This is a genomic window from Enterococcus sp. 4G2_DIV0659 (genome assembly GCF_002140715.2).
Taxonomy (GTDB): Bacteria; Bacillota; Bacilli; order Lactobacillales; family Enterococcaceae; genus Enterococcus_L; species Enterococcus_L mansonii.
Genome location: NZ_NGLE02000001.1, coordinates 2,490,686 through 2,721,371, shown reverse-complemented (window position 1 = coordinate 2,721,371; position 230,686 = coordinate 2,490,686). Strand labels below are relative to the sequence as shown.

Sequence of the window (230,686 nt, the reverse complement as noted above, 5' to 3'; positions counted from 1 at the left end):
TGAAATGTTTTTGAACCAACATAAAATCAAAAAGAAGATTAAATTCGAAGTTTTTAATACTGTGAGCTACATACATTAATACTTTCATCATATTTCCTCAAAAAAAGACCACTCAATGAGTGATCTTAACTTTATACTTATTTTAAGCCACAAATTTTTGCGTACGCATCGAAAGTCGCTTGATTATTTCTCCAATCCATTACCTTGATTGGCGTTGCTTTTCCAGTCTTATGTTCTTGTACCTGTTCATAGACCGTTCTCAATACGCTCCATTGCGTAGCTGTGGTCAAAGGAACCATTTTTGTTCCACATACATAATAAACTCCTGTTCCATATAAAATAGCAAATTCTGTCATATCTTCTTCCTCCTTTTTTGTTGCTTCACTACCGTTTACCGGTGTGTTAAATAGATTAATTTCTTCTTGACGACGACGTCTTAAACCTTCCTCAAATTGTGATCCTTTATTAATGTAATTAGCTATTGATTCCGTAATATAACTATCGGAAGCATTCTTATCCCAATTATCTCTTCCAAAGACTCCCGTACCGCAATTATAGGTAAAACTTACCATTGCATCGAATTGATTTTGATTAAAAGAACGAGTGAAATAGTTATTTACTGTATTTACATAACCTGCTATATCTTTCCTGAATTGCTCATCCGCTTGAGCTTGAGACCATGTCGTTACTCCAGCAACTAAATTTGTTTGACCTTTTGGTTCCGCATGTCCCCAACCGATGGTAATCATTCCATCACCAAGGTCATAGGCTGTAAGTACACATTCTTCAAATTTTTTGATTAAGGCTTCACCTTTAGCACTTAAAGTAGTTGCTTTCCCTCCAGGACTTGGTGCATTACTGGTTGAAATCCATTGGTCTAGATTTAAAATATCTGTAATAGAAACTTCCCCAACATTCTTCTTGACAGCAAAGCCATTCCAATTTGCTTGCCAGCTATCAGAACCAATTTTTACCCATACGTGCCCATAGCCACCGCCACCATTCCTGCTGACTGCTATGTTGAGTGTGCCAGCGCCAACTTTTGCAATTCCTTGAGAAACATACGTGTTTGGAATATCTTTTGCATTTCCTCGTGCGGCATATGGATTTGGTGCGCCAACAAATTCAAGTAAATTCTTAATTAAACTCACGCACTGTCCATTTAGTCCAGAATCAGATTTATCAACAGTTACTTTACCAACGAGACCGTCAAGAAAACTCCTTACTTCTCCAATTGTTTTTGCCATTTGCTATTACCTCCTAACATTTGTTTTTGTAAGATCTTACAACATTAGTATAAAGTACAACAGGCCATAAAAACTTTCATGATTCAGTCATAAATCTCCCAACATAAAAAGCCATCACATAAGCGATGACTGTATAAAAAAACAAGTATCTAGATAACATGATAAATACCACATCTGTTGGAATTACGACTATGGTAGTATAATATTTCTATAGCTTCTGTTGGCTGTATTCCACTATTAAATAGCCCGATAGATAACTCATTTTTCAAAAAAACAAAAATTCCTATAAATTAAAAAACAAAAAAAGTATTGCGCTGATAAAGCCCAATACTCTTTTTTACATATTCACAACGCCAGCATTTCCAACTCAATACGTAATTTACTCTGTATTTTTTGAATCTTTTCGATGGCTAAGCGCTCGTCGTCTAGTTGAAATTTTTGTGCAATAGACTGATTATAAGAAATGATATAACTAACAGCCCATAATCTAGGATCTTCAATTATCTCATCTGCTCGTGGGTAGAGCAACGCAAAATGTAATCTAATCTCCTCCATAATATCAACTAACAAAATCGGATCGTCATTAATCAATTCTTTTTCTAAAAACAATAAAATTCTTTGATAAGCAGCACTATCTAAAGGCGGTCCAACAACTGCTGGAATGACTGAATATTTTTGATTATCTCTCCACAAAAATGCAATTTCTTCTTTTACATGCAAACGAGCAAGCTCTTCTAATACCCACGATCGAACTAAATTATGCACCTGCTCATCCAATAAAATCGGTTTGCTGATTTCAATGAATTCCTCTTGAGGCAATTGCCCAGCTTTTTTAGCTATAGCCAGCTGATCATAGTAGGTATGTTCATTTAAATAATGTAATTCTTCTTTCAATTCTTTGATTTTACTAACTTCAAATTGCTGATACATTAATTCTACATGACGGATTTTTTTCTTCAAACAAATCAGTTTTTTCATTTCTCCGCTTTGTTCCATTAAAATACGTTCATTGATAATACTGTGTGCATGAATAAATTTATGATTTTTAATTAAAATTTGTATGTAAAGCTCTAAATAATCTAAATAAGCAAGGTATTGCTCCTTCATTTCCGAAGCTAATGATAGCGCTTGTTCATTTGCACCAATATCTAAATACATATTTGAAAGCACTAGATTCAGTGGAAAATCTTGTTTAATTGCATATGCCTGTTCAAAATAAGCAACTGCTTCATTCAAATTTTCTTGCTTTACTGATTCTTGTCCCAGTTCAATAAACCGTTCATAGTTTTTTGGAAATGGAATTTTATTTGTCAAAAGAAACACCACCTTTCTAATGTTTATTTCCTTTTTTAGATAGTAAATAATCTAAAAAAAGGAAATAGTGTGTGTACGTCAAAAAGGAATTACTCTGACTTAACAGAAATCAATAACTTTCTAATATAAATTTCTAATAATAACGGCCGTTTCAATTGGACCTTGCGCATCCATTCGTTCCGCTTTTTCTTTTAACGAAAAACCAACATAAAAATCTTTAGTCAGCTCATCTTGCACTTTAAATTCTACGACTTCTTCTATATGAAATGCATTCGGTTCAACCTCTTGAACACTATCCCATCCAGTATCAATAAACACTTTTGTATTATCATTTACTGCTTCACTAGCTTCTAATTCTTCCACAATTTTTTTTAATTGAGAAAACGTCATTACTTCTACTCGATTATCCATTTTGCTACCTCACTCTCTATACCTTTAACTTTTAAAATGTGTCATCTAACTTCCAAGCAATTTCTTGATAATTATAAACAAATTATCGACTTCCCTTGTTTACTTCTCTCCACTATTATCATAACCTAAAATTGATCTTTATAAAACTTAAATTTAAAAAGAGAGTGCAGAACAAAACAAACGATTTGTTTTGATCCACACTCTATATTTAAATGAAATGAGAAAAGAAACGACCTTTATTCTATAATTTAGCTCAAATTCACTCAATTTTCATATTTATTACTTTTCTAAAAGCAGCTCGCCATCTTCCATACGATAGACACTATCACTCCATTCAATCATCCTTGGATCATGTGTGACCATAATCGTCGCTTTTTGTTTCTCATGTGCTTCTTTCGCTAAAATTTTAACAACTTCATATGCGTGTTCCGTATCTAAACTAGCAGTAGGCTCATCTGCTAAAATCAAACTTGGTTCGTTAAATAATGCTCGTGCAATTGCCACTCGTTGGCGTTCACCACCAGATAAATCTCTAGGATATTTATGCATCAAATCAGCAATATCTAACGAAGCTAACAATTCAGTTATTCGTTGCGTGTCACTTTTTTTCTTTTCAATTTTATCTACAAGTGTAAATTGTTTTTCAACTGTTAAAAAAGGGATTAGGTTGGACGCCTGTAAAATAAAACCAAGTTCTTCAAAACGTAATTTTGAACGCTTTTTTTCATTTAAATGGGTAAAGTCTTTCCCATTAATCATTATTTTTCCCGTCGTTGGTGTTTGAAGCCCACCTGCAATCGTCAGAAAAGTACTTTTGCCAGAACCAGATGGCCCAATAATGCTGACAAACTCTCCAGCTTTAACTGTTAAGTTGATTCCTTTCAACGCTTCTACTTGTGCATGCCCTTTACCAAAGGTTTTGCGTATATCATTCATTATAAGAATATTATTCATTTTTTACCCTCCTATCGCTTTCATTGGATCAACATGAGTAACTGTACGAATAGAGAAAACCCCACCAAGTACCGCAACGATAATAAGCACCGCACTATAAATCATTAATTTAGCAGAGTCCAATTGAAAGGGCATCGTCGTTGGTAAAATCATATTCGTCAACAAGGTCAAGATTACTCCAATCGCCACGCCTACTACACCTAAAATAAAGGTTTGAGCAATAATCGATTTCACGATATAACCGTTTGATACCCCTTGAGCTTTCATCACACCAAACAAACTGATTTTTTGCAAGGTCATAACATAAATGAAAATCCCGATAATGGCAGCCGTAATCACAAAAAGGAAATAAATCATCGCATTTAACGTTAGATTTTGCTCACTATATCCTGGTAATTTTTCTATAAAGTCTTCCATCGCGTATTTCGCTAAGTCATCATCACTTTTATTTAATTTGATCTTGTTTGTTGCAGTTTCTTTAACAACAATCCCATTGATCGGTGCTTCTCCCCTTTCAATGACCTTACCAAACTTTAGCTCTCGCCACTGATCCAGTGATGTATAAATCAAGGGAACAATACTAAATGTATTTTTTTCAGTGATTCCAACGACTTTTAATTCTTTGTCTAATTTACCAATTTTTACAGTATCACCAAGTTTAATCCCTTGTTCTTCAAGGTTTTCAGGAATCACAATTTCCCCTAATTTATCAAAGTAACGACCTTGAGTTAATTTTGGTTTAATTGAACTTGTTTGAGTAACACCAAATAAAGAGATATTTATCTTGTCGGATTCTTTATTTTTACCTGTTTTGTTCAAAGCTCCCGCATATTGACCTAGTGGTTCTTTCTTTTTTGCCTCTACATGATTTACATCATCCATTACTAAACTAGACGCATTTAAGCTCTTATTTGCATCATCTGACAAGATAATGCTCGTTGCCTGCCAATTATCTACGCCTTTGCGTACTCCCTGCGCTAAACCATTTGCCAGACCTGATAACATAAAAGCAACATAGGCCACTAGCACGATCACTCCTACAACTAGTGAGTATCTTAATTTTGAGTATTTCATCTCTTCTAATCCTAAAAACATTACTTCCACCTCTTTTTTATCATGTGATAAAAAAATACCAAAAAAAATATATTTTTATCGCTTGATAAAAATATTACCATGAAAAAAAGAATTAAACAACTTTTTTCTATCAAGTGATAAAAAATGTTTAATTCTTACTTAATAACCCCATGTAAAACCATCTCTACTAATTCAGTAATCTGTTCTGAGCGCTCTTTTTCCGTAGAAAGTTGATGAACAGTTGAAAATAATAATGATAAACTCATAAGATAAAATTGCGCCGCCTTTTGAGATGGGACTTTAGCACGTAATGTACTTTGGCTGGATTCAAAAATAGATTGCAAGGGTATTAAATAATAATCATTTAATATGTAAAACAATTGCTGTTTATTTTCTGGTTCCATTTCAGCTGCGCTTTGGTGGATGAATGAAAAAATATCTCTATGGTAAACGTTTAACAGCGCATGAGTACATTCCACTAATTGTTCCTCCAGAGAAATAGATCTTTTTACAATTTGCTCTATTTCACTTTTTAGTTGACTGCCAATTTGTTTATTGATTTCAACAAATAAAATTTCCTTATTTGAAAAATGATAATACAATGCTGGTTGAGTGATTCTTGCTGCTTTCGCAATATCTCGAGTCGACGTGTTCTTATAACCTTTTTCTAAAAAAAGCTCTTTCGCCGTTTCTAAAATCGAATGATGTGTCACTTCGAACACTGTTTCCTTTCTCATTGTATCACCTCCAAAATTTCTACTATTTTCACTTACTCAGTACTAACTAAGGACTATTTTAAAACAAATACACCAAAAAAGATAGTGAATAAATAGAAACTAAAGGAAATGCCGTCTCTAGTGTAAATGACAATTCCATGTCGACTAAATAAAATAACAAAATTTATTGAAATATAAAAACGATTACATGACAATTAAGCAGCTACTTGAAATAAAAGATTCTCTTTTGTAACGACAGAAATAAACATTTAACCCACGTTTTACATACTAATTAAGCAAGCTATGTTTTAATACTAATTGGTTCTAAAAATAGACCACACTTAGTGACAATATACAAAAATAAATTCAAACTTTTTAAGGAGTGTTTTTTTGAAAAAAAATACATTTATCGCTACATTGTTAATAACTCTTTGCACTAGTCTCTCAATAGGAAATACCGCATTAGCGTCTGAAACAACAGCCCAAGACAAAGTTATTGCTGAATCTACACAAAAATTAGCTCAATTAAAAGAAACTAAACAACAACTCTCTCAAAGAAAGAACGATACAACACGTAAATTAGCTGACTTAAAAACAAAAAGCAACGCTGTGGTAGATCAATCAGAAAAAAATGATTCTCTAGATCCACTTACCAAATTAATTGAACAGTCTAAAACTAATACATCAAAAAATTCAGGACTTAAAATACTTCGTCCTATGGATCAGAAAAAAGAACGTTTAAATAACTTAAAACAACAACAACTCTCTCTATCAAAAGAAACCGAGACACTTACTAACCAACAAAATGATTTAACACAACAAGAAAATCAACTATCAGAAAAAATCGAACTTGCAAAAAGACAAAAAGAAGAGCAAAGTAAGCAACAAGATACTCGCTCTGCTGTTGTCGCAGCAGCCAAAAATCAATTAGGAAAACCTTATGTTTACGGTGCCGCAGGTCCAGACGCTTTTGATTGTTCTGGATTAGTTCAAATGGCTTTCGCTTCTATTGGTCATCCAGTTGGTCGTACAACTGTTAATCAAGAAAATGCTGGAACAGTTATTTCTGTTGCTGAAGCTAAAGCCGGAGATTTAGTGTTTTGGGGGTCTCACGGCAGTACCTACCATGTAGGTATTTCAACTGGAGATGGCGCGTATATTCATGCTCCTGTTCCTGGTGATGTTGTTCAAATTGCAACTGTTGCGTCATATACACCAGACTTTGCTCTACGGGTACTGTAACTCTTATAAAAAATGAACCCAAGGCAAAAGCGTTTAGCATATTTCCGAATTAGATTTAATCAAAGCGGAGCGTAGTAGTTACTTTTTCTCGTCGTTTATTCAAATTCAAAGAGCGGAACAAAACAAAAAATCCGTTTTGTTCCGCTCTTAAATTATTGATGAACAGTATTCTTCTCATTACTCATTTTTATGAAAAAAATGACTTATTTTTTGACAAAAACAAGAAATTATTTAACATTAGCTGTTCTTCAACTAAAAAATTTCTCATTTTTTTCATTAAAAGTCTAAATAATTGAGAATTCGAGAAAAGTATGGTATTTTATGGTTGTGTGTAATTTGATTTGTGTTCCCTCCATCTCTCCAGATGAGGGAGCATTTTTTTTAATCATATTCCGCTTCAATTATCCCAACAAGAATAGCGCATTCTACTGTGATGGTTACGATTATTTTTGTTTCGATGCATACCATATTGTTCCCTATCTTCATTTCTATACATATCACTTGATTCTTCTCGCTGCTTTTGCATTTCTTGGACTTGTTCTCTTGTTAACTCACCTTTTTTTACTTTTTCTTCTAAATAATTATCCATTTCTTTATCTGACCATTCACGCTGCTTTTGGTTTCTACGTTCTGTTTTATAAGTATCCGTCCTATTGCTTCGTGTATCGTCTACTGCTTCACCGATTGAAGCGAAACCCATTGTTCCTGTCACTAGTGTAATGATTAACCCATAAATAATTTTTTTACTCATTTATTTCCCTCCTATTCTTACTTTTCATTTTAGGAGCTAATTGTGTCAAATATGTGTCGAAAATAATTTCCCTATTCCTCTAATTGTTGATTATAATAAGAGATGACATAAGGAGGAATGAACATGAAAAACCTTTTGATTGTTGACGATCATAGGCAAATTACTGAAGTCCTAAAAGAATATGCACTCAAAGAAGGATATTCACCGATCGTCGCAACCGATGGACAAGCAGCCTTAGAATTATTCTTCACGCATCCAATTGAGGTCATCTTATTAGATGTAATGCTACCAAAGATTGACGGATTTGGAGTTTGCAAGAAAATTCGAGAAACTTCAAATGTCCCAATTATTATGATTACTGCTAAGGGCGAAGACTATCATCGAATCATGGGACTAGATATTGGCGCTGATGATTATATTGTTAAACCTTTTTCACCCAATGAAGTTATGGCACGTATCAGAGCAATTTTGAGACGAATTGAGCGCACTGAAGAGAATCAGCATACGATGGATCAGCTTATTTATGATAATTTGATTGTTTACTTAGAAGAAAAGAAAATCACGATTGAAAATCAAGAAATTGGATTAACCAAACGAGAATTAGAATTGCTTTGGTTACTTTTATCCAATCGAGAAAAAGTATTTTCCAGAGATAATTTGTTGGATAGTTTGTGGGGCTTTGATTATTATGGCGACGCCAGAACAGTGGATACCCATATCAAACGACTAAGAGCAAAACTAGATGAAGTAAATCATCCGAATTGGGAAATTGCGACAGTTTGGGGTCAAGGCTATAAATTTGAGGGTAGAGTATGAAAAATAAACTCACTAAAAAACTCATTTTTTATTTTTCGCTCACGCTATTACTTTTCTCCTTAGTCATAGCTGTTGCCTTTAAAACACTATTTTCCAGACAAACAGTTACTGTCCGAACAGAAGAAATGAGTCGACGTGCCACAGTCATCGCTGATACGTTACAAGATTATTTTGACGAACAACAACAAACAACGACAAATAACAGCTCTTCTAGGCATGGCATGATGGGATCTAGCTCATCAATGATGACAGGTATGGGCTATTCTGCTTTTATCCAGTTTATGGAACAATTGGCTGTTGACGACATTTGGATCGTTGACGAAAATGCTCACACAATTACAGTTGGACATGGCATGCACAGTAAAAAATACAATGAATTGCCTTCTAACGCTCGTGATGTTTTAAAAAAAGTCTACGCCGGTAAAACGACAATTAGCGATGCATTCAGCAATTTCATCGGTGAACCAACGGTAACTGTTGGCGCACCTATAAAAAACAACAAAGGTGACGTATTAGCTGTTGTCTTACTACATTCAGCAATTTCTACTGTACGAAAAGAAGAAAACAGAGGCTATTTATTGCTACTTGTCAGTATGTTAATTGCTTGGATTATCGGACTGTTCTTGTCAATCATACTATCTAAAAAATTCATTGCACCTATTACAAAAATGAGTGCCTTCACCGAAGAGCTTGTTGTAGAAAATTACAGTAAGTCATTGAATCTTGATACGAATGATGAGATGGGAGATTTAGGAAAAAAACTGACAGTTTTAAAAGATCGACTAGCTGAAGCAAAATTCCATCGTGAAAATCGCGAAAAAGCGCAAAAAAATTTCTTATCTACAATCTCTCATGAACTAAGAACGCCTGTGACTGTTATTCGTGGGTCACTTGAATCTTTGAACGACGGACTGATTAACCAGCCCGAAAAAATCAAGCAATATCATCAGCAACTTTTGGCAGAATCAATCGTATTAGAGCGGCTAATCAACGATTTGCTTGAACTATCAAGGCTAGAAAATCCTGAATTTACAATTACAATGGAGCCCGTCAATATTAATGATATATTATCTGACAGTCTAAGAGGCTTGCGCTTAAAAGCATCAGAAAAGCAACAACAGCTGCTAGTTGAACTTGACATGGAAAAACCAACAATCGTTAGCGGTGATTATGGAAGAATTCGACAGCTTTTTGTTATTTTGATTGAAAATGCTATTAAATTTGCTCCACCCCAAGCAACGATTACCATTCAATCAAAAATAGATGAAAAAAGGGAAACCATCAGCATTCACAACGAAGGCTCTTATATTTCTAAGAAAGAACAGAAAGAAATTTTTGGACGCTTTCACCAAGCTCGTACAAAAGAACATTATGATGGAACAGGACTTGGTCTGGCTATTGCAAAAGAAATTGCTGAGCGTCATCACTTTAGCATAGATGTTCATAGTGATAAACATACCGGAACAACTTTTTATGTTACAATCCCTTTGAATTAACTATAAAAACCGCTTAATTCTAATAATTAATAATTGGCTCTCTTATTTACAATCTAAGAGGCCGAGGCAAAAGAGGTTAGGTCTGAAAAATAAGTTGCTTTTTTCTCGCCCTTTATTCGCATTTTAAGGGTCTGAAGTATAAACTCTTTGAGTTATACTTCAGACCCTTAAACTATATCTTCATGATTTTTTCTTTATTCTACAGTTACACTTTTCGCTAGATTTCTTGGTTTATCCACATCATAGCCTCTTTGCAATGTTGCAAAATAAGCAATTAATTGCGTTGGTACAATACTCACTAGTGGTGTTAATAATGGATGAACGTCAGGTATAATTAATTGATCGGTTTCTTTTGACAAAGAAGACAGAGAAATCACAAAATTATGTGCCCCGCGGCTTTCTACTTCTTTTAAATTGCCACGTGTATGTGCGGCCGTTTTTTGATCTGTAATCACCCCAAAAACAGGTGTCCCTTCTTCGATCAAAGCAATCGTTCCATGTTTCAGCTCGCCTGCTGCAAACCCTTCTGCTTGAATATAAGATATTTCTTTTAATTTCAAAGCAGCTTCCATAGATACATAATAATCCACACCACGTCCGATATAAAAAGCATTTCTGGTATGAGTCAGGTAGGTTTCTACTAATTGACTAATGCTCATTTTTTCATCAATGATCGTTTCCATAATTGTTGCACTGACACTTAATTCATGGGCAATATCAAAATCTAAGGACGCTGGATTCTTCTTTTTATCCCCAACAGCTTTAGCAAGAACGGCTAAAACAGCTATTTGGGCTGTATATGCTTTTGTTGATGCTACAGCTATTTCTGGTCCAGCATGCAACAGCAATGTATAATCTGCTTCTCTAGACAATGTAGAACCTGAAACATTTGTTAATGTCAGTGAAGGTAGGTTTAGTTGATTTGTTTGTACCAAAACTTGTCGGCTATCTGCAGTCTCTCCACTTTGACTTAAGAAAATAAAAAATGGATGATCAGAGAGTAACGGCATATTATAACCAAATTCGCTTGATAAGTGTACTTCAACGGGAATCTTCGTCATCTCTTCCAGTATAGCTTTGCCAACCCAACCAGCATTATAGCTAGTACCACAAGCAATGATATATATGCGATCACTTGCTAACATTTTTTCGATAATTCCTTCATCAATTGTTGCTTCCCCAGTTGCGCTCGTATATGTTTCCACAATTCTACGCATCACTGTCGGCTGTTCATCGATTTCTTTTAACATATAGTAAGGATACGTGCCTTTTTCGATATCACTTAAATCTAATTGCGCTTCATATGACTCACGATAAACAATGTTTCCCTTCTCGTCTTCAATCTCAATCTTATCCGCTTTGACTGTCACTGTTTCGCCATCAACAATTTCGACAAAGTTACTGGTTTGTGTAAGCATCGCCATTGCATCACTACAAATAACGTTAAAAGAGTCGCCTAAACCAATCAACAATGGACTTTTATTTTTAGCAACATAAATCGCTTCTGGATCTTTAGTATCAATTAAAGCAAATGCATACGAGCCATGGATGACTGTTAGTGCCTTCTTAAACGCTTCTTTGGTTGTCGCCCCTAACTCAGAAAAGTATTCGATCAAGTGGACAACAATTTCCGTATCTGTTTCACCTTCCATTAATGTTCCTTGAAGAAATTCCTGTTTTATTTCTTCAAAATTTTCGATCACACCATTATGAACTAATGTAAATCGTTGGTTAGATGACGTATGAGGATGAGCATTACGTTCACTTGGTTTGCCATGTGTTGCCCAACGTGTGTGACCAATGCCTAAAGTTCCCTTCACCTCTGGACCAATTTTCGCTTGGAGGTCAGCGATTCTTCCTAAGGACTTGACCAAATAATCTTGATTGTCCTTGCCCATCACAAAAATCCCTGCCGAGTCATATCCTCTATACTCTAATTTTTCTAGTCCTTGAACTAAAATATCCGTTGCATTTTCTTTCCCAATAATTCCTACAATTCCGCACATATGTCTATTTCCTACTTTCTCATTTGGCTTCAGTAACTAAACTAAAAGGGGCATAATCTACATCAGATGATTATTTAATGATCTAATTTGGACTCACAAGCCTTTTAGCAATTGAAACATTTTTTTTTTACGTTTCTATTCTGCTTAGCTGAATCTTTGTTGTAACCTTGCAGTCACTTTTTCTTTTCAGCTTTTAGAGTGCAGTCCCTAGAGCTATCCGCCGAATCTTTCGATAAGCTCTTTCCTCGTCACCTGTACATGCAGGCCTGGCGCTATCCAACATTGGTCTATCTGTCTCTCCTTTATTAAATTGTCAATAGAAACTGAATTAATCATACAATAACATGAACATCCCTGTCAACACTTTATTCAAAAAACAAAAATTGGTCTAGTCTAAAAACCGTAAAAAATAAGGATGAAACAAAACCGAAAACACGTTTTGTTTCATCCTCTAAAGTCGAAATACTCAAGATTTAATAAAAGGATTGTAGAATCGTCCACCATTCACTTTAAACAATCCAAAACTTAGCAATGTTAATAAAATAGCGATCCCCATTACAAGAAAATCTAAATGATGATAGGGACGCTTGGCATACCACGTTCGTTTCTTTTTTCACCAAAACGCCGTAATTCCATTGCGGTACTGATCGTTTCAATTCGATCTAAACTAGATAAAATAAGTGGAAAAACGATCTGTGCAGTCCCTTTTATTCGTTGCGCCAACTTTCCTTTTTTAGACATTTCAAATCCGCGTGCTTGTTGTGCGAAAGAAATATTCACAAAATCTTCTTGAATATCCGGAATATAGCGAATCGCTAATGCCACTGCGTAACTAATTTTATAGCTAATACCAATTTGATTCAAACTAGATGCAAACTCACTTGGATTTGTCGTTAACAGAAAAATCAATACTAACGGAATGGTACAAAAATATTTTAACACTAAATTAAACTCATAGAACAGTTGCTCTTGGGTAAGTGTAAAGCGACCTACTCCTTCGAAAATCATCGTTCTAGAATGATACAGTTCCACCCCATACTCTGGCGCAAATAAATAAACTGCAACAATGTTCAACAAAGAAAAAACGAAAATGAATTTCACTACAAATGATATTTGATACCATTTAATATGAGAAAGCTTGAATAAAACGAGTGAAAACAGTGTCATCATAATCAAAAAACGTGTGTCGTAAGTTGTCATACAAGCAATGGATAACAAAATTAAAAATACCAATTTCGCCGTTCCATTTAATTTATGAATGATTGTATCATCTGGAATATACCCTAACATTTGATGTTCATTCATCGCAAACGCACCTTTCGATCATAAGACATAAAATTTTCTGTAAACAAGAAAGGATCATCCATCCCTAAATGTTTTGCAAAAGTAAATAAACTCGTTTCTTTTAACGATGCATGTTCTACCAATTGAGGATCCGTTAAAACCTTGACTGGTGTTGTGTCAGCAATGAGTTGTCCGTCAAATAAAACTAATGCTCTATCTGTATATTCCAACATCAAGTGCATATCATGAGTAATCATTGCAATCGTCACACCTAACGCATTAAGAGATTCTAAAAAAGTCATCATTTCAGTATAATGCTTGAAATCTTGACCCGCTGTTGGTTCATCTAAGATAATCATCTCAGGCTCTAAAACTAAAATTGAAGCAATCGTTACGCGCTTTTTTTGTCCGAAGCTTAATGCTGAAATCGGCCAATGACGAAATGGATATAGCCCACAAATCTTCAAAACTTTTTCAACTCGTCGTGTGATTTCTGATTCTGAAACGCCTTTTAAAACTAGTCCTAAAGCAATTTCATCAAAAATCATTTTTTTAGAAATCATTTGATTAGGATTTTGCATGACAAAACCAATTTTGTCCGCTCGCTCTTTAATTGAATAGTGAAGGAAGTCTTCCCCATTCCAGGTCATTTCTCCTGATTGAGGTGTAATAAAACCGCAGATTGCTTTACTTAAGGTAGATTTTCCTGCACCATTTTTACCAACAATACTAAGCATTTCACCACGTTTAAAAGATACCGAGATATCAGAAAGGATTTTCCGATCCTTTTGATTGTATTGATAAGTGACATTTTTTAGCTCTAACAAGTTCACAGATCCTTCTTTTTCTGGACGCATCTGTTGTTGACTTCCCCAGCTTTCCATTTGCTCCATTAAATTCGGTGCAGTAATCTGGCGAATATCTGCCAAATGATCAACTGTCTTTAAATCAACTCCTGCATATTTCATTGCTGTTATATACAGAGGTTCTCGAATCCCTTGTTTTGTTAAAATATTCGTTTGTAGTAATTCATCTGCTGGTAAATCAGCAATTACTTGTCCCTCATTAAATACAATTACACGATCAACCGACCGATATAAGACATCCTCTAAGCGATGTTCAATAATTAAAATAGTTGTTTGTGTTTTTTGATGAATCCTTTCAATAAGTGCAATCGTTTCTTTCCCAGCAAGAGGATCAAGATTTGCCAAAGGCTCATCAAAAAGCAGAATTGGTGCTTCATTGATCAGAACTCCTGCCATGGAAACACGTTGTTTTTGTCCACCTGATAAATCTTGAGGTCTATGTTGTAAAAAATCATGTAAGTCAACCACATTTGTCCAATGCTCTACTTCTGCTTTCATTCGTTCTTGAGGAACTTCATCATTTTCTAGAGCGAAAGCTACATCTTCTCCCACTGTTAGTCCAATAAATTGTCCATCTGTATCTTGTAAAACAGTTCCCACATCAAAGGAAAGATCGAATAGACTAGTTTGACTTAACTCTTTGTCTCTAATTTTTACACTTCCTGTAATGTCCCCTTCGTATACATTAGGAATTAAACCATTAATGCAGTGAGCAAATGTTGATTTGCCACTACCACTTGGCCCAACTATCAACACTTTCTCCCCTTCATAGATCGTCAAATTAATATTATGTAATGTAGGGTCAGATTGGCTATGATATTGGAAAGTAAAATCTTTGAAAATAATCAGTGGTTTTCTCATATATATCCGCTCCTTAATTCTATGTAAAAAAGGGCTGGAAAAGGTTATTAAGCTAGAGAAATAAGCTTTCTTTTCCTTGCCCTTCGTTTTTGATCCTACTCTTTTTTCAAGCTACCTTTTTTCGTTCTAGTCGCCGCATAAGCTGCCATTAATACGCTTCCTATTAGTCCGACTGCAATGACATTTAATACAACCGCAATAACGCCTTGCGTGTAAACTTTACTCGCTGGTTCACTATAAATCAATACATCCAGCGTTGGTGCAATAAATCCCCAAACTACAGCATTTCCAATAACTTGATATAGATTAAAACGAATCATATCTTTTTTATTGAACTCTCCATGTTGAAGATCGATTTTTCGTCCAGCAAAGCCATAAATTATTCCTATAATACCAGAACAAACGATCCAACTCCACCACGCACTTCCATATGTTGTAAAATCCTTCAATGTGTGACCGATCAATCCAATTAAGCCACCAGCAATTGGTCCAAAAATAACTGAAACCAATGCTAAAAAAGGATAAGCTGTTTCTAAATTAGTATTTGGAAACCCTGTCGGAATAACCACAAATCGACCTAAAATAACAAATACAGCTGAACCAATTCCAATCGCTACAATTGTTTTTACTGACATCTCTTTTTTCACTTTCCCACTCCTGTTCACCATACTTTAATTTAGCTTTTAATTCATTCTAAAATCTTATTCTTATCGCTGTTAATCCTCACACATAGTACCTTTTTCTTTCATTTCTGTCAACGTATTATCAAATGTTATTCAATAAAAAAATGTAGAATTCGTCCTTTGACAACGGGAAAAATCGAAAAAATAACCTGCTACATAAATATATGTATACAGGTCACTTTTCGCTTTTAACCTACGCCAATTTCAGCTTTAACAACATCAGCGATTTTATCTACATAATAATCAACTTTTTCTTGTGTTGGCGCTTCTGCCATAACTCTCAATAATGGTTCCGTTCCAGAAGGGCGAACTAAAATACGACCATCACCGTTCATTTCAGTTTCCATTAAGTCAACGACTTCTTTAATTGCAGGAACATCCATTGCTCCATGTTTATCAGTTACACGAATGTTGACTAATTTTTGTGGGTACACCGTTAATTCAGAGGCCAGCTCAGATAATTTTTTTCCAGTTTGCTTCATGACATTTAACAACTGGATACCCGAAAGCATACCATCACCTGTTGTATTATAATCTAAAAAGATCATATGGCCAGATTGTTCGCCACCAAAGTTGTAATCATTTTTACGCATTTCTTCTACAACATAACGATCACCAACTTGGGTAATTACATCTTTCATACCAGCAGCTTCCACTGCTTTACGAAAACCTAGATTACTCATCACAGTAGTTACAATCGTATCTTTTTTCAAACGATTCTTTTCTGCTAAATATTTTGCGCAGATAAACATGATTTTATCTCCATCAACAATATTGCCTAGTTCATCTACAGCAATGATTCGATCGCCATCACCATCAAATGCAAGACCGACATCAGCCCCTTTTTCAACAACCATTTCCGCTAATTTTTCAGGGTGGGTTGAACCAACGCCATCATTGATATTTAATCCATTAGGACTTGTGCCCATCGTATAAAAATCTGTCTCTAAATCTGCGAACAAACGATTAACAGAAGTTGCCGTTGCTCCATTTGCTGCATCAATACAAACCGTTAAACCTGATAAGTCTCCTGGAATTGTCTGAACCAAGAATTGTGAATATTTCAATAACCCTTCTGGAAACTCATCTAACGTACCCAAACCTTCTGCAGACGGTCGTGGTAAGTTATCTTCTTCCCCATCTAATAACGCTTCAATTTCCAACTCTTGGTCATCTACTAATTTGAACCCGTCTGCACCGAAAAATTTGATTCCATTATCTTCTGCAGGATTATGAGAAGCAGAAATCATAACGCCCGCTGAAGCTTTTTGCGACCTTGTTAAATAGGCCACTCCTGGTGTTGAAATCACACCTAATTGAAATACCTCGATCCCAACCGAAAGTAATCCTGAAATCAATGCTTGCTCTAATAATTGACCTGAAACCCTTGTATCACGCCCAACTAAAACTCTTGGTCGACGTGTTGAATCTTCATGTTGACTTAAAACATAACCACCACAACGGCCCAATTTAAACGCTAATTCTGGTGTCAATTCCTTATTGGCAATTCCTCTAACACCATCTGTTCCAAAATATTTACCCATACTAATTCTCCTTTAACTTATAGATCCGATTTCCCTTATCTCTACCCATGTTTTATTAGAAATGAAGAGTTTGATTAATCATTTAATTTACAGAAGCAGAAGAGCTTCCATTTTCAACAGCAGGTTTACTACTACTACTTTCTTCGCTAGATGAGCTTGATGAACTAGAAGGTTTTGGCGTCCTTGGTTTTTCACTGGACGAAGAAGGCGTCGATACATCCGAGCTTGAAAAGCTGGTCGTTGTCGTTTGCCCGCTTGCTCCAGAAAAACTTTGATTTGTTCCAGTAAAAATAGGAACAATCGTTACTTCCACTTCCTTAGGCGTAACAATATACTCTGCACTTGCAGGAATTTTTATTGTTTGTTTCGTTGATGAACGTATATTACTTACGTCCACAGGAACCTCTATTGTATCAATTTTATCCAATGTGGATTTAGGACCTTTAATCTCTGCTTTTTGCTCAGAAAGGCTAAATGTATAATGTTCTATATTTGTTGGTGGTGAACCTGTTTGATTGATTGTTAGCCCTACTTCTTTTGAAGGAAGAGTTAAGTCTACGACTACTTTTACTTGAGGCGCTGGATTTTCAATACTTAGTATCTGACCTTTTGCATCAAGGGCTTGAACATTCACTGTCTGCTTGATTTTATCCACAGACTGATTAACATTCGATAATGGCGCTACTACACGATCAATTGCTTTAGCAGTTTCTTCTCCTGTGGTGATTTCTACTGTTTTAGGACTGACATCCAATTTATCTATCTGATACCCTTCTGTTTCAATAGTTTCAGGGAGTTGGGCTTGTACGTCAAATGATTTTGTTACCTTCTTCTCAATCGTGACTGTGATTGTTTTTGGCTCAATCTCAGCAGTAACTGCGGTACTCAACCCTTTCACTCTTAATTGAATTTCTGATGTGCCAAGAGGTGTTTTTCTAAGATCTGCAACAATTTGAAAATTTCTAGTATCTTCATTTGTTTCTAAATCTAACTGAATTCGGTTGGCACTACTTAGTTGAACATTGACTGCTTCTTCATAGCCAGAAACGAAATACTTGTCTTGATCATAATCTAATTGAACAGGAACATTATAAAGCATCTCATCATAAATTTGACTCGTACTGACTACACTTCCTACATTTCCAGATGAATTTGCATTGAAAAACAGTAACAACGCAAAAAGTAATGCTAACAGTCCCGAGAACCAGTTTTTTTGAGAGGCTTTTTTCATTTCTTTTTCGCCCCTTTCGTTACACCTTCCATAAAGTGCTGAAACAAATTCTTCTTATCTTTCGTCCCTTCTTCTGGAACCAATTCTCTTCTAAGAATTTTAAGGTATTCTTCTTGTGTCAATCTCGGAATCAGCTCATTATTTATGGTTAAGCTAACATCTCCTGTTTCTTCTGAAACAATAATCGTCAATGCATCACTAACTTCACTAATGCCGACAGCCGCCCGATGACGTGTTCCGAACTCTTTAGGAATCAAATTGCTTTCAGATAGTGGAAGATACGCACTTGCAACAGCGATTTTCCCTTGTTTCACGATCACAGCTCCATCGTGTAATGGCGTATTTGGAATAAAAATATTGATCAGCAACTCTCCAGTGATATCTGCATCTAAACGGATTCCGGTTTCAATATACTCATCTAACCCAGTATTTCGCTCTATAGTAATCAATGCCCCAATTTTTCGTTTCGACATATATTGAATCGCTTTATCAAATGAAAGAACCATCTTTTCATCTTCTTGCTGTTCAAACTTTGTCGCCCTGAAAAAAGAACTCCTACCAAGATGCTCCAACCCACGTCTGACTTCTGGTTGGAAAATCACCACTGCTGCGATCACACCGTACATAATTACCTGATTCATCAACCACGATAATGTATGTAAACCAATAATCTCACTTAATATTCGAATCACAATAAAGACTGCGACCCCTTTTAGCAACTGGACAGCTTTTGTACCTCTAACAAGCATGATTAGCTTGTAAACAAGGTACCATACTACCAAAATATCTATAACATTAATAATATAATCACGGGACAAAAAATCTGACGAGATCAATTGCCGCCAATAATTAAAATCAAATAATTGACCCACTTGAAAAGACATCATAAACCTCACTTCTCTCTGAAGATTTCTTAATTAGTATACCATAATCTTTTCCTAGGTTACAGGATGAGCGTAAAAGATAGAAAAACTTAGGAAATAAATGAAACGATAGAAAAATTTACAGCCCCCAAAAAGAAGAATGGCTGGGATATAACTCTACGAGTCATACACCAGCCACCTGAAAACGATGGGATCCAAAACAAATCCTTCGTAAATAAGCTTCTATCCCAAACTCACTTTATATCAGTCTTTACTTTATTCTTCTGTTTTCTCACGTTTTGCAGCTCGTTCCGCTCGTCTTGCCGCTCTTCGTGCTTCCGCTTTTGGATCAACTACTCGCTCTTTTTTCACACGAGCCGGCTTTTCAACAGTCTGCTCAGTTGTCGCTTTTTCTAATTTTGCCCGAATTTTCTCTTCTTGCCCTGCCATGCGAGCATAGTTATAAAAACGATTTTTTGCATCTGTTATTGTTTTTTCAAAAAGTTTTCCAGCAAATTCAGGTTGTGTTGATTCTAATGAAGAAAAACGGACTTGTTTACGCATAAAGTTTTTCATTTCATCAAAGTCTGGTTTTTTATAATCCAAAGTCATTGGATTTTTTCCTACTTCTCTTAATTCAGGATTGTAACGATATAACGACCAATAGCCAGAGTTAACAGCTTCTTTGGCTTCTTCTAACGTCTTGCTCATTCCACCAGCTAAACCATGCGTAATACATGGTGTATAGGCGATAATAATAGAAGGTCCAGGGAAACGTTCCGCTTCTTCAAACGCTTTGATCGTTTGCATTTGATTGGCACCTGAAGCAATCTGAGCAACATAAACATTGCCGTAAGTCATCGCCATCATACCTAAATCTTTTTTAGAAACATATTTACCACTTGCTGAAAACTTAGCAATGGCCGAAGCAGGCGTTGCTTTAGATGTTTGTCCTCCCGTATTAGAATAAACTTCATTATCTAAAACCAGCATATTAACATCTGCACCACTAGCAAGTACGTGGTCAATTCCGCCATAACCGATATCATAGGCCCAACCGTCTCCGCCAATCATCCACTGACTATTTTTTACAAACAAATCATTGTCTGCGTAGATTGTTTCCAATAATGGTTGATCCTCTTTTTCATCGATCAAAGCCGCTTTCAGTTTGGCAGCACGTTGCTGTGTCCCTTCTCCTGAATGCATATGTTCGATCCAATCTTCCATCAATAATTTCAACTCAGGTGAAGCGATCGACATTGCTTCTGTCATTTTCATCGCTAAGTGTTCTCGACGAGTTTGACTGGCTAACAACATTCCATACCCATATTCTGCATTGTCTTCTAAAAGTGAATTAGACCAAGCAGGACCTTGTCCTTGCTCATTTGTTGTATAAGGTGAAACTGGCGCTGCACCACCCCAAATGGAAGAACAACCCGTAGCGTTGGCAATCATCATGCGATCACCAAACATTTGTGTCAATAATTTCACATAAGGTGTTTCGCCACAACCTGAGCAAGCGCCTGAAAACTCTAACAATGGTTTATTAAATTGCGAACCTAAAACAGTATTTGGTTTCGCTGGATTTTCTTTTTGTTTCAAGGTCATCGAAAAAGCCCAGTTCATCGCTTGTTCTTTTTGCTCTTCGTAAGGTTTCATCACTAAAGCTTTGCCTTTAGCTGGACAAGCGTCTACACAAAGCCCACAACCTGTACAATCCTCAACAGAAACTTGAATACGATATTTCAGCCCATCTGCCCCACGCATTTCTCTTACAATATAACCTTCTGGCGCTTCTTCCATTTCTTCATCATCTGCTAAGAAAGGACGAATTGCTGCGTGAGGACAAACGAAGGCACATTCATTACACATGGTACAACGATCACTGATCCATTCTGGCACTTCAACAGCAATCCCACGTTTTTCCACAGCGGTTGTCCCAAGAGGCATCCGTCCATCTGTCATATCGTTTTTAATAAACGCACCAACTGGAAGCTCATTACCTTCTTGACGATTGATTGGCTCTACGATTTCGTGAACATAATCGGTTACATTGGCTTTACGAACTTTAGGTTTTACTTCTACTGTTTTCCATGATTCTGGAACATCTACCTTGTGTAGCAATTCTACTGTTCGTTCGATTGCCTGAATATTTTTTTCAACAACGGCCATTGATTTTCTAGCATAGCTTTTATGTGCTTCTTCTTTTAGAATCGGCAATACTCCATCAAACGGCATAATATCTGCAAGTTTGAAAAAGGCTGTTTCCATCGCTGTATTGATCCGACCGCCTAAACCGACTTCACTAGCCAATTTCACTGCATTGATTGTATAAAAATTGATTTCATTTTCAGCTAAATATTTTTTTAGTTTGTTTGGTAAAAAGCGTTCTAACTGCTCATCGTTCCAAACGGTATTTAGTAAAAATGTTCCGCCTTTTTTCAATCCTTTTACCAAATCATAGGTATGTAGATAAGCAGCCGTATGACAGGCAACAAAGTCCGCATGTTCAATCAAATAAGTCGAACGAATCGGTGTATCACCAAAACGTAGATGAGAAACAGTTAGTCCGCCAGATTTTTTAGAATCATAGTAGAAGAATCCTTGCGCATATTTATCCGTATGGTCTCCGATGATTTTGATCGCAGATTTATTAGCACCAACCGTACCATCTGAACCAAAGCCCCAGAATTTTGCCTGATAGGTTTTCGGATTTGTCAGATCAAGAGCCTCGCCACAATCAAGAGAGGTATACGTCACATCGTCAACGATTCCAATCGTAAAACGGGACTTAGCTACTTTCTTCTCTTTTTTAAGTTCATTATAAATAGCAACGATTTGATTTGGTAAAACATCCTTTGAGCCTAACCCATAGCGTCCACCGATAATCATTGGACGAAGTTCTGATTCATACATCGCACTTTGGACATCTAATAATAAAGGCTCACCGCCAGCTCCCGGCTCTTTTGTCCGATCCATCACAGCGATTGCTTTAACTGTTTTTGGCATCTTTTCTAAAAAGTTTTCAACAGGAAACGGACGATATAAATGAATGTTCAAGAAGCCGACTTTGCGTCCTTGTTTTGTTAAATAATCAATCGTCTGCTCAATTGCTTGAGCTGCTGATCCCATTGAAACAATCACTTCTTCGGCATCCTCAGCACCATAATAAGTAACTAGATCATAATTAGTTCCTCTTAGCTCATTGATTTCATTCATGTATTTTTTTACGATTGCTGGAATGTTATCGTAATAAGAATTGATTGTTTCACGTTGTTGGAAATGAATATCTGGATTTTGATTAGTTCCGCTAACAGAAGGATGATTTGGATTCATACTTCTCGCACGAAATTCCGCCACTTTTTCTTGATCTAATAAAGGTGCTAATTCATCATAATCCAATACTTCTATTTTTTGAATTTCATGACTGGTACGGAAGCCATCAAAAAAATTAATAAACGGCACACTTGATTCAATCGATGCTAAATGTGCCACAGGTGATAAATCCATCACTTCCTGCACGCTACTTTCACACAACATCGCAAAACCAGTTTGACGAGCAGCCATGACATCTCCATGATCGCCGAAAATATTTAAGGCATTCGTTGTTACAGCTCGACTAGCAACATGGAAAACAGACGGCAGCAATTCACCGGCAATTTTATACATGTTTGGAATCATCAGTAGTAATCCTTGTGAAGCTGTATATGTAGTGGTCAATGCTCCTGTTTTCAGTGAGCCATGAACCACTCCTGCAGCCCCAGCTTCTGATTGCATTTCAACGATTTTTACAGGTTGACCAAATATATTTTGTTTTCCTTCTGCAGACCATTGATCCACTAGTTCTGCCATTGTTGAACTAGGGGTAATTGGATAAATAGCTGCTAATTCTGTAAAAGCATAAGATATGTACGCTGCTGCTGTATTTCCATCCATTGTCTTCATTTTTCGCATTATGATCGTCATCATCCTTCTATTATATAAGTAGAATAGTTGCACGCATATTCTTCTCTATTATAACGGAAACAAACGAATTTTGAAACAGTTTGTGAAAAGTATTCACAAACTCATCAAACTTTTATCCTCATTTTTAGCCTTGTCTTAAAAAAAACGAATCGTTTTTGTGAAAAAGCTCCTAACTTTGCTTGTTTTTACTTAGCTTTTGAGTAACGGGACTCTTTTTGAACTTCATCCCCTTTTCCGACATTCTTCTAATCAACTGATATAACCAATTATCATTAGGAGAAAGCCAATCTCTTTTGATCTCATTTCGCTCTTTTGTATCAAAGTATCTTGGTGGAATACCATCTAATTTATCATGTGTACGGGCGAAGTCATCACGTGGTCGTCTTCCGTAATTAAATGTTTCACCATTTGCAATAGCCATTTTTCTATAGTCCATTTTTTGAGCTTCTTCTTTCCATTGGCTTAAGAGTTGACCCTGCTCATCAATAATAAATTCACTATGATAATCCCCTGAAAGAATTTTTCGATAAAATCCTCTTTTTCTGATTTTCTTTAGCAAACCCACATTTTTTAATGTTCTGCTTTCTCGACGAATATCGTTCTCCAGAAAATCTCTCCCTAGTTGTGCTCTATTATGATATTGAGGATCTGCATAGAACCAATTTCCACTAAGAATTGCTTTGATTGCTTGCTCATCAGTTTTTAAATCATGCTTTTTTCGATAACGCTCTACGTAGTGAATCGTGTGTCTATCTAGTTGATTTCTAAATTGATGAACCTTCGCTTCCATTGGGTATTTTTTTTTGATTGCCGTTTTTGATAGTTGTTTATCTTTTTTAGTAATAGTTAGTCCCTCTGGATAGGCTCGCTGAACCATTTTAGCGTATATGTCTAAAAATGATGCACCTGGCGGCATATCAGGGAAAAAGTGATAACTAGCCGTGCCAGATATTTGTAGATCACCATTTTTATCCTGATAACCACCTAAATGTTGAATTACTAAACTAACTTTTTGTTGATCAGAAAGGCTACTCGTTTCAAGCATTTTAGTGTATATATCAGAACCCACAAAATAAATCAATTCGTGGAAACAACATAGATTTTCAATTGGGTGCTCTGTCAGTATATTTAGACTGCTCAAATAAGTTGAAATAGCGGCATCGTCCCAACCGTCTTGTATAAGATTTTGTATTTGCGCCAATATAATTTCCATATATTCCGTAAATCTAGTTTCTGACATACTTTTTGGTTTCTTAATTTTTTCAAGAATACTTAAATATACGTTCGATTCTTGCATAACGCTTCTCCTTAAAGATTATTTAATCTTTACTATACATTTTTTTCATCTTTTTTACACGTATAAATATACTCAAAAAAAATAGCACGAATTGGTTATTTATGAACAAATCTCGTAACTATTTCTGATTTTTTCTAAAACGATCGAAGGCTTTGATTCTTTATTTTTATGTGCTTCTCTATGCTTTTGCAAATGCTCTGGACGTTTTAGCCAATTCTGAAAGTCTTTTTTACTCTCCCATTTTGAAACAAGCATAAATTCACATACGTCTTTTCTTTCTGAGAACCAACATTCACTAGACAAACAGTTTTTAAACGACTGCATTGACGCTACATCTTTGCTCGTTTTTGCTTCAAATAGTTCCTTACCCTCTTTTTTGACAATAAAAGTAACAGTTTGAACAATCATGATTTTTCCTCCTCAGATACAAATGATAATGATTATCAATTTCAATTATAGCATAAATCTACTACCAACCACTAGTTTACTTAAAAAAAGAAGTAAGAGACAAAACCAACATTCTGATTCGTCTCTCACTATAGTTATTAATATAATTCTAAATATTGTTCTCTTTCCCATTCAGAAACGGTTTGACGGAACGCAGCCCATTCCATGCGTTTCGCTTCTACAAAGTTTGCATAGATATGATCACCTAATGCCGCAATCATAACGTCATCCTTGCGTAGTTCTTTAATTGCATTATGGATTGTTGAAGGTAAATCATGGATCTGTGCTTCTTTTCGTTCTTCTTCGTTCATTACATAGATATTGCGGTCAACAGCATCTGGCGGTGTAATTTCGTTTCTGATACCATCTAAACCTGCTTGTAACAATACAGCCATGGTTAAATATGGATTAGCTGAAGGATCAACTGAACGTAATTCTAAGCGAGTTGATAACCCACGTGATTCAGGCACACGTACTAGCGGCGAACGATTGCGTCCACTCCACGCAACATAAACTGGTGCTTCATAACCTGGAACTAGACGCTTGTATGAATTGACTGTTGGATTGCAAACTGCCGTATAAGCACGCGCATGTTTTAATAGCCCTCCAAGGAAGTGATAGGCTGTTTCACTTAACTGCATTGGCCCTTTTTCATCATAGAAGACATTCTCATTCTCTTTAAATAAAGACATGTTACAATGCATTCCTGAACCACTGATTCCGTACAATGGTTTTGGCATGAATGTCGCATGTAAACCATGTTTACGAGCAATTGTTTTCACAACTAATTTAAATGTTTGGATGTTGTCACACGCTTCGATAACGTCTGCATATTTAAAATCAATTTCATGTTGTCCAGGTGCTACTTCATGATGAGAAGCCTCTACCTCAAAGCCAAGGCTTTCCAATTCAAGTACAATATCTCTACGACAATTTTCCCCAAGATCTGTTGGCGCGAAATCAAAATAACCGCCTCGATCGTTCAAATCTGTTGTGATTTTTCCATCTTCATCTAACTTAAATAAGAAAAATTCTGGCTCAGGACCCAAATTAAATGAAGTGAAGCCCATTTCTCTCATATCCGCAAGCGCGCGCTTTAAGTTTCCACGAGGATCTCCCGCAAAGGGCGTACCATCTGGATTATAAATGTCACAAATCAAACGAGCAACTTTCCCATGATCACTTTCCCAAGGAAAAATCATCCAAGTGGATACATCAGGATAAAGATACATATCGCTTTCTTCAATTCGTACAAAACCTTCAATAGAAGACCCATCAAACATCATTTTGTTACTTAATACTTTGTCTAATTGGCTCACTGGAACTTCCACATTTTTAATCGTTCCCATAATATCTGTAAACATTAATCGTAAAAATCGAACATTTTCTTCTTCGGCTATTCGTTTGATATCTTCTACTGTGTTTTGTTTTTTCGTCATTGTTTTCCTTCACGTCCTTCATTTTTTGTGTAAGCTGCAATTATTACAATTTTGGTCCTCTGGATTGGAATGGATTTTGTTGAGTCAGTCCACCTTGAGAAATAAGTTCATCATACAGAATCTTCCGAACGTCCTCATCCGTCAGTGGTTTGCTTGGCTCTTGTGCCTGCATCTGTTCTTCTAACTTCATTTCATAAACACGTTTAATCCCTGCCATGTTCAGACCATCGGATAAATAATCTTTGATTTCCAGTAATACATCAATATCATTTAACGAATACATTCGTCGATTTCCTTCGCTTCTTTCAGGATGTATCAAGTCTTGTTCTTCATAATAACGGATTTGACGTGCTGATAAATCAGTCAGCTTCATAACTGTACCAATTGGAAAAACTGACATCGATCTTCTCAGTTCTTTCTCTCTCATATCCACCCCCCTCTCTTATTTAAAAGCGTAGCAGGCTACTCAGTTCTGACAGAAAAATAGGTTTGTAGTGGTTTTTGCCACAGGTTTATTTTATCTTTTTTCTAAAGACCTCGCCTGCATAGCTAGATAGATTAGGTATAGAATATCAATACTTTTTTCTATTGTCAACGATTTATGTAAGGTTTTCTGACATACGATAAAATAATTTGCTGAAACCGGAATATTACAATCAAATTTAGATGATTTTAAGGAATAGGTACAGACATTGTGATTTAAACAACGATGCTATTCGCGTCCAAAATAAAAACGCTCAATATAGAGCGTTTCAACTATTATTTATAAGGTTTAGAAAACTGACAGAGTTGTTTCCCAGTTACTCTTTTAGGTAGATAATGATTTAAAAACGTTTCATAACTTTTCAACACTGTCTTCTCTTCACTTTCTACAGTTATTTTTTGACTAGTTCTAGCCTAAATGCCTATTTTATAAATACTTATTTAAATTTTCTACCAGAAGATGAACCGTCGTTGATGGTTTTTGTTCACTTGGTTGTAGGTGACTTGGATAACTTCCCAGCAGTTTTTTTGCTCTAGAAATAGCCGTATGTTGGCTTGCCAGTAACTTTTCATAAATCGTTTCATCATTTTTACAATATTTTGGTCGGTCTTTAGCTCGTTTAGTTGGTAAAAATGATGTGAGCTTTTCACAATACTGCTTTCTGGTAATTCCAACGTCTGGTTGCATATCATTAAAATGTAATAAGTACCATAATTCAAACGCTTCATTTGTATACGCCGCGAAACATCCTTTTTTCTCACACAATCTTATTGCCTGATCAAACTGGTCTTTTTTTCCATCTTCATCAAATACACACCAGATTTCATCATATTCACTACCATTTTCTATTGCGTACTCAACTAATGAAACAGTATTATACCCTATTCCTTTGACTGTTTTATTTGTTATCGGAAATTTTAAAAAATAATTAGGCTCTGTTTGTTGACCTTCACAAACGATAAATATGGACGGTTTTGATTCTATCGTTTCAACTTTCCTAGAGAATCTACTCATAGTTATCCCCCCACCATTTATCTTTTATATATTCGAAACTATAATCAATAAAAGGGATTGCGCCATATTTTCCTTGCATATAATTTTTAGCAAAGCGCTCGTCATTACGAACTCTCGAATTATTAAATTTATACTCCACTAAAGATTTAAATTCGGAAGCCATTTGTTGATTCTTTTCCGCAAACCAAATTTGATCACGTCTAAAAATTTCGTTAGATAGATTGGTTACATCATGTGTCGTAAAAAACAGCTGTCCCTTAAGGTTACTTGAGCTGTTAAACATGTTAATAATATATCTAGACATAATTGGATGAAATTGAGCCCCTAGTTCATCTATAAATAATGTTTTCCCATTTTTTATAGCATTAACAATGTGGCCTGACAAACCTAAAAATTGCTGTGTTCCATCTGATTCAAACTGAGAAACACCATTTACCTGAATTTCACCAGATATTTCACCTTTTTCATCAAATATAAAATGATTCGTTGCTAATTTATATTTATCTTCTCTTTTTAGTACAAGTTTTTTTATCTCTTCTGGTAACTCTTCAAGAGCATCTGAGTCAATTTTATTTTCTACAACTGATAGTTCTTCAATACCTAAATCAGCTATTTTCACCATTTCTGTAATCTCTTTGGCTAACTCATCTGAATCCCTAAATAATTCAATCGTCTTCTTTTCACGTAATGAACGTAAACCAGAAAATACTACTATATTATTTTGAATCCAGTCATATATTTTAAATCCTAGATCATCATTTGTGCTAGCAAGTAATGATAAAAATAATGAATTGGGATTAATTAATTCTTTTCTAATCTGCCAATGTTCAACAAATTCTTTTTTAAAATCAAATGTATCTCTATCTCTAGAAAAATATTCTTCTTCGTTAATTTCCAAATGCTCTTTTAAAACTTCATTATCATTTACAGAAAAACCATAAGTCACTAATTGATTCTCAGTCAGGAAAAATGACATTTCTAATTTAGTAGGACAATCTCTGCTTTTTTCATCAAGCATAAATGGAATCCGATCGATTTTATCCCCTTTTTGAGAGTTTTTAAATGACATCACTACAAATTTTTGAAAAAAGTTAACTGCTTTGATTAAGTTAGACTTCCCACTTGCATTAGCACCATACATAGTAGCTGATTTTAATACCCCTAATTCAAATGTCTCATTTTTCTTTATATTATGTGGAAATTCTTTGATAGCAGTAGAAACAAAGCTAAACACTTGCTCTTCTTTTATCGATTTGAAGTTTGTCACTTTAAATTCAATAATCATAAAAAGTCTCCTCTCTTGAGATTTTTTCTCAAGACAAGTATATCATAAAAATAAAAGGAAGGTTGAGATTTTTTCTCAATCATCCTTTTATTGAATAATGCTTCATTTTCTTTGTACATTTTTTTAAACTATCTAACCCACTTAGAATTTTTCGGAGCAAAGCCTTTTACATGATATGCATTTTTACTGTCTTCAAAACTTTCTGATAAAAGTAACGTATGCCGTGTTAACTCACTTAAATTCTGTCCTTGATCAGAAGAAATATCAAATTCGTAAGGAACTAATAACTCCATCATTTTGGCTCTAACAGCTTTTGTGAGCTCTTCTTTTCCTCTTGCACTTTTAGCAGAAATCAACGTATTTGGAAATAATGTAGGAATAAATTCATCTTTATCCACTTGATCACTTTTATTGTAAACTGTTAAAACAGGAATCTGTTCCAAATCAAGGTCATTCAATAATTCAACCACTGTTTGTTCGTGTTGTAAACGATCTTCAGCGCTAGCATCTACCACATGTAGCAATAAATCCATATTTCGACTTTCTTCTAATGTTGATTGGAAGGCTTCTATTAGTTGCGTCGGAAGATCTTGAATAAAACCTACCGTATCAGTCAATGTAACGATCATACCTTGTGGAAGTTGCCATTTTTTAGTCAAAGGATCTAGCGTGGCAAATAATTGATCCTCCGAGTATGTTCCTGCAGTTGTTAACATATTCAAGATAGTTGATTTGCCAGCATTTGTATAACCAATTAACCCAATTTGAAAAAGATCTGACGAACGACGTTTTTGTCTACTTCTTTCACGATGAGCCGTTACTTCTTTTAATTCACGTTTGATTGCAGTAATTTTATCACGAATATGACGACGATCGGATTCTAGTTTTGTTTCACCAGGACCTCTTGTACCGATCCCCCCACCTAAACGAGATAATTGTTTTCCTTGCCCAACTAATCGAGGAAGCAAGTAATTCAACTGAGCTAGCTCAACTTGTAATTTTCCTTCTTTTGATCGCGCCCGCATCGCGAAAATATCTAAAATCAATTGTACTCGATCAATCACTTTGACACCCAGTGCATCTACAATTAACTGGTTTTGCCTGGGACTTAATTCGTGATTAAAAATTACTGTATCTGCTTCATATGCATCTACTAATTGAACCAATTCTTCTACTTTTCCCTTACCAATGACCGTTTGTCGGTCAAGTTTTGGACGTTTTTGTGTCAAAGAAAAAACGACTTCACCTTGCGCTGTTTTTGTTAAATTTGCCAGTTCTTTCATTGACCCATCAAAACGCAGATAATTGTCTTCTGTTTCTACACCAACTAAGATAACTTTTTCTACTGTTTTATCCATTATTTATCCTTCCGAAGTGTCCAACCAGGTGTCTATTTTTTTTTCTAATTCGAAAATAGTTTCAGGAAATTGTACGAAGTCCCACCAACTGGCATTCATGCGATTTCTAAACCATGTTAACTGTCTTTTCGCATATCTTCTTGAATTTTGTTTTACTTGTTCTGTTGCTTCTTCTAGAGTTATCTTTTCTTCAAAATAAGGGAAGAATTCTTTGTAGCCGATTCCTTGTATTGCTTGTTCAGATTGATTTTTATAAAGAAGATCAGCTTCTTTTAAAAGACCGTTTGCTAACATACTCTCTACACGAGCATTGATTCTCTCATAAAGCAATGAACGATCAGTCTCCAATCCGATTAAAAAATAATCATATAGTCGCTTAGGTTTTTCTTTTGGAGATAAGATACTATAGCCTGTTTTGTCAAATACTTCCAAGGCTCTTACTACTTTTTTGCGATTATTAAAATGGATACTTTCAGCTGCTTTAGGGTCTTTTTTCTGTAATATTTCCCATAGTAATTGATTTCCATGCTCCACTGCATATTGTTCATATTTTTCCCGAATATCAGTTGATTCATCTTGTGCACCTAACTCAAATTCATACAAAAGCGCTTGAATATAAAGGCCTGTTCCGCCAACAACAATAGGTAACTTGCCTCTATTAATGATATCTTCGATAATTTCTCGACCTTCTTTTTGAAAATCAGCTACCGAGTATGTTTCAGATAACTCACGACAATCAATTAAATGATGAGGAATATCTTCTTTTTCTTCTTTTGTCACTTTAGCAGTTCCAATGTCTAATCGTTTATAGACTTGCATTGAGTCCCCGCTAATTATTTCTCCATTTAATTTTTTTGCCAACTCAATACTTAATGCTGTTTTACCAACTGCTGTTGGTCCGACAATTACTAATACTTTTTTCACTTTATTCACCCTTTAATTGTATCACTTTGCGCACTGCTACTGCTATTTCAGGAAAATCTGTGTGAATTCCGGCTAATTGATAAGCAAAGCAGAGCTTCATTTGTTCAATATCGTTCACAGTCCATGGACGAACAGCTTTTGGAAAATTCAATAGCTTGTCCTTATGAGTCATGACCCAATCAATACTGGGATGGACTCCTTCGATAAATTCTGACTGTAACGCACGTTGTTCCTCTTTTTCTGAAAGTTCAAAAACGGAAGCAATGGGTCTGTCCTTATCTATCGCTGCTATCTTTTCTAAACTTCTAAAATAAAAACTTGAATACATATAATCAAACATCCAGTTACGTGAACACATCCGCTGAACAATTTGCTTTTCAATATCTTGATAATGGATTTTATCCGTTTTAATCTCAATATTCAGCAATCCTTGAAATCTATTCTCTTCTAATAATTTCAATACTTCTTCTAATGTAGGAATCTCTTGAGGTATTGGATTTTTTTCAAACCAGCTACCTGCGTCTAATTGTTTCAATTCAGCTAGAGTTAATTTCCCTACTTCGCCATAGCTGTTTGTTGTACGATCAATGGTTTCATCATGAATGACGATTAGTTGGTTATCCTTTGATAAATGAACGTCTAATTCGATACCATCTGCTCCAACACGAATAGCTTCTTTAAAGGCTGCTAATGTATTTTCAGGATGTGTTCCTTTACTTCCGCGATGGGCAATTATTTTTGTCATTGTTTTCACCTCGAACAAGGTTATTGTATCATTGCTAAATTTTTATATAAAAAGATAACTATCTGATAGAAAATACCAACAGGGACTTGAACATTATGATATGCTCCCTAAATTTATATGTGAAAAATACAATTTTTTTGAGTTATCATAAGTAAGATGAAATTCAAATTAGTAAAAAATCACCTTGAAGGTTCTTACAGACAGATGCATATTATTAAAAAAATACAGACTTCCGTTAAATACTTTAATTTACAATCGGAAACGCAAGTATCAATTATTTGGAACAGATGAGCTCAACACACACTATTTATCAAAAAAATATATTAGATAATCTTAGCTAGATGTATTATCACTTCATAAAAATGACAAGCTCCTCTTTCGGTGAAACAGTAAGACAGTTCACTCTCCCATGTCTAATCAAAAAAGGAAAACTAAAAAAAGATGAACGAACCAACAAAAAACAGTAAAAAATAAGCAAACTAGCTCGTAAAAATGAACATTTACGAATCTAAGTTGAGTGTTTAAAAAAGCTACGGACTTTCTAAAAGAGTATTACGGGGAAGTTAAAGGACGAGCTCAAACCAGAATAACCATAGATCTTATTTCAAAGTATTATTTAGAACTTACATTATAAGCGAAGAAAAAATGACTAGTATGAGTCCAGTTTAATACCGAATCCATTCCAGCCAAATGTATAGCTAATCTACGTACAACTTTTAGGGCGCAAATCAACAAATAACCCGATTCCGATTATTTATTTAGTTCATACTCAACATATTTTTTCAAACCATCCTCAATACCAAATTTGGCTCGATACCCAAGCTTTTTAATTTTCGATATGTCAGCTAAAGAGTGTTTCACATCGCCAGGTCGTTCTTCTTTATATTCAATAGTTAAACTTTTACCAACCAGTGAATCTAAGGTATCAATCAAGTCATTCAAACTAACCGATTTACCTGTTCCAACATTATATACTTCTCCAAGCGAATACTCCGAAATAGCTACTAAGTTTAAAGCTTGTACAACATCTTCTATAAAAACAAAATCTCGTGATTGCTTACCATCACCAAAAATTGTAAACACAGCATCTTGCTTTTTCAATATTTTTTTATACTGGCTCATAATAATCGAAATAACGCCAGAGTATGGTGAATTAGGATTTTGATTAGGTCCATAAACGTTAAAAAATCTCACTGCGCTAGTAGGAATTCCATATAATTGACAATAATCTACTACATATTTCTCTGCCGCAAATTTATCAATTGCATAGGGCGTCAATGGGCGAATAACTGATTCTTCTCGCTTTGGTAAAGTAGGTTCATCTCCATAGACCGCAGCGGAAGAAGAAAATACCAATCTCTTCAGCTTTTTTTGGTGTACTTTTATTAATTCTAATAATTGTAAAACACTGTAAAAATTGATCTGATGTGTTACTATAGGACGTTCAACCGAATCTGCTACACTTGCAATTGCAGCAAGATGAAAAATGTAATCAAACTGATACTTCTCCAAGCAATTCATCATCAACTCTGTATCTGTAACACTTCCTTTTATAAAAGTAATATTAGTTTCATCTGCCAAATTAGATTTATCACCCATCGACAAATCATCTACTATAACCACTTTACACTCTTTATTATAAAAACTTGCTAGTGTTGAGCCAATAAATCCTGCTCCACCAGTAATTAAAATAGTATCCATTTAAACTTACCTCCCCCATTCTCAACTAGTTCTATGTTTATCGTGATTAATGATAATTGACCAAATAAAATAATAAAAAATCGAAGATTAATTTAATCAATTAAATGCCCTACTGTCTAGCCAACCAATCAACTGATTATCAAGTTTAAATTGATACACTAAAACACCATTTGATATTTTTCCTTTTTGAATTACTTCCACTTTTTGACCAGCATATTTTGACCCCAAACCTAATTTTTCGTTTTTTAACGATGTATTATTAGGTTGCGTATATAGACCATGTTTGTTTGATTCTGAAACTGATTTGATACTAGTTGTAATCTTTTCCTTCTCAATAACAACTTTATCCAGTTCTGGTCTCACTGCCCGTGCATCCATCCAAGCAATAGTCCCATTGAATGAAAATTTCAAATATGTCGACCGGTTAGTACGAGCGGAGGCTAAAATTGTTACTTTTTGGTTAGCGAATTTATTCGCCATTCCCAGAAGTTTTATTTCTGGTCTTGTATTATTTATATCATCATATACTCCATGTATTTTTGACTGGTTTTCTGGCAATACTCGAGCCATATAAGTATATTGATTTTGTTCTAATATCTTATCATATTCTTTAAATGCTCGGCTATCCAACCATCCAACAACTTGACCATTCCTGCTAAATTGATACGCCATAACACCTGTTGATATTTTAGCACTATTTACTACTTCAACCGTTCGATTAGCATAAGATGAGCCAGTTCCTAGTTTCAAAGTTTGCTCACTAGTATTATTAGGGTTTGTATATAAACCATGTTTACTTGATTCACTCACTGGTTTAATACTCGTTGTAAATTGTTCTTTTTTAAAAGTAACTGAATCCAACTCAGATTTAAATGCTCGCCTATCCATCCAAGCAATCGTTCCATTTACAGAAAATTTCAAATATGTTGAGCGAGTAGTCCGAGCTGAAGACAAAATTGTTACTCTTTGATTTGCAAATCGATTTCCCATTGCTAAATGTTTAATCCCTGGTCCAGTATTATTGATACCATCGTAAACCCCATGTATTTTAGATTGATCTTCTGGTAAAATACGAGCCATATAAGTATATTGATTTTGTTCTAATATTTTATCATATTCTTTAAATGCTCGACTGTCCATCCATCCAATAATTTGTCCATTTAGAGTAAATTGATACGCAGTAACACCAGTCGATATTTTAGCAATGTTTATTATCCTAACTGATTGATTAGCATACAACAAACCAGTTCCTAATTTTAAATTCTTCTCACTCGTATTATTAGGTTCTGTATATAAACCATGTTTGCTAGCCTCACTCACGGATTTAATATCTGCCATAAAATCAGTAGGCTCTATAATCGATGTATCCAATTCCGATTTAAAAGCACGGCTATCCATCCAAGCAGTCATGCCATTCACATAAAATTTTAAGTAAGTTGAGCGATTAGTACGAGCAGAAGCTAAAATCGTTACTTTTTGACCTGAAAATCGCTCTCCAGTACCTAACATTTTAATTCCTGGTCTTGTATTATTTACATCGTCATAAATTCCATGTACTTTTGCTTCATTAGATTGTACAACCCTTGCTGAATAGGTATACGCATTTTGTTCCAAAATTGTATCATAAACTTTTCCTCCAGTGAACCTTCCTGCATAATCTGTGTTGATATCAAATACACCAACTCCGATTGAGATATTTGGAAAAACTAAAGCAGATGACCACTGCCATGCAGAATATCCTTCAGCTTTATATAAAAGATTATCTCCAACTGGATTATATGGATAATTAGCGACCCAAATATTTTGACGTCCTAAAATTGCTGGATTCAAAACTGGAGAAGCACCTGTAAACCAAGATCCCATTGAATAATGAATAACATTATTAAAACCTCTACTTTTAAGTTCTTGCTCAAAAGCCAGTGAGTTTTCTGTTGCTTGTCCATTATTCATTGCTGGTTCTTCAGCATCATTTACCATGATTGTATCTCTAGAAAGCCCCATTTCAGTTGCAGCATTAGCAAAATATCTGGCCTCAGCAACGGCTTCAGCTTTTGTTCTAAAATGACTATAATGATATACCGATACTTTAAGTCCTTGAGCCCTAGCATTTTTTATTTGCGTAAATCTTTCAGGATTTTTATAGTTTGTGTACTCTGTTAATTTCACAACTACTCCTGAAATACCAAAGCCCTTCATTATTCCATATTCTTGAGCTGAAATAGCACCATTCCATGAAGAAATATCAATGAAACTTTTTGGTGGACGTCCTACTTCTGTTGCAGAGATCACATCCTCTCGATAAGTTGAACGACGTGATCTCATTTGACCATTCCCTTTAGCATAGGTTCCCATTGGTTTATTTACTTCTTCCGTAATAATCTTTTCATCTGACGTATCTTCACTAGAATCCAAGCTACTTGTGGATACTGTACTATCTTCAGTTTCTACTGAAGTTGAGTTACTCTCAGAGCTTTGCTGTTCACTTGAACTCTCTTCTACTTTTTCTGATGAAAGAGTGCCTTCTGTCTCTTTAACAGATTGAGTGGTTGTTTCACTTGATATGGTTGTAAATCCAGATAAAAATAAACCTGAAAATGATAGCATTCCGATAATATATATTTTTTTCATAATTCTCTCCTATATTCTATGTAGCCTATTCCTCTTCAAAATAGAGATAAACACACCTTCTATCTTGAATCTCGAATAGTCATTTACTTAATAGCCGTTAATTTTTATATATTTTTCCGTTTTTTAAAGATAAAACTTCTAATTAATTCAATTGTTTCATTATGTGATTTCATAAAATAGATTCCTGTCATAGAACAATAAATTACAGCTCCAATAACAATTTTCACCACGATTCTAATCATAACTGAATTAATAGAAAAAGGTATAAACATTAATACACTTAACATTACTATACCAGAAAACGTAAAGTAAACTAGAGGTTCAATAAATTTTTTAAATTTAATGTCTTTCCGAGCAGCGAGAATTTGGTAGACAGCTAAAACAACTTCAGATGAAACTGTTCCTATCGCTGCACCTAAAACACCAAAAGGTTTTATCAAAATTAAATTGACAATAATACTTGCAACAGCTCCTAATAAAACAGAAATAACGAATGGTCGATCTTTAGCCTGAGGGATCAAAAATTGTGTTCTAATCACATTTCCTAAAGCATAAAATGGTATGTAGATAGCCAATATATTTAAAACGTTAATACTTGCGGAAAAGTCGTTTCCGTAAAATAACGGAATAAAATCCTTTGAGATACTAATCAGCCCGAATGTAAAAACAATCGCTAAAAAGCTTGCAAATATGATTGAAACATTTAAATATTTTCCAGCTTCTTTCTTTGTTTCTGGATTCGCATAAGCTGCTGACATTTTAGGTAACATAACTGTTCCTAATGCTGCTATAACTCCTTTAGGCATGGCTAAAATCTTGCTACCAGCATCATAAAACCCCACATTTGACATATTTGTCATCTGTCCTAATAATACTGTTGTAAAACTTGTAAAAATACTTGCAGAAACAATCGGAATAAATAAGACTAACGAAGGTTTTATATGTGGCAGTATTTTTTTAATTGAAACTGCTCGAAATTCCACAAACTTTCTTAATTGAATCCACGTGATTAAAAAACCTACAATCGACCCAACATTCATAATAATGGTATATATCCACACATCATTAATTGATTTTACAAAAAGAAATACACAAGCAACCGTAAATATTTTCACTAACGTATTTCTTAATATTACAATATTAAATTGCTCTATTCCATAGAAAAACCAATTAATATCCAATGCAAAACTAATGATTAGAAATACTTGTAAATAAGCTACAGTTTGATTTTCAGTTACAAAAGCCGTAACAAAAATCAAATACGCAATAATACAAATAATACCATTAAAAAATTGAACACCGAAAATTTCCCAAAAAATTTCACTTCTATCTTTGATATCTTTTCCGACCTTAGCAATCGAACGATTCCCATAGTGATCGGCTCCAAGTTTTACTACTAAAGCAAAATAAATAGCAATAGCATACGTATAGTTAAAGATCCCCATTTGCTCAGCACCTAATACTCGAGCAATATAGGGCATCGTTAACAGTGGAAAAACGATAGTGAATATTTGATAAGTTGCATTAGAAAAAAAATTTTTAATAAGGCTACGCACTGACTTTAAGTCCTTTCTACTCTGAATAAGGTGTGATAAAAGGAATTTTCACTTTCATCATCCAGCCCCTTATAAGTTAATTTATGAATTGGACTAAGTTCTTTTAATTGTTCATAAAATTGATTGTTATAGGTGTTGTTTAGTTCAAACTGTAAAAAATGCGGATCGGTATTGCCTTTTTTAGGTACAGCCAACCATTGTTCTGGATACTTTTGAGTAGCAATTGTAAAAAACAAATGGAAGAGGTAGTAATTAATTAAAACATTGTGCTCTTTCCAATAGTCCCTCAGCATACTTCTTGTCGTTGTTAAGATTTCGTTATTGCTATCACTTGCAGAGATAAACCAGCTAGAGGCAACAATCGGAACCACTTCATTTTGTAAGTAAGTTGTGCGATACACAAATAATTTCGAATCAGTAATCCATTCAGGTAGATGATTGGTACATAAAATCGTTGCATCCATCCAAGTACCACCGTAAGTAATCAAGACTTCCAAACGAATTATATCTGAAAAATGAGCATCAGAAATGATTCCTTTTTCCCGTTTTTCCATTATATAATCTGGAAGCGTCAAATAGGTGTTTATATTCTCAAAAGTTAAGATTACGATTTCTTTTTCTTTATTATGATCTCTAATCGACTGAATACACTTTTGGACGATTAATGGTGCGTTGTCTTCACCTTGCAACCAACAAATCCAAATAGAATTCGATTTGTTTGGCATTGGCTGAGAAATAGCTTCTTTATAGACTCTATTTTCATAGTGCTTTTTAAGATAGTTGTAACTGTTGATGATGCGCTTATCCTCTTTGACTTTTTTCCCATTGCGTCTAACAAAAGGGTTATATACAATGCTACCCAATTGAATTAGTTCGAAAATGCTAGCATTTTTTTTCAGCTTCTTTAATTTGGAAATAAAGCTCATAGTTAGACTCCTTCTCTCTATAATTCGCTCATTCTATGCTTTTTCTGATTTTGCTTGTCCGACTAAACGACCCAAAAATAGCCAGAATAAAAATGAATTCGCAGTATTTACAAATATAAGTTCATTTAAAAACATACTTGATGATGCAACAACAACAAGACACAAAACATAATAACCAAAATAATCTGAAAAAGCATTTCTTTTAAACACAGTTTTGATTATTGAGATTAGACTTTTAATATAAAAAGCAAATAGTGGAATCGTACCTAAGATCCCTGTACTAACAATCGTATTCAGGTAAGCATTATGCATCGTTCTATTCGTAGCAATATAAGTATCAGGAAGCACGTCTTTTGCATAAGCAATCATATTTCTCGGAGATGTTCCAAATAACCAACTTGTTTTAAATAACTCCATGCCACTTTTCCAGATGGCAAATCTTAGATTAGAAATATCTCCGCCCCCCTTACCACTATCAGGACGTTCGAAAATTTTATCTGATTTAGCGTTAGAGGGACCCACACTATTTTCTACTCCGTGTTCTTTTAGCGACATTATAAAATCAAATAATGGCATATAAATGACTTTTAGAGCGTCTATTGCAAAATATACGGCAAAAGAACTAACTACCGCTAATACCATAGCCAACAAAAAGGTTAAAAATATATTTTTAGCTTTTGATAATTGTTTCTGAAAAACAACATAAAAAATTCCTAGAAAAACAATACACATCAAAACTAACAAGCCACTTCTAGAACCAGACATTGAAATATATGAAAGTTGGAAGAAGACATTAAACCCTAAAAATACTTTTATCCATTTTTTTGTTGATTCCAATAGAAATTGATACATTGAAAGAACAATGGTCATAATAGAAACCATTGAAGCATAATTAGGATCAACAAAAATTCCAAATAAACGACCGTCAATAAATCCTAAACGTAAATGTTTTGTTCCTCCAAAGACCATTTCCGAAAGCTGAAAATTAATTAAAAACATAAAAATTGATGCTATGACCAATATAAACCAAAAGATAATCAACCCCCAATGAATGATACTGAAAAATGATTTGTCTTCGAAAAATTCTTTGCCCACATTGTATACAATAAAAAAAATAATTCCTTGCCATAAAACAGACTGTAAATTATCGAAATAACCATATTTTATATTAATTATACTTGAAATTGCAGCAACTATTATAAACAAAACTAACAACGGTTCGTAGGTTAAGCGCTTCTTCTCTTGGTATGCTTGCCACAAATCACAACAAATAAAAAAAATCCCTAGTAAACCGACTATAGTAAAAATAGCCGTATTCACTATTTTTGGTAAAATTGTAAATGGCCCTGCTGATCTAATCAAAACCGTTACAAAGAAAAAAACGATATATATTTTTTATACTTTAAAATCAAATCCCATTTTTTCGTGTCCATAAACTCTCTCCTAACAATTTTTTCACTTTTTTAACAATAGTCTGTATAGACCGTTATACACATACGATTGAACTAACAATAAACTTAATGCTGCTTTTTTATAAATAGATGTCTGCTTATTAAACAGAAATTTTCCATAATTAGAACGTATTTCTTTTCTTGCCTTAGATAAAAATTCTTTTTTTTCTTTTGTACAATCTGCTCTCATCGTTAATTTAAAGCCCGTACTTAAGTAACCATCAATTAGCTTATCAACAGCTAGCCCAGTTAATTCAGGAAATTCTTTTGAAATCTTTGATAACAGAATTTTTCTTTGTTCAACATTATCATACTGTTGAGCATTAAATTTCTGATACACTATACTATCTTCATTTTGATAATAAAAGATTCCACAAGTGCCCATAAATTTCACTTTTTTCGCTTGTTTCATCACTTCGTATGTTGGGATAACATCTTCATAAAGATGACCTTCCGGATATTGAACATTCTTAAACAACTCTTTTTTATAAAGTTTGTTCCATGCATAAAATTCAGCACCTTTATCCAAAAATAACTTCGTAATTGTTTCAGCAGAATCTATACTAGTCCCTTCTTCGGGCTCTATTTTTTTTGATACTGTCTCGGTTCCTTTTTCCAAACCAAAAACGACTATATCAACAGATTCCCTCTCAAAAAAAAGTAATCCATCTTGGAGAATAGTTGGGAACAAATAATCATCACTATCTAAAAAAGCTAAAATTTTTCCATTTGCTTTTTTGATTCCATAATTTCTTGCAGAAGATAATCCACCATTTTTTTGTGAAACACTTTGATAAAAGAATATTTTTTTCCATATGCATCTGCAATAGATCCACTGGTATCAGTTGAACCATCATCTACTAATATAATTTCATAATGAAGTAACCCCACCTGATTTAAAATGCTATCTACAGCCCGTTCTAATGTTTTTTCAACATTATAAATGGGAATAATTACAGAAAGAGTACACACTTCTTTCTCTATTTGTTTCAAAAAAACCACTCCTATTGGATTACTCCATCTTCGTTATAAAATAGCTCTTCATATTTTCTCACACAGATTATTGATATGCAACAATCCGTTGAAAAATTAATACAATTGTAAAATACACTATAATTCCATTTCTCAGAAAAAGACAGACGTACTATATTCAAACAATAAATCGATGGTCAACAAAAAGTTATACTATACCTTTTGCCGTCCTTCTTTTTATTTTTCAAATACTGTTACCCCTGCCTTAGCCAAATTACTTATTCAAACTTTACTGAACGACTAGAACACTATTACCAAGTGTATTTTATTGAATTCCTAAATCTTTTTTTATTTGCGTTGTTGAGATTTCTGGAGTTCTAGATAAATAAATCACTTCAGCCTTTGTTTTTTCAGCAACAAAGTCAAATTCTCCAGCCCAGTCATCCCCAATCACAAAAGTATCAATATCATATTTGTTGATATCTGTAATTTTTTGTTTCCAATTTTCTTCTGGAATCACTAAATCTACATATCTTATAGCTTCTAATAAATGTTTTCTTTTCTCATAAGAAAAATAACATTTTTTTTGCTTTTCATTCCAATTAAATTCATCCGTTGATAATGCTACAATCAAGTAATCACCTTGTTCTTTTGCACGTCTTAAAAGATTGATATGACCATAATGTAACAAATCAAATGTTCCATATGTTATCACTCTTTTCATATACAACGCCTGCCCTTCCCTTTATTTCTAAATTACTTACAAATATCTCGTAAAATAATCAAGATGCGATAAGTTCCACTTTTTTTAACTATCTATTAGTAATCCAGTATATTTTCTTCCTAATATATTGCTTCTTCAATTCAAACAGAAGTAATTTACTCTTATTCCACCATGACATTTATAAGCTTATCACCTAGTTCTTGGCTTGCTTTTCCAGTTTCAATTACGTTGTGTTCAACTTTAAATTTTTCTATATTTAAAAGATAAGTGGTTTCATCAAAATGAACGATTTTAGTTATCAGCTCTTGTTCAGTAAAAGCGATTGGGAAGGGGAGCTCGGTTAATTCAATCAACAATCCTCGATCTTGCTTGTATTCTTCATAGTCATAAGCATAGATAAAACATTTTTTGTTAGAAATCATCATTTCCCCCATAACAGAAGAGTAATCTGTAATCAAAGTATCTACTGCACAGAGCAACTCCTGCATATCATCATAGTCTGACCCATCAATTAGTTGATTTCCATCTTTTGTATTAAAAATTCTTTGCTTATTTTCGCTATCATTGGGATGCAAACGAACAATTAATTCATAGTCTGCTGAAAACTTTTTACTCATCTCCATTTTTAATTTCAACAAGAAATTGTTATCAATTTTTAATTCGTATCCTTGTCTAAAAGTAGGAGCATAGAGCAAGATTTTTTTTTCAAGATCAATAGCAAAGTGATTATAAACTTTATGAATAATACTTTCGGGTGTATTTACAATAATATCATTGCGCGGAACACCTTGTCTAAAGGTTTCTCCTTCAAACCAAAATGTTTTATGGACATCTTTTATCATATCAGAACTTTCGAAAACTAATAAATCACACATCTTAGAATCTTTAATTGCTCGTTCTTTGTATAATGGCGGCAAACTTTCTTCTGCATCTCTTTCGATTTTTTTTAAGGTAAAGCCTGCATGCCAAGTTTGTAGATAAAATTGTTTTTTTCTCTTTCTAGGGTAAAAACTTTTTCGACAATTATCAATCCAGATTTTAGCTGTGTTCATTTCCATCAGCGCTCTTACCGTTTTATGTTTCACAGGTCGTATCCCTTTTGGAAAACTAGTCGCTGGGTATTTCACTGACTTATCTTCGTATAGCCAGACAATATCAATCTCTTTATCTTGATCTAATAAATAATCACAGATATATTTTGCACTGTCTCCATATCCTTTGCCATTAAAATTAGATACCACAATCTTTTTTTTATTAATCGGAGCAAAAAATAAAACTGGATACATGATGTAAAATAAGCCAACTGTTACAACTCTTTTTAGAATTTTTTGCACAAATACTAGATATTTTTTTATCATTTTCAAATATGATCTCCATTTGCTAGGTAATTAAAATTAATTTCGCAATTTTTTTTCATAAAATTTACCTCTAATTTTATTTGGCATCAAACAAATCATAATATGAATACCTGAAACAACTAAAAGATCTGTGATTGTACCTAGACCTTCTTTATAAATAACTTTTCTTGCTTTTAATCCAGGAATCAAATAAGCTAGCCCACCTCTTCTTGCATACATATCTAAACCCGTTCGAGCAAAAACTAACTTCTCTTGGATATTTTTTGCTTGATAACCATTTTTTAGCAATCGAACCCACAAATAATAATCTTCAAATCCTTGTAAAGGCTGATAATTACCTACCTGTATAACTGCATCCTTTCTAAACATAACTGTCATATGATTAAATGGGTTTCTTCTTTTAGAAAACACTCGGATTTCTCCATTTTTTTCTGGTACAATTCTATTTCCTAAAATATGATTCGTATCTCCAGAAAACTCAGCAATATTAGATCCTACAATAGTTAGCTCTGGATTTTCTCTAAACTCTTTAAACTGAGATTCTAATCTATTTGGGGACATAATATCATCTGTATCCATACGAGCAATCAATTGATATTTACATAAATTTACGCCCTCAGCAAGTGCTCTTCCCAGTCCGACATTTTCTTTTAGAGATTTCGTTACAAACTGATCTCCAAGTAATTGTTTATAATTTTGAATTGCTTCAATCAAGTCTGCGGTCAAAGGACCATCTTCAATTAAAAGAATCTCTTTAGGCTGAACAGTTTGATTCATTATACTATCCATTGTTTCAATAAAATAACTGACTTTTTCTTTTTTGTATATAGACATTAAGACACTTACGTCTATCATTTTCATACTGTATTCACTCTTTTCAGTCGTTTAACTTAATGTTATTCTCTTCCAAGAAAGTCAGTGTAACATTTTGTCTTTCTACTTCGTCAACACCTTGTGAAGATACTTTGTCAAACAGAATTTTTATTGTTTGCAGTAAAATTTTTAAGTCTAATAAAATAGCATAATTCTTGATGTATAGTAAATCAAAATTCAATTTACTATTGTAATCAGAAGCATACTTTCCATAAACTTGAGCATATCCAGTAATTCCTGCTCTGACATTATGTCTTAGGTAATAATGAGGATTTTCTTTGTTGAACTGATCCACGAAGAAAGGACGTTCTGGTCTTGGTCCAACGATGGACATATCACCACGAATCACATTAATGAGCTGAGGTAATTCATCAATTCTCAGAGCCCTTAAATACTTTCCTACTACAGTTACTCTGCTGTCATTACTTGAGGACAACACTGGTCCAGATTTTGCTTCTGCAGTTACAGACATTGTTCTAAATTTTAAAATTGAGAATTCTTTTTGTCCTAAAGTAATTCGAGTTTGTTTATAGACTATAGGTCCTACAGAAGTTAATTTAACCAAAATTGCTGCTATCAACATTAATGGTGAGGTGATAATAAATAAAGCGGCTGCTATAATAATATCAAAAACTCTTTTTACAAACTCCTCTTCTCCTTTAATTCTAAAATCGGAGACTTCAATAATACTCTCATCTTCAAAATTCATCATATTAGGTTTTAACATAATTAAATTTTCAAAGTTGGTATTTAAAAATAATTTTTTCTCGTTTTTTGTTGCCAATTCGTATATATTCAACTTCTCATTATCATCAATATGGCTCGCAATATAGATAACATCTATTTCATTCATTAACTGAAGCAGATTTTTCGAATAATTATCTACTATTACGTTTGTCACCTGATGTTTTTTATTCTTATGACTTAGAAAATTTTGTGAAGCCGAAACTACACTATCTTTAGAACCTATAATCACTACTTTTTTGATTGCACTGACTTTTAAATACATATAGTATACAAAAACACGCCAAATACTTAACAAAATTACGCCAATAATAAAGGAATAAAGTAACACTGACCGTGGAAAAGTAAACCATCTTCCAGCAAATGTAATCATCATTATGAACAATGTAGTTAAAAATTGCCCAATAAATGTTACAAAAACTATGTCATTAATTGTTCGATTGTAAAAAACATAGCTTCCCAGTAAGAGATTAAAAAACAAAAAAAATAAAGATATATATATTGCTGACTTTTCATAAGCTATAAAATTATACTCTGGTATTTTTAAGCCAAATTTTAGCCAGAATCCAACTAAGATTGAAAAATTAAACATTAATATATCTATTATAATAATTGCAATTCTTTTTGCATTGTTCCATTCATTTTTTGATACCATTTTATTCTTCCTTCCTCAAAAAACAGATATACAATTTGGTTAAGCAAATCATTACAATAATTGCTACAAAATTTAAAAGTTTCACTCTTCATAATACCATATAGCTTTGTAAAAAAAAACTACTATTCTAGAAATGTAAATTTACGCTATTAAAAGTTAAAACAGTTAATTTTTACTGCTCGTTTGATTTTCTATTTTTTCTTTAGAGCTTTACTAGAATTATCATCTGGACATTGTAATGAAATGCCAATAAAACTATAGAGGATTGGCATCCAATGATATGCAGTAAGAGTATCTTCCATAAATGAATGGACAAATATTACTAAAAATGCAAGTAAAAGACCTACTTGAAATTTTGTATATAATTTCTTTGAAAATACGAAGCGTACGAAATAGTACGAAAAATAACCTGTAATTAAAATATAACCTAGAATACCAAAATTACCCAATATATTTAGAAAACTATTATGTGTCCCTAAAGGTTTCCAAGAAGCTACAAATGGAGTCATTCCAATCCATATGTTTTGATTGCTTGATAACCACTTTCCAAAAAATTCATTCCAGATTCGTTCTCTCTCTGTGAATAAATTTAAATCACTTGAATTAGCACAATAATAAAAAATACTTGGCATTATTAAGAAAATAAGCAGGAATAGTAAAACCCACCATTTATTTTTTTGTAAAATTTTTTTTGGAATACTAGTATTAATAACAATAAACAAAATCAACACCAAAAATGACGTTTTCGACTCAATAATCCACATGCTGGCTAACCCAGCAATATATATTGGAACCACAATAATCTTGTAATAGCCAATTGGAGTAGCTTGAATTAATATTACAACCATAAGTATGGAAAATAATAGTGCGGCGCCAATAGTATTTGTGTTAATCCAAATATAAGCTAACTTGTTATTATTTTTATCAATCATATCCAATTTAGGTAGTTCCACAGACAAACGATAAAGGGTTGCGAATAATGAAACAATAGAAATGCTAAACAATATCCCTTTATCGATTCTATCAAATTGACAGATTTTAAAACATAAAACCAGTAATATGATTATTGGAATTGTCGCATTAATAAATCGATTACTATGTCTCATTGAAGAGGTTAATGTATAAAAAACACCAAAAAAAAGTGCAAGACCAATCATAGCCCAATCGCTTTTTTCCAATCTATTTACATTTAATAATAAAACAAGCCCGATAACAATAATTAAAAAATACAGACTATTTGTATAAATAAATGCCGTTACTTTTGTATCAATTCCGACAATCCACATCAAATAAGAGCCTGCAATAGTCAGTAATAATAATAGGCTACTTATTCTATTTAGTACCTTTTCCATTTTCTAGCCCCTTTACATTTAACTTTTGATATCAATAATTTGTTTTATAGATGTAAGCTCCATCTTTATCTGGTCCATAAAGTCGTTCAAATTTTATTCTGGAAGTTGATAAATTTTCTATCTCTTTATATGTTACCAAATATTTTATCCCATATGCTTTTATTGCCTGAGGATTCAAGCGTGCGACAATTGAATCGGATTGAATTAATTGTAGCGGTATTTCATTTTCACCGATTTCCACATTAATATGAGCATAACGATTATAAACATCTTCATACTTCTTATCAGGATCCAAAATTTCCCAAGAATCTAAATTAGGTGTAAAGGCAACACCATTGAACGTATGTACACCCAACATAGGAAGATATCCATACATCAATCGTTCACCTGCCCAAAGTTGATTTGGATCATTTTTCTCGACATTCTGAATTTCATGAGCAATTTTCTTTTCATAAACAGGAGCTACACCTTGTGCTAATGGATTAACAGGAATACCTGTCATCAATATGATACCTGCCATCACGACGCAGAAACTTACTTTCCACTTTTTAAAGAGTGCAATAATTAAAAAGGCAGCCAAAACTAAAATAATTATAATTGCCCACTTACTTACATACAAACGTAAATTCCCCGTATAAAGTGCAAAGAAATACAAGCCTAAATTAATGAATAGAACAATTACTACTACTAAAGACTTGAATGCTTCTTTTTCCCAAAGATATTGTATAAACCATAAACTCAATAATACTGAAGCAAAGCCAAATGAAACAATCACTCTAACGGAAGGGACGTAAGACCATAATGTGATTTTTGCAATGATTGAAGGAAAGCTGAAACTCATCCACAACAAATTAAATAAACAATATACAAAAAGTAAAAAACCATAAAGATTTTCTTTTATTTTTTTTAAGAAAATCAAGGGTGATAACGGTAAGATAACAAAAAAGAAGTGATAAAAACTACTTAATTCTGAATTATTTGTATATGTGACATCCATAAACGGCATTTTCCAATTCGTCAAAAATAGCAGAATATCTTTTCTGGGAAACTCTCCTCCGACGCTCACTCTTTTTCCTGGATAAACTGTATTCATCACTAAAAATAATGATTCCCAAGAAGAACGAATTGAAACACCTAGTATCACACAGGTTGCAATCACAGCCCCACCAATAAATAACCCATCAAATTTATCCAGTTTGATTTTCTTATAAAATTCCAAAAAGAAACCAATCAAAATCAATAGAATCAAATAGCCTAATGGAACTTGCAAAGCCGGATACAAAACAAGGACAAATCCTGAAATAGAAATTACTGCAAGTATTGAAAAGAACAACCGTCTTGCTTTACGCTCATGATAGTAAAAATAATTATAGATTCCTACTAAAAATCCTAAAGTGAAGAAGATTAAATCTCCAACTGGAGAAACAAACCACCATTGAATCGCAGAAGAAAAAGGAATCCAAACACTTGCAAGCAAAGACAAATACTTATTTCGTTTAGTCAGAATCAAACCAATTTCAAAAGAAAGCAACATCATTCCAATTAATTTGATGCCCCATACCCATGAAAGTCCATATTCTTTTCCAAGCAATACATATCCCCAAGAGAATGGTTTGGCAATCGTTGCAATATCAATTGCTGCAGAATTATAACCAACAATCATATCTTGACCATCAATTGTAATCACTTCATTACGCTGTTTAAATCCTGTTTGTGTCTGAGATAGGCTAAACGGAGTTTGAACTAACCATTCATCAGATCTGACAGCTCTTGGTTTCCCTAATATCAATCCACTTTTTGTACCTGCTTCTTCATAATCAGAAACGTAGGTGTCCCACATCCCTAGAGAGCTGCCGTGAAGTTTGAAAACTAACATACATACAAAAACAACAGCTGCAAGCCAAAATCTAGCTTTTATAATTTTATCTATAGTTCCATTCAAGTTCATACGGATAACGTCTTTTCTATTTTCTATATGTTTTTCCATAACTAACTCCATTCAAAATATCACAAGAGGTTATTTTTCTACCTAGTCTCTATATGAAAAATTAGGAATCTCTCTTGTAAGATTAGGATTATAAAATGGATCATCATCAATCAAAGTCGCCCATTTTTCTTCCATCATTGCCTTTTCTTTTTCAAAACGTTTTTTCTTCTTCCCTTTATCATCATATCCTCTTGTTTGAGATTCAAAGTGGTAAAGTTCTGCTTCATGCAACCAGACATTGTCACGACCAAGTTCTTTTACTTTCAAACATAAATCAACATCATTGAAAGCTACCGTAAAGTTTTCATCAAAGCCAGAAACAGCATCAAAATCTTGTTTTTTCATCAATAGACATGCTGCAGTCACCGCTAAATAATCAACATTCAACGCTAGCTTACCAAAATACCCTAGATCTCCATGAGGATAGCCATAATGTCCATGTCCAGCAATCCCACCTAAACCTAAAATCACACCTGCGTGTTGAATTGTGTTGTTTGGATACAATAATTTTGCTCCCACACAGCCAATTCGATCTTGCTGTCCAAAAGAGACCATTAATTTTAACCATTCAGCATTGATTACCTCTGTGTCATTATTCAAGAATAAAAGATATTTTCCCTTGGCTTGTTTTGCCGCAATGTTGTTGATTTTAGAAAAATTAAATGGAATGTCAATTACGATAACTCTAAACCGCTCATCAAGTTGTTGCTCATATGAATCATAGAGTTCTTTCATTTTCTCATCTGTACTGCCATTATCTGCGATAATAATTTCATAGTTTTTATAAGTAGTTTTTTCAATAATAGAAGAAACACAACGTTTAACATCTTTATAGCCATTTTTAGTTGGAATAATAATCGAAACCAATTCTTCTGATTCAATATCATAATAAACATCATATAAACCATTGGCACGACCATGAGTTGCATGACCTTTGATGCCTCTACGAACTAAAGTATCTTGAATAGCTCTTAACCCTGCTTCAAATGCATATCCTTTTGATGACTGATCAACTGCGGTTGATGTTGGTAACATACGCCAGTGATATAAGACTTTAGGAATATGTTTGATGCGTTCACTTGTTGTTTTTTCAGTAAATCGAAGAACTAAATCATAATCTTGAGAACCTTCATAGCCCTTTCTAAAACCACCAATTTCATCAAGAATTGTTTTACGATAAACACCAAGATGAGAAATATAATTTGTTCCTAACAATAAATCTGGTGACCAATCTGGTTTGAATGAGGGATCTGAACGATTGCCATCCATATCTATCTTATCTTCATCACTGTAAATTAAATCTAATTCTGGATTTTCATTCAAAGCTTTGATAACTTCATAAAAAGCAATTCTCGGTAGTTCATCGTCATTGTCTAATAATGCGACAAATTCTCCAGTAGCTAATGCTAATGCAGAGTTTGTCGCTTCACTAATATGCCCATTTTTAGGTCTGAAAACAACTTTAATCCGTTCATCTGAATTGCTATATTCCATTAAAAGTTCTTTTACTTTAGGATCTGTCGACGCATCATCCGCCATACAAAGTTCCCAATTAGCGTAATCTTGAATCAAAATAGAATCAATACACCGGCGCAACCACTTCTCTTCAACATTATAAACTGGCATAGCAATCGAAATTGTAGGTTTATATTGAAAGGATTCAATCTCCGCTTTGATTTGGTCAAAGTCAAAATGCTCAGTTCTTTCCAACCAACTCGGGTAAGAAGATTGATTTCTGATTTTTTCAATTTTTACTCGTTGAATTGTGCTTTTTATACCATTTCTTTTTAGATAGCTGATGCCTTTATGTAATTTTATCATCAATCTTGTCATCTTATCTTCTGTTCCAGGAGTCAAAGGATGTTTTTTGCCTAAATCAATCCATTCTGAACGACTAGTCTGTGTATCTGCTGAAACAAAACAAATTTCCAATTTATTTTTCTTTTGGATACCATCTAATTTGATTATAAACCCTGCTAAAACAGCTGCATCTACTTCATAAATCTGATTGACATCTTCTCTTAAAACACGTTGGATATTAACAGATGCTACTTGTTCTTGATTGTTGATCGAAATAACTGGTGCGGACTTTGAATTTGTATTCAAAGCCCAGCCAGTTATTGTTAAGTTATTAGTTTGTTTCTCTCGATAGATACTATCAATAATGATTTTTATCTCATCGCTCATAATGTGCTCTCCTTATAATTAAAGGTATGATTTTACTGATGTTTTGGATTTCTATAACTATCCATTAAATCTTGGTCCGACCATTTATCTGTCAGTAATTTAAAATTGCCTTTTTTATCAAGATTTTGAATTTTTTCCTCTGCTTTGAAGATTGCATAAGAACAATAAATGATCTTTTTATCAAGCTGTTTCGTAAATTTCAAAGATAAATCTACACCCATCACATCTTTACCTAATTCTTCAGTGACACCGGAAACCTCAAGATAGTCCGCTTTTCTGAAAATCATGCATGTTTCAGAAACTGCTTGGACATTTCTTGGTAAAGCGATACGATAATAGTATCCCAAGCTTTTGCCTGGTGTGCCTTGTTCTGGATAAATTAGGCGTTTTTTCTCTGTATCAATAGACATTCCAACATTTTCGATACGATAGCGATCATCCACCACTCTGCCGGTCACGATTCCTGCTGTTGGTTGTTGAACCATGTTCATCATCTCAACTAGCCAGTTACTTTTCGTTGGTACTAACCCAGCATCTAAAAGAACTGTGTACTCACCGGTACTTGATTGAACCAATTCATCTCTTGTTTGGCCGTCACTATAAACTAACTTATTGCTAGTTGAATGAACTTTGTCTTTAAACTGTTTTGGTAAAACAATATCATAATTTTCATAAATTGTTTTTTCAAGTAATTTTTTCAAATAATCGTTAATATCAGCAGTATCATTTGTAATTATAATGGATACTTTCGGTACTGTATCGTAAATATAATTAATTTTATATGATCCATAAAACTCTGCGATTTCAACGCTTGCTTTAATATTGCGGCGATCCATTGCCGCTTGCACCGCACGTTGCCCCGCAACATAAGCATACCCTTTACTTTCAGGATTCAAAGCAGTTGATGATTCAATGGCGCGCCAATGATACATCATGCCAGGAATGTGAGCAATATTTTCTGCATTTTCAGTTGCACGTAAAACAAAATCATAATCTTGGGCACCGTTAAATTCTGTTTTTAAGCCACCCGTTTTTTCTAGTAAAGAACGTTTAACTACTACAAAATGTGTAATGTAATTATGATTTAAAATTAACTCAGAATTCCATTTTGATTTGTAAAAAGCATTGAATCTTTTGCCACTTTCAGTGATTTTATCTTCATCAGTATAGATGAAATCAATTGTTTGGTCCTCATTTAAGGCTTTTACAACTTCATACAAAGCTTGAGGAGCTAATTCATCATCATTATCCATAAATCCGATGTAATCACCTGTAGCAATAGTTAATGCAGAATTAGTTGCTTCAGAAATGTGACCGTTCTCCTCACGATAAATGACTTTAATGCGATCATCTGCATCTGCATATTTTTTTAATAGAGGCTTGATATAATCACTTGGTGAAGCATCATCAGCTAAACATAACTCCCAGTTTTCATAATATTGATTTTGAAGCGATGAAACACAAGCATCTAACCATTTTTCTTCTACATTATAAACTGGAACAGCTACAGAAATTTTAGGTTGGAATGTAAATGTTTTGATTTCTTCCAAAATCGCTGATGGGTCAACAGGTGTTTCTTGTTGTTCTTGGCGTTTGAAATACCACTTCACAGAACCCATTAAGCCTCGTGTCTGCATAGAACGCATTGCTCGTTGAATTTTATTGCCTGGCTGCACCATGTTTGGTTTTTCTAAACGATATTGTAATTTTCTACCATTGTTAGCAGAAATATTTAATATATAGTTTGGCTGATCTTCAGCATCATTCACTTCTATTACAAAACCGTACTCTTGGTCGCCTTTTAGCTCAAACATATCGATAACATCTCTGCGATATTCTTTTGTTACAGAATATTCAACAGTCAGTTCAGCAAAGACTTTAAAATCTATTGGTAACTTGTCTTCTTTAGAATAAGCCCAACCACGGATCACAGTTTTTTTCTCTTCAACATGACGAACGATATCATCAATATTAAGTGAAATAAGTGAATCAAATTTACTGATTGATACTTTTTTATACTTCGTCATTGTTTTTTCACTCACCATTAATTCTGTATTTTTCAACTGATTATTTTCTTCTTGCTTTGTTATTACATAATCAATCAGTCCATGGACGATATCAGAAAAGTTACCTTCATATTTATAGTCGATACTGATTGTCATCGTTTTTCCGACAATGTCTCTATCGTTTATTTCCATGACCGGAACTTGTTTATCGGAGAAAAAATATTGTGTTTCTTTTTTATACACAGCATTTGTTGCACTTGGGGAAATCTCTTTCCCATCGACAGTCAATTCTATATCTACTACAGCACCAGTCAAACTTGGAAAAATTTTCAATAATTCAATATTTTCTGGCACATCAATTGTAAATGTTTTATTTTCACCACTCACGTTATTGACTTGAATATCAAACTCTCTTTGCTCTTCCTCGCCACAATCATACAAAAAATGAATATTCTTTCTATAACTTGAATTTTCAGGTATGGTGCGGATGGGATGTTCAACAGCTTCAGCGGAAAGTGCATAAAAATACTGATAGACTTCCCCAAATGGACGTGCTTTAAAAGCAGCGCGAATTCCCACCGGCAAGTCTGCATAATTTGATTCCAGTTCATTATAACCAACCTCGTTTATTGTAAAATCTTCTTTTACAATAAATAAGCCGATTTCTTCAAATAGTTTTTCAAAACCACTTTGAACAAAAAAAGACTTATGGGTTGCATCTAGCAGACCTGTTTCACGCCAATTTAATTTATTATTAAATAAATCAATCAAAACGGAATTATGAGCAATATTAGGAAAAGTGATTAAGATTTGTCCGTCTTCACTTAAAAATGGTTTCACTTTTTTTAAAGCACTTTTAGGGTCCATCAAGTGTTCCAACACATCGGCAAAAACAATATAATCAAAGGTTTTTCCTTCAAAATACTTCGTCCAATCATCTTCATCGATATTACCGTAAAAAGCATCGTCAGAAAACTCACTGACATGATCGTACAGCTCTCGGTCCAACTCGACAATTGCAACGTAACAATTTTTTTCTTCCATCAAATACTTTGTCATCCGACCATTTCCAGGTCCGAACTCCAAAACTCGACTATTCTCTTTAATTTGGGCAACGATTTTACCAACGCTGGTACTCTCATCAACTTCCATTTCAAAATCATATTTCATCTTTAATAGTGTCCTTCCATTCATGATCTAAAATCACAATGCCTTCACCTGCATAGCGTCCGCTAATAAACATGTTCAGGTATTTTGTTTTATAAACCAAAGGTACTGTGGCATGTTCTTCAAAAAACGCAATATCAAAATAATATTCGCCTGTTAAAAGAGACATTTTTCCATATTCTAGATAAAAAACATTTTTTCCTTTTTTCCAAGGAATTTTGACGCCATCTAACAATGTATTCAATCCGCACACATAATGATTATCCACAGTCCGAATAGCTATGCCGCACACAGGAGATTTAATTGTATCATTCTTAACAGTGTACTCTAGTTTTACAATCACTTTTTCATCTTGCGTAACAATCTCCAAAGGTTCTAATGACTGATTCAATAATGTTGCCTTTTCTATTTCTATAATATCTGGAACTGTCTCTTCATTTTGAATTGTTTTTTCACGATCAACTGTTTTAATTGATTTTTTCTTTAAGAAATTTTCGTAATTTGTTGTTACATCCATCGTGTCACCGTACTCAACAACTTCACCATTTTTCAACCAAAATGTACGATCACAAAAACGACGTATTGAATTAACATCGTGAGAAACAAAAAGTATCGTTTTACCAGAATTCTTGATTTCAGTAAATTTCTCCATGCATTTCAATTGAAATTCTAGATCCCCCACAGCCAAAGCTTCATCAACAATCAGAATATCAGGATCCACATTAATCGCAACTGCAAAAGCTAAACGAACAAACATACCGCTGGAATATGTTTTAACAGGTTGATACAAATGATCGCCGATATCTGCAAACTGGATAACATCGTCGACACGTTCTTGCATTTCTTCTCTAGAAAAACCGAGAACCATTCCATTAAGAAAAATGTTTTCATACCCAGAATACTCTGGATTAAAACCTGATCCCAGCTCTAATAAAGCCGAAATTTTTCCATCGATTTTCATAGAGCCAGAAGTTGGCGTTAAGACACCTGTAATAATTTTTAAAATCGTTGATTTGCCTGATCCATTTTCTCCAACAAACCCAATCATTTCGCCTTTTTCAATCTGCATCGTCACATCTTTTAAAGCATAGAAGATATCATGATACGATTTTTTGAATGGGTTAAGGGCTTCTTTGAAGCGATCTGCCGGCTTTTTATACATGTTATATGTTTTTGTTATATTTTGTATATCAATTGCATATTCTGACATTGTTTACTCTCCTTGTACTTATCAATCACATCGCTCAATATGTTTTAGCATCAATTTATTGCTTTTACAATACATCAGAAAAATGTGGTTTCAAGCGTCTAAATACAGTTGAACCAATTAGTAAGAGAACGATAGTAAAGCCCCAGAAATACAATCCGTATTGCCAATGCTCCCAAAACCACGCCCCACCTGTAAACGAATCTCTATATCCTTGAATAATGTAGTATAGAGGGTTCAATTTCAATACCTTTTCAATCCACCCAGAAGGTGACCACAAAATTGGAAGTGTCCACATAATCGTTTGCATCGCCACATTAATAAATTGCATGATGTCTGGTAAAAACGGTTGTGTAGAAGCTGTTAACCAAGTAACACCTGTCAAAAAGATAATCATGCAGAATAAGTAATAAACCAATTGTAAACTTTGCAACGCTGGATAGATACCACTCAACGAAGTAATACCAAAACCAATGACAATAAAAAAGAGATGTGTATATAAACTAGATAAAATCTTCGATGTCGGTAAAATTTGCACATTGAATACTACTTTTTTTACAAGATAGCTGTACTCTCTAAAAACATTTGTCGCAGACAATAATGAATCAGAGAAAAAGAACCATGGAATCAAACCTGTCACCAGATAAACAATAAACGGGTACTCCTCATTTGCTCCTCTTGTACGAATTTGCGAAAAAACAAACCAATAAGTCAATACTGTTACAAGAGGTGTTATGAACGCCCAAATAATTCCTAGTGCAGAACCTGCATATTTAGCTTTAAAATCATTAAATGAAAACTGTAATAACAGTTTTCTATTTTCAAAAATATTTTTAAAAATAGAGAGTGTTGCTCGTATCATTGACACTGTTCCTTTCCTACTTCCATTGCTTTTAGGTACTAGCTAAAATTAAGTTGCATAACATTACCATTCTAAAGAATATACACGTTTTTTTCAAGTTATGTAAGTATTTTCTTAAGAATTACGAAATATAGCCTGTTTTGTATGTCTTTATTTAGCTAATTGGATAATGACGATTCCTAAAATAATCACACAGGTTCCAATAACAGTCCCTAAAGAGACTTGTTCTTGCAAAATAAGTTTTGAACCTATTAAAACAGCAATATTTGTAAACGCCACTCCCATAGGAACAATATACGATACTTCAGATTTACTAATAATCACCATCCATAAAACAAAACTAAACATGTAGCATAAAAAACCGATAATCGTCGTAAAAGACATTGAAAAAGAAAAAACAGCATTCGTGATCTGAATTGAATTTGCTTGCGAGCCTAACTTTACTAAAATTAAGCCTGAAGTCGACAAAACGACATATATTAAGAATAAGAACATTATTTTTTCTCCTTTTTATCTTTTAATATTGAAAGTTCTTGAATTAATAATTTTATTTGATTTTGCTGTTTTGATAACAATGCAGAATTTTTTACTTCGATAAACAATAAGATAAATATTGCAACAATCAGCAAAAAGTTAGAGGTTGTCTCAAAGCCAAGTTTGACACCCAACCATTCAGGTAGTTTTGGAAAAACAGCAACAATGACTAGTCCCATAGAAATAAATAACCATCGAATAGCATTTTTCAATAAAAAGATATTTTTGTTGATTGAACGAATAATATATACAAAAAAGAGTAGTGAAAAAACTAACAACTCCATTCTTAAAACAACGCTCATTAGTCTCCCTCCCCCATAAAACTTGAGACAAGAATTGCAATACTTACTTCAAACATGTACTTAACAGAAGTAAATGAACGAATAGATGACTCTCCACCAGCACGTTCCATCATATTTACAGCAACTTCTTTGATTTTAAATTTTTTCTTTAATAAATGCACTGTTGATTCTGGTTCTGGATAACTCATAGGATATTTTTTTGAAAAGTAGGCTATAATTTCTTTGTTACAAGCTCTGTATCCTGAAGTCACATCATAAATTTTGACTCTTGATGACAGATAGATTAAAAAAGATAAGATTTTAATGCCAACTCTACGCATAAACGTTGTCTGAAAAGCAGCTTTTTCTTCAGGTAAAAAACGTGAACCAATAACAAAGTCAGCTTCTTTTTTTATGATTGGTTGTAATACAACATCCAAACTGTGGATATCATGTTGCCCGTCTCCATCAAACTGAACCGCAATATCATAATCGTTTTCTTCTGCGTATCTGTATCCCGTTTGAACAGCTCCTCCAATACCCAAATTCATCACTAAGTGAACTGCATTGATTTCATTTCTTTCTAAAATCTCTTGGGTTTTATCTGTTGAGCCGTCATTAATGACAACATAATCAATTGTATAAGAATATTTATGATTATTCTCTTTTTTAAAATTTTCAATTGACATAATTGTATTTAAAATATTTTCTTCTTCATTATATGCAGGAATAACTAAAAGAACACGCACAGTAACTCCTCCTTTACCAGTTGATAACTATTAAAAATAGTATTTTATTAATATTTGAATAAAAACGAATATAAGTAGTAACGCAATTCCGAAAAATGTTACTCTATCTATTGTCTTTTCACTATTTTTAGATTCTAATTTTCGTGAAGTCAACATGTACATTCCCAAAAGTGCCATCGGTGTTAGATACCGTGCCTGATATCCATCAACCTTAAGTGCTCCCACAGGGGTAAACGTGATATAGAGTGCTGTAGCACTCAAAATAATCATACTTAAAATAGTAAAGCCGACAATAGTTTTTTCTTTTAAATTAAAATAAACATTCTCTTTTGTTTGAGCTTCTTGATAATCGAATAAGCACAAGAATACTGTTACACAAATATTTAAAAGAGTAACTAAAGGATTGATCACCAACACATACCCCATTAGACCAAAGGTTGAAGTTAAGTAGCCAACACTATTCGTTGAAAAGAAAACAACGAGCATTTTTAGATAGCCTATCGGATTTTTGATAATATTTGTCATCTGTTTGTCAGAATCAACATTCGGTAATTTCCACTGATTGATCCCCATATCAGATGAGTATTTATAAACTAAGAGAGCGACAACAAAGAGCAATAGCGATAATGTACTGTATAATATCCACTGCGCTTTTTTATTTTTAAAGCTGTCTCTTCCCAATAAGAAAAACAGAACCAGTACTGGTGCATAAACCACCTTAATAATAATTGCCATACTAAAACAGACAGCAATCAAGATAAATTCTGATAGTTTTATATGTGATTTTTGATAGCGTATTCGCATAATTTGTGCAAACCCTAGCATGACCACACTCACTAGTAATGCATCTACTCCAATGGATGCAGCAAGATACAACATCACTGGCTGTGCAGCAAAAAATGCCATTACTCTTTTACCATAAGGTATCTTTTTGATCGCGAAAAATGCTAATAATCCGTAAGCCAAGACATTAAATATTCTGGCAAGCCATACATAAAAAATCATGGGCAGGTGGAACAACATTGCTACTTTCACACCTATTCCACTAAAAACATAAGAGAAAAATGGATACGTCACAGCAGACGTTTCTTTCTTTTCTTCTATTGGTATTAATGTTCCTTTAGCACTGTTTTTATTGTACATATCTCTAAATTCTTCATAAGTGGTATAAGGTTCCTCTACATACATCGTTTCAAAACCGGCAGGTAACTGTAACTTGTCCCCATTTTCAAAGAATAAGTTTCCTTCTGCTACAGAAATACTTTTTATAATATGAGCCCGTTCGTCCATCGTTTGTCCAACGGGCATGAGTATAGATAATAACGAACCAAATAAAATAATAGAAAAAACAGAAAAATACTCATAACGTCCCTTAAATAGTCCACTGGCAATCAGCACTACGAAAATAACTAACGACAACGAAACAAAAAATCGAATCAAGTTAAAATGAAATTTATTCGTTCGTTTCACATTGGCAATTTGAAACTCTCGGTCTCCAACATTTTGAAACGTTAATGTCAACGGATTTTTTTTATCAATGATTTTAATTACTTCTAATGAATCTTGAATCTTTCGTTCACCATAATCCGTTCCTGGACTGGTAATCTTTACCTTAGCATCCGGACCCGGATCAACTGATGGTATGAAGGAAAGTTTTGTGGCCCCACTTTTAGTACTCGGAATAACTATTTTACCTTCAACCGCTTTGTTAATCAGTTTGTAGGTATTTTCTCCTTTTTTTTCAATATTCTCAAGTGTTAAATTAGTTATATCCTCACTAATACGTCCATATTTAAAATAGGAAAAATTAAACACTAACAGCTCAATCAACAATACAAAAATCATACAGCCAAAAAGTAACGTCAGTAATTTATATAAATTTTTCTTTTTATCTGCAGAAATGACAAACATTTTATATCCTACCTTTTCATTGTTTTTTCCACTAAATAAAGGGCAGATGTAATAAAGTTCATAAGGAATAAAAACACCCTAACCCTTTCTATTCCTTATAAAATCTTTGTTATTTTGCAATGGATGTCAACATAGTTTCTAACGCTTCTTCCCATGTAGGAATTACAAAGCCTAAATTTTTAGTTTTTTCAAGATCCATCACAGAATACTTAGGTCTTGTGGCTTTTTGTGGAAACTGACTTGAATCCACAGGCAAGACTTCAACATCTCTATCTTTCAAAATTTCCTTAGCGAATTCATACCAACTACAACTATTATCATTTGATAAATGATAGATTCCATATGGCGCTTTTTCTTTAATCACAAACACCATAAATTCAGCTAGCGTTCTAGTCCAAGTCGGACGTCCAAATTGATCATCCACAACAGTCAATTGGTCACGTGTTTCCGCTAATTTTTGCATAGTGAAAACAAAGTTATGTCCATATTGACCAAACACCCATGATGTGCGGATAATATAATATTTATCCATAATGTCTTGAACGATTTGTTCGCCCAATAATTTCGTGCGACCATACTCGTTTTGTGGATTTGTTGAATCATCTGTTTTATAAACATCATCTTTTTTCGTTCCATCAAATACATAATCCGTACTGATATATACTAATGTTGCGCCAACTGCTTGAGCAGCAATCGCTACATTACGTGTACCATCGACATTTATTTTCTCATCTAACTCTTTGCCTTCATCCTCTGCTTTATCCACAGCTGTATACGCTGCACAATGATAGATTAAATCAGGTTTTAAATCACTAATAACTGTCATTGTTTGTTCTTCATTGGTAATATCCAATTCTTTTGAGTCAGTCGCTACATACGACAAATTTTGCTCATCTAAAAAATGACGTAATTCTGTCCCTAATTGTCCCTTAGCACCTGTTAAAAGTATCATTATTATGTTCTCCTTCAAGAAAAGAAACTAAAACAGCTTATCTAAAACCATTCAGTATCAAATCACATATTTTTTATTCTGTATTAAATTTAAAGCGTGATACAAAACCATTTCTAGTTTTGTCCCACGCTTTATAAGTCACTATCTAATCATACTCAGGCTATTGTTCACCTGAGAGTGGTCTAAAAGTGTCCAGTTTGAAACGTAAGCTCTTTTATTGACCGTTTTTTGCGTAGTTTGCTTCTACAGCCGCTTTATCTGCTGACCACCAGTCTTCATTTTCTGTATACCACTGAATAGTATCTGCTAATCCATCACGGAAATTAGTAAATTCTGGTGTCCAACCTAATTCTTCACGTAATTTTGTAGAATCAATTGCATAACGTAAATCATGTCCAGGACGATCATTTACATGCTCATAAGCATCTTTAGGTTGTCCCATCAATTCTAATATCAATTCCATAACTGTTTTATTATCTTCTTCTCCATCAGCACCAATTAAGTATGTTTCACCGATTTTCCCTTTGGTTAAAATTGTCCAAACGGCTGAAGAGTGATCATTTGTATGAATCCAGTCCCGAACGTTTTTACCAGCACCATATAATTTCGGTGTGATACCACTTAAAACATTGGTGATTTGACGTGGGATGAATTTTTCAATATGTTGGTATGGACCATAATTATTTGAACAATTAGAAATTGTTGCTTTTAATCCAAATGAACGTCCCCAAGCTTTCACTAAAAGATCTGATCCTGCTTTTGTTGAAGAATAAGGGCTTGATGGATTGTAAGGTGTTTCAGCAGTGAATTTTTCGCCTGCTCCTTCACCATTTCCAGGCAAGTCTTCACGTAATGGTAAATCACCATAAACCTCATCCGTAGACACATGGTGATAACGAACATCATGTTTACGGCAAGCTTCAATTAACGTGTATGTGCCAATAATATTCGTTTGTACAAATGGAAATGGATCATTTAATGAGTTATCGTTATGAGATTCTGCTGCATAATGAACCACCGCATCAGTTTCTTTCACTAAACGATCAACTAGTTGTGCATCGGCAATATCGCCAACAACCAATTCAACGCGATCTTTAGGAAGTCCCTCAAGATTCTTTTCATTTCCAGCATAGGTTAATTTATCTAATACAGTTACATGAACTTCTGGATGATTGTTCACTACATAATGAACAAAATTCGATCCGATGAATCCCGCTCCACCAGTAACAATAATTTTTTTCATCTTTAAGCCTCTCCTAAATCGTTTTAAATTTCACCATAAACAAATGGATTTTCTGCTTCAAATTCTTTCAATGTTGGATGTTTTTTATCCTTGTCAGAAGTGATGGCTTTGGCAATGTCAATCGGCCAATCAATCGCTAAATCTGGATCATCAAACGCAATCCCACCATCTGCTGGTGCATTATAATAATTATCACATTTATACATAAAGTTAACGTTTGGTGTCAATGTCACAAAACCATGGGCATAGCCTTTAGGCACTAATAATTGACGATGGTTGTGTTCTGATAAAATATAGCCTTCCCATTGTCCATAAGTTGGGCTACCTTTACGAATATCCACGATTACATCTAAAACTGCCCCCGTCACCACACGAATCAATTTCGTTTGAGCTGCTTCACCTTTTTGAAAGTGCAAGCCTCTGAGCACACCTGCTTCACTTGAAAGAGAGTGATTATCTTGTACAAAATCAAAATCTAACCCATGTGCCGCAAACTTTTCTTTAGAATAACTTTCTGTAAAAAAACCACGATGATCGCCAAAAACGTCCATCTCAATAATTTTTACATCTTGTAGTTTCGTATCAATTACTTTCATTTTTCTATTCGCCCCTACTCTGATTCTGCTAATCTTAATAAATATTGTCCATAGCCATTTTTCTTCAATGGTTGCGCTAAATCAATTAATTGCTCTTTCGTGATATAGTGCATGCGATAAGCGATTTCTTCTAAACATGCAACTTTTAGATTTTGACGTTTTTCAATTGTTTCAATAAAAGTAGATGCTTCTAAAAGTGACTCATGGGTTCCTGTATCTAACCAAGCATAACCGCGACCCATCAATTCAACTGATAGTTTATTTTTCTCTAAATATACTTTATTAACATCTGTAATTTCTAACTCTCCACGATCTGATGGTTTGATATTTTTAGCAATCTCAACCACTTCGTTGTCATAGAAGTATAAACCTGTTACTGCATAATTTGATTTAGGATCTTCTGGTTTTTCCTCAATAGAAAGAGCTTGCATATTATTATCAAATTCAACCACACCAAATCGTTCTGGATCGTTAACATGATAACCAAATACAGTAGCACCACTTTCTTTTGCTGCCGCTCGTTGCAACATGTTGGATAAGCCACCACCGTAATAGATATTATCGCCTAAAACAAGACAGACACTATCCTCACCAATGAATTCTTCACCTATAATAAATGCTTGTGCTAATCCATCTGGACTTTCTTGCACTGCATACTCAATATGAATCCCTAAATCTTTCCCATCACCAAACAGACTTTCAAAGCGTGGTGTATCATCTGGGGTAGAGATAATCAAAATTTCTTTGATTCCAGCCAGCATCAGTGTAGACATTGGGTAATAAATCATTGGTTTGTCATAAATTGGCATTAATTGTTTTGATGTCGCCTTTGTTAATGGGTATAATCTAGTTCCACTGCCTCCAGCTAAAATTATTCCTTTCATGGAAAAACTCCTTTATATTTATTTGACTTGTCTTATTCGCTCTTATTCACTAAACATTATTATTGCATTATTCCCTAGAATTGTCATTCGTTTTCAGTATATTTTACCAAACTGTAAAATAATTCCTCACCGTGAAGAGAAAAATACTCGTTTAAATAGTTCATAACTAATTGCACAGCGCCATTTCAGCTGTTGAAAAAAACTAGCCTTTGTATCAATTTCACTAGCATTATTATTATGTCTACGATACAACGTAAGTTTTTTCGGGACCAACGCACTCTTTTTTTTATACGCCGCAATCAATCCGATCCACATGTCATGCATTGGTACCCTTGCAGGAATTGGTAATATCTTAGCTTTTAAACTACCTCGAAACGCCATTCCGGCACCAATGTATTTATTTTTCATTATATTGTGTAAAAAGCCAAGTTTGACATTTCGATAGTCAAAGTAAGAAGGTTCAATCACTTCTAACTGTTCATCTACAATGACTAAGTCACTGACAACTAAATCTATATCGGGATGCTCGTAAAAGAAATCAAGCATTGTACGAACTTTTTCGGGTAACCAAACATCATCTTGATCTGCTAAAAAAACGAATTCTCCTTGACTTTGCATAATTGCATATTCAAAATTCGCAATTACTCCTTTTCCTGGCCCTTTAAAAAGTTTGATCCGTTGGTCTTTTTCAGCATAACTTTCAATGATTGCTATTGTCGTATCCATAGAACCATCATCTGATACAATCAATTCATCAGCTGTATCCAGTTGATGCAAAATACTATCTAACTGCTCTTTTAAATATTTTTCTCCATTATATGTGGCAATACAAACTGAAATCATCTATTTTCCTTTCATCAGTGTTAGGTATTCAGAAAACGTCCGCCGCCAAATGTTTCTATTCTTCACACGTAAAAATTGTTTGATACTTCTGAAAAGCAGATGTCTTCTATGAACGTAAAATTTATCCTGATCATATTTTTGGTAAAACAAGCTTTCGGCATTAATAATTGATTCATAGCGTTTGTCACTTACGTTTTGATAATCCAACACAGATAAATCATGCTCTAAGTAGCTATCTAAAACACTCACTTTTTTATGCTGTTGATGGAGCTTCCAAAATAACCAATGATCTAAGAAATCCAAAGAAAAGTCCAAATTAAAGCCAATACCCTTTACTGTTTCTTTGGATAAGGCTGTACCTGAGTTGATCGCCATGACTCTTTCGTCGTAAATGCCAACTTTTGGCAAACGTGATCGTCGGTCAATATATTCGTCTGAAAATACAGGTGAAATCTGTCTCCCATGAGAATTTATCAGTGGAACGTAAGCACCGATTTCATCGTCCAATGGCAATTGCAATAATTTTTCTAAATACGCTTGATCAAGTAATGTATCTTGATCAAGTAACAGTAATAAGTCTCCTTGAACTTCAGCAAAATAATGCCTACTTGCATTATAAGCGGTGGCTAAGCCTAGATTCGATGGATCATGGATATAAAAAACATTTGCATATTCAAATAATTCATCGAATTGTCCATATTCACTGTTGTCGTAAATAAATAAATGTACTGTTTCATTTTTCATAAGTAGTTGTTTTAATACAAGATAACTGGGCGTTTGTGAGAATTCAATTTGATATAAAACAATCGTTATGACCAGTCTGTTTCCCACTAAAAAAACCTCCAACCCCATTTATTAAAAAATTTAACCATTGATTGCAAAAAGATTTTGAATAATTTTTTGTTTTTATGTGCCCCTTTTTCGTATAAATGAGTCACCGTTTCAAATGGCGTATATAAGATCTTATAGCCCGCTGTTCCAAAACGCAAACACAAATCATTGTCTTCAAAATACATAAAAAATCGTTCATCAAATCCAGCAATTTCATTAAATTTTTCCGTATCAATCACCATTAAGCAACCAGACCCCATCTTAATATAAGATGTCTGATCATCTGGTAAATCTCGACATTCATAATAGCTTAATCGTCTATCAAATAACTTTTTGACTGCTTGAAAAGGAATGAAGCGAAGCATGTAATCAAAAACATCCAATTTTTGCCGAACCAAATATTGTGTTGATCCGTCTGAATTCAATACTTTAGGGCAGACAGCTGCTAGTTGCTTATTTGCTTTTATTCTTTGCATCATTTTATCCAAAGTTTCTTTTGTGATCAAAACATCTGGGTTAAAAATAATGCCATAACGCGTATCGACTGATTTAAAAACGTGATTATGGCCATAACCAAATCCTTTGTTCTCAGTAGAAATATGTAAAGAGATAAATGTCCCATACTCTTTCAATTTTTCTATATAGCTTGGTTCAGAAGCATTATCAAAAATATGTATATCATAGTTTGACTCTGTGCCTAATTCCATTTGTAAGTTATCAAGTACGTCAAAAATATGACGGCTATTATGAGTAACAATAGATACTGTTACTTTATCATTCACGTTTTTTCACCTCATTTAAAAAATAAGATGAGCACAGCAAGTATCCTCTGCAACAACCCATCTGTATTTATAGTCTCTCATGATCTTTACTTTTTTGTCTTTACGCAGTAAAAAACAATTAAGGAATAGTAAAGTATCATTTATTCGGATTTAAAGTCTGGCGCAGAACTCTTCCAGTTCGGCTCCAGACCTTTCCATTAAGTAATTAATAAATTATAACACAGCTGATAAGCCTCGCAAAGATTCTCTCTAATGATTTTACTTTTTTTTAGAATGTTTCCCTAATCGTTTTTCAATTTGTTGTTGACGAAACTCACGATTGCCAAATATTCGTAAAATATACATTAACGGCTGATGATTCTCCCCCACTAAGCCAATCATTTCAATGAATAATTCTAGCCCAAACGCACTAAACACAATGAGCAATATAGAGGCTACGTTACTTGCATAACTGAACAATAACGCTACAAATGAAAAAACGAGAGCCAAACCATAGATGGTCATCACAGCTCCTTTATGAGTAAAACCTAATGACAACAAACGATGATGTAAATGCATCTTATCCGCCGAAGAAATGGGACGATTATTCATTACACGACGAATAATCGCGTAAACTGTATCTGTAATTGGCACTCCTAGGATAATCAAAGGGGTAATCACTGAAATAAACGTCGCGTTTTTTAATCCCTGTAACGACATAACAGCAATCATAAATCCTAAGAACAACGCACCAGTATCACCCAAAAATATCTTAGCTGGATAAAAATTATACGGAAAAAATCCCGCTATACTAGCGACCAACACAAAAATCACAATAGGTACATAAACGGTCTTAGCATGCAGGAAAAAATACCCTACCACACCTATTGTAGCTAAACTTATGATTGATACTCCTGACGCTAAACCATCTAGACCATCAATTAAGTTGATAGCATTTGTTATTGCTAAAATCCAAAACAATGTCAGAGGTAAACTAAACCAACGCAAATCAATTTGACCAAAAAACGGCAAAGTGACAAAATCGATCCGTATTTCTGCAACAAAATAAATGACCAACGCACCTAATAAAATGCCAATTGTTTTCTTTTTGGGTGTCAATTCATAAATATCATCAATTAAGCCTGTAGCAACTACAATTCCTGCGCCTAAAAGAACCGGCCAAATGTAATCAATTGGAATAATCGATTGAAACAATACTAAGCAAGAAAAAACAAAAACAAAATAAATACTTAAACCACCCGCAGTCGGCATAATTTTTGTGTTTACTCTTCTTTCCCCTGGGGCATCGTATGCACCTATTCTAAAAGCCAATAATTTAACAATCGGCGTAACAATCAATGATAAAATAAACGTCAAAAACAGACGCATAAAAATTTCATAGATAAACATTGACATAAAAGAACCTACTTTCTTAATGTACATCGTATATTATACCGAATCATTCCACATTTACAAGTTGGAACAGGTGTTTCCACCTAAGAAAAGCTTCAATTCCCAACTTATCTTTTCTCATTAAAAGAATAGGTTAAAAAATTGGTTTATTTTTTAAAATTTTCTTTTATTCTATCGATCGTCCGATTAATCAAACCGTAGCGATGCTGAATCTTTTCATTAGAGATATATTCCTTAACTACAGCGTTAATAATTCCACCTAATATAATAATCGTTGCTGCAAAATTCAACCATAACATTAGTATGATAAAACTTCCGATAATTTGATAACTAGAAATTTTCGAACTAAAATATTTAATGTAAATACCAAATACTTGAGACAACAACATCCAACCTAGCGTTGCAAAAACAGCTCCTGGTAAAATTGAACGGAACGTTAATTTTGCATTCGGCACAACACGATAAATCAAACACATAATGATAAGCAGAATAAAAGACGTTACAGGCCATTTCAATGCTTGGAAGGTGTCAATAAAGTCCGTGGAAAAATGAAAAATCGGTTGTAGAATATCCAAAATCGTTTTTCCTAAACCTAAAACCCCCACCACACCTACAATAGCTGTCAGCAGCAGTACAATCACAAATAATGACATAATCCGAACAATAATAAAATTTTTTCTCTGTTCTACTCCAAACGCTTTATTCATTGCAGTTTGCATAGCATTGATACTTTGACTGGCACTCCATAAAGCAGCTAATGCAGATACAGAAAGCAATCCCCCAGAACGTTGCGTTAATAATGATTGAATCGCAGGTTTTAAATCATTGTAGATAGCTTTTGGTATGGCTTCAGCAATATAAGGCAACACGTCATTTGAATCAATATGTAAGTACGGTAAGAGATTTCCTACCGCAATCAATAGAGGAAATAAAGATAAAAGTAAATAATAAGCTACAACAACTGATGTATTCCCTATGTCCGAATCAATCATACGTCGTTGCGTTGTTTCGATAAAACGCATTAAGTTTTCGTTAGTTTTCACTTTGTCCGTTAGCTTCATACGCCTCTCCTCTAATGAATATGACTATTTCTTAATATGTTAGCTCTTCTCCTTGAGAAGTTAAAATTCGTGGACCTTCTTTGGTAATAGCTAATGTATGCTCGAATTGACAACTGATTCCACCATCTAAGGTATAGGCAGTCCAACCATTTGGATCCATTTTCATACGCCAAGTGCCTGTATTGACCATGGGTTCAATTGTAATGACCATACCTTCTTTTAAACGAAGACCTTTACCCGCTTCACCATAATGTGGGATAACAGGACTTTCATGAATTGTAGGTCCAATTCCATGACCAACAAAATCTCTGACAACAGATAAATTCTCACTTTCAACATATGTTTGAATAGCATGTCCAATATCCCCGATACGATTTCCTACCTGGGCTTGTTCAATTCCTAGATATAGCGCTTTTCTAGTCACTTCCATTAAATGGTCCAATTCAGGGGTTGATTGTCCAACAACATATGCCCAACAAGAATCAGATACAGCACCTTTTAAATCGATACACATATCAACTTTAATCAAGTCACCATCTTTTAATGGTTTCTTTCTGGGAAATCCATGACAAATTTCATCATTGATACTACAACAAGTAGCATATTTATAATCTTCAAAACCGATTTGAGCTGCGATGCCTCCATGGCTTTCGATAAAGTCTCTAACGAATACTTCAATATCCCAGCTAGTAATTCCTGGTTTAATAAATGTTCTTAAGTGGCGATGGACATCAGCTAACAGGTCGCCAGATTCATCCATCATTTCTATTTCTCTTGGTGATTTCAATGTGATCATTTCGTATCGTCCTCCTAGAATTTAAAAGCGCAGCGGGCATATTCAGTCTCAGAGAAAAATAAGATCATATGTTGGTGACACTTTTTATCACAATCATACTTTATCTTTCTTCATAGAAACTAGCCCGTGGAGCTAGATAATCTTTATACTAAGAGTATTCTATCATAATTTATGAAAATTTCACTGAAAAATAGTTGATGAAGTATATTTTAGTCTTTTTTACGTCAAATAAAGCAAAACATTCATTTTTTTGTATCTAACTAGCTGATTATGTAATGATAACGCTTCCTATTGTATTCATATTGATTTTGTAATTTACATTCAGTTTATATTTCTGATATAATCAAGATTGTATCATTTGAAGGAGGAACTCTAATGACCTTAGCTAAAATTGTTTATGCAAGCATGACTGGAAATACAGAAGAAATTGCTGATATCGTCGCTGAAGCTTTTGAAAATTTAGATGTTGAAGTTGAAATTAACGAATGCACGCAAGTTGATCCGGAAGATTTCGAAGATGCGGATATCTGTGTTGTCGCAACATACACTTATGGTGATGGCGAACTTCCCGATGAAATCGTTGACTTCTATGAAGAACTACAAGAAATCAATCTATCTGGAAAAACCTATGGTGTCTGCGGTTCTGGCGATACTTTCTATGATGATTTTTGTAAATCTGTTGACGACTTTGACGCTGTTTTTGCAAAAATCGGGGCTACTAAAGGTGCAGATAGTGTGAAAGTTGATTTAGCAGCAGAAGAAGAAGATATCCAAAACCTTGAAGCTTTTGCTAAAAAATTAGTTGAAGCAGCAAAATAAACGAAAAGCACCCACCTAAGTGAGTGCTTTTTTCGTCCCTATCCATCGATATCGATAGGTTCATTACGTTCTAAAATCTGATCAATTGCCTCTTCCATCAAACGTACAATTTGTTCATCACTTGGATGAATAATACCTGAAGTCATCAAGGCTGCAATTCCTGTAGCAACAATCCACGTCCCCATATGGAGAGAATTGATTTCTGTATCACTTAATTTTTCATAATCTGAATCTTGTTTGACTGCATTAGAGAAATAACTATACGAAAACTCCTGCATTCTCTTACCGCCACCGTATTCTTCTAAATATAAAGCCCGATATAATTTGCTTTCGTTTTTAGCAAAATGAATATAGTTTAGTGCAAGATCAACAATTGTGTTACCTGTATGTGTAACAGGAAATACTTCTTTTGCTAAATATTGATGAATTTTTTCAAATAACTCTTCTTTCAAGTCGTCCATATTTCTGAATTCTAAATAAATAGGTTGTGTTGAGCATTTCATTTTGGTTGCAATGTTTCGTGCAGTGAATTTCGAAAAGCCTTCTGTGGCTACTACTTCGTATGCAGCATTTAAAATCTGATCTTTAGTAATCGTTTTTTTTCTTGCCATAATTTTTCAATCCCCTCTACCTATCCTTTACAACGCTTCCATATAAATACTACAGTTATTGTAACACGATTTGTTTATTCTGCAAAATACTAGTCCTTTGTTTTATATTATTTTATTTATTTGATTAGATAGCCATTTATAGCTTCTTTTCTCAGAATTAAATAATCTCTGAAACCTATCTGATCGTTTGAGTTAGTACACGCTACATGTTATGATATTGACGATTACATAATGAAAAACTAGGAGGTTATTTTATGGCATTACCAAATTTTAAAGAAACCTTAAAAAAATATGCGCAATTAATTGTTGAAACGGGTATAAATGTTCAAAAAGGGCAAAGTATCGTTTTACAAATTAGTGTGGATCAAGCGCCTTTAGCTCGATTAATTACAGAAGAAGCCTATAAATTGGGTGCGGGTGAAGTGATTGTGCAATGGACTGATGATGTCATTCAACGTGAGTTTTTGCTACACGCAGATGAAGCACACTTAGAAAATATCCCTCAGTATAAAATAGACCAGACGGATGACTGGGTCAATAAAGGAGCTAGCCGAATCAGTGTTGTTTCTGCAAACCCAGATGCTTTAGCTGGTGTCGATGCTGACCGTGTCGCAGCTTTTCAATCGGCTTCTGGTAAAGCCTTAGCAAATTTAAGAAAAGCTACACAAGCAAATAAAGTTAGCTGGACAGTTGTTGCGGCAGCTGGTAAAGAATGGGCAGCGAAAGTCTTTCCAGATTTAAAAGATAACACTCAGCAAGTTGATGCTCTTTGGGACGAAATTTTTAAAACGACCCGTGTTTATGAAGATGATCCTGTTGCTGCATGGAAAGCTCATGATACAAAATTAGCTGCAAAAGCTGACGAACTAAACAAAGAGCAGTTTAAAGAATTACATTATACAGCACCTGGCACTGATTTGATCATTGGGTTACCTAAAAACCATTTATGGGAAGGTGCTGGAAGTGACAATGTTCGCGGAGAGAAATTCATGGCAAACATGCCTACTGAAGAAGTTTTCACAGCACCTGATAGTCGACGTGTTGATGGTGTTGTTTCTAGTACAAAACCATTAAGCTACGCAGGAACAACCATTTCTGGAATGAAATTTACATTTAAAGAGGGAAAAGTTGTTGATTTCTCTGCGGAACAAGGAGAAGACGTGTTAGGCAAACTGCTAGAAACAGACGAAGGCGCACATCGCTTAGGTGAAGTGGCATTGGTTCCCGACCCGTCTCCGATTTCTCAATCAGGCATCATTTTTTACAATACTTTATTTGATGAAAATGCGTCAAATCATTTAGCTTTCGGGTCTGCTTATGCATTCAATTTACAAGGCGGAACTGAAATGAGCGAAGAAGAACTAATAGAAGCTGGTTTAAACCGTAGCCACACACATGTCGATTTCATGGTTGGATCAGATAAAATGAATATTGATGGAATTAGAGAAGACGGCACACGTGTTCCGATTTTCCGTAATGGGGATTGGGTTTAATACCAAAATAACTTAAAAAAATGAAGAAAAAGACCGGCTCAATTTCACCGGTCTTTTTTACGTTCCCGACTGGAATCGAACCAGCGGCCTATCGCTTAGGAGGCGATTGCTCTATCCTACTGAGCTACGAGAACATTCTTTCTTTATTTTAGAAGTCTTTTCAGTTAGTGTCAATAAAAAAAGAAAAAGCAATCCTGACACAATAGCAGTATCACTTTTTCTAGTATTCTTACTTTTTAAGATGTTTTTTGCCTTTTAACAATTTAACCAAATAAAGACCACCTACGACAACTGCTAATGTTTTCCCTACCTTACAATTTCTTGCTACTTTTTCTTCTTTTGTTTTACTCATCTTGTTCACGGCCTTTCTATACTTAGTCTTTTCATTGTTTTACTAGCTTAATTATAAGGACTTACAGATGGTTTCGCTAGTCATTTGCTTAGACTCATATAGGCTTTTTTAGAGTATCATGGCTTCTTTTTTAAAAGTAATCTTCCAAAACCGGCATCCCTTTCACTAATCGTTGTTCTAATGATTCAATCAGGTCTGCTTTTCCAGATAGTTTACCATAAAAGCTAATGTCACTGATGGTACGATAGCCCATAAAGAGTTGGGTCCAAGATTGGATCGTACTTGTAATTACTGCTTCTTCCTTTTGTTTTCCAATAATCTGACTCACTTTTTTTGCTATGCATTTTCCTTTTTCATTGATTTTTACTTCCCAAACGCCTTCATTCCATGGTCCATAAGTGTCTTCAACCTTAAGATAGTAACAAGCCTCTTTTCCTGGTTGAAACGGATACTTGGTCAAAAAACTTTCCAAATCAACGATTCTTCCCATCATGTAGGGGCTGATTTTCATTTCTAGTACAGGTTCTGGCATTAAATAACTCAAATTTTGACCATCAAACCCTGTTTCATAGTAAAATTCTTGTGAAGAACCATTATGTGATCCAATAAACCGAAGAATGGATCGAAACGCTAAACCTGTTAGATATCCCCATTCTTTAACTACAAATTGTTCTTTACTAGATTTATAGATTAAATAGCCCTTGGGATTACCATGTTCATCTTCATAAAGCGCAAACTGATTTCCTTGCTCCATCCCAAAAGAATAATCTAGCCACCAAGATTGTCGAACAACTGCACCACGCTGATTCTTTGGCAATACAGAATAGATGCTTTGACAAACACTTTTAGCTTCTTCAAAGGATACACGTCGCATATTGCCTGGCACCGCTCTTATATTTGGCCAATCAGCCGCCTTGATTGTGTAACTAATCTGCTCAAACAATTGTTCAAATCCATAGTTTCTATAAAAAGGATGAGAAAAAGGCGCTAAATATGCTAATTCCACCTTATTTTCAGCTAGTTCTGCTAGTAACTGTTTCATAATAGCTGAAATACCACCTTGTCCACGATATTCAGGATAAGATGAAACACAACCAATGCCAGCCATTTGATAGTTCACACCATGAAACGCTACGTTAAATGGTGTAGAGATCACTTGATTTGCTAAGTCATTTTCGGAAAAACAGCCATAATTCCAAGAATGTTTCACTATCTCTTTAAAACGTTCTTTGCGTTTGTCTGTGGTTTCTGCGTTAAATGCATACGCTGCTAGTTGAAACATTTCATCTACTTGTTCTTCAGTCATTTTTTGAATGACACCCATCTTGATTCCCCCTTGTTATTCATAGTTAAGAATAACTCACTTAGGAAAGTGTTTAAACCGTTTTGTTTTTTTATCGACGATTTTATGTATTGTATTCTGCCAATTCAAGATATATAACCTCAAAGTTTTTTTGTTATAAGCAACAAAAGAGCGCCCTCAGACACTCTTAGTATGATTCTTCTATCATCTGCAGCATTTTGTTAAATTGACGTTTTTTAAAATACAGCAAAATCGTGCCTAATACAGCATCGTTTATTTTTTGTAAAAATCCAAATGATTCCATTTTTTCTGTATAATGAATCTCACATGTTTTATCATCGATGGGTACAATTTCATAGCCCACCGAAAAATTATTTTTAGTCGTTGATGTCCGAAAATGGTAAGAGGCATTATCGACAATTTTTTCGACTTTGATTTTTGCTCGGCTGTTTTTAGAAAATGATTTTACGTATTCAAAGTTAGTCAATTGTTTTTTGGTCAAACTTTTTCCAGTATGTTTGCGAATATCAAACAAAACAGAATCAATCACTTTTTCATAAAAGTAAGGCGCTGGAATAGCTAATTTTTTAGTAATCTCCATTATTTTTTCACCTCGTTAGTTTGCTTCTTTATTTTTGTTTCTTCAATTTTCTTTCCTTTGAAAAAGAAATAACCGCCAACAATCACTAAGAAAATTCCTGTTGTCATACTTAACAAATCATAATTTAGTGAAGCTGGATTCACAGTATATAAAATAATTATAAATCCAATACTACATATAAACAAGCCGTTTCTGACCATTTTTCATCCATCCAATCTGTTTTTTAAACGGCTGCTGCTTGGAAGAACAAAACACTGCCCCAAGGTTGTGTTTTAATTAGTTCTTTTGCTTTTTTAGCCGCTTCTTCTTTGTCGCCAGTTACCTCAAATGCTAATTTGATTCCTTGTTTTTGTTTAAATGTATACGTGAAGTCGCCACCGTCGTAATTCTCTAACAAATTCTTAATATCCTCTTGTTGCATTGCACTTGCAATTGTGATCATTTTACTCTCTCCTTATAATGAAGCAGTTGCTCTCACCTCATTAGAAGTGAAAGCAACAAGCTATTTAGTTTTATTTTATTCGAAATCTGTCGGTTCCATTCTATTAGCTGCAATAACAAATGGTGTCCAAATCAAGAATGTCACAACCATTGCCACAATTGTTACGATTGGTGCTCTCCAGTCAGCTCCTGTTGCTAGGAATGACAATAAGATTGGAGGAACTACCCATGTTACTTGTTGAGATACTGGTGCCACTAAACCAAAGTAAGTTGCTAACCAGCCAATTGTTGTTGCTACTACTGGTGCTACCAAGAATGGAATGAACATGATTGCGTTTAATACAATTGGTAAACCAAACATGATTGGTTCATTAATGTTAAAGATACCAGGCCCTAATGACAATTTACCTACAGTCAGGTAATCGGCACGTTTAGAGAATAGGAGAATCGCTGCGATTAATACAATCGTACCACCTGATCCACCAAACCATGCGAATGCATCAAATGAACCACGAACCCACATATACGCTTTTCCATCTTCAATGGCCGCTAAAACGGCTGGCGTACCAGTTAAGCCTTTGTATCCTTTTTGGAAAATATCAATATTGATTAGTTGTGCTTGTCCCCAGATACCTTCTAAAACTGGTGCCAAAACGTTTGGACCATGAATTCCGAAGAACCAGAAAATTTGAGTAAAGATCGTTACGATTAGTACCGCACCTAAACCTTGAGATAAGCCCAAGAATGGTTCAGCAATATATTTTTGAACAAGATCAATAATCAATTGTCCATCTGTTAATTTACCTACTACAAAGTTAATAATTGCAATTACATATAATGCGATCGTCGCTGGTAAAATAGCCGCGAACGCTTTTGATACTGCTGGCGGAACTGAATCAGGCATTTTGATTGTGATATTCGCCAACATTAATTTACAGAAAATAATAACCGAAATCGCACCCATAATCATTACTGTAAAGTATGCGTTTCCATTTAAGTGATCAAGTTTTAACCAACCCCAACCACCTGCAGTTAACCCTTCCGCTGTTGCAGACCAGCCAGTGTCAGCTGTGCCTTTATTGATTGTACTCATTAGTTGTTTTGGAATAGCTGTTTCTAGTGTATTTGAATAAGAAAAAGCAATCCCTTGAATCAAGGTTGCTAAACCAACGATCCCACCTGCTAAATCATTCACTTTGTACGCTCTTGCTAGATTATATCCCCAAGAAAAGGCAAAAATCAAACCAGCAATCGCTAATGTACCGTTCCAAACAAATCCGTTGATTCCGATAATTACGTTAATAACTGCAAAGAAACCTTTGTCTGCTGCCAGATTTGCTGAATAGTCAGAGAAAAATTGCTGAGGCAAGTCACGAATAATCGCATTGATCATTACGGCAATCGATCCTGCCATTGTTGCGGGCATTGTACCGATAAAAGCATCACGTAACGCAACTAAGTGTTTTTGTGCACCAATCTTACCGGCTACAGGTAGAATGTATTTCTCCATCCAGGCTGTTAATCCATCCATTTTTTAATTCCTCCTATAAATAATATTTATTCAAAAAGCACTGAAGCTTTTTAAAACAAAATACTGGTTAAAGTCCCGTTCAAAAAACTTTAACTTCTAATTTCTTCCGTTCAAAAAAGAAAAAGATATACCTTATTCATTCCCCATACGACGATATAAATCAATGATTTCTTTCGCCAAATCAGTAAAAGCAATCGCTGTCATTAAATGGTCTTGGCTATGCACTGTTAACAAAGTTACTTGAATCGTATTTCCTTGCGCTTCTTGTGTTAACATTCCTGTTTGAGAATGATGGGCTTGTACTAAGGATTCTTCTGCATCAATAATCTTTTGATCTGCTAATTCAAAATCGCCTGCTTTCGCTGCGGCAATGGCTTCCATTGCGTCGCTTTTGGCATTCCCTCCGTACATAATCAATCCCATAACCGCTTCTAAATTTTGTTGATCTTCCACTTTTGTAACCCCGTTCACTTTTTTATTTTTACTTATCCATCAAAGCAATTGCTTGATCTAACACTTTTTCACCATTCATCATTCCGTAATCAGACATGTTGATGACATCAAATGGAATCCCTTTAGGTGCTAACTTTTGTTCGAATTGGGCTTTCATAAAACGAACTTGTGGACCTAATAATAAAACGTTTACATCTTTTGCTTCAAGATTATTATCTGCATCTGATGCTGATACGGCAAAGATGTCAGCTTCCATACCACGATCTTCTGCTGCTTTTTGCATTTTTGTTACTAATAGACTTGTACTCATTCCCGCTGAACATACTAACATAATTGTTTTTTTAGCCATTTTTTACACTCCTTCTAATTAGTTGTATTTACACTTTTATATAAAGCAAGAAGTGTGCCAAAAATAAGTATAGACCAAACCTAGTCATAACAAGGTTTTGGTCTATACAGATTGTGTACACACTACATTTCAAACGTTACACACTTAATTTTTGTGTGCGCTTTCTTTGCTGTTATATAGGCATTAAAAAATTATATAAACTTTTTAAATAGCGTTCATTTTTCGTTAAAACCATTATTTTCAGCTAACTCTTTAAACCAATAGCCGCTTTTTTTGATTGTTCTTTTTGCTTCTTGATCTAAATCAACCGCAATAAATCCATAACGATTTTTATACGCATTCAACCATGACCAATTATCCATACAAGTCCACATATGATATCCTTGTACTTGACTTCCTTCTTGAATCGCTTGGTGCACCCATTTTAGATGATCTGTAACAAATTCAATTCGATAGTCGTCTTCAATCATACCATCAGCGTTCACAAAACGTTCTTCTCCTTCAACACCCATACCATTTTCTGAAATGTAACAACGAATATTGCCATAATTTTCTTTGATATTCATCAAAGTATCATAAATTCCTTTTTCATAAATTTCCCAGCCACGATAAGGATTCATTTTTTTACCAGGCATATCGTATACATCGTAAAAATCTTCCGGTAACATACTGTTTCCAGCAATTTCAATAGGTGTTTCCTTTGCTTTTACTCTACGTGGTTGGTAATAATTTACCCCTAAAAGATCAATGGTATTATTGGCAATAGCCGCTAAATCTTCTGGTGTTGTTGCAGGCATCAAATCATTTTCTTTGACCCACTCTACTATATCTTCCGGAAAGTGTCCTTTTACAGCTGGCTCTAAAAACGAACGATTGAATAAGCCATCGACTAAACGAGCTGCTTTAACGTCTTCTTCATTTTCAGGATCTCTTGGATAAGAAGGTGTCAAATTAAGAACAATTCCAATTTCTCCACCTAAATTCATACCGTGATAAACTTCAATCGCTTTAGCGCTCGCCAAAGCTTCATGATAAGCAACTTGAACGCCATGTTTCAAATTGACTTCCTCTGGATAATGCCACCCGTATAAGTAACCTCCCTCAACAGGTACGATTGGTTCATTATGCGTAAACCATTTTTTCACACGATCTCCAAACAGTTCAAAACAAGTTTTAGCATAAAAAACATACTGATCAACCACTTCACGGCTAAGCCAACCACCTTTTTCTTGAAGAGACATTGGCATATCAAAGTGATATAAATTAAAGAATGGTTCAATGTCATTATCTAATAAATTATTGATAACATTATTATAAAAATCAACTGCTTTTTGATTGACCACACCTGTACTTGGGTCTGGAATCAAGCGGCTCCATTGAATCGATGTGCGAAAAGAATTATGCCCAGTAGCCTTCATTAATTGGATATCTTCTAGATATTTTTGATAAAACTGCGATGTTTTACCTGGACCTACTCCATTGAAAAATTTTTCAGGTTTTTCTTCATACCAAAAATCCCAAATATTTTGAGCTTTTCCATCTCCTTCAAAAACACCTTCCGTTTGTGGTCCGCTAGCTGCCGATCCCCACCAAAAACCTTTTGGGAACTGATAATTCATAATAGTCATCTCCTAAATATAGATTCATTATAAAAATAGATAAAACCTCCCTTAGATCAAGAGAAACGATTACTCCGTTTGCCCCACCTTTCTTGAGGAGATTTTATCTATTATTTACTTCACTAAGCTTGTGCTTGTTCTTCTTGTGCCAACGCTTCAGCTTCTTGTTTTAAGAACTGAGCAGTTGCAACTTTAACGAATGGAATATAAATCAACACAGAAATTAATAAGTTGACCGCAGCTAATACGCCCCCTGCAATACTCTTCGTTGCTAAGAATCCACCAATGATTGGTGGTGTTACCCACGGTGGCATAAATGTTGCAGCTGGAACAAGTCCTGTTGAGGTTGCAATGTATGCTGTCGTTACAAGAACCATTGGTGTGATAATAAATGGAATGAACATGATCGGATTCAATACGATTGGAAGTCCAAACATCACGGGTTCATTAATATTGAAAATTCCTGGTGCTAAACTTAAATTTGTAATGACTTTAAATGGTTTATTTTTACGTCCTACTAAGAAAATTGCGATTAATAAGCCTAATGTTGCGCCTGTTCCACCTAAGTTTACAAATGAATCAAAGAAAGGCTTGTTAACGATATAAGGGATTTTTTCCCCTGCTTCTAACGCTTTGATATTGGCATCAATCGCTGGCACATTAATTGTTTGCATCAACGGATCAACCATATTGGCACCATGTAACCCAAAGAACCATAAGAATGGTGTAATAAATGCTAATAAAAGTGCTGATGGATAGCTGTTTGCTAGACCCATAAATGGTTTTTGAACAGCTTCATAGAATGATACAACAATATTTTCAATCCCAAATCCGAATAAAATAGATGTAATTAAACTAAATAAACTGATTGTGATCATCGCTGGTAATAATGCCGCAAACGATTTAGCAACTGCTGGTGGAACACCATCCGGCATTTGAATAACCAACTTATCATTTCCAACTAATCTTTGGAAAATTTCTCCTGAAATAAGTGCAATAACTAAAGCAATAAATAATCCTGTTGCATCTGTACCGCTTAATCCACCTACTGCAAAGAATGACGCAACAGATACAGTACCTGCAGCAATTCCGTCTTTACCGTAAGATTTTACTAAATTATAAGCTACTAAAAATGAAATCAAAACTGAAAAAATAGCAAATGTTCCGTTCCAAATATTTCCACCAAAACTTTTCCAAATTGGTGCATCGTTGACGATCATTGGAAATAGTTTATCCATTAATTCTGGAAATCCAGGAATTGGTAAATTGTTGATAAGCACCGCAAGTGCTCCTAAAATCATTAATGGCATCGTAACCACAAAGGCATCACGAATCGCCACTAAATGACGTTGTGCTGCAATCACCGAAGCTTTCGGCATAAAATGTTTTTCCATCCATTGAACAAATTTGTCCATTGTTGTAAATCCCCCTAAACAATATTTATCTAAAAAGCGCTTGCGCTCTTCAAATCAGTTATTGATAATTTTTTCGTTCTTCTATTCAAAATAACTCATGATTTATTATTTGTTATCCATACGACGATATAAATCAATGATTTCTTTTGCTAAATCCGTAAAAGCGATTGATGTCATCAAGTGATCTTGGCTGTGCACCGTTAACAATGTCACTTGAATATGGTCTCCTTGCGCTTCTTGTGTTAACATTCCTGTTTGAGAATGATGGGCTTGTACTAAGGATTCTTCTGCATCAATAATTTTTTGGTCTGCTAATTCAAAATCACCTGCTTTCGCTGCGGCAATCGCTTCCATTGCGTCGCTTTTAGCATTTCCTCCGTACATAATCAATCCCATAACTGCTTCTAAATTTTGTTGATCTCCCATAATCCAACACTCCGTTCATTTTTATCTTTTTTATTATTTGTCCATTAATGCAATTGCTTGATCTAACACTTTTTCACCATTCATCATTCCGTAATCAGACATGTTGATGACATCAAATGGAATCCCTTTAGGTGCTAACTTTTGTTCGAATTGGGCTTTCATAAAACGAACTTGTGGACCTAAAAGTAATACGTTTACATCCTTTGCTTCAAGATTATTATCTGCATCTGATGCTGACACGGCAAAGATATCGGCCTCCATGCCACGATCTTCTGCTGCTTTTTGCATTTTTGTTACTAATAGACTTGTACTCATTCCTGCTGAACATACTAACATAATTGTTTTTTTAGCCATTTTTTACACTCCCCTTATTTTGTTTACACTTACACTTTTATATAAAGCAAGAAGTGTGCCAAAAAAATAATATAGACCAATCCCTCTATAACAAGGTTTTGGTCTATATCTTTTGTGTACACACTATATTTTTTGTGAATACACACTAATTATTTTTGTTTGTACTCTGTAGTTACGATGATTTTATTTTCTAAAAACAGTTGAGTTAAATGGGCAATGTCAGATTCTGTAAAGCTGATACGATAGGCTTTTTCAATCACCATTAAATTGGTTCTAGTTACGTCTGTTTCCAGACGATTTTTTTTCATAAATTCGCTTAGATGTTCAAACTCTTTTGATTTTTCACCTTTTAAAATGGCATCAACAAGAAAGGCTAGGTGAATCACAATACCTGCATCCACACCTGGTTCTACGATAATATGCATATCCGTTTGAATTTTGTGAACCGTTTTTTGCAGCATAATAATCAGCTTTTGTAATGAATCCACTGCTGTTATCGTTCCACTTAAGGACTTCACAATTTTTTCTGTCGGGACTTCATCTCCAGCAATTCGCTTTAAAACATTTAATTTTTCATCATCGAATATATCGTATGCAGAAAAGAAGGGAATATTTTGATACTCGACATCGACTGTTCCTGCAATCGCTTTGATTTCATATTCTTCCATTAAACTATCAATATGTTTTTTGAACGCTTCTCGCTCTAAAAATTGCATCTGGATAATTTCTACTTTATTTTGGTCAATCACAGGTAAGATTCGTTGATATAACTTCGCTGCAACACCTTCTCCTGTAAAACATGTGACAACTACAGCCTTTTTGATTTCATCACGATTTCTTGGAATTGTGCGGAATTGTTCTCTGATAATACTTTCAAAAGACATTTGAATATTTTGGTAGATATCTTCTAAACTTCTCCCTACACTTGCCATTCGGATCGCTTCTAACACAATCATGGTGCTGGTCATTGTAATTGCTTTTGTACGAATACCAGTCTCTTCAAAAATCAAATTTCCAAAGGAGTTTAATGACCCCATATCTGTTAAAAGAAGCATACCGTTGACCAATTGATCACGGTAGTCTAATACAAACTGTTTCAGCTGTTCATACATCGTTTGAACTTCCATGGTCAACGGCATATTCATCGCCACACCGGTCTCTGTTCCAAGTAATTCCTGAGCTGTTTTTAGCATACTAGACGCAGTTGAATCTCCATGCATCAAGATTACGACACCCACGTTGTTTTCATGCACTTTTTCTTTACTGCCAACATTAATGGATAAGAACATACTGATAAAACCGATTTCATCAAAAGGAATTTCAATATTGTTCTCTTCTTCAATGATGGCTGATAAATCCATCGCTACTTGAAATTCTTTTTTCATTTTCTTACGTACATTATTCAAGTCAGGATGAATGATGACATGCCCTTCTTTGACACGTTCAATCGTACTTTGTAGATGTAGTGCAAAAGCAAAGCGCGCTTTTTCATTATACGTACGCTCTAATCTTTTTTCAGCGATGTCATACAACTGATCAGTCAGACGCCAAATAGGTTCAGGTAATAATTCCTTATGAACAGGATTTTGCGTCAATTCATCAACATATGTTTGAAAATACGCATCCATATCACTGGAAATCAGCTGTTCTAAATTGACATTTTCTAGTTCATTCGGTGTCAATTTTGCTACTTTTTCTTCAATTTCATTATAAACTTGCATGTCACGAGCCGGATCTTGTGACCAAACAACTTCACTTGTTCCTGGCTCAAACGATAAATAATTACTTTTACTATCAATCAGTCGATCTAACCGGTCTGAAACTTCTTTGATTTTTAATAGACCTTTTTGGACTTGTAATGGTAAATCACGTTTTTGAATCACTAAGCTTGATTCATTATGCGTTCGATAATGTAGGAAGGACTTCGCACAGACTAGTTTTAGATCACGTTTCACTTGACCAATATTTCCTTCTGCGTCGTACAGCATAAAGGCTAGGATTGCTTCTCTTTTAATATCGATACGTTGATTTAATCGGTTCGCTTCTTGCTTGATAAATAAAGAAATAATATCATAGCGTTCATCTAGTGAACGAGCATCTAAAGATGGTAGTGTAATTGCCATCGGAATTCTACGGTTAAATGTTGTTAAAAAGGTTTCAGAAGATTCCGTTGTTGCGCCAATAATTTGAACCGATGCTTCATAAGTTTGACCACTTTCTCCTAACGGACGGTAAACACCCTTATCGATAAATGTGAATAACATTTCCTGTCCTTCTGGTGGTAAACGGTGGATTTCATCAAGAAAAAGAATTCCACCATCCGCTTTTGACATCAATCCTGGGCTATCTTCATTGGCACCAGTATAGGCTCCTTTTTTCACACCAAAAATATGGCCAAAAAGTAGTTGCGGATTTTGAGCATAGTCTGCACAATTGAACGAAACAAATGGTGCGTCTGGTGTCAATGTTTTAGAATCTACAGCAAAATGATACATACATTCCGCAAATAATGATTTTCCGGTTCCTGTTTCACCAAAAATGATTGTGTGCAATCCACGAGGGGGATACAAAATTGCAGCTTTTGCTTGTTGAATGCTGATTTTTAAAGAATCTTGTGCCCCTACTAAATTATCAAAAGTCACCTCACTGGAATGATCAACATGTACTTTATCTTCATCTGCTACAACGGAATAAATGACTGGACGACCATCACTTTTGGTTATTTTTTGTTCTTTGAATAACTCACTTAAATAGCGACTGGCATTGCTTCGATCAATCGTTAATTCTTTCGCTACATCAGCCGCGGTCATCCCTTGCTTTTTCGATTCTAAAACCGATAAAATTTCATCTTTTCTAGATTTCATAGATAGCCTCCTCAGATCACGACATTCTTATTCTGATTTAGACGGTTTCCGTCTAGCGCCTTTGTTTTTGTTCTTTTTCGGTCTTTTTTCCCTTTTACAACGCGTTCTTTTACTGGCGGCGTAACAATTGTTTCTTTCTGGGGTACAGCGCTTGATTTTGTCATTTTTTCTTCTGTTTGACTTTTTTCTTTTCTTGTTAAATGAAGGGCACCATCATAAAGAAAAATTTCCTGTGCAGGCAACTCAATTTTTTTCATCAGACGCTGAAAATCTCTTTTTGTTGCATCGTTGACAAACGTAATTACAGAACCATCCGCACCCATGCGCCCTACTCGACCAGCTCGATGAATATAGCTTTCTTCTGATAAAGGCACATCCGCATTGATCACAAAAGGAATCTTGTCAAAATCTAGTCCCCTAGCTGCAATATCTGTTGTCAAAAGCATTACTGCTCGTTGTTTAGAAAACTGATCAATCGCTAACTTACGTAAACTTTTATTCTGATCTGAAGCAAGGCCTACTACTGATAAGCCTTCATAAATCAATTTTTCTTCTACTGATCCTAAATCAGCAACTTGATTAAAGAAAACCATTCCTCTAAAATCCGATGTATATGCCAAACTTCTTAGGTAATCACTTTTCTTTCGAGGGGACAATGCCATGAAATAATGTGTGACTTTTCCTGCTGAGCGATCGTCTTTGGTAACATCAAGAACCGTTAATTTCTCCGTCAATTTTTGCGCTTCTTCCGCTACACGATCAGCTGTGGCAGAATAAAAGACGAGTTGAAATTCTTTCGGTGCACTGGTTAAAATTTGTTTCGTCAGATTTAACTCTTTTTCATGAAAAAGTTGATCTACTTCATCCATCACGATCGTTTGTAGTAAATGACTTTTGATTTTCTTGGTTTTGATTAGTTCTAATATTCGTCCTGGTGTTCCTACTAAAATTTCAGGTTTCTTTTTCAGTTTTTCTATCTGACGACTTGTATTGGCACCACCAATCAAGGTTTGCGTTTTTAATTGAAGTAGCGCTGCCCATTCGCGAACAACTTGACCTATTTGCATTCCAAGTTCTTGTGAAGGCGCTAAAATCAATAATTGACTGCCTTGATTTTTTTCTACATTTAAGAGCAACGGCAAAACATACGCCAACGTTTTACCCGAACCTGTTGGAGAAATCCCCAAAACATTCTCTTTCTCTTTTAAATGAGTAAAGCTTTTTTCCTGAATCATTGATGGCTCGCTAAAACCAGAAGCTCGCCAATGTTCTTGCCAAGCTTCTGGTAAATGTGTAATAAATGTCATAGTAATCCTTTCTTCCTTAAGACTGCTTAGTTATGATCCGCATCAAAAACAATTCCGGCGCTTTTCCTTAAGTCAGTCAATACTTTATTTACATTGCGGGATAACTCTACCCATTCCTCATACCGTACACCCAGTGTTGGGTCTTGTGGATTTTCAAGGATATCAGCAAAATCCCGCGCTTCTTCGATCATCGGATTTTCTTCTGTTGTCAAAGAAATAATGTCACGTTCTTGATGATTTCGATCGTGAAACTCTGCTTTCGAAATCGCATTTACACTATCTAAAATCAGTGTTCCACCATCAAAATAAATTTCAGAATCTAAAAAAGAATCCGCATTTTTACCTGTTTGTAATGTGACGTCAAATAAATCATATCTTAAAATCGCCGTACCTATTCCGTCAACATTCGTCGAAATTTTTCTAGCAAAATAATGGCTTTCATTAGGTAGACCAAACCATCCTACCGCAGCATAAACGAGATATACACCTAAATCCATAATCGCTCCTCCTGAAAAATGAGGAGAAAAAATATTCGGCTCTTGTCCGTCAAGAACTTGGTCATAACGAGAAGAGTATTTCATATAAGTAAAGTTTGCACCTGTGATTTGATTTTTTAACGGCAATAAGTCACGGATTTTTTTAAAGCTTGTCTCGTGAATATTTCGAGCTGCTTCAAAGAAGAAAACCTGTTGCTGACTAGCTAATTTGATGATTTCTGCCATTTCTTCCGGCGTTGAAAACGCTGGTTTTTCAACAATGACATTTTTCTTTGCTAGGATTGCTTGTTTCGCTTGTTCAAAATGTAATGAATTAGGTGAAGCAATATAGACAGTATCCATATGGGCAATACCAAAAAAGGTCTTTAAATCAGTAGCATATTCCACATCGCCATACTCTTTACCAAAATCTTGTGCTGTCTCTAGTTTTCGTGAATAAACCGCTGTCAGTTCATAGCGTTTTGTTTCCAATGCAGCTTTAACAAATTGATGACTAATCCAGTTTGTTCCAATAATACCTAAGTGAATCATGTTTATCCTCACCTTTCTGAATTTGGCTCTTCAAACGTTTTGGCAACATCAAACGGTATTTGATGTGCAATCTCTATTTTATCAGGAGCTACCTGACAATTGTAAGCAATGACTCTTAAGCCTTGCTTTTGTCCCGTTGAAATCATTTCAGCTAACGCTGGCTGCATGTTTGTATGAATCGTTGCTAATTCAACGTTTTCAAATTGGATCACAAATAGCACATAGCTTTGATACCCTTCATGGATCGCTTCGATTAACTCCGTAACATGTTTTAACCCACGGATTGTTGGCGCATCTGGAAACGCTCCTATCGCATGATTTTCTAATGTCATTCCTTTGACCTCTACAAAAGCCTGTTGACCTGTATCTGTTTCAACTAAAATATCAAATTGTGATTGTGCAAACCGTTTTTCTCTTTTCACTAAAACAATCTGACCGTTTAATTCAGGTAAAGTAATGGTTCCATCTATCAAAGCTTGGCTAGCTAATGCATTAGGAACTTGGCTGTCTATATTAAACCAAGCAGCCTCTTTTTTAACAGCGATCAAGTCATAATCCGTTTTTCTTGTTGGAGAAGGTTGATATGATAAGGCAACTTCTACATTTGGCAATAATAGCTCTTTACAGCGTCCCGTATTTTTCACATGAACCGTTACTTTCTCACCTGTGTCTTGTAGTGTACATTCTGCAATAAAACGATTTGGTCTATGGTTAAATTGTGCCAAATGCACATTAGGATACGTAATCAATATTAACACCCTTTCTTCAAAACAATACCATATTTTGAGCGAAAAAGCATCGTCAACATTTTAAGTTTTTTATAGGAAAAGATTTCCGAATAGTTTGTTCTTCTATTTCATGCTATGATTGTTTTAAAGGAGATTGATACTATGAAAAAACATTGGTCATTATTTTTAGGTGCTTCACTTATCACTGGCATCGCCGGATCCTTATTCTTAAAGAAGAAACAAGAAAAGCAAGCGGAATCAAGTATTCCTGATTCATATAAAAACTATATCGGCAGCTGGTGGTTTATCAATAATCAAAAAGCAACCCAACATACTTTAACAATCGAAAACGATTTACAAATCCTGATTGACAATCGAAAATTAAACTACATGTTAGTTGAGTTAACGAATACACGTCTTGTTGCTCAGGATGAATATGGGTATCATTTAATCATTCAATGTATTGATAGAAAACCTATGTCACTTTACGATGAAGCCGATGATGTGACCTATTTACTAGAATCAAAAAATAAGTCAGATGCTCTTTCTTAAACTACTTAACTGAAATAAAAAAGCGACTAAAACTAGAGGATAAAGTCATCGACGGATGCGTTTATCTTCTAGTTTTACTCGCTTTTATTCATTTTGTCACTCTGTAACTTTTATCTGATCCTCCCATTTACAGCATGCTCTTTGAAGTGAAATACTCAGTATCGTTTACTATTCCACGTAATTTTTTTACCATCACTTCCAAGCGCTCAAATCCCCTAAGGTGTCTGTTCACTCGCTGTTCTCTCTCCTTTTCCGCTCACCGAAAAGTTTAACCGGCCTCCACTTCCTATAATTTGTGTATATTTTTTCGCCCCCCCACATTACTTAATTTTCCTTCTCGTTTCTTTAATTCATCCTCAATTAGGTCTAGAGAAATCTCTTGTTCAACTAATAAAACGAGCAAATGATAAATTAAATCAGAGGTTTCAGCTATTAGCTCTGTTTGATTATTTTTAGCTGCAATGACGACCTCTGTTGCTTCTTCTCCAATTTTCTTGAGAATTTTATCTGTTCCTTGATTAAATAAGTACGTAGTATAAGAATCTTCTTTGGGTATCTTTTTGCGTTTTGCTATTTCTTCATATAATTTTTCAATCATCTATTCTCCCCCTTTTGTCGTACTTTGTCACCAACTAATCTTGCTCAAAAATAACTTCGTAAAAGCAACTATGAGCTCCTGTATGGCACGCGGGTCCTATTTGCTCCACAGTGATTAACAGTGTGTCTTGATCACAATCTGTAACAATACTTATGACTTTTTGACTATGTCCGCTCGTTTCACCTTTATTCCATAATTTTTGACGAGAGCGTGAATAAAACCATGTTGTTTTTGTTTCAAGCGTTTTTTGGTAGCTCACTTCATTCATATACGCTAACATCAAGATTTCCTTTGTTTTTGCTTCGACTATGATTGCTGGGATTATTCCTTTAGAAAAATCTGGCTTCATTGACGAACCTCCACTCCGCTAGAAGCTAATAGTTGTTTTAATTCTGGAATCTTTACTTCACCATAATGAAAAATGCTGGCTGCTAAAGCAGCAGAAACTTTCGTTTGTTCAAATACCTCTACAATATCACTCTCGCTGCCACAACCTCCAGAAGCAATAACAGGAACATTTACCGCATGACAGATTGCTTGATTCAGTGCTAGGTCATACCCTTTTTTAGTGCCATCTGCATCCATACTTGTCACCAATAGTTCTCCGGCTCCTAAAGCCACTGCTTCTATTACCCATTCAATGACATCTAAACCAGTATCTTCACGACCGCCTTTCACAAATACATGCCAAGACTCCCCGATTCTTTTGGCATCAATTGCTACAACTATACATTGAGAGCCAAATTTTGCCGCACCCTCTCTAATTAATTCTGGATGCTCAATTGCCGCTGAATTAAGAGAAATTTTGTCCGCACCTGCTTGAAGGACTTTTTTCATATCTGAAACAGAACGTATTCCACCACCCACAGTTAAAGGGATAAATACCTCTTGTGCTGTTCGTTCAATAACCTCAAGCATGCTGTCTCGTCCATCACTTGTAGCTGTAATATCTAAAAAAACTAATTCATCTGCTCCTTGCTCATTGTATGCTCTGGCAACAGCCACAGGATCACCAACGTCTTGTAGATCAACAAAGTTTATTCCTTTCACCACACGGCCTTGTGTGACATCTAAACAAGGTATAATTCGTTTAGTCAACATAAGTTTCCACCTCCAAGATATCCGCTAACGTAATCGCTCCACTGTAAAAAGCCTTACCAACGATTGCTCCATACAGATTCAACTCTGCTAATTTTAATAAATCGCTCTTACTACTCACACCACCAGAAGCAATAATTTGCATTTCCGGTACTATTTTTGACAGTTTTTCATACTGTTTAAAAGATGGCCCTGTCAGTGTTCCATCCTTTGTGATATCGGTATAAATAATTGTTTTGACACCTAATTCAGCCATCTCTTTTGCCAGTTGCAAATAATCTGTTTCACTTATGTCCAACCAACCACTGATGGCGACTTTCCCATCTTTGGCATCAATTCCCACAGCAATTTTATCTCCGTACTTTTTGACTGCTTCTTTCACTAAATTGGGCTCCTTTAAAGCAGCCGAACCAATAATGACTCGATCGATGCCTAATGCCACATAGTGCTCTATTTGTTCCAATGAACGGATACCTCCGCCGACTTCTATTTTTAAGTTAGTCATGTTTTTCATTTGTTCGATGAGTGGTGCATGTTTAGTGTTACCAAATAAAGCTCCGTCCAAATCCACCACATGTATCATTTGAATTCCTGCTTCTTCAAATTCCTGTGCTTGAGCAATTGGATAGTCATTTACGATTGTTTTTTGTAAAAAATCTCCTTGAACTAAACGAACTGCTTTTCCCTCACGAATATCAATTGCTGGTAAAATCTGCATGTTCAACAACCTCCTTAAATCCTTTTAGGATCTCCAAACCAACCTCACTACTTTTTTCTGGATGAAATTGTGTGCCATAGATATTCCCTTTAGAAATCATCGCTGGTATTTTAATCGAATATTGAGTCAACGCATCAATGACATTCGGCTCACAATCAGCATAATAAGAGTGAACAAAATAAACAAATTGACCATTTATTTTTCGAGTCAATTCTGTTTCCTTTGTGACCATCAATTCATTCCAACCCATATGAGGAACTGGAAAGACCGAATCTTCAGGTAATTTTTCACAAAGCCCCTCAATCAGTCCTAATCCATTTGTAAAACCATTTTCCATGCTTCCTTCTAAAAGCAATTGCATACCTAGACAAACTCCTAAAATAGGTAGCCCATTTTGCGCAACTTCTTGAATCACTTTAACCAAATCACGTCTTTGTAATTCTTCCATTGCTAAAGAAAAAGCACCAACTCCTGGTAAAATCAATCCTTTTGCTTGTCTAATTTCTTGTGGATCGGCGGAAAGCTTGTTTTCTAAACCTACATAATCCAACGCTTTTTGAACATTTTTAGTATTTCCCGTATCATAGTCAACAATAATGATCATTTATAACATTCCTTTCGTGGAATTCACACCTTGAATCTCTGGATTTTCGGTGATTGCCTCTCTTAGCGCTCGACCTGCCGCTTTAAACAATGCTTCAATTTTATGGTGGGTATTTTTTCCATATAAAATTTTTAAATGAAGGTTCATTTGTGTGTTAAAAGCTAGTGCTTGAAAAAACTCTTCTGTCAATTCAGTATCAAATGAACCTAATGTAGGATTATCAAAAACAGCATCGAAAACCAAATAAGAACGCCCGCTTAGATCCAGTGACACCATGCCTAAAGACTCGTCCATCGGTACAAAGCTTGTTCCATAACGATTAATCCTTGCTTTATCTCCTAACGCCTCTTGAATACATTGTCCCAAAACAATGCCCACATCTTCTACTGTATGATGACTATCAACATCTAGATCACCTTCTACTTTTACCTCTAAAGAAATACGGCTATGACGAGCAAATAACGTCAACATATGGTCAAAAAAACCAATTCCTGTTTCAATGTTCACAGGTTCTTGACAATCTAAATTAAGAGTCATTTCAACCTTTGTTTCTGTTGTTTCTCTTCTTAATGTAGCTTTTCTCATGTTCACCCCTCCAATCCTTTCTATTACTCAAACCGACATTCTACTGCACGAGCATGTGCTTCTAACCCTTCTTTTCTTGCTAAAAGAGTAATTGCTTCTTTAGCATTCGCTAAAGCCTCTTTTGTATAATGGGTTACTTGACTATATTTCACAAAATCATAAACCCCAAGTGGTGAATAAAATTTTGCCGTACCACTTGTAGGTAACACATGATTTGTTCCTGAAAGATAATCACCTACTGGCTCTGAAGCATATTCACCTAAAAAAATTGAACCAGCATTTTCTATTTTATTTAAATAATTAATTGGATCAGTTAATTGAATTTCTAAATGTTCTGGTGCAATGTCGTTCATCACTGTAAACATCCCATCAAATGTTTCTGTAATAATCATACATCCGTAGTTTTTGATCGCTTGTTCTGCAATGGCTTTACGCGGCAAGGTTCGTAATTGTCTTTCTATTTCTTTTTCAACTTGTTCTGCTAAAGCAGATGAATTAGTGACTAAAATAGCTCTAGCGAGAATATCATGTTCTGCTTGGGAAAGTAAATCAGCTGCGATATAAGTAGGATTTGCTGAACAATCGGCTATGATTCCAATTTCAGATGGCCCAGCGATCATATCAATACCTACGAGACCAAATACTTGTTTTTTAGCTGTTGCTACATAAATATTTCCTGGTCCGACGATTTTATCTACTTTAGGTATCGTCTGAGTGCCATAAGCAAGTGCTGCAATAGCTTGGGCACCGCCTACTTGAAAAACCTTACTCACACCAGCAATTTTTGCAGCCGCTAAAATAACATCTGGAATTCCAGTTAACGTCGGTGGTGTAACCATAATAATTTCTTTCACACCAGCGATTTTAGCTGGTATGACATTCATCAGCACAGAAGAAGGATATGCAGCGGTACCTCCTGGCACATAAACACCAACACTTTTTAATGGTAAAACTAATTGTCCTCGTAAAACACCATTCTTTTCTGTATCCATAAAATCGTATTGTTTTTGTTTTTGATGGTAACTGATGATATTTTCTTTAGCGGCTTCTAAGGCTGCTATTACTTCTTTTTCTACTCGCTCATATCCCTGTTCTATGGACTGTTTTGAGACAATAAAATCAGCTATTTCTACTTTATCGAATTGCTTAGAATATTCTTTGAGTGCTTGATCACCTTTTTGAATCACTTGTTGAATAATCGTTTGAACTTGTTTTTCTATTTGTCGATTATCTTCTTGTACAAACTTCTGTTCAGCGTTTAAGGCAGCTAAAATGGCTGCTGTACTTCCAGTCAATCGTCTCATCTTTCTTTTCCTCCTTTGATCACAGGTTCCAATTCACTAAATAACCGAAATATTTCTTGCCGTTTACGCTTTAGCACTGCTTTATTCACAATTACTCTAGCCGAAATCGGACAAATATCTTCAAAAATTTCTAAACCATTCTCTTTCAATGTTGTCCCTGTTTCAACAATATCTACAATGGCATCAGCTAGTCCCAAAACAGGCGCTACCTCCACAGATCCTTCGATTTTAATGATCTCAACATCTTCTCCTTTTTTACGAAAATGTTCAGAGGCAACCGTTGGGTATTTGGTGGCGATTCGTTTTCGTTTATAATCATCTGGTTGGTAATTTTTGGTAGAGGCTACGGAAAATTTGCACTTCCCAATTCCCAGATCCAACATTTCATAATAACCAAAAGGATGTTCAATCAATACATCTTTCCCGACGATACCAATATCTGCACCCCCATGACGCACATAGGTTGTGACATCAGCCGCTTTGACCAAAAGAAACGTAAATCTCTGATCTGGACTGGTAAAAATCAATTTTCGCTTTTTATCTTTCATAAACGCAATATCGATTCCTGCTTTTTCAAAAAGAGACAATACTTGATGTTCTAATCGTCCCTTAGTCAAGGCAATCGTTAGCTGTGTCATTCTTCTCCCCCACCTTTATAATAAGTATTTCATTGCCTTTTATATGAATAACTTGGCGATACTTCCATCTTTGTCCATACTCAATAGCTTCTTGTAAGGTGTCAAATAAAGACAATTGATATTTTGGGTTTTCTTTTACAATTTTTTCAGCCTCTTTTAGCTGTCCCAACGAGCAGTGAACTAAAGTTGTTGACTGCTCTAAAGAAGCTAACTCATTGAGTTGGTTCTGCAAAGCAACCAAAGTATCTAAATTAATACCAAATCCTATCGCCGGAATCATTGGATGACCAAATTGTTCTGTCAACTGATCATAGCGACCACCTCTTAAAAATATCTCTGGAACTAAATCTGCATAACCGTTAAATAGTACTCCCGTATAATAATCCATCAAAGCGACTAATCCTAAATCAATGGTCAGTGAAATCGATGGATGACAGCTTTTAATGTGACCCGTCAAGACTTCTAATTCTTTGATTATTGTTCTAATTTGCGACGTCTTTGGCAACAAGGACGTTGCGTAAAGCAGTACTTCACTTGCTTCGCCAAATAATTTTGGCATCGCGCAAATGAATGCATCTAATTCACTAGGATGATTAGTCACAAATGTCGCTAAATCCGTTAAACTTTTATTATTAAAATGAACTTGAAGTTCTTGTTTCATTCGATCATCTAACTGAAGGGATGTAACAATGTATCTAAAAACTTGAGCGTGCCCTAATTCAAAATGAAAATTGGGTATATTCAGTGTTTCTAATATTTCTACAGCACAAGATATACATTCAACTTCTGCTTTTAAAGAAGAATAACCGATTAATTCCATCCCAGCTTGAGTCAGTTCATTTTGTTCACCTAACATATCAACATTTGAACGAAAAATCTTACCGCTATACGATAATTTAAGCGGAGGTTGAATACCAGTTGTCGCTACCACACGTCCGATTGGCACTGTCATGTCTGGTCGTAAAACTAATAGTCGACCTTTAGAATCAAAAAAACGATAAAATTCTTTTTCATCTTTTTCACCACTAGCAAAAACCTCTTCAAACTCGATCATTGGTGTATCAATCCGCTGATAGCCTCTTGTTTTCATAAGATCATTGACTTGTTTTTCTAATTGATATGCCCCATTCGCTTCTTTAAATAATTTATCTTTTGTCCCTGCTGGTAAACTCCGATTCCATTTCATAACATTCCCTCCGATTTTAAAAGCGTTGCGGACTCGTTCTGGCTCGAATGAAAAATAGAAAAACTGACTGTGACGCTTTTCAGCACATTCATGTTTTATCTTTTTTCCGAGAGACTAGTCCATAAAAATCATACCTCAAAAATAAAAAAAGCCCTCTTGGCAAATAAGCCAAGAGGACGAGAAATTTTTCACGTGGTCCCACCTCAGATTTGTTTTTACTTCACAGCAAAAACCTCTGTTAGTCATACAAACTAAGGAGTGATAACGGACTCTCCGATTTTTCCTACTATCAATATTTCAGAAAAACAACTTACAGGCGTGTTCAATGACGATTCGTTATTTCCTCTCAGCAACCGGAAACTCTCTCATACAAATCTCTTCACTTACTATTCTGATCATCGTTCTTTCATTTTATTATCATATTTTTCTAAACAATTTATCATGAATACCCAATATAGTCAATAGATTTTTTTGCTTTCTCGAAAAAAAATAACTTAATTTAGCACTACAGGAAATGTTTTCGTCCTTTAAATCACTTATACTAAAATTAACACAAAGGAGAGAAGCAACATGCCACCAGAATTATTATCTGAACTAATAGATGAAATAGAAAAAAATCTCAAAACAACCCAAACTACAGATGAACTCGCTAAAAAAACTGGTTATTCCCTTTATTACTTTTATCGTCTATTTTCTTCCTCTATGGGTATGTCTTTGTCTGCCTATACCTTAAATAGAAAACTAAAAAAAGCACTTGCTGAAATTGCATCAGGGGAAACAGCTGTAGAAGTCGCACTAGCATATGGCTTCAATACATATGCAGGTTTTTATAAAGCCTTTGTGAAAGAATATGGCTGCTCTCCTAAAAAGTATTTGACTATTTATAAAAATGAAAAGATAGAAACAAAAAAACGGGAGATGAATTACTTGCATTTAACAAAAAAAGAAATCAAACACTATTTAAGTCATTGGTCTATTGATCCTACATTTGAAATAACAGAAATTCCACTGTCCAATGGGATCAGTACCTCAGAAAAAGTTTGGAAGATTGGTGAGGATTACTACCTTTATCATACTTATGACCGCAGCGGTGAGCTTAAAAATATTGCGATTGCTGAATCTTTACACACACATGGACTACCTTCTGCACTTCCCGTTCAAACAATAACTGGACAACCATATATCGATAATAATTCGCTGATCATTCTAAAAAAAGGAATTACAGGAGAACCTTTATCTATCAATGAAATAATGGGACGAACAAATGACGATCAGATTACCGCATATGGTACGTCTATCGCAAAACTGCATAAAGCTTTTTTGGAAGTTGAAACACAGATTTTATGCGATCCGTCAGATCTGTTCAAACTATTAACAACCTGGGCTCTACCTAAAGTACAACAACAAGTCAAACAATGGTCCTTAAAAATACCAACAGATTTTTTCAAAAATTTCCTTACCAAATTAAGTACATTAAATAACAAACTTCCTATACAGATCATCCACCGTGATCCCAATTTCAGTAACATCTTATTTTGTGAACAAATAGTCAGTGGTTTTGTCGATTTTGATTTAGTTGAAAAAAATATTCGGCTGTTTGATCCTTGTTATTGCGCAACAAGTATTCTAAGTGGTTTTGAGACAGATAACTATCCTCATTGGCTTCCTATTCTAGCATTGATTTTAAAAGGTTATGATCAGGAAAATCCTTTGACAAAAGAAGAAAAGTCCGCTATTTTTTATGTAATCTGCGGTATTCAAATGATCTGTGTTGCCTACTTCGGAGACGCTAACCATGACGATCCTAATTTCAAGCGATTAGCAAAAAACAATCGGGCAATGTTAACATTTATTGTTGACAATCAAAAAAACATTGAACAAATATTCGCTAAATAATTCCAGAGTCTGAGTTCATCTCCCTTTGAGTTATTGAACTCAGACTCTGGATTTGTCTAAATCATCCCTTTACTTAACAGGAAGACAAAACTCACAAAATCCAGCGTCAATTTGTTTAAGTGTGTACCTTTCTAAAACAGGTCGTTTATTATCTAAAACAAGTAAATATTCCTTCATAAAATCTGGCTGCATAGCGACTTGCCAAAAATGTTGTACCGCTTTTTTTGTATGTTCTACTTGAAAAACGGCATATTTACCGTTCTCAAGTATTGCTTCGTTTAGACCTTCGATTGTTTCATCGCCTGCAGAGACAGCCACACATACATCATATATACACTCATCTTTAGGTGTGTTTTGATCACTCCAAGCAATCCCGTAAATCGTCGTCCCCTCACTGTAGCTATTTGCATCTATCAACTTTTCTTTTAACGTCTCCATCAATTGTCTATTCTGTTCACCATAACAACCGATTCGTCTTAAATAAAAAATTCGTTGACTAGGTATCATTTCAATGTTCATACGTTTTCTTCTCCTTTACTTTTTAGAGAGGATATTGATCAATGTCGTTCTCATAAATAGCGTAATCCCTATTAAAATATTTTTCAAGTCTCATTTTAAAACTTTTTATGTAAATCTTAGATAGGGAAAAACATCGATTCATCGTTGATTTAACAGCATTCCTACACTCTTCGGTAGAATGATGGAAAACCAAATCTGACCAAATCCACCTACTTTTCCATCAAATTTCAGGCTTGTCTAAGAGCGAATCAATCGCTTCAACCACTTGTTGATCTGATTTTGCATATAAATGACCATACGTGCCTAATGTAATTTGAATCGTTGCATGTCCCATTCTTTCTTGGATAGCTAGTGGTTGCATGTTTTGGTCAACCAGCAACGCCACATGGGAATGCCTTAACGAATGAAGTTTAATCGGCTTGATACCTGCTTTCCTTGCAGCATCTTTCAGCCAAGTCGAAAATGAATAATTAGGTGTAAAGGTGCCATCTAATTGGGAGACATATTCAAAATGACCAACCATTTTTTGCAGCTTTTTCCAATTTGCTAACTTTTTTGAAAGACTTTTCCCTATTCCAATGGTTCGAAAAGTTTTTTTAGATTTTGGTGTAGAAAAGTACCAGTCATCTTTTCCATTATAGATCAGCGTTTTTTCAATCGTAATCTGACGCTTTTTTAAATTCACATTTGCCCAAGATAAAGCTTGTAATTCACCAATTCGTATCCCAGAATAAAATAATAGTTCAACCATCATTTTTCTGTGTTGATTTTGAATAGAATCCTCTGATATGACAGACATGACTTGTTTAAATTCCTGCACTTCCCAAAAATCAACTTTTTTATTTTCAACAGGAAAATGAGAGACCTTATCAACAGGATTCTTTTCAATCAAACCTTCTTTAACCGCTCGCTCCAAAATGATTCTTAAATGCCCTAAGATACGGTTAATATATGACTTAGACAATGTTTCCTTATCGTCTTTCTTTCTGGAGTTTCTAGTTGCTGTTTGACTCAATTCAAACATCCACGCTTCAATATCTTGCACACGAATGGATTGACTGTACCAATACCAGTGATTGCAACTCGTTTATTCATTATTTTTCTCCTCATATCTGCTTAATACTGTTGCTGAATGAATACCCCCAAATCCACTTGCTGATGTTAAAACGGTATTTACATCCATTCTTTTTTTCTTTTTCAAATAATATAAATCACATTCTGAATCTTTATATTCATAATTTATATTTGGCGGAAGAAATCCTGTATGGAAAACCCCAGCGCAGGCTAATACCCCAACAAGGCCTGCAACTGCCAGCGGATGACCTACCATAGATTTACTTGAACTAATTGGTATTTTTTTTGCATATTTACCAAAAGAACTTTTTATTGCTTCTGTTTCGCATTTATCATTTTGTTTAGTAGAACTTCCATGAGCATTGATATATCCAAACTCATTAATTTTCTTCCCAGCTCTTTTAATTGCCATGCTAATTGCTTTTTCCAAGTACTTTGATTCTTTTAAATCAGTCATGTGGTATGCGTTGTTATAGCTAGCAAAAGAGTCTATTTCACAATATATATGGGCTTCTCTTTGAAGGGCATGATCTAAATCCTCTAATGTAAAGAAAACGCTACTTTCCCCTATAACAAATCCTTGTCTTTTAAAATCAAAAGGTCTTGATGCTTTTTTTGGATCTCCGGTCCATTTAGAAAGTGCATTTATGACATCTAATGTTGCATATGTTAACGATGTTAAGGGAGCTTCTGACCCACCAATTAATAATACTTTTGCCACTCCTTCTTTTATCAAATTAAATCCTTCTCCAATAACATCTAATCCTGCTGTACACCCTGTTGATAACGCATAGCATACATTTCTTAATCCATATTTTTTTGCTATATATGCACCAGGAAAATTAAACATTCCCGCATTATAAAATCTTTCTCCAGTTTTTTTGTAAGACACTTCTTTTTTTCCTTTATCTGTGATATCTTCATATATTTCTTGAATAGTCGGAGTACCACCAATTGCTGAACAAGTAATTATTCCTATTTCATCACTTTCGATATCATTAAAATCAATTTTCGAATCTTTGATAGCTTGTTCTGCAGCGTATACACATAATTTTGAAAATCGCGATTCATTTACTATTTCTTTATTCTGTTCAATTAATTCATTCAAATCAGTTTCAATTTTTGAATTAACCTTTGAAGAAATATTTATTTTGTCCATATCATTATCGTAATTGGTTTGTGAAATTCCTGATTGAGAGTTTTTCCAAAATTCTATTTTATTTTTCCCAGCTGGACTTATTACACCAATTCCTGTTATTACTACTCTACCCATAAAAAGTCCTCCTATTTTTCTATATATAAGATAAAAAATGGCCGACTATACTTATTCACTACATCTATTTCTTTCCTTGGTAATATTCTGTACCTCCCATTTAAAATTAAAATTTTATAGATTAGTGACCCTTTCTTTTCTTATATTTTTTTTGCATTTTCTTTTCAAATCTTTCCTTTTTTTCCTCTTCTTTATCTTTTTTACTTTGCTTCTTCTTTAATATTTTATATTGACTTCTTGATTCGCTGATAGTCTTTTGCGCTTTAGTTGATATTCCTATATTTTTTTCTTTATTTATTTTACGTTGCATTCTTTTGGGGTTAATCTTTCCTTTTGGGAGTTCTTTTTCTGATATATTTTTGATGCTACTCCATTTATAATCATTTCGATCTACTAAAAGACTCAAATCCCAATTTACAAAGTGTTCGATTTCTGCATTTTTAGGTTCAGGACCAAAGATATGTTTAAAAACTCGATAATCATCATTTTTTCCCGCATACTCAATCAAACCACACCATAAGGTGCCATCAAAATAAACTGTTAGCTTCACAACAACCATCTCCTAGAATCTAATGATTTTAAAACTGAATTGAAAACATTTCTTCGTCAATAAAAAATTAAGAAGCCCTAAATAAAAAACATACTCACATGAAACTTAAGTAAAACCGGTTGATATCTATTTTTTTAACTTATTAACGTTAAACAAATTTACCAGTTTGATTAGGAAATAGCAATGATTTCAAATATTTAAAAATGAACAAGTAATATGCCATTTTAAAATATTTTGAAGAGGATGGCTAAAGATAACAAGCCTTTAATTGGTTCATAATTTCCTTGTAACTTTAAAATTCTATTGACCTATTTTATTTTGAACTAACATTCGTTCTTTATAAAATAGTTTAATCTTTTCTAAAAATGAGAGAATTCTTGACTCTGCATACCTTTCTAGACTTAAAAAGAATTTTATTTGTCATCATTATTATGATATGCTTAATTTATCCATCTATAGAATGAAAGGGATGAGGAGGATGATCTTAAACAAACCAGAAACTAGCAAATTAGCATTAATGAGTTACTTAATAGAACAACACAAATCTATCTCAAAAGAATTCTTAACTGATAAATTCCACATTTCTTTATCCACTCTGAAAAGGCGTATTCATTCTATAAATGATGAACTAAAAACAATAAAGGAGTTCCACTACATAGAAATATTAGATCAAACTAATGGTTACTATTGGCATAATCCCACTCCGTTCAATGATCGATACGTCTTGAAAAAAATTAATTTAAGCTATCATTTAGATTCCATTCAATTTCAATTATTTCAAAAAATATTTTTAGGTTCTAATTATACCCTCCCAAACTTAGCAAAAATCTTGTCAATTAGCTTACCTTATCTTTACCACTTATTATTTTATGCAAATAAATTTTTAGCAAAGTTCTCTATTAAAATTGAATATGCAAAAAATCTAGATAAAATTTCTATCTCTGGCAGTGCACTTACTATTCGACTATTTGAATCCTATTTCTTTTGGAGTATTTCTCAGGATATTCATTGGCCATTCAAAAGTATTACAGTGGACGAACTTTATTCTTGCTTCTCAGAAAAAGAGCTGAAAAATTTGTTCAACTTTTCCCTTTCTAAGCAATCAAAATATCTATATTCATTGGCTGTTGTTCATCATCTCCATTTTTTTGAGAAGGAACAATTACAACTAGACTCAACTTTTAAAGAAATACTCGTTGTATTTCAAGAAACAAATAATTTATCTTGTCCATTAGAGAAATTATTAACTACTCATTATCAAACCGAACCTGATTCTCAAAAATTAAAAAATGAGTACCTATTCTTTAATTTTATTAGTCGCCTATTCGACTCCTACAAAGATATAGAGGACATTCAGATTGAAATAGGGGAAAAACTATTTATACTCGACAATGAGCTAATTACATACTGTAGACAATTAATCCAGTCTTTATCTGAAAAATTTCCTACGATTGAAGCTCTACCAAATTATTTCAAACTAAAATTTAAGCTTTTATATTTTTTAACATTATATTTTTCCAATATTTTTTATGTCCACTTTGATTCTTCATATTTGAAAGATTTTATGTTAATAAATCCAAATCTAAATACAATGAACTCAAAAGCATTTAAAGAAAGTAAAAATTTTATTGATAACTTTATTAAAGAAAAACCTTTAAAAAATGACCAAATAATCTCTAAATTCCATTCCACATTACTCTATAGTCAAATTTATTACGTTATTTCAAATGTTATTGACGATCAATTGACTATTTATATTCACTTTTCAAAAAATATGTTTGGAGAATCATATATTGAAGCAGAACTTTATAAGCTATTTGGAAAAGAAAATATCATTATTGTACCCACTATAGAAGAAGCACAGATTGTGATTTCTGATTTTTATGAATATAAATATAAAAACGAAAACTATTTTTATTTTGAGGATATCAAAGATAAAAAATGCTGGAAGGAATTGTTTTCTTTTGTTCAAGAGCACCGATTAAATATGATGAGTTAAATCTATAAATTTACTTATCTATGTGCAGGTTTCAATCTACTTTTGATAGTTATGGAATTAGATTACTATTCAATGCAGCTCACATTCTATTAAAACAACGATAGAAATACGAAAAACAATGGTATTGGAGAAGTACAATCCAATACCATTGTTTTATTAGGATTCTTTTTCTTTAATAGTTAAGGACATTCAATCTTCTAATACTTGGTAGCCCTTTTTGTTCGAGTTTTTTTAATGTATTTACCGAGATTCCTAAGTAAGCGGCAGCCTTGTTTTGCTTCAAAAACGGTTGATCAATCACTGCACTTTTCCTTGCTTCCTGCAAGCTTTCTAGCAACATATCATAGATACTTTTTTGCAACGATGCAAGTTGTTCCTCTGATAAAATAATCTTAACTTCAGCGCTCAACATTTCCACTCCTTCCATATTTTTGATCCACAACTTGATATGTTTGTACACCTTCTCTCTCTAAATAAATGCTGCTATCTACACAGCTATTATAGCTCTTTTTTTTCAATCATAGTAAAAAAATACATTATCTCTCCTTTTCAAACATACAAAAAGACGCCCTTAAACTAGGCGTCCCTAAATAAACTATTTAATTAAAAATATGGATTGCTGCTCTAACTGATGTCGTTTATTTCCTACAATACACATCAAATTTGTATAACGAATTTTATTTTTGTGACTGGATAATTTCTACCAGAAAATGAAAATTATTCATTTCAATAAAATTATTCCACCTACAAAACATGCTAGAACCGTTGATACATTAAGGAAACACCCGGGTTTCACTCTGGTAGAATTTTCTGGTAGAAAACGTTAAATAACACGAAAAAATGACATTTTTGGTAGAATTTTGGAAAACTGACAGTGAAAAAGCGGGTTTATTCTTCTTTTAGGTTGTTGATTTAACGCCATTCTCACTGAGTTTTGTCACTATTTCCGATACATCACTTATACGATACAAAAACAGCTAGAAATCCCCAGAACTCCGCTGTCCAGATACCCTTATTAGCCCAAAATAAATTTATTCCTTATCCTTACACAAGTTAGTCAATAATCGGCTTACTCTCAACTGTCATTTTTGTAAGCCATTTGTTCGTTGATTCCCACGCAAAATATATTTATATTTTTTATACTATAAAAAGTTAAAAAAATTATATTTATATAGGAGAATGATATGAACGGAAACCAATTAAAACTTATTATGATGGGCTTGATGGCTCTGGATCATCTTATCCCACTTTTACCACCGCAATTTAACACGCCTATTCATATGTTGACTCGCTGTGTCGCTGTCTTCTTTGCTTTTATGGCTGTTGAGGGCTTCCACTACACAAGAAATCGAAGAAGATACCTATTACGTTTATATGGCTTTGCCGCAATCATGTTTGTTGGGAATACGTTGATTGACACGCTGATTACTAAAGAGCCCATGTATCAGATTCACAACAATATTTTTTTGACATTAGCTATTGGTGTAACGATCTTGACGCTAATTGATTTTGCTAAACAGGTGAAAGAACCTTTTTTTAGAATATCATCCATCGTTCTAGCAATTTTTTTAACATTAGGAACTTTTTTAGGAGTGATTCCCGCAGAAGGGGAATTTGTTGTTATCCCATTTATGTTACTCAGCTATTTCTTCAGGGAAAATCCGAAAAAAAGAGATATTTCCTATCTTATTTTTGCAATTCCATTATTTGTAATGCCTTTACTTGGTTTACCCAATTACTCTTTTAATATGATCAAAATGATGCTTGAAGCAAACCCAGACTTTCTATTTATTTTAGTGATTCCTTTTATTCACTTGTACAATGGTCAAAAAGGGAGCAGTAATCCGACCTTTAAATATTTATTTTACGTATTTTATCCAGCACATTTATGGATTATTGCTTTGGTTAATTTTTATTTAAATCAAGCCTAATTATGTAAAAAAACGCGAATTTAAGAGCAATCTCTTAGCTTCGCGTTTTAAAATTTATTTTCCACTATATTTCGCTTGTACTTTTTTTGGTAACTTAACCAAGACTAGTTGATAAGATTTTCTTAAAAATGAAGCTAGCTGTTCTTGTGTAAAGGATGAATTTTCCAACATAAATGAATTCCAATGCGTTTTATTTGCGTAATATCCTGGTACTACATCTGGATACTGTTCTCGCAAAAGCTCATTTTCCTCTGGATCGCCTTTTACCGTCATCACCCAATCGCCAGCTTTATTTGTTCCTAACATGCAAAAACATTTTTTTTCGATTCCAAAGTAATCGCAATCCCAATCTTCTCGATAAGCAACACTTGCGCCAGGCCATTTCCTTGCTTCATTTTTTAAATAAGCAATTTTCTTATCCATCATTTTACACATCCTGACTATTACAGAACAGACTTAAAAGATTACCATCTACATCTTGAATAATTGCATAATATTGTCCCCAAAATGCGTGCCAAGGTTCTTTAAAAATCTCATAATCAAATGCCTTCATCTTTGCACATAGCTGATCGATCTCAGTCGGTGATTCACAAAGAAAAGCCAACTCAATTTTATCCCCTTCACTTTTTGGTTCATAGCCATAAATTCCAGCAACCATTTTTTTCGTATTTAAAGAAATTCTTGTTCCAGCATGATCAAGCTCCACATAATCAGCATTTTTTTCACCAACGGTTTCAAAACCTAGACGTTCGTAAAACAGGATTGCTTGTTCCATTGATTCAACGATGATCCCAACCATATCTAATTTCATTCAGAAACACTCTCCTTCATATTTTTAACTCAATTATACATTAGCGATTGAACATACACCTTGTCAAACGCTTATCTTTCAATTTTTTAGCTATTTGATTGATAGCTCATCGTTGCATGTACTGCCTGTAACCAACCGTCGTATAGTTGATTCCGTTTTGAATCCGTAATTTGAGCCTCAAAGCGTTTACCACTATGGGTAAATGTTTTGATTTCATCTAAGTCTTTCCAAAAGCCAACTGCTAATCCTGCCAAATAAGCAACTCCTAAAGCGGTTGTTTCAGAAAAAATTGACGCTTCAACTGGTTTATCAATAATATCCGCCTGAAATTGCATTAACAAATCATTTTTAGAGGCTCCGCCATCTGCCCGCAATAATTTAATGTTGATCTTGGATTCATCTTCCATCGTCTTAATCACATCAGCTGTTTGAAAAGCAATCGACTCCAAGGTTGCACGAATCAAATGTTCTTTCGTCGTTCCTCGAGTAAGACCAAAAATTCCGCCTCGAGCATCTTGATCCCAATAAGGAGCACCTAAACCAGTAAATGCAGGTACAACATAGACACCGTCAGAATCGCTGACTTGATTAGCTAATTCTTCTGATTGACTAGCATCTTCAAACAATTTCAACCCATCACGCAACCATTGAATCGCAGAACCTGCAACAAAAATACTACCTTCTAAAGCATACGTTACTTTTCCAGCAATCCCATAACCAATTGTTGTCAGTAACCCATTTTTAGATAAAATCGCTTTTTCACCGGTATTCATCACAATAAAAGCGCCCGTACCGTAAGTATTTTTAACCATCCCTTTCTCAAAAGCCGCTTGGCCAAATAAAGCCGCTTGCTGGTCTCCTGCCATTGCAGCGATGGGAATATTTTCTCCATAAAAATGATAGTCTTCTGTATAGCCATATATTTCAGCATTTGAGCATACTTTTGGCAACATCATTCTAGGAATATCTAAAATATTCAAAATTTCTTGATCCCAGTCTAATGAATGAATATTGAATAACATCGTTCGACTAGCATTGGTGTAATCTGTTTTATGAACCTTCCCACCAGTAAGCTTCCACAATAACCATGTATCAATCGTACCAAATAATAATTGTCCTGCTTCAGCTTTCTCTTTTGCTCCAGCCACACTTTCTAACAACCATTTGACTTTTGTTGCAGAAAAATAAGAATCAATAATTAGTCCTGTTCGTTCTTGGAAAAAATCTTGATAGCCCTTCTCTTTTAACTGATCTGCAATTTCACTTGTTTGTTTTGATTGCCAAACGATTGCATGATAAATTGGCTCGCCGGTCTTCTTGTCCCAAACAACAGTGGTTTCCCGTTGATTTGTAATACCAATCGCCTTGATTTGGGCCGGTTTTAGTTTTGATTCAATCAGCACATCCGCAATAACTGATTGTACTGAATGCCATATCTCGTTAGCATCATGTTCCACCCAACCTGGTTGAGGAAAATGCTGGTTCAATTCTTTTTGTGCTTTCGCAATTTCACTTCCAGTTTGATCAAAAATAATCGCACGAGAACTTGTTGTTCCTTGATCTATAGATAATATATATTTTCTTTGTTTCACGTCTTGTTCGCCCCTCAACAAATGATACTTTCATTATAAAGCAAAATGAAGATAAAAGTCATATCTATCATAATAAAAAAGAAAAGCTGGAAACAAAGTGGCTTTAAAAATAACCCTAAATTCCCCAATTTTAAAAGCATCGATTCCCTTGCATTCATCACAGTACCCTACTAAATTCCTTTATTTCTCAAGAATTATTAAGACACCTATTTTTTCAATGAAATCAGAAACTCTAATTAATTTTTAATAGTATCTTTTTCACTGTTATGTAAAAAAATAAAAAAGGATCTTAAAAAAAACAAGCAACTAGAAAACGTTATCAATACTGTGTTTTCACACCGTCTTATTTTTAAAAGCACCTCTGTAATTTTTTTTAAGATTAATATCTTATTAAATGGTCAAAAAAAGAATTTTCTGATAAACTTAGTCTGATGGCTTCTTTGAAAGGATGAAAATTATGACCCCAAATCGCGAAGACTACCTAAAGTTGATTTTTGAATTAGGTGGCGATGAAAATAAAATCAATAACAAACAAATCGTTTCTGGCTTAAATGTTTCTGCCGCATCTGTAAGTGAAATGATCTCAAAATTAGTAAAAGAAGGTCTTGTTGAACATTCACCTTACCAAGGCGTTCAACTAACAGAATCGGGGTTAAAAAAAGCCAGTACGCTGATACGTAAACATCGCTTATGGGAAGTATTTTTAGTTGAACACTTAAACTATTCATGGAACGAAGTACATGATGAAGCCGAAGTTTTAGAACATGTTACTTCACAAACACTGGCAAATCGCTTATCCGCTTATCTAGAACAACCAAAATTTTGTCCTCATGGCGGAGTAATTCCAGATGACGATCAACCTGTTCACGAAGAAAAACGTCAAACACTAGCAGACTATCCTGTAGGCACAAAAATTCGAATTGCTCGTGTTTTAGATGAAAAAGAATTGCTGGATTACCTAGTATCTATTGATTTGAACATTCATGAAGAATATACGATCAATGAGATTGCAGCGTATGAAGGACCAATTAATATCAGTAACCATACAAAAAATTTAGCAATCAGTTATAAAGCCGCAAGCACCATTTTTGTTGATCAATTATAAATCGCAGGCTTATACAGACAATTAGAAAGCGGGGAACACAATGAAAGAACAAATTGCTCTATTTACTATATTTGGCGGCACAGGAGATTTGGCGAAAAGAAAACTTTATCCCTCTTTATTCCGATTATACCGCAAAGGAAATCTAGCTGAACATTTCGCCGTTATTGGTACGGCTCGTAGAGAATGGTCTGATGATCATTATCGCGAAATCGTTCGTGAAACAATTCAAGAATTAAAGCCAACGCAAGAAGAAGCCGATGCTTTTTCAAGTCATTTTTATTACCAATCTCATAATGTGAATGACTCTGAGCATTATGATACTTTAAAAAAATTATCCGATAAATTAAATGATCAATATAAATTAGGCGGTAATCATATCTACTACTTAGCAATGGCTCCTCAATTCTTTGGCACCATTGTTCAGCACCTAAAATCACAAGAAATCTTAACTGACGAAGGATTTGATCGATTAATCATTGAAAAACCATTTGGGTCAGACTATGATTCTGCGTATCAATTAAATGAAGAAATTCGTGCTGTTTTTCCTGAAAAAGATATTTTTAGAATCGATCACTACTTAGGAAAAGAAATGATCCAAAATATCTCTGCTATTCGCTTTGCCAATAACATTTTTGAATCGCAATGGAATAATCGTTACATCGATAATGTCCAAATTACTTTTGCCGAAAGTCTTGGAGTAGAAGATCGTGGTGGCTATTATGAGCATAGTGGTGCATTAAAAGACATGGTTCAAAACCATATTTTACAAGTTGTTGCCTTGCTTGCTATGGAGCCACCTGTAGCCTTCTCTGAAACTGAAATTCGTACGGAAAAAGTTAAAGCACTCCAAGCGATTCGCCTTTATTCAGAAGAAGAGGCATTAGAAAATTTTGTTCGAGGACAATACGGCGAGGGAAAACTGGAAGACAATACGTTTGTTAGTTATCGAGAAGAACCAAATGTCGATGAAAATTCTCAGACAGAAACCTTTGTTGCTGGAAAATTCCTAATTGATAATTTCCGTTGGTCTGGTGTTCCCTTTTATGTCCGCACAGGAAAAAGACTAACAGAAAAGGGTACTCGCATTAATATCGTCTTTAAACAAGTTCCTGTTAATGTCTTTAAAGACGACATCGATAAATGCGGAGAAAAAACGGATCTACCACCAAACGTCTTGACGATCTATATTCAACCAACAGAAGGTTTTTCAATGACTTTAAATGGGAAAGAAATCGGACAAGGCTTTACAACAACACCAGTAAAATTAGATTATCGCCATAGTGCAGAAACAACAGGCAATAGTCCTGAAGCTTATGAAAAACTTCTATTAGACAGTTTAAATGGAGACGGAACAAACTTCTCTCATTGGGATGAGGTCGCTCAATCTTGGCGTATCGTTGATATTATCCGTCAAGCTTGGGATAAAACAACTATTGACTTCCCTAATTATTCAGCAGGTTCAATGGGACCAGATGCTGCTTTTGAACTATTAGAAAAAGACGGTTTTTCTTGGGATTGGCAACCAGATGCTTGGTATCGTGAAAGAGGAAAACTAAATTAAAAAAAACAATCAGCTCCGATGTGAGCTGATTGTTTTTTTAGTATAACATTCTTCTTATCTATTAATCATAGACTTTGGTTATTATTCTTCAAATCCTTCAGCTACAGCTTCTGGATAATTTTCCTCAACGATTGTCGCACAACGACCGCATAAATGAGGTAATGTTTCATGTTCACCAACATCTGTGCGTACTGCACGGCAACGATCACATGTTTCACCCTCTGCTTTTTCCACAAGAATTGACATGTTCTCAAATGTTATCGCACTTTCAGGTACCACGTCAGTTGCTGTCGCAACTTCAAATCCTGAAACAATCATTAATTGTGCAACATCTGCATCTACCGCTGTCAATAACTGACGAACTTGTTCATTTGGATAAATCCTTACTTTCGCTTCTAATGATTTACCGATTAATTTAGAATTACGGGCTTCTTCCAACGCTTTTAAGACATCATCTCTAAAGTCCATAAAGGCTGCCCACGTATCTAGTAATTCTTGTTGATTAGCAAATTCTTCATATCCTGGGAACTCGGCTAATTGAACATAGTCTTCTTCTTCTTTTAAGAAGCTCCAGATTTCCTCAGATGTATGAGGAATGATCGGTGTTAATAATTTTGTTAAGGCTACGGCTGTTTGATAGAACACAGTTTGCATACAACGACGTTGATAATTATCTTCTGCTTCAATATAGACCACATCTTTAGCAAAGTCTAAATAAAATGAAGACAAATCAACTGTTAAGAAATTCATCACAGAGCGATAGATTTGCATGAAATTATATTTTTCATAGCCTTTTTCACGAATTTCTTTGATTACTTGATTTAAACGAACCATCATATATTTATCCACAGAACGTAATTCTTCATATGCTACCGCATGTTCTTGAGGTTCAAAATCACTTGTATTAGCCAATAAGAAACGCATTGTATTACGGATTTTACGGTAAACTTCAGATACTTGGTTCAAAATATCCATTGACACACGTACATCTGCTTCATAATCTACACTACTTACCCACAAGCGTAAAATATCCGCACCCATTTGTTTAATCACTTTATCAGGCACAATTGTGTTCCCTAGTGACTTACTCATTTTGCGTCCTTCACCATCTAAAGTAAATCCTTGCGATAACACAGCTTTGTAAGGCGCAACACCATTGATTGCTACACTGGTTGTAATACTTGAATTAAACCAACCACGATATTGATCAGAACCTTCCAAGTACATATCAGCAGGGAACGTCAGCTCTGGACGTTGACGTAAGACCGCTTCATGAGAAGAACCAGAGTCAAACCAAACATCCATGATATCATTTTCTTTTGTAAATACACCATTTGGAGACCCAGGATGCGTATAACCTTCTGGCAATAATTCTTTTGCTTCACGTTTGAACCAAATATTTGAACCATGCTCAGCAAATAATTCTGCTACATGCTCGATTGTTTCTGGTGTAATGATTGCTTCTCCATTTTCTGCATAGAAGATTGGTAAAGGTACACCCCAAGCACGTTGACGAGAAATGACCCAATCCCCACGGTCACGAATCATATTGTATAAACGTGTTTTTCCCCAAGGTAAAATCCAATCCACTTTTTCTACTTCATCTAAAATATTTTGACGGAATTTATCGATTGACGCAAACCATTGCGGTGTTGCACGGAAAATAACCGGTTTTTTCGTACGCCAATCATGTGGATAACTATGAGTAAAGAAATCTAATTTCAATAATGCATCTTTTTCATCAAGTAAGGCTGTAATCATAGGATTTGCTTTATCATAGAAAACTCCTTCAAAACCAGGAGCCTCGTCAGTGAATACGCCTCGGTTATCCACAGGAGAAAGAACATCTAAGTTGTATTTTCTACCAACGATATAGTCATCTTCACCATGCCCAGGAGCGGTGTGAACTAAACCAGTACCAGCATCTAATGTTACATGGTCTCCTAACATGACTAAAGATGTACGATCATAGAAAGGATGTTGTGCAGTCATATATTCCATGTCTTTCCCTGAAATAGTTTCCACAACTTCTACTTCTTCCCAACCAATTGCTTCTTTTACTGTATCTAAAAGGTCTTTAGCCACAACATATTTTTTACCATAAGCCTTAACAACAACATATTGATAATCTGGATTAACTGAAATTCCTAAGTTAGCAGGAAGTGTCCATGGTGTTGTTGTCCAAATCACGAATGATGTATCTGTATCTAAAAGACCTTTTCCATCAACCACTTTGAATGTCACATAGATAGATGGCGATTTAACATCTTTGTATTCAATTTCGGCTTCTGCTAATGAAGATTCACTTGATGGCGACCAATAAATTGGTTTTAGCCCTTTATAGATATATCCCTTTTCAGCCATTTTCCCAAATACACGGATTTCAGCAGCTTCATAAGATGGATCTAATGTGACATAAGGATTTTCCCAATCCCCCGCTACACCTAAACGCTTGAAATCTTCACGTTGTGTGTCCACTTGTGAGCGGGCATATTCTTCACATTTTTCACGATATTCAGCTAAAGTCATTTCTTTTCTTTTGATACCTTTGTTTGTCAATACTTGCTCAATTGGTAATCCATGTGTATCCCATCCAGGAACATAAGGAGAACGGAATCCAGACATTGATTTTGAACGGATGATAATGTCTTTACTGATTTTATTTAAAGAGTGCCCTAAATGAATATTTCCATTTGCATATGGCGGTCCATCATGTAAAACAAATGTTGGCTTCCCTTCATTTAATTCTTGACGTTTTTCATAAATTTTTTGTTCTTCCCATTCTTTTTGCCATTCAACTTCACGGTTTGGCAAGTTCCCACGCATTGGAAAAGCTGTTTTTCCCAACTGTAATGTTTCTTTCATTTTCATTTTTTATTTCCTCACTTTCATTTATAACTATTGATTATACATTCAACTGCTTTGTATCGTGTAATTTAGTTCGATATCTACTTTAGCAAAGCAAATCGTAGCTTTTCTATGATTAAAACTTTAACTCCTATAAATCATCAGGCAAATCTTATCTTTCAAACATCTTTTACTGCGTTTTTACAATTCACTTTGTTCTTCGTGATTTATAAAACTGAGATTTAGAGTAACTTATGGTGATTCACAGCAAAACAAAAAGTACCTTCATCCCAAGGGACGAAAGTACTCGTGTTACCACCCAAATTTAAAATAATCAATTAAAATCAATTATCTCCTCTATGATTGTTAACGAAATCAGTCGTCAAATTCTACTACATTCAAATTTGAGTAAAATAGAGGATCTTTTCAATACCAGGGTCTGTCAATCTTTCACTATCATTGACTCGCTTTAAAGAATGGATACTGACTTTTCTGTTCTATTTGTTTACAGTCTTATTCAGGATTTTTATTTAATAAATCAAGCATTGCCTTTGGATCAATCGCAGCTTGTTCAAGTGTTGGCTTATCTACTGTTTCAACAGGGGTCGAAGTTGGAGCTACTTCTTCATCCTTATCAAGTTCTTTTGCCAAAACTTCTTTGATAACAGTATGTGAATCACTTACATAGCTAGAGAATGGTTTCAATAGTTCATTCCATTCCTCACTCTTAACTTGCTCCAGTTGCGCTTCTAACATCAAACTTAAACGTTGGTGGAAGACACGTGTTTTTTTCTTCAAATCATCCGTTTCAGCAGCTAATTGACGGGCGCGATCTGTTGCATCAGTCAATATTTCTTTTGCTTTTTCTTCCGCAGATGTAATTAGATTACTTGAGCGCTTTTCAGCAGATGAAATCATTTCATTTGCTGTATTTTCAGCAGATGTAACAATCACTTCAGATTCTTTATTCGCACTCGTTTTCACTTTGTCTGCTGTATCTTGAGCAACGATAATCGATTGATTCAGCGCATCTTTTAATTCATTGAAATATTGTAATTTTTCTTCTGCATGTTTTAATGATTTTTCAAGTTCACGATTTTTTTGAAGTGCGTCTTCATAATCTTTCGTTACTTGATCTAAGAAATCATCGACATCGTCTTGATTGTACCCTCTCATTTTCGTAGAGAAATTCTTGTTTTGAATATCTAATGGAGTTAATGCCATATTCCTTCACCTCTTTGGATTATTTTCGTAGAACCCCCAATAACAAACGAAACTTGTCCTTTTTCGTCTTACCTTCTAACTCTTGAATTTGGACTCGCCCAAAACCTCTAATAGACACAATATCTAATAAGTCTACTAAAAAATCAGGTCTTACATTTTCCGTCCAATTCACTTTGACTTTTCCAGATTCGATCAACTGTTTCGATCTCTGTCTAGATATATTATATACGCTAGCAATCAAATTATCCAGACGTAAAGAACTTATTGTTGTTCGTTCATGCGTCCAATCGTCTTTTGGAATAATCATCTCAGTATATTTTCTACTTTCTAATCTTACCGATATCTTTCCTATTTTTTCTACCTGAGTCATGACAAAATTAGCTATTTCTTTAGCCACCAAAACTTGCCATCTCTGACCGTCAGAAATAATATCCCCGAAATATTCGCGTTTAATCCCTGTATTGACTAAAGTTCCTAGAATTTTTCCATGAGATAGCGTAGAAAATTTTATAGGATAAATGATTTCAACCAATTCTACCTCAAAATCATCTTGCTTCGTTTGATAATAATCAGGATAGATTAAACATCTTTTACGTTCAGCTTGCTCATATCCACCATAAAAATCAAACTTAAGCTCACTATTTTGTCGTATCAGCGTTTCTAAGATATATGCTTGTCTGGGATCTAAAAAGTCTGTTAAATAAGGTGCATACTGGCTTTCAACTTGTTCAAGCCAATCACCAACAGAATCAATAAAAGGATGCTCATCTTTGCGAAAATGTTGATACACATTTGCGTTCATAGATAAATCATCCTTTCTTTTATTAATACATGATTGATTGTAAAATTCTTCCTAGACCACTAGCTACTAAATTCAATACAATGATTGCAATCAGTACATTGAAACCAATCATGCCTATTCTTAAATTCAATCGATCAAATATACTTAGATATGGTTCGCAAATTCTTGCAATCAAGCGTCCAAATGTAGAATCATAAGCACCAGGGAACCAAGATAGCAATGCATAAATGATTAAAAGTCCTGTATAAATCTGAACACCTTTATAAAGTAGGAATATAAATAAAGCGATAATAATTACCTCCTGACTTAAAAATCAAATAATTGCTTTTTAGCTAATGATTGAGCTGTGGCACTATCGATTTCTATACTTGATGGCGTACAAAGAAAAATTTCATCCCCCACACGTTGAATGTCTCCATCCAAAGCGTAAACAGTCCCAGTAAGAAAGTCAACAATTCTTCTTGCTTGATTTTCTTCTACTAGATGAAAATTAATCAATACCGCATCACTTGCAATAATATGTTTTGCAATGTTCATTGCTTCAGAATAAACTCGTGGTTCAATAATAGTGATCTTACCTGGTCTACCTGAACTTTGTGTTTCTTGCGCACGTTTAGTATTTGAATTATTAGAACTACGCATGGAGACAACCTTTTTCTCATTAAATGCTGTTTCCTGACGGCTTTCTTTTTTATCTTGATGCGTTTCTGTTGAACGATAACGAGCAGATGGTTTTTCGGTTAAAGGCTCAGCTGTGGTAGGTCTTTGAACCTGAGCTGGCGCTTGTTGCCGAACCGTCTGTCTTGGTTGTTCATTCACAACCTTTTGCTCTTCATATTCATCATAATTATCATATTCATCTTCACCAGATAGTCCAAAAAAGCTCGATAACGCATTTTTACTAAAAATTGACATAGATTCCCCTCCTTTACGCACCTCTGAAAATTGCTGTTCCGATTCGTACAAAAGTTGCACCTTCTTCAATAGCAACAGGGAAATCATTACTCATTCCCATGCTAAGTTCTGTACACGGTGCATATGACAGATGATAATTATTTATCGCTGTTTGCAGTTCTTTTAGCTTTGAAAAAACTTCATGAAGTTCTTGATCAGATGCAGCAAGTGGTGCCATAGTCATTAATCCTACAACTTTTATCTTATCAAATGATGCTAATTGACGTATAAATTCAATTACTTCATCTGATTTAAAACCGTGCTTGCTTTCTTCCCCAGTAATATTGACTTCTACAAAACAGGAAATTTGCTTCTCTGCTCGTTTTTGAATTTCTTCAGCTAATTTTAAACTGTCTAAAGCATGAAAATAATCTATCTCGTTGATTATTAATTTTACCTTCCTACGCTGTAAATTACCAATCAAATGCCACTTAATAGACGAAAATTTTTCCAGTGCCATTTTTTTTTCGAGTAATTTATCTACTCGGTTTTCAGCCATATTCTCAATACCAAGTTCAGCTAGTTCCTTGGCTGTTTCATTTCCCACTGATTTGGTCACAGCAATCATAGTAATATCATTGTTTGACCGCTGAGCTTTTTTACATGCTAGCAGAATCTCTTGATTAATTTTTTCTAAATTTTCAACTAGCATGTGTAAAAATCGCTCCTATCTTTTTCTGCGGAAAAATGGTGGTGTGTTTAGTTCATCATCATTATTTTGTGATGGTTCTTCACGATGAAATGTTTCAAAATCTTTTTTCTCAACATTTTCAAATGTTGTATCTTCTACTTTAGGTCGCACGTTTTGTTCACGACGGATATCCCAGTCACCAAAAGCACTAGTCTCTTCTTGTGGTTGAGGCTGTGATGGTTTTGATTGTTCCATATCCAACACAGGTGCTTGTTGAACTGTTTGGATTTGAGCCGGTCTATTTTGACGTTGAGGTTTACGATCTTTTTTCGAAGGATCGATTCCTGTTGCAATAACCGTTACTCGGATTTCATCACCTAGGTCTTCATTGATAGAAGTACCTAAAATAATGTTTACATCTCCTGTTGCAGCACTTGTAACAATATCAGAAGCATCTTGCGCTTCAAACAAGGTCATATCTAAACCACCAGTGATGTTTAATAGGACTTGTTCAGCACCATCGATAGATGTTTCTAACAACGGAGATGAAATAGCCTTTTTAGTAGCTTCAATCACACGGTCTTCACCGCTAGCAACACCAATTCCCATTAAAGCTGTTCCTTGATTTTCCATAACAGTCTTCACATCAGCGAAGTCCAAGTTTACGTAACCAGGTGCTGTGATTAAATCTGAAATTCCTTGTACTCCTTGACGTAGTACATTATCCGCTTCACGGAATGCTTCAAGCATCGGTGTCTTCTTATCAACGACTTCTAATAGACGGTTGTTTGAAATAATCAGTAATGTGTCAACATTTTCTTTTAAAAGAGCAATTCCTTCTGCTGCAAAGCGGCCGCGTTTTGGTCCTTCAAAGCTAAATGGTCTTGTAACAACACCTACTGTCAATGCGCCCAATTCTTTAGCGATTTTAGCTACCACAGGAGCGGCACCCGTTCCTGTTCCACCACCCATACCAGCAGTGATAAAAATCATATCTGCGCCTTGTAAGGCATCAGAGATTACTTGTTCACTTTCTTCTGCTGACTTTTGGCCAACTTCAGGCTGTGATCCTGCACCTAAACCACGTGTATACTTAGGTCCAAGTTGAATCACTGTTTCTGCGTTTGAGTTTTTAAGGGCTTGAACATCTGTATTTGCAGCGATAAATTCAACGCCTTTGACGTTTTCTTCGATCATGCGGTTAACAGCATTTCCGCCGCCGCCGCCTACACCGATAACTTTGATGACAGCGCCATTGTTAATGTTATTGTCTAAAGAAAATTCCATAGTATCGTTTCCTCCTGTTTTAGTTGTTAGTCAAAAATGTTTGAAAAGAAGTCTTTAATCTTACCTGTGACTTTTTCGCCAGATTCATGTATATCAGAATCATCATAGTCTTCTTGTGGTACATCTGCATAAGTCGTTTCATAATTTACTTCTTGTTGGACAGCAATTGCCGGTTTTGATGATTTGATTTTCTCTCCTGGAATTGCACCTTTAGCAATATGATAGATGTCGTTTAGCTGTGCAGAATATTCCACAATACTAATCACATTCGTGAACACTGGATTACGTAATCCCATGTGATTTGGAACATATAGTTTAACACTTGCATCAAAAATTTCTTGTGCTAAATCAACAACACCTGGTAGGCTTGCGCCTCCACCAGTTAAAATCACACCACCAGGAAGTTCTAAAGCATCAATTTCGTCTAACACTTCTTTTGACTTCTTGAAGATTTGTTCAACTCTTGCTTCGATCACTTCTGAAAGGTATCGTTCATCAACTTTTACAGGTTCAGACTTACCGATCACATCAACTGGAAATTCTTCACTTACGGATGTTCTTTCAGGGAAAGCATCTCCATAATTGATCTTCAATGCTTCTGCGTTATTAAATGATGTATTCAATACAATAGAAACATCTTTAGTGACAAATTCTCCACCTTCTTGATTAACATGGGTAAACTTCAATTGTTTATCATGCATCACTGAAGTCGTTGTTTGTCCGCCACCCATATCGATGACGATTGTTCCAAAGTCTTTTTCTCCGTCTGAAAGGACTGTTTCAGTCAAAGCTAACGGCATAATAACTAATTCGTTTACTGTTAAACCAGCTTTTTCAACACATTTTCTAGTATTGTGAATAATCGTTTTCGGTCCTGTAAAGACAACACCAAACATTTCTAAACGAACGCCAATCATTCCTCTAGGATCTTTGATCCCTTCAAATCCATCTACCGTGAATTCTTGAGGTAAAATTGCTACGATTTGGCGTTCAGGAGGAGTTGAACGAACCAGAGCTGCCGATGCTACGTTTCTTACATCTTCATCAGTGATTTCTTTTGACTCACTACTTACAGCGATCATTCCTTGGCAATTCTCTACTTCAAGTAAGTTTGCTGGTAACCCCACATTCACACTTTTAATTTGAATTCCCGCTTTTTCTTCTGCTTGTCTTACTGCTCTTTGAATCGCGTTTACTGTTTTATCGATATCGACAATGATTCCTCGATTTAATCCATCAGATTTTGCGTTTCCTACGCCAATGATATTCATTTGACCTTCAATAAATTCAGCCACTACAACTTTTACTGATGTTGTACCAATATCAAGGCCTACATACATTCCTGTCTTTGCCATGAATGGGGTTCCTCCTCCTATTAATTCCAATATGTAAACAGACAAGAAATGCCCATTTGCATATATATTTTTTATGAATACTCACTTCTTTCAATTTTACCATAAACATGGGTCTTTTAGAAAGCAGATTCTACTATTTTATTCTTTTATTTTCATTAACTTTATTCTACAGGCTGTGAAGATTCTTCTACACTTTCTTCAGTCGCACCATTATCGAAAGGATATGAAAAAATTCCAACTTCCATATCAATCGTTCCAGGCTTATCTAATTGGCCTGCTATCCTCTCGTAATACGCCATTTTCTCTACTAATTGAGAAATATTGACAATCACTATATTCGTATCTTTCATGTGAAGATTGATTAATTCTTTATTAGAATTTGATGGCGCATAACGAATTTCAGAAATATTTTGTTTCAAATTTTCGGGAAGTTTCTTATAAGAATTCATTAAGTTTTGGATCGTTGACTGATCTTGGAAATTTTGGAATACAGGCATACCACTTTCTGGTGCTGCCATTTCTTCAGGTAAAACTTTTCCGTTTTCCAAAATTGGGTGATAGACGCCACTAACAGATTCTAATGCCACCACTTTGTATTCATCAATTTTTATATTGAATGAATTAATGCCACTCAAAGCAATAGATGCTTTTTTTACTCGAGGTAATTGCCGCTTAATCTTTTGTTCGTAAATTTTTCGATCGCCAAATTGTTCCCATAAACTTTTTCCTGACTCAAGTTTGGATTGCGTAATGATTTTTTGGCTATCTACAGAATTATTCCCTGTAACTGTGACTTTCCCTAACTTACTAAGGGGTGAAACAAAATAAAGCACAATTATGATTGCAATTAAAAAGACAGAAACGATCAACGTGAGACGACGATACAGACGCTTATTTCTAACTTTTTTTATTTTTGGTAAGCGGTCTGCAAAAGATTCGTAAGTACTTTTTAGCTTCTCTTGGTCTTCAGGATTATCTGTGGTAATCTCTTGATCTTCCGACTCTGTTGTTCTTTCTTCAACCTCTGGATCTTCTTGCTCTTCTTTTTCTCCATCTACTACAGATGGGCTCCAAGCTGGTTGATCCCCCTGGGTTTTCAAGTATTCTAGATTTTCTTTTTGCCAAGGTGTTAGCGATTGTTCTTCTGGTTGTTCATTGGAATTGATACTTTTTTCCACTTTTTTTTCAGGATTTTCCTTTTTCTTACTAATCTTTCACACCCCCTATCAAGTGATGTCTCTTACCACTTTGTAAAGTCGATCACTTGCGTCTGGAATCCCTTCATGTTTTGAAGCGTCAGCCATTTGCTGGTGTCGTTTTTCATCTAATAAAATCTCGTCAATGGCTTTCACTAGCGAATGACCTGTCAGTTCTTGATCAGTAATCATTTCAACTGCGCCAGACTTTACTAAGCTTTGTGCATTTTTTGTTTGATGATCATTTGTGACATACGGACTAGGAATTAAAATTGCTGGTAATCCTAGTGCAGTAAACTCTGCAATAGATGTTGCTCCTGCTCGTCCAACCATCAAATCCGCGGAAGCTAAAACTTCTGCCATTTTATCAATATAAGGCTGAATGCTGATGTTTGTCAATTTTTTTTCGATAAGATTTAATTTTTCTTGTAATTCTTTATAATATCGATCTCCAGAAGCATAAAGAACTTGATATTCTTTTTGTTCAAAGAGAGGTAAAGCTTCAATAAATGCTTGATTGATTTTTAACGCACCACGACTACCACCGAAAATAACGACTGTTTTCCTATCTGGATCTAGTGAGTACTCACTTAAAACTTGTGTTTTTTCAATTGTTACTACTTCTTGTGCTCTTGGATTTCCTGTTAAAACTACTTTTTCTTTTGGAAAATACTCTGCCACATCTGGGAAACAAATAGCAACCTTCGTCGCATATCTACTTAAAAATTTATTTGTCATTCCTGGAATACTGTTTTGTTCGTGTATAATTGTAGGGATTTTCAATTGTTTTGCGGCATATACCACAGAACCTGATACATAACCACCCGTTCCAATCACAACATCTGGTTGAAATTCTCGAATAATCTTCTTTGCTTTGCCAATACTATTAAGAAAAAGATAGACTGTTTTGAGATTTTCTGGACTTAATGATCTACGAAACCCTTGAATTTTAATCGTTTTAAACGGAATGTCATATTTAGGGACAATTTGGTTTTCTAAACCATTTTCAGTGCCTACATACATAAACTCAGTAGCAGGTTCTACTTTTTTCATGTGGTTCACAAAAGCCAAGGCTGGATAGATATGACCACCTGTTCCGCCGCCTGTAATTAATATTTTCATAATTCGCTCACTTTTCTATGTCTTTTAACTGATTCATCGTTTGAATAAATGCATCTCCACGGATTTCAAAATTAGGATATTGATCCCAACTTGCACATGCGGGCGATAATAGAATAGTATCATTTTTTTCAGAAAAATCATAGGCATCACGTACGGCCGTTTCAACATTTTCAGTTAAATATATTGTTTGTATTCCAGCCTCTGCTGCTGCCTCTTGTAATTTTTCTTTCGTTTCACCAAAAAGAATGATTGCTTTGATTCCTTTTAACGAGGGGATCAATTCGTCAAAGTTGTTTCCTCGATCCAAACCACCTGCTAACAAAATAAGGGATGAATGATCAAAACCACTTAAAGCCATTTCAGTGGCTAGTATATTCGTTGCTTTTGAATCATTATAAAATTTGCGTCCAGCAACTTCCCCTATATATTGTGTGCGGTGCGGTACACCTGTAAAGATCATCAATGTTTGCCTGATTGCTTCGTTTGACACACCTTTTAATTTTGCTACAGCAATTGCTGCCAAGGCATTTTCAATATTATGGCTGCCAGGAACGCCCAGTTCATTTCCTAACATTATGTACTCATCTTTATAATAAATTTTATCTTCGAAAAGATAAGCTCCAGCTACTTTTTCTTTTGTTGAAAAAGGAACAATTGAAGCGTTAGTTGTTCGACTTAACTCCTGTAACTCTGGTTGATTCCAATTCAATACAAGATAATTATTCGCTTGCATATTTTTTTGTATCGCCCATTTTGCTTTAACATATTCTGCTCTTGACCCATGATAATCTAGATGAGCTTCATAAATATTAGTGATTACAGCAATTTGTGGACAAAATGATTGAATCCCCATCAATTGAAAACTAGATAATTCCATCACAATATCATCCGATGCTTCTGCTTTTTCAGCCACTTCACTTGCAGGATAACCAATATTTCCAGCTAAACGAGCTGTACCTATTTTTCGATTAGCATTCAAAAGTAAGCCAAGCATTGTCGTTGTTGTTGTTTTTCCATTCGTTCCTGTAATACCTATGATTGGACAATCAGCAATTTGATATGCTAATTCAACGTCTGTAATAACAGGCAAATTCATTGTTAAAGCTTTTTCCACTAAAGGATTTGTATAAGGAATACCTGGATTTTTTACAATCAAAGAAAAATCTTCATCTAAAAGTTCGATTGGGTGTCCACCCGTAACAACACGAATACCCAAGGTTAATAAATCTTGGGCTTCTGGGTTTTGATCAAATTGTTTAAAGTCATTGACTGTCACTAATGCACCTAATTCGTGAAGTAACTTTGCAGCACCAACGCCGCTTTTGGCTAGTCCAAGAACAAGGACTTTTTTATTTTGATAATCTGTAATTTTTTTCATTATAAATTCTCCTTATCTTATAGAAAAGCTGAACAAAGCGACTAACCCCGGAATCAATCAAACATGCTTTCATTTCATGTTAAATTGATCTAATTTTTCAAAAGTTGCTTTCTCTTATCTGGCATATTAGAAATACAAAATCCACAACGTAATACCTGAGCAAATCGCCCCTGTTAGCCAAAAAACAATATCTATTTTCCATTCAGACCAGCCACACATTTCAAAATGATGATGGATAGGCGACATTTTAAAAATCCGCTTGCCAAATAATTTAAATGATGTTACTTGCAAAATAACACTTGCCGTTTCACAGACATAAACAAGTCCTATCAAAAGTAAGGTCCATTCTTGACGAAGGATAATAGAAATGGCCGCTAATAAACCGCCTAAAGCAAGCGAACCTACATCTCCCATAAAAATTCTAGCTGGTTTTTTATTGTATGGAAAGAAACCTAGTAAGCCACCAATAACGCTTAAACATACAATCACAACATCAAACTGTTTTTGATACCAAGCAATAATTGCATATGTAGCAAATGAAATAGTTCCCAAACCAGCGACTAACCCATCAATTCCATCGGTAAGATTCACTGCATTGGAAAAGCCAACCAACCAAAAAATGATGAATACACCATAAAAAATACCTAAAGGTAAAGTAACTACACCAAATAAATCAAGCGAATCAGGTAAACCTTCTGAGCGATAGACAAAATAAAAAACCACTCCGCCAATAATTTGTCCGATTAATTTTTGACGAGAATTCAAGCCCATATTTCTTTTTTTAAAGACTTTAATAAAATCATCTAGAAAACCCAGCAATCCATAAAGTACCAATATAAACAAAATAATTAGTAAAGAAGGAGTAAGAGCTTGTTTCCATAATCCCACCAATAATGAAGTAATCAAGCTGGCAACCAGAAAAACTAGACCACCCATTGTCGGTGTTCCTGTTTTTACATTGTGCCAAGTTGGACCATCTTCACGTGTTGTTTGACCTTGTTTTTTCATTTGGAAATAGCCAATAAACATCGGCATGATTGTCACTGTTATAGCAAAACTAACGACTATAGGGATAAAAATTTGTGTCCACTCCATGATATCTCTCCTAATTATTCAACTCTTATTGACTTATTTTGCAACTTCTACACCAGCATTTGGATCAGTGTCCATTGAATCCATTACGACTTGCATCAATGGATTAGCAACTCTTGCAAGCGCCTCTCTCGTGTATGTTTGAGGTTTTTTCATTGTTAGATATAAAATATACTCAGGGTTGTCAGCTGGTACCATTTCAACCACTGAATAAGTATAATCTGTGAGTCCGGCCATATAACCATTCTCCCCAGTAATTTGAGCAGTCCCTGTTTTGGCTGAAACATGGTAACCTGGAACTTTGTATACATCATAAGCAATACCGTAATTAGGATCTTCAACTGTATCAATCATATACGTACGAATATCACTTGCTGCTTGTGGTGTTATTACAGGCTGTCCTACTTTTTGCGCTTGAGTGACTTTCTCTTCCCCTGTATTTTTATCCACAATTTTACTAATATATTGAGGTTTGATCATCGATCCATCATTTGCGATTGCTGTATATGCCTGCATCATTTGGAAATCTGTTACAGAAACAGCTTGTCCAAAGGAAGACATTGCCTGATCGACCCAGTTATCACCTGGAAGTTCTCCTGCAGATTCGCCCGCTAAACCAGAATTTGTTGATTTACCAAAACCAAATTTCTCCAAATACTCTTTCCATTTATCGCCACCCATTTGTTGTTCTAAGGTAAGCATCCCCACATTACTCGACCAAGAAATGGCTTGTCGGAAAGTTAATGGTCCCACTGCACCATAATCGTGATCATTCACTGTTCTATCATCTAATTTATATCCACCTGCTGGATAAACGAATGTGGCATTAGGATTGAACTTACCCTCTTGAATTGCTGCGGCTGCAGTGAAAAGCTTCATCGTAGAACCTGGTTCAAATTTGTCTTCTACTAATATATTACGCCACGGAGTATCTTTTCCTAAGCCTTCTTTTGTTTCTGGGTTAAAAGAAGGTCGTTGTGACATCGCAAGAATCTCTCCTGTTTTGGCTTTCATCAACATCGCTGTCATATTTTCCGGCTTAAATTCTTCTACTACTGGATCCAGTAGCGTTTCTAATCGGCTTTGAATCCGACTATCTAAGGTTGTATAGATATCTTTACCATCAACCGCTTTTTTTTCACTGGCAACTGTTCCAGGCAAAGGATTACCATAGACATCTTTTTCGTAATCAATTTTCCCATCTTGTCCACTTAGAACATCATTATAGGATTCTTCTAGGCCCATTTTCCCAACCAAACCTTTTGAATCATCAGATGCATCTGCCATATCTGTATAGCCAATGAAATGAGAAGAAAATATACCATTAGGGTAAATTCTAGCTGGATGTCCTTCAAAATACAGACCCGCTACTTTATTCTTTTTAAGCTCTTCTTCAATTTTTTGTCTAGTTTCTAAAGTAATATTTTTACCTTTAGTCCCAAACTCAACTTGAAACTTCACTGTACCATCATCATTGATGCCACTATTTAAGAATTTTAATGCTTCATCTTTCGATAATTCAGTATTTCGATCTAATATTTCAGCCAAAAGTTGAAAATCTTTTTTTTGTGCATATAATTTTTTATTTTCTTCACCTAGATAAGTCTCTGATAAAATAGCATATATAGAATATGATGTAGCATCTTCTGCAATCACTTCACCGTTACGGTCTAAAATGGCTCCTCTTTTTGCCTTAACCACATCGCTTCCTTGGTAAAGGTTTGCTGTTTTTTCTGGCAATGAAACTCCTGCAACTTTTCCCACAGCCACAATATAGGTTAATCTAAAGGCAAATAAAAAGAACAATCCAATACTCGTAGCAAATAAAATAATGCCTACTTTTTTACGATTGTTCATTGGATTTAAGTTCTTCTTTTTGACAAAATTCTTTATTTTATTTTTTATGCTCATTTATTTCACTTTCCTTATATTATCAAGGTTATCTGAAAGTCCTTTACTTTTCGCAACTTCTTTGATGCGATCTGCTTTTGATAATTCATTTTTTTGTTGTTCTAATTTTAAGGCTGATTCTTCCTTAGCTTGAATCGTTGCTTGCGTTTCAGTAATTTCATTTGTCATCTGCGTAATTGATGTACGTACTTGAATGGTGAGAATTGCTATTCCAATAATCGCTACTAACAGTAAAAAGCCGATTGTTTTTTCCAAAAGTGAGATATTTCTCAACTTCCTTTTCGGAGATTGGGGTAAATTTACATTTTTTTGAACTTTGGGTTCATTTACTGGCTCTGTGAATGGTTCATCCATTAATGGAATATCATATTGAAAATCATCCACTTTTTTTAGTTCAGCCATGTCGTTACCCCTTTCTCTATGTGTTTAGTTTAACTTTTTCGGCAATTCTTAATTTAGCACTTCTTGAGCGATTATTCTCAGCCAATTCAGTCTCACCTGGTAAAATTGGTTTTCTTGTAATTACTTTTAGCTCTGGTTGAAATTCTTCTGGGACTATCGGAAGCCCCTGAGGCAAATCTTGCATAGTACTATATTCTTTAAATATATTCTTAACAATTCGATCTTCTAATGAATGGAAAGTAATCACACTCAGACGACCACTTTTTTTCAACAAAGCGATTGCTTGTTCTAAGGATTCTTCAACTACACCTAGCTCATCATTTACTGCAATACGAATGGCTTGAAAAATCCGTTTTGCTGGATGCCCACCTTTGCGTCTAGCAGGTGCTGGGATAGCGGACTTGATGATTTCTACTAATTCACCAGTCGTTTCAATAGGTGCTTTTTCGCGTATCCGTTCGATCTCTCTAGCTACTTGCTTAGAGAATTTCTCCTCGCCATAGCGAAAGAAAATCTTCACTAACTCGTGATAACTATACTCATTAACTACGTCATACGCAGAAAATGGTGCCTCCTGATCCATCCTCATATCCAGCGGCGCATCTTGATGATAACTAAATCCCCGTTCTGCTTCATCTAACTGCGGAGATGAAACACCTAAATCATATAAAATACCATCAACTTGATAAATATCATATTTACTTAACTCTTGTTTTAAATATCGAAAATTTGACTTAACAAACGTTACCATGCCTTTATCGACATATTTTTTTAAACGTTTTGCTGCAAAATCCAATGCTTTTTGGTCTTGATCAAATGCGTACAAGTGTCCTTGTTCACTCAATTGTGAGAGTAAATACTCACTATGACCTGCGCCACCTAATGTACAATCTACATAGATACCGTCTTCTTTCACCTGTAAGCCGTCAACTGTCTCTTTTAGTAAAACAGTATAATGTTGAAAGTCCTTTGTCATAATGCTCCTCTTCCTAAAAACCAAAATCAATCATTGTTTCTGCAATATCATCAAAATTTTCTTCTGCTTCGGTAGAAAATTCTTGCCAACGTGCTTCATCCCAAATCTCAATTCGATTTGAAACACCGATGATCACGCAAGCTTTCTCTAAACTACCGTGAGTTCTTAACGCAACAGGAATGTTAATCCTACCTTGTTTATCAATCTCACATTCTGTAGCAGCCGAGTAAAAAAAGCGGACAAATGTACGAGCATCCTTCTTAGCTAGAGGCATTTCCTTTAACTTCTCCTCTAGTTGCTCCCATTCGGACATTGGATAACCAAATAAACAGCCATCCATTCCTCTAGTCACCACAAATTTCTCACCTAAAAGATCACGAAATTTAGCTGGTACAATGAGTCGGCCTTTGGCATCTATATTATGTTGAAATTCACCCATAAACATAGCCAATTTTCCCCACTTTTCCACTTGATAGAAACAGTCTACCACATCCTACCACTTTCTACCACCAAAAACGGTAAATCTTCTACCATTTAATAGTTATTTAAAAAGTTTGTAATATTTAAAAGAAAGATTATCCCTTCAAAAAAAGCGGTATCAATACCTATTTAATAGATTTTAAGAAGATTTTATTTTGTCTTTTCTATATTTATTTTCTAATGAAATTATTACAAAAGAAAATGGTGGTAGAAAGTGGTGGGGATCACCTTTCACCACCTTTATTTTTAAGAAAGATAATGAACGATATTCAACAGTATAAGTACAACATATAAAATAAAACTTAAAAGAAAGACTAACCGCCAAAACATTTTGAAATACCGACCGTAAAGAATTTCTCCATAATAATAGGCTTGAAATACAGCCACACATATTCCTAATAATAAAACTGAGATAATCATGTAAGGGACAATGGATTGTCCATAGCTGTCTTTTGACAATTCATTTAACCCTATAAATAAAAACGGAATCGAAATATCCGGCGCTTTTACTTTATAACGTTCTGTTAATGAGAACGTTGAAATAATAAAATTACAAGCAAATAAAACAATTACTGGAAATACATACCAAAAAAGCATAATGACTGAAAACGACACCATTTCCTAACAATTCCTTTCGTAACACACTTAGTTAACTATACTTTATTTTCTTTACATTGATGTTTCAGTTCGTTTAAAAGTTCATGCCTAAATAATACCAAGTTACAAGGGTTTTATTCCCCAAAAACACTTGAACTCAATTATAATAGGAATTATAATTACCCAAAAGAATGAGGTGGCATTTTTGATCAATTATTTAAAAATAGAAAATGGACAATTTACTCCATCAACGTCAGATACAGAAGACACAATCTGGCTTGCTGTTGAAAAACCAACAGAAGAAGAAATCAATCAATTAGTCACAACTTACAAACTTCCTAAAGATTATATCACAGGTGTGCTGGATGATGATGAAAATTCTCGTTTTGAAGGTCTTCATCAAAATACTTTAGAACAACCAGCTCTGATGTTGGTCCAATATCCCCACGCTACAGTTAGTCCTAGTGGTTATACACAATTAGATACTTTTCCATTTGCAGTTATTTTAACAACAAACGGAAAAGTGATTACTGTGATCAATAACTCTGCTGATTTTTTAAAAAAAGCTCTAGCCAACCCGATACCAGATAGTAAGCTACCTGTTCAAGAAATGTTGATTTTGTATCTTTCATGGCATATTTCAACTTGTTATAATCGATTTTTAAAAGAATTAATTACAGAAACGAACAAGTTAGAGGGTGAGCTCAAAGTTTCTACTGAAAATAGTCAACTTTATCAGATCATGGATATTCAAAAAAGTTTAGTTTATTTTGAATCTGCCATCAATTCCAATTTAGAGGTACTGAATATGCTTTATAATGCTAAAATTTTTAGCAACCCTAGGGCGCATCTACCCCATCTTCATGATATTCTGGTCGAAACAAAACAAGCTGCAACAACAACAAAGATTCAGCTAAAACTCGTTGATAAAATCAGCGACACTTTCTCAGCAATCGTTTCGAACAATTTGAATAATGTTATGAAAATCCTAACTTCCTTAACAATTGTTTTAACGATCCCTACCATTATTGGTGGAATCTTTGGAATGAATGTCAAACTTCCATTCGCAAATCGGGAAGATGCTTTTTTTTGGATCTTCATTGTCACTACAGGTACTTGCATTTTTGTGATCCGAAGACTAAAAAAACGGAACCTTTTGTAAAATTTTTGGTTGCCGATTCAAGAAAAACGATGTAAACTAAAGAAAGTAAAGTATAAGGATGTGTAATCATTGAACGATAAAAAATCAAGTACTTTTTCAAAAGTCACTAAAGTCGTTGTTTGGTTGATGCTAATTGCCATTGCTGGCTCAACAATTTTAACAGCTGTCATGAGCATGAGATAAACCAGAACAAGATAATCATACATGATTAAATGAGAAAGTAAATTACTTTTATCATGGCTATACTGTAAAAAACAAAGATGAGAACAAAACAGCATAATTGTTTTGTTCTCATCTTTTATTATTTATTCTTAATCCGATAGATTATTCATTTATGCTCTCTTTACATTAATTCTCTGACCGTTCTAAATCTAGTCAATTTTGTTTGATCAAATAATTTTTGGATACGATCGGCGAACCTTCAGCATCTAAAAAATCTAGTCTTAAATCTTTATCAGAAACAGTCTTATAAATCGTAGCCATGGGAATACTTTTCCCTGTTACTTGCTCTTTTTTAGATTCTTCTGAGAGCCTTTTTATTTGCTCATTAAGCTCTGGATGATCAATAACCAAAGTTTCCATGTCTTCATTTGTAGATGCTTGATTGGCAAGAAGATGTTTTTCAAAAGCCTCTTGACCTGTCTTGATTATATCTGTTTTATTAGTGAAGGTGTAGAAAACAGCTAAATAGGTTGTCCCTTCTTCAGATTTAACAACGTCTGATCCAGTCAATTTGACTTCAAAATCAGGACCAACAAAATTTTCATTGTTGACCGAAAAAGAATTATCAGCTGATGCATAATTATTTTCAGATACTGCTTTTTTGCCCTTTTGTTCTTGCACTTCTTTATTTTCAGTTGCCTTATCCTCTTTTTTACCATTACATCCCGTTAGTAGTATACAACTGCTCAGTATTGTTAACTTTATCAGGCTCTTTTTCATTTTACTTCTCTCCTATTCAATTTGCTTCAATCGACCTAGTTCATTCGTTTTATAATCCCAACTATATGGACGAGGCTCTTTTTCTTCTTCACCAGTAGATGCTTTCCCCATCTTAGGTGAGATGAAGATTGTTATCCAGTATTCACTTGATTTGTTGTAATCAACTGTAACAGGTTCAGTTTTTATCATTTCGGTAGTATTAGTGGAAGAGTGTTTATTTTCCAGATTTGTATCATCCGTTGTTGTAATAGCTCCATGATAACTATAATATTCTGGTATTACATCTACCACTTGAAGCTTGTCCACTCCAATCGGAATTTGCACTGTTTTAAAAAGTTCTTTCGAAATTTCTGTTGGCTTATCTTTCACTGTTGAGTTGGTGACTAACTGATATGCGTTTATTATGCTACCAGAACTTTTCACTTGATTAAGAGTGAAATAGCCAAGACTCGGAACAACCAAAGCATCATGTGGCTTTAAGACAACTTGGCGTAAATGAAGCCGTGTTGGTCTGTTTTCAACCTGATATGAGGTTACTTTTCCATGAATTATATTTACTGATACCCAGGTATTTTTTATAATTTGATAGCCAGGCGGCGGTGTTGTTTCCTTTACATAATAAGTTCCTGTTTTTAAAGTAGGAATTATTATTTTTCCTGATGCGTCAGTCTTCTGGTTTTTATATAGAATATTCGTTCCTTTTTCATCACTTGCTATATCAAAGATAGCTCCTTCAAGTTTCTGATTTTTATTTTCTTCGTTCACCTTTACAATTTCAAGTCCACCTTTGTGACGAGCGTTTTCAAACACTACTGGTTGGGTCGTTTCTCCTACTTTCAACGTCACCACTTTGCTTGCTGGATTCGCAAGATCATAATTTGTTGGTGCGGATATTTCATGGATGCGATAATCACCTGCCGGTAGATAGCCTGTCGTTACCGTGCCATTACTTCCTGTTTTTATGCTTTTTACTACTTCTTGACCCGTACTGTTCGTTACTCGATATTCCGCCCCTGCTAGTACTGCTTTGCTTTCTTTGTCGATTTTTTTGATTACGATTCGCCCTTGGCGTGTATTCGTAAATGTCATCGTCGCCGTTTGTCCTTTGACAACTTCTATCGTTCGGTTATTTCCTTCTACTGGAATTGAAACATGACCCGCTGGCGCTGCACTTTCTGTTACTGTATATTTTCCTGTCGGAAGATTTGTTAGCGTGTACACACCTTCGGCGTTGGTTTGACCACTTCCTACTTGGCTTCCTGAAGCGTTTTTTACGATATACTTAGCGTTGGCTAGTCTTTTTTTCGTGTCGTCCTGTTTGATGATTTGTAGACCACCTTTTTGCCGTGTGTTTTCAAACACTACTGGTTGAGTCGTTTCTCCTACTTTCAACGTCACTTTTTGGCTCTTCGGTGAGGATAAATCATAATTAACTGGGGCAGCGGTTTCCTCTATCGTATAACTACCAGCGGTTAAATAACCCGACGTCACTTGACCAGTGCTTCCCGTTTTTAGCCTTGTTCCTACTTCTTGACCTGCACTGTTTAGTACTCGAAACTCCGCCCCTGCTAGTACTGCTTTGCTTTCTTTATCGATTTTTTTAATTACGATTCGCCCTTGGCGTGTATTCGTAAATGTCATCGTCGCCGTTTGTCCTTTGACAACTTCTATCGTTCGGTTATTTCCTTCTACTGGACTTGAAACATGACCCGCTGGCGCTGCACTTTCTGTTACTGTATATTTTCCCGTCGGAAGATTCGTTAGCGTGTATACACCTTCGGCGTTGGTTTGACCACTTCCTACTTGACTTCCTGAAGCATTTTTCACGATATACTTAGCGTTGGCTAATCTTTTTTTCGTGTCGTCCTGTTTGATGATTTGTAGACCACCTTTTTGCCGTGTGTTTTCAAACACTACTGGTTGAGTCGTTTCTCCTACTTTCAACGTCACTTTTTGGCTCTTCGGTGAGGATAAATCATAATTAACTGGGGCAGCGGTTTCCTCTATCGTATAACTACCAGCGGTTAAATAACCCGACGTCACTTGACCAGTGCTTCCTGTTTTTAGCCTTGTTCCTACTTCTTGACCTGCACTGTTTAGTACTCGAAACTCCGCCCCTGCTAGTACTGCTTTTGTTTCTTTATCGATTTTTTTAATTACGATTCGCCCTTGGCGTGTATTCGTAAATGTCATCGTCGCCGTTTGTCCTTTGACAACTTCTATCGTTCGGTTATTTCCTTCTACTGGAATTGAAACATGACCCGCTGGCGCTGCACTTTCTGTTACTGTATATTTTCCTGTCGGAAGATTTGTTAGCGTGTACACACCTTCGGCGTTGGTTTGACCACTTCCTACTTGGCTTCCTGAAGCATTTTTCACGATATACTTAGCATTGGCTAGTCTTTTTTTCGTGTCGTCCTGTTTGATGATTTGTAAACCACCTTTTTGCCGTGTGTTTTCAAACACTACTGGTTGAGTCGTTTCTCCTACTTTCAACGTCACTTTTTGGCTCTTCGGTGAGGATAAATCATAATTAACTGGGGCAGCGGTTTCTTCTATCGTATAACTACCGGCGGTTAAATAACCCGACGTCACTTGACCAGTGCTTCCCGTTTTTAGCCTTGTTCCTACTTCTTGACCTGCACTGTTTAGTACTCGAAACTCCGCCCCTGCTAGTACTGCTTTTGTTTCTTTATCGATTTTTTTAATTACGATTCGTCCTTGGCGTGTATTCGTAAATGTCATCGTCGCCGTTTGTCCTTTGACAACTTCTATCATTCGGTTATTTCCTTCTACTGGACTTGAAACATGACCCGCTGGCGCTGCACTTTCTGTTACTGTATATTTTCCCGTCGGAAGATTTGTTAGCGTGTATACACCTTCGGCGTTGGTTTGACCACTTCCTACTTGACTTCCTGAAGCATTTTTCACGATATACTTAGCGTTGGCTAGTCTTTTTTTCGTGTCGTCCTGTTTGATGATTTGTAGACCACCTTTTTGCCGTGTGTTTTCAAACACTACTGGTTGAGTCGTTTCTCCTACTTTCAACGTCACTTTTTGGCTCTTCGGTGAGGACAAATCATAATTAACTGGGGCAGCGGTTTCTTCTATCGTATAACTACCGGCGGTTAAATAACCCGACGTCACTTGACCAGTGCTTCCCGTTTTTAGCCTTGTTCCTACTTCTTGACCTGCACTGTTTAGTACTCGAAACTCCGCCCCTGCTAGTACTGCTTTTGTTTCTTTATCGATTTTTTTAATTACGATTCGTCCTTGGCGATCATTTTTAAATTCTACTGGAACTATTTGATTATTTTTTATCGTTACCTTTTTAGTAGCTGTTGAAGCAGGCTTAGGAAGATCATGACCGTCAGGTGCTTTAGTTTCAGTAACTGTATAATCACCTATTGGTAAATCAGCACTTACATATGTGCCATCACTTCCTGTAATTGCTACAGCATTTGATACAACTATAGTCCCTTTAGCATCTCTGATCTGATATTTAGCTCCAGCTTTTAGCTCTCCTAAGTCATTTTTTTTAATAATTTTTATTTTTCCTACCATTTCAGGAATAATAGTTACAATATTCGAATAATTTTCATAAATCATATCAACAAAATTTAAATCTTTATAGACAATTTTTGCTCCGTTATCTATCCTTAAATATCCTTTTGAGTTTTCATATCTATCTTGGTGGGTTAATCTAACTTTAAAAGAAAACGTTACACTTTTTCCGATGTCAATTTTCAAAATTTTTGGCATAGTAACAAGCCTTGTATTTCTATTATATGTCGCACCTGCCGGTAATGTTTTTTCATCCACTTCCAAATAGTTGGGTATTTCATCTGTTATCCAAATATCTGTCGCAGCCATTTCTCCTTGGTTTTTCGCAGTAAGCTTATACGTAAATAGATTCGATGGTCGCCCTGTTGCAACTTTCATTCCATTCACTGTTTTATCCAATGTTATAAATGATGGATTAGTGAATTTAATATCATCCAAATAATTTCCATTCACTTGGTTGTTATTCCAAGTCTTTGCCGCATAAAAACCAAAAGTCGTGGAAGTTTGCCCATTTGGAATTACATAGCTCCCTTTATGCTCTTTCCAATTAGCCTCCTTGCCATGACTCCACTCTAAATCATCAGTATAATATTTTTGATCATAATTTGAATCCTTCACTTCAGGTGTAGGACCAAATTGAACGCCTAAAGTATCGCCATTGCCCATCCCTGCTTTTTGACCAGTATGCGATAATGACCATCTCGTTTTGATTCCAGGTGTTGTCAGAACTGTTTGATACAACTTAGTAAAATAACTAGCATTTAGTTCTACAAATTGTCTACCTTGTGGAGATGGTATAAGCCTACCCGCATATGCGGATTCTCCAGAAACCAATGATCTATTTTTCATAAATTCAATTGATTTAGCTCGTAGTTCTGTTGGATCAACTCCATGTTGTAGAACAAGTGGACGCCAACCAATTCTTTCTCTTCCAAACACTGGTGAATCATAAGTAATATAAACCTTATATATCTGAGAAGTCGGTGTTGGATTTGATGACCACGGTATGTTAACCAATCCTAAATTATTTTTTAAAGCAGGTAAATTATTCCAATCATCATCCGATAACGCAGGATATTCAAAACCACCGTTTACAAGATTAATATTGGTCGGTTTCTGCTTCTGTTCCCCAACTGTACTTGTTGTATCCGCTTCGTTAGGAACACTATAAGTTTCAAGTCGTTGCTTACTAGAGAAATTCAAGTTCAAAATTTCATTTAATTGATTATTAACATTTTGGTAATGAATAGACTTTGTTTCACCTTCAATAATATCCTTAGAAAATGTATTGATAGCGATTTTTATAACCCTAAATTCCTTTGAACTCATAAAGTTTGGTACTACTTTAGAAATATCTAAAGTTAGCAAACTAGATAATTTATCAAAGGTCACTCCAACATTACCATCATTAAGTTGTTCTATTACTTCAATTGGAACATTCAAATATTCATCTAACTTCAACTTTATTACTTTTTCGTTTGGATCTTCAACCACAAGATCTAAATAGTATTCATAGCCACTATGAGCTTTCAATAAATTCAATTTATGTTGGGCTCCGTCTATAAAATAAGGTGTTTTATCTAATAAACTTTGTTCTTCGTTAAAATTCATATTATTATTTTTCAATTCCTCTGCCTTTATATGAACTATTTTAGAAGTAAAAAAAACAAAAAATAGAAAGCAAATTATATAGAATATCATCCATTTTTTTTTCATTTTATCCCCTTTCGACTAACCTCCTACTCAATTTGCAACTTCAGTTGAGTATCAATGCCTATCCTAGGTTCTTTCGTTGGCGTCTCCCCCGCCCACCAAGCATCACGGTATGCAAATGGTGTTGTGTTGATTCCTTCTACCTTAATTTCAATTGTTACTTCTGCATTTAAATAATGCTTATTTATATTTTCTGAAATAATCCTTACTTGCTTGAATAAACTAGTGCTCTTTTCTCCTTTTTTTAGCTTCTTAGTGTAATAGAAATAGCCATCCTCACCATCTATCCAGTTAGTTGTCTCAAAAGGAATAGCCAATTGAGGGTTCTCTCCCTTAAAACTGGCTGGCAGGATTAAATCTTCGCCTCCAGAGCTCTTTGCGATGATTGTCGGTAAAACTAAAACTCGGATAAACACATCTTGATGTTGATCATTCAGAATAGTCACGTTTTTTTCAATGGGAGTATTTACGTTTAAATCTTTTGGTGGTGTAAACGTTTCTTTAATTGTTGTTTTTAAATCACTCACCCGAAAATCATTCACTTCTTCATCTGTTGCTTTATTTGCTGCATAAACATCATGAATACGTGTTGCAATTATAACCATCATAAGTACAACTAAAATTAATAATAGTAGTCTTTTGAAGAAGTTGATCTTTTTTCTTCTTTTTTTTACACTCATTCGTTCATCCCTCACTTATTTCCAACAGCACTGTTCATCCCTTACTTCAATTTATCCTTAAGCATTTCATAAATTGGACCACTTCTTCCAATACTCCACTCTTCACTAATCGTTTCCACAGGATCATGGGCTTCCAGAAATGGATTCAGCTGATATAATGCCCCTTTAAAGTTATTTGATGTATTGAGAGAAAGCGTCACATTATCTACCAATGGCTCACTTATTTTTCCTGGTTCCAATAGTTCTGAGTAGTAAAAATAACCATCTTCGTATAACCAGTAATTTTTGGTTTCTGGCTTGGGAGGTTGAAGATTCATAGATGCAGAAAAATTGATCTCAATAAAATCAAACGGTAAGGTCTTTCTCAGCGGGTCATTTATTTTGTATCTACCTTTATTATTCGTACGATCTGATGTATATGCTTTCTTAGCTATATAGTAAAACGAACCATCTTTATATGTACCGCCTTTTTCCGCTGCAGCTTTCCAAGTAACTGAATTTTTTCTGTTAACAGCTGGCTGGCGCTCTTTTGAAACTGTTGCTAAGTTACCATTTCCTATTTTATCGGTTAGACCTACTTTAAAAGTTAAGAGATATTCATATAAGGAGACTCTTATAAGGGCAGGTAATTGACCTGTATTTTGCACACGAATCTGTTTCGTTGTGTCTGTCCCAGGATACCAAGTCAGATTAGGCTCAAAAACCTCTGTTAACTCGGCTTGAAAACGGCCGCCTTGAAATTTATTAGTAACTGAATCAGCCGATGTAAACCACGCATAGGTGCTTCCAAGTATCATTAAACTAGAAAAAACAAAAGCAAATAGAGCCAAATACACGCGAAAACTCCGTTTAACAACTTTTTTCTTTCTTTTATTTTTCGCAGACCTACGTTTCTTGTTTTTCACCTCTTGCTCTCCTTCCTAGTTTTAATATCGTGTTGCTGTTTTTTATTTATGAGCGTTTTTTTGTTCTTCGTATTTCTTTTTAGCTATCAATAATGCCATCAACATTACGAATAAACCTAAACACGTATAAATTAAAACATTCCGCCATTCTTCACCTGTTCGTGGAAATAGAGTTGTTGGTTTTTTCCACTCCACTTGTTTTTTAGTCTCACTTGTTTTTATAGATTCAGGCTCATGATTTTTGACTGCTCGAAATGCCCAGATATTTTCCATCACGCTCTTCACTTGAAAATCATCTTTTGTATAGGTACTATCCATTTCAAATGTTACATGCAACCGCCTACTATCTCCAGAACGAAAAGTACCTAAAGAGTATGTGGATTCTTGCAAGTTCAATTCTTTACTGATACCGGATGCTGGACCATCATAAATTTTTTTGCCATTATAGTCCATCGTCATGCGGATTGCTTTTGAAAAATCTATCGGTCCCTCAACGGTCGGTTTTAACAAGCGTATGCTTAAATCGTATGGTGTACCTTTATCAACACTCATTAAATTAACATCGATCGTCCATTTTTTTCCTGGCAATACATTATTGATCTCAACTAAATAGTTGCCATCTGATTGAACTTGAATTCCTTTATCATCTCCTATGACAATGCCAGGAGGTAACGGTTCTCCTTCAGCCCCATAGACAAAACATGAAGAAGTACCGATGAATGCTAAACCTACAATAATCCAACTAGATAGTTGACAAAATCGCTTTATTCTTTTCATCCTCTCTCCTCCCGCATCATTTTTTTCTAGTTATTAGTAATCACAAAACTCCACTAACTTATCATACAAAGCTTTATTGCTGACATCTGTTTTCCATGTATCTTTGATTGATTGTTGGGCATTTTGAATCCCTTGAGCGTTTACTGTTAAATCAAATTGCAACAAGCTATAACTATTATCTGCCGCTTCCATTAATTTCACACTCTCTAAAAGCTGAGGCGTTTGTGTTCCACGTAAAACTTTTCCGATAAAATAAAAGTAGCCGTCCGCTTGATTGTAATACCATTTATCATTGGTTATATCTTTCGCTAATTCTTTAAAACCTAATTGAATCAAATCATCCGCAAACGCTTTATAGGTTATATCATCCACTGAAGGTTTATTGTATAGATCATTGGGATCCGCCCATTTTTTACTCGTTTCATTATAGGTCGCATCAATCATACACAGATACGCTGGATTGACCAACGTCAACTTACTTGTCGTCCGATCACGATTCACTGTGCCAGAAGTATTCCCGATATAGGCTTTTGCTTTAGTACCATCAGCCGCTTCCCATTGTGCTACATAGGAATATTCTTCTGGAATCACTTCCCCTGATGGTTTTGTGCCCGCTGCTTGCACTTCTTTTTCATACATTTTAAAGCTATATTCTTTATTATCGATCGTAATATTTTGAACTGCTGTTGTTAAATTACTCGTTACATCTATGTACCCTAAACTCACATACTCTGATTTAGAAGGCATCGCTTTAGGAACAACTGGCGCATTGGCTAACTCCTTTCCTTTTTCTGGACCGGATGCCCAAATATATTTTCCTTCCCCATCAAAATAAATCTCATTGTTATTTCTTAATTTTTTGAACATTTCATCAAAGCTTATACGGATCAACGCATCATACTCTGACACATTAGCTACAGAAACTTTTTTGGCAACTCCTTCACCAGGTGTCCAGTCTTTTTCAGGTGTAAAAGTCTCTACAATTTGAATATCATTACCAGCAATTTCCCCTTCAAAATGATTGGTAACCTTATCTTCACTCGTGAACCAAGCAAAGGTTCCGGCACCAAGCGCGGTCAACGCTAAAACGCTTGCCGCAATTAACAACTTTTTCTTTTTGCTTTTCATTGTTGCTTCCTCCTATTAAAAAAATTTTATATTAACCTTAAAAAGGCAAATACCATTAATTAAATCGTCACTTAGAAAAAATGTACATCTTTATTACTAGAATAAAACCAAAAACCGAAAGAATAAAAATAATAGACACGACAAAATTTTCTCGAATAAATTTTAAAATTCCCCCGATTTTTGGAAAAACGATTAGTTTTTTTCCGACTACTTGTTTTTCGCTAATGGGTAAATCTTCGGTATTATTATTGTCTCCTTTTGTGACATAATAAATTCCTTTATGCCCATTCAATTGGTCTAATTTTTTTACAACTCTATGTGTTAAAAAAGCCTTACTCTCCATTGAAGGATGATACGTGATTACATCGCCTGTTTTCGCTTGATTTCCTGGAATATCTTTCACGATAATCACATCTCCAGCATAAAAACCGCCAGATTGCTGATCTCGTTTGTTCGGCGCCATCGAATTTGTCCGAACACTAAAAATACGGTAACCAAAAATAGTCTTGTTTTGATCTCCGCTAAAAGCAAAAAGAACAGACATACTGATTAACCCTAAAGTAACAACGTAAAACAACAAATCTAACAAATTTTTCAACCATTCTTTTTTCAGTGATCTTTTTTTCTTATGTACTGCAGATCTTTTCCTTTTTTTTGATAGGCGATCTTGACCTGGACGATTTCTTTTTTTTCGATTCTCATTTGATTCTTGTTGCAACTTCCGTTGATTCTTTTTTCTTGGTTGCCTGTCCTGTGATGATTTTCTATGTTTTTTCTTTTTTCGCTGTTCCATGAGTAATAGATATCCCTTCTTCAACTAGTTTAGAATTCTAAAAAAATACATTGATCAATGATTTAAACTAAAAGCTACTTTCAACTTTTAGGCACAAAAACAACACTTCCTCTTTTCATTTTCTCTTTATGCCAAACTAGTCTTGATACAGCTAAACATCACCTTTAATAGCTGCTTTATCATTTTTTCATTGTAAATTCTAATTTTCTGGAACCACCTCGTCTAAATCATAAAAATTCTGTTCTATGTGTTTTCGTCTATTTAAAAGTTCAGCTATACTGACTTTCAAAACAAAATATTTCGTACTTTTAAGACTCATTAAATAACTATAAGAATTGTCTAGAAATCTATATGTACGTACACAAACATGATATATTTGTACTATTTTTTTGTCAACAACTCGTCGAAAAACCATAAATATATCTTTTTTATATTTTTTATACATTTAATTAATATGCAACGAAATATAAAATAGTTATCTATATTCCCAGAAATATAGAAATGAAAATAGTGAAACAACTTATATTATTATTAGTTTTATTGTAAATATGACAAATAGATTTCTTTTGAAACTGGACTGTTCAAAAGACTTAATTCTGCTTTTTAAGCTTATATTTGCAGCAGTTTCCACTCAATGAAATAAAAAAACTGGAACATAACTCTATGAGTTACATTCCAGTATATAAATTAGAGATAAAAAGTTTATACTTCCAATCCTAAGTTTGTTTATTTCTTTAACCTATCTAGATAGATACTTAAATTATACTTTCCTTTCATGTTCAGCCATATTCAGTAATTCTTTGGCATGCTCAGTTGTTAATTTTGTGATTTCACTTCCAGAAAGCATACGTGCAATTTCTGCTATCCGCTCATTTTTCTTTAGCCTTCTCACTTTTGTCTCAGTTCGCTCACCAATAATTTCTTTTTCGATAAAATATTGATAATCTGCTACTGCGGCCACCTGAGGTAAATGAGTAATACATAAAACTTGTGAGCCTTTTGAAATTTGATAAATTTTGTCAGCAATTGCTTGAGCTACTCGTCCACTAACACCTGTATCCACTTCATCAAAAACAATACTAGTAATTCCTTGAGATTTAGAAAAAATCGTCTTTAATGCCAACATCACTCGGGAAAGTTCCCCTCCAGAAGCGACTCTAACTAATGGTTTCAAAGGCTCGCCAGGATTCGTTGTAATAAAGAACTCTACATGATCCAATCCATCTTCACCAAATTCCTCATCAGGAAGTTCAGTAAAACGAATATCAAATTCTGTTCGCTCCATATACAATTCTTTTAGCTCTCGCAAAATATCTTTTTCAAGCTTTTTAGCAATTTTCTTCCTGATTTCACGTAGTTCTAATCCATGTTTAGTGACTTGTTTTCTCTTTTCAATCAGCAATGTTTCTAATTCTCCAGTTTTCCCTTCAAGGAAATCGGCGTCAGCTAATTCTTGGGTAATTTCTTGATAGTAATCAAGGATAGATTCGATTGACTCACCATATTTTCTTTTCATCTGACGAATCAATTCAAGCCTCGTCTCTACTTCATTTAAGCGATTTTCGTCTAATTCTAAACCATCGATATGCCTAGATAAATCTCCACTCGCTTCTTGTAAAAGATAGTAACTGTTTTGAAGAACTTCAGATAACGATTTATACTCAGAATCAAGCGTTTCAATCGAAAGCAATTCGTTCATCGCATAACCAATTTTATCTAGACTACTGTCTCCATCGCCATTAATCGCTTCATAACTAGTCGTTAAAGCATCTGCAATTTTTTGAAAATTCCCTAGCTTGTTTCGTTCTTCAATTAACTGTTCTTCTTCACCTAAAACAAGTTGACTTGCCGCAATTTCATCACTTTGAAATTGTAGCATATCCATCCGCTGAGCAAATTCTTTTTCATTTTTTTGCCTATTTCTCACTTTTGTTTCGATCAATTTATATTCAGAATAACTGCCTTCGTAGTCTTCTTTGATTTTAAGCAACTCATTGCCACCAAAATCATCTAACATACCTAAGTGCTTTTCACTTTGCATCAATTCTTGATGTTCATTTTGACCATGAATATCTACTAAGAATTCGCCTATTTTTCTTAAATTAGCTATGTTAACGATTCGTCCATTTACACGGCAAACATTCTTACCGGAAGTAGAAATATCTCTTTGAATAACAAGAGAGTCCTCGTCTGTCTCAATGCCTAATTCTTCCAATAAATGAGTCAAGCTTTGGTTTTTAGGCATCTTAAATAGCCCTTCTAGGGTGCACTTTGAAGCGCCTTGACGAATATAATCACTCGATCCTCGACCACCCGTTAAAAGCCCCATGGCATCAATAATAATTGATTTCCCAGCTCCAGTTTCACCAGTTAAAACAGTCATTCCCATATTAAAATCCAACTGTAAAGAGGAAATGATTGCAAAATTCTTTACGGAAAGTTCCTGCAGCATTGTCTTCTCACCTCATTTTTTTATAAATAGCGGAAAAATTCACGTTTTAAATATTCAGCATCTTTTTCAGTTCGTGCAATAATCAACACACTATCGTCATCATTGATCGCTGCAAAAACAATTTCTTTATACTGCTTTTCAATCAAATTCGACACTGCAGCAGCATTACCAGGTATCGTGTGTAAAATAACATGTTTTTCCATTTGATCAACTGAAACAAATGCATCTTTCATTAATTTTTCTAGTTTTATAGATGTATCTTCCTTCGTTTCTGCTGGGAGACTATAATGATAACCACCGTCTATCGCTGGAACTTTGATCAACTTCATTTCTTTAATGTCACGAGAAATTGTTGCCTGAGTAACTTCAATACCTCGCTCTTCAAGATAAGTAACAAAATCCTCTTGTTTTTGGATATTTTTATCTGCTAATAAACGAGTAATTAGACGATGCCGATCTTTTTTCCTCATATTATAATATACTCCTTTTCAGTTCGTTTCCATTTTATCATAGCCTATTTTTATTCATTTTGAAAGGATAAAAAATAAGGTTGAAATAAAACATCGTATGTCTCATCTCAACCTTATTCATTAGAGTGAATCAGCTTTTTAATTTTTCGTGTGCTGATTCAACAATAGCTTTAATCTCCGTTGAAAGATCCTTTTCTTCTGGTTCATCAACAGACGTTAAATAAGCTAAAAATTCTATATTCCCTTCTCCGCCAGTGATCGGTGAAAATTCTAATCCCCGCACTGAATAACCATGACTTTGCGCAAAAGAAAGGATATCATTTAAAACTAATTCGTGGGTTTGCGTCTCACGGACAATCCCTTTTTTACCGACCAGTTCTTTGCCAGCTTCAAATTGTGGTTTGATTAGGGCAACAACTTCTCCGCCTTTTTTTAATATTTTATGCAACGGAGGTAAAATCAATTTCAGCGAAATAAATGACACATCAATAGTCGCAATATCGGGCGTTCCTTCTTGAAAGTCTTCCGGTTTACTATATCGAAAATTGGTTTGCTCCATTACAACAACTCGTTCATCTTGGCGGATTTTCCAAGCTAACTGATTGTAACCAACGTCTAAAGCATAGCTTAGACGTGCACCATTTTGCAAAGCAACATCCGTAAATCCACCTGTGGAAGAGCCGATATCCAGCATTGTTTTATCTTTGACGTCTAGTTGAAAAACAGTTAAGGCTTTTTCTAATTTTAGCCCTCCACGGGAAACGTAACGTAATGTTTGACCTTTTACTTGAAGAGGTGTTTCCATTGGGATTTTTTCGCCTGGTTTATCTAATCGTTCATTTTTATCGGTATAAACAAGTCCTGCCATTACTGCTCTTTTAGCTTTCTCTCTTGTTTCAAATAATCCTTGGTTAAACGCTAAAACATCTACGCGCTCTTTTTTCATATGTGCCTTCTTTCTATAATCATCGCAATTGTTCTACTAATTCTTTTAATAATTCTATTTCAAACTCGCTACTTGTTTGCTGAATTTTCCTTAAGGTTACTTCACAAAACGTTAATTGTTCTTCCAATGCTTGTCTTGCGCCTTCTAATCCGAGTAAGCTTGGGTAAGTGCTTTTGTTCAACACTTCATCACGTCCAACTTTTTTACCTAACTCTTCTTCAGAACTGGTTGCATCAAGTAAATCATCCCGAATTTGAAAAGCCAATCCTAAATGTTGGGCAAAGTTACCTAGTAAATTGACAATCTCTTCTGGTTGTTGCGCCAATATTCCTCCAGCTAAAAGAGCAAATTCGATCAAAGCTCCCGTTTTCTTTTCGTGAACATCAGCTAACTCAGCCAATGAAAGTGATCGGCTTTCTCCTTGTAAATCCCCAGCTTGTCCAGCAACCATCCCTTGAGTGCCAGAAGCTTTACTCAATAGTTGAATCAACAACACTTTTTGATCTAGGTCAATGTGGCTGATAGCTAGTAACTGAAAGGCTGCTGTAAGTAACCCATCACCCGCTAGAATCGCATGTGCTTCACCAAATACTTTATGATTAGTAGGTTTCCCACGACGCAAATCATCATTATCCATTGCAGGTAAGTCATCATGAATCAATGAATAGGTGTGTATCATTTCTAAAGCTGCTGCCACTTGATAATCATGTACCTGAATTTGTTTATTGAACGAACGGATTGTAGCTAAAACTAGGAGCGGACGAAATCTTTTACCACCAGCATGAATCGAATACAGCATAGATTCTTTTAAGCGCTCATTTGCAGTGTATTCATTGATAAAGTTTTCCATTTCTTTTTCAATGAGCAGTAAACTTTGCTCACGAAAATCATTGAAAGCCTCCATCAGTTGTTCTCGCTTTCATCAAAAGTAGCTTCTTCATCCGTCTCTGTCATGACTTTTGTTAGTGTTTTCTCTGCTTTTTCCAACGTTTCTTGGCATTGCTTGCTTAAAGTCATCCCTTCTTGAAAAGCTGTTAAAGCTTCTTCTAAAGGAACATCTCCACGTTCTAAACGTTGAACAATTGCTTCTAATTCAGTTAATGATTCTTCAAATGTTTTTTCGACTGCTTTTTCTTTAGCCATCTTTTTACTCCTCTTCCAACGGTGATACTTTTTCGATCACCGTATCCACCACACCGTCTACGTAATGGATTTGAATTTTTTCTTTTGCTTGCAGTTCATTGACTGACTTGATTACTTGTTTTTCTTTTGTTGTATAGCTGTACCCACGTCCCATAATTTTTAATGGACTTAACAAATCTAGCTGTTGAATAACAGTAATAAATTGTTTTTGTTTGTCGTTCATATAGTGTTCCATACGGTCATGAAGGGACTTATCCAAAAATTTTAGTTGTTGCTGACCTTCTCTAATTTGCCCATATGGCGATTGTTGTCGAAATTGACTAATAATCTCTTGAGCTGTACGTTGTTTTTGATAATAAATAGTTTCCATTGATTGGCTCAAACGTTGTGTGATTCGGTCTAGTTTGATTGTTTGCCCTTCATATAATCGATCTGGTTGTTTGAATACATAAGAATTTCTCAAACGTTGGTAATGTTCATTTTTTTGCTGTAATTGATAGAGAAAGCTTTGTTCTAAACGGGTCTGACGATCCTTGATTTTCAATAATTCTTCATTTAAAACAGGCACTGCCAACTCAGCCGCTGCCGTGGGTGTAGCGGCTCTGACATCAGCTACCATATCTGCAATCGTCACATCTGTCTCGTGACCTACAGAAGAAATAGTTGGGGTTGTCGCCTGGTAAATCGCACGAGCAACTCGTTCTTCGTTGAATGGCCACAAATCTTCAATAGAGCCACCACCACGACCAAGAATCATTGTATCAAAGTTTCCAAGCGCTTCTATGCGGTTTATATTGCGAACAATATCGTCAGCTGCTTGATCTCCTTGTACTAGTGTCGGAAACAAGACAATTTGAGCAATTGGGTATCTTCGTTTCACAGTCGTAATAATATCTCGAATAACAGCTCCACTCGGACTTGTCACAACCGCAATTCGTTTAGGATATCGTGGCAGCATTTTTTTGGGACCTTCAAATAAACCTTCTTTGCCTAATTTTTCTCGCAATTCGGCCAAAGCTTGGTACAATGCACCAACGCCATCTGGTTCCATATGTTCAACGTAAATTTGGTACGAGCCACCACTTTCATATAATGAAACTCGACCGACTAACAGCACTTTCATCCCTTCTTTGGGTTGAAATTTTAATTTTTGAAAAGCTGATTTAAACATAATCGCTGAAATTTTTGCTCCATCATCTTTTATACTAAAGTATTGATGTGCGTTTGGCCGCAAACGAAAATTAGAAATTTCCCCTGTCAAATAAACTCGCTCCAAATATGGATCAGCATCAAATTTACGTTTTAAATATTTCGTTAAGGCAGTAACTGTTAAATATTGCTGCTCCATCTTCTCACCTTACTTTTGTTTTTTAGCGGCCTCAACCGTTTGATACATCAACATCGTGATCGTCATTGGGCCAACACCTTTTGGTACTGGTGTGATAAAACTTGTAAGCTCGGAAACTTCGTCAAATTTCACATCACCAATTAATTTACCATTTTCATCTCGATTCATCCCCACATCAATCACAACTGCACCTGGTTTAACATATTCTTTTGTCACAAAGTGCCCGCGACCAATTGCCACTACTAAAATATCAGCCTCTCTAGCAACAGCTGGTAAATCAACGGTTCTTGAATGAGCGATCGTAACTGTAGCATTTTTCATCATCATCAATTGTGCCATAGGCTTACCGACAATATTGCTACGACCGATCACTACTGCCCGTTTACCTTCTAAATCAATGTTATATGCTTCAAACATTTTCATAATGCCATACGGTGTACAAGGAATCATTGTTGGTTCCCCAATAAATAAGTGCCCCATATTCATCGGGTGGAAACCATCAACATCTTTTTTGGGATCAACGGCTAGTAATACTTTTTCTTCATCAATGTGTTTTGGCAGCGGTAATTGCACTAATATACCATGATACTCCGGATCTTGATTGTACTGTTCAATTACAGCAAGTAATTCAGATTCAGAAATCGTATCAGATAAACGCTCAATTTTTGAGTGGATACCGATTTTAGCGGCTGCTAAATCTTTGTTTTTCACATATGTTTGACTTGCTGGATTTTCACCCACTAATAAAACAACTAAACCAGGACGGATACCTTTTTTTTCAAGTTCTTGCACTTCTTCTTTGATTTGCGCCTGCATTTTATCTGCTAGTTCGCGGCCGTTGATTAACTCTCCCATAAGATCACTCCTCATTTTTTTGTTTGTATTGTTTCATTTTAGCATAATTCAGCTAGTCTTAACACTCTATAATCTTTAATTATGTATCAATGAAACTTCTCTCCCTTTGGTCGCCAAGTATTGTTCATCATCTACTCTGAGTCCTTCAATTTTTAGAGCTTTAAGGAAGCAACTTGTCTTTCAGACACCTTGTATTGTGCATCATCGAATCACTTTGTTCTTCGTGATTCACTAGTATTGTTACTTCTCTCCCTTCGGTCGCCAAGTATTGTTCATCATCTACTCTGGCTAAGCCAATCGTAGTGATTCACAACAAAAAAGATTCAAAGTATCTCTACTTTGAATCAATCTCTTTCATTACATTTGCTAAAACACCATTAACAAACTTTCTCGAACGATCATCACTATATTTTTTCGCCAACTCGATTGCTTCATCTAAAGCAACCGTGTTAGGAACATCCCCAACATACAGCATTTCAAAAATAGCGATACGTAAAATAATCAAATCCATTTTAGCAATACGTGTAATCGACCAATTAGTCCCTAAGTGTTTTTTAATTACTTCATCTAGCTCTGCTTTTCGATCACAAACGCCACCTACCAATAAATCTAAGTAAGTAGGCACAAATTCTTCCCCATCTTCACTAATGATTTCTTGGTTATCTAGCTCTAATGCATAAGAAATTGCATCTCGCTTTGTTAAATCAACATTAAAATCTAAAGGAAACAGCGCCTGAAGCGCCTTTTCACGAATCTCATGACGAGTGAAACTTGGCTTACTCATGTTCTCCCTCTTCTTCCGGGAATAATTCATCGAAATCTGGTTCAGGTAATTTTTCAGGAACGACTGCCACTACATGAACATTCACTTCTACTAAATCGATGTCTGTCATGAACAACACTTGTTGTTTCACACGATCTTGCATTTCCAAAGCTACTTTAGGTACGGATATCCCATAATTCAAGTAGCAGTAGATGTCCACTTTCAATCCATCTTCTTCTGCTCTTAAAAAGATGCCTTTACCATGAGCAGCACGGCCTAAAAACTCTGTTACATTATTAGCAAATGTTCCACGCATACCGTATACACCATCTACTTTAGATGCTGCAATACCAATAATGACTTCAATTACCTCTGGCGCAATAACAATCTCGCCTAAAGAATCTTTTGTATTGATTACTAGATTTTTTTCGTCAGTCATTTGAATCCTCCTTATAATAAAAGCAAAGCGGGCTCTCTCGGCAGAAAAAATAGGAAATAATTAAAATGAACATTCCCATTTTATTTTGAGGAGCTAGCCTACCAATCATTAGATAGTTATATATTGAAAAGCCTCTTTTATTTTTCAAGCTTTTGTTCAGCTATCTATGTTTACAATCACTCTTAGTTTATCATTAATCTGCTCGTTTCGCTACCAAAAAAACTAGGTTAAAATAAGTCGAAAGTAGTTAATTTCTGGTATCTACTATTTTTTCTTCATCATTGTCATAAATATTTATCCAGTTAACTATTTTATAAAATGATTAATTCTTTAGGTGAATGGGTCAAGACACGATTTCCTTCTTTGGTAATCAATAAGTCATCCTCGATTCTGACACCACCAAGACCTGCTAAATAAATACCTGGTTCATCAGTAATCACATTTCCTGGAACAAATTGTTTATCTGCTCTAAAGGAAACATTTGGTCCTTCGTGAATTTCCAAACCAATCCCATGTCCCGTGCTATGACCAAATGCTTCACCATACCCATAAGACGCAATATGATCACGAGCAATCGCATCAAGTTGAATCCCAGTTAGACCTGGTTTAGCTTCGTCCAATACTTTTAATTGTGCTTCTAAAACGATTTGATAAATATCTTTTAATTTGCTGTCAGGCTCACCGATTGCAAAGGTCCGGGTCATATCAGAAACATACCCTTCATAGTAACAACCAAAATCTAAGGTAATTAAATCCCCTTTTTCAATCACTTTATGGCTTGCTACACCATGCGGCATTGCAGAACGTACACCACTTGCAACAATTGTTTCAAAAGATACGCCAGAAGCGCCTAATGAACGCATATAAAAATCTAGTTGATTGGCAATTTCAATTTCGGTCATTCCTGGTTTGATGACAGTCAATATATGCTTAAAAGCAAGATCAGCAATACTACAAGCTTTTTCAATAATGGCGATTTCTTCTTCATCTTTCACTTCACGAAGCTCTTCGATTACCCCTGCAACTGGAATCAAATCACACGGTGTAATTTCTTCTAGCAAACTATATTCTGCAAAACTGACAAATGTTTCCTCAAACGCAAGATTAGCCAACAGCTCTTTTTCCGCTATTGCTACCACCTCATCATAAATCGGACCAGTATTTTGAATAATTTCAAATCCTTGTGCTTGTTCAGCGGCTTGCTCTGTATAACGAAAATCAGTCACAAAAAATGCCTTGTCTAAAGTGATTACTGCTAATCCTGTCGTTCCAGTAAAGTTTGTTAAATAACGTAAATTATATGGACTTGTCACTAAGAATCCTGAAAGATCATTTTTTTTCATTAGCTCTCGTAACTTATTTACTCTTACCATCATTTTATTCGTCCTTCTTTCCTAATTAGATTCCTTTCTATTATAACAAATATTGATTTTGAAAAACACTTAAGACACATAACCTCTAAATTATTCTAAAGTTTCTGAAATACCTTATCAGCTTTACTTATTTTTAAGCTCTTTCCACTATAATGTAAATTGAAAGTGAGGTCACTAATGAAAAAAAGATTCATTATCTATTTACTATTTTTAGCAATGATTGGTATGGTTCTCTACGCCTTTTTTATAGAGCCAAAAAGAATCGTTACACATCGCTACACAGTTGGAAGCAACGATGGGCAACCATCCGTTAAGGTCGTTCAGCTTTCAGATATTCATATTCAAGAAAATTATCCTGTCTCTCAATTAGAAAAAATTGTAACGAAAGTAAACAACGAAAAACCAGATATCATTTTCTTTACAGGAGATTTATTTGATAATTATGCGCAATATGGTCCTACCGAAGAAGTCATTGCTGCGCTAAGTCGCCTATCTGCTCCTTTAGGAAAATATGCGGTTTGGGGGAATCATGATTATGGTGGCGCCGCAATCCATGCATATCCTGAAATATTGGCGGCTGCTGATTTTCAATTATTGGAAAATACCGGGCAAAACATTTCATTATCACACGAAAAATCAATTTATGTCGCAGGATTGGATGACTCTTTATTAGGAAATTCTTCCATTGATGATGCATTAGCCAACCGTCAAAGCCCATATACTATTTTACTTAGCCACGAACCAGATGAAGCTGATAACGTACTAGATAAAAATATCCAATTAATCTTGTCTGGTCATAGCCATGGGGGACAAGTAAAGATTCCGTTTCTAACAATCAAAAATGTCATGGCAGAAAATTATTTTGAAAGATTTTATACGCTAGCCAATGACACAACCTTATACGTCAATACAGGTTTGGGTACAACAAAAATCCCAGCGCGTTTTAGAGTTCCACCAGAAATCGCTGTTTTTGATCTCTATGTATAACCTTTTCAAGTGAAGATAGGAAAAAAACGACAACATAACTCCCTTAAAATAAGCCGAGCTTTACGAAAATTTAACGATTAATTTTCGTAAAGCTCGGCTTATTTTTAAATGTTATCTATTTATCTAAGTTCTTTCACTCGACCGCCAATTTTATCAGCGAATTTTTCTGCAAAATGTTTATTTGGAAAGATTCGAACATATTTTTTGTCCCTTGTACGTTGTCCGTCTTTACCAATATACCCATGTAATACCTTTACAGCGTACATCGTCATTCCTCCTTTCTATCAACGCTCATCATTTGTGATAAGCTATAAATAAACTATACGTCAAAAAACTTAATTCAAACATAAAAATTCTCAAATAAATAATGAAGTCTTATTAAGAAAAAAGAAAAATCAACAAGTTTTACTTAAGAAAAAAAGGAAGTTGAGACGAACATGTTTGGGGCGTAACTCTTTAAAATACGTTTTTATAAATACCAGTTATTTGGTGTGCTAAACAATAATGTCTTTGGTTTTTTTATCCATATGTATCCTAGCTGTCCATGTTTCAAAGGTAACTAACACAGGGGCTTGATGGTTCAATTCTTTTTGATAATCTGATAATTTGGGGACAATTTTTTCGAATGATTCAATTTGTTCAATTGTAAATTTCCCTTTTAAAAGCAGACTTTCATGCTCGATTTCTTCATAGCAACACACCGACCCATTTGAATTACATTGAATATTTTTAACAGTTTCACCATTTCCATCTAGATAAAACTGTAACTTTAACAAGCCCTCTCTCCATAATGGCTCTGAAACCGTGATTACCGTCGGAAAATTCCGTTGATCAATGGTTGAAATCAAAAATACTGTGCTAGAGTTTAATAACCTGACTATTCTCTCGTGTATTTCCATCGTTGAAGGCCTCCTTAATCAATATTATACTAATTATAACAATTTCCTATCGTTTTTGGAAATCTATATCCTTTTTCATATCATTATTTTTATATAATAATAAAAATGAGACAAAAAAACTAGTTTCAGTTTCATTCATCTCATTTTATTTCATCTATTCTTTTATTCGGCTATTTTCTTTTAGCCAACTACTTTGACGGGTCTTGCTTAAAATCATTCTGCAAATCGGTCCCACAAACAATAGTTGTAATGGTAAAGCCATAATCAGATTTTTAGTAACTCCTTCAAGGTAATAGTTCAAAAAACCATCTGTAAAACCAAATTGAACGATAACACCGTACATCGACATAAAAAGAACCATTCCTAAAACCATACAACTAGAAACAGCAAGAATCATGTAGATTTTTTTCTCTTTATTTATTGGCAAAGCAAAAGCAATCTTCTTCGCTGTTGATGAAACAAGGAATATGTCCAATAAAAAAGCAACAACAAACCCTGGCACAAGCCCACCGACTAAATTACTTAATGAAAATTGCCCATGTAATAAGAGATTATAGGCACTCATAGATACCACCATAAAAAAACACACAATGGTAGTAAAAAATAACCCTTCTTTTTTTGTTTTTGGCATAATACACTCTCCTCTATTTTTGTAACAGAGTTCATGCTATCATAAAAATAAATTTCTCGTAAGTTAAATTTTTTTAATTATTTTTCAATAAAATTACAACTAATCATTATGATATTTTACTCTTCTTTTCAATTTAGTTATGCAGATGCATCTTTAACCATTTTTACATAAAAAAAAGCCCTATCCCTTACTACACAAGAGATAGAGCTGGTAAATTCAATTATTATTGAGCTACTGGATAAACAGACACTTGTTTTTTGTCGCGGCCTTTACGTTCAAAACGTACTACACCATCAACTTTAGCAAATAACGTGTCGTCGCCACCAATACCGACGTTTGCTCCTGGGTAAATTTTAGTTCCGCGTTGACGGTATAAAATTGATCCACCAGTAACAGTTTGTCCATCAGCACTTTTAGCACCTAGGCGTTTAGATTCTGAATCACGACCATTGGAAGTAGAACCTCCACCTTTTTTGTGGGCGAATAATTGTAAATTCATGTTTAATAACATAGTCTGCACCTCCTATTTTTCATTTATGGTTTTGACTTGAATAAATTCAAGATTTTCTTGCTCGACTGCTTGTAAACCTAGTAAAAGGTTTTCCAAGAGAATTTGGGCAATGTTGGTTTGTTCTTGATTGGCTTTTGAAATCATCTCAACATAAAGGTAACCACCTTCTGTTTCGTTGGTTTCAACAATCGGTTCAAAACCAGCTAAAGCATCAATGCCATTGACTGTGCTAATCGCTAAAGCAGACACAGCTGCACAAACGATATCACTGCCATAAGGACCTGATTCGGCATGCCCTGAGACTTCAAATGAAACGATTTGACCTGCGCCATTTCGTTTAAAAGAACTTTTAATCATTGATAGGCCTTCTTTCCTATACAACTTAAAAGAATTATGCGTTGATTGCGTTGATTACAACTTTTGTATATGGTTGACGGTGACCTTGTTTGCGGTGAGTGTGTTTTTTAGGTTTGTATTTGAACGTCACGACTTTCTTTTGTTTGCCGTGTTTCTCTACAGTTCCTTCGACAGTTGCACCTGCAACAGTTGGAGCTCCTACTTTCGTAGACTCGCCACCTACTAAGATAACTTCGTCAAAAACAACTTTTTCGCCAGCTTCTACGTCTAATTTTTCAACGTAAATTGCTTGACCTACCTCAACTTTTACTTGTTTACCACCAGTTTTGATAATTGCGTACATGCTATACAGCACCTCCTTCTTTTAGACTTAGACTCGCCATCCCAAGTGATGATAAAACATCATGCTTAAAAACTTGTTCTGTGCGGTTGTAGCTGTGGAGTCCACAATTACAACATTAATATCATAACAAAAGATACTAGGTGAGTCAATGAAAATTTGTCTATTCTCCACTTTATAGACAAAGTTGAGTATTTTTGAAATTTTTGATTGACTTTGTTTTCTATGTTCATTATAATAAATTTTGTTGCGTTAACATATTGCGCCAATAGCTCAGCTGGATAGAGCACTCGCCTTCTAAGCGAGCGGTCGGGAGTTCGAATCTCTCTTGGCGTATTTTTTATAACTGTTTATAACATAGTTTAATCATGATTTTCATTGATAAAACAGCAATAAGAACGGTTATACGATCCTTTGATAATGATTTTTATTTTGATTTTTTAGGTAGATTTGGGTGTAAAAATAAAAATTTAGGTGTATTTTTGGGTGTAAAAATCTGTTAGCCAAAACATAATAATTCAAGACTCTCCTGTTAATTTAGGAGAGTCTTTTTTATTTGATTTATGCAAAATAATTCTCTCCCCTCTTTGCTTATTATATTAGATGGTAACGGTAGTAGAATTGGTTAATGATAGTGGTGCGGCTCGGTGAGAGTTTGAGAGTTTTGAGGAGGCTGTAGAGTTGTGCGAGTTGTTGATATTGAGCAACGATATCGAGGATAGGATTGCAGACTTGTGTAGTAAAAGTATATAATTATTTAATAAAAAGGGGGAAATAAAATTGAAATTTATCCGATCAAAAAAAATAATACTAGCAATTATAACAGTTTTTCTATTAACCATCGCTGCTATTATGTACAACCAGACAACTATGGAAAAATTATTCTATAACACTGACGTTTCAAAGACTTCTGAAGAAAGCTTAAAATTTAGATTCAAGCTTAGTGCTTTTTTGCATCAATATGACTTTAGCGATAGACACGGCGATTTATTATTATACAATAAAAAAAGAATCTCAAATACGAGTCTTTCATATTCTCCTAAATTGCATCTTGCATTACATAATGATTCACAAAAGGACAGAACATCCAAATTCACAGAAGATAATTTGAAATATATTTATGAAGGCGTGACATACGAAAGTGCAGTAGATACGTTAGGAACTCCGACAGATATTTTTAAGGATGTTAGAGATAACCATATCTCAATGGTAACATGGTCAAGCGCTCGCAAGAGTAGAGAGAATAAAAGCATAACACTGATGTTCGATGACAAAGGTGAGTGCTTCAATATGTCAAAACACAATGTTGAATAAAACTATGAACAAGCCCTCCAAGCAAGGAGGGCTATTTTATTTAATTAAAGAACCCTGTACCCCACGTTGTATCGACCTGCCCATCATTTGGACCTACAGCAACATAGCGACGTGTACCACCATAATCAATGTAACTTACCCATGCATAACCATTGGCCATGACATAACCATCATACTCCATTGACTCAAAAGGATCATACCAAGCCAAAGCAGCACTCTCAACTGTTGTATCTGGCGACACTGGCAAGCTTTGATTAGTCGTAAACGTCCCATTCATAGCCACTAGATTAGACTCTTGTGGCTTAGATGGTGCAGTTGATTGATTAGGATTCCAAATCTCCACGATGTCCCCATCATTGACGTAACCTAATAACTTGCCACTGTTCTCAATTTTATAGAGATTTTTACGACCATCTAGTTTTTGAGTGATAGTTCCCACCTGTGTCCATTTTTGATCAGCATTGATATGTTTTTCGTTTGGATCATCAGGAGTATTGTAAATTGTCGCAAAACGGATGTGTTGCCCAACTTTGTATTTAGGTGTATTTGGCTTGTTAGGTTTAACAATCGTCTCACTACCATCCTCAGGTAAGCCATTCATTAAGTCTTGAGACAAACGAGATTTGCTAATACCCCATTGTGCCAAATATCCGTAAGGATCAGTATGATCGCCCCACCAATTGTTTGTGATCCATTCATGGGTTTTAATGCCATACGCTGTACCGTCGTCTAAATCAAAAGTAAACCCAGCCTGTTTCGCTAAGTCACGAGTAAGATTAACGTAGGCAGCATAGTCTTTTTTGAATGTTTCCGCATTGTTTGTGCGAGCTAACTCAATTTGAGCGTACGCCTTACTATTACCTGTTGCGCCAGCTCCATATTGATAATAACCATTAGGCGCCAATTGCTTAACTCGGCCGCCACTACCGACAAAGTAAGATACATAGGCATTTTGCCAGTTACGCTTCATAAAGCTTACTTCACGATCTAAACTATCAGCGCCTACATTACTCGGATTGCCAGCTTCATGTAACACAATAATTTCATTCGTTGCATATCCTGGATGATAACTAAATCGAATTGGATCTTGTTCGATCGTATACGCTTGTGCTCCAACTGGCAACCACAAACCTGTAACAACAATCAATGATAATAAAAACTTGCTAAATTTCTTCATTTTAAAACCTCTTTCATATTTTTTATATAAAAAATAGCCCCCATTTCTGAGGACTATAATCTATTAATTTAATTTTTCGTGGATCTTATCCACTGTACTTTTGATAGACTCAACATCTCCTAATGCATCTGTCAATTTATCTATAGTGCCTTGATAACGTTTTTCACGCTCATTATTTTGCTTCATCACCCAAACTAATAATCCAACAAATAATATAGCAAACGTGATCTGCTCAGGATTAGTTAGTAACCCTTCGATAATTTTTTCCAAAATTTTCACCACTTTCTTCTTTAAATGGTCGATTATAAATCATTAGCTGCCGGCGTTGTAACTGTTGCTAAGTAAGCGACATTATTACTGGACCACTTGCCAAAATGGATGTCCCCTGTGTTATAAAAGTGTATTGTTGCACCATGTTGATGTGGGTATCCAGTACTTGATGGATCAGGCGCTCCATATTGAACCTTATCTTGAGCAATCCTATACTCTTCTGGTAATTTTATAAAATTTAGCCAACCCGCTGTTGCCGCTTTATTAGTCTGTACACTAACTTTAATAGTTATAAAACCATTAAGTTTCTCTACCTCTACAAATCCTGTTGCTCCATTTAAAAGAGCCGTGTACTTCGTTCTTTTATAAGGTCTAGAAGTCACTACTTCTACTCCTTTACTTTGCAAACCATCAACAAAGTTTTTAATTCCCTCAACAGTTTGTTCTCCAATTTGAGTGACTGCCTGTCCCTTAATCGCATCAGAAACGTTTTTAGGGTGCATGTATTTGTTTGTATTAGTACCTGCAACAGCTTCTCCATCATTCGCAAAACCAACATTGCTTACATTTTCCAACCCTACTTGCTTCTTAGTTACGTTATGCGGATTGTTTTGATCATCAACATGAGCATCAATTTTTTTATTGACGTCTTCCGTTTTGGCAAATCCGGACTTTTCAAGAATATCTTGAGCATTTACAGACAATTCAATCTGTATACCGCTATAGTCTGTTTCTAAGCTCGACGAAGTGACACCATTCGATGGATCAGTGTAGTTAATTAAATGGATAAATCCTTCATCAGTGATAAAGTTTTTATCATTGATTTGAACAGAAAAATCTTTAAGTTCTGGAGCTGATTCTTGAATTTGAGTACTCCATGAATCAGTTGATTGTAGATAGGTTGAGACCTTAATATTTTTGTTGTTCGGAGAAGTAGCTTTTACCCTTTCATTAATCGTAAACGACGTAAAGTTTTTTTTGATAAATTCAACTGATTGCTGCTTATCCAATCCTTCAAAAATTTGCGGAATCAAAGCTTTTACAATTTCAATAATATTAAACTCACCTCGTTGTTGAGGAATAACACCACTTTGTGTTGAGCCTGTAATAACTCCTGAATCATCACGACTGGCCAACTTATTGTAATCCGCTTGTGATACTTCATTCCAAGTATCGGATGGCTTTTTCAGCGTTTTAGCGGTAAAATCTGAGAAATACTTGTTTGGGTTGGTTGCTGTATTTCCAGCGGTCTTTCCCACAAAATCCATCATGATTTTGATATTTGAACTGCCGACTAATAATGAGATACCTTCTGCTTTTGTCATCCTGTCAGCAAAGTCTATTTGTAATCGATTAGCTAAAGTGGCTTGTTTAATACCTTGTGTATCTGTACGAGCCTGTACAATTTCAGGGTTACTATCTCCAGATTCTGCTACTAATTGATCAAAATCATTCCTTAAGGTATCAAACTCTTGTTTATTATTATTAGCAGTCGAAACGGCTTGATCAGCGGTAGTAATGGCTGTTTTTGAGTTGGCCATAGCTTGACTGGCTGTTTCGTTTGCTTGGTTACCTGCTTCTGTTGCAATCTCAACAGCATCTTTCCCAGCTTCATCTGCTATTTTTTTAGCTTCTGCAATCCCATCTTTTAATTGGGATTGATAATCATCAACCTTTGCAGATGAAGCATTTGATTGATCCAAGATTGCATTGATCTTTATACGCCCTTGGTTGAGCGTATCTGTTTCTTTGATTTGTTCAACTGCCATAGATTTTCACTCCTTTAATCTGCATCGATATATTCGATGGTAGATTTTTGTAAAATTTTGTTTCCAATCTTGATGAATGGCGTACTATTATCAATCAACTGTTCAAAGTAATCGTCTAGCGTTTTACCTGTTTTGTCAGTAATTACGAATTCTTGTTGATCGCTGATTAATTTAATTTTTAACTGCATTAAAATTGACCTCCTAATTGTGATTGAATAAATACACGACAAATAACCTGCGCTTCAATCCTCGCAAGTCTGTTCGGTTTTATTTCGATTGTGTGATTTCCTCTAGCTATTTTTCCGCCGGTAGTTTTCCGCAAATAATCAACGATATTAAGCCGCTGTTGGTTTGTGTCGTGTTGAGGAAGTGTTTTCCCATCTACAATTATATCCACGCTATTTGCGCTGTTTGGCGCCTCATATATTCCCCATTCAAGCGGGTGGGTATGATCCGGTAAAGTTACCGTATGTGTATGATTTGGAATAGTAACCTTGTGTGTATGGCTCGGTATACTAACGTTATGACTGTGGTTCGGTATTGGTACGTTATGGCTATGGTTTGGTATTGGTACAGTATGTGCATGAGCTGGTGTGGTGATAGTATGCGTATGTTCCCCGCTAACTTCTCTAGTATATATATCTCTCTTAGAACCACCTAATTGAATGAGTTCTCCACTTCCTGCTTCGTATCGCACATTAGAAGGTATAGGGCCGGCAATATTAGTTTGCGAAAACATTAAATGTCTATGACTTCCACCAGCACTACTTGTTTGAGTACTTTGACCATCAACACTACTTGACTGTGTACTTCCGCCACCTGAAGCACTTGTGGTAACTCCTCCACCCCCTGATGTGCTTGAAACAATACTACCGCCACCAGCACTACTCGTTTGTGTACTCGCTCCACCTGCAGAAGTAGAGGTGACTTTTGCACCACCACCTTTTACGGCTTTAGTGTAGCCACGGTATTTTTTAGTTTTAAACGTCAATTCAACAGTATTTACATGAAATACATCATCATCCAGATAAAACTCTATAATCGCTGGGTAAGCCGCTTCACAGTTATCTTGATAGCTGTAGTTTAAGATATTAGTAGCACCTTGCGAGTATGTTTCGTTTATTTCTTGCTTTCTCCCAAGGTCTGACATCGTGGTATTAATATCACCTTGAATGTTTCCGATTTCTAAATCTAACGCTTGAGGTTGCCCGAATACGTCTGCTTTAGATTCTTTTTTTATTCTTAGGTTAATTGATCCGTATTCGTTCGTGTTAATCATTACGACTGATCCTTGACGTAGTTTATCGATTTCAAGAGGTGCATCAGTTAATTTAATTAAATCAGAAGCTGTTATTGTCCAGCTAACTTTTGGCTCACTCCATTTTTTTAACATGGCCAATGCATTATCTTTTAAAGCTTGATCAATAGTAAAGCGTTGGTCTACCCAAACATATTCAATCAAACCATATTTTTTTATTGATGCTGCGTCTTCCACATAATACTTACCGGCATTCACTGCTTTTATATTGATTTGATTTACACCCTCGCCAGCTCCTAATGGATACACACGATTTACAAGGCTGTTAGGATCTTGATTAATCTGAAAGCCTTCCATATTATAACCCTCTTGAACTCTGCAAACAGGCTCAGTTTTCGGCTTAACTAACGATAATTCAAACGGGTAAACTTGTGTGTTAAATTCCCATATATAATCTTCATCGAAAGCTTTTGGAATACTGAAAAGTGCATCAGCTAATCCATTTTCGTTTTCCCAAGCGTATGAAAAATATCGGGTAAATTCACATTTCTTCAATATCCAATGTTTCACTTTTTGTTTTGATAATACGTAATTGATCACATCAACAGTTTTTTTATTGACTAACTCATGGTAACCAAAAAGGACACTATCAAGCAGTGTCCCTAAAACATGGTATGCAGTGTAATGAATCGTGTAGTTGTTTTTATCCTTCTTTATTTCGGATGGCATGATTCGATACAATCCAATGTATTCATTTTCATTGTCTGTTAGCTCAACCCACTGAAGAGCTTGAATCATCGAATTTTTTGTATCGTACAATGGCATTGTAAATTCTATACTGCCTATTTCATTCTCTATTTTTTCATAACTGACTTTAGTGGCATTCTCTAAAATAGCTGTGTATTCACGGTTTAAATTCATTGTCATTAGCACAGACATCAGCTCCTTTACAGATATCTATTTGGATATTCAATCGTCAGTTTGAAATCACTATCTTTCGCTTGGATATATAATGGTTCATTCGGGTAAATGTAGAAGTCATTCATCGGGCGAATCATTGGTTTTCCGTTTTTAGTAATATTGAACGTTTCAGTGTCAACAACTATGATAGCTTTATCGAAATCGCCTAGATCAACAGTGTCATTCCTCGTTTTAATCCATACTCCACGACCTGTGCCTTTAATTGTGATGACAGGTTTTACTTTCAATCCTTCAACTGTTGGATAAATTTCAATAGGTTTTACTTCCTCGCCATTATCTCCCATTAAATACGCACGATTTTGAAAAGTAATCATAGTTGATCCCCAATAAGCGCCGCCCTCAATTGTAATTGGCATGTCAACAGCACCTGATCCAGTATTTCCCATTAAATAATTAGCCTGAAATGTAATAACTGTAGATCCCCACATTACTGAAGTAGCATCACTTTTGGTATATTTGTACGGATCACCACATCTAATAGTAAAAGTACTAATACACCAATTGACACCAGGCTCTACTGGATCGATTACCGACTTAGTACCTTGAAAATACATTTCAGGCTCATCATTAAACCAAATTTTCACTTCTTTTTCAGTATATAAAGCGACATTTAAACGGTTGAATTTATCCCTAAAATCTGAATCATTATCAGCTTTCAAATAATACTGAACAATAATATCTCTCGGCGGAATTCTATTGTAAATTTGGCGTTCTCCGTCCCTTATTCCTAGTTGCGCATATTCGTTGGCCGTTTCAAATAATTCTCTACCTTGAATATTTAGGGTGCGATAACCTGGAATCAACTCTTCAAGAAATTGACCATTAAAGTTGAGTGCCTCTGTAGGTAATCCTTCAAGGGGAGAAGTGCATTGAAGCCGTTCCAATGGTGATGAAAATTCCATTATCTTCTAAACCCCTTTCTTGCTTGTGCTTTATCTTGTCGAGTTTGTAAGGCTACTGCTATTTTGTCGATATCAGCTTCTTCTCGAACGATGAAAGTTGCCCCTTCATTCATTCCTCTGTAGTCATAAATGACTGAACCCGAATCAATTCTATTATTCGTTACAGAGTTTCGTTTAGCCGATTCTTTCGCATACTTCATGCTGACATCATGAGGAATTACTTGTGTTCCAGATGGCAACATTGCCAACTCTCCACGTCCTCCCTCGTTCATGCGAGCGAATCCTCCTTTAAATGAGGTTGTACCAGATTGTAAATATGGAATCTCTCCGATATTTACACCCTGACCTCCAATACCAGGAACCCAATCCGGAACTTTCAAATTATTTAAGCCACCGATAAACCCATTAATGATACCGATAACTAAATTTATTGGCGTCTTCACAACCGTTACCAATCCATTAAAAATACCTCCAGCTATGCTGACTAATCCTTCCCAAGCTTTACTCCAATTACCTGTAAATACTCCGACGATGAAATCAATTATTCCTGTAAAAATCGGTTTTAAAGATCCATTCCATAGATCACCAATGGCAGAAAACGCCACATTAACCACTTCCTTGATTGTGTTAAAATGGACGGTAAATGCTGGAACTAGAACTGTTTCAATCATAAATTTTATAGCAGCAAAAACTGGTTTTAATAAACTCTCCCACACTTGTTTTATCGCTCCAACGATCGTTGAAAAAACATCGCTGATAATTGGTAAAGCAACCTTCACACCGTCGACTAGCCACTGCACTACTGGAAGGATAGCTTGCCAAACTGGTTTTAATACCGATTCCCACATAGTCTTGACCATATCCCAAGATGTTTGTATTGCTGGAAGAAAAACATTTTGAAACGCATCAACTATGAATGGTATTACTGTATTAACTATCAAATCAAGCATCATATCAAAAACAGGCTTTAACACTGTATTCCACATATCGGCGACTACTTGAAAAACCGTAGTAATAATCTCTTGAATTGATGGCCAAACTTCCGCCATGCTAGTTTTTATCTGTTCCCATAGTTCGAGCATCTTTGTTCTAAACTCTTCATTCGTGGCCATCAAATATGCGAATCCAGCTACTAAAGCAATGATAGCGGCTGTGATCAAACCAACGGGACTAGCTAATAAACCTATAACTTTTATTAAACTTCCAAATCCTGTAACAAGTGGACCTATAATTTTCAAGGCCGGACCAATCCCAATAGCAAAAGCTGCTCCCATTCCTGCGCTCTTTAAAATTAAATTTTGCATAGTTGGTGATAAACTATCAAATTTTGCTTTCAAATCCTTTACGGTAGTAATTACCTTTTGAAAAGATTCACCAAATTTGACCCCTAAATCTCCTGCTATAGCCTCGACAGACCCAAGCTTTGTGTTGAAATCTGCAAGCATAGGTTTTAGTGTAGAGAAGAAGCCTCCACCTTTACCACCAGCATCTAAGAAGTTAGCGCCAATACGACCAATAGAAGCACCGATATTGGCTATCGTTGATTTGAATGAATTTTGCCCCATGATTTGAGCGGCACCACCGATATTCTTTTCAATAGCATTCATAAACATTTCAGATGATATTTCACCAGAAGAAGCCATATCTTTAATATCGGAAGCGGCCACTCCTGCTGCTTCACCTAACCATTGGTAAATTGGCAAACCTCTATCGGACAGCTGTTCCAAGTTCTCAGTCATCGCTCGTCCACTCGTTGTAACTTTATTAACGATTGAACCCATTTCAGACATAGAAGTTCCGGCGATAGCCGCAGCATCCGCAGTTAGCGACAAGTAACGAGTTAATTCTTCACCTTGTTTGACTCCTGCTGCTGTTGCTCCTGCTGCTGTCGTTGCCGCTTCTGCCATCCCAAAGGCTGTACCTTTTACGGATGCTGTGGCGGATTCCATGATTTTATCCACTGTTCCAGCATCATGACCAAGCCCCATAAGTTTCGCTCTGGCATCATCAATACCAGTCAATCGATCAAACCCTTTTACTAATGTAATGCCAGCTAAAGCGCTAGTCGCGACCATAGCTGGCTTAGTAATCTTACTTGTTAGTGTGCTTCCAACACCGCTAATACTTTTACCGATTGATTGCATTTTTGAACCTGCATCAGCTATTTTGCTTTGCAGACTTTCAATAGAACTTTTAGCCTCGGATATCGCACCTTTGAAACCAGAAGAATCCCCGGTGATTTTTGCACTTAACGTATAATCAGCCATCTAGTTTCCTCCTTTCGGTGTTCTAAGTCCGTTAGCGTGGTAAATTTTATCAACCCAAGATTTCCCATCTCGATCTTCAACTTCTATGACAACATCAATTGCTTGCTCATTAAATTCAACATCAGCTTTAGCCTGTTTTTTCTTAAATAATTCTTGAAACTTAGAACCTTTTTTACGCATCGCATTTGAAACAGCGTTAAGGACTGAATCCCTTAAATAAGTGGCATCAGTTATTGTCTTGCGTTCAAATTCTTTGCGAATAAAGGCTTTTTCAACTTCTGTTAGTGCCATGTAATCCGCTTTTGAATAACCAAAATTAACAACAAAAAAAGCCAAATCAATTTCATTTTGATAAGGCTTAGCTAATTCTATTCTTTTTCTTTCTTCTGGTGTATTCGTTGGACTAGTGTCCCAGTACTCGTATTGTACGAGCTCTATCGGAGTAAAAAACCGCAGTCCTCCTGGAACTTTTCAACGATTAAATTATTAACTGTCATTCCGCCATTAGCTTCAATGAAAGATTCAAACATTTCTCTAGCTTTCTTTTGTGGAACTACTTTCAGCCCTTTAGACTCAACTAGACCAAAGCTAAATAATAACTCCATCAACTGAAGCGAAAGAACACCATCATTTTTGACAAGTTCCGCACTCACGGCTTTTCCGCTAGATAACTCAATAGTTTTGATTTTTTGAAAGTTAAATCGTAACTCATAAATCGTACCGTCAACTTCAAATTGACCTTCTTGTAATTCTGTTTCACTCATTAATTTTTACCTCCTGATTTGTTTTCAACAGGCGGAACAGTTTCCCCTGGTAGTTGGTTGGCATCTTTATCAGCTAAATCAACTAACGCGCCCATACCATCTAGTTTGATAGAGTAAGTCATGGCATCGTCAAAAGGTGCCTCAAAAGAATAATCAGTAACGATACATAAACCACCGAACATTCCTTTTTTTGCTTGCATATCCAATACTTTGATACAAACAGGATCATCACCTTCAAAATATTTACTTAACTCTGTATGTGATTCATCTGAACGGACATATAAACCATCGTTATCAATGGACCATTCTTTCATCCCACCGATTTTTGACTTCCAACCGCCTTTGGTGTCTTTTGAAGTGATTTCAATAGCATCTTTTGAGCGGTTGATAGTCAATCCTTGTTGACCTGCAACAGCAAGCAATTTATCTCCTGTAGAGTTAAAAATGGCAAGTAAAATATTCTTACCTGCCACTGCTTTAGTTGCTGCTGAAGACATATCACAATATAATTCATTTTCAAAGCCTGTTACTTCTGGCATATTATTTCCCCCTATATTTTTATTTTGAAGCCATACGTTACAGTTAACGCATAACCTACAACTACATGCCTAACATCTGCCTCGTCTTGTAGAATACGCTGTACTCCTTCGGGTTTCTGCAGTAGCAAGTTATAGCCTTCTGGCAATTTTACAGCTACTGTCATAGCTTCCCGAATTTTATCGGCAATATCAAAAATAGGAACAGAACTTTCGGAACCATCAGCCCAACCATGAATATAGATAATGTATTTATCTTTCCACATTGTTTTTGACGGAACTGGCTCGACTCCTACAACTTCCACATTTACGAATGGAATATCTTGATCTTTAGGGACATAATCTAAGATTGGTATATCTTTAATCGATTGTCTCAGTACATTCAAAACACCTGACAATAAATCAGATAAAGCTAATTGTTCAATCATTAGATCACTCCTTTAATTTATTTTTTAAATCTTGTTTATAGATTTCTTTTTGAGTATCTACGTTACTTTTGAAGAAAAATTGACCCGGAAGAAATAGTCCATTTCTTAATCGATGGCCAAACTCAACATGTGGTCCATAATCCTTTATATAACCAACTTCTTCACCAGTGTATGACATAGATATTCTAAGTTCGCTAGTATCTACCGGTGTTCCTCCTGGCTGTTGTCCTCTGGTGTATATGTCACGCATCTGTTTTTTTTGAACATTAGTCAAATCTAGTTCAGATTTTTTCTGGAGTTCCTGCTCTAATGCAGCCGTCCCCTCCATATGCATTCCCCAGACCATTCAATCACTTCCCATAGGATATAACAGATAGGACACGCCAGCGATCATCATCTTCACCTTTGATATCTTCGATTGAAAATGTTTCGTCTTTTAGAACCAAATGTGAAGCTTGCAAAAGGTATTTCCTATCCAAAGTAGTTACAACCTTTTGCATCTTCTTTGAAATAATACGACTATCTAAAGCAATCTCTTGAACAGTCCAAATGCTTTTTCTACCTTCTCCTGTTTTGAAAGTAGTAAGCTCATACATTGGATTGCCAAGTTTATCCACGCCTGTTTTCTGTTTCTTTTTTAAGATAATTTCAAATAGCCTCACATGAACACCAGCTTCCCAGCGTTCCCTTGATCATCATTCAAATTATTTTTGTAATTAGAAAACTCTCGATCATATTCAGATAAAAGCCCATTAACAAAAGTAACGCTCATAACATCCACATTCTCACTTGAGATGCCCTCATGGTATTTTCTGCGGTACATGGCAAGAACCACGTCAACTGCTATAGAGTTTAACGCTTCAGGAAATGATTCCAACCCTGCGTATAAAACAATACGATCAACTGCTGTCGTGATATATTCATCCACTAAAGAATCCTTGCCCGTAAGTTCGGACTCACGGACAAGAACACGCTCTCTGATAATTTCTTTATTTTCTTTTTTATCAGTCATAAGGAATCAACTCCTTATTTTTCAGGATCTTCTACTTTTTTAGTTCCACCTGCTGGTGGTTCTGTTGAAGGTTCGGCAATCGTTGCTTCCACCACTCCTTCTGGAATTTCCGGGAATAATACTGTCGCATTCATAAATAGAGATTCAAAAGTAGCGTTTTTCAAGGTTTTACCTCTAGTAGCTGAAATATAACCAGTTTCGTCGGTGAAGTCTGCGAAAATACCACCTAAATCAGAAGTTAACATATTTAGATATGCTAAAACGATGTTATCAACTGCTGTAGAATAAATTTTACCCTGTGGGATCGCATTTAATACAATTACATTTGTTGCCCCGAGAAAATTTTTAAGTAACGTCATACCAAACACATTTGATGCATTGGCCAATACGTTTGTATCTCCAAGATAATCAGCTACATCCATTGGGTTTACGAATGAAACAAAATCAGCACCGTCGAAGTCTTCAAAAGTAGTCAAAGTTCCCCAAGATTTTGCTAAAGCTTTTTGTAACCCTATTTCTTGAATTTTTGTTGGTGCAGTTCCTAAGAAAGTAACGAAATTGGATTTAATACCTCCTTGGATTTTGCGTAATAACTTGTTATCTGCTTCATCAATAGCTCTAGAAGCCCCGTGACGTGCAATTGATTCTGCAGAAACTGCTCGGCGCCATTTGTTGAAAACAACTTGGAAAGATTTTCCTTTTTTTCGAGTTGCTTTAGATAGTGGAATATCTTCACCTTCACCTACAGCACCAGACTTTAAATCTGTTTCCCATTTATACATTTGAATTAACAAGTCGGAAGTTAACTCAATTTTTCTTGTGACTCCTAAAAGTGCAAGTAATTCTTCTATTCCTGATTCAAATCTATTCACAAAATCAATGGATTTAATTTCACCCAGATCATCCATAGTAGTTAAATCTTTTTCCGCAAAATATTGCAAGTTCATGTTCATCAATTTATCTTTGTTTGTTTTTGACATATTTTTCATGTGTAATTCCTCCTAATTATCTAAATAAATGAATATTTTCTTTTATTGCCTTTTGACGTTCAGAATCATTTTTAATTGCCATGATTTCTGATTTAGTCATTTGTTTACCTGGTGTTAAGTTAACTCTTGGGGCTGTTCCAGATAAAGCGGCTTTTGTTTTTTCTTCTGCTTTTTTATCAATGAGTGAAATAAATGAATTCACCGCTTGTTGAGTGTCTTCTGCCGTGTCTTTAACAACAAAGTTGAGTATTTCATCATCCGCTGATATAGACGCCTCAGAAAGCATTTTAGACGCTTCTTTTGACATAGCTGTAAAATTATCTTTCTTTTCTAGTTCAGCGATACGATTGAGTAATTTTTGCTTTTCATGTTCGGCTTTTTCATCTTCATTCATAGTTGCTAGACGATCAGCTTCTTTTTGTTTTGCTTCTTGATCCTTTTGCCATTTGGCCTTTTTTCCTTTTACAATTGAATCAATCTCTTCGTTTGTTTTAAGGTCAAGTTTTGTCTTTATTGCTTCGATTTGTTCGTCGGTTAAATCCTCAATGTTTATTTCATTTTGTTCCTCACCATCACCTTCTGTACCAGTTCCTTGTTGATCACCCTCGGAACCACTATCAGCTGCAAAGAATTGTAATTTCATAGACATTAGATTTAAATTTTTCATGATTTATTTCTCCTTTCATACCATTGCTTTTTACGTGAATCAATGCTTGCACTTTCCATTGCTTTTAGAGTCGTCAATGCTTGGACATAATAAAAAGCCCTAACTATTTCTAGGACTAAAAATTTGTTTTATTGTATTTATATTTTCAGTTTGAAAAATCATTTGTTCGCCATCATCGACAATAATCTTGATAAATTTCGGCGGTGCTACTTCAAGTAATTTATCTATCGTTTGACTGTCTATAAGGCATTCGATTTCTTTGAATGTACCTTCTTCTTCGTCCGAACCTTTCCAATATATGAGTTGGTAATATTTAGGCGATTCAAATTGCTGACTCATATTGTTCTCTCAATTCGGACATTCTTTTTTCAATGATTTTCTGCATTGAATTTTTAGTGACTTGGTTGTTTGTTTTTTGCTGTTTCATAATCATTTTTCTTAATTCTGAATCAGAATAGAAAATAGTTGCTTTGCTTTTGCAATTTGCGCATTCAAAATAATTATGTTGAATATCTACATTAATGTTTTCGACTTTCTGAATTAATAGAGTTTTTCCTCCACAAGATTCACAATTATATAAACGTTCATTCATCTTATCCCTCCTCATTCTCAATTGGAACTATTGTTGATCGACAAAAACTATGCATCGGCGGGGCATTAAGCCCAGGTCTATAATCTTTGAACTCAAAGTATTGCTTGTTGAGTTTACGACACGTTTTGCTTGTTCGATCATCAATGATAGCTGTGTATTGGTATCTCAAAATACCGTCTTCCATAAAAGCATGTGCATTGGCTGTGTTCATGAAGAAAGCTGATTCTGTCCAAACTAAACGTTTTGCATAAAATTTACCAGTATCTACACGCTGCATTAAAGACTTGATCATCGCATCATAATTTTTACCAGCAATGATTCCATCTTTGAAATCGTTAATTAACCAATTTCGCAACGTATCTTTATTGTCCCAAATACGATCTGAATAGTTTTTTTCGTTGAACCATTTATCGGATAGAGCTTGTTGAAGTAAAGAATTATTGATACTAAAAAAACTCGAAGCATTCTTCAAGTTCTTCATAGTGGATTCATATCCATATTTATATGACATTTTTAGATATTCGGTCATTAAATCCTGTTCAATCAATCCTAATTCAGCCATTTTCATCCTAATTGACATTTGTAGCCCTTCTAGGCGATTCAACTTATAAATATTTTGTCTGATGGGCAATAAGTTAGCATGTTCTGGATGATTTTGAACGAAACTATCAAAATCTTTGAATATCTCATCACGTTCTGAATCACTTAGTTCCGCCATCATAGTTCTATATTCTAGAATGTCATCTGCTCCATATTTTTGATAATAATAGGCAATTTCTTTCTCTAATTCTCTTTGAATACGATCATATTCTTTGGCTAATTTTCCACTGAACTTTCCATCTTTCTTATCCAAACCAGCCATTAATGCATCTTGACGTTTTTTCCAATAAATCGAGGTCATCTAATTAGTCCTTGATTTCAACAGAATATTGATGTGATGGAATATTCACAGATTCAGCAACTTGTAACATGTCTTTATTTTTATTAAATACCTCTGCAAAGTTCAACATGAAATTTACATGCTCCTTAATACTTAGTTCTGTTTCTATTTTATTTTTTGTCATCATTTTTATCTCCAATCGTACGGCTGAAATTATCAGTTACTGAACCACCTGATTCTTCTTTCATTTGTCGGGCTACTTCTTTAGGATCTCGAATACTTGATACCATAGCGATACGATCTTCAAGTGGCAATAATCCTGCAGCAGCTTGTGCTGTTTCAACTTCACTTGCTGTGTCACGAGGTATGTTTCTGTGGAAAGTGTATTCTAAGTTTATCCACTCATCTTTTTGGCTTGCTGGTATATTAGTAGGCAATTGGAATATCATTTTAAAGCGCTGATTCATTCCGGAAGTGAATTTTCTTTCAGCTGCTAAAGCTAAGTTTTCCATTTCTTGAAGCTTAAAAGATAAGCCTACACCCGAAGCATTTCCGAATGTTTCACTATTTAGGTTCGTTACCATAGCCATTTGATAAATCAAACGTTCTAATCGATCTAACAAATGTTCTTGCGATTGATCGCCATCTGGTTTTTGTAGGAACTCAACCACGATATTTTTTATCTGTTCTGGATCATCAGTTCCAAAGAAGTTGATAATACGGTTATCTCTGATTTTTTGCATGCCTTCTTTATTTAGTTGAACACCCAAAATAGCTAGATAGGCATCTGCAAAATAATCTACATCATTGGCTTTTTCCGAAATCCCTTTATTAAAAGCATTGATCATTGAAACAACATTTTCAAATATGCCTTTTCTTTCTTCATTGAAAATATATTCAATGACTGGAACATCATGATAATAATGTGGTACTTCATTGATTAATTCATATCCACGGTCACCTTGAACAAAATAAATGATTTTGTCACGAGTATAGATTTCACCTTCTAGTCGATTATCATCATTCAGATAATAACGAACTGCAAATAGCTTTCTTTGAGCGATGGATTTGTCATAGACCATAAACATATCTAATGGATCATTGTACGTAATCTGAGTTTGTGCTTCTTCGTCTTGCCACAGGAATTCGTATGCTCTACCAAAAATACTCACCTTTTTAGATAGTTCAGCGTTATTGTCGTTTTGATCATTCAATTTTAGGATCTGATTCACACGCTCTGACAAATCAGGCGAATCATGACTAACACTAATAGGCTTACCGATAAAATAGCCATTAAATGTCTCTGTGATATATTCGGCGAAATTTACTACAATGCGATTATCAGGCTTATATGCATCTTTTCTAGGTTGATCAACAATACTATGCCGACCTCTATACATTTGATTTAACATTTCATAACGTCTTATTTCTTTCTTGTGCAAGTTGATATATTTCGCTAATAATTTATTGTCAATTTCAACATCAGACTTACACGTCATCACTTCTGGCAAAGGAAAATACCAGTCGTTATTGCTTACATACATCAAATTCCTCCTTTCATAAACTGCATACCAATTACTGGTGGTTCGTAGAAAGCCATTATCACCGCTTCGGCTCTATCGGGTGACGGAAGTCCCCTTTTTTTCATTTCTTTTTTGCGTTCAATTAATACTTTCCCTCTTGAACTTAATGAATAGCGCCTAATAGAAAGTTGCCCCATTAAATCATCATCATCAGGCAAAATAATAGACTCAAGAAAATCATCTTTAAACTTGCCGTACATTAGTGAAATGATACCGTCATAATCTTTATTCCCTTTACTGGCAAAATTAATAGGATGGACGGATAACCATTCGAGATCCTCTTCATAGATGATTTCTCTTAATCGGTCTGTAACTCCGCCACCAACACCAGTATCATCAAGTTTGATGCGTATATTATGGCTTGGATAAAGTTCATGCAATTTATTAGCTTCTTTCATTGCCATTCCTACTGTTTTCATTAAGTCTTGACCTTGAAAGCTTTTCAGTGGTAAACAAATAGCGCCTAATCGAGTAGCAAGGACTGTTTCATCATCACCAAATCTGGCAACGTCCAGCCCTAAATCAATAGGCGCATGACTAGGAATGTCATATAGATTTTCTTTTGAATTAATTAGTTCATATTCTTCAGGCAACTCTCGATTGATTGCAGCTTCCACTGCTGATAATGAGATCCAAGCGTTCGGCTCTCCAAGTGGGAAATCACCATAGACACGAACTCGAACAACATCACTTTCTGGACCATAACGGCGAATCAATCTTTCAATATTTTTCTTGTTAGTCCTGGAGCTTTCGAAAGAAGAAACTTTTCTCGTCTTCCAGTCTGCTCGATCTTTATGAAAGGCATCGTAAAAGATTCCGCTTGTTTTAGTCGGGTTGGCCATCATGATAATTTTATTATGTTCACCCGTCAATGTTCCAAGAATAGCCTCCATGATGTTATCATCAATACCTGAAGCTTCATCAACGACAAATAACATATAGTCCTCATGAAACCCTTGCATGTTCTCAGGCTTTGTTGCCGTTCTTGCTGTTGCAAACCAACGTTCTTCGTTGCCAATCATATAGACCTTCGTTTTAGTCCATTTAAGGATGTTCTTGATCTTGGAAGTATTTAGCCATTTAGCAACCTCAGCCCAAAGTACATCATTTAACTGTTGCATCGTTGGTGCTGTACAGATGACTTTCGCATTCGGAAAACAGACCAAATACCACAAAATAATAATCGCCTCGATAGATGTCTTACCAACACCTTGACCAGATCTGATTGCTACTTGTGGATTGTCTCGTACATCGTTCAGAGCTTCAAGCTGCCATTCATCAGGTTCAAAGCCTAACGCTTGCTTAGCGAAGATAACAGGATTTTTACGCCAGATGATAATAAGTTTTTTCATTGCCTTTTTATCCATCTGAAGCACCTAATTCTTTTTCGGCTTCAGCAACCATTTCAGCCCATTCGATGGCATCTGCATTCTTATTATCTTCTGGTTTCTCAAATACCATATTCGCCTTATAAATATGTTCAAGCGCTTGGTTCCGTTCTTTTATACCTGCGGAAAAAGCTTTTTTCTCAGCGTTAATAACTTCATTCGTTTCTGGATCGAATTCTTGAAACTCATATTTCATAGGCTGACCACGGGCGATTGATGCAGAAATAGAAAGAGCTTCTTCAACACTCATTATTCGCTCTTGGTTCGCTTGAGCTGTGATTTTTTTTAAATATTCTCGAATGTGGGGTTTTGTCAGGTTCTCTTTTGCAATATCTCTTGCGGACTTTTTGGAATAACCAGCTTTTATCGCTGCTTGGGTTCCATTCCCAAAATTCAAAACATACTCTTCCGCAAATAATCTTTGTTTTTCTGTCAATTTCGCCATGATCTCACCACCTAAGTTTTTTGTGTTATAATAATATTACATTGACTTGGCAACCTCATAAGAAGGTACTGCCATATTAGATATACTGTATAAAACTTTATCCATGGTTAAAAATACTGCATGATATCTATCACCGTCACAGGGATAAGCAGTATAAACCACGACACAAAACAAGGAGATAGCCGTTGAGCTGTCTCCTTGTTTGTTTTATAAATTAAAATCAATATCGCTGTAGTCAATGACTTCCTGAGATTTCACGTGAACCCCTGAAGTTAATCCTACTTTTATTTTTAGTGTTGTTACCGATGCATTCATGACTCTAATTCTTTCTTTCCCAACATAGTTTGCTGATCCTGGAAAATTATGTTGTACTGTAAAATCAATAGTTCCATTTGTGCCATATTCCATGAAAGAATTATATCGATTGTGAACGTTGTCATATAGACCGAATCTATCAACAACTATCGCTTCTGGTTCGCAAGAATCGATTTTAAATTTAACTTTAAATTTCGAAGCTAATTGTTGGCTAGAAAATCCACCAACATTAAACTCTACAAATTCTCCAGTTTTTAGCTCCGCTTCCTGTATAAGCGGCAATGCACGCGTAATAGAGTAATTTAACGCATCTGGGATTTGTTCTTCTGCTTCTGCTGCATTAGCAACCCCAAACATCCCTACAGCTACCAAACAACTTGCAAACACTAAACTTTTCTTAAACAAAAAAACACTCCTTTCTTTATGAAAATTAATTCTATCATAAAGAAACGTTAAATGAAAGGTTAAAATATAAAAAGCCACCACATAAGCGATGACTAGTAACTAATATTATTTGTTAAAAAATTGTTAAAGTGTTTTCTAAAATATCCACATTTTTGTTGAATTTGGGACCTTCTTCAAAATTTGGTGCTCCTATTGGATATTCAGTATATTCATAGGACACTTCATATTCTTCATTACAATTAGGGCATACTACTTGTGCTTCACCTTCATACCCTTCTTCTGAACCCATACCACGATCTTCATCAGTCCATGTATTCTGAAAATCAAAGTCGTTTGAATTTAATTCGATTATTTCTGAACATTCTCTGTTACTGCATTTGAATTTCGCTCCACCTGATAACATAATAGTCACCCCTCCTTTCATTATGATACTTTAATTATACCAAAAATATAGAATAAAAGGAGTCTTTATAACCTACTTATTTCACGCTATCATAATAACATGGAAAATGTGCACCAAGGGGGCATGAAATGTGCATTACATTTCAGATACAATCACTTCCATACCAAATAAAATTATTGATAATTTTTTAATATGTTTATCAAATCTTTTGCTAATTACACTTCTATCAACGCCATACTCTACGGCTATTTCCATATCACTAACTCTTAGTTTATTCAGATATTTCATTTTTAATATATCGTAACCAGCAGGATCAAGTTCTTTAAATTTTTCAAGTGAGCGATCTACATGAATCATCAATTTTGCAGTTTTAGCTTTATGTTCTAAAAGACTACTCAATTCAAATCTATCATCACTCCAAATACTACCTACCTCTTCAATCAATTGTTCATTGACGACATCACAATGCGCTTTTAAAACATGATAATTAGTCAGCAGCATTTTAGTATTGTGATATGCATTATCTCTAATTTTCTTTTTTTCTGCTAAATTTAATTTGTGAAGTTTTTTAGCTATTTGATCCATAGTTTTTTCACTAAGCTCCACTATTTGAATCTGTTCTTCCATCATTTTACCTCCCGGCTAATTGTTTGTAGTTTTCTTCTTGAACGCCAATCAACACTGTTAGAAACCCCAACACCACAGGATGGTTATCATATTTATTGCCTAAGTAACCAAGCGTTTGAACTAACCAATCCCAGTATTCATCGGTGGTGATCGGATGCTGTACTCTAATAATGTTTGATGCATCCATCCATTTTTGAATATCTATAAAAACGTCTGACCAATTCACTTAAATCGCCTCTATTCTGATATAAATACCTGGAATGTCCGACCAGAACTTTTCAGCAATCAAACTGACCACATAGGAATCATCTTTCCAGAAATTTAATTTCGTTAAACAATCCTGAATCAACTTATTGCTGTTGTCCAGATCAGGTTTTGTATATTTGTACTCACCATTGGTATGATCACCAACAATTGGAAAACACCACTTTATGGTCATTCTTACTGGTCCGCCCATTCGTTCATCTGGAACATGCTTGGCTAGATGTGTCATCAATTTAGATCGTGCAGCCTTTAGATCATCTGGCTCATAAAACACTGGCTTATTATTGACAACATGAACTTTCTTTTGTTGATGGGTTGTTTCTGGGGGCACCATGTGTAGAAAAAATTCAATCAAGTTCATTCCCCCATCTTTCATCATCGGGAATATTTTCCACCCAAGTACCACCATGTGTAAAATATCCTGTGTTTTTTTCCTCTTCCACTTTCTCGTAGGTAGCAAGGAAAATATCTGGCTTGCACGGGTAAAACTCACCTTGTACTCCTTTGATGATATAGTCACCGTCATTAACTTTCATATCACCTTCAAGTGTTTCAATGACAGGACTAAAACCAGATATAATACTCAATAACACCCTAGGGAATGACTCGCTCTTTTTTGCTTGTGATATTTCATCTAACCATTTTGTCTTATTAAATCTCACAGCTTCAATTACCACTGGTTTTTTTCTATATCTCATTTTTCTATATCCTCCCATCCTTCTTGAACCATTTTAGGTTTATATTCTTTAGTAGCCCAGCCATGACCATCGCATAATTCACACTCAGTTCTCTTATATTCAATCGTATCGGGCACCCACCCAGAATCAGGAAGCCCACTTGGATAGGGAACTCTTATTTTTTTCTGATAAAACCCTGAACCTTTACATTGAGGGCATTTATAGGGTCTTCCACAATCTTCAAAAATTTCTTTTAGTGTTGCATTAGCTGAATAATCACTCATCATCTTTTTCACTTCGTAAGCTTTCATTCCTTTAACCTCATTTCTTGTTATTTTATTCTGTTATATGCCGTCTTTATTTTTTTCTGTCGTCTCAAAAAATTGTCTCGTCTTATCCTTTTGTCTACTCTTCTCTCTTTCGAGAGAGTAGACAAGGATGGCGGACAGCGGTGTGACAAGGTTTTTGAGGTTGTCTGTCGGTGTCTTTTCTTTTTAGCCGACAACGTTAATAAGCTATTTAGATAGGACTAGCCTAGACACCGACAATTTTTATTTATCATTTTCGATCCTTGTCATTTCACCACTGTTGATTTCAAATTTCCCATGTTTTTTTACTCTGGTATAAACGCTATTTCTTTTTATATCTAAATAATCAGCTACTTCATTAACTCCGATCGCTTCACCATTAGGGCTGAGAATATTAAATGCTTCCTCAAGTTCTCTGTTGCTTTTTTCCGAACGACTTTCGTTTGATTTTTGTACGCCTTTTTTCCACTTATCATTTGCGTTTTCCTCAATTTGCACATCCTGCAACGAATCATCCAGAATATGAACTGGAAACTTGAACCAAGCATTTACCGTCTTGAATCTCGGAAACTCACGCAACGTACCATTTAATCGCCAAGCACTACATTGTCTAGCCGCTTCAACCGCTTTTTGACGTTCCTGTTCTATGATCGCTAGCGTTGGTTGTGCTTGAATGGCTGTCATTAAGTGATGGCTCATTTGCTTCTTGCTGAGTTGATCGTCAAGGCCTATTTCATCATAGGAAGGATTATAGAACTTGATTGCTCTGGAATATGTGTCACAAATTGCCTGATTCTCTAAAACCATGTATCGATCTTCCGTGACTGGTAACTCAATTAAATCGAGGATTGCATCTGGATCTCTGGCGAATACTCCGGAACCACTAGAACGATCCATTGAATTTTTGCCACCTTGTGATCCTTTGCTGTGGTGATGACAATAGATAACCGCACAACCAAGTTCTGTTGCTATCTTGTCAAATTGATTCGTAAAGTTGGCCATTTCATGAGCGCTGTTTTCGTCACCCGTCAATACTTTATAAATTGGATCGATCACTACTGCAATGTACCCAGCTTTTTGAGCACGTCTGATTAATTTAGGAGCTAACTTGTCCATCGGACTTGTTTTACCACGTAAATTCCAAATATCAATATTAGCTACATTCTCATGACCATTGCCTAAACGATTATAAATCTCAACAATTCTATTTTTGGCTGAATTGGCGTCAAGCTCCAGATTCACGTATAGAACTTTACCTTGAGTACATGGGAATCCCATCCAGTTAGTACCTTCAGCGATTGCAATAACCAACTGCATCAACAGAAACGACTTACCGGCCTTACTAGGTCCAGCAATTAACATTTTATGACCTTGACGCAGAACGCCTTTGATTAATTCAGGAGCTAGCTCAATTTCAGTATCAAAGATATCAGCTAGACTTTCGGGATCTGGCAAGTTATCGTTCATGTCTTCGATATATTCTTGCCATTCTTCCCATGAACCTTTACCTATATTTTTTGCAATGAGGAATTGCTTTTTATCGCCTCTGATAAATCCTGGTAATCTTGTTAGTCTAGAAGGATTCTTGTTCTGTTTATCTACTCTAAGACCGTTTTTTTCTACTATCTTGTATAAGTAATCAACTCGTTCTTGATACTGTGGGTAATTAACGGCATCAACTTTCACGATTGCGTGAAGGCTTTTTCCTCCTGAATAAGTCAGTGCGACAATTGGCAACTCAAGTTCTCTAAGGATTTCATGCTGCTGCTCAATTTTCATGCTGTCTGATTCAACTAGAGCATATCTGAAATCAACTACATTAGTATTTTTGATTCCTTCGCCATCAAGTGGATTGAAACGAACCCAAGCACCACATGCTGGATTAGGATCTCCCATGACTGCACCGATGTCTCCGTTGTACTTTCTTAACCCTTCAATGAGATCACCAGCCGTTTTTGTATATACCCCAGACTTAGGAAGCCATTTTTCAATATCACCATTTTTATGCAGATAGCCATCATTTACATAACTGATAATATCCCCAGGAGAAAAAACAGCTTCTAAGTAATCGATAATCTCTTGGGATGGATTCCAATGTTTTGGTTCTTGAATTTCTTTTCCCATGACCCAATCAGTTTTTACTAGTTTATAGCCCTTATCTACATCAGTAGCGATGAAACTATCATTCCAATCAAGAAAAGAATCGTCATCAGAGTAGGAGCTTTGCCATCCATTTTCTTTCGCTAGTTGTGTGATTGTAGCTCCAGTTACTGGTAATCCAGTACCTTTAAATGTTTCCCATTTCTTTAAACATTCGCCAGGATGATATCTGTTGTCGTTGTGGCTCCATTCGTCCCAGTCTTCTGCAGTGTAACCTTCTTGTTTTAAAGCCATACCCACATTGACCCATTCTTGATAATCCAGACTTGCTGGATCAATGTAGTTTAGTAGTTCAGTTAGATCAAGTGTTCTTTGCATCTGGGTCATTCTCCTTTGTACTCTATTTCTTTAACAAGTTCCTTTTTGTAACCTTCATAAAAACCTAAATAAGTTAGTTTGACTATGTGAGAATAGCCACCTAATAACCACGTATATTTATTAGTGATATTTTTTGCATATTCTTCTGCCTCTGATAGCCTTTTAAAGGTTTCACCTCCGGAATATCTACCACAATATCTGAACCCATTATGGTACAACGGCATGTTATCCGAGTATAATTTTACGTCGTACGTCACTTTAACCATCTTAGTGTCCCTCGTAGGTAGCTGGATCAATTCCCTGAGGAATTCTCCAACCATTGCCGGCGATTCGATCTATTAATTTTCTAGCACCGTCAAACTGCCATTTTCCGACATGTTGAAATCCTCGTTGTTCTAAGAAGCGTATTTGTTTAGGTGTAGCCAAACCTTCTTGGCGACGTTTGTCTAATCGCTCTAATAATTTAGTAGCTTTTCCTGCATTATCAATTTCATCTGGCATGATACCCATTTTTTCTAATGCTGAAACTTGTTTGTCTGTTGGTGGTCCCATTTCCCAACCGAATGAAGGTACATAGCTTGATAAGTCTTCTGCTTGAATACTCATTTCAAATTGCAGAGGATCAACTAATTTGCGTTTGCGTTTCTTCATTTCAGCAAGTTGTTTGGCTAAAGCTTCCTCACGTTGAGCGATAACATCATCTGCAGCCTTTGCTTCCGCTTCTTCTAAATCAATAGGACAACCAGCTTCTTCAATGTTCTCAGTCATCTTTTTGGCTACTTCTTCATTCTCAGCAATCAAATGTGCTGGATGACATAATTCATGGCGTTCAGTGTGCCAAAGAAAGTCCAGTAATAATAGTTCTTCTTTCCCTGGGAATAAACGAGTACCACGACCAACCATTTGACTGTATAAACTACGTACCTTCGTCGGACGTAAAACGATGACACAATCGACACTCGGACAGTCCCAACCTTCAGTAAGCAACATAGAATTACAAAGAACGTTGTATTTTCCACTGTCAAAGTCTTCTAATACTTCAGCACGATCTTTACTTTCCCCGTTTACTTCTGCCGCTTTGAATCCTTTTCGATTCAAAATTTCTGTGAATTTTTGGCTAGTCTTTACTAGTGGTAGAAAAATAACTGTTTTACGATCTTTGCAGTATTGCAGCATTTCATCAGCAATCGAATCCAGATAAGGATCAAGAACTGTGCCCAAATCCTTCGTTTTGAAATCCCCTGTTTGTTGGCCAACTCCTGATAAATCTAATTTGAGCGGAACAGTTACCGCCTTGATCGGTGCTAAGTATCCTTCTTTAATTGCTTTAGGTAATGTATATTCGTAAGCTAACGATTCAAAGTAGCTACCCAAATTCCGCATATCTCCACGATCTGGCGTGGCTGTCACTCCTAACACATTAGCTGATTCAAAGTGTTTCAATACACGCTGGTAACCATCCGATATACAATGATGTGCTTCATCTACTACAATGAAATCAAAGTAATCTGGTGGAAATTGGCTCAGACGTTTCTCTTGATACATCGTTTGTACTGATCCAACTACTACCCGGAAAAAGCTACCTATACTGGTTTGTTCTGCCTTCTCTTTTGCCGTCTTTAACCCTGTTGCCTTTTCCAGCTTATCAGAGGCTTGATCCAATAGTTCACCACGATGGGCTAAAACAAGACCACGTTCACCTAAACGCACACGATCCTCAATGATTTTACTGAATACAATCGTTTTACCGCATCCAGTAGGTAATACTAATAACGTTTTTTTCTTTCCTTCGCTCCATTCGTTTTGAACGGCTACTTTTGATTCATCTTGGTACGGTCTTAATTTCATGGATTTCTCCTTTCTTTATTGATATAATGTAAGAAAAAATGAGGTGATACAATTGGAAAGTAATTTTATTTGTCCATTTTGTTCTGCAAGTGTTCCTATTGTTGAAGACACAGCTAGATCCAGCACTGTTTATTCATATTTAAAAACAGACGCTATACATGTAGGAAATGGTACAACTTATGAGCCTGTAGATTCGATAGAGGTATTTTTTCGTTATTGTCCTAGTTGTGAAAAAATCTCCGTAAAAGCGCTTGGAACAGGCTCTCAGTTCGTTGGGGAAAAATGGAACTTATACCCTGATAATAATGCTAAACAACTACCCGATTACATACCCGTTTCTATAATTGAAGATTACGAAGAAGCTTGTAAAATTGTCGATCTAAGTCCAAAATCTTCCGCCACATTGTCAAGACGTTGCCTCCAAGGTATGATTAGAGACTTTTGGAATGTTCGAAAAGATACTTTGCTAAACGAGATTAAAGCTATAGACAACAAAGTTGATTCTGAAACTAAAGAAGTTCTACATGCATTACGACAATTAGGTAACATTGGTGCCCATCCTGAAAGAGACATAAATTTAATAGTAGATATTGAACCTGATGAAGCCAATCAACTAATATTGTTTATTGAGTATTTATTTGAAGAATGGTATATAAAAAGACATGACAGAAAATCGATGCTAACTAAGATTAAAAATATTAATCTTAAGAAACAAGAAACACGCAAGCAATAAATCAGTAACTATCTTTTTCAGCTAGTAATACGCCATCTTTACTCCAGTATTGATGAACAATCCTAACTGGATTTTCTTCTGTTCCATCGCCTCGTGTAGCTTCTACATGGACCACCTCAACTATTTCAACAAGTTGGGGTGTTTTCATTTTTAATTCTGGTTTCATTTATCTTCCTCCTACCTTTAATAAAAGGCGGGTTTCCCCGCCCTAAAATTAAGCAATTATAGTGATTCGTTCTGATTTAATTTCTTCTTCTAACGCTTCAAGTAAAAACTCTCGAATATTTACGATCGCCTGATTTCTCCATGCCCCACCGTCAGCTTCAAAGATCGCAGCACGCGGACCATCTTTCATACGGAACACAAACTGACTAGCTGGCTGTTCTACTTCTAAAAATGTTCTGTATGGTGCTAATAAAACAGGATTAGGAATCTGCACATTTGCTTGTGTTGCCACGCCTTGATTAATAGTAATTGCTTGGCTAACACCGTCATCACTTGCCTGTTTGACATTTTTTTCAGCTACATTCCCGACAACTTGTAACAATAATGAACGATCATCCGGAACATCCTTTTCTGTAGTCAAACTAACAAACTTTGATTGTAATGCGATGTTGAATTCTTCCATATCATAGAAGTTGTCAAAGTGAAACCTAGGAATAATCGCACTAGCTGTAGCTAAACATTCACGACTACCATCTTCTTCAATGATTCCTTTCAAGTGAACTGTTTGTTCATTTTTAATTTGTACAATCAATTTATTATTGATACGTTCAATATTCGCTTTAATATAATTCACGAATCCTGAAAGAGTATTGATTTCAAGGGGATCAGCTAGATAAACTTTAGGTTGAATTTCTCTAGCATCCCCATCGTTGTTAATAACCATCCATCGAGTGCCACTATCAAAATTAACTAAACGATCGTCAGGTCTAATTCCTTGTTCCATCAAATATTGAATTGCTTCTTTTGTCATTGTCATTTGTTTATCCTCTTTTCTCTTGTAAGTTTATAATCTGTTGCTGTTGAGATTCTTTGGCTGCTTCTTCTTTTTCAATAACGTCAATAGGTTCACCGACATCCGTTTTTTGTTTGCCATCGACTGGATCAATAAAAGTCTGACCTGGTGCCTCAGATTGTAATTCACGAGCAGCAACCTTTCCGCTGCTTAAATCCTTACCCGTTAAGATAGTAGTATCAAAATCACGAACTGGCGCTAACTTCGTTGAGAAGCTACTATTTAGGACAATAACTTGACGGTTGTCATCTGGCGCAAATTCAAGTTTGATGGTGATTGCTCGTTTATCTTTCGCTTTAGTATTCGGGTCATGAATATTGTTAAATAATTTTTCTAATTCCCCATCCAGTTTTTCCTGAATGGCTCCATTTGCCATTGCTGATAAATTTAATTCAATTTCTTTAGACATTTAGCTTTCTCCTCTCTAAAATGCACCTTGGTTATATCCAGTATTTTGTTGTGGCGGTTGGTTCGATTGATTGAAGTTTTGTTGTGGTGCTGGTTGATTAACATTTTGTTGACCACCCTGATTGAAATTTTGTTGCGGAGCTCCTGTTTGTGCTGTGGGCTTCAAAAATTCTTTGATTCGATTGTTCTGGCGATCTTCCCCTTGGCTCTTGTAGCTATTGATTTCTAATTTTGCACGTCCAGTACTACCGATAATTGTTGACCAGTTCGGATTGAAGGGTTGCCCAATAACTGGTGCTTGTCCAATAGCTGAAAAGAATTCTGTTAGTTTCCATTGGAATTTCTTCATCATGTATAAACGTTCTCTGACTACAGTTTTCCCTGCTGCTCCTGCTACTTCCAAAGATACTTCTGCGTACGGTGCGCCATTTGGAATTTTGTCACTAGTTCCGTCATAGATTTTGCGTTCCATGTTTGTTACTGTAAATTGATACTCTCCTGCTGGTAAAAGTGTGAACGAATTCTCTTCGGCCACAAAACCACCATTCCAGTCTAAAAACTCATTTTCGTTGTTGTTCATTCAATATTCCTCCTAGAAATTTCTGATTTTTGTATTTAATAAATCCATTGCCTTACTCCAGTTACTTGATAAGTAACCCCAAAGATCGGCTGGAATATTATCTAATGGTGTATCGGCTGGCATAAAACCGCCTTGATAAATAATTTGCATAATCTCATCGACTTTTACTTGATTAGCAGCCATAAGATCAGCGACAGATTTCGGAATGCTTTCAGGTATAGATAAATCTCGTTCTAGTGAAACATTTGAAATAGGAACATTTTCATCAGGTATACTTTGCGCTGCAGAAGCTACGTCAAACTGTGGGTCTGGCTCTTGTTGAACTGGATGTCCTTGTGGAATAGTTACTTGCATTAATGCCTGTGCAATCTGAGAGTAATCAAAAGGCAATTCGCCAGCCAGTCCCATTCTGTTTTTAGCATCCCAAGCCGGACGGTGAGTTGTATACATCATTCGTTGACCGCCTGTAGCCTTTTTACTATCCGTCTTGCTATCTGTGATAATCGTTGTCTTATAGTTGGCAAATAACACAGCATCGGCCCATTCCTTAACTAAGGGAGCTGTCTTCTTCTCGAGCTTCAACTCATATCGATCGTATGCCCCCATTTCGTCAGGCTCTTCTTTTTTCCGTAGCATTGCGTGAGCTGTGACAACAACATTGACCCCAACATCTACTACATCACTTAATAAATTCAAAAGGCTACCCATTTCTTTTGCTAAAGCTACAAACTTTTTGCCGTACCCTTCTGAATCAATCGCTGACCACCCGTTAGAATCCATTAAATGGCGTTTGCAGATTTCTTCTGCCCAATCCATCGTATCGATCACTAATGTTTGGCAAGGCTTATTAGCTTTGACGTATGTTACTTGTTGCAGAAGCATTGTCCAACTCGTTGGCTTGTCAAAACGTTTTACATTCATGTGCAGCGTTGAATCCTCCGTGTCAATAAACAACGGATCTGGAAATTGACTAGCAAACGTTGATTTACCAATTCCTTCAACGCCATACAAAACAATTTTTTGTGCTTTTGGTACTTTACCACTTGTAATATTCATTAAAATGCTGCTCCTTCCCATGATTTAGGTGCTGGCGGAATAATATCTTTAACTGGTGAAACCTCGTCACCAGTTACATAACCATCCTCGATAATTATCGAGCATTCATCACCAGTTGAAACTCTGGTGGCGATAGCTTGTAGTCCTTCCTGTTCCAACCATTTACCAAACTCTTCTAATGTTGCTAAATCCATTTGTTCTAACTTATCGATCAAAATGAAACCACAATCTGGTTTAAGTTTGCGAACAATCGCAGTTGAAACTCTAAGCTGTTCAGCTCCGCTCATGTTGTCCCACTTTTGACCTTTATAGATGAGATCGCCATCCTCAACCGATAATTCAGGTAATGGTAAATCAGCATTGTTCAATAGATCCGTTTTCTTCTTGCGAACATCTTCTAATTTAGATGTCAATTTTTGATATTCTTGGCGCTGAATATTAGCATCCTCTTCGGCTTTGTCTTTATCCAAGTTGGTACGAACTTTAGCATTGATAGTTTCGATGTCCTGCAGATTACGTTCTAACTCTTCTGTTGATTCATCTTGTAAAACAGCCGTTGTTTTTTCTGCAGTAGCTAAATCACTTCGTGTCTGTTCATGCTGATTTTTTGCTTCGGACAATTTGATTTGCAGATCATTGATTTGCCTATCTAAAATATCGATGTTAACTTCTTCCTGTTTGAATTTATCTTCGAGCTGCGTCAACATCATTCTTTTTTGCTGATTCTCACCATTACGAGCTAGAATTTCTTGTTGCTGCTGAATCAACACAGATGCCGATACAAGCTCTTTCGGTGCGTCAGGATAAAAGGGTTGCTCTTTAGCGAACTTCTCTTTCTGATCGGCAATCTGTCCAATTGTGTGACGTTGATTGTAAATCTCATTCTCTTCTCGTTCAAGCTGCATGAGTTGAGGTCCTACACCAATAATTTGAAGAAGAGTATTCGCCTTTTCTTTGTTAGATGAATCAATAAACTTTGGTAAATCGATGGCCAACTCTTCTACAAATCCATTAAGCAATTGTTGACCAGCTTTTTCGCCGTTCGGATCAATTACTTTCAACGTACTATTTTTGCCTTTACGTTCAACGATCAATCCATTACTCATGACGATGTGAATATTCGGTGGTGTCACTGAGCCTTCACGATGCGCTTTGCTTGGTTTGTAACGATCACCACCCAATGCCCATGCAATAGAATCTAAAATACTTGTTTTCCCTTGACTATTAGGACCGCCTATCACTGTCAAACCGTTCTGAGTGGGTTCAACTATTACAGCTTTTACTCGTTTTACATTTTCGATTTCTAATTTATTTATTTTTACCGAACACATGTGTATATTTCACTTCTCTTTCTTGTTATAATTTCCTTAAAGGAGGTGTATTTATGCCAAAAATTAAAGTATATTTTGCAGATGGATCTGTGCAAACTTTTCACGAAGAGCAAACTTTCAAAACTCTTTCTAGTAAAGATTCAGATTGGCAAAACATAGATGGTTTGAAAAACCAAGTAATTACTATTCGAGATAACATCGGACTTCGTTCTCAAAACAACGCTGGTTTAAGAGATAGTTTTTTCGAGATACTAGCGAACTCAGATTACTTTTTCGATGTAGAAAACCCGAATACTATCTACTCTAAAAATGCAGTAGTAAAATTTGAAATCCTTTAGTCCTTATTGATGCAGTTACTTAATCGTGATTGCATCAATTTCTTTTTCTAGCAGTTCTCTTGCTTTTCTAACTACAAACCCGAACGAATCATTTGTAGGTAACGCCCCTAATACTTTACGTATATTTCCAAATGAGGTATTTTCTTCCTTAAGTTCACTCAACAGCTTAACTGCCTCATTTTCGATAAAGACATCACATTGAATCATTTTCTTTTTGACTTTTTCAAATTGCATTTTAAAATCATCCCTTCTTTTTTAATTAATCCCACGCTCCTGGTAAATCGTTAGCTTCTTGATAAATCGTGTTGCCCTCTTCAGTGTTGAGAAAAGCCTCTGCTTTGTTCATGTGATCAATACGTTTGACAACGCCTATATCTTTTAATAGATAGACGTCAATCTTCTTCGCTTCTGTCACATCACCCTCCAAGTTGGTTGCTTTGGTGTAGTATATTTGCACATTCCCTCTAGATACATAGCCAGTAATCTCGATTTTTTTATAGAGCAATTAACTTTCACATCCTTTCTGTGTTATAATTTTTATAAGAATAATTTATTTAATGGCTTGTATCGCTGGCAGACGATGCAGGCTCTTGTTTTTCGTACTGATAAATCGGAATGATGTTTCCTCTACACAATGGACATTTCCCGTCTTTTGGGTCATACCACCATTTTTCTTTGCACGTTGTACAGATATAATAATCACCCATCTCATATCCCCCTCTCGTGAATAACATCTAGTATCAAATTGTACTGATGATACATTTCGGTTAACTGATCCGTTTTCTTAATATCCTGATCCTTTAACGGTTTAGCATTTTCATTCCTGATTAACACTGCATAGTTATCTTTTTTGTCTTTGATGGCTTGGACAACTAGCTTATTCTGTTCTGGATTTAGCAATTGAATTATCCTCCTTAGCCGTAAATGTGAATAGATCGTTAATCGTTACGTCAAATACTTTAGCAATATCATGAGCAACTAACAAAGATGGATTGTACCTGTTTCGCTCTAATTGAATAATCGTTTGCCTTGATACCTCGACTAAATCAGCTAACTCTTGCTGAGTCATACGTTTTCTGGCTCTCCATACATGAATACAACTTTCAAATGTTGTCCCTACTTTTGATACCGGCATGATACATCTCTCCTAATTTACATTTTTTCTTGGTCGCTTATTTACCCAAGTAATTTCTGGTAACTCAAATACTTTGTTGATGACATAGACAACAATCATCAGTAACCCAGCAGTAAGAGATAGCCACGAGACAAAAGCTAGTAATACTGCGAACGGTGTGTCTAGTAGTGCGTTAATTAGTTTGTTTTTCATGTTCATACCATCCTCCCGCGATTAAATTACCTGTGATCACAATTTTTTCGTGAATCCAGTCCAGCTCAGTTTGTTCCTCATTGGTTAGTAATCGATGACCATTCAACATTTGATCAATAATGTCACACTTTCGTTTATGCATATTACCTACATATTTCATTACTACCGTTGGGTTCATTCACCATCTTCCTTTCTCATTCTGACTAAAACACTCCCCACCCACATCACCGCTAAAAATATACATCCTTGCACCGTCTCGCCTGTCGCGAAGCATATAATCGATACTGTTAGCAGGATTAAGTTTGCTGTTATTACCAATAAATCACACTCCTTAAAAATTATCGTGAACAAACTGTAAAAATTCAGGATGCTTATAATTCCATTGTCCACCTTGTTTTTTGATAAGTTTTTTCTCGATGAATAATTGATTCTTCGTAAATTTCTTAATAACCCATTCTTCTGTGTAACCTAGAATTTCGGCTACATCTGCTGTAAAGATCCACGGCCTGTGGTCTATCGTCTGGATTGGCTGTTGCAGTTCTTCAAGCTTCTTTTCAACGATTTTTTCTATTTCTTTTTCTAAGCTCATTTCATCGACCTCATAATGTTTTGGCTAACATTTTTTTAATTTTTAATTGCTTCAAGCGATTCAATTGCTGCTTTTATTTCCGGAATTTTGCTTTCGGGACTTCTACGACCTTTCATAATATCTGACATATAAGGTTTTGAAATTCCAATCTGTCGCGCTAACCAAGCCTGAGACTTGCCATGCTTAGCTAGTTGAACTCTGATACTTGTGATAAACTCCTGTGACATACAATCACTTCCTTCTGATTTATTTTAGTAAGCTAACTTAATTAGCTAATTTCATAAAAAATATTGACACTTTCTAAACAATAGTTTAATATCTAGTTATAGCTAAATAAGACTATAAAAAGCCTACAAAATAACATTTCACGCGTTCCCCAACGAATTAATGTATTTTATTTGAGGTTTTATTTGTCAAATAGTTAGCTAACTAAATTAGCTTACGAACATAGTTTATTATACTTAAGTTTAAAAGTCAAACTTTTTTTAAACAATAGTTTTATTTGTTCTGTAATTGCTTGAAAGGATATTGCTATGACAGCTTTTGACAGGTTAAAAAAACTGTGTGATCAACAAGGGATTTCAGTTAATACATTAGAAGAAAGAATTGGACTTGGCAAAAACACATTATACGCTTGGAAGAAAAAAGTTCCTGGTGGTGTCAACTTACAAAAGGTTGCTGATTATTTTAACGTTACAACTGACTACCTTCTTGGAAGAACCGACAATCCAACCACTTCTGATGAACTTGGTGATGAAGATTTAATCACTTTCTTTAGATTAAACACTCAGGATCTGTCTGATGAAGATAAAGAAAAATTGAAAGAAGAACTAAAAGATTATCTTGAATTTATGAAGAAAAAACTAGAGAAGTGATTGGATGATGCTGAATGAACCTAGACTACGACACTTATTTTGAATACCATGATCAAAGTTATCAAGTTATTGAAAAAGTTGCTAATTACTACGGACTTGAACTAAAAGATTTACGGTGGGATCATTATAGAGATTACGCAATAGATGTGGAAAATATCAAGATCGTTCCATATGGGTTTGGTCACATTTCATCCAAGTTACTCTCTGCAAATATATTAAAAATGGGCGATGCTGTCGGCATAAGTTACAACACATCAATGGTTGATGGTAGACAGCGTTTTTCTATTTTACATGAAATTGGCCATTTCTTTTTTGATCTAAACCAGGAGGAATATAGGCAAGGATTTTCGGAATTGTTAAATGGTAGTGGTTATTCAGAAGAGGATATGCCAAGAGAGCAAAGAGCCAATGTATTTGCATCACTAGCGATGGCTAACAATGAGGCAATAAAAGATTGCCTAAAAAGTGGAATGAGTTTCTCAAAAATGTGCAACGAATTCCAGCTAAGCAATGCTGCTCTCTATGTCCGGCTATTTGATTTTTTGACAAAGTTATTTATGCTTAACCCCAACATCGCAAGACAAACATTAAATAATTATAGATATGCTGGTGACAATTCAAAAATTATCGAAATTATAAGAATGGGCTTATAAAAATTGAAAAGTGAGGAATTGAAATGAAAAAAATTATTATTTTTAGTTTGTTAAGCGGATTATTTTTAGTTGGCTGCGGATCTAACAGCGAGAAAAAAGAAACATCTGATAGCAAAGTTGATCAATTAGAAACTAGAGTAAAGGACTTGGAAAGTTCATCTAGTTCAGAGGCTAAGGAAAGTAAACAAGATAAAACTTCTGTAACATCAAGTTTATCATCAGATATAAACAAAAAAATTGCAGAAGCTTTTCTTAACAATGACTTAAAAATGTACAATTCATCAGAAAATTTCTTTGATCAAGAGAACTGGACTAATGATTCACCAATACCTGAGAGTGAATTAGTTTTTGTTGTAAAAGATAAAAGTGAAGAAGTAAAAGACTATATTAATATAGTTAACTATCAAAATGATGATCAAATTTCTGAAAGTAAAATTTTTTATGAAAGTAACCTAACATACAAGGTTAATGTTAGCGAGAACAAAAATATTAAATCTTTATTGTATGCTAGTACAGAAATGGATCAAGACGTTTTCAACAAATATAAAAAAGTATTTGAAAATATAAAATAACCAAATGACGCACTTGAAAGGAGTGATGCAAAAAAAGCCCGTATATCTACCCTCATAATGTTTTGGCTAACTTACTTGGAAGGAACAGATATAATGGCTAAACCAAAAAAATTAAAAAACGGTATGTATTCATATAGATTTAAAGTAAAGAGTCCTATTAGTGGTAAATGGATTGATAAATATACAACGCAATTCACTGCTCAACAATGTTATGACATTGAGATTAAAGCAAAAAATGATGCGTTAATGGGGATATCACCAGAAAAAATGTTACTAATTCCTTTCTTTGATCTTTGGGTTGACACTTTCAAAAAAGGGACGGTAGGCTATGAACACCTTGGTAAAATAAAAGCTACTAGAAAATCATTAGTAGAATTTTTTGGTCTTGAAATATCTCTTAAAGCAATTGATCGAATTAAATATCAACGTTGGCTTAATCACATGGGGATAGAATTGAATCTTGCTAAAAAAACAGTTTCTGATAAGCATAAAATAGCAAAAGCTATGTTTACTGAAGCTATTGATTCTGGCTATCTTTTCCAAAATCCAGCTAATAAAGCAAAAGTTGTAGGACGTGATACTACTGGAGAAAGAAAGAAAACTTTAACTCCCGATGAATGGCTGACTTTGAAAGAGGTTATACTCACATCGGAGGACAGCGCGTCTAAGTATATTTCATTGGTTATGATGTATTTGGGAACAAGATTTCAAGAAACTACAGGTCTTACTAAAAATGATTTTGATTTCAAAAACCATGTGCTATCAGTTGATAAAGCTTTTGATTACAAGAGGACGAAAAAAAACACAACAACAAAAACTGTGAATTCTGTTCGAATGGTAGACTTACCATCTGACTTAGAAACGATTATAAAAGATTATATTGCTAAATCAGAACAATCAAAAAAGGTCGTTAACTTACACAGTGCAAAACAGGAATATCTTTTTACAAATGAATTCGGAGTCCCTATCACGAATAAAGCACTAAATAAATATCTTGAAAAAAAATGCAAAATCGCTGGTATTCCAAAAATTACCTCTCATGCTTTTCGACATGCTAGAGTAGATTTACTAGTTCTTGCCGGAAGTGACATGATCTATACACAAAAACAGTTAGGTCATAAAGATGCTTCTGTCACATTGCAATATTACAGTACATTAAATAAAGAAATCAGAGAAAAGAATAAACGAATTACAGAGGAATTTTTCAAAAATATCGAAAGTGGCTCGTAGGTGTATTTTAGGTGTAAGAGAAAACAAAAGAGCTGCATTCCTTACTTGATAAGAGTTACAGCTCTCAGGTTTATTTCGCTCTTGGCGTATTACTAAATATGAGGCATAGTCCTCTTCAAGAAAGAAAACGAGTCCGCTTTTGATTCACAATGTCAAAAGCAGACTCGTTTTTACTAATATACACACTTTTCTCAGCCACAGATTTCGTTAATTTTTTCAAATTTAAGCCCAAAGTAAACGACCGAAAACCAGCTCTACATGCTTCACATTCACAAACTTTGAAATCTCAAGCAAGGCCTTCGACTGTATGTCTTGAATATTACTAGAGGTTTCGCTAAACAAGTTTATCTATTATCCCTCGCTCAAATTATTATACTAAAAAAATTTTACAATCGTTTAAATAATTTGCTTAAGACAAAATCTACAAATAACTAACTCGTAAAAAACGATACAGCTTTAGCTAATTCAAAAAAACGCCAAATTGAAGATTTCTGTGTATTGCACTAAATAATTAAAAACTGAAATTATTTCCCTCAAAACATATTGTATAGTAAGGGTAAAATTAAAAAAACTTGTGTTTGATGATAATTCTCCATTTAAAATACTTTAAATCTTAATCCAACCCAACAATTGTCAAATTGGGGTTTCTACCATTTACTTTATTAATCATACTACTATCCATAATAATCCTAACGCTTAATTTATCCCCTTTTGCTAGCTTAACTAAACTTGAACCTGAGCCTGATAACATAAATCCTTGAGGGCTTGAAAGTGCAGCAGCTGAAACCAAACTATCATTTCTATATAATCTAACATCAGCCCAACCACCTACAGTTTCAAAATGGACAGACGCCATGTATCCAACAAGAGCAGTAATATTTTCATTTACAGTCACGTCATATGAATTCAAAGTACAAAAATTAAATACACTTGAAGTAGAGGTGCTACCTAATGGTAATTTATTACTAGCAGCTGTCAAAGTCCATTTCCCAGTATGACTTAACCCAAAGTAGTCAGCCTTTGTAGCAACTTCTTTACTTCCACTCTGCAAACCATCTTTAAAATTTTTAACCCCACCAATCGTCTCATTTCCACTTTTCTTCACTACAGTTTCTTCAAGTCTATCAATTGCATCTACATGCGTTTTGGGATAAAGCAAATTCCCTTTTTCTTCTAATTGTACGATATCTGCCATTATACTGATCCCACCTTATTGAAAGTTATTGTTGGTAATGTATCTAATTTTTTCTTATCTGCAGCACTCATTAATCCATTAGCTGTTTGAGTTGCTGCTGTAGTCGTTGTCGCATTCAGTCCAGCTGGTCCTTGTGGTCCTGTTGCACCTGTCGATCCTTTTACGCCTTGCGGTCCAGTTGCTCCTGTCGCTCCCTTTGGACCAACCGGCCCTGCTGGTCCTGTGTCTCCTTTTTCACCTTTGATTGTTGTTAATCCTTCCACTGCATTCGCATGTGTTTTTGGATAAACAAGGACGCCATCACTTTTTAATTCAACGATATCTATCATACTGTTCCCACCTTTTCTATTGTTATTCCTGTTCCTTGTACACCTAAATCTTTAGCTGTTAGTGTAATATCTCCTGTTTTTCCATTGATTGAGGTTACACCTGTTCCTAATGTTTCGATTTTATCTAATCCGATAATTGCACTTGCATGGGTTTCTGGAAAGACTTGACGTTGTACACCAGATTCGTCTGTTTCCATTACTTTTTTTACCTCTACTTCATGTGCCATCTATATCGATCCCACCTTTCGTAAAAAGAAGGTATTTTGTTTTTGACTGTCGATTTCTGCAACTACTAAAGCGGATGCTTCTTTTTCATGTGTAACAGTTCCTAGTTTAGTCACAGTATGATTCAAGCTAAATTTATCATCACGAATCGTTCTAAGAACACCTACTTCTCCGCTCTTCAGAGTAAAGTGAGCTTTCTTTAATTCTTCAAGCAGATTCAGCAGTTTCCCCGCTGCATTTTCATCTAAGATTTCTTTAATCGAAGCAAACCATTGATCGAATTCTGCTCGTTGAACCGTAGTCCATTGATCATAACACTCTTGATTTGTTTTAATCCACCCTTGAAACTCTGTAATAATCCGTTGTAACTCTTCTTGTGCTGCTAAATACCAGTCATCATAAACTTCCTGACAAGTTTTCACCCATTCAGTAAAATAACGTAAAATTTCTTCAAATGTCCAAATATAGTTGCTATCTTTGATTCCATCCTCATAAATACTTTCTTTTACTTGATAAGTAAAGTCCCTTGTTGAAAATTGTTGGCGCCAACTTAAGTCTTTTTGAAGTTCTCTAAAACTAAAGTAAGCTGTATTTTCTCCAACATTTTGCATATCATAATTTGTTAATGTATATTGAAACTTCCCTTTTTTCGCATCAATGATTTTAGTAACTTTTTGTTCTGAAATACCTAAGCCTGTGTGATGCCCTTGCTTAACACAGAAAAAAGGGGTCAAATTGGACATGTCTTTTGGTTTCCCATGTTCTGTCACTGTCACATCCAACACTTGTGTTCCTTCGTCAAATTGACGAATCATAAGTGTTGGAATATTATCATTTGGTTGTGTTGTTGATAAAAAAATTGGATAGATAATTGACATTTGTTTCACTCCTTTCTAAAAATTGATTATTTAGGTGGTATAACAATTGAACTGATTTCACTTGATCCAATCCATAGACGTTCATATTTTCCAACCACTTGTCCTAAACCGATATTTTGTTCATAGGTTTGAAAACCACCATTTGTTATACCTCGAATGACTCCTGTATGACCATAAGTATAATCAACATTAAAGCCACCTATATTTCCTCCACGTTTCCAGTTAATGATTGCACCAGAAACTAGCTGTTCATATGTCGGATTAAAAATTACTTTCCATCCAACTGCCGCCCAATCATAAGCACTACCTATTTCAGCTGCCGCTTCTGTATCGCCAATATTGTGATTTAAGGGATATCCTGTACCTGCACCTAAGCCACAACCACCCAAAAATCCAGAATATTCCGCTGATACTGCATAGCATTGCCCGTTTCCCAAAGGTTGTTTATACAATGTTTCTAAATGAGCCAATCCAGCCGCTCCAGTTGCCGTTCCAGGTTTCAAATTTTTTAACTTGTCATACCAATATTGGGCTTGCTGTGCTCTAGCCGGTTGATAAGGGTTTTCTGGATGTTCGTACAATGCAATAAAACATTCTGCAGCATGCGCAACATCAGCAAGTTTCGTAAAATCTCTAAAAGATATATAATCGATATCTGGACGTAAAGAATTATAAAACCACTGAACATTGTTTTCCATTTCCCATTGTATGCGTCGACATTGAGAATCCAACGTTCGATAATCTAGCCCATTTTCATTGCACCAATTAACCAGTTTAGATTTTGGTGTCCATTGGGTTAGTCCATAACCACCGCCACCACTTATTTCATCAATATCTGGTATAATGCCTGATTCCGATTGGATATTCCCTAACATTCCAGCTATAGATTGCTCTGTCCATCCTTTATTTTTAAAGAATTGCCAGATTACCCATGCATTTTTTTCTTGATCAGTTGTGAGTTCTGGCGGTGGAGTTGGCGGAGTACCACCAGATCCACCACTACCATTACCTGTAATTTCTTTTCCATTTATGAATAACTTACCTGTAATGTGCAAATCACCATTATGTTTCCATAGTGCTCGTGAATTTAACTTAGGTTCTTCCATGGTGCTTGCTTTTGGTATTTGAATAACATAGTTAGACGTATTTTCTTTATCTTTACTTCCAGAATTCAACGAAAAAATAAACCCTGGCTGTTGAATAACCGCAAATCCATTTACTTTCCCATTACTCAATGTTGCGCTTATAGACCCTAATCTTTTCTTTACTTTTTTGTCACTAAAAATAATAGTTCCATCTAAAATCTTTATTTGAAATGTATCGTCTAGTGTTCTAAATTCGCAACCTTCTATCATTCGACCTCGAATCGTTCCTGCTTGAATAAAATCAGCATTGAACTTTCCATCAATGGTCCAAGCTGTTTTATACTTCCCTTTATTAAAATCTCCGTCAATAAAACCAATGCCTTCACTATTTGCTACTAGAAAATGATCGCTTGTTTCCAAAGAATCTTTATTCATCCATACCATTTGATACGGCTCACGACTATTAGATTTTCCTGTTTCAATCCCGTTCATCAATTTTATAGAACCGCCTCTGGCCCCTCGAATAATGTCATCTTGCCACTTAGAAATTTCTTCCGAATCATAAAAAGTCATTTTTTTCTCTTCTAAAGAATTTACATTTCCTTTTAGCTCTGAAGTTGCTTTTGAGATACTTTTCGTTATATTATCACCTAAACCTGCTTCAACTTTTCCAGTTAAACGATCGATTTTCACTTTAAAAATTCGGGTTTTATAATGATAATTTCGGTCATGTCGATGAATGGTCACTGTATTTCCGATTGTATCTCCGCCTAAAATCTCTGTTTTAAATTGCGTTAACGGACGAGAATATTCGATAAGAGACTCATACGTGTGCTGTAATAATGTAGCTGGATCGTCATCTTCATCAAAAACAATCACTTTTTCACGTTTCCTCATTCCACCATTTTTTAAAGGAATACCATATTGTTTCGTCATTGCAGGGAACTCTAGCCAATTTTGCCCTTTCGGTTTATCTAATGGCTTGCCGTTTGCTTTTTTCCATTCAATATCGGTAAATTCAATCCGCTTCCCTTTACCATCACCAACATCTTCTCCACGACCACGACCAATCAAACTTGTGTAGACTTGATTTCGATCTTGTTCTTTTACAATACTTAAAGCTTTCTCGCCATAAGTAAAACGTTGATTGCTAGGTTTGCCGATTTCACGATAGACTTCTAGCCATTTATCCGTGATGCCAATACCGTCAATTTTATATTTAAATAAAATTTCACACCCATGAGCTTGAATAGTTTTTAACGCATCCCTTACAGAAAGAAAACTGAAATCATCTGTTATTGAAGGTAAATTTACGTCGATTTTTCCTACTCGCCATTCTGTTTCAGCTAGTATTTTCTGCAAGGTAGTCTTAATTGTTTCATTTTTCACCTGTACATTTTTGACCACATAGGAATCTAGCTCATCTGGTGCGAAACTAATGCCTACAAAAGATAAACTATTTTCTGATTCACTATCTAAAATAATTCTATACAGACTGTACGAAGAGGCATTTTCTTTAACAGCCATATACGCTGCTTGATTTAATTCTTCATCATAAACAGTCGATACATTTAACGTATCCTTCATTAATTCATCTTTGTTTGACGTGATTTCTTTTTCTTGCACAACTTCTATCAATTCATTTTCTTTAACCAGTCGAATTAAATGCTGATGCTCATCAAAAAAATAAACACTTTCTGTCATAATTGCACCTCCCGGTAGGAAATAACCATTTCTCCATTATTACAACGAATTGTTTGTCCTGTTTGGAGGGTGAAATTTTCAAAATCACTTTCTAAATCAAGTAAAAAAGTCTGATCTACAGTATTCACAAAAACTTTTCCTTTTATGAAATCAAAGACAATCTGATCCCCTTCACTTAAATTATAGCTAGTAATTTTAATTTTTTTTTCTCCATTTGTAATTGTTAATGAACCAAATTTTGCAATGGTTACCTCAATTTTTTCAGGTATTGTCTGATAAGGAAGATAGGTAGTAATCTCACCATCTGTTTTTAATAACACTGAATATTTTTTTGGATTTGTACAAAGAATATCAAAACTTGAAATAATGCTATTGGTATCTCCACGAACATCGTCAGTTGTTGTATATTGTCCATAATAATGATAATCCAGCTCATCTTTAAAGCGAATTTCCACATCCGATTCTTTATACAGTATTTGCATCAGATGATGGTATTTTTTTTGCACATCTTTTGCATCTTTTCCGATGAGTTGATAGGTTACTTTGATTGTTCGAGCAGGTAATTTTTGATTTAATTTGATACTTCCGACTTGGGTTTCTTGTGTTTGTACATCAAGTGACAACATTTCTCTTCCTGTGACTGCTAATGTTCGATAACCTTCTATCCTTTTTTCGATATAAAAACCGTCATACATCATTGCTGAAGAAGGAAGGATCAACTCATCTTTATGGACTTTTTTGGTTGTGTCTTCAAAATAATACATGTTTTCCCTCCTTCTAAAATGCTAGGTTAATAGCAGAGTCTTGTCCCATTGCTTCAGAAATGTCTGAAACGAAGGCTTTGAATTGCTGATTGCCAAGTTTGATGTTGAATGTTGCTGGTTGTTTTGTTTGGGGCATTATTTGCTTGCTACTATATTGTACTGAAACGTCTTTTACTGTTTTTAAATGCTGATCTAGAGTGTCTAAACTAGGTAACATAATTTGAGAAGCTAAGTTGTCCATTGGCTTATCAACTACATGAGCGTTTCTTTCGATACCAATGGCTAAACCTGCTGGTAACATCGCTCCGATTTCATCACGCATCCATCGAGATGGTGAATGAATTTTGAAAAGACCTTTGAATGTATCTCCAATACTTTTACCAATATCCATAACTGCATCTAACGCTGCTTTAGCCATACTTCCGATACCATCTATTAATCCCTGAATTAGATTCATTCCTGCGTCTTTTAAATCTGGTACAGCTTTTATTACTGTTTCCAAAAGTTTTACCATAATTTTAGCCCCTGCAGCAATAACTTTCGGGATACTTTCACCAATTCCTCTTACTATTGCTAAAATCAATTCGACAGCTGCAGCTAAAATTTGTGGTAAATTTGCAAGTAATCCTTCACAAAGTTTTCCGACTATTTCTACCGCCGCATCTAATAATTTCGGTAAATTTTCAGATAGTGTTCTAACTAAAGTAGTAATAGCTTGTAAAGCTACTGGAATTAAGGCTGGCAAGACAGAAGCAATTCCTTCAGCTAGTTTGGTTAGAATTTCTATTCCTTTACCAATGATTAACGGTAAATTATTCGTTATATTTGTAGTGAATGATTCAATTATTTTCGTTACTGTACTAATGATTTGATCCTTATTAGCTAAAATCCCATCAACTAAAGCAATTAACAAATCTAACCCTGTCAATAACAACTGGGGAGCTGCCGATAACAAGCTTGTGGCTAATGATTCAATCAGCATCAAAGCAGCAGGAATCAATGTCGGTAAACTTTCGATCACTCCTTGAACTAACGCATTAATTAAATCAACCGCACTCTGCATAATTACAGGTAAGTTTACAGCGATTGCTTCAGCAAACCCTACAATTAATTGTGTACCCGAAGTCATTAAATCTGGTAATTTCGAAATAATGCCATTTACAAATCCTTTGATTACTTCTGGTCCTTTTTCAATGGCAGTAGTAATCATGCCACCAAGTTGATCACCGAATTGGCTGTTCATCAATCCTAAACCTACAAGAGCCACGCCCAGAATTGCTGCTGGTCCCAACGCTTTCAAAGCCACTCCAAAAACAGAAGTTAATCCTTGTATCATCGTCGTCATAGCTGTGGTCCCTACTCCAGCAGATTTTTGTATTCCTTGACCAATACCGCCAAAAGCCTTGGTAATTAGTGGTACTTCTCCAGCTAATTTTTTCGATCCTAAAGAAATATTTTCAAAAAAACCAGCCACGTTCAATGCACCTGAACCCATTTTGTCCATAGCTTTTTCTACTCCTATTTCTAAAGACAACATTCCGTAGGCCATCTGCGGAGCTAGACTAGTCACTGTTTTCGATAAATTTTTAGTAAAACCTGTTACTTTAGAATCTAAAGAGATGAATGGATCTAACATTTTCATAGGTAAATCTTTAAACGGTGACTGCATTTTACTAAAACTAGTAGAAACAATACCACTCAATCCTTGCGTTTTTTTACCTAATAAATTAAATGCATCTCCTGCTCTGCCTAATTGACTAGTCGCCTGTGAGCCAAAATTTGTAAACATTGACTCAATAGGAGGTAACCCAAAATTACCTAAAATGGTTTCCAACTCTTTGAAGGAGTCTTTTACGCCATTAAACGCTGTTTTCACATCACTAGAATCAGAAACAGATGAAAATAGTTGATTAATTTGTGTTTCCAATTGAGCAGCACTTTCAGTTATTTGCGCTATTGATCCATTCAATCCTCCATCTACGGCGGTTAGAATAGTCTTTACATTAATTTTATATTCCACTTTTTCCCTCCTTTCTTATGAATTAAAATTCGCAATCCAATTTTGAAGTTTTTCTTTATCAGGAGAAACTCTTTTTTTCATACCCAGGATTTTTTCTTCTGCTTTTTGATAATCAAAGAATTTATCAAAGGTTCTAAAAACGGGTTTGCCTTTTCGAGTTTGGCCTGCCATGACTGTCGCCCATGCCTGCATATGAATTTCATATTGTCGATCTAATTGCTTTAATTGATAGGCTTTCATACGTAACTCGTAATCAGGAATTGTCAATCGGTCGATTTCATCAAAATTTTCAATTTTCAAAAAACGCAAACAATTTAAGCGTACTTGTTCATAAACTTCATCAAAATCTATATTTTTTACGCTTGTGCTTCTTCCAACATCTTGTTGGTCATCATCCCGGTATATTCTGACTTTTTTAGCTCATTGATCACATCTTCAAACAATCCTTTTGTACCATTCTGTTCAACGTAATCTTCTAAAAATTTGACCGTCATTCGAGGTTTTTCTGTCATATTGGCAATCAGTAAGACTTCAAATAATGTATCCACATCAGATAATAGAAGATTTGAAACAATTGCTCCAACTCCTAGTTTTAACTGCATGCCGCCACGTTCTACTGAATAACGTTTGTTGATTTCTTTTAAGAATCCGTAACCAAATCTACAATCAAATGTTTTTTCGTTCATTGCTAATTCCATGTCTATTCCTCCTGATTTTGAAAGAGGTTAGTAATACTAACCTCTTGAATTGTGTGCTTTCATAAAAATAATTATGGCGTTGCTTCCACTTTCACAGTATCTTTAAACTCATAATCTCCGCCTTCAGAAGTATCAAGTTCTAATGAAGCAAAACCATTCTTACCAGCGCCTTCAATCGCCCATTCTAGCGAGTATTCCACTTTATTTTCTGCTGAATCCGTTTCTTCAAACGAGGTAAAGAAGCCTTCAAAGTATTTCGCTTTAAACTTGCCTTCATTTGCTCCTGTGCCAACTTCTTTTGTGTTGATGCGCCAAATTTGGACACGTTTATTTTCATCCATAGCTGTTTCTAATTTATCGATTTGTGTGGAACCAATTTTATATAATGTTGTTGCTGTAACCGTTGTTTCTGTTGCTCCTGGCGTAACTACGCTGCCATCTTTTGTAACAGTTGATTCGCTTTCTTTCGATTTTGAATACCCATTTTCTGTGCTGTAGGCTAAGCCCCACGCACGTTCATTTCCTTCGTCTTCTGCTAAACGAAAACGCCATACTACATCTACTCCACTTAATGCTGTCATCTTTTTTCCCCCTCAGATAATTTACCGCTGTTTTGATTGTTTACTTGGTTGTACGATCGTTTTAATTGAGATGCCAGTTGATTTTTTTGTCGTTGTTCTGTTTTCACTCTTTTTTGCAGCTTTTTGATAACCTTTAATTGTTTTTGGATCGCCTTATCATGCTGCTCAATCGTTACATACTTATTTGAAATATCGATCATTTATCTTTTGACATCTCCTCTCATTTAAAGTCACGGGCGACTATAGTTAGTCAAATCTAAGCAGCGATATGACTTGATGAACCTAGTATACAAGGAATCCACATGTTAAAACTCCCAGCTTCCTTTCAATTATGTCCCAAATTTCTGTCACATTTCTTGCACTAGACGAATTTCCCTAATCATTCCTTGTTCCTATGGTAAAATAATGACAGAAGTATCTGTCATGAAAGGGTGTGGTGTCATGTTTTTACAAAAATATACCAATGATTTTGCAGAGTTGATTCATCACTATCAATTAACTGAGGAACAACTGCTTTACACTGGAACACCAGAAATGCCGATTAAAATTGCTCAGACAAACCATTTTATTCATCCTGTTTTAGCCATAGAACAAGGACAATTGACGAATTTTTTTGTTTTAGATCAAAAAAAAGATGTTGCTTTGTATACAACAAATGAGCGTGCATTGTTACTTAGAACCTTTTCAACAGACCAACGCTACCAAGGTCAAGGCCATGCAAAAGAAGCATTACGTCTATTACCAGATTTCATTCAACTTCATTTTCCAAAAGCAAATGAAGTTATCCTTGCTGTCAATACACAAAATAAACCTGCTCAAAGACTTTATGAAAAAGCTGGCTTTCACTATTTAGATAAAACGGTTCAAGGAGAATTCGGACCATTATATATTATGAGTAAGAAAATCAATCAAAAAAGGGAAGGTGATGATTTAAATGAAAAAAATCATCGAAAATGAACGCCTCTACTTGCGGGAATTGACGCTTGATGATTTCGAAGATTTATGCTTGATTTTACAAGATGAAGAAACAATGTATGCTTATGAATCCGCATTTACAAAAGAAAAAGTCGAAGATTGGTTACGTTGGAATATGGAAAGTTATCGAAAGAACAGGTTTGGGCTATGGGCTATTATTGATAAACATACTTCAGCGTTTATCGGTCAATGCGGCATCGTTTTATCAGACGTTGAGGGAGAATCATTATTAGAAGTTGGTTACTTGGTCAATAAACATTATTGGAACCTCGGCTATGCGACTAGTGCAAGTCAACTGTGTATTCGTTATGCTAAAAACAAACTACATGCAAAGAAAATTTGTTCTATCATCCGAAATACAAATCGTTCCTCGCAAAAAGTAGCAGAAAAAAATGACATGACCATTATTCAACAATTTGATAAAGATTATTCTGGACAGCCAGTTAGACATTTTGTGTATAGTCTTGATTTAACGAAGAAAATAGTAGGAGGAAGTAGATGCCGATTTTAAAAACAAAAAGTGCGACTATCTATTATGAATCGCAAGGAAGCGGACCCCATATCTTATTAATTCATGCTGGCATCGCGGATTCACGAATGTGGTCCTACGAATTTCAAGCCTTAGCTACACAGTTTCACGTGACTAGATTTGATCTTCCAGGCTTTGGTCAAAGTTCATTTACAGGGGAAGTTTTTTCTTATACAATGATGATTAATGAGTTATTGGATCATTTAGCTATTGACCAAACATACCTTTTTGCAGCGTCATTCGGCGGAAAACTAGCATTAGATTTTGCTATTGAAATGCCTAATCGTACGCTAGGTATGACTCTTCAATCACCAGCAATCGGTGATTGGGCTTTTTCAGATGAATTACAGCAATATGATGCTCAAGAAGAAGAACTATTAAATCAAAAATCATATGAACAAGCTGCTCAGTTAAACTATGAAACGTGGATTCTTAGAAACCGCCAACCTGATACGATTGATAGTCAATTAAAGGCATTAATTATCAATATGCAAATGACTGCTTTTACTAAGCTGGAAATAGAGTTGCCCGTTGAAGAGACACCAGATTCATCGAAACGCTCATCTTGTTTGGATCAACTATGTGTTCCTACATTGGTTCTGATCGGAAGTGAAGACGTTCCGGATTTTCAACAAATAGCCGATTTTCTTCATAAAACAATTCCTTTAGCAGAAAAAATCATTGTTCCTCATGCAGCACATTTAGCCAATTTGGAAGCACCTGTATTTGTTGAACACTCAGTGATTCCCTTTTTTTCCAAGCTAATTGATAATCATTAATTTTTTAAGAAAGTAGTGAATTACTTGTTATTCTTAGACCATAGTCCAGATTTAAGTCCCATTGATTTAGACATTTATAAATATATCGCATCTCATATTGATGAAGTCGTTTATATGAGAATTCGTGAGTTAGCCAAGGAAACTCATAGCAGTACAGCTAGTATTTTACGTTTTTGCCGTAAATTCGGTTGCGAAGGTTTTTCTGAATTTAAAATAAAATTGAATATCTATCGCAAATCTTTAACAGAACCACTCACAACTCACGCTGTAGATGAAACTTCATTCACTAATTTTATTCAACGATCTACAGAAACATTTTACCAAGAACGAATGCAAGCGGCTGCGAAGTTATTAGCAGAAAAAGAGTTGGTGCTATTTATCGGGACAGGTTCGTCAAAAATCATTGCAGAATATGGAGCATTATATTTTTCTTCTATTTTTAGTATGGCTTTTCATATTGAAGATCCAATCAATCATCCTGTAAATTTCTTCAATAAAAGTATCGCAAAAAATGTGTGTGTAATTGCTCTTTCTGTTAGCGGTGAAAATGAAGCTATTATTCACTATTTAAATCACTTTATTAGTAATGACTGTTCGATCATTTCGATTACGAATAGTGAAAAATCTCCGATTGCATCGCTTTCAGATGTAAATATTCCTTATTATATTTCGACTGAACGGATTGGTGATAGTGATATTACTTCCCAGGTTCCAGCACTTTATACTGTGGAATATTTAGCAAAAGAAGTCCAAAATCTGCAAGTAAACTGACAATCGCTTATAGGGAGGGTAGTAGAACTAATCAGTTGTTCTACTACCCTCCCTATAGATTTTATTTTGCAATTAATTTGAATAATACGTATATGGGTAAACTTTACTACCAAAAGTGATTAATATCGTTTGGTATACTTTCTCCAAGTACAAAGACATTGCCATGCACTTTAACAGATTGATACGTGTCCTCTAAATTTCCTTTTATTTCATGCTTACCCACTTTAGTAAAACAAAGTCTCATTTCACCCTTATTTATTACTAAATAATCACTTTAAAAAGTGGAGACACCATTTCATACTTTACTGATTTCATGTATTTCTAACACTTACTATACTTACTTCACAGGAATCGTATAATATACACTCGTTTGGTTAGGGAATGGCTTTCCAATTTGATTATTCAGAGAACCAATAGAAGTAACGTTAAGTTTAACTTCTTTGATATCACTTGGTAAGTTTTCCCAAACCACTTTATTGCCTGTTTGAGTATAACCTGGTGTTGTCTTACCTCCATATAAATCATCTACAACCGTAAATGGTTTATTATCGATATCTAGTCCTGGCATAGTAACTTCTAAACGACCATTGACAATAGGCTGTGCTGCCATCTTAACTTTTTGTCCATGAGGTCTCCAAACGGATTCATGGTTATTCATTTGTAAACCAAACCACTCCAATCCTCCCCAAAAACCTGACTTTCTTATATTAGAGAAATCATCAATATGATTAGCCATCAGTTCCAAGTGTAAAATATGTCTGAATTCTCGTTTGTTATCTCTAAGAATCGCTATTGCGTTATTATCCAACTCATTGGCTGATAGCAACAAATGACACATCACTGTGGGACTATACTTTCCAAGTTCGATCAATGGTGAAATATCCTTGATTTTGTTGTGCTGTAATTGAAGATTGTCAGTATAACGATTTGTCTTCATTCTAGCAAACGGTGTTAAATCTTCAATTTCATTTGACTGCAAGAAAATAATTTTTGGCTGTAGATATTCAATACCTGTTATATCTTTAACGCCTTTGCCTTGCGCTTCCAGCATATAATTTTTTACAGCCAACTCTTCTTCCGTTACAAAAGATTCAACGGTTCGCCCACCACCTAAATAACCAGCAACTACTTGAGCTAAGTTAGGATCTGGGAAATAATCTTTGATTCTTTTTTGTTCAACTACATTGACAGGGAAACTAACTAATTCATTGCCATTTTCATCATAAGTTACAATGTTTACTTCTGCTCCACTATAAATATTGCCTTCGCCTAATATAGAGAATTTACCTGTTTCATCAATCTGTACTTCAGTACTATCGTCAACAATAGTGTCTACTTCTAATCGAGCATATTTTACCTTGGCTAAACCTTTTCCTGTAAAGGTTCCTGTAACTTCTTTATCTTTGTTTAAAACAAACGGCTTGATATCAGCTTTTAAATCAAATGCTACAACAGGAAGTTTTTCGCCAACAGCTCCTTTACGATTCCCTTTATAAGGAATAATTTTAACGTTTGCCGTCTCATCATAAATAGTGTACATATCTATAGGTACTTTGATTTCACCATTTACAACAGGGGTTTTTGGTACTAAGCTCTGTGTTTGCAACACACCATTTCCGTCTACATATTCCTCAACAACTTCGATAGCGGTCACCGTACCAATTACTTTTCCAGTGATTACATCATCAAACAACATATATGAGTCCAAATTCCATTGCACTGAGAACACTTTCAACGTTACCAATACACGTTCTCTCACCTTTTCACCTTTAACATTTATAGCTTGTATCTCTACTTTATCTGTTTCTTTGATTGTTAAATCATCAGTTGGCACTTCAAATCTTCGTATTGTTTTAATTGGAGCCTCTTTTTTTAATTCATCATTGACAAAAAGTTGAACTGTCGCTATTTCATCAAACTCCTTAGGATTAGTTACACTTTCAATTGCTCCTTGAATAGCCGTATCTAGTCCTACCTCGTAAGTTTGCGGCTTAAGACGAACAAACGGACTAATCGCTCTTCCTTGTATTTCCTTCGTTTCCTCTGATATCTTATTCTCCTCTGCATACACTTGTTCACCTGAGTGAAAAAGTAATAGTGCACTAAAACAAACCATACTACCCAAAATAACTTTCTTTAATTTCATCACTTTCTCTCCTTCTTCTAGTTTTGATTGAATCTCATCCAATCATCTAAATAGTAATATATAAATGATTTTAAATCAACATTTTTATCTAAAAGAAAAAAATATTTTTCTTAATATCTAAAATAAAGGAAATTTTCACAAAATAAAATTAAAGAGTACAACTTTTTAAAACTAGTAACATTTTCTTTTATTCAATGAAATTCGCATACTCTAACGGAATTTCCAACAATGATAATACTAGACATCATTTAAGAATTCTGGAATAAGAAGCAATTTTTCTTCTAAATTGTTTTCAACCTATGCCTAGATAATCTAATAACTGCACGAAACAATATTAATTTGAGCACATTTTTCATAAACTTCTTCTATGACTAAAAACTATTATGCCCTTCCACTTTTGTAACAGTTAATAACAAAAATGCAGAGAAAAAATAAAATTTTCTCTCTGCATAGATATAGTTTATTTAAAAAAATTTGGTAAATACGCTTTATGTGCTTCCAACAATTCATCCATGACTTCTTTAGCGACATCTCCACTTGTAATCAACGGATTCATCGTGAAGGATTGCAATAAAGTCCCATAATCACCAGTTACAGCTGCTTCAATGGTTAATTCTTCCATTGATTTCATTACTTGTAATAAACCACGCTGTTGTGGTTTAAAGCTGCCAAAGTTATAAGGAACTGGTCCTTTACCAGTAATCGTACAGGTTACTTCTACAGCACTTTCAGCTGGTAAATCAGTGATGGTTCCATTATTTCTAGTGCTGACCGTCATTGTTGTGCGTTTATCATTATAGATAGAATTAATGATTTCACACGCAGCATCACTATAACGGGCACCACCTCGTTCTGCTAATTGTTTAGGTTTGTAATCTAAATTAGGATCTTTGTATAGTTCAAACAATTCATGTTCAATCTCTTTTACTTTTTCAGCACGTGTGCCGTTGTTTTTGAAGTCTTCTAATTCTTCAGCTAACATTTTATCTGTATAGTAGTAATAATTATGATATGGACATGGAACCATGTGTAGGTTTTCCACCTGTTCCCAAATCAAATTATTGTCTTTAATATTCGCTACAATTGATTTGGCATCCTCTTGTCCATACATCACTTTAATCAGCTCATCTGTGCGGTCGTTTCCATTTTTATCTGTAATGGTGTGCCAGTGCAGATGATTGATCCCAGCAAATTGGAAAAATAGATCTCGATTATTTTCGCCTAATAATTCTGCTTCTTCAAAAACAGCATTGACTGGAATATTGCATAAACCAACAACTTTATCCCAGTTACCATAACGTAAAACAGCTTCTGTAACCATCCCTGCTGGATTTGTAAAGTTAATCAACCACGCATTTGGACACAACTCTTTCATATCTTCCACGATATCTAAAATTACTGGAACTGTTCTTAATGCTTTAAAAATACCGCCTGCTCCATTAGTTTCTTGACCAATCATGCCATGGCTTAATGGGATTCGTTCATCCAAAATACGTGCATCCAAAAGCCCTACACGTAATTGTGTTGTGACAAAATCAGCATCTTTTAACGCTTCACGACGATCCAAGGTTAAGTGAACTTCACAATCTACTCCTGCAGCTTTAACCATGCGTTTCGCCATTTCACCAACAATTTCCAATTTTTCTTTTCCTGCTTCAATATCGACTAGCCATAACTCACGAATAGGTAATTCATCATAGCGTTTGATAAACCCTTCTACGAGTTCAGGTGTATAACTTGATCCTCCACCAATTGTAACGATTTTAATTCCCTTTGACATTTTATTTTCCTCCTATGCATGTTTCTTTGACTTAAGTATATCGACTGACTCACTTAATGTATATGGCTTTTCAATCGCTTGTTACATATAAAAAAAAGTGTAACTCGTTTCAAACTAGTTACACCTTGTTACAATTCTATTTGGATGTCTGAAAATTTCACGAGTATCTAGCGTAATTTCTTTCGTTTTTTAACAATGTAAATTGTTAAAATTGCTGCTAAAATTAATGCCCCTAGTATTTGTAATAAACGTTTGCTTTGTTCACCGAGTAAAGGGATTGATTTTGATTTTTCAGTTTGTGTAGGATTGGTTACAGAAGTAAATTCTTGTTTAATATAAATACATTTCACCACTTGATCATCTCCAGAGAAATTGCCTGAATGCTCATCTTTGATTTCTTTCAAGGCGTATAACGGTATTTCTTTAACATCAACGGTATATGTTTGTCCGAATAAACCATTTTTAATCATTGGCTCAGCTAATTCATTTCCATTCTCGTCTATATAATAAATTGTAACTTTTGAATCCAATGTCTTATTTGAATTGGAATTGGAATTTGAGGTGCCATTTGAATTAGATGTATCTTTGTCTATCGGTTTATATGTGTAAACAATTGATTGATTTTCTAGTTTGAAAGCTCCTTTTGGTTCGCCTTGTATATTGAGAAGTTTGTATCCATTAATTTCTTTTGGTTCAAATTGGTATTCTTCACCGAATGCTCCTTGTTTAATTATCGGCTCTTCTAGATCATTACCATCCTCATCCTGATAATAAGCCGTAGCGACGCCATTTTCCTCAGTATTTTTAGAATAGATAAAACGTACTTCTTTTGGTTCATTGGTGAATTGCCCTGAGGCCTCTCCCTGGACTTCTTTCAAGGTATAGCCATCAATCTCCTTTTGAGGAATAGAGTACGATTCTCCAACCTGTCCTGTAATGACGTCATTTTCTAAGAGTGGCTGCTCATCTTCAGAAAGATAGCGAGCTGTTACAGAAGAATCTACAGGATCAGGAATTTCTTCTATCCCATCATTATCTAGTAAATGTCCTAACTTAAAATAGGCATTTTCACGCATTTTTACATCAAAATGAACCGTAATGACATATGTAGTATCTTCTTCTGGAATAATTGTTTTTTTGTACTCTTTATCATACGGATAGGGTTCCATTTCTGAGTAAATTGTCTCACCGTTGAAATCAATCCATCCTCTTTGGGCTACATTATATTTCATCGCATAGATTAAATCTATCGTATATTTACGCCCTTTTTTCATCGGAATGGCTTTTGTCGCAGTAAATTTTGCGTCTCCGATATTAGCAACATTAGAGATAATCATTTTTTGGTTAATATCTTTATTTATGTGATTTTCGCTGAATACAGAATCTACACCAACCTGCGGAAGATTTGTACTAAAGTCAACTGTCCAACCACTCGTCAATTCAAAGTCCTTACCATTTTTCTGTTCCTCAGCATAACTGATTGAACCTATCGTTAAAAAAAAGGAAAGGATCATCAGTGAAAAGAACACAAAGCTATTTTTCCTCATCTGTTCTATCTCCTATCATATCTATTTTGGTTTCACTAATTTTTTCAGCTTCACTTGATTTTAAGATCTGAGATAAAACAATACATCTTGCTTTATCCCAGATCTCCAAGTTAGATTATTATAAAATTTATTATTGGTTTATGTTTATTTAAAATGAGAAGACACCTTGATAAGCTGTTTCTGATTCCATACCTAGGTCTTCAAATACAGATTTGATTTCTACGGAATCGCCAATCTCTAATTTAAATGGCTTGCCTTCATCATCTTTCAGCTCAATGATAAAGTCACCAGCTTCATCAGAGACTACTTCAAATTGGTATTCTTCTTCACCATGATGAAGAGTTGCTAGGATTTTAGCATTAGGATCTGCGCTTCCTTTTACAAAGTCTTGACCTGCTTGAAGAGATGAAATAGTCGGAACTCTAGGTGCTACAATTGTTTCTGCGGTTTTATTTTGTCCATACTCATCGACTACTTTAGCAGTTATTTTTGTTCCTACAGGATATTCACGTGTTAAGTCTACAGTAAATTGTCCATTTTCATCTGATGTCACTTTGTAAATTCTCGAATTGATTTTGATTTCAACATCGATATTTCCTCTTGTTGTTTCACCAGTTAATTGTGTATCTGAACTTGTAATGGTATCGGTAAATTTAACGTTTAATTCATTCGCATAAACAACACTTGTTGTAGCTGCTTCACTTACATTACCTGCTAAATCTGTAGCAGTCGCTGAAACTTTTGTTCCGAAATCATATTTTTTTTCTAAAAAGATCGTGAAATTTCCTTTTGCATCTGCATGTTCTTGATACGTGTCAGAATCCATTGTCACATTCACCAATGCATTTGCCTCGGCCTTTCCATGGACTTCCTTACTTTCAGTTGTTATTTTTTCTAAGGTTGGAGCTTCTGGAGCAATCGTATCAATCACTTTTGTTTCTGCCTCTTCACTGCGGAGACCTTCTTCTGTGATTTGTGTTCCTTTAATAACTTCATCGTAAATGAATGGACGTTTCGCTGTGACTGAAAAATCCCCATCTTTATTTACTTTACTTGTACCTAAAACTGTATCTGAAGAATCTTTAATTTCAACAGTATTCCCTGATTGTCCTTTGCCAGTGATGACTTTTTGATTCGCTTCAGGTGCGTCCAATAAAGGGGCTTTCAAATCAGCTTTTTCTACAATACCACCTTCGCCTTCTGTATCAAAGGCTAATTTTAAATAGACATTAGAAACTTTCGGAACTTTGTAATCAATAGTAATCACATAATCCATGTCTTTATCTGGGGTAACTGTTTTTGTATATAAATGATCTTTTGCGTCATTTCCGTTTGGATCTGTGCTAGAAACTTTGTCACCATTAAAATCAATTGATCCTGTGCCCGTTTTAGTAAACTTCATTGCGTAGATTAAATTAATTTTGTATTCATGTCCTTTTTTCATAGGAATTTTTTTTGTTGCGTGTAGTGTTGCCTCACCTATATTTGCAGCATTGTTAATTAGCATTTTTTGGTGTATCGTGTCATTGATTCTTCCTTCAAGAAATATGTCTTCTACATGAATGTTTGGCAAACTACTTTCAAATTCAATATCCCAGCCAATCGTTACATCAAATGGATCATTGATTCTATTTTTTTGTAATAGATTAGTATTGCTTGACTGAGTGTCTATTGCTGAAACTTCAGTTGTATTTAATAAAAATACTCCTAAAAGTACTGCAATGGGTATTGTCGTTTGTACTGCTTTTTTCTTCATAAAACACCTCTAATTTTATAGTTATTACTGTACTGTAATCGTGATGACATCGCTATCTATTCCATTACTGGTTTGATACACAGATAGAATATCTCCTTGTTTTAGTCCGCGAACTGGAAGTCTGAAGTTCCCTGATGCGTCTGCTTCTCCTATAAAATATAGACCGTTACTGGAAGATACTTTGATTGTCGCATTCGGATCAGCTGTTCCTGTCAATTCTCTAGAAAGTTCATTAATTGTATTTACAGATGGAATTTTGGGGTAGACAATGACTTTCTTACTCTTTTTTGTGCCGTCAGGGAAAAAGACTGTTACTTCTACTTGGGTTGCTGCAGGATATGTTTTCCCGTTCATATCTATAACAAAATCACCTTTAGAATCCGAGGTTCCCTCATAGATTCGTGCGCGCATGTTTTCAATGCTAACTTCTATTTTGGCATTGGGAATTGTTTTTCCTGTTATGATTGAATCTGATGTATAAATAGGATTAATGCCTATCTCATCATTTGCTGATTTTACAATTGTTTTGGTGCTTTCACTTTTATTTCCTTTTTCATCGGTAATAAACGCTTCTACACCAGTACCAGCCGGATATGATTGGTCTAAGGTAATGGAGAATGTTCCATCACTTCTGACTTTTTCACGGTATTTATCAATCCCCATGATCAAATCGATTTGGGTATTTGGTTCAGCGCTGCCTGTAACAACTGTATCTTTATCTGTAATTTCATTTATTACAGGTTTTTTTAATTCAGTTTGAACAGGTTGAACTTTACTGTAAACAGACTCGCTGCGATTTCCTTGCTCATTTTCTACAAAAGCTTCAATTGATGTACCTGCTGGATAAGCTCTTTCCAATTGAATCGAAAATTTTCCAGATTCAGAAACTGTATTTCGATATTTTTCCTGACCAATAATTATATTAATGGAGGTATTTGGAACAGCTGTACCAGTAACAAGAGTATCTTTTTCCGTCACTGTATCAATAGTTGGCTTTTCTAAGTGTTCAGCTTCTGGTTTAAAAACAGTCACATTAATCGTTTTAGTCGTTGTTAGATTGTTTTTATCTGTTACCGAATATGTGACTAAATAATTACCTTCTTGTGACGTATTGACCATCCCTGAATAGCTGATCAAATTAGAAATATCTTCCCCAGTTTCGTCATAAGCGGAGACACCTTCCATGTAATCAAATGGCGTATTTAAGGGAACTTTGCGATCTGCAGCTTCAATTGTTGGAGGCGTATGTGTTTGTCCGTCTGACACTTGAAAATAGCCTAAAGGATAGCTGTCGGCAATAATTCCAGTAAGCAACCAACGTTCATTTACGCCAAGTAAATAAGTCGTATTTGGTTTTAAACTCCCTGGTTTTAATGTAATATAGGTTTCTTTACCGTGGACATTGATTCGTCCACTGGCATAGTTAATTTTTCCACTCTCATCTAAAATAATCACATCTACATAGCGATCCCAATAACTAGTCTGTTTTGTTACACGAATAGTCGTTGTTCTAATTGATATTTTTCCATCATTCAAAAGATCGCCTTCAAATGTACCGTACTTATACCTATCCCAATTTGCTGATTTTTGAATGTAGGCTTCAGACATACTCGATTTTTCAGATGTTCCTAAGTCAGGTTTTAATCCCATTGAATCGGTAAAATTTTCTTGTTCGTTGATTGTTTCTGCACTTGCTTTCTCTGCTATACTACCGCTTACAAAAAAAGAAATAAATAAAAAACAAAAAACAAAAGTTTTCGTTTTATTCCCTTGACTAAACATTAAACCATTTCCTTTCAAGTGTTTATTTTTAATTTAATCGTTCTTCTACGTTTCCTTCTCCACCTTTCAAACTATCTTAACAACTCATTATTTTATAGATATATAAACAACAATGGAGCTGTTACAGGCTATATTAATATAAACAAAAATAATTGATATGTTCCCTAGTAACATTATGCTACTTTTTTAATCTTATTTAAATCTATTGCTAATTTCGTTAGCTTTTTGTAAAAAATAACAATTAAATAAACAAAAATGTGTTATCTTATTGTATAAGAATGAATTCTAAATTACTTATTTAGGGAGACAAGTATGTTTATAGACGATTTATTTACTTATCACACGCACCTTAAAGAACTAAATTCTAGATTTTTTTTACAATTATCTGAAAAAGAAAAAAATACAACCTTAGTTATCAACGAACACACTAATTTTACGAATAAAATTTTACCTAATCATTTATACTATATTAAATCTGGTTACGTTAAATCCTCAGTGATAGACAAACAAGGAAATCTTAAGTCCTTTGACATATTAGGCCCTTCTGAGTTTTTAGGCTTAAACACTTTATTTCATAGTTCTAAAACAGATAATCCGTGGTTATTCATGTCTCTTGAAGATGTCACCTTAGCTGTAATCCCATTCTTTACATTAGATCCTACAGATAAAAATGTTTTTGATATACTTTATAAAAATTTTTTTCATCAGACACAGAAAATCCATCTTTCTTGGTATTTGTCTTCGTTATCTGGGTATGAACGTGTTTTTACGTCACTCATTTTGCTCGTTCAGCATCTGGGGAAGCAATCGGAAAATTATTTCATATTGCCCAAATTCGTGACTCATTCCCTTTTAGCCGAATTTTCCAATGTTTCTCGTCCTTACGTTACGAAGGTGCTTTTAAAGCTCGAGAATAAACAATTGGTTAGATATCGGCATCATATAATTAAATTTTGTAATAACGATGATATGTTAGCTAAATTCTTGGATGATTTCCTTTTCTAATCTCCTAATAAAACAAATAAACAAGCAGAAAACGTCTCATTTACAACAATTTGAGGCGTTTCCTGCTTGTTCAATTAAATCAATTGTATCCTTTATTCATCAATCATCATACTCATCAGGTGAACATCTAAAAATTCACCATCATCTGTTTTTGCTCCACGAGCCATAATGGCTTCTGTTTTAAATCCAATTTTTTCATAGACATGGACGGCACGCTGATTACGATGTTGTACAGTTAGCTCTAAGCGACGTATAACATTACTAGCTTTAGCCCAATCAATTAACTCTTCCATCATTAAGCTGCCTAGTCCAAAACCCCAGTATTCTTTTAAAATACTGATACCGATTTCGCCAATATGCTCCATTCGTTTTTTTGACGATGCCTTCACTGAAGCTGTACCAATGACTTTTTCATCTGCTAAAGCCACCATCAATACATTATTTGAAGACTCATACAGAGTAGCTAAATTCTCACCCAGCTCTTCTGGTGTCATCTCCATACCTTTTTCATCCATCACGAGATACGGTGTTTCACTACCAATGATTTGTAAAGCGTGTAAAATCTCTGCCGCATCAGCTGGAATTGCTTCTCTAATCGTAAATTCTACTTCTGTCATAGCTATTCCTCCATTTTATGCTTGATGCGTTTTAAGAATTGGTTTGATTTTTCGCCTACTGCTTGAATGGATAGTACTCTTTTTTCCATATCCTCAGAATCTTTTGAAATAGTGATATCTAAGTAATCCGTTGGCAAAAATTCGCCTAATTGTTTTCCCCACTCTACAACAGACAATCCATCCCCTTCAAAATACTCATCTAAACCTAGATCATCTGCACCGTCTTCAATACGATAAACGTCCATATGGTACAAGGGTATACGTCCTTGTTGGTATTCACGAATAATTGTATATGTTGGACTTTTAATCATTTGATCAATGCCTAAACCTAGAGCAATTCCTTTAGTCATGGTGGTCTTTCCAGCACCTAAATCTCCAGAAAGGATAATCGTGTCTCCTGCATTAGCAACTGATCCTATCATTTTTGCTATTTTTTCTGTTTCTTTAGGATTATTGATTAAAATAGTCATGTTTTCACCTACCTGCTTAAGCTTTTCATTGTTCTATGTAGTGTAGTATACCGAATTATGAAGAAAAAAACTAGGGAACCAAAACAAAACGTTTGACGTCTGGTTTTGGTTCCCTAAACATTATCATTAGTTCATTAATGTCTGCGCAGCAGTGATGATCGATAGTTTGTAAATATCTTCTTCATTCGCTCCACGAGACAAGTCAGAAACTGGTTTGTTCAAGCCTTGTAAGATCGGACCAATCGCTTCAAAGTTACCCAAACGTTGAGCAATCTTATAACCAATATTTCCTGATTGTAATTCTGGGAATACAAAGACTGTTGCTTGACCTGCAACAGGCGAATTCGGTGCTTTCAATTGAGCAACAGATGCTACATAAGAAGCATCAAATTGTAATTCTCCATCAATTTCAAGTTCTGGTGCTAAGCTTTTAGCAATTTTTGTTGCTTCAACGACTTTATCAACTTCAGGTGCTTTGGCAGAACCTTTAGTTGAGAAACTCATCATCGCTACTTTAGGTTCAATGTCAAACAATTCAGCTGTTTTCGCACTATCCACAGCAATTTCAGCTAATTCTTGTGCTGTTGGATTTACATTAATTGCACAATCTGCAAAAATGTATTTTTCTTGGTCACGTCCACGAACCATGATCATCGCACCACTTGTACGGCTGATACCTGGTTTTGTTTTGATAATTTGTAACGCAGGACGAACGGTATCTCCAGTTGAGTGGATTGCACCACTTACCATACCATCAGCAATGCCCATATAAGTAAGCATTGTACCAAAGTAATTTACATCTTTTAAAATTTTACGTGCGTCTTCATCTGTGACTTTTCCATTACGACGTTCAACAAATGCTGCAACCATCTCTTCCCATCCATCGTAATTGTCCGGGTCAATGATTGTAAAGTTAGAAGCTTTGATTCCACGAGCATGCGCCGCTTCTATAATTGCTTCTTGTTTACCAATCAAAATTGGTTCCATTAATTCTTCTGCCTTCAAGCGAGCTGCAGCACCAAGAATACGAGGATCTGTTGCTTCTGGAAAAACAATTTTGATGTTACGGCGAATGACTTTAAATTTTAAGCTATCGAATAATTCCACGATATACCCTCCAATGATTATTTATACAATCTAATCATACACCATTCCACAAGAAAATAACAGTTATTTATGGCTGTATTAGTGTAAAAAATGCTGATTCTGATATTGTTTTCACAAACCTGCATTACTGCACTATAACAGAATGTTCTGTTTTATGACACTGTATCAGGCAATTGCCAATTAATCGGTGTTTCTCCCAATTGTTCTAATGCTTGATTTGTTTTTGAGAACGGTTTTGAACCAAAAAAACCACGATGAGCTGCTAAAGGACTAGGGTGTGGTGACTTAATGATGATATGTTTATTTGTGTCGATCATTTTTATTTTTTCTTGTGCTGGCTTGCCCCATAGAATAAATACAATCGGTTTGTCACGTTCATTTAGTTTTTTGATGATCGCATCTGTTAAATTCTCCCATCCTTGCCCACGGTGAGAATATGCCTGACCATTTCGAACAGTCAACACTGTATTCAGTAATAAAACGCCTTGCTTAGCCCAGCTTTCTAAAAATCCATGTGAAACAGGCGGATAACCTAAGTCCTCTTGAAGCTCTTTATAAATGTTCATCAACGATGGTGGTGTACGAACTCCTGGCTGCACAGAAAAGCTTAATCCATGTGCTTGATTTGGACCATGATAGGGATCTTGTCCTAAAATCACGACCTTCACCTCTTCATAGGGTGTAAGCTCTAATGCAGAGTAAATATGGTACATATCTGGATAAATCGTTTGTTGACTGTATTCTCGTTTTAAAAATTCCCGTAAGTTCAGATAATATTCTTTTGTAAACTCTTCTTCTAATACTTCTTGCCAACTATTATGAATAATTTCTTTCATTAGTCGACCTCCTTTGATTTGATAACTGTACTATTTTCCAGCTATTTACTATTAAAACTTCTATTCTGACACTTTTTTTTAACACTTTTAGCATATCGGATTTTTTAGGAAGTGACAAGAGAATTTTTCTGCACTGAAAAGGAAAAAACATGGTAAACTATAAATAAGTTAAATAAACGAGGTGTAGAAAATTTTATGATTAAATTGATTGCTTCAGATATGGATGGAACTTTACTAGATTCAAAAATGGGTATCTCAAAGGACAATGCTTCTGCTATCAGAGAAGCTGAACGCCTTGGTATCGAATTCATGGTCGCTACAGGACGGGCGTATACAGAAGCAAAACCTGCTCTAGACGATGCGGGTATCGACTGTGCGATGATTACACTAAACGGAGCCAAAGTTTTTGATAAAACTGGGCGTACACTTTTTACAGCTGGTATCGAAAAAGAAGTCACACTGCGCATATTAGATATTCTGGATGCTCATAATATTTATTTTGAAGTGTCAACAAACAAAGGGATTTACTCTGAAAAACAAGAAAAAAGAATTGAAAATTTTGCATCACATATTGCAACAACCATGCCTCATTTGACCTATAAAGTGGCAATTGCTATGGCTGCTGCTCATTTATCACTATTAGATATTACTTATATAGACGATATGCGTGAACAAATTAAACAAGACGATATTGAAGTCTTAAAAATCATCGGTTTTAGCATGGATGGTCCAAAAGTTTTAGGTCCTGCCAGCACCCAAATTAGACAGCTACCTGATTTAGCTGTAACTTCTTCCGCTCAAAATAATATTGAAGTCAACCATAGAAACGCTCAAAAAGGAATTGCAGTCGCACAGGTTGCAAAAGATCGTGTTATTTCAGCAAAAGAAGTAATGACTATTGGAGACAATTTCAATGACGTCAGTATGCTTCAATGGGCTGGTGTTAGTTTTGCTATGGGGAATGCGGAATTAGAAGTTAAAGACCATGCCAAATATATCACTTCAACTAATTTAGAAAATGGTGTTGGTGAAGCTATTTTACGGGCAATCAGAGAAGATTTATAATCCTTTAGACTACTGACGAAAGTAAAAACGAAAAGAGGCGATTTGCAGTGTCTGAGTTTTTTATTCAAGAGCAACAATTGAGTAATGTCACAAGAACGATTGTCAAAGATGAAAACGGCCAGTCTCTCTTCTTACTTGTCGGACGTTGGGGAACACGAGGAGATGTTTTGTCCTTATATGCGATGAATGGTGAACTTGTTGCAAGTATTAGACAAACATCTCTTGCTTTTGGTTCACGCTTTGAATTGTATAAGGGGTTTGAAAAAGTTGGTGTTTTACGAAAAGTTCTGAATTTAACGGCTGATTTTTATTATATTCGACATATGCACTGGAGCGTTTTGGGAGACATTAGAAATCATAGTTATTCTATTTATCAGGTAAATCGAAAAATCATGGAAATGAGTAAAGCTACGCTTTTTTCCGGCAATTATTTCAGCTTAGATGTTGTAAATGACGATGATGCCCCTCTATGTATTTGTGTCGCTGCTGTACTAGATTACTGGTTGTACAATAAGACCAAAAAACAGAATAACAAACCAATTGTCGGGTTTGGGACTTGTTAATGTTTCATTAATCTAAAAAATCAGCGAGTTTATTCGCTGATTTTTTTCTGCATATGATCGTACAGATGACCACTGATCATCATTTCCGCAACATCTTTAAATCCTTTGCGGCTGTATAATTTTTTAGCATTTGGATTCCCTTTATCAACACTTAAGCCGATAATTTCTTTCCCATCTCTTTTAGCCATTTGCGGTAAGGCATCTAACAGTTTAGAGCCGATGCCTAAACCGCGATATTTTTCGTCAACAGAAATTGAATCTAAATACCACTCATTCGGTAATGTTTCAGGATCAATAAATAATCTGATTTCTTCATCTAAATTATGTTTACGAAGTACTTTTTTTAGCGGTTCATCGATCGTTGCCTCATCTTCATCTGGATAACCAAAGGCGATTCCCGCTACTTGACCATCGTGTTCATAGACCAAACCTCGCTTATATCCATAACGATAGTCCGGATCTGCCACAGATTCAGCCAAAACCGCTAGAAGGGTTTCTTCTGATACCATTTCCAATAAAGGCAATTCCATATCTTTTAAAATAACTAAAATTAACGGAGCAATCGCTTGCCCGTCTTCTTTTGTTGCAAAACGAATCATTGTTATTCCTCTCTTTCTGTAATGAGTGTATCATTTATTATTACTGACTGCATTACATTCCTCTTTTTTTTAATCTGTTTTAATAATTTGTAGCAGAACAAACGGTATTTGTCAAAAACGACTAATTTTATTTTCAAAAAAAGACACTCAACTGAGTGTCTCTTAGTCTTTTATTGAATTACAACTCGTACATTATTTCTACGTCCCCAAGTCAAACATTGATCCACGGTTGGGAAGTGAACGTCAATAATATTACCTTTAATAGCGCCACCAGTATCTCCGGCAACTGCAAAGCCATATCCATCAACTTGCACAAGAGAACCTAAGGGAATCACGCTTGGATCAACTGCGATCACATTGCTTTGTGAGCGTAAATCGATTCCTGTTGCTGTGATAAATCCTGATCCAGCTTCTCTCCATGAATAAGCAGTAGATTGCATGTAAAGCACTCGTCCATTTGCTCCACCATTGCCAGCTTCTTCACCAGTGCTTGGTACTTCTGGTTGTGATGGCGGTGTAACAATTGGATGCTCTTCAGCACTTGAGCTTGAACTGCTGCTTGATTCACTGCTTGATGATGAATTACTGCTTGAACTTGAAGCTGCTACAGCTTGCTTACGTGCTTCTTCAGCCGCTTTTTGCTTTTGAAGTTCGGCAGCTTTTTTCTCATCAGAGATTCGTTTTTCTTCTGTTTGTTTTTGGCTGGCAATTTGTTGTAGTACTTCTTGATTCTCAGATAATTGCTGTTTTAATGCTACAACTTGCTCATCCATAACTGTTGCTTCACTCTGTAATTTCGATTCGTTGGTTTGTAATTCTTCTTGTTTTGATTTTACAGTTTCTTGAAGCTCAGAAAGCTTTTCTTTATCTTTAGATAAACGATCAATTTTTTCTCGTTCCGCATTTTGTAAAATAGTCATCGCATACGCTTTATTAAAGAAATCTGATACACTTTCAGCATCTAATAATACTTGCCATGTACGCTGTTCCCCACTCAGTTGGATATCTTTCATACGATTTCCAACGACCTCTTTACGGCGTGCAATGCTTTGTTCTGTTGCTGTAATTTCAGCTTCAGAGTTTTTGATTGCTTCTTCAGCTTTTGAAATATCTACTTTGAGTTTTTCAATTTCAGCGTATTTTTCATTAACATCATTCAAAGCTGTAGTGATATCTTCGCTTAGTGCTTCTCCAGTCTGGGCTGCTTGTGACTCTTTTTGTTTCAGCTCATCTAAAGATTCTGCTGCTGCACCGATCGGAAGAGCAACATTTACTAGCATGATAGCAGCTAAAAATGGTATCAATTTTTTTACTTTCACTGAATCCAACACCTTTCCTAACTAAATCCAACTCCACCTATTATACTAATCTATAGGGGCTATATTATTTCAATAACGTTACAATTTATTACATTTTAGAGAAAACACCCTTTTTTCTGTAACATTGTTTCATTTTATTCCTTCTATTCTACATACTTATATAGCAGGAAAATCCTTTTATATAGGCTTTCCCCGCTATTATAAAACACATAAAAATACTGTTATACTAGATAAAAAATCATTTTGGCTTTTTCTCGTTTTTATTAATAATTTGTTGTATTTCGATGGAATTTTTCACATCTTTTAATTTAAAGCGCGGATAATTTTGTATCCAACGCTTTTGATTAGCACTCATACGGGCTAATAATTTTTTCATGGCTGGAGATTCTTTTAACTCTTCTAGCCAAATAGTTCGATCCGCTGTTTTCAATTTTTTGTGCTCGCTAATTTCCTCTGACACTGTATTTTTTAATTCAGAAAGGCTATTGGATAATTCATCCCGCTTTTCGTTTAAGGTCAGAGCTAACTCTTGTTTACGTTCTTCAATAGCTACATTTATTTGTGAGATTACTTTTTTGAATGATTGCATGTTGATTAATGTGTAGATCAAATCACTACCAATCATAAGAAGCAAGATACAAGGCAAAATAAGTCCGAATTTATCTGCTAAAAAATGTTCGAGCACTAGAACTTTCGGATGAATCACCCGCACAATCAGTACACAAGCAATCCCCCAAAATAAGGATACAGGTAAGGCAACTCGCCCATTCAGATTTAATGGAACATCCGTATAATCCCACCATGATGCATGGAATAACTTTTCCAAACCATAACTAGTGATATATTCTAAAACAGTCACTAAAATGGTAGATAACACATATAAAAAGGCTATATTTTGTTTAACTGGTTCTAAAAAATAAAGAACACTCAAAATGCCAAATCCGTAAATAGGACAATAAGGTCCTACTAAAAAGCCTCGATAGACAAATTTTCTTGCTTTTAAAGAACAATAGATTGTTTCCCATAACCAACCGATAAACGAATAAATAAAAAATAACAATACAATCTTGATAAATTCATTCATGTCTTTTCTCCTTCTTAAATAAGCTTCACTCACCATTGTAACAAATAACCCTGGTTGTATGCGAGCAACTTTCTTTGTATGGACGATTGATATACAATAGGTAGAGAATTAACCAATTTTTAGAACTTGTTCTTTTGAAAACAAATATGTGGACTGCTTTTATTTAGCTTCATGAGCTTGCTCTTCGGAAAAAAGATAATAGAGTATCGTGGCTAAGAACGCCTCAATTCTTTTTTCCTATTTTTCTGTCAGAGCAGAACGAGCTTTTTGTACTTTAATTATCTAGCTTCATGGGCTTGCTCTTCGGAAAAAAGATAATAGAGTATCGTGGCTAAGAACGCCTCAATTCTCTTTTCCTATTTTTCTGTCTGAGCAGAACGAGCCTTTTGTACTTTAGTTATCTAGCTTCATGGGCTTGCTCTTCGGAAAAAAGATAATAGAGAATCGTGGCTAAGAACGCCACAATTCTCTTTTCCTATTTTTCTGTCTGAGCAGAACGAGCTTTTTGTACTTTAGTTATCCAGCTTCATGGGCTTGCTCTTCGGAAAAAAGATAAAAGGGTATCGTGGCTAAGTGCGCCACAATTCTCTTTTCCTATTTTTCTGTCAGAGCAGAACGAGCCCATTCAGCTTTTATGTTTAGGAGGAGAGTTATGATTAGTTTGCTTAAATATGCAAAGAATTATCGTAAACAAATTATTTTGGGGCCGTTTTTTAAATTTTTAGAGGCTTGTTTTGAACTTATTTTACCCTTATTGATGGCCCGTTTAGTGGATCAGGGGATTCGGCGGAATGATCAAGGATATGTATTACAAATGGCTGGTTGGATGTTTTTGATGTCAGTTGTGGGGTTGGTTTGTGTCTTGATTTGTCAATATTATTCTTCTATCGCCTCACAAGGCTTCGGCACAGAATTAAGAAATCAGTTGATGAAAAAAATTAATCAGCTTTCTCATGCTGAATTAAATAGTTTTGGAACAGATACCTTAATTACACGGATGACAAATGATATCAATCAATTGCAGCTTGCTTTAGCCATGTTGATTCGTCTTGTTATTCGTGCCCCGTTTTTAAGTATTGGTTCTGTGATTATGGCTTTTTATATTAATGTTCAAATGGGCTTTATTTTCTTATTGATGTTGCCGTTGTTTTGTATTGTTCTTTATTTCATCATAAAGACAACTGTTCCTTTGTATAAAAGAGTCCAAGAAAAGTTAGACTTATTAAATCGGCAAATCAGTCAAAATTTAAGTGGTGTACGCGTTATCCGTGCATTTGCTAGAAAGAAAACGGAAGAAAAGCAAGTCAATAAAGTAACGGATGATCTTTCCACTGTTTATATTCGTGTGAGCAATATTTCTGCTTTATTGACTCCTGCTACAACTTTAATCATGAACTTTGGTATCTTAGCGCTACTGTATCTTGGTGGAATCAAAGTCGAGTTTGGCGGATTACAACAAGGGGAAGTTTTGGCTTTAATTAATTACATGAACCAAATGTTGCTTGCTTTGATCGTTGTTTCAAATCTAGTCATCATTTTTACCCGCGCTTCAGCGTCTGCTTCTAGAGTGAATGAAGTTTTATCTGTGATCCCTACGATTTCATCAGAGCACATGGAAATGACTGAGACAGATCAAGGAGAGGGAATTGTATTCGATCATGTCTCTTTCCGTTATCAACCGACAGCAGGACTATCCTTGAATGATATTTGCTTAACCATTCCGGCTCGTTCTACTCTTGGCATCACAGGACCGACTGGTGGTGGAAAAAGTACTTTAACGCAACTGATTCCTCGTTTTTATGATGCAAGTGAAGGAACTGTTTTCGTCAATGGCGTAAATGTTCGTGACTGGTCTATGGATCGACTGCGCAAAAAAATCGCTATTGTCCCTCAAACTGCCGTATTGCTTACAGGGACTATTCGTGAAAATCTCCAATGGGGGAAAGAAAATGCAACAGACGCTGAGTGTTGGCAAGCTTTAGAAACGGCTCAGTGTAAAGAGTTTGTCGAACATTTAAGTGACGGACTCGATACTCTTGTATATGAAGGCGGGAAAAATTTTTCTGGTGGACAAAAGCAACGCTTAACCATTGCTCGTGCCCTTATCCATAAACCCGATATTTTGATTTTAGATGATTCGCTAAGTGCACTCGATTACCAAACAGACTTAAATCTGCGAACAGCTTTAAAACAACAGTTGAAAGACACAACCTTAATTTTGATTTCTCAACGAATCAGTTCGATTCAACAAGCCGATCAGATTTTAGTTTTATCAAGTGGGAAACAGGTTGGTTTAGGTACCCACGAAGAACTATTAAGACAGTCAACTGCCTATCAAGAGATCGTCGCTTCTCAAGAGGAGGGAAACTAATATGGAGAGGAAAAAAACATCCATGAATTCGTTTAAGCGTTTCATGCCTTATTTACTACATTATCCCAAAGAAATGCTTGCTGCGATTATCTTAGGAATCTTCAGCGGATTAACAACTGTTTTGATGACTTTTTATATAGGAAAATCTGTGGATACCATGATTGCTAAGGGGAATGTTGACTTCACTATTCTGTTGAACCTACTTACTCTTTTAGCTGGGATTTTGGTGATCACTGTTATTAGTCAGTTGCTGATTCAACGATTGGGAAATCGTGTATCCTACCTTTCTGTGGCGGAGTTAAGAAAAGATGCGTTTGTTCATTTAAACCGATTACCTTTAAATTATTATGATCAAACCTCTCACGGAAATATTGTCAGCAGGTTTACTAATGATATGGATAATATCTCTGTAGCTTGCTCTGCCGTTTTTAATCAATTGTTTTCTGGTTTGTCTGTTGTCATCATTGCTTTTTTCTTTATGCTTAAACTAAGCCCAGTATTAACAGCTGTGGTTTTGGTTGCTACTCCAATTATTTTTCTAGTCAATTGGATTGTTGCACGATCCTCTCAAAAAAACTTTGCCGCGCAGCAAAAAATCGTCGGAGAAATTTCTGGTTTTGTGACTGAAATGGTTGGAAATCAAAAAATCGTTAAAGCCTTTCAACAAGAAACGGTTTCTCAACAACGCTTTGAAACACTCAATGAACAGCTTTATATTCGAGGTCAAAAAGCACAATTTTCGTCCTCTTTAACTAATCCGCTCTCTCGCTTTATCGATCACTTGTCTTATCTTTCTATTGGGCTTGTCGGCGGTTTATTGTTATTAAATGGCAATCAAGCGATCACAGTAGGTATTATTTCAAGTTTTACCATCTATTCCAGTCAGTTTTCTAAACCATTTATTGAACTTTCTGGAATTACAACACAAATTCAAACAGCCTTAGCTGGGTTGGATCGAACGTTTGAAATCATTAATCAACCTGAAGAAAAACCAGATGGCGCCCATGCATTGACATTGACTAATGTTTCTGGAAAAGTTGTCTTTGATCACGTAGATTTTTCTTATACACCAGCAAAACCGTTGATTCAAGATTTTAATTTAACAGCTTTACCAGGCGAAACGATTGCGATTGTAGGTAAAACGGGCGCTGGAAAATCAACATTAGTCAATTTATTGATGCGTTTTTATGAAGTAAACCGTGGGCAAATTTCTATTGACGGTCATCCACTTACTCAAATTACCAGAGATAGTCTGAGAAAAAGTTTTGGCATGGTTCTACAAGATACTTGGTTATTCGACAGTACCATTCGTGATAATTTAACCTATGGAAAGCCAGATGCGACTGATGAAGAAATCGAGCGAGCTATGAAAGAAGCCTACATTTTTGACTTTGTTATGCGTTTACCCAAAGGATTAGATACGTTGATTGGTGCTAGCGGCATTAAAATTTCAGAAGGACAACGACAACTCATGACGATTGCTCGAACCATGATTAGTAATCCGCCAATGTTGATTTTAGATGAGGCGACTAGTTCAGTGGATACGTTGACAGAGAAAAAAATACAAGATGCCTTTTTACGAATGATGGAAGGACGCACAAGTTTTGTCATCGCTCATCGTTTATCAACTATTAAAAATGCAGATAAAATATTGGTTATGGATCAAGGAGCCATTGTAGAAATCGGTAGTCATGATACGTTGATTAATAAAAAAGACGGTTATTATCATGCGCTCTATGAAGCACAATTTAAAAACCAATTATAAAAAAAGAAAACTTCCTTGGGATGTAGGAAGTTTTCTTTTTTTTATTTTAATTGTGCAAATGATTTCTTCAAAAACTGTTTATATGGTACTTTATTCCCCAAATAATAAGTCATGATTACTTGTATTGGGAAGAATAAGATATTTTTGATAATTCTAGGCGCCCACCAAGCAAGATTGGAAATATCCACGCCATACATCAAGCCGAGCCACAACGGCGTTAAGAACATATGAATGATCAAAGTGACTGATAACGTTGCTAAAATCACTCGTCTCCACGTTAACTCCTTCTTAAAATAGAAAAAGCCATAAATTGCTCCTGATATAAAAGCATTTAAAGTAAACCCTGGAAAATAAGGCCCTTTAGGAAACAACAGCATACCGACTGTATCAGCTACTGCGCTACCTATTCCCGTCCAAAAAGGACCAAAAAGAATCCCCATCAGTGATTCGGGAATAAACGTCAAACTAATACGTAAAAACTGGGTCTCAAACGAAATAAACCGCGTGAAAACCACCATTAACGCAATCAATAAACTCATCAGCGTAATGGTTCGAGTATCAATTCTTCTTTTCTTCATTTCTAGCATCTCCTCTAAGAGCTGCTACACAAAATATGCAGCGAATGCGAAAACAAAACCGCGTATGATTAGAAAAGCGGAACGAACTGATTAGCTCTGACTGAAAAATAGGACATCATTATTGTGACGCTTTTTGGCACGAGAATGATTTTTCTTTTTTCCGAAGAGCTGGTTCGTGCAGCTGGATCACAGAAAAGCGGAACGAACTTGATTAGCTCTGACTGAAAAATAGGACATCATTATTGTGACGCTTTTTGGCACGAGAATGATTTTTCTTTTTTCCGAAGAGCTGGTTCGTGCAGCTGGATCACAGAAAAGCGGAACGAACTTGATTAGCTCTGACCGAAAAATAGGAAATCATTATTGTGACGCTTTTTGGCACGAGAATGAGTTATCTTTTTTCCGAAGAGTTAGTTCGTGTTTCTTTTACTTCATACTTCGTCCGAAAGGCAACATCCCATCCTTTCAGCACTTGACGCTTTATTTTCTACTCTGATTTATTTAGGCCTAAGCCTAAGTGCAATATAGCATATTCCCATTTCTACTGCAACAAACAGCAACTAAAAGGATAGTGGTTTTTCCTCTAACTCATGTACAACATTTCTAAAATCCGCAAAACCAGCTTGCAGGCCTCTCAACAATATTTCAGCAGTCCCAATGTTAGTCGCCAAAGGAATCTCATAGACATCACACAAACGAATCAATGCGGTCACATCTGGTTCATGAGGCTGAGCCGCAAGAGGGTCTCGTAAAAAAATCACCATATCTAACTTATCTTCTGATATCATTGCGCCAATTTGTTGATCCCCACCTAAAGGTCCTGATTTAAAACGATGAACCGACAATCCCGTTGCTTCTGACACTTTCAATCCTGTAGTTCCAGTAGCAAATAATTCATGTTCATTTAAAATAGGTTGATAGGCTATCGCTAATTTAACCATCAGCTCTTTTTTTCGATCGTGTGCAATCAATGCAATTTTCATCCAGCATCTCTCCATTCACTTCTTTTCACCATTATAACAAAGACTGTCATTGAAAAGTTAACGGAACGTTCGGTCATCTGTCACTTTGCCGAAAAAAATGATTTTTTCTTGTGCAACCTTCCATTGAGGTTGTACAGCGCTTTCATTTATACTGTAGATACAATAAAAAAAGAAAAGAGTGACGAACATGGTAGAAATGGCGTTAAAGCATGTCTATAAAAAATATGATAATGCGGAAAATTATTCCGTGACAGATTTCAATTTGGAAATCGCAGACCGTGAATTTATTGTTTTTGTCGGACCGTCTGGCTGTGGAAAATCAACCACTTTACGTATGATTGCTGGTTTAGAAGACATTACTGAAGGTGAGCTTTCTATTGGTGACAAAGTGATGAATGATGTTGCACCAAAAGATCGTGACATTGCTATGGTTTTCCAAAACTACGCATTGTATCCTCATATGACTGTTTTTGATAATATGGCTTTCGGATTGAAACTTCGTAAATATGACAAAGCTGAAATCAAAAAACGGGTGGAAAATGCTGCTGAAATCTTAGGGTTAACTGAATACTTAAAACGCAAACCCGCCGCATTATCTGGTGGTCAACGTCAGCGTGTTGCATTAGGTCGAGCAATCGTTCGTGATGCAAAAGTATTTTTGATGGATGAACCTTTATCCAACTTAGATGCAAAATTACGGGTGGCCATGCGTGCTGAAATTGCTAAATTACACCGTCGTCTAGAAACAACAACGATCTATGTCACTCACGATCAAACAGAAGCTATGACAATGGCCGATCGCATTGTTATTATGAAAGACGGATTTATCCAACAAATCGGCTCACCCAAAGAAGTCTACAATACACCAAACAATGTTTTTGTGGCAGGTTTTATTGGCTCACCAGCGATGAACTTCTTTAATGTTACCTTGAACAATGGCGTTATTCGCGATGGACATGGATTAGAACTAAGAATTCCAGAAGGAAAAAACAAGTTACTTGTGGAAAAAGGCTATGAAGGAAAAACAATTATTTTTGGGATTAGACCTGAAGATATTCACAGTGAGCAAGTTGCCTTAGATACAATGACCGATGCTGTTGTTCGTTCCGAAGTTGTCGTTTCTGAACTACTTGGTGCTGAAACAATGCTGTATACAAAATTAGGCGACACAGAGTTCATCTCTAAAGTAGATGCACGCGATTTCCACCGTCCGACTGAAATGGTTGATCTAGCATTTAATATCAATAAAGCTCATTTCTTTGATCCTGAAACAGAACAAGTGATTAAATTACCATAAACAACTGTACTTAGTGAATGAAACAACGAAGATTTTTACGTTTGTTTCATTCACTTTTTTGAACTTTACAAAAATAACTGAGACGTAACCTTATGAGTTACATCCCAGTCCTATAAAAAAACCATAAAACACTTCTCATTCTTTGTTAGGTGTTGATTTCTTGCAGCGGAATCGTTACTTTTTCTTGCTTCGCTTTTTTCGCTTGGCTAAAGACTGGAATATCAAATTGTCTGCTTAAAGCATTTGCCACAAAGAAAGCAATGTTAAAATCAACCAAGCTGTGAATCAACCCGCCAATCCCCATCAATAAAAAGATCGAATAGATATATCCTTGTGTATAATAGGTTTCCGGTAGATTTCCCATCGTATAAAAAACGCTGACTACTGCTAACTCTGCTAAAGAATGAATAATACCGATAATTAAATTGAATAATTGAAAGCGCCCATTAAAAAGGAAAAACTTATTCTTCGATAAAACAATTGTCGGATGCTTTTGCAGGTAAAAGGCACCTATCATTGCAAATATCACATGAGACATTGCTCGCAACGCAATAATTGGTGTCGCTGACAGAAAGAACCCAAACCCCGTCCCTAAACTAACCGCTAGTGCTACGCCTGGTGAAAAAAACATCGCTAAAAATACTGGTACGTGGCTTGCTAAAGTAAAAGAAGCTGGGCCAATCGTAATTCTAGGCATGACCATAGGGATAATAATCCCCATTGCTACAAGTAATGCCGCTATTGTTAACTGTCTAACTGAACGTTTCTTCATGTTTTCCTCCAATGTGTCTTGACATATTATGACTTGTTCATTTTACGAGAAAACAAACAATGTGTCAAGACACATCGGACTCTTGTTATCTTTTTTCTAGACCACTAGAAAAAGAACTCTTTATAGCACCTTGCTTAAGAGTTCTTTTATAGAGTATTTGATTATTTTTCAATTGCTTATTAAAACAAACCGATGATTCTTCCATCTTTATCAACATCAATTTGTTCGTAAGCTGGTTTTTTCGGCAATCCCGGCATGGTCATCACAGCTCCAGTATATACAACAATAAATCCTGCTCCAGCAGAGACTTTGATATTGCTGACTGTAATCGTGAAATCAGTTGGTCGCCCTAGTTTTGTCTGATCATCAGAAAATGAATATTGTGTTTTTGCCATACAAATCGGTAAATGGCCAAAACCTAGTTTTTCAAGTTTTGTAATTTCTCTTTCTGCAAGTGGCTCATAGCGAACACCATTTCCACCATAAATTTTTTCGACAATTGCGTGAATCTTCTCTTTAATTGATAGATCATCTGGATACGTGAACGAGAAATGATTTTCTTGTTCAGATAAGCGAATCACTTCTTTGGCAAGTTCTTCCCCACCTGCACCACCATGTTCCCAAACATCAGACAACACGACATTAACATTGCGTTTTTGACATTCTGATTCAACAAGAGCAAGTTCTGCCTCTGTATCTGTAGGAAATTTATTGATAGCGACAACCGTTGGCAAGCCAAAAACAGTCGTTGTATTTTCAATGTGTTTTAATAAATTGGGTAATCCTTTTGTTAAAGCATCAATATTTTCTTTGGAAAGTTGATCTTTAGCTACACCGCCGTGCATTTTTAAAGCTCTAACTGTTGCAACAACTACTACAGCAGAAGGACGAATGCCTGATTTTCGACATTTGATATCAATAAATTTTTCAGCACCTAAATCTGCACCAAAACCACCTTCTGTTACTACATAATCCGCCAATTTTCTAGCTGTATTTGTTGCAATCACGCTATTGCATCCATGAGCGATATTCGCAAAAGGACCGCCATGAATCAACGCAGGGTTGTTTTCTAATGTTTGAACTAAATTTGGCTTAATTGCCTCTTTCAATAATGCCGTCATTGCTCCTTGAACATTTAGCTGTCTAACCGTAATCGGCTCATTATCGAAAGTAAAACCAATAATAATATTCGCTAAATTTTCCTTTAGGTCTTCTATATCATTTGATAAACACAACACAGCCATGATTTCTGATGCCACTGTAATTTCAAAGCCGTCTTCTCTTGGCACTCCGTTCACTCGAGCACCTAACCCATCAATGATATGCCTTAATTGACGATCATTCATATCAACTGCTCTCTTCCAAGTGATACGACGATTGTCAATTCCTAGCTCATTTCCTTGGAATATGTGATTATCTATCGCCGCTGCCAATAAGTTATTTGCAGCACCAATTGCATGAAAATCTCCTGTAAAATGCAAGTTGATATCTTCCATTGGTACTACTTGTGCATATCCACCACCAGCAGCTCCGCCTTTAATTCCAAAAACGGGACCTAGAGATGGTTCTCTTAGCGCGACGATGGCATTTTTACCCACTCGATTTAAGGCATCGCCTAATCCTACAACCGTAGTTGTTTTTCCCTCTCCTGCAGGTGTTGGCGTAATCGCTGTGACTAAAATGACTTTTCCATTTTTATGATCTTGGATTTTTTCAACATCGATTTTTGCTTTGTATTTTCCATAAAGTTCAAATTGTTCTTCCTCTAAACCAATTTTTTCGGCTATTTTAGCAATTGGCAACATTGTAGCTTCTTGAGCTATTTCAATATCAGTTTTACCCATTGTTTCCCTCCGTTCTATTGGGGTATTTTTTAGCTTTTTTTCAACCAAGACAGAGCGGTATCTGAATAAATTTTTGCCCCTTCTACTAAAACAGATTCATCAAAGACGATAGCAGGATTGTGTAGGTTAATTAGCTCTTCTGAAGCGACCAAAAGAACCGTGGTTGTGGGAATCAATTGACTGATTTCACCAAAATCTTCACTCCCCATTAACGGCGTTGAGACAGGGATATCCACAATACGATCTGCGCCAAATGTTTCAGTCAATGAGTGTTTTGCAAAATCCGTTACCTTAGGGTCATTGATATTTGTTGTACACCCATTCGTAAAAATCACTTCTGCTTCTGCACGAAAGGCTTTCGCAATATTTTCAGCTATAACCACCATTCGTTCTTTAATCTGTCCACGAACTTCTTCTTTCAAAGTACGCAAGGTTCCTTTCATCACAGTCGTTTCTGGAATAATGTTTGAAGCGCCTGGCGTACCGCCTATAAATTCGCCAATCGTTAGTACAAAACGTTCCTCAGAGCCAATTTCTCTAGCTGAAAGCTCTTGTAAAGCTGTATAAATATGAACAGCAACATTGATCGGGTCGATTGACGTTTCTGGTTGGGAACCATGTCCCCCACGACCTTTAACTTTGATTTCAAACCAATCCGCACTAGCCATAAAAGTACCAGCTGGCGTAGGCATGATTTGACCGACTTTAAAGCCTTTAAAAGGAAATACATGAATCATCATTCCTGCATCGACTTTTGGATTTTCTAATACATGATTTTCGATACAAACTTTTGATCCAGATAAAATTTCTTCGCCTGGTTGAAATAATAGTTTTACTTGCCCTTCTAGTTCATCTTCAAATTCTTTTAAAATTTTCGCAGCACCTAAAAGCATCGTTGTATGCATATCGTGACCACATGCATGCATATAGCCATTTTCAGATTTAAATGAAAGGTTCGTTAATTCCTTGATTGGTAGAGCATCCATGTCTCCACGCAATAAAAATGTCTTTCCGCTTTTTTTACCAGCTAATACAGTGATTCCAGATTCGCCGCATGCTTTTGGTTCATAGCCATATTCTTTTAATTTATTCTTTACAAAAGCAACTGTTTTTGGCAAGTCCATACCAATTTCAGGATTTTGATGTAAATGTCTTCTGATTTGAATCAGCTCTTCTTCTAATGAATGTGCATAGTGTTTTTGTTTTTCTGATAGCATATCGTTTTCTCCTTTTCTGTTTAGCTCGATAATTGCTGAATACCTCGTAAAAACGATCAATTGAAAACTTTACATCGTAGTCTACCAATGAAACAACCTCAGCTAACGTATATAAAATTCATAGTAGCAAAAATAATACCCATT

Annotated in this window: 229 protein-coding genes, 2 tRNA genes, 4 pseudogenes, 1 riboswitch and 2 other annotated features; of the genes and pseudogenes, 32 read left to right on the top strand and 203 right to left on the bottom strand. The window is 35.2% G+C overall.

From position 1 onward, the window contains the following. Window positions 1-137 precede the first annotated feature (137 nt). From A5880_RS12740 to A5880_RS12715, 6 genes are all read right to left on the bottom strand, one after another. The gene (locus A5880_RS12740) at window positions 138-1,247 is read right to left on the bottom strand and encodes a lysozyme (protein ID WP_086329402.1); all 1,110 of its coding nucleotides are present in this window, start codon (window positions 1,245-1,247) and stop codon (window positions 138-140) included. A gap of 345 nt (window positions 1,248-1,592) precedes the next feature. Continuing rightward, the gene (locus A5880_RS12735) at window positions 1,593-2,570 is read right to left on the bottom strand and encodes a tetratricopeptide repeat protein (protein WP_256924802.1); all 978 of its coding nucleotides are present in this window, start codon (window positions 2,568-2,570) and stop codon (window positions 1,593-1,595) included. A gap of 111 nt (window positions 2,571-2,681) precedes the next feature. Beyond that, on the bottom strand, window positions 2,682-2,972 hold the full coding sequence (locus A5880_RS12730) for a hypothetical protein (protein ID WP_086329400.1): 291 nt from the start codon (window positions 2,970-2,972) through the stop codon (window positions 2,682-2,684). A gap of 279 nt (window positions 2,973-3,251) precedes the next feature. Further along, window positions 3,252-3,926 carry an ABC transporter ATP-binding protein gene (locus A5880_RS12725; protein WP_086329399.1) on the bottom strand — a complete coding sequence of 225 codons (675 nt, stop codon included), beginning with the start codon at window positions 3,924-3,926 and terminating at the stop codon, window positions 3,252-3,254. Window positions 3,927-3,929: 3 nt separating this feature from the next. Continuing rightward, a complete protein-coding gene (locus A5880_RS12720; RefSeq protein ID WP_086329398.1) occupies window positions 3,930-5,021 on the bottom strand; it encodes an ABC transporter permease in 1,092 nt (363 codons plus the stop codon). Window positions 5,022-5,155: 134 nt separating this feature from the next. Next, window positions 5,156-5,737, bottom strand: coding sequence for a TetR/AcrR family transcriptional regulator (locus A5880_RS12715; protein ID WP_086329397.1), 582 nt, complete (start codon window positions 5,735-5,737; stop codon window positions 5,156-5,158). A gap of 369 nt (window positions 5,738-6,106) precedes the next feature. On the opposite strand from A5880_RS12715, the gene A5880_RS12710 reads away from it, so the two are divergent. Next, window positions 6,107-6,958, top strand: coding sequence for a C40 family peptidase (locus A5880_RS12710; RefSeq protein ID WP_086329396.1), 852 nt, complete (start codon window positions 6,107-6,109; stop codon window positions 6,956-6,958). Between the two features lie 397 nt (window positions 6,959-7,355). Here A5880_RS12710 and A5880_RS12705 read toward each other — a convergent pair whose 3' ends face one another. Continuing rightward, the gene (locus A5880_RS12705) at window positions 7,356-7,709 is read right to left on the bottom strand and encodes a hypothetical protein (RefSeq protein ID WP_086329395.1); all 354 of its coding nucleotides are present in this window, start codon (window positions 7,707-7,709) and stop codon (window positions 7,356-7,358) included. Window positions 7,710-7,832: 123 nt separating this feature from the next. On the opposite strand from A5880_RS12705, the gene A5880_RS12700 reads away from it, so the two are divergent. Both A5880_RS12700 and A5880_RS12695 read left to right on the top strand, forming a co-directional pair. After that, a complete protein-coding gene (locus tag A5880_RS12700) occupies window positions 7,833-8,525 on the top strand; it encodes a response regulator transcription factor (RefSeq protein WP_086329394.1) in 693 nt (230 codons plus the stop codon). After that, entirely contained in the window at window positions 8,522-10,021 is a 1,500-nt protein-coding gene (locus tag A5880_RS12695) for a HAMP domain-containing sensor histidine kinase (RefSeq protein WP_086329393.1), read from the top strand. Before A5880_RS12700 ends, A5880_RS12695 begins: the two co-directional genes overlap by 4 nt. A gap of 194 nt (window positions 10,022-10,215) precedes the next feature. On the opposite strand, the gene glmS is transcribed toward A5880_RS12695, so the two are convergent. The 47 genes and pseudogenes from glmS to map all read right to left on the bottom strand — a co-directional run bounded on the left by glmS (window position 10,216) and on the right by map (window position 69,529). Beyond that, window positions 10,216-12,027: a glutamine--fructose-6-phosphate transaminase (isomerizing) gene (gene glmS / locus A5880_RS12690; protein WP_086329392.1), complete on the bottom strand. Its 1,812-nt coding sequence runs from the start codon at window positions 12,025-12,027 to the stop codon at window positions 10,216-10,218. A gap of 466 nt (window positions 12,028-12,493) precedes the next feature. Continuing rightward, window positions 12,494-13,332, bottom strand: a pseudogene (locus A5880_RS12685) (energy-coupling factor transporter transmembrane component T family protein). Next, the gene (locus tag A5880_RS12680; RefSeq protein ID WP_086329390.1) at window positions 13,329-15,038 is read right to left on the bottom strand and encodes an ABC transporter ATP-binding protein; all 1,710 of its coding nucleotides are present in this window, start codon (window positions 15,036-15,038) and stop codon (window positions 13,329-13,331) included. The pseudogene A5880_RS12685 and the gene A5880_RS12680 overlap by 4 nt, the downstream one beginning before the upstream one ends. A gap of 95 nt (window positions 15,039-15,133) precedes the next feature. Further along, window positions 15,134-15,685 carry an ECF-type riboflavin transporter substrate-binding protein gene (locus tag A5880_RS12675; RefSeq protein ID WP_086329389.1) on the bottom strand — a complete coding sequence of 184 codons (552 nt, stop codon included), beginning with the start codon at window positions 15,683-15,685 and terminating at the stop codon, window positions 15,134-15,136. 224 nt (window positions 15,686-15,909) lie between these two features. After that, window positions 15,910-17,265: a phosphoglucosamine mutase gene (gene glmM, locus A5880_RS12670; RefSeq protein WP_086329388.1), complete on the bottom strand. Its 1,356-nt coding sequence runs from the start codon at window positions 17,263-17,265 to the stop codon at window positions 15,910-15,912. A gap of 82 nt (window positions 17,266-17,347) precedes the next feature. Further along, on the bottom strand, window positions 17,348-18,496 hold the full coding sequence (locus tag A5880_RS12665) for a CdaR family protein (protein WP_086329387.1): 1,149 nt from the start codon (window positions 18,494-18,496) through the stop codon (window positions 17,348-17,350). Next, window positions 18,493-19,380, bottom strand: coding sequence for a diadenylate cyclase CdaA (cdaA, locus tag A5880_RS12660; protein ID WP_086330302.1), 888 nt, complete (start codon window positions 19,378-19,380; stop codon window positions 18,493-18,495). Before cdaA ends, A5880_RS12665 begins: the two co-directional genes overlap by 4 nt. A 255-nt stretch (window positions 19,381-19,635) precedes the next feature. After that, window positions 19,636-23,313 carry a pyruvate:ferredoxin (flavodoxin) oxidoreductase gene (gene nifJ, locus A5880_RS12655; RefSeq protein WP_086329386.1) on the bottom strand — a complete coding sequence of 1,226 codons (3,678 nt, stop codon included), beginning with the start codon at window positions 23,311-23,313 and terminating at the stop codon, window positions 19,636-19,638. A gap of 181 nt (window positions 23,314-23,494) precedes the next feature. Further along, complete coding sequence (locus A5880_RS12650; RefSeq protein ID WP_256924778.1) at window positions 23,495-24,622, bottom strand: DUF3114 domain-containing protein; 1,128 nt, start codon at window positions 24,620-24,622, stop codon at window positions 23,495-23,497. A 99-nt stretch (window positions 24,623-24,721) separates the two neighbouring features. Continuing rightward, window positions 24,722-25,030: an antibiotic biosynthesis monooxygenase family protein gene (locus tag A5880_RS12645; protein ID WP_086329385.1), complete on the bottom strand. Its 309-nt coding sequence runs from the start codon at window positions 25,028-25,030 to the stop codon at window positions 24,722-24,724. A 137-nt stretch (window positions 25,031-25,167) separates the two neighbouring features. Next, the gene (glnA, locus tag A5880_RS12640; protein WP_086329384.1) at window positions 25,168-26,508 is read right to left on the bottom strand and encodes a type I glutamate--ammonia ligase; all 1,341 of its coding nucleotides are present in this window, start codon (window positions 26,506-26,508) and stop codon (window positions 25,168-25,170) included. Between the two features lie 43 nt (window positions 26,509-26,551). Continuing rightward, a complete protein-coding gene (locus A5880_RS12635; protein WP_086329383.1) occupies window positions 26,552-26,935 on the bottom strand; it encodes a MerR family transcriptional regulator in 384 nt (127 codons plus the stop codon). A gap of 483 nt (window positions 26,936-27,418) precedes the next feature. Further along, complete coding sequence (locus A5880_RS12630) at window positions 27,419-28,006, bottom strand: RloB family protein (RefSeq protein WP_086329382.1); 588 nt, start codon at window positions 28,004-28,006, stop codon at window positions 27,419-27,421. Further along, the gene (locus A5880_RS12625; protein ID WP_086329381.1) at window positions 27,999-29,291 is read right to left on the bottom strand and encodes an AAA family ATPase; all 1,293 of its coding nucleotides are present in this window, start codon (window positions 29,289-29,291) and stop codon (window positions 27,999-28,001) included. Before A5880_RS12625 ends, A5880_RS12630 begins: the two co-directional genes overlap by 8 nt. Before the next feature lie 128 nt (window positions 29,292-29,419). Next, the gene (gene hflX, locus A5880_RS12620) at window positions 29,420-30,649 is read right to left on the bottom strand and encodes a GTPase HflX (protein ID WP_086329380.1); all 1,230 of its coding nucleotides are present in this window, start codon (window positions 30,647-30,649) and stop codon (window positions 29,420-29,422) included. Window positions 30,650-30,652: 3 nt separating this feature from the next. Beyond that, a complete protein-coding gene (gene miaA / locus A5880_RS12615) occupies window positions 30,653-31,573 on the bottom strand; it encodes a tRNA (adenosine(37)-N6)-dimethylallyltransferase MiaA (RefSeq protein WP_086329379.1) in 921 nt (306 codons plus the stop codon). A gap of 1 nt (window position 31,574) precedes the next feature. Continuing rightward, on the bottom strand, window positions 31,575-32,318 hold the full coding sequence (locus tag A5880_RS12610) for a glycerophosphodiester phosphodiesterase (RefSeq protein ID WP_086329378.1): 744 nt from the start codon (window positions 32,316-32,318) through the stop codon (window positions 31,575-31,577). Between the two features lie 750 nt (window positions 32,319-33,068). Next, complete coding sequence (locus A5880_RS12605; RefSeq protein ID WP_086329377.1) at window positions 33,069-34,019, bottom strand: GDP-mannose 4,6-dehydratase; 951 nt, start codon at window positions 34,017-34,019, stop codon at window positions 33,069-33,071. Window positions 34,020-34,115: 96 nt separating this feature from the next. Further along, window positions 34,116-36,647 (bottom strand): GW dipeptide domain-containing protein, encoded by a 2,532-nt coding sequence (locus A5880_RS12600; RefSeq protein WP_086329376.1) that lies wholly within the window; start codon window positions 36,645-36,647, stop codon window positions 34,116-34,118. A 104-nt stretch (window positions 36,648-36,751) separates the two neighbouring features. Continuing rightward, window positions 36,752-38,203, bottom strand: a complete 1,452-nt coding sequence (locus tag A5880_RS12595) for a flippase (RefSeq protein WP_086329375.1) — start codon at window positions 38,201-38,203, stop codon at window positions 36,752-36,754. Window positions 38,204-38,208: 5 nt separating this feature from the next. Further along, window positions 38,209-39,129, bottom strand: coding sequence for a capsular polysaccharide synthesis protein (locus tag A5880_RS12590; RefSeq protein WP_086329374.1), 921 nt, complete (start codon window positions 39,127-39,129; stop codon window positions 38,209-38,211). Window positions 39,130-39,162: 33 nt separating this feature from the next. Then, on the bottom strand, window positions 39,163-40,491 hold the full coding sequence (locus tag A5880_RS12585; protein ID WP_336577162.1) for an O-antigen ligase family protein: 1,329 nt from the start codon (window positions 40,489-40,491) through the stop codon (window positions 39,163-39,165). A 93-nt stretch (window positions 40,492-40,584) separates the two neighbouring features. Then, window positions 40,585-41,552: pseudogene (locus A5880_RS12580) on the bottom strand (glycosyltransferase family 2 protein). Window positions 41,553-41,877: 325 nt separating this feature from the next. Then, window positions 41,878-42,276 (bottom strand): glycerol-3-phosphate cytidylyltransferase, encoded by a 399-nt coding sequence (tagD, locus tag A5880_RS12575; protein WP_086329372.1) that lies wholly within the window; start codon window positions 42,274-42,276, stop codon window positions 41,878-41,880. Window positions 42,277-42,437: 161 nt separating this feature from the next. After that, window positions 42,438-43,634 (bottom strand): CDP-glycerol glycerophosphotransferase family protein, encoded by a 1,197-nt coding sequence (locus A5880_RS12570; protein WP_086330299.1) that lies wholly within the window; start codon window positions 43,632-43,634, stop codon window positions 42,438-42,440. A 36-nt stretch (window positions 43,635-43,670) separates the two neighbouring features. Beyond that, window positions 43,671-44,495 carry a glycosyltransferase gene (locus A5880_RS12565; RefSeq protein ID WP_086329371.1) on the bottom strand — a complete coding sequence of 275 codons (825 nt, stop codon included), beginning with the start codon at window positions 44,493-44,495 and terminating at the stop codon, window positions 43,671-43,673. A 16-nt stretch (window positions 44,496-44,511) separates the two neighbouring features. Further along, window positions 44,512-45,906, bottom strand: coding sequence for a sugar transferase (locus A5880_RS12560; RefSeq protein WP_336577160.1), 1,395 nt, complete (start codon window positions 45,904-45,906; stop codon window positions 44,512-44,514). Window positions 45,907-46,097: 191 nt separating this feature from the next. Continuing rightward, the gene (locus tag A5880_RS12555) at window positions 46,098-47,258 is read right to left on the bottom strand and encodes an EpaQ family protein (protein ID WP_086329370.1); all 1,161 of its coding nucleotides are present in this window, start codon (window positions 47,256-47,258) and stop codon (window positions 46,098-46,100) included. Window positions 47,259-47,289: 31 nt separating this feature from the next. Next, a complete protein-coding gene (locus A5880_RS12550; RefSeq protein ID WP_256924776.1) occupies window positions 47,290-49,245 on the bottom strand; it encodes a YfhO family protein in 1,956 nt (651 codons plus the stop codon). A gap of 42 nt (window positions 49,246-49,287) precedes the next feature. Next, a complete protein-coding gene (locus A5880_RS12545; RefSeq protein WP_086329369.1) occupies window positions 49,288-51,432 on the bottom strand; it encodes a glycosyltransferase family 2 protein in 2,145 nt (714 codons plus the stop codon). 32 nt (window positions 51,433-51,464) lie between these two features. Beyond that, entirely contained in the window at window positions 51,465-54,608 is a 3,144-nt protein-coding gene (locus A5880_RS12540) for a glycosyltransferase (RefSeq protein ID WP_086329368.1), read from the bottom strand. Then, window positions 54,598-55,815 (bottom strand): ABC transporter ATP-binding protein, encoded by a 1,218-nt coding sequence (locus A5880_RS12535; RefSeq protein WP_086329367.1) that lies wholly within the window; start codon window positions 55,813-55,815, stop codon window positions 54,598-54,600. The genes A5880_RS12540 and A5880_RS12535 overlap by 11 nt, the downstream gene beginning before the upstream one ends. Window positions 55,816-55,879: 64 nt before the next feature. After that, the gene (locus A5880_RS12530; RefSeq protein ID WP_086329366.1) at window positions 55,880-56,674 is read right to left on the bottom strand and encodes an ABC transporter permease; all 795 of its coding nucleotides are present in this window, start codon (window positions 56,672-56,674) and stop codon (window positions 55,880-55,882) included. Window positions 56,675-56,824: 150 nt separating this feature from the next. Beyond that, complete coding sequence (locus tag A5880_RS12525; RefSeq protein WP_086329365.1) at window positions 56,825-57,169, bottom strand: hypothetical protein; 345 nt, start codon at window positions 57,167-57,169, stop codon at window positions 56,825-56,827. Next, entirely contained in the window at window positions 57,169-57,510 is a 342-nt protein-coding gene (locus A5880_RS12520; RefSeq protein WP_086329364.1) for a DUF2304 domain-containing protein, read from the bottom strand. Before A5880_RS12520 ends, A5880_RS12525 begins: the two co-directional genes overlap by 1 nt. Beyond that, window positions 57,510-58,238 (bottom strand): glycosyltransferase family 2 protein, encoded by a 729-nt coding sequence (locus tag A5880_RS12515; RefSeq protein ID WP_086329363.1) that lies wholly within the window; start codon window positions 58,236-58,238, stop codon window positions 57,510-57,512. Before A5880_RS12515 ends, A5880_RS12520 begins: the two co-directional genes overlap by 1 nt. A 30-nt stretch (window positions 58,239-58,268) precedes the next feature. Further along, window positions 58,269-60,149, bottom strand: a complete 1,881-nt coding sequence (locus tag A5880_RS12510; protein ID WP_086329362.1) for a DUF2142 domain-containing protein — start codon at window positions 60,147-60,149, stop codon at window positions 58,269-58,271. A gap of 109 nt (window positions 60,150-60,258) precedes the next feature. After that, window positions 60,259-61,101, bottom strand: coding sequence for a dTDP-4-dehydrorhamnose reductase (gene rfbD, locus A5880_RS12505; protein ID WP_086329361.1), 843 nt, complete (start codon window positions 61,099-61,101; stop codon window positions 60,259-60,261). Window positions 61,102-61,315: 214 nt separating this feature from the next. Next, complete coding sequence (gene rfbB, locus A5880_RS12500; protein WP_086329360.1) at window positions 61,316-62,344, bottom strand: dTDP-glucose 4,6-dehydratase; 1,029 nt, start codon at window positions 62,342-62,344, stop codon at window positions 61,316-61,318. Window positions 62,345-62,367: 23 nt separating this feature from the next. After that, window positions 62,368-62,940, bottom strand: coding sequence for a dTDP-4-dehydrorhamnose 3,5-epimerase (gene rfbC / locus A5880_RS12495; protein ID WP_086329359.1), 573 nt, complete (start codon window positions 62,938-62,940; stop codon window positions 62,368-62,370). A gap of 14 nt (window positions 62,941-62,954) precedes the next feature. Continuing rightward, window positions 62,955-63,824 carry a glucose-1-phosphate thymidylyltransferase RfbA gene (gene rfbA / locus A5880_RS12490; protein ID WP_086329358.1) on the bottom strand — a complete coding sequence of 290 codons (870 nt, stop codon included), beginning with the start codon at window positions 63,822-63,824 and terminating at the stop codon, window positions 62,955-62,957. A 126-nt stretch (window positions 63,825-63,950) separates the two neighbouring features. Continuing rightward, complete coding sequence (locus tag A5880_RS12485; protein WP_086329357.1) at window positions 63,951-64,667, bottom strand: glycosyltransferase family 2 protein; 717 nt, start codon at window positions 64,665-64,667, stop codon at window positions 63,951-63,953. After that, window positions 64,668-65,498 carry a glycosyltransferase gene (locus A5880_RS12480; protein WP_086329356.1) on the bottom strand — a complete coding sequence of 277 codons (831 nt, stop codon included), beginning with the start codon at window positions 65,496-65,498 and terminating at the stop codon, window positions 64,668-64,670. Continuing rightward, window positions 65,498-66,280, bottom strand: coding sequence for a glycosyltransferase family 2 protein (locus A5880_RS12475; protein WP_086329355.1), 783 nt, complete (start codon window positions 66,278-66,280; stop codon window positions 65,498-65,500). The genes A5880_RS12480 and A5880_RS12475 overlap by 1 nt, the downstream gene beginning before the upstream one ends. A 258-nt stretch (window positions 66,281-66,538) precedes the next feature. After that, window positions 66,539-67,675, bottom strand: coding sequence for a glycosyltransferase family 4 protein (locus tag A5880_RS12470; protein ID WP_086329354.1), 1,137 nt, complete (start codon window positions 67,673-67,675; stop codon window positions 66,539-66,541). Window positions 67,676-67,818: 143 nt separating this feature from the next. Further along, window positions 67,819-68,733 (bottom strand): YihY/virulence factor BrkB family protein, encoded by a 915-nt coding sequence (locus tag A5880_RS12465; RefSeq protein WP_086329353.1) that lies wholly within the window; start codon window positions 68,731-68,733, stop codon window positions 67,819-67,821. Window positions 68,734-68,764: 31 nt separating this feature from the next. Then, window positions 68,765-69,529: a type I methionyl aminopeptidase gene (map, locus tag A5880_RS12460; RefSeq protein WP_086329352.1), complete on the bottom strand. Its 765-nt coding sequence runs from the start codon at window positions 69,527-69,529 to the stop codon at window positions 68,765-68,767. 375 nt (window positions 69,530-69,904) lie between these two features. Here map and A5880_RS12455 point away from each other — a divergent pair, with 375 nt between their 5' ends. Then, on the top strand, window positions 69,905-70,348 hold the full coding sequence (locus A5880_RS12455) for a flavodoxin (RefSeq protein ID WP_086329351.1): 444 nt from the start codon (window positions 69,905-69,907) through the stop codon (window positions 70,346-70,348). 38 nt (window positions 70,349-70,386) lie between these two features. On the opposite strand, the gene A5880_RS12450 is transcribed toward A5880_RS12455, so the two are convergent. Next, window positions 70,387-70,959, bottom strand: coding sequence for a TetR/AcrR family transcriptional regulator (locus A5880_RS12450; RefSeq protein WP_086329350.1), 573 nt, complete (start codon window positions 70,957-70,959; stop codon window positions 70,387-70,389). Between the two features lie 254 nt (window positions 70,960-71,213). Between A5880_RS12450 and A5880_RS12445 the strand changes: the two genes are divergently transcribed. Next, on the top strand, window positions 71,214-72,452 hold the full coding sequence (locus tag A5880_RS12445; protein ID WP_086329349.1) for an aminopeptidase: 1,239 nt from the start codon (window positions 71,214-71,216) through the stop codon (window positions 72,450-72,452). A 60-nt stretch (window positions 72,453-72,512) separates the two neighbouring features. On the opposite strand, the gene A5880_RS12440 is transcribed toward A5880_RS12445, so the two are convergent. From A5880_RS12440 to sfsA, 16 genes and pseudogenes are all read right to left on the bottom strand, one after another. Beyond that, window positions 72,513-72,586 (bottom strand) — tRNA-Arg (locus A5880_RS12440). A 348-nt stretch (window positions 72,587-72,934) separates the two neighbouring features. Then, on the bottom strand, window positions 72,935-74,128 hold the full coding sequence (locus tag A5880_RS12435; RefSeq protein WP_256924775.1) for a GNAT family N-acetyltransferase: 1,194 nt from the start codon (window positions 74,126-74,128) through the stop codon (window positions 72,935-72,937). Window positions 74,129-74,294: 166 nt separating this feature from the next. Beyond that, a complete protein-coding gene (locus A5880_RS12430; protein WP_086329347.1) occupies window positions 74,295-74,708 on the bottom strand; it encodes a DUF3284 domain-containing protein in 414 nt (137 codons plus the stop codon). Continuing rightward, complete coding sequence (locus tag A5880_RS12425) at window positions 74,708-74,908, bottom strand: DUF3188 domain-containing protein (RefSeq protein WP_086329346.1); 201 nt, start codon at window positions 74,906-74,908, stop codon at window positions 74,708-74,710. Before A5880_RS12425 ends, A5880_RS12430 begins: the two co-directional genes overlap by 1 nt. Before the next feature lie 23 nt (window positions 74,909-74,931). Then, window positions 74,932-75,150 (bottom strand): hypothetical protein, encoded by a 219-nt coding sequence (locus A5880_RS12420; RefSeq protein ID WP_086329345.1) that lies wholly within the window; start codon window positions 75,148-75,150, stop codon window positions 74,932-74,934. Window positions 75,151-75,225: 75 nt separating this feature from the next. After that, window positions 75,226-76,680 carry a PTS sugar transporter subunit IIC gene (locus tag A5880_RS12415; protein WP_086329344.1) on the bottom strand — a complete coding sequence of 485 codons (1,455 nt, stop codon included), beginning with the start codon at window positions 76,678-76,680 and terminating at the stop codon, window positions 75,226-75,228. Window positions 76,681-76,812: 132 nt separating this feature from the next. Continuing rightward, complete coding sequence (locus tag A5880_RS12410) at window positions 76,813-77,133, bottom strand: PTS lactose/cellobiose transporter subunit IIA (protein WP_086329343.1); 321 nt, start codon at window positions 77,131-77,133, stop codon at window positions 76,813-76,815. A gap of 28 nt (window positions 77,134-77,161) precedes the next feature. Then, a complete protein-coding gene (locus A5880_RS12405) occupies window positions 77,162-77,482 on the bottom strand; it encodes a PTS sugar transporter subunit IIB (protein ID WP_086329339.1) in 321 nt (106 codons plus the stop codon). Window positions 77,483-77,697: 215 nt separating this feature from the next. Next, window positions 77,698-79,101: a glycoside hydrolase family 1 protein gene (locus A5880_RS12400; RefSeq protein ID WP_086329342.1), complete on the bottom strand. Its 1,404-nt coding sequence runs from the start codon at window positions 79,099-79,101 to the stop codon at window positions 77,698-77,700. 122 nt (window positions 79,102-79,223) lie between these two features. Further along, window positions 79,224-80,516: a PTS sugar transporter subunit IIC gene (locus A5880_RS12395; protein WP_086329341.1), complete on the bottom strand. Its 1,293-nt coding sequence runs from the start codon at window positions 80,514-80,516 to the stop codon at window positions 79,224-79,226. A gap of 105 nt (window positions 80,517-80,621) precedes the next feature. After that, entirely contained in the window at window positions 80,622-80,942 is a 321-nt protein-coding gene (locus A5880_RS12390; protein ID WP_086329340.1) for a PTS lactose/cellobiose transporter subunit IIA, read from the bottom strand. Between the two features lie 33 nt (window positions 80,943-80,975). Beyond that, entirely contained in the window at window positions 80,976-81,296 is a 321-nt protein-coding gene (locus A5880_RS12385) for a PTS sugar transporter subunit IIB (RefSeq protein ID WP_086329339.1), read from the bottom strand. A 149-nt stretch (window positions 81,297-81,445) separates the two neighbouring features. Beyond that, a complete protein-coding gene (locus A5880_RS12380) occupies window positions 81,446-84,160 on the bottom strand; it encodes a sigma-54-dependent transcriptional regulator (protein WP_086329338.1) in 2,715 nt (904 codons plus the stop codon). A 27-nt stretch (window positions 84,161-84,187) separates the two neighbouring features. Then, a pseudogene (locus tag A5880_RS12375) lies at window positions 84,188-85,467 on the bottom strand (DEAD/DEAH box helicase). Between the two features lie 26 nt (window positions 85,468-85,493). Then, on the bottom strand, window positions 85,494-86,495 hold the full coding sequence (locus tag A5880_RS12370) for a Gfo/Idh/MocA family protein (protein WP_086329336.1): 1,002 nt from the start codon (window positions 86,493-86,495) through the stop codon (window positions 85,494-85,496). Window positions 86,496-86,503: 8 nt separating this feature from the next. Continuing rightward, entirely contained in the window at window positions 86,504-87,241 is a 738-nt protein-coding gene (gene sfsA / locus A5880_RS12365; RefSeq protein ID WP_179190392.1) for a DNA/RNA nuclease SfsA, read from the bottom strand. Window positions 87,242-87,385: 144 nt separating this feature from the next. Here sfsA and A5880_RS12360 point away from each other — a divergent pair, with 144 nt between their 5' ends. After that, window positions 87,386-87,775 carry a DUF4828 domain-containing protein gene (locus A5880_RS12360; RefSeq protein ID WP_086329334.1) on the top strand — a complete coding sequence of 130 codons (390 nt, stop codon included), beginning with the start codon at window positions 87,386-87,388 and terminating at the stop codon, window positions 87,773-87,775. 286 nt (window positions 87,776-88,061) lie between these two features. Here A5880_RS12360 and hisE read toward each other — a convergent pair whose 3' ends face one another. From hisE to hisZ, 9 genes are read right to left on the bottom strand one after another with little or no spacing between them, the layout of a single operon-like run. Beyond that, complete coding sequence (gene hisE, locus A5880_RS12355) at window positions 88,062-88,373, bottom strand: phosphoribosyl-ATP diphosphatase (protein WP_086329333.1); 312 nt, start codon at window positions 88,371-88,373, stop codon at window positions 88,062-88,064. 34 nt (window positions 88,374-88,407) lie between these two features. Continuing rightward, window positions 88,408-88,722 carry a phosphoribosyl-AMP cyclohydrolase gene (gene hisI, locus A5880_RS12350; RefSeq protein WP_086329332.1) on the bottom strand — a complete coding sequence of 105 codons (315 nt, stop codon included), beginning with the start codon at window positions 88,720-88,722 and terminating at the stop codon, window positions 88,408-88,410. Next, window positions 88,719-89,474, bottom strand: a complete 756-nt coding sequence (gene hisF, locus A5880_RS12345) for an imidazole glycerol phosphate synthase subunit HisF (RefSeq protein WP_086329331.1) — start codon at window positions 89,472-89,474, stop codon at window positions 88,719-88,721. The genes hisI and hisF overlap by 4 nt, the downstream gene beginning before the upstream one ends. Further along, complete coding sequence (gene hisA, locus A5880_RS12340) at window positions 89,464-90,189, bottom strand: 1-(5-phosphoribosyl)-5-[(5-phosphoribosylamino)methylideneamino]imidazole-4-carboxamide isomerase (protein ID WP_086329330.1); 726 nt, start codon at window positions 90,187-90,189, stop codon at window positions 89,464-89,466. Before hisA ends, hisF begins: the two co-directional genes overlap by 11 nt. Beyond that, window positions 90,167-90,793, bottom strand: a complete 627-nt coding sequence (hisH, locus tag A5880_RS12335) for an imidazole glycerol phosphate synthase subunit HisH (protein WP_086329329.1) — start codon at window positions 90,791-90,793, stop codon at window positions 90,167-90,169. The genes hisA and hisH overlap by 23 nt, the downstream gene beginning before the upstream one ends. Continuing rightward, the gene (hisB, locus tag A5880_RS12330; protein WP_086329328.1) at window positions 90,794-91,378 is read right to left on the bottom strand and encodes an imidazoleglycerol-phosphate dehydratase HisB; all 585 of its coding nucleotides are present in this window, start codon (window positions 91,376-91,378) and stop codon (window positions 90,794-90,796) included. Between the two features lie 23 nt (window positions 91,379-91,401). Beyond that, window positions 91,402-92,682 carry a histidinol dehydrogenase gene (gene hisD, locus A5880_RS12325; protein ID WP_086329327.1) on the bottom strand — a complete coding sequence of 427 codons (1,281 nt, stop codon included), beginning with the start codon at window positions 92,680-92,682 and terminating at the stop codon, window positions 91,402-91,404. Beyond that, window positions 92,679-93,320, bottom strand: a complete 642-nt coding sequence (hisG, locus tag A5880_RS12320) for an ATP phosphoribosyltransferase (RefSeq protein ID WP_086329326.1) — start codon at window positions 93,318-93,320, stop codon at window positions 92,679-92,681. The genes hisD and hisG overlap by 4 nt, the downstream gene beginning before the upstream one ends. Next, window positions 93,292-94,506: an ATP phosphoribosyltransferase regulatory subunit gene (gene hisZ, locus A5880_RS12315; protein WP_086329325.1), complete on the bottom strand. Its 1,215-nt coding sequence runs from the start codon at window positions 94,504-94,506 to the stop codon at window positions 93,292-93,294. Before hisZ ends, hisG begins: the two co-directional genes overlap by 29 nt. A gap of 169 nt (window positions 94,507-94,675) precedes the next feature. Then, window positions 94,676-94,914: a binding site (T-box leader), on the bottom strand. 162 nt (window positions 94,915-95,076) lie between these two features. Here hisZ and A5880_RS12310 point away from each other — a divergent pair. Next, entirely contained in the window at window positions 95,077-96,402 is a 1,326-nt protein-coding gene (locus tag A5880_RS12310; protein WP_086329324.1) for a helix-turn-helix domain-containing protein, read from the top strand. Between the two features lie 69 nt (window positions 96,403-96,471). On the opposite strand, the gene A5880_RS12305 is transcribed toward A5880_RS12310, so the two are convergent. From A5880_RS12305 to A5880_RS12290, 4 genes are all read right to left on the bottom strand, one after another. Then, the gene (locus tag A5880_RS12305; protein ID WP_086329323.1) at window positions 96,472-96,921 is read right to left on the bottom strand and encodes a GyrI-like domain-containing protein; all 450 of its coding nucleotides are present in this window, start codon (window positions 96,919-96,921) and stop codon (window positions 96,472-96,474) included. Window positions 96,922-97,141: 220 nt separating this feature from the next. Further along, window positions 97,142-97,936 carry a tyrosine-type recombinase/integrase gene (locus A5880_RS12300; protein WP_336577155.1) on the bottom strand — a complete coding sequence of 265 codons (795 nt, stop codon included), beginning with the start codon at window positions 97,934-97,936 and terminating at the stop codon, window positions 97,142-97,144. 72 nt (window positions 97,937-98,008) lie between these two features. Further along, on the bottom strand, window positions 98,009-99,268 hold the full coding sequence (locus A5880_RS12295) for a beta-ketoacyl-[acyl-carrier-protein] synthase family protein (protein WP_086329321.1): 1,260 nt from the start codon (window positions 99,266-99,268) through the stop codon (window positions 98,009-98,011). A 121-nt stretch (window positions 99,269-99,389) separates the two neighbouring features. Beyond that, window positions 99,390-99,818, bottom strand: coding sequence for a YjdF family protein (locus tag A5880_RS12290; protein ID WP_086329320.1), 429 nt, complete (start codon window positions 99,816-99,818; stop codon window positions 99,390-99,392). 478 nt (window positions 99,819-100,296) lie between these two features. Here A5880_RS12290 and A5880_RS12285 point away from each other — a divergent pair, with 478 nt between their 5' ends. Continuing rightward, window positions 100,297-101,817, top strand: coding sequence for a helix-turn-helix domain-containing protein (locus tag A5880_RS12285; RefSeq protein ID WP_336577153.1), 1,521 nt, complete (start codon window positions 100,297-100,299; stop codon window positions 101,815-101,817). A gap of 172 nt (window positions 101,818-101,989) precedes the next feature. Here A5880_RS12285 and A5880_RS12280 read toward each other — a convergent pair whose 3' ends face one another. After that, on the bottom strand, window positions 101,990-102,229 hold the full coding sequence (locus A5880_RS12280) for a DNA-binding transcriptional regulator Fis (protein ID WP_143353613.1): 240 nt from the start codon (window positions 102,227-102,229) through the stop codon (window positions 101,990-101,992). Window positions 102,230-103,001: 772 nt separating this feature from the next. On the opposite strand from A5880_RS12280, the gene A5880_RS12275 reads away from it, so the two are divergent. Then, a complete protein-coding gene (locus tag A5880_RS12275; RefSeq protein WP_086329317.1) occupies window positions 103,002-103,748 on the top strand; it encodes a TraX family protein in 747 nt (248 codons plus the stop codon). A 54-nt stretch (window positions 103,749-103,802) separates the two neighbouring features. On the opposite strand, the gene A5880_RS12270 is transcribed toward A5880_RS12275, so the two are convergent. The 3 genes from A5880_RS12270 to glpK form a co-directional block, all read right to left on the bottom strand. Then, complete coding sequence (locus A5880_RS12270) at window positions 103,803-104,174, bottom strand: MmcQ/YjbR family DNA-binding protein (protein WP_256924772.1); 372 nt, start codon at window positions 104,172-104,174, stop codon at window positions 103,803-103,805. A gap of 1 nt (window position 104,175) precedes the next feature. Next, window positions 104,176-104,559, bottom strand: coding sequence for a VOC family protein (locus A5880_RS12265; RefSeq protein ID WP_086329316.1), 384 nt, complete (start codon window positions 104,557-104,559; stop codon window positions 104,176-104,178). Between the two features lie 86 nt (window positions 104,560-104,645). Continuing rightward, window positions 104,646-106,151 (bottom strand): glycerol kinase GlpK, encoded by a 1,506-nt coding sequence (gene glpK, locus A5880_RS12260; protein ID WP_086329315.1) that lies wholly within the window; start codon window positions 106,149-106,151, stop codon window positions 104,646-104,648. A 457-nt stretch (window positions 106,152-106,608) separates the two neighbouring features. Between glpK and efaR the strand changes: the two genes are divergently transcribed. Both efaR and zwf read left to right on the top strand, forming a co-directional pair. Beyond that, window positions 106,609-107,256 carry a transcriptional regulator EfaR gene (efaR, locus tag A5880_RS12255; RefSeq protein WP_086329314.1) on the top strand — a complete coding sequence of 216 codons (648 nt, stop codon included), beginning with the start codon at window positions 106,609-106,611 and terminating at the stop codon, window positions 107,254-107,256. A 40-nt stretch (window positions 107,257-107,296) separates the two neighbouring features. Next, the gene (gene zwf, locus A5880_RS12250; protein WP_086329313.1) at window positions 107,297-108,817 is read left to right on the top strand and encodes a glucose-6-phosphate dehydrogenase; all 1,521 of its coding nucleotides are present in this window, start codon (window positions 107,297-107,299) and stop codon (window positions 108,815-108,817) included. An 81-nt stretch (window positions 108,818-108,898) separates the two neighbouring features. On the opposite strand, the gene ileS is transcribed toward zwf, so the two are convergent. From ileS to A5880_RS12165, 17 genes are all read right to left on the bottom strand, one after another. Next, complete coding sequence (ileS, locus tag A5880_RS12245) at window positions 108,899-111,688, bottom strand: isoleucine--tRNA ligase (protein ID WP_086329312.1); 2,790 nt, start codon at window positions 111,686-111,688, stop codon at window positions 108,899-108,901. A gap of 489 nt (window positions 111,689-112,177) precedes the next feature. Then, complete coding sequence (locus tag A5880_RS12240; RefSeq protein WP_086329311.1) at window positions 112,178-112,888, bottom strand: DivIVA domain-containing protein; 711 nt, start codon at window positions 112,886-112,888, stop codon at window positions 112,178-112,180. Between the two features lie 19 nt (window positions 112,889-112,907). Beyond that, complete coding sequence (locus A5880_RS12235) at window positions 112,908-113,690, bottom strand: YlmH family RNA-binding protein (protein WP_086329310.1); 783 nt, start codon at window positions 113,688-113,690, stop codon at window positions 112,908-112,910. A 22-nt stretch (window positions 113,691-113,712) separates the two neighbouring features. After that, complete coding sequence (locus A5880_RS12230; protein WP_179190391.1) at window positions 113,713-113,985, bottom strand: YggT family protein; 273 nt, start codon at window positions 113,983-113,985, stop codon at window positions 113,713-113,715. Between the two features lie 11 nt (window positions 113,986-113,996). After that, window positions 113,997-114,605, bottom strand: a complete 609-nt coding sequence (locus A5880_RS12225; RefSeq protein WP_086329308.1) for a cell division protein SepF — start codon at window positions 114,603-114,605, stop codon at window positions 113,997-113,999. Between the two features lie 13 nt (window positions 114,606-114,618). After that, entirely contained in the window at window positions 114,619-115,296 is a 678-nt protein-coding gene (locus tag A5880_RS12220) for a YggS family pyridoxal phosphate-dependent enzyme (protein ID WP_086329307.1), read from the bottom strand. A 15-nt stretch (window positions 115,297-115,311) separates the two neighbouring features. Then, complete coding sequence (gene ftsZ / locus A5880_RS12215) at window positions 115,312-116,562, bottom strand: cell division protein FtsZ (RefSeq protein ID WP_086329306.1); 1,251 nt, start codon at window positions 116,560-116,562, stop codon at window positions 115,312-115,314. A gap of 26 nt (window positions 116,563-116,588) precedes the next feature. Continuing rightward, a complete protein-coding gene (gene ftsA, locus A5880_RS12210) occupies window positions 116,589-117,917 on the bottom strand; it encodes a cell division protein FtsA (protein WP_086329305.1) in 1,329 nt (442 codons plus the stop codon). A 161-nt stretch (window positions 117,918-118,078) separates the two neighbouring features. Then, complete coding sequence (locus A5880_RS12205; protein WP_256924771.1) at window positions 118,079-119,095, bottom strand: cell division protein FtsQ/DivIB; 1,017 nt, start codon at window positions 119,093-119,095, stop codon at window positions 118,079-118,081. Window positions 119,096-119,143: 48 nt separating this feature from the next. Next, window positions 119,144-120,235: an undecaprenyldiphospho-muramoylpentapeptide beta-N-acetylglucosaminyltransferase gene (murG, locus tag A5880_RS12200; RefSeq protein ID WP_086329304.1), complete on the bottom strand. Its 1,092-nt coding sequence runs from the start codon at window positions 120,233-120,235 to the stop codon at window positions 119,144-119,146. A gap of 7 nt (window positions 120,236-120,242) precedes the next feature. Beyond that, window positions 120,243-121,613, bottom strand: coding sequence for a UDP-N-acetylmuramoyl-L-alanine--D-glutamate ligase (murD, locus tag A5880_RS12195; RefSeq protein ID WP_086329303.1), 1,371 nt, complete (start codon window positions 121,611-121,613; stop codon window positions 120,243-120,245). Window positions 121,614-121,739: 126 nt separating this feature from the next. After that, on the bottom strand, window positions 121,740-122,708 hold the full coding sequence (gene mraY / locus A5880_RS12190; protein WP_086329302.1) for a phospho-N-acetylmuramoyl-pentapeptide-transferase: 969 nt from the start codon (window positions 122,706-122,708) through the stop codon (window positions 121,740-121,742). Between the two features lie 33 nt (window positions 122,709-122,741). Then, window positions 122,742-124,616 carry a peptidoglycan D,D-transpeptidase FtsI family protein gene (locus A5880_RS12185; protein WP_086329301.1) on the bottom strand — a complete coding sequence of 625 codons (1,875 nt, stop codon included), beginning with the start codon at window positions 124,614-124,616 and terminating at the stop codon, window positions 122,742-122,744. After that, on the bottom strand, window positions 124,617-125,018 hold the full coding sequence (ftsL, locus tag A5880_RS12180) for a cell division protein FtsL (RefSeq protein ID WP_086329300.1): 402 nt from the start codon (window positions 125,016-125,018) through the stop codon (window positions 124,617-124,619). Between the two features lie 16 nt (window positions 125,019-125,034). Continuing rightward, window positions 125,035-125,994: a 16S rRNA (cytosine(1402)-N(4))-methyltransferase RsmH gene (gene rsmH, locus A5880_RS12175; RefSeq protein ID WP_179190338.1), complete on the bottom strand. Its 960-nt coding sequence runs from the start codon at window positions 125,992-125,994 to the stop codon at window positions 125,035-125,037. A gap of 13 nt (window positions 125,995-126,007) precedes the next feature. Beyond that, on the bottom strand, window positions 126,008-126,439 hold the full coding sequence (gene mraZ, locus A5880_RS12170; RefSeq protein WP_086330293.1) for a division/cell wall cluster transcriptional repressor MraZ: 432 nt from the start codon (window positions 126,437-126,439) through the stop codon (window positions 126,008-126,010). Window positions 126,440-126,720: 281 nt separating this feature from the next. Then, window positions 126,721-127,092, bottom strand: coding sequence for a DUF3397 domain-containing protein (locus tag A5880_RS12165; protein WP_086329299.1), 372 nt, complete (start codon window positions 127,090-127,092; stop codon window positions 126,721-126,723). Between the two features lie 184 nt (window positions 127,093-127,276). Between A5880_RS12165 and A5880_RS12160 the strand changes: the two genes are divergently transcribed. Next, window positions 127,277-128,233: a magnesium transporter CorA family protein gene (locus tag A5880_RS12160; protein ID WP_086329298.1), complete on the top strand. Its 957-nt coding sequence runs from the start codon at window positions 127,277-127,279 to the stop codon at window positions 128,231-128,233. A gap of 69 nt (window positions 128,234-128,302) precedes the next feature. Beyond that, window positions 128,303-128,416 (top strand): DUF4044 domain-containing protein, encoded by a 114-nt coding sequence (locus A5880_RS12155; protein ID WP_086329297.1) that lies wholly within the window; start codon window positions 128,303-128,305, stop codon window positions 128,414-128,416. Between the two features lie 192 nt (window positions 128,417-128,608). On the opposite strand, the gene A5880_RS12150 is transcribed toward A5880_RS12155, so the two are convergent. The 17 genes from A5880_RS12150 to A5880_RS12070 all read right to left on the bottom strand — a co-directional run bounded on the left by A5880_RS12150 (window position 128,609) and on the right by A5880_RS12070 (window position 148,527). Next, window positions 128,609-129,175: a DUF5067 domain-containing protein gene (locus A5880_RS12150; protein WP_086329296.1), complete on the bottom strand. Its 567-nt coding sequence runs from the start codon at window positions 129,173-129,175 to the stop codon at window positions 128,609-128,611. Between the two features lie 12 nt (window positions 129,176-129,187). Continuing rightward, complete coding sequence (locus A5880_RS12145) at window positions 129,188-134,365, bottom strand: SpaA isopeptide-forming pilin-related protein (RefSeq protein ID WP_336577151.1); 5,178 nt, start codon at window positions 134,363-134,365, stop codon at window positions 129,188-129,190. 113 nt (window positions 134,366-134,478) lie between these two features. Then, complete coding sequence (locus A5880_RS12140) at window positions 134,479-135,132, bottom strand: hypothetical protein (RefSeq protein WP_086329294.1); 654 nt, start codon at window positions 135,130-135,132, stop codon at window positions 134,479-134,481. A gap of 41 nt (window positions 135,133-135,173) precedes the next feature. Continuing rightward, on the bottom strand, window positions 135,174-136,037 hold the full coding sequence (locus tag A5880_RS12135) for a BsaA family SipW-dependent biofilm matrix protein (RefSeq protein WP_086329293.1): 864 nt from the start codon (window positions 136,035-136,037) through the stop codon (window positions 135,174-135,176). A 42-nt stretch (window positions 136,038-136,079) separates the two neighbouring features. Beyond that, entirely contained in the window at window positions 136,080-136,814 is a 735-nt protein-coding gene (locus tag A5880_RS12130; protein WP_086329292.1) for an LPXTG cell wall anchor domain-containing protein, read from the bottom strand. 33 nt (window positions 136,815-136,847) lie between these two features. Further along, the gene (locus tag A5880_RS12125; RefSeq protein WP_086329291.1) at window positions 136,848-137,942 is read right to left on the bottom strand and encodes a BsaA family SipW-dependent biofilm matrix protein; all 1,095 of its coding nucleotides are present in this window, start codon (window positions 137,940-137,942) and stop codon (window positions 136,848-136,850) included. 67 nt (window positions 137,943-138,009) lie between these two features. Beyond that, window positions 138,010-138,735: a signal peptidase I gene (locus A5880_RS12120; RefSeq protein ID WP_086329290.1), complete on the bottom strand. Its 726-nt coding sequence runs from the start codon at window positions 138,733-138,735 to the stop codon at window positions 138,010-138,012. 760 nt (window positions 138,736-139,495) lie between these two features. Then, complete coding sequence (gene recN, locus A5880_RS12115) at window positions 139,496-141,187, bottom strand: DNA repair protein RecN (RefSeq protein ID WP_086329288.1); 1,692 nt, start codon at window positions 141,185-141,187, stop codon at window positions 139,496-139,498. A 20-nt stretch (window positions 141,188-141,207) separates the two neighbouring features. Beyond that, complete coding sequence (locus A5880_RS12110; protein WP_086329287.1) at window positions 141,208-141,657, bottom strand: arginine repressor; 450 nt, start codon at window positions 141,655-141,657, stop codon at window positions 141,208-141,210. Window positions 141,658-141,787: 130 nt separating this feature from the next. Next, the gene (locus tag A5880_RS12105) at window positions 141,788-142,603 is read right to left on the bottom strand and encodes a TlyA family RNA methyltransferase (protein ID WP_086329286.1); all 816 of its coding nucleotides are present in this window, start codon (window positions 142,601-142,603) and stop codon (window positions 141,788-141,790) included. Window positions 142,604-142,622: 19 nt separating this feature from the next. Then, complete coding sequence (locus A5880_RS12100; protein ID WP_086329285.1) at window positions 142,623-143,507, bottom strand: polyprenyl synthetase family protein; 885 nt, start codon at window positions 143,505-143,507, stop codon at window positions 142,623-142,625. Then, window positions 143,507-143,746, bottom strand: a complete 240-nt coding sequence (locus A5880_RS12095) for an exodeoxyribonuclease VII small subunit (protein WP_086329284.1) — start codon at window positions 143,744-143,746, stop codon at window positions 143,507-143,509. Before A5880_RS12095 ends, A5880_RS12100 begins: the two co-directional genes overlap by 1 nt. A 4-nt stretch (window positions 143,747-143,750) precedes the next feature. Further along, window positions 143,751-145,094: an exodeoxyribonuclease VII large subunit gene (gene xseA, locus A5880_RS12090; protein ID WP_086329283.1), complete on the bottom strand. Its 1,344-nt coding sequence runs from the start codon at window positions 145,092-145,094 to the stop codon at window positions 143,751-143,753. A gap of 9 nt (window positions 145,095-145,103) precedes the next feature. Continuing rightward, entirely contained in the window at window positions 145,104-145,949 is an 846-nt protein-coding gene (locus tag A5880_RS12085; RefSeq protein WP_086329282.1) for a bifunctional methylenetetrahydrofolate dehydrogenase/methenyltetrahydrofolate cyclohydrolase, read from the bottom strand. A gap of 334 nt (window positions 145,950-146,283) precedes the next feature. Next, window positions 146,284-146,733, bottom strand: a complete 450-nt coding sequence (gene nusB / locus A5880_RS12080; protein WP_086329281.1) for a transcription antitermination factor NusB — start codon at window positions 146,731-146,733, stop codon at window positions 146,284-146,286. Further along, entirely contained in the window at window positions 146,726-147,151 is a 426-nt protein-coding gene (locus tag A5880_RS12075) for an Asp23/Gls24 family envelope stress response protein (protein WP_086329280.1), read from the bottom strand. The genes nusB and A5880_RS12075 overlap by 8 nt, the downstream gene beginning before the upstream one ends. Window positions 147,152-147,462: 311 nt before the next feature. Then, window positions 147,463-148,527, bottom strand: a complete 1,065-nt coding sequence (locus tag A5880_RS12070; protein WP_086329279.1) for a M24 family metallopeptidase — start codon at window positions 148,525-148,527, stop codon at window positions 147,463-147,465. A 174-nt stretch (window positions 148,528-148,701) separates the two neighbouring features. Between A5880_RS12070 and A5880_RS12065 the strand changes: the two genes are divergently transcribed. Further along, window positions 148,702-149,511 carry a metallophosphoesterase gene (locus A5880_RS12065; protein ID WP_086329278.1) on the top strand — a complete coding sequence of 270 codons (810 nt, stop codon included), beginning with the start codon at window positions 148,702-148,704 and terminating at the stop codon, window positions 149,509-149,511. A gap of 119 nt (window positions 149,512-149,630) precedes the next feature. On the opposite strand, the gene A5880_RS12060 is transcribed toward A5880_RS12065, so the two are convergent. From A5880_RS12060 to rplU, 6 genes are all read right to left on the bottom strand, one after another. Beyond that, on the bottom strand, window positions 149,631-149,777 hold the full coding sequence (locus tag A5880_RS12060; RefSeq protein WP_086329277.1) for a hypothetical protein: 147 nt from the start codon (window positions 149,775-149,777) through the stop codon (window positions 149,631-149,633). Between the two features lie 228 nt (window positions 149,778-150,005). Beyond that, window positions 150,006-150,410: a hypothetical protein gene (locus A5880_RS12055; protein ID WP_086329276.1), complete on the bottom strand. Its 405-nt coding sequence runs from the start codon at window positions 150,408-150,410 to the stop codon at window positions 150,006-150,008. A gap of 154 nt (window positions 150,411-150,564) precedes the next feature. Beyond that, window positions 150,565-151,041 (bottom strand): DUF2798 domain-containing protein, encoded by a 477-nt coding sequence (locus A5880_RS12050; RefSeq protein WP_086329275.1) that lies wholly within the window; start codon window positions 151,039-151,041, stop codon window positions 150,565-150,567. Between the two features lie 223 nt (window positions 151,042-151,264). Further along, window positions 151,265-151,552, bottom strand: coding sequence for a 50S ribosomal protein L27 (gene rpmA, locus A5880_RS12045; protein ID WP_010762831.1), 288 nt, complete (start codon window positions 151,550-151,552; stop codon window positions 151,265-151,267). A 12-nt stretch (window positions 151,553-151,564) separates the two neighbouring features. Then, on the bottom strand, window positions 151,565-151,909 hold the full coding sequence (locus A5880_RS12040; RefSeq protein ID WP_086329274.1) for a ribosomal-processing cysteine protease Prp: 345 nt from the start codon (window positions 151,907-151,909) through the stop codon (window positions 151,565-151,567). Between the two features lie 34 nt (window positions 151,910-151,943). After that, window positions 151,944-152,252 (bottom strand): 50S ribosomal protein L21, encoded by a 309-nt coding sequence (gene rplU / locus A5880_RS12035; protein ID WP_010762829.1) that lies wholly within the window; start codon window positions 152,250-152,252, stop codon window positions 151,944-151,946. A gap of 19 nt (window positions 152,253-152,271) precedes the next feature. Further along, window positions 152,272-152,350 (bottom strand) — a sequence feature (ribosomal protein L21 leader region). Between the two features lie 161 nt (window positions 152,351-152,511). Between rplU and A5880_RS12030 the strand changes: the two genes are divergently transcribed. Beyond that, a tRNA-Arg gene (locus A5880_RS12030) sits at window positions 152,512-152,585 on the top strand. 444 nt (window positions 152,586-153,029) lie between these two features. After that, complete coding sequence (locus A5880_RS12025; RefSeq protein WP_086329273.1) at window positions 153,030-153,563, top strand: hypothetical protein; 534 nt, start codon at window positions 153,030-153,032, stop codon at window positions 153,561-153,563. Window positions 153,564-153,603: 40 nt separating this feature from the next. Here the strand turns inward: A5880_RS12025 and A5880_RS12020 are convergent, their stop codons facing one another. The 33 genes and pseudogenes from A5880_RS12020 to A5880_RS11860 form a co-directional block, all read right to left on the bottom strand. Beyond that, a complete protein-coding gene (locus A5880_RS12020) occupies window positions 153,604-154,740 on the bottom strand; it encodes an N-acetylmuramoyl-L-alanine amidase (protein ID WP_086329272.1) in 1,137 nt (378 codons plus the stop codon). A gap of 63 nt (window positions 154,741-154,803) precedes the next feature. Beyond that, entirely contained in the window at window positions 154,804-155,010 is a 207-nt protein-coding gene (locus A5880_RS12015; RefSeq protein WP_086330292.1) for a BhlA/UviB family holin-like peptide, read from the bottom strand. A gap of 32 nt (window positions 155,011-155,042) precedes the next feature. After that, the gene (locus A5880_RS12010; RefSeq protein WP_256924769.1) at window positions 155,043-156,779 is read right to left on the bottom strand and encodes a hypothetical protein; all 1,737 of its coding nucleotides are present in this window, start codon (window positions 156,777-156,779) and stop codon (window positions 155,043-155,045) included. 14 nt (window positions 156,780-156,793) lie between these two features. Then, window positions 156,794-156,967: a hypothetical protein gene (locus A5880_RS12005; RefSeq protein WP_167364075.1), complete on the bottom strand. Its 174-nt coding sequence runs from the start codon at window positions 156,965-156,967 to the stop codon at window positions 156,794-156,796. Further along, window positions 156,967-158,970, bottom strand: a complete 2,004-nt coding sequence (locus A5880_RS12000) for a phage tail protein (protein ID WP_086329271.1) — start codon at window positions 158,968-158,970, stop codon at window positions 156,967-156,969. Before A5880_RS12000 ends, A5880_RS12005 begins: the two co-directional genes overlap by 1 nt. 14 nt (window positions 158,971-158,984) lie before the next feature. Next, window positions 158,985-159,920 carry a distal tail protein Dit gene (locus A5880_RS11995; protein ID WP_179190337.1) on the bottom strand — a complete coding sequence of 312 codons (936 nt, stop codon included), beginning with the start codon at window positions 159,918-159,920 and terminating at the stop codon, window positions 158,985-158,987. Beyond that, window positions 159,920-162,187, bottom strand: a complete 2,268-nt coding sequence (locus A5880_RS11990) for a phage tail protein (RefSeq protein ID WP_086329269.1) — start codon at window positions 162,185-162,187, stop codon at window positions 159,920-159,922. Before A5880_RS11990 ends, A5880_RS11995 begins: the two co-directional genes overlap by 1 nt. After that, a complete protein-coding gene (locus tag A5880_RS11985; RefSeq protein ID WP_256924768.1) occupies window positions 162,188-162,478 on the bottom strand; it encodes a phenylalanine racemase in 291 nt (96 codons plus the stop codon). 143 nt (window positions 162,479-162,621) lie between these two features. Continuing rightward, the gene (locus A5880_RS11980) at window positions 162,622-162,951 is read right to left on the bottom strand and encodes a segregation and condensation protein B (protein WP_086329267.1); all 330 of its coding nucleotides are present in this window, start codon (window positions 162,949-162,951) and stop codon (window positions 162,622-162,624) included. Then, the gene (locus A5880_RS11975; RefSeq protein WP_086329266.1) at window positions 162,951-163,490 is read right to left on the bottom strand and encodes a phage major tail protein, TP901-1 family; all 540 of its coding nucleotides are present in this window, start codon (window positions 163,488-163,490) and stop codon (window positions 162,951-162,953) included. The genes A5880_RS11980 and A5880_RS11975 overlap by 1 nt, the downstream gene beginning before the upstream one ends. 11 nt (window positions 163,491-163,501) lie before the next feature. Further along, the gene (locus A5880_RS11970) at window positions 163,502-163,915 is read right to left on the bottom strand and encodes a DUF5072 family protein (RefSeq protein WP_086329265.1); all 414 of its coding nucleotides are present in this window, start codon (window positions 163,913-163,915) and stop codon (window positions 163,502-163,504) included. 4 nt (window positions 163,916-163,919) lie between these two features. After that, window positions 163,920-164,261 carry a hypothetical protein gene (locus tag A5880_RS11965; protein WP_086329264.1) on the bottom strand — a complete coding sequence of 114 codons (342 nt, stop codon included), beginning with the start codon at window positions 164,259-164,261 and terminating at the stop codon, window positions 163,920-163,922. A gap of 4 nt (window positions 164,262-164,265) precedes the next feature. Then, entirely contained in the window at window positions 164,266-164,577 is a 312-nt protein-coding gene (locus tag A5880_RS11960) for a hypothetical protein (protein ID WP_086329263.1), read from the bottom strand. Beyond that, a complete protein-coding gene (locus tag A5880_RS11955) occupies window positions 164,574-164,927 on the bottom strand; it encodes a phage head-tail connector protein (protein WP_086329262.1) in 354 nt (117 codons plus the stop codon). The genes A5880_RS11960 and A5880_RS11955 overlap by 4 nt, the downstream gene beginning before the upstream one ends. Window positions 164,928-164,941: 14 nt before the next feature. Then, window positions 164,942-165,916 (bottom strand): phage capsid protein, encoded by a 975-nt coding sequence (locus A5880_RS11950; RefSeq protein ID WP_086329261.1) that lies wholly within the window; start codon window positions 165,914-165,916, stop codon window positions 164,942-164,944. A 16-nt stretch (window positions 165,917-165,932) separates the two neighbouring features. Then, window positions 165,933-166,583, bottom strand: a complete 651-nt coding sequence (locus A5880_RS11945) for a DUF4355 domain-containing protein (RefSeq protein ID WP_256924767.1) — start codon at window positions 166,581-166,583, stop codon at window positions 165,933-165,935. Window positions 166,584-166,682: 99 nt separating this feature from the next. Continuing rightward, window positions 166,683-166,922 carry a hypothetical protein gene (locus tag A5880_RS11940; protein ID WP_086329259.1) on the bottom strand — a complete coding sequence of 80 codons (240 nt, stop codon included), beginning with the start codon at window positions 166,920-166,922 and terminating at the stop codon, window positions 166,683-166,685. Continuing rightward, window positions 166,906-167,175 carry a hypothetical protein gene (locus A5880_RS11935; protein ID WP_086329258.1) on the bottom strand — a complete coding sequence of 90 codons (270 nt, stop codon included), beginning with the start codon at window positions 167,173-167,175 and terminating at the stop codon, window positions 166,906-166,908. Before A5880_RS11935 ends, A5880_RS11940 begins: the two co-directional genes overlap by 17 nt. A 1-nt stretch (window position 167,176) precedes the next feature. After that, the gene (locus A5880_RS11930) at window positions 167,177-168,076 is read right to left on the bottom strand and encodes a minor capsid protein (RefSeq protein WP_086329257.1); all 900 of its coding nucleotides are present in this window, start codon (window positions 168,074-168,076) and stop codon (window positions 167,177-167,179) included. Window positions 168,077-168,080: 4 nt separating this feature from the next. Then, a complete protein-coding gene (locus A5880_RS11925) occupies window positions 168,081-168,239 on the bottom strand; it encodes a hypothetical protein (RefSeq protein ID WP_179190336.1) in 159 nt (52 codons plus the stop codon). Next, window positions 168,226-169,599 carry a phage portal protein gene (locus tag A5880_RS11920; RefSeq protein ID WP_086329256.1) on the bottom strand — a complete coding sequence of 458 codons (1,374 nt, stop codon included), beginning with the start codon at window positions 169,597-169,599 and terminating at the stop codon, window positions 168,226-168,228. Before A5880_RS11920 ends, A5880_RS11925 begins: the two co-directional genes overlap by 14 nt. Continuing rightward, window positions 169,599-170,990 (bottom strand): DEAD/DEAH box helicase family protein, encoded by a 1,392-nt coding sequence (locus A5880_RS11915; protein ID WP_256924766.1) that lies wholly within the window; start codon window positions 170,988-170,990, stop codon window positions 169,599-169,601. The genes A5880_RS11920 and A5880_RS11915 overlap by 1 nt, the downstream gene beginning before the upstream one ends. A gap of 7 nt (window positions 170,991-170,997) precedes the next feature. After that, complete coding sequence (locus tag A5880_RS11910) at window positions 170,998-171,471, bottom strand: terminase small subunit (RefSeq protein ID WP_086329254.1); 474 nt, start codon at window positions 171,469-171,471, stop codon at window positions 170,998-171,000. A 207-nt stretch (window positions 171,472-171,678) separates the two neighbouring features. Then, window positions 171,679-172,191, bottom strand: a complete 513-nt coding sequence (locus tag A5880_RS11905) for a hypothetical protein (RefSeq protein WP_086329253.1) — start codon at window positions 172,189-172,191, stop codon at window positions 171,679-171,681. A 112-nt stretch (window positions 172,192-172,303) separates the two neighbouring features. Beyond that, the gene (locus A5880_RS11900) at window positions 172,304-172,594 is read right to left on the bottom strand and encodes a hypothetical protein (protein WP_086329252.1); all 291 of its coding nucleotides are present in this window, start codon (window positions 172,592-172,594) and stop codon (window positions 172,304-172,306) included. Window positions 172,595-172,729: 135 nt separating this feature from the next. Next, the gene (locus tag A5880_RS11895; protein WP_086329251.1) at window positions 172,730-173,221 is read right to left on the bottom strand and encodes a hypothetical protein; all 492 of its coding nucleotides are present in this window, start codon (window positions 173,219-173,221) and stop codon (window positions 172,730-172,732) included. A gap of 4 nt (window positions 173,222-173,225) precedes the next feature. Continuing rightward, the gene (locus A5880_RS11890) at window positions 173,226-173,447 is read right to left on the bottom strand and encodes a hypothetical protein (protein ID WP_086329250.1); all 222 of its coding nucleotides are present in this window, start codon (window positions 173,445-173,447) and stop codon (window positions 173,226-173,228) included. Further along, entirely contained in the window at window positions 173,448-173,840 is a 393-nt protein-coding gene (locus tag A5880_RS11885; protein WP_086329249.1) for a RusA family crossover junction endodeoxyribonuclease, read from the bottom strand. 79 nt (window positions 173,841-173,919) lie between these two features. Further along, window positions 173,920-174,183, bottom strand: a pseudogene (locus A5880_RS11880) (hypothetical protein); the annotation flags it as partial. After that, window positions 174,180-174,473 (bottom strand): hypothetical protein, encoded by a 294-nt coding sequence (locus tag A5880_RS11875; RefSeq protein ID WP_086329248.1) that lies wholly within the window; start codon window positions 174,471-174,473, stop codon window positions 174,180-174,182. The gene A5880_RS11875 and the pseudogene A5880_RS11880, both read right to left, overlap by 4 nt. 240 nt (window positions 174,474-174,713) lie before the next feature. Next, window positions 174,714-176,948, bottom strand: coding sequence for an AAA family ATPase (locus A5880_RS11870; protein WP_086329247.1), 2,235 nt, complete (start codon window positions 176,946-176,948; stop codon window positions 174,714-174,716). Window positions 176,949-176,953: 5 nt separating this feature from the next. Further along, a complete protein-coding gene (locus A5880_RS11865) occupies window positions 176,954-177,214 on the bottom strand; it encodes a hypothetical protein (RefSeq protein WP_086329246.1) in 261 nt (86 codons plus the stop codon). Between the two features lies 1 nt (window position 177,215). After that, window positions 177,216-178,796: a DEAD/DEAH box helicase gene (locus A5880_RS11860; RefSeq protein WP_086329245.1), complete on the bottom strand. Its 1,581-nt coding sequence runs from the start codon at window positions 178,794-178,796 to the stop codon at window positions 177,216-177,218. A gap of 52 nt (window positions 178,797-178,848) precedes the next feature. Between A5880_RS11860 and A5880_RS11855 the strand changes: the two genes are divergently transcribed. Beyond that, window positions 178,849-179,529, top strand: coding sequence for a DUF4145 domain-containing protein (locus A5880_RS11855; RefSeq protein WP_086329244.1), 681 nt, complete (start codon window positions 178,849-178,851; stop codon window positions 179,527-179,529). Between the two features lies 1 nt (window position 179,530). On the opposite strand, the gene A5880_RS11850 is transcribed toward A5880_RS11855, so the two are convergent. Genes A5880_RS11850 through A5880_RS11825 form a run of 6 tightly spaced genes read right to left on the bottom strand, consistent with a single transcriptional unit; the run spans window position 179,531 to window position 183,922 of the window. Beyond that, window positions 179,531-179,695: a hypothetical protein gene (locus A5880_RS11850; protein ID WP_179190335.1), complete on the bottom strand. Its 165-nt coding sequence runs from the start codon at window positions 179,693-179,695 to the stop codon at window positions 179,531-179,533. 48 nt (window positions 179,696-179,743) lie between these two features. Continuing rightward, window positions 179,744-180,511: a hypothetical protein gene (locus tag A5880_RS11845; RefSeq protein WP_086329243.1), complete on the bottom strand. Its 768-nt coding sequence runs from the start codon at window positions 180,509-180,511 to the stop codon at window positions 179,744-179,746. Between the two features lie 4 nt (window positions 180,512-180,515). Beyond that, a complete protein-coding gene (locus A5880_RS11840) occupies window positions 180,516-180,956 on the bottom strand; it encodes a replication terminator protein (protein WP_086329242.1) in 441 nt (146 codons plus the stop codon). Between the two features lie 15 nt (window positions 180,957-180,971). Continuing rightward, on the bottom strand, window positions 180,972-181,535 hold the full coding sequence (locus A5880_RS11835; protein WP_086329241.1) for a hypothetical protein: 564 nt from the start codon (window positions 181,533-181,535) through the stop codon (window positions 180,972-180,974). Between the two features lie 12 nt (window positions 181,536-181,547). Then, entirely contained in the window at window positions 181,548-182,591 is a 1,044-nt protein-coding gene (locus tag A5880_RS11830) for an ATP-binding protein (protein ID WP_086329240.1), read from the bottom strand. Beyond that, on the bottom strand, window positions 182,591-183,922 hold the full coding sequence (locus A5880_RS11825; RefSeq protein WP_086329239.1) for an AAA family ATPase: 1,332 nt from the start codon (window positions 183,920-183,922) through the stop codon (window positions 182,591-182,593). Before A5880_RS11825 ends, A5880_RS11830 begins: the two co-directional genes overlap by 1 nt. 53 nt (window positions 183,923-183,975) lie before the next feature. Between A5880_RS11825 and A5880_RS11820 the strand changes: the two genes are divergently transcribed. Further along, entirely contained in the window at window positions 183,976-184,260 is a 285-nt protein-coding gene (locus tag A5880_RS11820; protein ID WP_086329238.1) for a hypothetical protein, read from the top strand. 15 nt (window positions 184,261-184,275) lie between these two features. On the opposite strand, the gene A5880_RS11815 is transcribed toward A5880_RS11820, so the two are convergent. The 8 genes from A5880_RS11815 to A5880_RS11780 all read right to left on the bottom strand — a co-directional run bounded on the left by A5880_RS11815 (window position 184,276) and on the right by A5880_RS11780 (window position 186,403). Beyond that, a complete protein-coding gene (locus tag A5880_RS11815; protein WP_086329237.1) occupies window positions 184,276-184,494 on the bottom strand; it encodes a hypothetical protein in 219 nt (72 codons plus the stop codon). Window positions 184,495-184,519: 25 nt separating this feature from the next. Then, entirely contained in the window at window positions 184,520-184,675 is a 156-nt protein-coding gene (locus A5880_RS11810) for a hypothetical protein (protein WP_179190334.1), read from the bottom strand. Between the two features lie 135 nt (window positions 184,676-184,810). Next, entirely contained in the window at window positions 184,811-184,972 is a 162-nt protein-coding gene (locus A5880_RS11805) for a hypothetical protein (protein ID WP_336577148.1), read from the bottom strand. A 165-nt stretch (window positions 184,973-185,137) separates the two neighbouring features. Beyond that, window positions 185,138-185,395 (bottom strand): helix-turn-helix transcriptional regulator, encoded by a 258-nt coding sequence (locus A5880_RS11800; RefSeq protein WP_086329234.1) that lies wholly within the window; start codon window positions 185,393-185,395, stop codon window positions 185,138-185,140. 12 nt (window positions 185,396-185,407) lie between these two features. After that, complete coding sequence (locus A5880_RS11795) at window positions 185,408-185,587, bottom strand: hypothetical protein (protein WP_086329233.1); 180 nt, start codon at window positions 185,585-185,587, stop codon at window positions 185,408-185,410. Beyond that, the gene (locus A5880_RS11790; protein WP_086329232.1) at window positions 185,568-185,765 is read right to left on the bottom strand and encodes a hypothetical protein; all 198 of its coding nucleotides are present in this window, start codon (window positions 185,763-185,765) and stop codon (window positions 185,568-185,570) included. Before A5880_RS11790 ends, A5880_RS11795 begins: the two co-directional genes overlap by 20 nt. A 153-nt stretch (window positions 185,766-185,918) precedes the next feature. After that, on the bottom strand, window positions 185,919-186,176 hold the full coding sequence (locus A5880_RS11785) for a hypothetical protein (protein WP_086329231.1): 258 nt from the start codon (window positions 186,174-186,176) through the stop codon (window positions 185,919-185,921). A 35-nt stretch (window positions 186,177-186,211) separates the two neighbouring features. Next, window positions 186,212-186,403, bottom strand: coding sequence for a helix-turn-helix transcriptional regulator (locus A5880_RS11780; protein ID WP_086329230.1), 192 nt, complete (start codon window positions 186,401-186,403; stop codon window positions 186,212-186,214). A gap of 306 nt (window positions 186,404-186,709) precedes the next feature. Between A5880_RS11780 and A5880_RS11775 the strand changes: the two genes are divergently transcribed. From A5880_RS11775 to A5880_RS11760, 4 genes are all read left to right on the top strand, one after another. Further along, window positions 186,710-187,051, top strand: coding sequence for a helix-turn-helix domain-containing protein (locus A5880_RS11775; protein WP_086329229.1), 342 nt, complete (start codon window positions 186,710-186,712; stop codon window positions 187,049-187,051). Window positions 187,052-187,065: 14 nt separating this feature from the next. Next, the gene (locus A5880_RS11770) at window positions 187,066-187,704 is read left to right on the top strand and encodes an ImmA/IrrE family metallo-endopeptidase (protein ID WP_086329228.1); all 639 of its coding nucleotides are present in this window, start codon (window positions 187,066-187,068) and stop codon (window positions 187,702-187,704) included. A 23-nt stretch (window positions 187,705-187,727) separates the two neighbouring features. After that, window positions 187,728-188,276, top strand: coding sequence for a hypothetical protein (locus A5880_RS11765; RefSeq protein WP_086329227.1), 549 nt, complete (start codon window positions 187,728-187,730; stop codon window positions 188,274-188,276). Window positions 188,277-188,369: 93 nt separating this feature from the next. Then, window positions 188,370-189,506, top strand: a complete 1,137-nt coding sequence (locus A5880_RS11760; protein WP_179190332.1) for a tyrosine-type recombinase/integrase — start codon at window positions 188,370-188,372, stop codon at window positions 189,504-189,506. 613 nt (window positions 189,507-190,119) lie between these two features. Here the strand turns inward: A5880_RS11760 and A5880_RS11755 are convergent. From A5880_RS11755 to A5880_RS11705, 11 genes are all read right to left on the bottom strand, one after another. Next, on the bottom strand, window positions 190,120-190,701 hold the full coding sequence (locus A5880_RS11755) for a hypothetical protein (RefSeq protein ID WP_086329225.1): 582 nt from the start codon (window positions 190,699-190,701) through the stop codon (window positions 190,120-190,122). Beyond that, complete coding sequence (locus A5880_RS11750; protein ID WP_086329224.1) at window positions 190,701-191,030, bottom strand: collagen-like protein; 330 nt, start codon at window positions 191,028-191,030, stop codon at window positions 190,701-190,703. The genes A5880_RS11755 and A5880_RS11750 overlap by 1 nt, the downstream gene beginning before the upstream one ends. Beyond that, a complete protein-coding gene (locus A5880_RS11745) occupies window positions 191,027-191,257 on the bottom strand; it encodes a hypothetical protein (RefSeq protein WP_086329223.1) in 231 nt (76 codons plus the stop codon). Before A5880_RS11745 ends, A5880_RS11750 begins: the two co-directional genes overlap by 4 nt. After that, window positions 191,258-192,133 carry a phage baseplate upper protein gene (locus A5880_RS11740; RefSeq protein WP_086329222.1) on the bottom strand — a complete coding sequence of 292 codons (876 nt, stop codon included), beginning with the start codon at window positions 192,131-192,133 and terminating at the stop codon, window positions 191,258-191,260. 26 nt (window positions 192,134-192,159) lie between these two features. Beyond that, a complete protein-coding gene (locus A5880_RS11735; protein WP_086329221.1) occupies window positions 192,160-194,922 on the bottom strand; it encodes a phage tail spike protein in 2,763 nt (920 codons plus the stop codon). After that, window positions 194,919-195,686: a distal tail protein Dit gene (locus A5880_RS11730; protein ID WP_086329220.1), complete on the bottom strand. Its 768-nt coding sequence runs from the start codon at window positions 195,684-195,686 to the stop codon at window positions 194,919-194,921. The genes A5880_RS11735 and A5880_RS11730 overlap by 4 nt, the downstream gene beginning before the upstream one ends. Window positions 195,687-195,699: 13 nt before the next feature. Continuing rightward, window positions 195,700-197,706 carry a phage tail protein gene (locus A5880_RS11725; RefSeq protein WP_086329219.1) on the bottom strand — a complete coding sequence of 669 codons (2,007 nt, stop codon included), beginning with the start codon at window positions 197,704-197,706 and terminating at the stop codon, window positions 195,700-195,702. Between the two features lie 15 nt (window positions 197,707-197,721). Further along, window positions 197,722-198,006 (bottom strand): hypothetical protein, encoded by a 285-nt coding sequence (locus tag A5880_RS11720; RefSeq protein ID WP_086330291.1) that lies wholly within the window; start codon window positions 198,004-198,006, stop codon window positions 197,722-197,724. Window positions 198,007-198,062: 56 nt separating this feature from the next. After that, window positions 198,063-198,404, bottom strand: a complete 342-nt coding sequence (locus A5880_RS11715; protein WP_086329218.1) for a tail assembly chaperone — start codon at window positions 198,402-198,404, stop codon at window positions 198,063-198,065. A gap of 71 nt (window positions 198,405-198,475) precedes the next feature. Further along, window positions 198,476-198,985, bottom strand: a complete 510-nt coding sequence (locus tag A5880_RS11710; RefSeq protein WP_086329217.1) for a phage major tail protein, TP901-1 family — start codon at window positions 198,983-198,985, stop codon at window positions 198,476-198,478. Next, window positions 198,982-199,185, bottom strand: coding sequence for a hypothetical protein (locus tag A5880_RS11705; RefSeq protein ID WP_256924765.1), 204 nt, complete (start codon window positions 199,183-199,185; stop codon window positions 198,982-198,984). Before A5880_RS11705 ends, A5880_RS11710 begins: the two co-directional genes overlap by 4 nt. 241 nt (window positions 199,186-199,426) lie before the next feature. On the opposite strand from A5880_RS11705, the gene A5880_RS11700 reads away from it, so the two are divergent. From A5880_RS11700 to A5880_RS11685, 4 genes are read left to right on the top strand one after another with little or no spacing between them, the layout of a single operon-like run. Continuing rightward, the gene (locus A5880_RS11700; protein WP_086330290.1) at window positions 199,427-199,942 is read left to right on the top strand and encodes a GNAT family N-acetyltransferase; all 516 of its coding nucleotides are present in this window, start codon (window positions 199,427-199,429) and stop codon (window positions 199,940-199,942) included. After that, a complete protein-coding gene (locus A5880_RS11695; protein ID WP_086329216.1) occupies window positions 199,920-200,471 on the top strand; it encodes a GNAT family N-acetyltransferase in 552 nt (183 codons plus the stop codon). Before A5880_RS11700 ends, A5880_RS11695 begins: the two co-directional genes overlap by 23 nt. Beyond that, window positions 200,459-201,268 (top strand): alpha/beta fold hydrolase, encoded by an 810-nt coding sequence (locus tag A5880_RS11690; protein WP_086329215.1) that lies wholly within the window; start codon window positions 200,459-200,461, stop codon window positions 201,266-201,268. Before A5880_RS11695 ends, A5880_RS11690 begins: the two co-directional genes overlap by 13 nt. Before the next feature lie 24 nt (window positions 201,269-201,292). Beyond that, window positions 201,293-202,039: a MurR/RpiR family transcriptional regulator gene (locus A5880_RS11685; protein WP_086329214.1), complete on the top strand. Its 747-nt coding sequence runs from the start codon at window positions 201,293-201,295 to the stop codon at window positions 202,037-202,039. A 337-nt stretch (window positions 202,040-202,376) separates the two neighbouring features. Here A5880_RS11685 and A5880_RS11680 read toward each other — a convergent pair whose 3' ends face one another. From A5880_RS11680 to A5880_RS11660, 5 genes are all read right to left on the bottom strand, one after another. After that, the gene (locus A5880_RS11680; RefSeq protein ID WP_086329213.1) at window positions 202,377-204,185 is read right to left on the bottom strand and encodes an immunoglobulin-like domain-containing protein; all 1,809 of its coding nucleotides are present in this window, start codon (window positions 204,183-204,185) and stop codon (window positions 202,377-202,379) included. 460 nt (window positions 204,186-204,645) lie between these two features. Then, the gene (locus A5880_RS11675) at window positions 204,646-205,965 is read right to left on the bottom strand and encodes a 6-phospho-beta-glucosidase (protein WP_086329212.1); all 1,320 of its coding nucleotides are present in this window, start codon (window positions 205,963-205,965) and stop codon (window positions 204,646-204,648) included. 167 nt (window positions 205,966-206,132) lie between these two features. After that, entirely contained in the window at window positions 206,133-207,512 is a 1,380-nt protein-coding gene (locus A5880_RS11670) for a MucBP domain-containing protein (RefSeq protein WP_086329211.1), read from the bottom strand. A 148-nt stretch (window positions 207,513-207,660) separates the two neighbouring features. After that, entirely contained in the window at window positions 207,661-209,268 is a 1,608-nt protein-coding gene (locus A5880_RS11665) for an Ig-like domain-containing protein (protein WP_086329210.1), read from the bottom strand. Between the two features lie 24 nt (window positions 209,269-209,292). After that, window positions 209,293-211,050: an Ig-like domain-containing protein gene (locus A5880_RS11660; RefSeq protein WP_086329209.1), complete on the bottom strand. Its 1,758-nt coding sequence runs from the start codon at window positions 211,048-211,050 to the stop codon at window positions 209,293-209,295. Window positions 211,051-211,362: 312 nt separating this feature from the next. Between A5880_RS11660 and A5880_RS11655 the strand changes: the two genes are divergently transcribed. Then, window positions 211,363-212,055, top strand: a complete 693-nt coding sequence (locus tag A5880_RS11655) for a Crp/Fnr family transcriptional regulator (protein WP_086329208.1) — start codon at window positions 211,363-211,365, stop codon at window positions 212,053-212,055. A gap of 92 nt (window positions 212,056-212,147) precedes the next feature. Here the strand turns inward: A5880_RS11655 and A5880_RS11650 are convergent, their stop codons facing one another. From A5880_RS11650 to A5880_RS11635, 4 genes are all read right to left on the bottom strand, one after another. Further along, window positions 212,148-212,672 carry a GNAT family N-acetyltransferase gene (locus A5880_RS11650; protein ID WP_086329207.1) on the bottom strand — a complete coding sequence of 175 codons (525 nt, stop codon included), beginning with the start codon at window positions 212,670-212,672 and terminating at the stop codon, window positions 212,148-212,150. A gap of 2 nt (window positions 212,673-212,674) precedes the next feature. Then, a complete protein-coding gene (gene tsaE, locus A5880_RS11645; RefSeq protein ID WP_086329206.1) occupies window positions 212,675-213,142 on the bottom strand; it encodes a tRNA (adenosine(37)-N6)-threonylcarbamoyltransferase complex ATPase subunit type 1 TsaE in 468 nt (155 codons plus the stop codon). 126 nt (window positions 213,143-213,268) lie between these two features. Continuing rightward, entirely contained in the window at window positions 213,269-214,249 is a 981-nt protein-coding gene (pta, locus tag A5880_RS11640; protein ID WP_086329205.1) for a phosphate acetyltransferase, read from the bottom strand. Between the two features lie 152 nt (window positions 214,250-214,401). Next, the gene (locus A5880_RS11635; RefSeq protein WP_086329204.1) at window positions 214,402-215,085 is read right to left on the bottom strand and encodes a uracil-DNA glycosylase; all 684 of its coding nucleotides are present in this window, start codon (window positions 215,083-215,085) and stop codon (window positions 214,402-214,404) included. Window positions 215,086-215,280: 195 nt separating this feature from the next. Between A5880_RS11635 and A5880_RS11630 the strand changes: the two genes are divergently transcribed. Together A5880_RS11630 and A5880_RS11625 are read left to right on the top strand one after the other, a co-directional pair. Further along, the gene (locus tag A5880_RS11630; protein ID WP_086329203.1) at window positions 215,281-216,150 is read left to right on the top strand and encodes a Cof-type HAD-IIB family hydrolase; all 870 of its coding nucleotides are present in this window, start codon (window positions 215,281-215,283) and stop codon (window positions 216,148-216,150) included. A gap of 47 nt (window positions 216,151-216,197) precedes the next feature. Beyond that, window positions 216,198-216,713, top strand: coding sequence for an LURP-one-related/scramblase family protein (locus A5880_RS11625; RefSeq protein ID WP_086329202.1), 516 nt, complete (start codon window positions 216,198-216,200; stop codon window positions 216,711-216,713). 29 nt (window positions 216,714-216,742) lie between these two features. On the opposite strand, the gene A5880_RS11620 is transcribed toward A5880_RS11625, so the two are convergent. The 3 genes from A5880_RS11620 to A5880_RS11610 form a co-directional block, all read right to left on the bottom strand. Next, window positions 216,743-217,312 carry a GNAT family N-acetyltransferase gene (locus A5880_RS11620; protein WP_086329201.1) on the bottom strand — a complete coding sequence of 190 codons (570 nt, stop codon included), beginning with the start codon at window positions 217,310-217,312 and terminating at the stop codon, window positions 216,743-216,745. Between the two features lie 170 nt (window positions 217,313-217,482). Continuing rightward, window positions 217,483-218,643 (bottom strand): 3D domain-containing protein, encoded by a 1,161-nt coding sequence (locus tag A5880_RS11615; RefSeq protein ID WP_419469613.1) that lies wholly within the window; start codon window positions 218,641-218,643, stop codon window positions 217,483-217,485. 226 nt (window positions 218,644-218,869) lie between these two features. Then, a complete protein-coding gene (locus A5880_RS11610; protein WP_086329200.1) occupies window positions 218,870-219,715 on the bottom strand; it encodes a putative ABC transporter permease in 846 nt (281 codons plus the stop codon). 652 nt (window positions 219,716-220,367) lie between these two features. Between A5880_RS11610 and A5880_RS11605 the strand changes: the two genes are divergently transcribed. Together A5880_RS11605 and A5880_RS11600 are read left to right on the top strand one after the other, a co-directional pair. Further along, entirely contained in the window at window positions 220,368-222,086 is a 1,719-nt protein-coding gene (locus tag A5880_RS11605) for an ABC transporter ATP-binding protein (protein WP_086329199.1), read from the top strand. 1 nt (window position 222,087) lies between these two features. Beyond that, entirely contained in the window at window positions 222,088-223,851 is a 1,764-nt protein-coding gene (locus tag A5880_RS11600; protein ID WP_086329198.1) for an ABC transporter ATP-binding protein, read from the top strand. Between the two features lie 41 nt (window positions 223,852-223,892). Here A5880_RS11600 and A5880_RS11595 read toward each other — a convergent pair whose 3' ends face one another. Together A5880_RS11595 and mgsA are read right to left on the bottom strand one after the other, a co-directional pair. Continuing rightward, window positions 223,893-224,429, bottom strand: coding sequence for a folate family ECF transporter S component (locus A5880_RS11595; protein ID WP_086329197.1), 537 nt, complete (start codon window positions 224,427-224,429; stop codon window positions 223,893-223,895). A gap of 393 nt (window positions 224,430-224,822) precedes the next feature. After that, window positions 224,823-224,926: riboswitch (THF riboswitch) on the bottom strand. A 63-nt stretch (window positions 224,927-224,989) separates the two neighbouring features. Next, entirely contained in the window at window positions 224,990-225,412 is a 423-nt protein-coding gene (gene mgsA / locus A5880_RS11590) for a methylglyoxal synthase (RefSeq protein WP_086329196.1), read from the bottom strand. 187 nt (window positions 225,413-225,599) lie between these two features. On the opposite strand from mgsA, the gene A5880_RS11585 reads away from it, so the two are divergent. Continuing rightward, window positions 225,600-226,709 carry an ABC transporter ATP-binding protein gene (locus tag A5880_RS11585; protein ID WP_086329195.1) on the top strand — a complete coding sequence of 370 codons (1,110 nt, stop codon included), beginning with the start codon at window positions 225,600-225,602 and terminating at the stop codon, window positions 226,707-226,709. Window positions 226,710-226,854: 145 nt separating this feature from the next. Here A5880_RS11585 and A5880_RS11580 read toward each other — a convergent pair whose 3' ends face one another. The 3 genes from A5880_RS11580 to A5880_RS11570 all read right to left on the bottom strand — a co-directional run bounded on the left by A5880_RS11580 (window position 226,855) and on the right by A5880_RS11570 (window position 230,542). After that, a complete protein-coding gene (locus A5880_RS11580) occupies window positions 226,855-227,481 on the bottom strand; it encodes a hypothetical protein (RefSeq protein WP_086329194.1) in 627 nt (208 codons plus the stop codon). Between the two features lie 179 nt (window positions 227,482-227,660). After that, a complete protein-coding gene (locus A5880_RS11575; RefSeq protein ID WP_086329193.1) occupies window positions 227,661-229,325 on the bottom strand; it encodes a formate--tetrahydrofolate ligase in 1,665 nt (554 codons plus the stop codon). A gap of 29 nt (window positions 229,326-229,354) precedes the next feature. After that, window positions 229,355-230,542, bottom strand: coding sequence for a M20 metallopeptidase family protein (locus tag A5880_RS11570; RefSeq protein ID WP_086329192.1), 1,188 nt, complete (start codon window positions 230,540-230,542; stop codon window positions 229,355-229,357). Between the last annotated feature and the right edge of the window lie 144 nt (window positions 230,543-230,686).

Coding starts and splice junctions, on each gene's coding strand:
- A5880_RS12740 (WP_086329402.1), bottom strand. CDS start 1,247: ATGGCAAAAACAATTGGAGAAGTAAGGAGTTTTCTTGACGGTCTCGTT.
- A5880_RS12730 (WP_086329400.1), bottom strand. CDS start 2,972: ATGGATAATCGAGTAGAAGTAATGACGTTTTCTCAATTAAAAAAAATT.
- A5880_RS12725 (WP_086329399.1), bottom strand. CDS start 3,926: ATGAATAATATTCTTATAATGAATGATATACGCAAAACCTTTGGTAAA.
- A5880_RS12720 (WP_086329398.1), bottom strand. CDS start 5,021: ATGTTTTTAGGATTAGAAGAGATGAAATACTCAAAATTAAGATACTCA.
- A5880_RS12715 (WP_086329397.1), bottom strand. CDS start 5,737: ATGAGAAAGGAAACAGTGTTCGAAGTGACACATCATTCGATTTTAGAA.
- A5880_RS12705 (WP_086329395.1), bottom strand. CDS start 7,709: ATGAGTAAAAAAATTATTTATGGGTTAATCATTACACTAGTGACAGGA.
- A5880_RS12700 (WP_086329394.1), top strand. CDS start 7,833: ATGAAAAACCTTTTGATTGTTGACGATCATAGGCAAATTACTGAAGTC.
- A5880_RS12695 (WP_086329393.1), top strand. CDS start 8,522: ATGAAAAATAAACTCACTAAAAAACTCATTTTTTATTTTTCGCTCACG.
- glmS (WP_086329392.1), bottom strand. CDS start 12,027: ATGTGCGGAATTGTAGGAATTATTGGGAAAGAAAATGCAACGGATATT.
- A5880_RS12680 (WP_086329390.1), bottom strand. CDS start 15,038: ATGAGAAAACCACTGATTATTTTCAAAGATTTTACTTTCCAATATCAT.
- glmM (WP_086329388.1), bottom strand. CDS start 17,265: ATGGGTAAATATTTTGGAACAGATGGTGTTAGAGGAATTGCCAATAAG.
- A5880_RS12665 (WP_086329387.1), bottom strand. CDS start 18,496: ATGAAAAAAGCCTCTCAAAAAAACTGGTTCTCGGGACTGTTAGCATTA.
- cdaA (WP_086330302.1), bottom strand. CDS start 19,380: ATGTCTTTTCAAGTGGGTCAATTATTTGATTTTAATTATTGGCGGCAA.
- nifJ (WP_086329386.1), bottom strand. CDS start 23,313: ATGCGAAAAATGAAGACAATGGATGGAAATACAGCAGCAGCGTACATA.
- A5880_RS12650 (WP_256924778.1), bottom strand. CDS start 24,622: ATGCAAGAATCGAACGTATATTTAAGTATTCTTGAAAAAATTAAGAAA.
- A5880_RS12645 (WP_086329385.1), bottom strand. CDS start 25,030: ATGATTGTTCAAACTGTTACTTTTATTGTCAAAAAAGAGGGTAAGGAA.
- glnA (WP_086329384.1), bottom strand. CDS start 26,508: ATGACGAAAAAACAAAACACAGTAGAAGATATCAAACGAATAGCCGAA.
- A5880_RS12635 (WP_086329383.1), bottom strand. CDS start 26,935: ATGAGAGAGAAAGAACTGAGAAGATCGATGTCAGTTTTTCCAATTGGT.
- A5880_RS12630 (WP_086329382.1), bottom strand. CDS start 28,006: ATGAGTAGATTCTCTAGGAAAGTTGAAACGATAGAATCAAAACCGTCC.
- A5880_RS12625 (WP_086329381.1), bottom strand. CDS start 29,291: ATGATTATTGAATTTAAAGTGACAAACTTCAAATCGATAAAAGAAGAG.
- hflX (WP_086329380.1), bottom strand. CDS start 30,649: ATGGATAAAACAGTAGAAAAAGTTATCTTAGTTGGTGTAGAAACAGAA.
- A5880_RS12610 (WP_086329378.1), bottom strand. CDS start 32,318: ATGACAAAAATAATTGCCCATCGCGGAAGTAAAGGAACACATCCTGAA.
- A5880_RS12605 (WP_086329377.1), bottom strand. CDS start 34,019: ATGGATACTATTTTAATTACTGGTGGAGCAGGATTTATTGGCTCAACA.
- A5880_RS12600 (WP_086329376.1), bottom strand. CDS start 36,647: ATGAAAAAAATATATATTATCGGAATGCTATCATTTTCAGGTTTATTT.
- A5880_RS12590 (WP_086329374.1), bottom strand. CDS start 39,129: ATGAGCTTTATTTCCAAATTAAAGAAGCTGAAAAAAAATGCTAGCATT.
- tagD (WP_086329372.1), bottom strand. CDS start 42,276: ATGAAAAGAGTGATAACATATGGAACATTTGATTTGTTACATTATGGT.
- A5880_RS12570 (WP_086330299.1), bottom strand. CDS start 43,634: ATGATAAAAAAATATCTAGTATTTGTGCAAAAAATTCTAAAAAGAGTT.
- A5880_RS12565 (WP_086329371.1), bottom strand. CDS start 44,495: ATGAAAATGATAGACGTAAGTGTCTTAATGTCTATATACAAAAAAGAA.
- A5880_RS12560 (WP_336577160.1), bottom strand. CDS start 45,906: ATGGTATCAAAAAATGAATGGAACAATGCAAAAAGAATTGCAATTATT.
- A5880_RS12555 (WP_086329370.1), bottom strand. CDS start 47,258: ATGGAAAAGGTACTAAATAGAATAAGTAGCCTATTATTATTACTGACT.
- A5880_RS12550 (WP_256924776.1), bottom strand. CDS start 49,245: ATGGAAAAACATATAGAAAATAGAAAAGACGTTATCCGTATGAACTTG.
- A5880_RS12545 (WP_086329369.1), bottom strand. CDS start 51,432: ATGAGCGATGAGATAAAAATCATTATTGATAGTATCTATCGAGAGAAA.
- A5880_RS12540 (WP_086329368.1), bottom strand. CDS start 54,608: ATGAAATATGATTTTGAAATGGAAGTTGATGAGAGTACCAGCGTTGGT.
- A5880_RS12535 (WP_086329367.1), bottom strand. CDS start 55,815: ATGTCAGAATATGCAATTGATATACAAAATATAACAAAAACATATAAC.
- A5880_RS12530 (WP_086329366.1), bottom strand. CDS start 56,674: ATGATACGAGCAACACTCTCTATTTTTAAAAATATTTTTGAAAATAGA.
- A5880_RS12525 (WP_086329365.1), bottom strand. CDS start 57,169: ATGTTCTTATTCTTAATATATGTCGTTTTGTCGACTTCAGGCTTAATT.
- A5880_RS12520 (WP_086329364.1), bottom strand. CDS start 57,510: ATGAGCGTTGTTTTAAGAATGGAGTTGTTAGTTTTTTCACTACTCTTT.
- A5880_RS12510 (WP_086329362.1), bottom strand. CDS start 60,149: ATGTTTGTCATTTCTGCAGATAAAAAGAAAAATTTATATAAATTACTG.
- rfbD (WP_086329361.1), bottom strand. CDS start 61,101: ATGATACTTTTAACAGGTGCTAAGGGACAATTAGGGACAGAATTACGT.
- rfbB (WP_086329360.1), bottom strand. CDS start 62,344: ATGAAAAAAATTATTGTTACTGGTGGAGCGGGATTCATCGGATCGAAT.
- rfbC (WP_086329359.1), bottom strand. CDS start 62,940: ATGAAAGTAATTGATACGAAACTACAAGATGTAAAAATTATTGAGATG.
- rfbA (WP_086329358.1), bottom strand. CDS start 63,824: ATGAAAGGAATAATTTTAGCTGGAGGCAGTGGAACTAGATTATACCCA.
- A5880_RS12485 (WP_086329357.1), bottom strand. CDS start 64,667: ATGATTTCAGTTTGTATTGCCACATATAATGGAGAAAAATATTTAAAA.
- A5880_RS12470 (WP_086329354.1), bottom strand. CDS start 67,675: ATGTCAATGTTTATCTATGAAATTTTTATGCGTCTGTTTTTGACGTTT.
- A5880_RS12465 (WP_086329353.1), bottom strand. CDS start 68,733: ATGAAGCTAACGGACAAAGTGAAAACTAACGAAAACTTAATGCGTTTT.
- map (WP_086329352.1), bottom strand. CDS start 69,529: ATGATCACATTGAAATCACCAAGAGAAATAGAAATGATGGATGAATCT.
- A5880_RS12455 (WP_086329351.1), top strand. CDS start 69,905: ATGACCTTAGCTAAAATTGTTTATGCAAGCATGACTGGAAATACAGAA.
- A5880_RS12450 (WP_086329350.1), bottom strand. CDS start 70,959: ATGGCAAGAAAAAAAACGATTACTAAAGATCAGATTTTAAATGCTGCA.
- A5880_RS12445 (WP_086329349.1), top strand. CDS start 71,214: ATGGCATTACCAAATTTTAAAGAAACCTTAAAAAAATATGCGCAATTA.
- A5880_RS12435 (WP_256924775.1), bottom strand. CDS start 74,128: ATGGGTGTCATTCAAAAAATGACTGAAGAACAAGTAGATGAAATGTTT.
- A5880_RS12430 (WP_086329347.1), bottom strand. CDS start 74,708: ATGGAGATTACTAAAAAATTAGCTATTCCAGCGCCTTACTTTTATGAA.
- A5880_RS12425 (WP_086329346.1), bottom strand. CDS start 74,908: ATGGTCAGAAACGGCTTGTTTATATGTAGTATTGGATTTATAATTATT.
- A5880_RS12420 (WP_086329345.1), bottom strand. CDS start 75,150: ATGATCACAATTGCAAGTGCAATGCAACAAGAGGATATTAAGAATTTG.
- A5880_RS12415 (WP_086329344.1), bottom strand. CDS start 76,680: ATGGATGGATTAACAGCCTGGATGGAGAAATACATTCTACCTGTAGCC.
- A5880_RS12405 (WP_086329339.1), bottom strand. CDS start 77,482: ATGGCTAAAAAAACAATTATGTTAGTATGTTCAGCGGGAATGAGTACA.
- A5880_RS12400 (WP_086329342.1), bottom strand. CDS start 79,101: ATGAATTATCAGTTCCCAAAAGGTTTTTGGTGGGGATCGGCAGCTAGC.
- A5880_RS12395 (WP_086329341.1), bottom strand. CDS start 80,516: ATGGACAAATTTGTTCAATGGATGGAAAAACATTTTATGCCGAAAGCT.
- A5880_RS12390 (WP_086329340.1), bottom strand. CDS start 80,942: ATGGGAGATCAACAAAATTTAGAAGCAGTTATGGGATTGATTATGTAC.
- A5880_RS12385 (WP_086329339.1), bottom strand. CDS start 81,296: ATGGCTAAAAAAACAATTATGTTAGTATGTTCAGCAGGAATGAGTACA.
- A5880_RS12380 (WP_086329338.1), bottom strand. CDS start 84,160: ATGAAATCTAGAAAAGATGAAATTTTATCGGTTTTAGAATCGAAAAAG.
- A5880_RS12370 (WP_086329336.1), bottom strand. CDS start 86,495: ATGATTCACTTAGGTATTATTGGAACAAACTGGATTAGTCATCAATTT.
- A5880_RS12360 (WP_086329334.1), top strand. CDS start 87,386: ATGAAAAAACATTGGTCATTATTTTTAGGTGCTTCACTTATCACTGGC.
- hisE (WP_086329333.1), bottom strand. CDS start 88,373: ATGATTGAAAAATTATATGAAGAAATAGCAAAACGCAAAAAGATACCC.
- hisI (WP_086329332.1), bottom strand. CDS start 88,722: ATGAAGCCAGATTTTTCTAAAGGAATAATCCCAGCAATCATAGTCGAA.
- hisF (WP_086329331.1), bottom strand. CDS start 89,474: ATGTTGACTAAACGAATTATACCTTGTTTAGATGTCACACAAGGCCGT.
- hisA (WP_086329330.1), bottom strand. CDS start 90,189: ATGCAGATTTTACCAGCAATTGATATTCGTGAGGGAAAAGCAGTTCGT.
- hisH (WP_086329329.1), bottom strand. CDS start 90,793: ATGATCATTATTGTTGACTATGATACGGGAAATACTAAAAATGTTCAA.
- hisB (WP_086329328.1), bottom strand. CDS start 91,378: ATGAGAAAAGCTACATTAAGAAGAGAAACAACAGAAACAAAGGTTGAA.
- hisD (WP_086329327.1), bottom strand. CDS start 92,682: ATGAGACGATTGACTGGAAGTACAGCAGCCATTTTAGCTGCCTTAAAC.
- hisG (WP_086329326.1), bottom strand. CDS start 93,320: ATGACACAGCTAACGATTGCCTTGACTAAGGGACGATTAGAACATCAA.
- hisZ (WP_086329325.1), bottom strand. CDS start 94,506: ATGAAATGGAATCGGAGTTTACCAGCAGGGACAAAAGATAAATTATTT.
- A5880_RS12310 (WP_086329324.1), top strand. CDS start 95,077: ATGCCACCAGAATTATTATCTGAACTAATAGATGAAATAGAAAAAAAT.
- A5880_RS12305 (WP_086329323.1), bottom strand. CDS start 96,921: ATGAACATTGAAATGATACCTAGTCAACGAATTTTTTATTTAAGACGA.
- A5880_RS12295 (WP_086329321.1), bottom strand. CDS start 99,268: ATGGGTAGAGTAGTAATAACAGGAATTGGTGTAATAAGTCCAGCTGGG.
- A5880_RS12285 (WP_336577153.1), top strand. CDS start 100,297: ATGATCTTAAACAAACCAGAAACTAGCAAATTAGCATTAATGAGTTAC.
- A5880_RS12280 (WP_143353613.1), bottom strand. CDS start 102,229: ATGTTGAGCGCTGAAGTTAAGATTATTTTATCAGAGGAACAACTTGCA.
- A5880_RS12275 (WP_086329317.1), top strand. CDS start 103,002: ATGAACGGAAACCAATTAAAACTTATTATGATGGGCTTGATGGCTCTG.
- A5880_RS12270 (WP_256924772.1), bottom strand. CDS start 104,174: ATGATGGATAAGAAAATTGCTTATTTAAAAAATGAAGCAAGGAAATGG.
- A5880_RS12265 (WP_086329316.1), bottom strand. CDS start 104,559: ATGAAATTAGATATGGTTGGGATCATCGTTGAATCAATGGAACAAGCA.
- efaR (WP_086329314.1), top strand. CDS start 106,609: ATGACCCCAAATCGCGAAGACTACCTAAAGTTGATTTTTGAATTAGGT.
- zwf (WP_086329313.1), top strand. CDS start 107,297: ATGAAAGAACAAATTGCTCTATTTACTATATTTGGCGGCACAGGAGAT.
- ileS (WP_086329312.1), bottom strand. CDS start 111,688: ATGAAAATGAAAGAAACATTACAGTTGGGAAAAACAGCTTTTCCAATG.
- A5880_RS12240 (WP_086329311.1), bottom strand. CDS start 112,888: ATGGCATTAACTCCATTAGATATTCAAAACAAGAATTTCTCTACGAAA.
- A5880_RS12235 (WP_086329310.1), bottom strand. CDS start 113,690: ATGAACGCAAATGTGTATCAACATTTTCGCAAAGATGAGCATCCTTTT.
- A5880_RS12225 (WP_086329308.1), bottom strand. CDS start 114,605: ATGTCAATTTTTAGTAAAAATGCGTTATCGAGCTTTTTTGGACTATCT.
- A5880_RS12220 (WP_086329307.1), bottom strand. CDS start 115,296: ATGCTAGTTGAAAATTTAGAAAAAATTAATCAAGAGATTCTGCTAGCA.
- ftsZ (WP_086329306.1), bottom strand. CDS start 116,562: ATGGAATTTTCTTTAGACAATAACATTAACAATGGCGCTGTCATCAAA.
- ftsA (WP_086329305.1), bottom strand. CDS start 117,917: ATGGCAAAGACAGGAATGTATGTAGGCCTTGATATTGGTACAACATCA.
- murG (WP_086329304.1), bottom strand. CDS start 120,235: ATGAAAATATTAATTACAGGCGGCGGAACAGGTGGTCATATCTATCCA.
- murD (WP_086329303.1), bottom strand. CDS start 121,613: ATGAAAAAAATTACAGATTATCAAAATAAAAAAGTCCTTGTTCTTGGA.
- mraY (WP_086329302.1), bottom strand. CDS start 122,708: ATGGAGTGGACACAAATTTTTATCCCTATAGTCGTTAGTTTTGCTATA.
- A5880_RS12185 (WP_086329301.1), bottom strand. CDS start 124,616: ATGAGCATAAAAAATAAAATAAAGAATTTTGTCAAAAAGAAGAACTTA.
- ftsL (WP_086329300.1), bottom strand. CDS start 125,018: ATGGCTGAACTAAAAAAAGTGGATGATTTTCAATATGATATTCCATTA.
- rsmH (WP_179190338.1), bottom strand. CDS start 125,994: ATGACAAAGGACTTTCAACATTATACTGTTTTACTAAAAGAGACAGTT.
- mraZ (WP_086330293.1), bottom strand. CDS start 126,439: ATGTTTATGGGTGAATTTCAACATAATATAGATGCCAAAGGCCGACTC.
- A5880_RS12165 (WP_086329299.1), bottom strand. CDS start 127,092: ATGGTGTCGTTTTCAGTCATTATGCTTTTTTGGTATGTATTTCCAGTA.
- A5880_RS12150 (WP_086329296.1), bottom strand. CDS start 129,175: ATGAAAAAGAGCCTGATAAAGTTAACAATACTGAGCAGTTGTATACTA.
- A5880_RS12140 (WP_086329294.1), bottom strand. CDS start 135,132: ATGAGTGTAAAAAAAAGAAGAAAAAAGATCAACTTCTTCAAAAGACTA.
- A5880_RS12130 (WP_086329292.1), bottom strand. CDS start 136,814: ATGAAAAGAATAAAGCGATTTTGTCAACTATCTAGTTGGATTATTGTA.
- A5880_RS12125 (WP_086329291.1), bottom strand. CDS start 137,942: ATGAAAAGCAAAAAGAAAAAGTTGTTAATTGCGGCAAGCGTTTTAGCG.
- A5880_RS12120 (WP_086329290.1), bottom strand. CDS start 138,735: ATGGAACAGCGAAAAAAGAAAAAACATAGAAAATCATCACAGGACAGG.
- recN (WP_086329288.1), bottom strand. CDS start 141,187: ATGCTGCAGGAACTTTCCGTAAAGAATTTTGCAATCATTTCCTCTTTA.
- A5880_RS12110 (WP_086329287.1), bottom strand. CDS start 141,657: ATGAGGAAAAAAGATCGGCATCGTCTAATTACTCGTTTATTAGCAGAT.
- A5880_RS12105 (WP_086329286.1), bottom strand. CDS start 142,603: ATGAAAAAAGAGCGCGTAGATGTTTTAGCGTTTAACCAAGGATTATTT.
- A5880_RS12100 (WP_086329285.1), bottom strand. CDS start 143,507: ATGGAGGCTTTCAATGATTTTCGTGAGCAAAGTTTACTGCTCATTGAA.
- A5880_RS12095 (WP_086329284.1), bottom strand. CDS start 143,746: ATGGCTAAAGAAAAAGCAGTCGAAAAAACATTTGAAGAATCATTAACT.
- xseA (WP_086329283.1), bottom strand. CDS start 145,094: ATGGAGCAGCAATATTTAACAGTTACTGCCTTAACGAAATATTTAAAA.
- A5880_RS12085 (WP_086329282.1), bottom strand. CDS start 145,949: ATGGGAGAGTTAATCAACGGCCGCGAACTAGCAGATAAAATGCAGGCG.
- nusB (WP_086329281.1), bottom strand. CDS start 146,733: ATGAGTAAGCCAAGTTTCACTCGTCATGAGATTCGTGAAAAGGCGCTT.
- A5880_RS12075 (WP_086329280.1), bottom strand. CDS start 147,151: ATGACTGACGAAAAAAATCTAGTAATCAATACAAAAGATTCTTTAGGC.
- A5880_RS12070 (WP_086329279.1), bottom strand. CDS start 148,527: ATGATGGTAAGAGTAAATAAGTTACGAGAGCTAATGAAAAAAAATGAT.
- A5880_RS12065 (WP_086329278.1), top strand. CDS start 148,702: ATGAAAAAAAGATTCATTATCTATTTACTATTTTTAGCAATGATTGGT.
- A5880_RS12060 (WP_086329277.1), bottom strand. CDS start 149,777: ATGTACGCTGTAAAGGTATTACATGGGTATATTGGTAAAGACGGACAA.
- A5880_RS12055 (WP_086329276.1), bottom strand. CDS start 150,410: ATGGAAATACACGAGAGAATAGTCAGGTTATTAAACTCTAGCACAGTA.
- A5880_RS12050 (WP_086329275.1), bottom strand. CDS start 151,041: ATGCCAAAAACAAAAAAAGAAGGGTTATTTTTTACTACCATTGTGTGT.
- rpmA (WP_010762831.1), bottom strand. CDS start 151,552: ATGTTATTAAACATGAATTTACAATTATTCGCCCACAAAAAAGGTGGA.
- A5880_RS12040 (WP_086329274.1), bottom strand. CDS start 151,909: ATGATTAAAAGTTCTTTTAAACGAAATGGCGCAGGTCAAATCGTTTCA.
- rplU (WP_010762829.1), bottom strand. CDS start 152,252: ATGTACGCAATTATCAAAACTGGTGGTAAACAAGTAAAAGTTGAGGTA.
- A5880_RS12020 (WP_086329272.1), bottom strand. CDS start 154,740: ATGAAGAAATTTAGCAAGTTTTTATTATCATTGATTGTTGTTACAGGT.
- A5880_RS12010 (WP_256924769.1), bottom strand. CDS start 156,779: ATGGCAGTTGAACAAATCAAAGAAACAGATACGCTCAACCAAGGGCGT.
- A5880_RS12005 (WP_167364075.1), bottom strand. CDS start 156,967: ATGCAGTTAAAAATTAAATTAATCAGCGATCAACAAGAATTCGTAATT.
- A5880_RS11995 (WP_179190337.1), bottom strand. CDS start 159,920: ATGGAATTTTCATCACCATTGGAACGGCTTCAATGCACTTCTCCCCTT.
- A5880_RS11990 (WP_086329269.1), bottom strand. CDS start 162,187: ATGGCTGATTATACGTTAAGTGCAAAAATCACCGGGGATTCTTCTGGT.
- A5880_RS11985 (WP_256924768.1), bottom strand. CDS start 162,478: ATGGCACTAACAGAAGTTGAAAAAGCCTTTATTCGCAAAGAATTTGAA.
- A5880_RS11980 (WP_086329267.1), bottom strand. CDS start 162,951: ATGAGTGAAACAGAATTACAAGAAGGTCAATTTGAAGTTGACGGTACG.
- A5880_RS11975 (WP_086329266.1), bottom strand. CDS start 163,490: ATGCCAGAAGTAACAGGCTTTGAAAATGAATTATATTGTGATATGTCT.
- A5880_RS11970 (WP_086329265.1), bottom strand. CDS start 163,915: ATGATTGAACAATTAGCTTTATCTGATTTATTGTCAGGTGTTTTGAAT.
- A5880_RS11965 (WP_086329264.1), bottom strand. CDS start 164,261: ATGGTCTGGGGAATGCATATGGAGGGGACGGCTGCATTAGAGCAGGAA.
- A5880_RS11955 (WP_086329262.1), bottom strand. CDS start 164,927: ATGACTGATAAAAAAGAAAATAAAGAAATTATCAGAGAGCGTGTTCTT.
- A5880_RS11950 (WP_086329261.1), bottom strand. CDS start 165,916: ATGAAAAATATGTCAAAAACAAACAAAGATAAATTGATGAACATGAAC.
- A5880_RS11945 (WP_256924767.1), bottom strand. CDS start 166,583: ATGAAAAATTTAAATCTAATGTCTATGAAATTACAATTCTTTGCAGCT.
- A5880_RS11940 (WP_086329259.1), bottom strand. CDS start 166,922: ATGAGTCAGCAATTTGAATCGCCTAAATATTACCAACTCATATATTGG.
- A5880_RS11935 (WP_086329258.1), bottom strand. CDS start 167,175: ATGAATGAACGTTTATATAATTGTGAATCTTGTGGAGGAAAAACTCTA.
- A5880_RS11930 (WP_086329257.1), bottom strand. CDS start 168,076: ATGACCTCGATTTATTGGAAAAAACGTCAAGATGCATTAATGGCTGGT.
- A5880_RS11925 (WP_179190336.1), bottom strand. CDS start 168,239: ATGACAAAAAATAAAATAGAAACAGAACTAAGTATTAAGGAGCATGTA.
- A5880_RS11920 (WP_086329256.1), bottom strand. CDS start 169,599: ATGTATGTAAGCAATAACGACTGGTATTTTCCTTTGCCAGAAGTGATG.
- A5880_RS11915 (WP_256924766.1), bottom strand. CDS start 170,990: ATGAAAAAACTTATTATCATCTGGCGTAAAAATCCTGTTATCTTCGCT.
- A5880_RS11910 (WP_086329254.1), bottom strand. CDS start 171,471: ATGGCGAAATTGACAGAAAAACAAAGATTATTTGCGGAAGAGTATGTT.
- A5880_RS11900 (WP_086329252.1), bottom strand. CDS start 172,594: ATGTTATCAGGTGGAGCGAAATTCAAATGCAGTAACAGAGAATGTTCA.
- A5880_RS11895 (WP_086329251.1), bottom strand. CDS start 173,221: ATGGAAGAACAGATTCAAATAGTGGAGCTTAGTGAAAAAACTATGGAT.
- A5880_RS11875 (WP_086329248.1), bottom strand. CDS start 174,473: ATGAAAGCTTACGAAGTGAAAAAGATGATGAGTGATTATTCAGCTAAT.
- A5880_RS11870 (WP_086329247.1), bottom strand. CDS start 176,948: ATGCAAAGAACACTTGATCTAACTGAACTACTAAACTACATTGATCCA.
- A5880_RS11865 (WP_086329246.1), bottom strand. CDS start 177,214: ATGGTTAAAGTGACGTACGACGTAAAATTATACTCGGATAACATGCCG.
- A5880_RS11860 (WP_086329245.1), bottom strand. CDS start 178,796: ATGAAATTAAGACCGTACCAAGATGAATCAAAAGTAGCCGTTCAAAAC.
- A5880_RS11850 (WP_179190335.1), bottom strand. CDS start 179,695: ATGAAACCAGAATTAAAAATGAAAACACCCCAACTTGTTGAAATAGTT.
- A5880_RS11845 (WP_086329243.1), bottom strand. CDS start 180,511: ATGACAATGACAAAAGAAGCAATTCAATATTTGATGGAACAAGGAATT.
- A5880_RS11840 (WP_086329242.1), bottom strand. CDS start 180,956: ATGTCTAAAGAAATTGAATTAAATTTATCAGCAATGGCAAATGGAGCC.
- A5880_RS11835 (WP_086329241.1), bottom strand. CDS start 181,535: ATGAACAACAACGAAAATGAGTTTTTAGACTGGAATGGTGGTTTTGTG.
- A5880_RS11830 (WP_086329240.1), bottom strand. CDS start 182,591: ATGAATATTACAAGTGGTAAAGTACCAAAAGCACAAAAAATTGTTTTG.
- A5880_RS11825 (WP_086329239.1), bottom strand. CDS start 183,922: ATGTGTTCGGTAAAAATAAATAAATTAGAAATCGAAAATGTAAAACGA.
- A5880_RS11820 (WP_086329238.1), top strand. CDS start 183,976: ATGCCAAAAATTAAAGTATATTTTGCAGATGGATCTGTGCAAACTTTT.
- A5880_RS11815 (WP_086329237.1), bottom strand. CDS start 184,494: ATGCAATTTGAAAAAGTCAAAAAGAAAATGATTCAATGTGATGTCTTT.
- A5880_RS11805 (WP_336577148.1), bottom strand. CDS start 184,972: ATGAGATGGGTGATTATTATATCTGTACAACGTGCAAAGAAAAATGGT.
- A5880_RS11800 (WP_086329234.1), bottom strand. CDS start 185,395: ATGCCGGTATCAAAAGTAGGGACAACATTTGAAAGTTGTATTCATGTA.
- A5880_RS11795 (WP_086329233.1), bottom strand. CDS start 185,587: ATGAAAAACAAACTAATTAACGCACTACTAGACACACCGTTCGCAGTA.
- A5880_RS11790 (WP_086329232.1), bottom strand. CDS start 185,765: ATGAACCCAACGGTAGTAATGAAATATGTAGGTAATATGCATAAACGA.
- A5880_RS11785 (WP_086329231.1), bottom strand. CDS start 186,176: ATGAGCTTAGAAAAAGAAATAGAAAAAATCGTTGAAAAGAAGCTTGAA.
- A5880_RS11780 (WP_086329230.1), bottom strand. CDS start 186,403: ATGTCACAGGAGTTTATCACAAGTATCAGAGTTCAACTAGCTAAGCAT.
- A5880_RS11775 (WP_086329229.1), top strand. CDS start 186,710: ATGACAGCTTTTGACAGGTTAAAAAAACTGTGTGATCAACAAGGGATT.
- A5880_RS11770 (WP_086329228.1), top strand. CDS start 187,066: ATGAACCTAGACTACGACACTTATTTTGAATACCATGATCAAAGTTAT.
- A5880_RS11765 (WP_086329227.1), top strand. CDS start 187,728: ATGAAAAAAATTATTATTTTTAGTTTGTTAAGCGGATTATTTTTAGTT.
- A5880_RS11760 (WP_179190332.1), top strand. CDS start 188,370: ATGGCTAAACCAAAAAAATTAAAAAACGGTATGTATTCATATAGATTT.
- A5880_RS11755 (WP_086329225.1), bottom strand. CDS start 190,701: ATGGCAGATATCGTACAATTAGAAGAAAAAGGGAATTTGCTTTATCCC.
- A5880_RS11750 (WP_086329224.1), bottom strand. CDS start 191,030: ATGATAGATATCGTTGAATTAAAAAGTGATGGCGTCCTTGTTTATCCA.
- A5880_RS11745 (WP_086329223.1), bottom strand. CDS start 191,257: ATGGCACATGAAGTAGAGGTAAAAAAAGTAATGGAAACAGACGAATCT.
- A5880_RS11740 (WP_086329222.1), bottom strand. CDS start 192,133: ATGTCAATTATCTATCCAATTTTTTTATCAACAACACAACCAAATGAT.
- A5880_RS11735 (WP_086329221.1), bottom strand. CDS start 194,922: ATGACAGAAAGTGTTTATTTTTTTGATGAGCATCAGCATTTAATTCGA.
- A5880_RS11730 (WP_086329220.1), bottom strand. CDS start 195,686: ATGTATTATTTTGAAGACACAACCAAAAAAGTCCATAAAGATGAGTTG.
- A5880_RS11715 (WP_086329218.1), bottom strand. CDS start 198,404: ATGGAATTAGCAATGAACGAAAAAACATTTGATTGTAGATTTGGTTAC.
- A5880_RS11710 (WP_086329217.1), bottom strand. CDS start 198,985: ATGACAGCATTAAGTGGAGTAGATGTAGTATGGCGTTTTCGTTTAGCA.
- A5880_RS11705 (WP_256924765.1), bottom strand. CDS start 199,185: ATGATCGATATTTCAAATAAGTATGTAACGATTGAGCAGCATGATAAG.
- A5880_RS11700 (WP_086330290.1), top strand. CDS start 199,427: ATGTTTTTACAAAAATATACCAATGATTTTGCAGAGTTGATTCATCAC.
- A5880_RS11695 (WP_086329216.1), top strand. CDS start 199,920: ATGAAAAAAATCATCGAAAATGAACGCCTCTACTTGCGGGAATTGACG.
- A5880_RS11690 (WP_086329215.1), top strand. CDS start 200,459: ATGCCGATTTTAAAAACAAAAAGTGCGACTATCTATTATGAATCGCAA.
- A5880_RS11680 (WP_086329213.1), bottom strand. CDS start 204,185: ATGAAATTAAAGAAAGTTATTTTGGGTAGTATGGTTTGTTTTAGTGCA.
- A5880_RS11675 (WP_086329212.1), bottom strand. CDS start 205,965: ATGTCAAAGGGAATTAAAATCGTTACAATTGGTGGAGGATCAAGTTAT.
- A5880_RS11670 (WP_086329211.1), bottom strand. CDS start 207,512: ATGAGGAAAAATAGCTTTGTGTTCTTTTCACTGATGATCCTTTCCTTT.
- A5880_RS11665 (WP_086329210.1), bottom strand. CDS start 209,268: ATGAAGAAAAAAGCAGTACAAACGACAATACCCATTGCAGTACTTTTA.
- A5880_RS11660 (WP_086329209.1), bottom strand. CDS start 211,050: ATGTTTAGTCAAGGGAATAAAACGAAAACTTTTGTTTTTTGTTTTTTA.
- A5880_RS11655 (WP_086329208.1), top strand. CDS start 211,363: ATGTTTATAGACGATTTATTTACTTATCACACGCACCTTAAAGAACTA.
- A5880_RS11650 (WP_086329207.1), bottom strand. CDS start 212,672: ATGACAGAAGTAGAATTTACGATTAGAGAAGCAATTCCAGCTGATGCG.
- tsaE (WP_086329206.1), bottom strand. CDS start 213,142: ATGACTATTTTAATCAATAATCCTAAAGAAACAGAAAAAATAGCAAAA.
- A5880_RS11635 (WP_086329204.1), bottom strand. CDS start 215,085: ATGAAAGAAATTATTCATAATAGTTGGCAAGAAGTATTAGAAGAAGAG.
- A5880_RS11630 (WP_086329203.1), top strand. CDS start 215,281: ATGATTAAATTGATTGCTTCAGATATGGATGGAACTTTACTAGATTCA.
- A5880_RS11620 (WP_086329201.1), bottom strand. CDS start 217,312: ATGATTCGTTTTGCAACAAAAGAAGACGGGCAAGCGATTGCTCCGTTA.
- A5880_RS11610 (WP_086329200.1), bottom strand. CDS start 219,715: ATGAATGAATTTATCAAGATTGTATTGTTATTTTTTATTTATTCGTTT.
- A5880_RS11605 (WP_086329199.1), top strand. CDS start 220,368: ATGATTAGTTTGCTTAAATATGCAAAGAATTATCGTAAACAAATTATT.
- A5880_RS11600 (WP_086329198.1), top strand. CDS start 222,088: ATGGAGAGGAAAAAAACATCCATGAATTCGTTTAAGCGTTTCATGCCT.
- A5880_RS11595 (WP_086329197.1), bottom strand. CDS start 224,429: ATGAAGAAAAGAAGAATTGATACTCGAACCATTACGCTGATGAGTTTA.
- mgsA (WP_086329196.1), bottom strand. CDS start 225,412: ATGAAAATTGCATTGATTGCACACGATCGAAAAAAAGAGCTGATGGTT.
- A5880_RS11585 (WP_086329195.1), top strand. CDS start 225,600: ATGGTAGAAATGGCGTTAAAGCATGTCTATAAAAAATATGATAATGCG.
- A5880_RS11580 (WP_086329194.1), bottom strand. CDS start 227,481: ATGAAGAAACGTTCAGTTAGACAGTTAACAATAGCGGCATTACTTGTA.
- A5880_RS11575 (WP_086329193.1), bottom strand. CDS start 229,325: ATGGGTAAAACTGATATTGAAATAGCTCAAGAAGCTACAATGTTGCCA.
- A5880_RS11570 (WP_086329192.1), bottom strand. CDS start 230,542: ATGCTATCAGAAAAACAAAAACACTATGCACATTCATTAGAAGAAGAG.